The sequence below is a fragment of the Pseudonocardia yunnanensis genome (assembly GCF_039534065.1).
GTDB lineage: Bacteria > Actinomycetota > Actinomycetes > Mycobacteriales > Pseudonocardiaceae > Pseudonocardia > Pseudonocardia yunnanensis.
Genome location: NZ_BAAAUS010000059.1, coordinates 1 through 230686, shown reverse-complemented (window position 1 = coordinate 230686; position 230686 = coordinate 1). Strand labels below are relative to the sequence as shown.

Annotated in this window: 192 protein-coding genes, 3 tRNA genes and 2 pseudogenes; 103 read left to right on the top strand and 94 right to left on the bottom strand. The window is 69.3% G+C overall.

Features of this window, described 5'->3' with window-relative positions; all coding sequences use genetic code 11:
* Positions 1-86: 86 nt before the first annotated feature.
* The 8 genes from ABD743_RS40205 (at position 87) to ABD743_RS40170 (ending at position 9153) form a co-directional block, all read left to right on the top strand.
* Entirely contained in the window at positions 87-236 is a 150-nt protein-coding gene (locus ABD743_RS40205) for a hypothetical protein (RefSeq protein ID WP_344729282.1), read from the top strand.
* 3989 nt (positions 237-4225) lie between these two features.
* Positions 4226-4432, top strand: coding sequence for a hypothetical protein (locus ABD743_RS40200; RefSeq protein WP_344729280.1), 207 nt, complete (start codon positions 4226-4228; stop codon positions 4430-4432).
* A 64-nt stretch (positions 4433-4496) separates the two neighbouring features.
* The gene (locus tag ABD743_RS40195; protein ID WP_344729278.1) at positions 4497-6410 is read left to right on the top strand and encodes an ABC transporter ATP-binding protein; all 1914 of its coding nucleotides are present in this window, start codon (positions 4497-4499) and stop codon (positions 6408-6410) included.
* A gap of 73 nt (positions 6411-6483) precedes the next feature.
* On the top strand, positions 6484-6825 hold the full coding sequence (locus tag ABD743_RS40190) for a YbaB/EbfC family nucleoid-associated protein (RefSeq protein ID WP_344729276.1): 342 nt from the start codon (positions 6484-6486) through the stop codon (positions 6823-6825).
* Positions 6822-7121, top strand: coding sequence for a type VII secretion target (locus tag ABD743_RS40185; RefSeq protein ID WP_344729274.1), 300 nt, complete (start codon positions 6822-6824; stop codon positions 7119-7121). Before ABD743_RS40190 ends, ABD743_RS40185 begins: the two co-directional genes overlap by 4 nt.
* Positions 7118-8005: a WXG100-like domain-containing protein gene (locus ABD743_RS40180; RefSeq protein WP_344729272.1), complete on the top strand. Its 888-nt coding sequence runs from the start codon at positions 7118-7120 to the stop codon at positions 8003-8005. Before ABD743_RS40185 ends, ABD743_RS40180 begins: the two co-directional genes overlap by 4 nt.
* A 100-nt stretch (positions 8006-8105) precedes the next feature.
* Positions 8106-8666 carry a hypothetical protein gene (locus tag ABD743_RS40175; RefSeq protein WP_344729270.1) on the top strand — a complete coding sequence of 187 codons (561 nt, stop codon included), beginning with the start codon at positions 8106-8108 and terminating at the stop codon, positions 8664-8666.
* Positions 8667-8709: 43 nt separating this feature from the next.
* Entirely contained in the window at positions 8710-9153 is a 444-nt protein-coding gene (locus ABD743_RS40170) for an SRPBCC family protein (RefSeq protein ID WP_344729268.1), read from the top strand.
* A 142-nt stretch (positions 9154-9295) separates the two neighbouring features.
* On the opposite strand, the gene ABD743_RS40165 is transcribed toward ABD743_RS40170, so the two are convergent.
* Both ABD743_RS40165 and ABD743_RS40160 read right to left on the bottom strand, forming a co-directional pair.
* On the bottom strand, positions 9296-10573 hold the full coding sequence (locus ABD743_RS40165) for an MFS transporter (RefSeq protein WP_344729266.1): 1278 nt from the start codon (positions 10571-10573) through the stop codon (positions 9296-9298).
* Positions 10574-10672: 99 nt separating this feature from the next.
* A complete protein-coding gene (locus tag ABD743_RS40160) occupies positions 10673-10858 on the bottom strand; it encodes a hypothetical protein (RefSeq protein ID WP_344729264.1) in 186 nt (61 codons plus the stop codon).
* Between the two features lie 325 nt (positions 10859-11183).
* Between ABD743_RS40160 and ABD743_RS40155 the strand changes: the two genes are divergently transcribed.
* Positions 11184-12119, top strand: coding sequence for a carbohydrate kinase family protein (locus tag ABD743_RS40155; protein WP_344729262.1), 936 nt, complete (start codon positions 11184-11186; stop codon positions 12117-12119).
* A gap of 91 nt (positions 12120-12210) precedes the next feature.
* Here ABD743_RS40155 and ABD743_RS40150 read toward each other — a convergent pair whose 3' ends face one another.
* The 8 genes from ABD743_RS40150 to ABD743_RS40115 form a co-directional block, all read right to left on the bottom strand.
* Positions 12211-13233, bottom strand: a complete 1023-nt coding sequence (locus ABD743_RS40150; RefSeq protein ID WP_344729260.1) for a PHP domain-containing protein — start codon at positions 13231-13233, stop codon at positions 12211-12213.
* Positions 13234-13339: 106 nt separating this feature from the next.
* Positions 13340-14875: a CYTH and CHAD domain-containing protein gene (locus ABD743_RS40145; protein ID WP_344729258.1), complete on the bottom strand. Its 1536-nt coding sequence runs from the start codon at positions 14873-14875 to the stop codon at positions 13340-13342.
* A gap of 79 nt (positions 14876-14954) precedes the next feature.
* Positions 14955-16367: an AMP-binding protein gene (locus ABD743_RS40140; protein ID WP_379658959.1), complete on the bottom strand. Its 1413-nt coding sequence runs from the start codon at positions 16365-16367 to the stop codon at positions 14955-14957.
* Between the two features lie 5 nt (positions 16368-16372).
* Complete coding sequence (locus tag ABD743_RS40135; protein ID WP_344729254.1) at positions 16373-17779, bottom strand: FAD-binding oxidoreductase; 1407 nt, start codon at positions 17777-17779, stop codon at positions 16373-16375.
* Between the two features lie 97 nt (positions 17780-17876).
* Positions 17877-19283 (bottom strand): FAD-binding oxidoreductase, encoded by a 1407-nt coding sequence (locus ABD743_RS40130; protein WP_344729252.1) that lies wholly within the window; start codon positions 19281-19283, stop codon positions 17877-17879.
* 146 nt (positions 19284-19429) lie between these two features.
* Positions 19430-20359, bottom strand: a complete 930-nt coding sequence (locus tag ABD743_RS40125; RefSeq protein ID WP_344729346.1) for an NAD(P)/FAD-dependent oxidoreductase — start codon at positions 20357-20359, stop codon at positions 19430-19432.
* A 73-nt stretch (positions 20360-20432) separates the two neighbouring features.
* The gene (locus tag ABD743_RS40120) at positions 20433-21392 is read right to left on the bottom strand and encodes an o-succinylbenzoate synthase (RefSeq protein WP_344729250.1); all 960 of its coding nucleotides are present in this window, start codon (positions 21390-21392) and stop codon (positions 20433-20435) included.
* Positions 21393-21467: 75 nt separating this feature from the next.
* Positions 21468-22949, bottom strand: coding sequence for a flavin-containing monooxygenase (locus ABD743_RS40115; RefSeq protein WP_344729248.1), 1482 nt, complete (start codon positions 22947-22949; stop codon positions 21468-21470).
* An 88-nt stretch (positions 22950-23037) separates the two neighbouring features.
* On the opposite strand from ABD743_RS40115, the gene ABD743_RS40110 reads away from it, so the two are divergent.
* Both ABD743_RS40110 and ABD743_RS40105 read left to right on the top strand, forming a co-directional pair.
* The gene (locus ABD743_RS40110; protein ID WP_344729246.1) at positions 23038-23649 is read left to right on the top strand and encodes a TetR/AcrR family transcriptional regulator; all 612 of its coding nucleotides are present in this window, start codon (positions 23038-23040) and stop codon (positions 23647-23649) included.
* Entirely contained in the window at positions 23646-24389 is a 744-nt protein-coding gene (locus ABD743_RS40105; protein ID WP_344729244.1) for a siderophore-interacting protein, read from the top strand. Before ABD743_RS40110 ends, ABD743_RS40105 begins: the two co-directional genes overlap by 4 nt.
* A gap of 36 nt (positions 24390-24425) precedes the next feature.
* Here the strand turns inward: ABD743_RS40105 and ABD743_RS40100 are convergent, their stop codons facing one another.
* A complete protein-coding gene (locus ABD743_RS40100) occupies positions 24426-24866 on the bottom strand; it encodes a hypothetical protein (RefSeq protein WP_344729242.1) in 441 nt (146 codons plus the stop codon).
* Between the two features lie 103 nt (positions 24867-24969).
* A complete protein-coding gene (locus ABD743_RS40095; RefSeq protein ID WP_344729240.1) occupies positions 24970-25659 on the bottom strand; it encodes a DUF2461 family protein in 690 nt (229 codons plus the stop codon).
* Positions 25660-25802: 143 nt separating this feature from the next.
* Between ABD743_RS40095 and ABD743_RS40090 the strand changes: the two genes are divergently transcribed.
* The 12 genes from ABD743_RS40090 (at position 25803) to ABD743_RS40035 (ending at position 43686) form a co-directional block, all read left to right on the top strand.
* A complete protein-coding gene (locus ABD743_RS40090; RefSeq protein WP_379658954.1) occupies positions 25803-26534 on the top strand; it encodes a response regulator transcription factor in 732 nt (243 codons plus the stop codon).
* Positions 26531-28117, top strand: a complete 1587-nt coding sequence (locus tag ABD743_RS40085; RefSeq protein ID WP_344729236.1) for a sensor histidine kinase — start codon at positions 26531-26533, stop codon at positions 28115-28117. The genes ABD743_RS40090 and ABD743_RS40085 overlap by 4 nt, the downstream gene beginning before the upstream one ends.
* Before the next feature lie 123 nt (positions 28118-28240).
* Positions 28241-30244 carry a glycosyltransferase family 39 protein gene (locus tag ABD743_RS40080; protein WP_344729234.1) on the top strand — a complete coding sequence of 668 codons (2004 nt, stop codon included), beginning with the start codon at positions 28241-28243 and terminating at the stop codon, positions 30242-30244.
* Complete coding sequence (locus ABD743_RS40075) at positions 30241-32190, top strand: glycosyltransferase family 39 protein (RefSeq protein ID WP_344729232.1); 1950 nt, start codon at positions 30241-30243, stop codon at positions 32188-32190. The genes ABD743_RS40080 and ABD743_RS40075 overlap by 4 nt, the downstream gene beginning before the upstream one ends.
* A gap of 205 nt (positions 32191-32395) precedes the next feature.
* A complete protein-coding gene (locus tag ABD743_RS40070; RefSeq protein WP_344729230.1) occupies positions 32396-33655 on the top strand; it encodes a bifunctional glycosyltransferase family 2/GtrA family protein in 1260 nt (419 codons plus the stop codon).
* Positions 33652-35532: an ArnT family glycosyltransferase gene (locus tag ABD743_RS40065; protein WP_344729228.1), complete on the top strand. Its 1881-nt coding sequence runs from the start codon at positions 33652-33654 to the stop codon at positions 35530-35532. Before ABD743_RS40070 ends, ABD743_RS40065 begins: the two co-directional genes overlap by 4 nt.
* 294 nt (positions 35533-35826) lie before the next feature.
* Positions 35827-37635: an ArnT family glycosyltransferase gene (locus tag ABD743_RS40060; RefSeq protein WP_344729226.1), complete on the top strand. Its 1809-nt coding sequence runs from the start codon at positions 35827-35829 to the stop codon at positions 37633-37635.
* 68 nt (positions 37636-37703) lie between these two features.
* Complete coding sequence (locus ABD743_RS40055) at positions 37704-39320, top strand: AMP-binding protein (protein ID WP_344729224.1); 1617 nt, start codon at positions 37704-37706, stop codon at positions 39318-39320.
* A gap of 50 nt (positions 39321-39370) precedes the next feature.
* The gene (locus tag ABD743_RS40050) at positions 39371-40255 is read left to right on the top strand and encodes a ferredoxin family protein (RefSeq protein WP_344729222.1); all 885 of its coding nucleotides are present in this window, start codon (positions 39371-39373) and stop codon (positions 40253-40255) included.
* 11 nt (positions 40256-40266) lie between these two features.
* Positions 40267-41451, top strand: coding sequence for an acyl-CoA dehydrogenase family protein (locus ABD743_RS40045; RefSeq protein ID WP_344729220.1), 1185 nt, complete (start codon positions 40267-40269; stop codon positions 41449-41451).
* Positions 41452-41557: 106 nt separating this feature from the next.
* Positions 41558-42067 (top strand): PH domain-containing protein, encoded by a 510-nt coding sequence (locus ABD743_RS40040; protein WP_344729218.1) that lies wholly within the window; start codon positions 41558-41560, stop codon positions 42065-42067.
* Positions 42064-43686, top strand: a complete 1623-nt coding sequence (locus tag ABD743_RS40035) for a PH domain-containing protein (RefSeq protein WP_344729215.1) — start codon at positions 42064-42066, stop codon at positions 43684-43686. The genes ABD743_RS40040 and ABD743_RS40035 overlap by 4 nt, the downstream gene beginning before the upstream one ends.
* Positions 43687-43698: 12 nt before the next feature.
* Here ABD743_RS40035 and ABD743_RS40030 read toward each other — a convergent pair whose 3' ends face one another.
* The gene (locus tag ABD743_RS40030; protein ID WP_344729213.1) at positions 43699-45258 is read right to left on the bottom strand and encodes a helicase HerA-like domain-containing protein; all 1560 of its coding nucleotides are present in this window, start codon (positions 45256-45258) and stop codon (positions 43699-43701) included.
* Positions 45259-45360: 102 nt separating this feature from the next.
* Here ABD743_RS40030 and orn point away from each other — a divergent pair, with 102 nt between their 5' ends.
* From orn to ABD743_RS40015, 3 genes are all read left to right on the top strand, one after another.
* The gene (orn, locus tag ABD743_RS40025) at positions 45361-45996 is read left to right on the top strand and encodes an oligoribonuclease (RefSeq protein WP_344729211.1); all 636 of its coding nucleotides are present in this window, start codon (positions 45361-45363) and stop codon (positions 45994-45996) included.
* A gap of 34 nt (positions 45997-46030) precedes the next feature.
* Positions 46031-46103: transfer RNA gene (locus ABD743_RS40020), tRNA-His, on the top strand.
* 87 nt (positions 46104-46190) lie between these two features.
* A tRNA-Lys gene (locus tag ABD743_RS40015) sits at positions 46191-46266 on the top strand.
* Positions 46267-46310: 44 nt separating this feature from the next.
* On the opposite strand, the gene ABD743_RS40010 is transcribed toward ABD743_RS40015, so the two are convergent.
* Positions 46311-46898: a tyrosine-type recombinase/integrase gene (locus ABD743_RS40010; RefSeq protein WP_379658958.1), complete on the bottom strand. Its 588-nt coding sequence runs from the start codon at positions 46896-46898 to the stop codon at positions 46311-46313.
* A gap of 495 nt (positions 46899-47393) precedes the next feature.
* Between ABD743_RS40010 and ABD743_RS40005 the strand changes: the two genes are divergently transcribed.
* Positions 47394-48533, top strand: a complete 1140-nt coding sequence (locus tag ABD743_RS40005) for a helix-turn-helix domain-containing protein (RefSeq protein ID WP_344729207.1) — start codon at positions 47394-47396, stop codon at positions 48531-48533.
* Between the two features lie 531 nt (positions 48534-49064).
* Here ABD743_RS40005 and ABD743_RS44660 read toward each other — a convergent pair.
* Positions 49065-49316: a tyrosine-type recombinase/integrase gene (locus ABD743_RS44660; RefSeq protein ID WP_379658953.1), complete on the bottom strand. Its 252-nt coding sequence runs from the start codon at positions 49314-49316 to the stop codon at positions 49065-49067.
* A 97-nt stretch (positions 49317-49413) separates the two neighbouring features.
* Between ABD743_RS44660 and ABD743_RS40000 the strand changes: the two genes are divergently transcribed.
* Positions 49414-50361: a helix-turn-helix domain-containing protein gene (locus tag ABD743_RS40000; RefSeq protein ID WP_344729205.1), complete on the top strand. Its 948-nt coding sequence runs from the start codon at positions 49414-49416 to the stop codon at positions 50359-50361.
* Between the two features lie 243 nt (positions 50362-50604).
* Here ABD743_RS40000 and ABD743_RS39995 read toward each other — a convergent pair whose 3' ends face one another.
* Positions 50605-52065 (bottom strand): DUF2252 domain-containing protein, encoded by a 1461-nt coding sequence (locus ABD743_RS39995; RefSeq protein ID WP_344729203.1) that lies wholly within the window; start codon positions 52063-52065, stop codon positions 50605-50607.
* Positions 52066-52871: 806 nt separating this feature from the next.
* Between ABD743_RS39995 and ABD743_RS39990 the strand changes: the two genes are divergently transcribed.
* The 3 genes from ABD743_RS39990 to ABD743_RS39980 all read left to right on the top strand — a co-directional run bounded on the left by ABD743_RS39990 (position 52872) and on the right by ABD743_RS39980 (position 56592).
* The gene (locus ABD743_RS39990; protein ID WP_344729201.1) at positions 52872-53846 is read left to right on the top strand and encodes a glycosyltransferase family 2 protein; all 975 of its coding nucleotides are present in this window, start codon (positions 52872-52874) and stop codon (positions 53844-53846) included.
* Entirely contained in the window at positions 53843-55486 is a 1644-nt protein-coding gene (locus ABD743_RS39985; protein WP_344729199.1) for a hypothetical protein, read from the top strand. The genes ABD743_RS39990 and ABD743_RS39985 overlap by 4 nt, the downstream gene beginning before the upstream one ends.
* 155 nt (positions 55487-55641) lie before the next feature.
* Positions 55642-56592, top strand: coding sequence for an AraC family transcriptional regulator (locus ABD743_RS39980; protein ID WP_344729197.1), 951 nt, complete (start codon positions 55642-55644; stop codon positions 56590-56592).
* Positions 56593-56624: 32 nt separating this feature from the next.
* On the opposite strand, the gene ABD743_RS39975 is transcribed toward ABD743_RS39980, so the two are convergent.
* Complete coding sequence (locus tag ABD743_RS39975; RefSeq protein ID WP_344729195.1) at positions 56625-57638, bottom strand: methyltransferase; 1014 nt, start codon at positions 57636-57638, stop codon at positions 56625-56627.
* An 85-nt stretch (positions 57639-57723) separates the two neighbouring features.
* Positions 57724-58065, bottom strand: a complete 342-nt coding sequence (locus ABD743_RS39970; protein WP_344729193.1) for an MmcQ/YjbR family DNA-binding protein — start codon at positions 58063-58065, stop codon at positions 57724-57726.
* Positions 58066-58435: 370 nt separating this feature from the next.
* On the opposite strand from ABD743_RS39970, the gene ABD743_RS39965 reads away from it, so the two are divergent.
* From ABD743_RS39965 to ABD743_RS39935, 7 genes are all read left to right on the top strand, one after another.
* Positions 58436-58885, top strand: coding sequence for a hypothetical protein (locus ABD743_RS39965; protein WP_344729191.1), 450 nt, complete (start codon positions 58436-58438; stop codon positions 58883-58885).
* A gap of 80 nt (positions 58886-58965) precedes the next feature.
* Positions 58966-59589, top strand: coding sequence for a dihydrofolate reductase family protein (locus ABD743_RS39960; protein WP_344729189.1), 624 nt, complete (start codon positions 58966-58968; stop codon positions 59587-59589).
* Between the two features lie 165 nt (positions 59590-59754).
* On the top strand, positions 59755-60303 hold the full coding sequence (locus tag ABD743_RS39955; RefSeq protein WP_344729187.1) for a DinB family protein: 549 nt from the start codon (positions 59755-59757) through the stop codon (positions 60301-60303).
* A 199-nt stretch (positions 60304-60502) separates the two neighbouring features.
* Positions 60503-60940, top strand: a complete 438-nt coding sequence (locus tag ABD743_RS39950) for a VOC family protein (protein ID WP_344729345.1) — start codon at positions 60503-60505, stop codon at positions 60938-60940.
* 83 nt (positions 60941-61023) lie between these two features.
* The gene (locus tag ABD743_RS39945) at positions 61024-61590 is read left to right on the top strand and encodes a dienelactone hydrolase family protein (protein ID WP_344729185.1); all 567 of its coding nucleotides are present in this window, start codon (positions 61024-61026) and stop codon (positions 61588-61590) included.
* Between the two features lie 291 nt (positions 61591-61881).
* Positions 61882-63006 carry a patatin-like phospholipase family protein gene (locus tag ABD743_RS39940; protein WP_344729183.1) on the top strand — a complete coding sequence of 375 codons (1125 nt, stop codon included), beginning with the start codon at positions 61882-61884 and terminating at the stop codon, positions 63004-63006.
* Between the two features lie 119 nt (positions 63007-63125).
* Positions 63126-63458 carry a putative quinol monooxygenase gene (locus ABD743_RS39935; protein WP_344729181.1) on the top strand — a complete coding sequence of 111 codons (333 nt, stop codon included), beginning with the start codon at positions 63126-63128 and terminating at the stop codon, positions 63456-63458.
* Positions 63459-63483: 25 nt separating this feature from the next.
* On the opposite strand, the gene ABD743_RS39930 is transcribed toward ABD743_RS39935, so the two are convergent.
* Positions 63484-64500: a TerC/Alx family metal homeostasis membrane protein gene (locus ABD743_RS39930; protein WP_344729179.1), complete on the bottom strand. Its 1017-nt coding sequence runs from the start codon at positions 64498-64500 to the stop codon at positions 63484-63486.
* 171 nt (positions 64501-64671) lie between these two features.
* Here ABD743_RS39930 and ABD743_RS39925 point away from each other — a divergent pair, with 171 nt between their 5' ends.
* The 3 genes from ABD743_RS39925 to ABD743_RS39915 are packed head-to-tail and all read left to right on the top strand — an operon-like array spanning position 64672 to position 67305.
* Positions 64672-65073 (top strand): BatC protein, encoded by a 402-nt coding sequence (locus ABD743_RS39925; protein WP_344729177.1) that lies wholly within the window; start codon positions 64672-64674, stop codon positions 65071-65073.
* Entirely contained in the window at positions 65063-66355 is a 1293-nt protein-coding gene (locus tag ABD743_RS39920) for a cupin domain-containing protein (RefSeq protein WP_344729175.1), read from the top strand. Before ABD743_RS39925 ends, ABD743_RS39920 begins: the two co-directional genes overlap by 11 nt.
* Positions 66356-66363: 8 nt before the next feature.
* Positions 66364-67305: a sucrase ferredoxin gene (locus ABD743_RS39915; RefSeq protein ID WP_344729173.1), complete on the top strand. Its 942-nt coding sequence runs from the start codon at positions 66364-66366 to the stop codon at positions 67303-67305.
* A gap of 28 nt (positions 67306-67333) precedes the next feature.
* On the opposite strand, the gene ABD743_RS39910 is transcribed toward ABD743_RS39915, so the two are convergent.
* Positions 67334-68458 (bottom strand): App1 family protein phosphatidate phosphatase, encoded by a 1125-nt coding sequence (locus ABD743_RS39910; RefSeq protein ID WP_344729171.1) that lies wholly within the window; start codon positions 68456-68458, stop codon positions 67334-67336.
* Between the two features lie 121 nt (positions 68459-68579).
* Here ABD743_RS39910 and ABD743_RS39905 point away from each other — a divergent pair, with 121 nt between their 5' ends.
* Positions 68580-69257: an HAD hydrolase-like protein gene (locus tag ABD743_RS39905; RefSeq protein WP_344729169.1), complete on the top strand. Its 678-nt coding sequence runs from the start codon at positions 68580-68582 to the stop codon at positions 69255-69257.
* A 27-nt stretch (positions 69258-69284) separates the two neighbouring features.
* Here ABD743_RS39905 and glpK (ABD743_RS39900) read toward each other — a convergent pair whose 3' ends face one another.
* Together glpK (ABD743_RS39900) and ABD743_RS39895 are read right to left on the bottom strand one after the other, a co-directional pair.
* Positions 69285-70796: a glycerol kinase GlpK gene (gene glpK / locus ABD743_RS39900; protein WP_344729167.1), complete on the bottom strand. Its 1512-nt coding sequence runs from the start codon at positions 70794-70796 to the stop codon at positions 69285-69287.
* Between the two features lie 85 nt (positions 70797-70881).
* Entirely contained in the window at positions 70882-71646 is a 765-nt protein-coding gene (locus ABD743_RS39895) for an IclR family transcriptional regulator (protein ID WP_344729165.1), read from the bottom strand.
* Positions 71647-71882: 236 nt separating this feature from the next.
* Between ABD743_RS39895 and ABD743_RS39890 the strand changes: the two genes are divergently transcribed.
* Genes ABD743_RS39890 through ABD743_RS39880 form a run of 3 tightly spaced genes read left to right on the top strand, consistent with a single transcriptional unit; the run spans position 71883 to position 75999 of the window.
* Positions 71883-72692 carry an MIP/aquaporin family protein gene (locus ABD743_RS39890; RefSeq protein ID WP_344729163.1) on the top strand — a complete coding sequence of 270 codons (810 nt, stop codon included), beginning with the start codon at positions 71883-71885 and terminating at the stop codon, positions 72690-72692.
* Positions 72693-72724: 32 nt separating this feature from the next.
* Positions 72725-74242, top strand: coding sequence for a glycerol kinase GlpK (gene glpK, locus ABD743_RS39885; protein WP_344729161.1), 1518 nt, complete (start codon positions 72725-72727; stop codon positions 74240-74242).
* Positions 74243-74289: 47 nt separating this feature from the next.
* Positions 74290-75999, top strand: a complete 1710-nt coding sequence (locus ABD743_RS39880; protein WP_344729159.1) for a glycerol-3-phosphate dehydrogenase/oxidase — start codon at positions 74290-74292, stop codon at positions 75997-75999.
* Between the two features lie 122 nt (positions 76000-76121).
* Here ABD743_RS39880 and ABD743_RS39875 read toward each other — a convergent pair whose 3' ends face one another.
* Together ABD743_RS39875 and ABD743_RS39870 are read right to left on the bottom strand one after the other, a co-directional pair.
* On the bottom strand, positions 76122-77783 hold the full coding sequence (locus tag ABD743_RS39875) for an AMP-binding protein (RefSeq protein WP_344729157.1): 1662 nt from the start codon (positions 77781-77783) through the stop codon (positions 76122-76124).
* A 193-nt stretch (positions 77784-77976) separates the two neighbouring features.
* Positions 77977-78858 (bottom strand): oxidoreductase, encoded by an 882-nt coding sequence (locus ABD743_RS39870; protein WP_344729155.1) that lies wholly within the window; start codon positions 78856-78858, stop codon positions 77977-77979.
* 63 nt (positions 78859-78921) lie between these two features.
* On the opposite strand from ABD743_RS39870, the gene ABD743_RS39865 reads away from it, so the two are divergent.
* Complete coding sequence (locus ABD743_RS39865) at positions 78922-79521, top strand: TetR/AcrR family transcriptional regulator (protein WP_344729153.1); 600 nt, start codon at positions 78922-78924, stop codon at positions 79519-79521.
* Positions 79522-79850: 329 nt separating this feature from the next.
* On the top strand, positions 79851-80876 hold the full coding sequence (locus tag ABD743_RS39860; protein WP_344729150.1) for an eCIS core domain-containing protein: 1026 nt from the start codon (positions 79851-79853) through the stop codon (positions 80874-80876).
* Between the two features lie 12 nt (positions 80877-80888).
* Here ABD743_RS39860 and ABD743_RS39855 read toward each other — a convergent pair whose 3' ends face one another.
* The gene (locus ABD743_RS39855; RefSeq protein ID WP_344729148.1) at positions 80889-81335 is read right to left on the bottom strand and encodes a hypothetical protein; all 447 of its coding nucleotides are present in this window, start codon (positions 81333-81335) and stop codon (positions 80889-80891) included.
* Between the two features lie 87 nt (positions 81336-81422).
* Between ABD743_RS39855 and ABD743_RS39850 the strand changes: the two genes are divergently transcribed.
* From ABD743_RS39850 to ABD743_RS39840, 3 genes are read left to right on the top strand one after another with little or no spacing between them, the layout of a single operon-like run.
* Entirely contained in the window at positions 81423-82424 is a 1002-nt protein-coding gene (locus ABD743_RS39850; RefSeq protein ID WP_344729146.1) for a threonine ammonia-lyase, read from the top strand.
* 59 nt (positions 82425-82483) lie between these two features.
* Positions 82484-83524 (top strand): NAD(P)-binding domain-containing protein, encoded by a 1041-nt coding sequence (locus ABD743_RS39845; RefSeq protein ID WP_344729144.1) that lies wholly within the window; start codon positions 82484-82486, stop codon positions 83522-83524.
* A gap of 32 nt (positions 83525-83556) precedes the next feature.
* On the top strand, positions 83557-84165 hold the full coding sequence (locus tag ABD743_RS39840; RefSeq protein ID WP_344729142.1) for a hypothetical protein: 609 nt from the start codon (positions 83557-83559) through the stop codon (positions 84163-84165).
* Between the two features lie 19 nt (positions 84166-84184).
* Here the strand turns inward: ABD743_RS39840 and ABD743_RS39835 are convergent, their stop codons facing one another.
* Positions 84185-85435, bottom strand: coding sequence for a YncE family protein (locus tag ABD743_RS39835; RefSeq protein WP_344729140.1), 1251 nt, complete (start codon positions 85433-85435; stop codon positions 84185-84187).
* Positions 85436-85545: 110 nt separating this feature from the next.
* Positions 85546-86292, bottom strand: a complete 747-nt coding sequence (locus tag ABD743_RS39830) for an SDR family NAD(P)-dependent oxidoreductase (protein WP_344729138.1) — start codon at positions 86290-86292, stop codon at positions 85546-85548.
* Positions 86293-86539: 247 nt separating this feature from the next.
* Between ABD743_RS39830 and ABD743_RS39825 the strand changes: the two genes are divergently transcribed.
* Entirely contained in the window at positions 86540-87406 is an 867-nt protein-coding gene (locus ABD743_RS39825; RefSeq protein ID WP_344729136.1) for an extracellular solute-binding protein, read from the top strand.
* 39 nt (positions 87407-87445) lie between these two features.
* Here ABD743_RS39825 and ABD743_RS39820 read toward each other — a convergent pair whose 3' ends face one another.
* The 7 genes from ABD743_RS39820 to ABD743_RS39790 all read right to left on the bottom strand — a co-directional run bounded on the left by ABD743_RS39820 (position 87446) and on the right by ABD743_RS39790 (position 95147).
* Entirely contained in the window at positions 87446-89347 is a 1902-nt protein-coding gene (locus ABD743_RS39820; RefSeq protein ID WP_344729134.1) for an ABC transporter ATP-binding protein/permease, read from the bottom strand.
* A 79-nt stretch (positions 89348-89426) separates the two neighbouring features.
* A complete protein-coding gene (gene gndA / locus ABD743_RS39815; RefSeq protein ID WP_344729132.1) occupies positions 89427-90875 on the bottom strand; it encodes an NADP-dependent phosphogluconate dehydrogenase in 1449 nt (482 codons plus the stop codon).
* 127 nt (positions 90876-91002) lie between these two features.
* Positions 91003-91875, bottom strand: a complete 873-nt coding sequence (locus ABD743_RS39810) for an LLM class F420-dependent oxidoreductase (RefSeq protein ID WP_344729130.1) — start codon at positions 91873-91875, stop codon at positions 91003-91005.
* 184 nt (positions 91876-92059) lie between these two features.
* Entirely contained in the window at positions 92060-92854 is a 795-nt protein-coding gene (locus tag ABD743_RS39805; protein WP_344729128.1) for an SCO1664 family protein, read from the bottom strand.
* A 22-nt stretch (positions 92855-92876) separates the two neighbouring features.
* On the bottom strand, positions 92877-93443 hold the full coding sequence (locus ABD743_RS39800) for a DUF3090 domain-containing protein (protein ID WP_241035296.1): 567 nt from the start codon (positions 93441-93443) through the stop codon (positions 92877-92879).
* 51 nt (positions 93444-93494) lie between these two features.
* Positions 93495-94199, bottom strand: coding sequence for a histidine phosphatase family protein (locus tag ABD743_RS39795; protein ID WP_344729126.1), 705 nt, complete (start codon positions 94197-94199; stop codon positions 93495-93497).
* Positions 94200-94325: 126 nt separating this feature from the next.
* Positions 94326-95147, bottom strand: a complete 822-nt coding sequence (locus ABD743_RS39790) for an undecaprenyl-diphosphate phosphatase (RefSeq protein WP_344729124.1) — start codon at positions 95145-95147, stop codon at positions 94326-94328.
* Positions 95148-95196: 49 nt separating this feature from the next.
* On the opposite strand from ABD743_RS39790, the gene ABD743_RS39785 reads away from it, so the two are divergent.
* Both ABD743_RS39785 and ABD743_RS39780 read left to right on the top strand, forming a co-directional pair.
* Positions 95197-96141, top strand: a complete 945-nt coding sequence (locus tag ABD743_RS39785) for an aldo/keto reductase (protein ID WP_344729122.1) — start codon at positions 95197-95199, stop codon at positions 96139-96141.
* A gap of 138 nt (positions 96142-96279) precedes the next feature.
* The gene (locus ABD743_RS39780; protein WP_344729344.1) at positions 96280-96495 is read left to right on the top strand and encodes a DUF5703 family protein; all 216 of its coding nucleotides are present in this window, start codon (positions 96280-96282) and stop codon (positions 96493-96495) included.
* 10 nt (positions 96496-96505) lie between these two features.
* Here ABD743_RS39780 and ABD743_RS39775 read toward each other — a convergent pair whose 3' ends face one another.
* Together ABD743_RS39775 and ABD743_RS39770 are read right to left on the bottom strand one after the other, a co-directional pair.
* Positions 96506-97288 (bottom strand): SDR family oxidoreductase, encoded by a 783-nt coding sequence (locus ABD743_RS39775; protein WP_344729120.1) that lies wholly within the window; start codon positions 97286-97288, stop codon positions 96506-96508.
* Positions 97289-98605: a M20/M25/M40 family metallo-hydrolase gene (locus tag ABD743_RS39770; RefSeq protein WP_379658952.1), complete on the bottom strand. Its 1317-nt coding sequence runs from the start codon at positions 98603-98605 to the stop codon at positions 97289-97291. It abuts the gene before it with no gap.
* A gap of 90 nt (positions 98606-98695) precedes the next feature.
* On the opposite strand from ABD743_RS39770, the gene ABD743_RS39765 reads away from it, so the two are divergent.
* Positions 98696-98780 (top strand) — tRNA-Leu (locus ABD743_RS39765).
* A gap of 290 nt (positions 98781-99070) precedes the next feature.
* On the opposite strand, the gene ABD743_RS39760 is transcribed toward ABD743_RS39765, so the two are convergent.
* The gene (locus ABD743_RS39760) at positions 99071-100123 is read right to left on the bottom strand and encodes a hypothetical protein (protein WP_344729118.1); all 1053 of its coding nucleotides are present in this window, start codon (positions 100121-100123) and stop codon (positions 99071-99073) included.
* On the opposite strand from ABD743_RS39760, the gene ABD743_RS39755 reads away from it, so the two are divergent.
* Positions 100107-100331 (top strand): hypothetical protein, encoded by a 225-nt coding sequence (locus tag ABD743_RS39755; protein WP_344729116.1) that lies wholly within the window; start codon positions 100107-100109, stop codon positions 100329-100331. The genes ABD743_RS39760 and ABD743_RS39755 overlap by 17 nt on opposite strands.
* 55 nt (positions 100332-100386) lie before the next feature.
* Here ABD743_RS39755 and ABD743_RS39750 read toward each other — a convergent pair whose 3' ends face one another.
* The 3 genes from ABD743_RS39750 to ABD743_RS39740 all read right to left on the bottom strand — a co-directional run bounded on the left by ABD743_RS39750 (position 100387) and on the right by ABD743_RS39740 (position 103913).
* On the bottom strand, positions 100387-102168 hold the full coding sequence (locus ABD743_RS39750) for a hypothetical protein (protein ID WP_344729114.1): 1782 nt from the start codon (positions 102166-102168) through the stop codon (positions 100387-100389).
* Positions 102158-103063, bottom strand: coding sequence for a hypothetical protein (locus ABD743_RS39745; RefSeq protein ID WP_344729112.1), 906 nt, complete (start codon positions 103061-103063; stop codon positions 102158-102160). Before ABD743_RS39745 ends, ABD743_RS39750 begins: the two co-directional genes overlap by 11 nt.
* 157 nt (positions 103064-103220) lie before the next feature.
* The gene (locus tag ABD743_RS39740; RefSeq protein ID WP_344729110.1) at positions 103221-103913 is read right to left on the bottom strand and encodes a Crp/Fnr family transcriptional regulator; all 693 of its coding nucleotides are present in this window, start codon (positions 103911-103913) and stop codon (positions 103221-103223) included.
* A 122-nt stretch (positions 103914-104035) separates the two neighbouring features.
* On the opposite strand from ABD743_RS39740, the gene ABD743_RS39735 reads away from it, so the two are divergent.
* Positions 104036-104602: a Pycsar system effector family protein gene (locus tag ABD743_RS39735; protein WP_344729108.1), complete on the top strand. Its 567-nt coding sequence runs from the start codon at positions 104036-104038 to the stop codon at positions 104600-104602.
* 121 nt (positions 104603-104723) lie between these two features.
* Here ABD743_RS39735 and ABD743_RS39730 read toward each other — a convergent pair whose 3' ends face one another.
* A complete protein-coding gene (locus ABD743_RS39730; RefSeq protein WP_344729106.1) occupies positions 104724-105179 on the bottom strand; it encodes a hypothetical protein in 456 nt (151 codons plus the stop codon).
* 74 nt (positions 105180-105253) lie between these two features.
* Here ABD743_RS39730 and ABD743_RS39725 point away from each other — a divergent pair, with 74 nt between their 5' ends.
* Positions 105254-106264: a transposase gene (locus ABD743_RS39725; protein WP_344729104.1), complete on the top strand. Its 1011-nt coding sequence runs from the start codon at positions 105254-105256 to the stop codon at positions 106262-106264.
* Positions 106258-106506 (top strand): transposase, encoded by a 249-nt coding sequence (locus ABD743_RS39720; protein ID WP_344729102.1) that lies wholly within the window; start codon positions 106258-106260, stop codon positions 106504-106506. Before ABD743_RS39725 ends, ABD743_RS39720 begins: the two co-directional genes overlap by 7 nt.
* 43 nt (positions 106507-106549) lie before the next feature.
* On the opposite strand, the gene ABD743_RS39715 is transcribed toward ABD743_RS39720, so the two are convergent.
* The 5 genes and pseudogenes from ABD743_RS39715 to ABD743_RS39695 all read right to left on the bottom strand — a co-directional run bounded on the left by ABD743_RS39715 (position 106550) and on the right by ABD743_RS39695 (position 112589).
* Positions 106550-107134, bottom strand: coding sequence for a hypothetical protein (locus ABD743_RS39715; protein WP_344729100.1), 585 nt, complete (start codon positions 107132-107134; stop codon positions 106550-106552).
* Between the two features lie 1057 nt (positions 107135-108191).
* Positions 108192-108309 (bottom strand): annotated as a pseudogene (locus ABD743_RS39710) (transposase); the annotation flags it as partial.
* Positions 108310-108503: 194 nt separating this feature from the next.
* Complete coding sequence (locus ABD743_RS39705) at positions 108504-109736, bottom strand: MFS transporter (protein ID WP_344729342.1); 1233 nt, start codon at positions 109734-109736, stop codon at positions 108504-108506.
* A 45-nt stretch (positions 109737-109781) separates the two neighbouring features.
* Entirely contained in the window at positions 109782-110963 is a 1182-nt protein-coding gene (locus ABD743_RS39700) for an LLM class flavin-dependent oxidoreductase (RefSeq protein WP_344729098.1), read from the bottom strand.
* A gap of 849 nt (positions 110964-111812) precedes the next feature.
* Positions 111813-112589, bottom strand: a complete 777-nt coding sequence (locus ABD743_RS39695; RefSeq protein WP_344729096.1) for a methyltransferase domain-containing protein — start codon at positions 112587-112589, stop codon at positions 111813-111815.
* Between the two features lie 731 nt (positions 112590-113320).
* On the opposite strand from ABD743_RS39695, the gene ABD743_RS39690 reads away from it, so the two are divergent.
* Entirely contained in the window at positions 113321-114256 is a 936-nt protein-coding gene (locus ABD743_RS39690) for a LysR family transcriptional regulator (RefSeq protein ID WP_344729094.1), read from the top strand.
* Positions 114257-114550: 294 nt separating this feature from the next.
* Here ABD743_RS39690 and ABD743_RS39685 read toward each other — a convergent pair whose 3' ends face one another.
* Positions 114551-115405: an SDR family NAD(P)-dependent oxidoreductase gene (locus tag ABD743_RS39685; protein WP_344729092.1), complete on the bottom strand. Its 855-nt coding sequence runs from the start codon at positions 115403-115405 to the stop codon at positions 114551-114553.
* 158 nt (positions 115406-115563) lie between these two features.
* On the opposite strand from ABD743_RS39685, the gene ABD743_RS39680 reads away from it, so the two are divergent.
* Positions 115564-116439 carry a helix-turn-helix transcriptional regulator gene (locus ABD743_RS39680; protein ID WP_344729090.1) on the top strand — a complete coding sequence of 292 codons (876 nt, stop codon included), beginning with the start codon at positions 115564-115566 and terminating at the stop codon, positions 116437-116439.
* Between the two features lie 647 nt (positions 116440-117086).
* Entirely contained in the window at positions 117087-119219 is a 2133-nt protein-coding gene (locus ABD743_RS39675; RefSeq protein WP_344729088.1) for a DEAD/DEAH box helicase, read from the top strand.
* 39 nt (positions 119220-119258) lie between these two features.
* On the opposite strand, the gene ABD743_RS39670 is transcribed toward ABD743_RS39675, so the two are convergent.
* Positions 119259-119873: a ribonuclease H family protein gene (locus ABD743_RS39670; protein ID WP_344729341.1), complete on the bottom strand. Its 615-nt coding sequence runs from the start codon at positions 119871-119873 to the stop codon at positions 119259-119261.
* 966 nt (positions 119874-120839) lie between these two features.
* On the opposite strand from ABD743_RS39670, the gene ABD743_RS39665 reads away from it, so the two are divergent.
* The gene (locus tag ABD743_RS39665) at positions 120840-122882 is read left to right on the top strand and encodes an Ig-like domain-containing protein (RefSeq protein WP_344729086.1); all 2043 of its coding nucleotides are present in this window, start codon (positions 120840-120842) and stop codon (positions 122880-122882) included.
* Positions 122883-123221: 339 nt separating this feature from the next.
* On the opposite strand, the gene bla is transcribed toward ABD743_RS39665, so the two are convergent.
* Positions 123222-124142 (bottom strand): class A beta-lactamase, encoded by a 921-nt coding sequence (gene bla, locus ABD743_RS39660; protein ID WP_344729084.1) that lies wholly within the window; start codon positions 124140-124142, stop codon positions 123222-123224.
* 86 nt (positions 124143-124228) lie between these two features.
* Between bla and ABD743_RS39655 the strand changes: the two genes are divergently transcribed.
* From ABD743_RS39655 to ABD743_RS39615, 9 genes are all read left to right on the top strand, one after another.
* On the top strand, positions 124229-125095 hold the full coding sequence (locus ABD743_RS39655; protein ID WP_344729082.1) for a LysR family transcriptional regulator: 867 nt from the start codon (positions 124229-124231) through the stop codon (positions 125093-125095).
* Between the two features lie 2 nt (positions 125096-125097).
* The gene (locus tag ABD743_RS39650; protein WP_379658948.1) at positions 125098-125997 is read left to right on the top strand and encodes a serine hydrolase; all 900 of its coding nucleotides are present in this window, start codon (positions 125098-125100) and stop codon (positions 125995-125997) included.
* Between the two features lie 494 nt (positions 125998-126491).
* Positions 126492-127136, top strand: a complete 645-nt coding sequence (locus ABD743_RS39645) for a dihydrofolate reductase family protein (RefSeq protein ID WP_344729078.1) — start codon at positions 126492-126494, stop codon at positions 127134-127136.
* Between the two features lie 310 nt (positions 127137-127446).
* The gene (locus ABD743_RS39640; protein WP_344729077.1) at positions 127447-127887 is read left to right on the top strand and encodes a GNAT family N-acetyltransferase; all 441 of its coding nucleotides are present in this window, start codon (positions 127447-127449) and stop codon (positions 127885-127887) included.
* A 158-nt stretch (positions 127888-128045) separates the two neighbouring features.
* Entirely contained in the window at positions 128046-129278 is a 1233-nt protein-coding gene (locus ABD743_RS39635) for an IS701 family transposase (protein ID WP_344729340.1), read from the top strand.
* Between the two features lie 236 nt (positions 129279-129514).
* Positions 129515-130879: an extracellular solute-binding protein gene (locus ABD743_RS39630; RefSeq protein ID WP_344729075.1), complete on the top strand. Its 1365-nt coding sequence runs from the start codon at positions 129515-129517 to the stop codon at positions 130877-130879.
* A 62-nt stretch (positions 130880-130941) separates the two neighbouring features.
* Entirely contained in the window at positions 130942-131871 is a 930-nt protein-coding gene (locus tag ABD743_RS39625; protein ID WP_344729073.1) for a carbohydrate ABC transporter permease, read from the top strand.
* Entirely contained in the window at positions 131868-132698 is an 831-nt protein-coding gene (locus ABD743_RS39620) for a carbohydrate ABC transporter permease (RefSeq protein WP_344729071.1), read from the top strand. The genes ABD743_RS39625 and ABD743_RS39620 overlap by 4 nt, the downstream gene beginning before the upstream one ends.
* A gap of 36 nt (positions 132699-132734) precedes the next feature.
* Positions 132735-133511 carry an endonuclease/exonuclease/phosphatase family protein gene (locus ABD743_RS39615; RefSeq protein WP_344729069.1) on the top strand — a complete coding sequence of 259 codons (777 nt, stop codon included), beginning with the start codon at positions 132735-132737 and terminating at the stop codon, positions 133509-133511.
* A gap of 49 nt (positions 133512-133560) precedes the next feature.
* On the opposite strand, the gene ABD743_RS39610 is transcribed toward ABD743_RS39615, so the two are convergent.
* On the bottom strand, positions 133561-134241 hold the full coding sequence (locus ABD743_RS39610) for a YoaK family protein (protein ID WP_344729067.1): 681 nt from the start codon (positions 134239-134241) through the stop codon (positions 133561-133563).
* 35 nt (positions 134242-134276) lie between these two features.
* Positions 134277-135647 (bottom strand): amidohydrolase family protein, encoded by a 1371-nt coding sequence (locus ABD743_RS39605; RefSeq protein ID WP_344729065.1) that lies wholly within the window; start codon positions 135645-135647, stop codon positions 134277-134279.
* 596 nt (positions 135648-136243) lie between these two features.
* Between ABD743_RS39605 and ABD743_RS39600 the strand changes: the two genes are divergently transcribed.
* On the top strand, positions 136244-136969 hold the full coding sequence (locus tag ABD743_RS39600; protein WP_344729063.1) for an SDR family NAD(P)-dependent oxidoreductase: 726 nt from the start codon (positions 136244-136246) through the stop codon (positions 136967-136969).
* A gap of 472 nt (positions 136970-137441) precedes the next feature.
* Here the strand turns inward: ABD743_RS39600 and ABD743_RS39595 are convergent, their stop codons facing one another.
* The 4 genes from ABD743_RS39595 to ABD743_RS39580 form a co-directional block, all read right to left on the bottom strand.
* Positions 137442-138512, bottom strand: a complete 1071-nt coding sequence (locus ABD743_RS39595; RefSeq protein WP_344729061.1) for an LLM class flavin-dependent oxidoreductase — start codon at positions 138510-138512, stop codon at positions 137442-137444.
* A gap of 51 nt (positions 138513-138563) precedes the next feature.
* A complete protein-coding gene (locus tag ABD743_RS39590) occupies positions 138564-139289 on the bottom strand; it encodes an alpha/beta hydrolase (protein ID WP_344729059.1) in 726 nt (241 codons plus the stop codon).
* Between the two features lie 249 nt (positions 139290-139538).
* Positions 139539-140513 (bottom strand): AraC family transcriptional regulator, encoded by a 975-nt coding sequence (locus ABD743_RS39585; protein WP_344729057.1) that lies wholly within the window; start codon positions 140511-140513, stop codon positions 139539-139541.
* A 150-nt stretch (positions 140514-140663) separates the two neighbouring features.
* A complete protein-coding gene (locus ABD743_RS39580; RefSeq protein WP_344729055.1) occupies positions 140664-141041 on the bottom strand; it encodes a DUF4267 domain-containing protein in 378 nt (125 codons plus the stop codon).
* 106 nt (positions 141042-141147) lie between these two features.
* On the opposite strand from ABD743_RS39580, the gene ABD743_RS39575 reads away from it, so the two are divergent.
* Positions 141148-141723: a TetR/AcrR family transcriptional regulator gene (locus ABD743_RS39575; RefSeq protein ID WP_344729051.1), complete on the top strand. Its 576-nt coding sequence runs from the start codon at positions 141148-141150 to the stop codon at positions 141721-141723.
* Positions 141724-141849: 126 nt separating this feature from the next.
* Here the strand turns inward: ABD743_RS39575 and ABD743_RS39570 are convergent, their stop codons facing one another.
* The gene (locus ABD743_RS39570; RefSeq protein WP_344729049.1) at positions 141850-143364 is read right to left on the bottom strand and encodes a GMC family oxidoreductase; all 1515 of its coding nucleotides are present in this window, start codon (positions 143362-143364) and stop codon (positions 141850-141852) included.
* 270 nt (positions 143365-143634) lie between these two features.
* Positions 143635-144402, bottom strand: coding sequence for an SDR family NAD(P)-dependent oxidoreductase (locus ABD743_RS39565; protein ID WP_344729047.1), 768 nt, complete (start codon positions 144400-144402; stop codon positions 143635-143637).
* Between the two features lie 86 nt (positions 144403-144488).
* Between ABD743_RS39565 and ABD743_RS39560 the strand changes: the two genes are divergently transcribed.
* Positions 144489-145265 (top strand): IclR family transcriptional regulator, encoded by a 777-nt coding sequence (locus ABD743_RS39560; RefSeq protein WP_344729045.1) that lies wholly within the window; start codon positions 144489-144491, stop codon positions 145263-145265.
* A gap of 198 nt (positions 145266-145463) precedes the next feature.
* Positions 145464-146861: an MFS transporter gene (locus tag ABD743_RS39555; protein WP_344729042.1), complete on the top strand. Its 1398-nt coding sequence runs from the start codon at positions 145464-145466 to the stop codon at positions 146859-146861.
* A 4-nt stretch (positions 146862-146865) separates the two neighbouring features.
* Here ABD743_RS39555 and ABD743_RS39550 read toward each other — a convergent pair whose 3' ends face one another.
* The 3 genes from ABD743_RS39550 to ABD743_RS39540 all read right to left on the bottom strand — a co-directional run bounded on the left by ABD743_RS39550 (position 146866) and on the right by ABD743_RS39540 (position 149759).
* Positions 146866-147720, bottom strand: a complete 855-nt coding sequence (locus tag ABD743_RS39550; protein WP_344729040.1) for an LLM class flavin-dependent oxidoreductase — start codon at positions 147718-147720, stop codon at positions 146866-146868.
* Positions 147721-147925: 205 nt separating this feature from the next.
* Positions 147926-148711: a hemerythrin domain-containing protein gene (locus tag ABD743_RS39545; protein ID WP_344729039.1), complete on the bottom strand. Its 786-nt coding sequence runs from the start codon at positions 148709-148711 to the stop codon at positions 147926-147928.
* A 76-nt stretch (positions 148712-148787) separates the two neighbouring features.
* Entirely contained in the window at positions 148788-149759 is a 972-nt protein-coding gene (locus ABD743_RS39540) for a helix-turn-helix domain-containing protein (RefSeq protein WP_344729038.1), read from the bottom strand.
* 527 nt (positions 149760-150286) lie between these two features.
* On the opposite strand from ABD743_RS39540, the gene ABD743_RS39535 reads away from it, so the two are divergent.
* A complete protein-coding gene (locus ABD743_RS39535) occupies positions 150287-150793 on the top strand; it encodes a hypothetical protein (protein ID WP_344729037.1) in 507 nt (168 codons plus the stop codon).
* A gap of 90 nt (positions 150794-150883) precedes the next feature.
* On the opposite strand, the gene ABD743_RS39530 is transcribed toward ABD743_RS39535, so the two are convergent.
* Entirely contained in the window at positions 150884-152287 is a 1404-nt protein-coding gene (locus tag ABD743_RS39530; RefSeq protein WP_344729036.1) for an FAD-binding oxidoreductase, read from the bottom strand.
* Positions 152288-152782: 495 nt separating this feature from the next.
* Between ABD743_RS39530 and ABD743_RS39525 the strand changes: the two genes are divergently transcribed.
* Positions 152783-153817, top strand: a complete 1035-nt coding sequence (locus tag ABD743_RS39525; RefSeq protein WP_344729035.1) for a class I SAM-dependent methyltransferase — start codon at positions 152783-152785, stop codon at positions 153815-153817.
* A gap of 14 nt (positions 153818-153831) precedes the next feature.
* Here ABD743_RS39525 and ABD743_RS39520 read toward each other — a convergent pair whose 3' ends face one another.
* Positions 153832-154227, bottom strand: coding sequence for a carboxymuconolactone decarboxylase family protein (locus ABD743_RS39520; protein ID WP_344729034.1), 396 nt, complete (start codon positions 154225-154227; stop codon positions 153832-153834).
* 142 nt (positions 154228-154369) lie between these two features.
* On the opposite strand from ABD743_RS39520, the gene ABD743_RS39515 reads away from it, so the two are divergent.
* Positions 154370-155044, top strand: coding sequence for a TetR/AcrR family transcriptional regulator (locus tag ABD743_RS39515; RefSeq protein WP_344729033.1), 675 nt, complete (start codon positions 154370-154372; stop codon positions 155042-155044).
* On the opposite strand, the pseudogene ABD743_RS39510 reads toward ABD743_RS39515, so the two are convergent.
* The 8 genes and pseudogenes from ABD743_RS39510 to ABD743_RS39475 all read right to left on the bottom strand — a co-directional run bounded on the left by ABD743_RS39510 (position 155038) and on the right by ABD743_RS39475 (position 167151).
* Positions 155038-156690 (bottom strand): annotated as a pseudogene (locus ABD743_RS39510) (MFS transporter). The gene ABD743_RS39515 and the pseudogene ABD743_RS39510 sit on opposite strands and share 7 nt — an antisense overlap.
* 123 nt (positions 156691-156813) lie before the next feature.
* Positions 156814-157878: an alkene reductase gene (locus ABD743_RS39505; RefSeq protein ID WP_344729032.1), complete on the bottom strand. Its 1065-nt coding sequence runs from the start codon at positions 157876-157878 to the stop codon at positions 156814-156816.
* 257 nt (positions 157879-158135) lie between these two features.
* Entirely contained in the window at positions 158136-160091 is a 1956-nt protein-coding gene (locus ABD743_RS39500; RefSeq protein WP_344729031.1) for an ABC transporter ATP-binding protein, read from the bottom strand.
* Positions 160092-160478: 387 nt separating this feature from the next.
* Positions 160479-161432: a 2Fe-2S iron-sulfur cluster-binding protein gene (locus ABD743_RS39495; RefSeq protein ID WP_344729029.1), complete on the bottom strand. Its 954-nt coding sequence runs from the start codon at positions 161430-161432 to the stop codon at positions 160479-160481.
* Positions 161429-163336, bottom strand: a complete 1908-nt coding sequence (locus ABD743_RS39490; protein WP_344729027.1) for an NAD(P)H-dependent oxidoreductase subunit E — start codon at positions 163334-163336, stop codon at positions 161429-161431. The genes ABD743_RS39495 and ABD743_RS39490 overlap by 4 nt, the downstream gene beginning before the upstream one ends.
* Positions 163337-163339: 3 nt before the next feature.
* Positions 163340-165265, bottom strand: a complete 1926-nt coding sequence (locus ABD743_RS39485) for a molybdopterin oxidoreductase family protein (RefSeq protein WP_344729025.1) — start codon at positions 165263-165265, stop codon at positions 163340-163342.
* Positions 165266-165426: 161 nt separating this feature from the next.
* Positions 165427-166230, bottom strand: coding sequence for a bestrophin-like domain (locus ABD743_RS39480; protein WP_344729023.1), 804 nt, complete (start codon positions 166228-166230; stop codon positions 165427-165429).
* Positions 166231-166302: 72 nt separating this feature from the next.
* A complete protein-coding gene (locus tag ABD743_RS39475) occupies positions 166303-167151 on the bottom strand; it encodes an MBL fold metallo-hydrolase (RefSeq protein ID WP_344729021.1) in 849 nt (282 codons plus the stop codon).
* Between the two features lie 1332 nt (positions 167152-168483).
* On the opposite strand from ABD743_RS39475, the gene ABD743_RS39470 reads away from it, so the two are divergent.
* The gene (locus ABD743_RS39470; protein ID WP_344729339.1) at positions 168484-169401 is read left to right on the top strand and encodes a 2-dehydropantoate 2-reductase N-terminal domain-containing protein; all 918 of its coding nucleotides are present in this window, start codon (positions 168484-168486) and stop codon (positions 169399-169401) included.
* Positions 169398-170609, top strand: coding sequence for a glycosyltransferase (locus tag ABD743_RS39465; RefSeq protein ID WP_344729019.1), 1212 nt, complete (start codon positions 169398-169400; stop codon positions 170607-170609). Before ABD743_RS39470 ends, ABD743_RS39465 begins: the two co-directional genes overlap by 4 nt.
* Before the next feature lie 301 nt (positions 170610-170910).
* Here the strand turns inward: ABD743_RS39465 and ABD743_RS39460 are convergent, their stop codons facing one another.
* Positions 170911-171141, bottom strand: coding sequence for a hypothetical protein (locus tag ABD743_RS39460; protein ID WP_344729017.1), 231 nt, complete (start codon positions 171139-171141; stop codon positions 170911-170913).
* Positions 171142-171307: 166 nt separating this feature from the next.
* Between ABD743_RS39460 and ABD743_RS39455 the strand changes: the two genes are divergently transcribed.
* The 3 genes from ABD743_RS39455 (at position 171308) to ABD743_RS39445 (ending at position 175609) form a co-directional block, all read left to right on the top strand.
* On the top strand, positions 171308-173095 hold the full coding sequence (locus tag ABD743_RS39455) for a right-handed parallel beta-helix repeat-containing protein (RefSeq protein ID WP_344729015.1): 1788 nt from the start codon (positions 171308-171310) through the stop codon (positions 173093-173095).
* Positions 173095-174429, top strand: coding sequence for a right-handed parallel beta-helix repeat-containing protein (locus ABD743_RS39450; RefSeq protein ID WP_344729338.1), 1335 nt, complete (start codon positions 173095-173097; stop codon positions 174427-174429). Before ABD743_RS39455 ends, ABD743_RS39450 begins: the two co-directional genes overlap by 1 nt.
* 307 nt (positions 174430-174736) lie before the next feature.
* Positions 174737-175609 carry a polysaccharide lyase family 7 protein gene (locus tag ABD743_RS39445; protein ID WP_344729013.1) on the top strand — a complete coding sequence of 291 codons (873 nt, stop codon included), beginning with the start codon at positions 174737-174739 and terminating at the stop codon, positions 175607-175609.
* A gap of 26 nt (positions 175610-175635) precedes the next feature.
* On the opposite strand, the gene ABD743_RS39440 is transcribed toward ABD743_RS39445, so the two are convergent.
* The 3 genes from ABD743_RS39440 to ABD743_RS39430 all read right to left on the bottom strand — a co-directional run bounded on the left by ABD743_RS39440 (position 175636) and on the right by ABD743_RS39430 (position 178524).
* Positions 175636-177042: an amidase gene (locus ABD743_RS39440; protein ID WP_344729011.1), complete on the bottom strand. Its 1407-nt coding sequence runs from the start codon at positions 177040-177042 to the stop codon at positions 175636-175638.
* Between the two features lie 83 nt (positions 177043-177125).
* Entirely contained in the window at positions 177126-177866 is a 741-nt protein-coding gene (locus ABD743_RS39435) for a DUF899 family protein (RefSeq protein WP_344729009.1), read from the bottom strand.
* A 163-nt stretch (positions 177867-178029) separates the two neighbouring features.
* On the bottom strand, positions 178030-178524 hold the full coding sequence (locus tag ABD743_RS39430; RefSeq protein ID WP_344729007.1) for a winged helix-turn-helix transcriptional regulator: 495 nt from the start codon (positions 178522-178524) through the stop codon (positions 178030-178032).
* Positions 178525-179056: 532 nt separating this feature from the next.
* Here ABD743_RS39430 and ABD743_RS39425 point away from each other — a divergent pair.
* The 6 genes from ABD743_RS39425 to ABD743_RS39400 are packed head-to-tail and all read left to right on the top strand — an operon-like array spanning position 179057 to position 188653.
* Positions 179057-182503, top strand: a complete 3447-nt coding sequence (locus tag ABD743_RS39425) for a glycogen/starch synthase (RefSeq protein WP_344729005.1) — start codon at positions 179057-179059, stop codon at positions 182501-182503.
* Positions 182500-183525: a phosphotransferase family protein gene (locus ABD743_RS39420; protein WP_344729003.1), complete on the top strand. Its 1026-nt coding sequence runs from the start codon at positions 182500-182502 to the stop codon at positions 183523-183525. Before ABD743_RS39425 ends, ABD743_RS39420 begins: the two co-directional genes overlap by 4 nt.
* Positions 183522-185429, top strand: coding sequence for an ABC transporter ATP-binding protein (locus tag ABD743_RS39415; RefSeq protein WP_344729001.1), 1908 nt, complete (start codon positions 183522-183524; stop codon positions 185427-185429). The genes ABD743_RS39420 and ABD743_RS39415 overlap by 4 nt, the downstream gene beginning before the upstream one ends.
* A 13-nt stretch (positions 185430-185442) precedes the next feature.
* Complete coding sequence (locus ABD743_RS39410) at positions 185443-186636, top strand: phosphotransferase (RefSeq protein ID WP_344728999.1); 1194 nt, start codon at positions 185443-185445, stop codon at positions 186634-186636.
* Entirely contained in the window at positions 186633-187661 is a 1029-nt protein-coding gene (locus ABD743_RS39405; protein ID WP_344728997.1) for a phosphotransferase family protein, read from the top strand. Before ABD743_RS39410 ends, ABD743_RS39405 begins: the two co-directional genes overlap by 4 nt.
* Complete coding sequence (locus tag ABD743_RS39400) at positions 187658-188653, top strand: phosphotransferase enzyme family protein (RefSeq protein ID WP_344728995.1); 996 nt, start codon at positions 187658-187660, stop codon at positions 188651-188653. The genes ABD743_RS39405 and ABD743_RS39400 overlap by 4 nt, the downstream gene beginning before the upstream one ends.
* Before the next feature lie 86 nt (positions 188654-188739).
* Here ABD743_RS39400 and ABD743_RS39395 read toward each other — a convergent pair whose 3' ends face one another.
* Positions 188740-189243, bottom strand: a complete 504-nt coding sequence (locus tag ABD743_RS39395) for a periplasmic substrate-binding domain-containing protein (RefSeq protein WP_344728993.1) — start codon at positions 189241-189243, stop codon at positions 188740-188742.
* Between ABD743_RS39395 and ABD743_RS39390 the strand changes: the two genes are divergently transcribed.
* Positions 189237-189434 (top strand): hypothetical protein, encoded by a 198-nt coding sequence (locus tag ABD743_RS39390; protein WP_344728991.1) that lies wholly within the window; start codon positions 189237-189239, stop codon positions 189432-189434. The genes ABD743_RS39395 and ABD743_RS39390 overlap by 7 nt on opposite strands.
* A 296-nt stretch (positions 189435-189730) precedes the next feature.
* Complete coding sequence (locus ABD743_RS39385) at positions 189731-191122, top strand: Rieske 2Fe-2S domain-containing protein (protein ID WP_344728989.1); 1392 nt, start codon at positions 189731-189733, stop codon at positions 191120-191122.
* A gap of 106 nt (positions 191123-191228) precedes the next feature.
* Here the strand turns inward: ABD743_RS39385 and ABD743_RS39380 are convergent, their stop codons facing one another.
* From ABD743_RS39380 to ABD743_RS39370, 3 genes are all read right to left on the bottom strand, one after another.
* Entirely contained in the window at positions 191229-191585 is a 357-nt protein-coding gene (locus ABD743_RS39380; RefSeq protein ID WP_344728987.1) for a trypco2 family protein, read from the bottom strand.
* Between the two features lie 136 nt (positions 191586-191721).
* Positions 191722-191889: a hypothetical protein gene (locus ABD743_RS39375; protein WP_344728985.1), complete on the bottom strand. Its 168-nt coding sequence runs from the start codon at positions 191887-191889 to the stop codon at positions 191722-191724.
* Between the two features lie 83 nt (positions 191890-191972).
* Entirely contained in the window at positions 191973-196088 is a 4116-nt protein-coding gene (locus tag ABD743_RS39370) for a trypsin-like peptidase domain-containing protein (RefSeq protein WP_344728983.1), read from the bottom strand.
* A gap of 147 nt (positions 196089-196235) precedes the next feature.
* On the opposite strand from ABD743_RS39370, the gene ABD743_RS39365 reads away from it, so the two are divergent.
* Entirely contained in the window at positions 196236-196946 is a 711-nt protein-coding gene (locus tag ABD743_RS39365) for a class I SAM-dependent methyltransferase (protein WP_344728981.1), read from the top strand.
* Between the two features lie 52 nt (positions 196947-196998).
* On the opposite strand, the gene ABD743_RS39360 is transcribed toward ABD743_RS39365, so the two are convergent.
* Both ABD743_RS39360 and ABD743_RS39355 read right to left on the bottom strand, forming a co-directional pair.
* Entirely contained in the window at positions 196999-197622 is a 624-nt protein-coding gene (locus ABD743_RS39360) for a DsbA family oxidoreductase (protein ID WP_344728979.1), read from the bottom strand.
* A gap of 74 nt (positions 197623-197696) precedes the next feature.
* Positions 197697-198524 carry an alpha/beta hydrolase fold domain-containing protein gene (locus ABD743_RS39355; protein ID WP_344728977.1) on the bottom strand — a complete coding sequence of 276 codons (828 nt, stop codon included), beginning with the start codon at positions 198522-198524 and terminating at the stop codon, positions 197697-197699.
* Between the two features lie 334 nt (positions 198525-198858).
* Here ABD743_RS39355 and ABD743_RS39350 point away from each other — a divergent pair, with 334 nt between their 5' ends.
* The gene (locus tag ABD743_RS39350; RefSeq protein WP_344728975.1) at positions 198859-199527 is read left to right on the top strand and encodes a nitroreductase family protein; all 669 of its coding nucleotides are present in this window, start codon (positions 198859-198861) and stop codon (positions 199525-199527) included.
* Between the two features lie 46 nt (positions 199528-199573).
* Here the strand turns inward: ABD743_RS39350 and ABD743_RS39345 are convergent, their stop codons facing one another.
* The 4 genes from ABD743_RS39345 to ABD743_RS39330 all read right to left on the bottom strand — a co-directional run bounded on the left by ABD743_RS39345 (position 199574) and on the right by ABD743_RS39330 (position 205128).
* The gene (locus ABD743_RS39345) at positions 199574-201211 is read right to left on the bottom strand and encodes an amidohydrolase (RefSeq protein ID WP_344728973.1); all 1638 of its coding nucleotides are present in this window, start codon (positions 201209-201211) and stop codon (positions 199574-199576) included.
* 88 nt (positions 201212-201299) lie between these two features.
* Positions 201300-202244 carry a PDR/VanB family oxidoreductase gene (locus tag ABD743_RS39340; protein WP_344729337.1) on the bottom strand — a complete coding sequence of 315 codons (945 nt, stop codon included), beginning with the start codon at positions 202242-202244 and terminating at the stop codon, positions 201300-201302.
* An 18-nt stretch (positions 202245-202262) separates the two neighbouring features.
* Positions 202263-203705 (bottom strand): glutamine synthetase family protein, encoded by a 1443-nt coding sequence (locus ABD743_RS39335; protein WP_344728971.1) that lies wholly within the window; start codon positions 203703-203705, stop codon positions 202263-202265.
* Position 203706: 1 nt separating this feature from the next.
* Complete coding sequence (locus tag ABD743_RS39330; RefSeq protein WP_344728969.1) at positions 203707-205128, bottom strand: Rieske 2Fe-2S domain-containing protein; 1422 nt, start codon at positions 205126-205128, stop codon at positions 203707-203709.
* Positions 205129-205282: 154 nt separating this feature from the next.
* Here ABD743_RS39330 and ABD743_RS39325 point away from each other — a divergent pair, with 154 nt between their 5' ends.
* On the top strand, positions 205283-206080 hold the full coding sequence (locus tag ABD743_RS39325; RefSeq protein WP_344728967.1) for an IclR family transcriptional regulator domain-containing protein: 798 nt from the start codon (positions 205283-205285) through the stop codon (positions 206078-206080).
* Positions 206081-206091: 11 nt separating this feature from the next.
* Here ABD743_RS39325 and ABD743_RS39320 read toward each other — a convergent pair whose 3' ends face one another.
* Entirely contained in the window at positions 206092-206628 is a 537-nt protein-coding gene (locus tag ABD743_RS39320; protein ID WP_344728965.1) for a DUF4863 family protein, read from the bottom strand.
* 77 nt (positions 206629-206705) lie between these two features.
* On the bottom strand, positions 206706-207371 hold the full coding sequence (locus ABD743_RS39315; RefSeq protein WP_344728963.1) for a nitroreductase family protein: 666 nt from the start codon (positions 207369-207371) through the stop codon (positions 206706-206708).
* A gap of 524 nt (positions 207372-207895) precedes the next feature.
* Between ABD743_RS39315 and ABD743_RS39310 the strand changes: the two genes are divergently transcribed.
* Positions 207896-208579, top strand: coding sequence for a GntR family transcriptional regulator (locus ABD743_RS39310; RefSeq protein ID WP_344728961.1), 684 nt, complete (start codon positions 207896-207898; stop codon positions 208577-208579).
* 39 nt (positions 208580-208618) lie between these two features.
* On the opposite strand, the gene ABD743_RS39305 is transcribed toward ABD743_RS39310, so the two are convergent.
* From ABD743_RS39305 to ABD743_RS39295, 3 genes are all read right to left on the bottom strand, one after another.
* Positions 208619-209113, bottom strand: coding sequence for an SRPBCC family protein (locus tag ABD743_RS39305; RefSeq protein WP_344728960.1), 495 nt, complete (start codon positions 209111-209113; stop codon positions 208619-208621).
* Between the two features lie 149 nt (positions 209114-209262).
* Positions 209263-210024, bottom strand: a complete 762-nt coding sequence (locus ABD743_RS39300) for a methyltransferase domain-containing protein (protein WP_344728958.1) — start codon at positions 210022-210024, stop codon at positions 209263-209265.
* Positions 210025-210046: 22 nt separating this feature from the next.
* Positions 210047-210880: a helix-turn-helix transcriptional regulator gene (locus tag ABD743_RS39295; RefSeq protein WP_344728956.1), complete on the bottom strand. Its 834-nt coding sequence runs from the start codon at positions 210878-210880 to the stop codon at positions 210047-210049.
* Positions 210881-211541: 661 nt separating this feature from the next.
* Between ABD743_RS39295 and ABD743_RS39290 the strand changes: the two genes are divergently transcribed.
* The 5 genes from ABD743_RS39290 (at position 211542) to ABD743_RS39270 (ending at position 220318) form a co-directional block, all read left to right on the top strand.
* Positions 211542-212225 carry a GntR family transcriptional regulator gene (locus tag ABD743_RS39290; RefSeq protein ID WP_344728954.1) on the top strand — a complete coding sequence of 228 codons (684 nt, stop codon included), beginning with the start codon at positions 211542-211544 and terminating at the stop codon, positions 212223-212225.
* 550 nt (positions 212226-212775) lie between these two features.
* Positions 212776-214890, top strand: coding sequence for a hydantoinase/oxoprolinase family protein (locus ABD743_RS39285; protein ID WP_344728952.1), 2115 nt, complete (start codon positions 212776-212778; stop codon positions 214888-214890).
* Positions 214890-217178, top strand: a complete 2289-nt coding sequence (locus ABD743_RS39280) for a hydantoinase B/oxoprolinase family protein (RefSeq protein ID WP_344728950.1) — start codon at positions 214890-214892, stop codon at positions 217176-217178. Before ABD743_RS39285 ends, ABD743_RS39280 begins: the two co-directional genes overlap by 1 nt.
* An 817-nt stretch (positions 217179-217995) precedes the next feature.
* Complete coding sequence (locus ABD743_RS39275) at positions 217996-219951, top strand: multicopper oxidase family protein (RefSeq protein WP_344728948.1); 1956 nt, start codon at positions 217996-217998, stop codon at positions 219949-219951.
* A 169-nt stretch (positions 219952-220120) separates the two neighbouring features.
* Entirely contained in the window at positions 220121-220318 is a 198-nt protein-coding gene (locus ABD743_RS39270) for a hypothetical protein (RefSeq protein WP_344728946.1), read from the top strand.
* 42 nt (positions 220319-220360) lie between these two features.
* On the opposite strand, the gene ABD743_RS39265 is transcribed toward ABD743_RS39270, so the two are convergent.
* The gene (locus ABD743_RS39265) at positions 220361-221125 is read right to left on the bottom strand and encodes a methyltransferase domain-containing protein (protein WP_344728944.1); all 765 of its coding nucleotides are present in this window, start codon (positions 221123-221125) and stop codon (positions 220361-220363) included.
* Between ABD743_RS39265 and ABD743_RS39260 the strand changes: the two genes are divergently transcribed.
* Complete coding sequence (locus ABD743_RS39260) at positions 221124-221573, top strand: MerR family transcriptional regulator (protein ID WP_344729336.1); 450 nt, start codon at positions 221124-221126, stop codon at positions 221571-221573. The two genes, ABD743_RS39265 and ABD743_RS39260, sit on opposite strands and share 2 nt — an antisense overlap.
* Positions 221574-221594: 21 nt before the next feature.
* On the opposite strand, the gene ABD743_RS39255 is transcribed toward ABD743_RS39260, so the two are convergent.
* Positions 221595-222641 (bottom strand): class I SAM-dependent methyltransferase, encoded by a 1047-nt coding sequence (locus ABD743_RS39255; RefSeq protein WP_344728942.1) that lies wholly within the window; start codon positions 222639-222641, stop codon positions 221595-221597.
* A gap of 163 nt (positions 222642-222804) precedes the next feature.
* Between ABD743_RS39255 and ABD743_RS39250 the strand changes: the two genes are divergently transcribed.
* Positions 222805-225672, top strand: coding sequence for an AfsR/SARP family transcriptional regulator (locus ABD743_RS39250; protein ID WP_344728940.1), 2868 nt, complete (start codon positions 222805-222807; stop codon positions 225670-225672).
* Here ABD743_RS39250 and ABD743_RS39245 read toward each other — a convergent pair whose 3' ends face one another.
* Both ABD743_RS39245 and ABD743_RS39240 read right to left on the bottom strand, forming a co-directional pair.
* Positions 225673-226425, bottom strand: a complete 753-nt coding sequence (locus ABD743_RS39245) for a PIG-L deacetylase family protein (RefSeq protein WP_344728938.1) — start codon at positions 226423-226425, stop codon at positions 225673-225675.
* Positions 226422-227615: an MFS transporter gene (locus tag ABD743_RS39240; RefSeq protein ID WP_344728936.1), complete on the bottom strand. Its 1194-nt coding sequence runs from the start codon at positions 227613-227615 to the stop codon at positions 226422-226424. The genes ABD743_RS39245 and ABD743_RS39240 overlap by 4 nt, the downstream gene beginning before the upstream one ends.
* 175 nt (positions 227616-227790) lie before the next feature.
* Between ABD743_RS39240 and ABD743_RS39235 the strand changes: the two genes are divergently transcribed.
* A complete protein-coding gene (locus tag ABD743_RS39235) occupies positions 227791-228498 on the top strand; it encodes an SDR family NAD(P)-dependent oxidoreductase (protein WP_344728934.1) in 708 nt (235 codons plus the stop codon).
* Positions 228499-228782: 284 nt separating this feature from the next.
* On the opposite strand, the gene ABD743_RS39230 is transcribed toward ABD743_RS39235, so the two are convergent.
* Positions 228783-230594 carry an ABC transporter ATP-binding protein gene (locus ABD743_RS39230; protein ID WP_344728932.1) on the bottom strand — a complete coding sequence of 604 codons (1812 nt, stop codon included), beginning with the start codon at positions 230592-230594 and terminating at the stop codon, positions 228783-228785.
* Between the last annotated feature and the right edge of the window lie 92 nt (positions 230595-230686).

The window sequence follows — 230686 nt, the reverse complement described above, 5'->3', positions numbered from 1 at the left end:
GAACCGCGATACACGCTGAGGAGTCGGCGCGATCTACCCGGTGGAACCGCCGTACGGGGTTCTCAGTGCAAGGAAGGGGTTTCACCATGGCCGTCTACCGGACCCAGGACCGCAAGAACGACCACAGCGAAAACGGCAACACGAAGGTCAGCCAGCGCGGAAAGGCAAACCGGAGCAAAGACCGGAGCAACAACCGGACCACCACCATCAACATCCTGGGCGTCGGCAGCCACTGATCGGTAGCCGGTGCGCGGTGGTCCCCGCATGTGTGGGACCACCGCGCCGCTACGAGGCCACGCCGCCCCGAGGGCGACGCCCACTCACCGGACACTCCGACCATCCCGCGTGCAGCACATCCATCCTCTGATCCCGCAGTAGGACTCCCATGCGGGCCTGGAGGATGAACCCGCCGCCCATTGCACGAACCTCGCATTATCGCCACACTCACATCACTCGACTCCTCCGGATTTCGCGGATCCGGCACGCACCCGTCTCGCGGCGACGCCGTTTCTCGCCGACCATTCCCACGACCGACGGGCGAGCGATCTGCGCCGGCTCAGGCCGGGCAGGCGACCGCAACCGTCCCGATCTGCGGAGCGGATCATGGCAGGCGACATGCAATCCGGACTCTCAGGAACAAATCCGACAAGATCGACCCGAGATTCGATTGTTCGCCCCAAGGAGGGCGCATACCCGGATCTCGCGACGATCTTCGCCACCCACGCACGGGGAACCGGACGGTCCGCGGACGGGAACGGGCGACTCGCGGGTCGCGGGTCGCGGGTCGCGGGTCGCGGAAGCAAGATCGGCCCGAGAGTCGCTTGTTCGCCCCGAGGAGGGCGCGAAGCCGGATCTCGCGGCGATCTTCGCGACCCACGCACGGGGAACCAGGCGACCCGCGGACGGGAGCCGGGCGACCCGCGGACAGGAGAGGGGCGACCCGCGGGACGCAGGTCGCAGGTCGCGCAAGCAAGATCGGCGCGAGATCCGCCTGTTCGCCCCGGCAAGGGCGCATACCCGGAACTCGCGGCGATCTTCGCGACCCACACACGCGAACCGGACGACCCTCGGACAGGAGCGGGGCGACCCGCGGGGCGCAGGTCGCAGGTCGCGGAAGCAAGATCGGCCCGAGATTCGCTTGTTCGCTCCGAGGAGGGCGCGAAGCCGGATCTCGCGATGATCTTCGCGACCCACACACGCGAACCGCGCGACTCGCGGACGGGAGCAAGATCGCCCCGAATTTCAGGGCACGGGGCTTGTCTGTTCAGCCGGGCAGCCCGCCCGGCGAGGTGCGCCTCGGCCAGGGGCCGGCCGAACGCGCTCCCGGGGACACACCGACGCCGGCGGTCCCGGCGTCCCGGCACGGAGACAGATGCATGCGGGACTCCAGCCTCCCGAGGCAGGAACCTTCCCTCACCGACAGCCGCCCTCATCAGCATCACGGCCACCCCCGCGGTGAGGTGCCGGCATGGCTTGCTTCCCGCCTGAGCCACCGGGATGCCCGCGCGTCCGCTACCGGGAGCGGTGGCACGAAAGCGCCGCAGGGCTCAGCCGGTGCCCGGTACGGCGGCGCTGCGCCACCGGCGCGCCTGAGGGCGGCGCTCGCCGACGCCGACCTCCCGCCCGACGAGATAGATAGGACCCGGCGGATTGATCGCACCCACCCGGACACACCGAAGCGCCCCATCCGCCCGAGGCTCGCCCTTGTCGCGGACCGCGGCGGCACGTGGCATGCGCGGCGTTGCCCGTCGACCTCGGCGCCCGTCAGCCCGACACCCGCCCCCAATCTCGGACTGCGGCGGCGGGTGGCGATCGCAGCGCCGCCCGTCGACCCCAACGGCGTGCGCACCCGGCGTCCCGGCGCGGAGATGGATGCGACGAGCGGCCCGCCTACATGGCCGGGCAGACCTGTGCCGGAGATGGCTGTGCCAGCGAAGGGCCTGTCCCCCTCATATACGCGCTGCTGCGTCGTCACCCAGGCCGGGTCGAGCGGGTCGATCGGCGGCACGACGGCAGGGCGCCCGGGCCGATGCGGCCAAGGCCGGATGCGCCCACCGGCCGCGTGCGGTTCGGGCCCATCCGAGCCCAGCGAGCTGAGAGGGGCAATACTCCGATTCGCCGGGACAAGGCCCTTTCCGGAGCCTGGTGCCAATTTGCGTTTGATACTCAGGATATACCCTCTTGGTAACTTGTTTAATCTCCGGGGATCATATGGGATACACAGCCAAGCCCAAGGGAAGCGCGCGTATGGTGGGCAGCCCGAAGCGCCCTAAAGCTCCACTACTCCGTTTGGGTAGCGTTGGCCCGGACTTGAAACCGACCGAGCTTCAGGTACGTTCCATAGTTAGAACGCCACACGGTGTTCAGCAGGAAACCCAAGGGGGAAAGAACGATGAAGGCATTCAGCATCAGCAGCATCGCCGGTAGGCGTCGCCGCTACTGGCACAAGCCGTGGTACGACCGCCGCCACAAGTACCACCGCGGCTACTGGTACTACGGTCGCTGATCAACCGGGCCCGTGGCCCCGCCGGCTTCCGGCGGGGCCACCGCCTCGCCCGCGTGTGCTCTACCTGCAGGTTCGTCCATAATCGTTGATCTGCTCCGGGCACGTTCGGTGCGCGCTGCGCCCTGGTCCGGACCAATTGTCGCCGTTCGGATGAGACGTCCGAAATGTGGGAACGGGCCGCGTCACCGGTCCGCTGATTGCTTGACCGAAATGGTCCTCACAACTCGCGATCCCGACCACAAGGCTCGGGTCACCCCGCGGATGGACTTCTCCAGGTCGAACAGGCGCTGCGGTTTACCGCCAGCTGCCGTCGGCCCGGGTGAACCACTCAGTCAGCGCGACGCCGCATTGGTCCGATCGGTCCCCGATTCCGGGATCTCGGCTCATTGTCCGCCGTCTGACATTGTGCGGACACAACCAGCGCACGGCACGGCCCGACTTGTTGCTGAACACAAGTTGTCGAGGACACCCGCACAGCAACCAATAGCTGGAGCGGCACAGGAATCCAGCCCAACCGACCGGATCGGCCGGGAATAAACCCGAACAGGGTTCCAAGCGTTCGCTCCCCTTGCCGCAGCGCCACTGGAAACCCGTCTCGGGGCGGTGGCGGCCCATGGCTTTCAGCGGCTTTCATCGGTGGCGTCCCGCCTGATCGGCGGACGCCGACGACCCGCCCGGCCTGGAATGCCGCAGGGCCGGATACGAAGCTGCTCGAAGCCCGCCGGGTAAAGCGCTCGTCGATGGCATCGGCGCCTGCGCCAGGCTGACAACATGCGCGTATCCAGGCTCCGACTTGTGGCGTGACGCCATGAACGCCGGCGACCACTCCCGTAGAACTGAGCACCAGTGAACGCGGATTGCTCCGTTCGAGCGTTTCCCTCCGAAATCCCGACCTGAACGGACTCCGGGCACGTGTAGCTGCATGAGCGCCACGCTGCATCCAAGGGGTCGAACGGGAGGGAACAGGAGAATGAGGGCACACAGGTTCAGCGCCGTCGGACCGGCCGGCAGGAAGATCCGGGGGGACGCCCAACACGACGGCCACCGCGGCCGCGGCTGGTGGTCCACGACCAACGGCGGCTGACAGGACGATCGACGGCCGAGTGGCCACGCTGTCGCGCCGTCTGCTATCGCGGAACATGGTCTCTACCAGAGGATTTCCGACGATCCGCTCGATCCTGTCCGGCCCGGGGTGACGTTCCCGGTGGGTGTGGAGAACCGGGGCCTGCCGGACGTCGCAGTTCGTCAACCGGACCGAGGTGGGCGCCCTCCGGCCGAGGCAGCATCCCCGGGGGCGTGTCTCGATAGTGGCTGTACCGCCATCTTCTGCGCACTGCCCGATTCTTCCGCTATTTCAGATTCATACGGATCAGCGGTTCGCCGCGGTAGGAGAATCTGAGCTGGTTCCCAGGACGCCTGACGTAGGCTCAACCGTAGTTGCTCGATGACACAGAGAATGCGCGATCAGTGGCCTTGCGCACACCGATACCAATGCCAGGTAAAACAAGTTCTCGACCAGCCCTTTAATGACCGAGTTCACACGATAACGACGTCTAGAAGCCTCCAAGATCACGTACCATATGCGCCCGCTAAAGCCGAAATAGGTGTTACTCCATTCGGGTAATCTCGACCGAGATTGGGATCCACTCGGGCTGCACCTGAGTTCTACAGTTAGAACGCCACACAGCGTTCTGAACTGACGCAGAAAGGAGCGCTTACATGAGCGCCGGCAAGTTCAGGTTCGTTTCTAGCCTCTACCACGGCCACGACCACGGCCACGGCGGCCACGGCGGCTACGGGCACCACGGCGGCCACAACGACCACGGCCACCACGGCGGCTACCACCACGGCGGCCACGACAACCACCACAGCAACTACCACCACGGCCGCGGCCACGGCGGCCACGGCCACCACGGCCACTACTGATCGATCTACCGGGGCGGCCCCGCCAAAGTGGGCGGGGCCACCCGGTGGCCCGGGGTTGAGACACATGAGCGCACGCCACGCCAAGCACGCGTCCGACACGCCGACGACGCGATTCACCGCCGTCACCGATCTGCTGGTGGCATCGGATCTCCGGCCGGAAGCGCCGGGGATGAGCCTGACCAGTATCTTTCGCCGTTTCTGGCCCGAGACCCGTCCGTTTCGGGGTCGGGTGTGGCTGAGCCTGCTGTTCGTCGTGGTGGGTCCGCTGTTGAGCGCCGCGACGATCTACCTGCTCAAGATCCTGATCGACGACGTGCTCCAGCCGCACGACTTCCATCTCTTCCCGGAGGTCGCAGGCGCCTACCTCGTGCTGACCGTGATCGGCGGCGTCATCTCGTTCTTCGACGAGTACCTAGCGGCCTACATCGGCGAGCGGCTCATCTTCAACCTACGGAGCAAGGTGTTCGGGCACCTGCACCGTCAGTCGTCGGCGTTCTTCGACCGCAACGAGCTGGGCGACATCCTCTCCCGGCTGACCGGCGACATCACGGCCATCGAGCTCCTCATCCTCTCGGGGCTGGGCACGGCACTGACTTACGTGTTCGAGCTCGCATTCTTCGTCGCTGCGCTGTTCTACCTCGACTGGCGCCTCGCCATCGCCTCGCTGATCGCCGCGCCGGGTTTCCTCCTCATCGCCCGCGCGTTCTCGAGCCGGATCAAGTCGGCATCCGGGGAGAAGCGGCGCAAGACCGGCTCCATCACCTCGGTCGCCGAGGAGAGCTTCAGCAACGCCTCGCTGGTGCGCGCCTACGACCGCTGGGACGACGAGCAGGCGCGGTTCGACAAGGAGAACCTCGCGAGCTTCCGCGCCCAGATGCGCGCCACCCGCCTGCAGGCCCTGTTCGCCCCGCTGACCGACCTGCTCGAGGTGGTCGGTGTCCTGCTGGTGGTGGGGTTCGCCGTGTGGGAGCTCGCCAACAACAACATCACACTCGGCGGCGTGCTGGCCTTCGTCGCCTACCTGACCCAGCTCTACGGGCCGATCCAAGGCATCGGCAACCTGACCAACGAGCTGTTCTCCGCCAGCGCGGGGGCCGAGCGGGTGATCGAGCTCCTCGACCTGAAACCCGGTGTCGACGAGCCCGCCGAGCCTGAACCACTGGCGCGGGCAGGCGGTGAGCTTCGCGTGAGCAACCTCTCCTTCCACTACCCGGACACGGACAAGCCCGCGCTGTCCGACATCGACTTCACCGTCGAGCCCGGGCAGCGAATCGCGCTGGTCGGTCCGAGCGGAGCCGGCAAGTCGACACTGGCGAAGTTGATCCTGCGGTTCTTCGACCCCGATTCGGGATCCATCACCCTCGACGGGCACGACCTGCGCAACCTGGCCCTGGCCGACCTCAAACGCAACGTCACCCCGGTACTGCAGGAGACGCTCGTCTTCGACGGCACGATCCGCGACAACATCCTCTGGGGCCGGCCGGACGCGACCGAGGAAGAGGTCATCGAGGCCGCCACCGCGGCCGACGCCAACTCCTTCATCAACCAACTGCCCAAGGGCTACGACACCCGCATCGGACAACGCGGCCGGCTGCTCTCCGGTGGCCAGCGCCAGCGGATCGCGATTGCACGCGCGATGATCCGCAACCCTCCGGTGCTGCTGCTCGACGAGCCCACCACCGGCCTCGACGCCGAGTCGACCCGGCGCATCCTCGTGCCACTGCGCCGGCTCATGGCCGGCCGCACCACGATCGTCATCTCGCACAACCTGCTCACCGTGACCGACGCCGACCGGATCCTGTACCTGGAGAAGGGCCGCATCACCGCGGCGGGCACCCACACCGAGCTGCTCACCACCAGCCCCGGTTACGCCGAGCTCTACCGGTTGCACGCGGCACCCGCCAAAGCGCGGCCGACGCCCCGGCCGAGAGAGTCTCCCGAGGCGAACGGTGCGGTGCTGAGCTCCAAACTGAACTAGGGACGGACGGGGCTGCCGGCGAGTTCTGCCGAACGGCCCCGCGGGGGCTGCCCTGCTCCGTACCGTCCGCCCCATGGACGGAGATCAGTGGCTCGCCTCCTACCGGGAGCGGCTGCAGGAGTTCGGGGTCAGGGCCACGCAGGCGCAGCGGACGCTGGCGGGGGTCTCGGCCACTGCGACGAGCCGGGACGGCGCGGTCAGCGTCACGGTCGACCCGGCCGGTGCGATGCAGCGGCTGGTGCTGTCCGAGCGCACCGAGACCATGACCAGGGTGCAGCTCGCCGCGGCCGTGGTGGCCACTGCCCGTGAGGCCCGAGCCGAGGCCGCTCGGCGCGCCACCGCCGCCGTCGCACCGTTGATCGGACGCGAGGCCACGCAGATCCTGCGGTCCCATCTGCCGGACGGTGAGCGATGACCGACGGGTTCGAGGTCGACGACGTGGCGCTCCACACCCACGCCACACAAGTCGACGCACTCGCCGCCCGGATGCGAGCGGTCGCGGCTGCCGCCCGGCCGCTCGACCTGCGCGCCTACGGGCAGATCGGGCAGGTCTTCGCCGGGGCCGCGAGCGAGGCGGCCCGGGCCGGATCGCTCGTCGTCGGGAGCCTGGCCGAGCAGGCCTGGGCGATCGCCGACGGAGTACGCGCCACCTCCGAGGCCTACCGAGCGGTCGAACGCCGCACCACCACCGGCTTCGGGGAGGGGCGATGACCGAGATCCCCACCGGCGACTCCCTCGTCGCGGAGCGCGAGCCGACACCCGATCTGGAGGGCGCGGGGGTCGTCTCGAGCTGGGCGGACGTCGCCGACGCGGTGGGAGAGCCGGCTCCTGACGGTATGGAGATCGCCTGGGCGGCCGCGGGCGCGGGCCTCGACACGCTGGGAGCCATCGCCGACCCGTTCGACGCGCTCATGTCGTCGAGCATCGGATGGCTGATCGAACACGTCTGGTTCCTGCGCGAGCCGCTCGACGCGCTGGCGGGCGACCCTCTGCAGGTCGCCGCCCAGGCACAGACCTGGAGCAACATCGCCGGTGAACTTCGCGCCGTGGCCGCCGACCACACCGCGGCGCAGGTGACCGGTTGGGCAGGTCCCGCGGGTGAGGCCTACCGGGGCGCGGTGGGCCGATACGCCGGCGCGGTCGTCGACGTGGCCGGGACGGCCGACCAGCTCGCGCAGCTCGTGCTCGGCTCGGGAGCGGCCGTCGGCACCGTTCGTGCCCTGATCCGCGACCTCATCGCCGATTTCCTCATCTGGGTTGCACGCATGGCGCTCGCCGCGCTGGCGGCCGCGACCGTCACGCTCGCCGGATCCACCGCCGCCGCGATCACCGCGGTTGCGCTGGAGGCCTACCGCCTCGCCCGAACGATCGCCGAGCGCCTCTCCTCGCTGCTCGATGCACTGTCGGATGCCGCCACCACAGCGGGCGCGCTCGTCGCCGGGATGCGCCACACGGCGGCCGATGCACGAGCAGGAGCTCACTACATCCAGGAACCGCTCGGCAAGGTTCCCGCCGCGGAGGTGGTGGAGGCGGGCAAGCAGTTCTCCAGCACGGCGCTCGAGAACCCACCGGCGGAGCAGCAGCCCTCGCGATGACCTCGGCGTCACGAAATCGGGTGAACCACCCAGGGCCGACACACGTGTCCTTTGACGTGTCGGCCAGCCCCGAACTGGTCGCCTGATCGAGGAGCTCCCCGTGCACCTACCCCGATTCCTCCCCATCGCCGCACTCGCCGCCGCCACCCTCGCGCTCAGCGCGTGCGGCGCAGACGCAGGCGACGGCTACACGTCGAACCCCGCTCCCCTGTCCGCCCCCGCAGCACAGCCGCCGTCGGACAGCGGTTCCCGTGCCCCCGCCACCGCGGCTGCCCCGGCTGCCCCGGCCGACGGAGGCGCGGTGCTGGTGGCACGCGACACTCCCGCGCTCGGCACGATCGTCACGGACGCCCAGGGCTACGCCCTCTACCGCTTCGACCAGGACAAGGCGAAGCCCCCGACGGCCACGTGCGAAGGCGAGTGCGCGGCGAAGTGGCCGCCGATCATCGTCGACCCGGAAGGAAAGCTCTCGCTCACGGGCGTCGACCAGTCGCTGATCGGCATGGTCCAGCGCTCCGACGGGACGAGCCAGCTCACGCTCGGCGGATGGGCGCTCTACCGCTACTCCGGCGACACTCCGGGCACCACGAACGGCCAGGCGATCGGCAACACGTGGTTCGCGGCCACCCCGGAGGGCAAGAAAGCTCCGGCCACACCGTGACACCCGCACGGGCCGCCGCGCGGTACGGGGGCAGGATGGGCCCATGGCACAGGTGACAGCCCGGGCAGAACGCACGATCGACGCTCCTGCCGAGCGTGTGCGAGCGGCGCTGGCGGACTACGAGACGGTCCGGCCGACGATCCTCACGGAGCACTACGGCGACTACCGCGTGGAGGCCGGCGGCACCGGAGCCGGCAGCCGCGTGCACTGGACCCTGCAGGCGACGAAGAGCCGCGTGCGTGACCAGTTGGTGGAGGTCAGCGTCCCGGCCGAGGACCGCATCGTCGAGCGCGACACGAACTCCAGCATGGTCACCACGTGGACGGTCACGCCGGCGGGCGCCGACCGCTCCGTGGTCTCGGTGGAGACCACGTGGAACGGCGCGAGCGGGATCGGCGGCTTCTTCGAGCGGACGTTCGCGCCGAAGGGCCTGCAGCGGATCCACGACGGGGTGCTGTCCAACCTCGTGGGAGTCGTCCGTTCCTGAGGTCGGCCCCTGGTCCCGTCCGTCGTCAGCTCGACCCGATCGGGACGGGTCGAACCACGGCGGCGTGGAGCGCTGCGTGCGCAGTTGTGGCGCGGCGTCCGCACCGGACGCCGTCGCCGCGCATCTGCGGCATCACGTCCGATCAGCCCGGCAGCAGCGGTGCCTTGCGGGCACCGAACATGATGAACCCTGACACGAAGGTGCCGACCGCGCCGACCATGAGCGCGGCATGGCCCCAGTTCGAGCCGCTCGCCAGCATTCCCGTGACGATCGCGCCGGCCACGATCGCACCGGGCTGGGACAGCGCGTTGAGGAATGCTGTGCCCGTGGCCCGGCAGGTCGTGTCGTAGCACTCACCCATGTAGAACAGCAGCGCCGCGTACGGCCCGATCAGGAAGAACAATCCGAGCGAGTAGAGGATCACGACGCTGATCGTGCCGTTGGCGACGGTCAGCATCAGCGCGAAGAGAATTCCCGAGATGATCCAGCCGAACGCGATGACGTTGCGGCGGCCCAGCCGGTCGCCGAGGAATCCGTGCGTCACATAGCCGACGTAGCCCACGGCGTTCGCCACGATCAGAAGCACCAGCGAGTTGGTGAAGCTGACGTGTTTTCCCTCGGTGAGCACCGTGGTCCCGAGCACGCTGAAGAGCTGAATGCCGAACCAGTTGATGAACCAGGCGAGGCCGAGCACCAGCGTGTTGCGCAGCGCCTGTCCCTTGAAGATCGCGGCCAGCGGCGCGGCGGGCCGCTCGTCCACGCCGTAGGAACGCGCCAGCTCGCCGGCCTCGGCGTGCCGGCCCTTTTTGCGCAGAGCGCGCAGCTGCAGCTCGAGCTCGAACTGTGGGCTCTCACGCAGTCCGCGCCGCATCAGCGCGATGAGCACCGCCGGGAACACGGCGAGGAGGAAGCAGCCGCGCCAGCCGATCGTCGGCAGGAAGATCGCGACCCAGGCCGAGGCCAGGAGCACGCCGAGCGGCCAGCCACCCTGCACGAGGCTGTAGATCAGGCCGCGCCGCCTCTTGATCGCCTCGTCGTCGGTGACGGCGTAGATCTCGTTGAGGTAGGTGGCGTTGACCGCCTGCTCGGACAGTCCGAGACCGCCGAGGGATCGGACGCCGATGAGGTAGGCCGCGCTCGGCGTCACGGCCGAGAGCGCCGAGGCCACCGCCGTGCCCGAGACGGTGAGGATCATCCCCTTGCGACGCCCGATGCGGTCGGTGATGGGTCCGACCGCCAGTGCGATGACCGCGGTGGTGACGGAGACCAGGGTGGAAATGAACGACGCCGTGGCGTCGTCCCACCCGAAACTGCTGGAGATCTGCGGCAGCAGCGTGCCGAACATGATGTAGTCGAACACCGCGAAAAGCCAGGCGAAGAAAGCGATGGTGGTCGCCTTCCGAGTAGCTCGAACACCCACTCGCGGAAAGGTTCGGTGCGGCTGCGGCGTGCTTGTTTCAGGTACAGCGGACATGGCGGTGCCCTCTTCGAAATAGGTCGGAATCAGGGGGAGCAGTGCTCAGGACCGCGGGAAACGCCTCAGATAATCGTCGGCGATCTCATCGAAAGTCGCCGAGCGCACGCCGTCGTGCCCGTTGATTGTTCGATGATCCGGTCCGGCATCAGTGGCGTCTGCGGGCGCCTGGGGCCACCCCGCCACGACACCGGCATCGACACCAAAAGCGACAAAGATTTCCTTGGGCACCAACCGGTCCTCTCGGGTTCTGATCGACGGCCGCCGACGTGTACTCGCCACTAAAGTCTCGGATAACGCTGCGGTCCGGACCGGACGATGTCAATGCACCCTGTCGTTACGGTCATGAAAACCGCACCTCGCGGCGGGCTGGAAAGCCCCTCGCGGTTGAACGAGCGGCGCTTTCGGGCGATAAGTCCGGACGAGAGTGCCGCTCGTTCCAGCGGTGCGTTGGCGCCGGCCGGTCTCACCCGCCAGCATGACGGGCGGCGGGTGATCACCCGTCCCGGAGAGAGGAGCAGCCATCACTCCACACAGCGAGACCGGCATCGTCGCCGTGGCGGGCGAGGCGCTCGTCGACCTCGTCCCGGCCCCCGCGAACGGCTACTTCGAAGTGGCACCGGGCGGCAGCCCGGCCAACGTCGCCGTCGCCCTGTCCCGGCTCGGTGTGCCCGCGCGGTTACTCGCCCGCATCGCGGACGACATGCTCGGACGCCGGGTCCGCGAGCACCTCACCGTCAACGGGGTCGAGCTCGATCATGCGGTGCACGCCCGCGAGCAGACGTCGATGGCGATGGTGGCCGTCGACTCCGATGGAGCGCCGAGCTATGACTTCCGGATCACCGGCACCGCCGACTGGCAGTGGACACCGGAGGAACTGGCCGGGGCGCTCGACGGGCCGGTCGTCGCAGTGCACTCCGGTTCGCTGGCCCTGACCACCCCGCCCGGCGCCGCCGTCCTGCGCGAGTTGCTCACCCGCGCCGCGCCCACCGCCACGATCAGCTACGACCCCAACTGCCGCCCCTTACTCATGGGCGATCCCGCCGATGTGCTCGCCGGTGCGCACGAGGTGCTCGCGGTGGCCGACGTGGTCAAGGTGAGCAGCGAAGATCTCGAGTGGCTCGTCCCCGGCTCGACGCCGGAGGCTGTGCTGGAGGACTGGCTTCGACGCGGGCCCGCGATCGTCGCCGTCACCCTCGGCGGCGACGGCGCGCTGGCCGGCACAGCCACGGGCGTGCGCGCGCGGCGGCCAGGCGTGGCCGTTCCGGTCGTCGACACCGTGGGGGCGGGCGACACGTTCTCCGCCGCCCTGCTCGCCGGGCTGCACCGGAGGCATCTGTTGGGTGCGGCCGCGCGCCCCGGCCTGCGGGTCGTCGACACCGAGACGCTCGACGCCCTGCTCGACGAGGCCGTCACAGCCGCGGCCATCACCTGTTCCCGGCGCGGAGCCGACCCACCCACCGCCGACGACCTGCTGGCCCGCCGCGCCTGACCGCCGTCGCTGCGACATGGACACATGTCGTGCAAAGACGGTGCGCGCATTTCGCGACACGTGTCCACGTCGATGGTGAGCCCGTCAGGAATCAGCGCGTGCGCGTCAGGAGGCGTTCGAGCGGGTGGGTGTTCAGCACGCGGTCCGTCGGAACGTCGCAGGCAGCCGCGCGCTCGCATCCGTTGCGGAGCCAGTCGAGCTGCCCCGGCGCGTGGGCGTCGGTGTCGATCGTGAACGAGCAGCCCGCCTCCACCGCCAGCCGGAGGAGCCGCTTCGGCGGGTCGAGCCGCTCGGGCCGGGAGTTCACCTCCACCGCGACGCCGTACTCCGCACAGGCGGCGAACACCTCACCGGCATCGAACTGCGACTCCGGGCGCTTGCGGTTGCCGGTGACCATCCGGCCCGTGCAGTGCCCCAGCACGTCGACGTGCGGGTTCACGACGGCCGTCAGCATCCGCTCGGTCATCTCGGCACGGGGCATCCGCAGCTTCGAGTGCACCGACGCGACCACGACGTCCAGCTCGGCGAGCAGGTCATCGTCCTGGTCGAGCGAGCCGTCCTCGTTGATGTCGACCTCGATCCCCGTGAGCACACGGAAACCGTCGCCGAGCTCGGCGTTGAGCTCGGCGATTTGCCTGATCTGGGCGCGCAGGCGATCGGCTGACAGCCCGTTCGCGACGGTCAGCCGTGGCGAGTGATCTGTGATCACCATGTACTCGTGGCCCAGCTCCCGCGCCGTCTGCACCATCTCCCGCAGCGGGGAACCGCCGTCGGAGGCGTCGGTGTGGGCGTGGAAGTCGCCCCGGATCGCCGACCGCAGCGCCGTGGCGGCCTCGTCGAGCGGAGGGAGTTCCGTCTCCTCCAGTTTGCGCAGGTAGTCGGGCTCCTCCCCCGCGACCGACTCCGTCACGCAGCGCGCGGTGACCTCACCCACGCCCTTCAGCCGCACCAGCTCGCCGGTGCGGACCAGGCCCGCGATCTCGTCGGCGTCGCGCCTGTCCAGCACCGCGGCCGCCGTACGGAACGCGCGCACGCGGTAGGTGGACTCGTGCGCCCGCTCCAGTAGGAAGGCGATCCGGCGTAGATCGGCAACGGCGTCCCGGGCTTCGTTCACGACGGCGATGGTGCCACGGGGACTCGGCCGGGCCGGCCCCCGGAAAAACGGGCGACTCTCGGAAGTCCCGCGAGTCGCCCGTTCCGTGTGTCGATCCGGCCGGGACTCAGCGGAGCCAGCGGCGGTTGCGACGCTTCCATGCCTGCGCCCACAGCGCCGGGAGTTCGCGCTCGATCTCGTCGGCACGGGCGGCGTCGCGCCCGTAGAGCAGTCCGAAACTGAAGCCGTTCTCCCCCGCCGGGTGAGCTAGCGTGCCCAGCTCGCGCAGCGTCGCGCGGGCGACCACGGTGTCCTGGTGCTCACCGAGCGCCGACTGGAAGCCCTTGAGCGCCTTCGCGAACTGCTTCGCGTCCTTCCCCACGGCCGGCGTGGCCACCTCCGTGGCGTACCGAAGACGCTTCCCGGCCTTGCGGGCGCTGTGCACCGCGACATCCCGTTCCGACTCCTCGGCCGTCGGGTCGTGTGCGATCTTCACCGCGTCCGACAACCGCTTGGCGGTGCGGGCCACCAGCTTGGGCATCTCCTTGCGTGCGGGACGGGCGGCGAGCTTCGTCAACGGGGGCCGCTCCATCAGCGCGTCGATGGCCGAGCGCAGCTTCGCGTGGCGCTCGCTGTCGAGCTCTGTGAGCACAGCGGCGTTGGCCTCCGCCTCGGCCCGGGCGAAGTATCGCGTCATCTGCGCCTGTGCGGGGCCGAGCCGCAGCTCATCCGGGAGCGCGGCGAGCCCGTCCGAGATCCGCTCGTGAAGCACCTCGGCGTCACGGGCGGGGGCGAGCGCGCGGCCCAGCTCGCGCAAGCCGTCGACGATCGGATCCGTGCGCTTACGGTCGAGCAGCTTGCGATAGGCCTGCAGGGCGCTTCGCATGCGACGGGATGCGACGCGCATCTGGTGCACGGAGTCCGGTCCGCCGCGGCGCACGCGCAGCTCTTCGGCCGCCAAACGGTCGGCCTGGGCCGCGAGGTACTCCAGCAGCACCGCCCCGGCGGAGCCGCGCTTGCCGGCCTTCACCGGACGGGCCTTGGGCGCCGGTCGGAGCAGGCGGTCCAGCTCCTCGTCGGGCGCGGTGCCGGCGGGCCGCAATCCGCTCTCGGTGAACCGGTTCTGCACCTCCGTGAGGAGGGAGTCGTCGGCGGCAGCGCTGCGCAGCTCGACCTCCGTCCAGGCCTCGACCTCGGTGGCGCTGCCCAGGGTGGCGAGGGTGACCTCGTCGTGCACCACCACCGCGAGCGAGCGGTCGCCCGCGCCGTACAGACGCGCTTCGGTGCGCACCCGCCGGATCCGGCCTGCGGGCCGGACGGCACGATCACGGGCGGCCCCACGGATCAGCTCCGAGAGCTCGCCCGGCACAGCGGGCGCGACCCCGGCATCCGGCGCGAGCGGGACACGCAGGTCCTCGGCAGGGCCGCCGTCGGGGAGGTGGAGGTGCCACTGCGGCGGGCCTTCCGGCATCCGGAGCAGGGTCAGGGCGATGCCGGCTGCCGCGAGCCGTCGGTCGTCGGTGTCGTAGCGTTCGGTCTCGAGCACCTGCTGGGGGAGGACGTCGTCGCGACGAACCCCCGGGAGCCCGGCGAGGCGGGGGACTCCCGATCCGGCAGGTCCACGGTAGGTCCGGTCCGAGGTGCGGGTCGTCGTCTCAGTCATCCGATCAGTGTGCCCGCGTCGGCGCGCCGAGATGCACTCTCGCGGAACCTGCGGCCCACATCACCCGACCGACGCAATGTCATCGCGGCAGTCGGGCCTTCACCACCTTGCCCATGTCGTTCCGGGGTAGGGCGTCGGTGAACCGGACCTCCCGGGGTCGCTTGTGCGGCGCCAGCAACCTGGCGACGTGATCGACCAGATCGCGCTCGGCCGGCGGCGGACCCGCGGGTACGACGAACGCCACGATCCGCTCCCCCAGGTCGTCGTCGGGCACTCCGATGACCGCCACCTCGGCCACCCCCGAGTGCTCCAGCAGCGCGTTCTCGATCTCGCCCGCACCGATCTTGTAGCCACCCGACTTGATCAGGTCGGTGGCGCTGCGCCCCACCAGTGCGAGCGCCCCGCTCTCCGTCCAGCGCCCGATGTCGCCGGTGACGAACCAGCCGTCGGGGGTGCGCGCAGCGGCCGTGGCGTCGGGACGGTTGAGGTAGCCGTCGAAGAGCCCCGGACCACGCACCTCGACGGAACCGAGGCCGTCGGCCTGCTCCCCGGCCAGCGGGGCGAGCCGCACCTCGGTGCCCCGCAACGGACGACCGACTGCACCGGGCTCCGGCTCGTCCTCGGCGCGGGCGGCGGTGAGGATCAACGTCTCGGTGAGCCCGTAGCGCTCGCGGACCGCGAGCCCGGTGGCCCGATGCAGCCGGGCGTGGTCGACGGCGGTGAGTGCCGCCGAACCCGACACCAGGAGCCGCGCACGGCCGATCGCCTCGCCGGCGGCCGGGTCCGCTTCGAGCTGGTCGGCCAGCCGGTGGTACTGCGTCGGCACGCCGAAGACCATCGACGCGCCCGCCTCGGACAGCGTCCGCGCGTCGAGCATGCCGATGTGGTGCAGACTCCCGCCGCGGCGCAGCGGCCCGATCACCCCGAGCACCAGCCCGTGCACGTGGAAGAGCGGAAGCGCGTGCACGAGGTGGTCCTCGCCCGTCCACGCCCAGGCGTCGGCGAGCGCGTCGAGGTTGGAGGCGACGGCACCGCGGGACAGCACGGCTCCCTTGGGCGGCCCGGTCGTGCCGGATGTGTAGATGACCAGTGCCGGTTCGCCGGCCGGCGGCTCGTCGCCGGGTACCGGTGCGGAGGCCGCCAGGTCGACGTCGTGCCGGGGAACCGAGGCCAGCGGCCCCGGCAGCTCCACACCGGGAGCGGCCAGCACGAGCTCGGGTGCCGCATCGGCGAGGACGTGCCCGAGCTCCCGCTCCCCCAGCTTCGGGTTCAGCGGCACGGCCGTGACGCCGGCGAGCAGCGCCGCGGTGATGCCGACCGCCGTGTGCAGCGTCGGGGTGGCGTGCACAGCTACCCGCCGCCGTCCGTGGAGCGCCGAGGCCAGAGCGCCGGCCGCACCCGCGAGCTGCGGGTAGGTCAGCGCGAGGCTCGCGTCACCCACGCCGAAGCGCAACGCGGGACGGTCCTGCGGATCATGGAGGGCGGGGAGCAGACGGGTCACCCGACCACCTTGCCCGGGTTGAGGATTCCCTGCGGATCCAGGGCCGCCTTGACCGCTCGCTGCATCGCGACGACGTGCGGGCCGAGCTCGCGGCGCATCCCGGCCAGCTTCAACAGCCCGACCCCGTGCTCACCGGTCACCGTGCCGCCGAGCTCGAGCGCGGCATCGATGATGTCCTCGAACGCCGCCTGGGCCCGCTTCCTCGCGGCCTCGTCGCCGTGCGGGGTGAGCATCAGCGGATGCAGGTTGCCGTCGCCCGCGTGCGCGACCGTGGCGATGAACGTCTCGTGCCGTGTCCCGATCTCCTCGATGCGGCGGAGCATCTCGGCCAGCCGGCCGCGAGGCAGGCAGACGTCCTCCGTGAGCATCGCCTGACCGAGCTGCTCCAGCGCGGGGTACGCGAGCCTGCGCGCGTCGAACAGCGCCTCCGCCTCGACCGGGTCGGTGGACAGCATCGCCTCACGCGCCCCCGCTGCAACGAACTCGGCGTGGATCGCCTCCGCCTCCTGCTGCGCCCCGGGTTCCGGGAGATCGGTCTGCGCGAGCAGGAGCGCGGCAGCGTTGTCCGGGAGCCCGGCGTTCTTCCACTTGTTCACCGCCTGCAGGCAGAACCGGTCGATCAACTCGAACGCCGCGGGATGCAGACCGCGGGCCGTGACCCGGGAGACGGCGTCGCCTGCGGCGGCGAGATCGTCGAAGAACCCCACGACGGTCCGCGGCGGGCTCGTACGAAGCGGGCGCAGCCGCACCGTGACCTCGGTGATCACCCCGAGCGTCCCTTCGGAGCCGACCATCAGCCCGGCCAGGTCGTATCCGGCCACGCCCTTGGCGGTGCGCCGCCCCAGACGCACGACCTCACCCGCGGCGGTGACGACCTCCAGCGCCAGCACGTAGTCGCGCGTGACCCCGTACTTCACACAGCACAAGCCGCCCGCATTGGTGGCGACGTTGCCCCCGATCGTCGACCACGGAGAGCTCGCAGGGTCCGGCGGATACCAGAGACCGTGCTCGGCGACGGCTGCGCGCAGGTCGTTGTTGACCACCCCGGGCTGCACCACGGCGAGCCGCTCGTCGGCGTTGATCTCCACGATCTCGCGCATCCGCTCCGTGGACAGCACCACGCAGCCGTCCACCGCATTCGCGCCACCCGAGAGACCCGTACCTGCGCCGCGCGGGACGACCGGACGGCCGTACCGCGCGCACGCGGCGACCACCGCCGCGACCTCCGCCGTGCTGCGCGGCCGCACCAGCGCCGCCGCACGCCCGTACGGCGCCCACTCCGCCTCGTCGTGCTGGTAGGCATCCACGACGGCGGCGTCGGTGACGATGCGGTCGGCCGGCAACGCCGCGAACAGATCGGCGACGAGCGGGTCGGGCGGAGCGGAAGCATCCGAAACGGCCATACCGTGACGCTAGCCAACCGTGTGTGGAACCGCGCCTCCCGCAGTCGATCAGCGGAGAGCTCCTATGCCGGACGGATCGTGGTCCGCCGCGCGCGCGTCACCCGGCAAGCTTGCCCGGGTTGAGAATTCCCTGCGGATCCAGAGCCGCCTTCACGGCCCGCTGCATCGCCACCACGTGCGGACCGAGCTCCCGCCGCATCCCTGCCAGCTTCACCAGGCCGACCCCGTGCTCGCCGGTCACCGTGCCGCCGAGCGCCAGCGCGGCGTCGATGATGTCGTCGAATGCCGCCTGCGCCCGACGGCGCGCGTCCTCGTCGCCGGGCGGAACGAGCAGCGACGGGTGCAGGTTGCCGTCCCCCGCGTGGGCCACGGTGGCGAGGAGCGTGCGGTGCCGCTCCCCGATCTCCTCGATGCGGCGGATCATCTCGGCGAGATGGACGCGCGGAAGGCAGACGTCCTCGGTGAGGATCTCGTTGCCGAGCTGCTGCACCGCCGGGCCGATGAGCCTCCGGGCATCGAACAGCGCCTCGGCCTCCACCGGATCGGTCGAGATCATGGCTTCGGCGGCCCCGGCCGCCACGAACTCGGCGTGGATCGCCTCGGCCTCCTGCAGCGCAGCGGGCTCCGGAACATCGGTCTGCGCGAGCAGGAGCGCCGCCGCGTCGTCCGGGAGACCGGCGTTCGTCCACCTGTTCACCGCTTGCAGGCAGAACCGGTCGATCAGCTCGAACATGGCGGGCTGAAGGCCCCGTGCGGTGACGCGGGAGACGGCGTCGCCTGCGGCGGCGAGATCGTCGAAGAACCCCACGACGGTCCGGGGCCGGCTCGTGCGCGACGGACGCAGCCGCAGTGTCGCCTCGGTGATCACCCCGAGGGTGCCCTCCGACCCGACCATCAGCCCGGCCAGGTCGTACCCGGCCACCCCCTTGGAGGTGCGCCGCCCTACTCGCACGATCTCGCCCGCGGCGGTGACGACCTCCAACGCCAGCACGTAGTCGCGCGTGACCCCGTACTTCACACAGCACAAACCCCCCGCGTTGGTGGCGACGTTGCCCCCGATCGTCGACCACGGCGAACTCGCAGGATCGGGCGGATACCACAGCCCCTGCTCGGCGACCGCTGATCGCAGGTCGTCGTTCACCACGCCCGGCTGCACCACGGCCAGCCGCTCGTCGGCGTTGATCTCCACGATCTCGCGCATCCGCTCGGTCGACAGCACCACGCAGCCGTCCACCGCATTCGCGCCACCCGAGAGACCCGTGCCCGCCCCGCGCGGGACAACAGGACGGCCGTACCGCGCGCACGCGGCGACCACCGCCGCGACCTCCGCCGTGCTGCACGGCCGGACCACCGCCGCCGCACGCCCGGACGGCGCCCACTCCGCCATGTCGCGCTCGAAGGTGTCCATGACGTCGTGGTCGACGACGACGCGGCCGGCCGGCAACGCCGCGAGAAGATCGGCGACGAGCGGGTCGGGCGGAGCGGACGCACCCGTGACGGCCATGCGGTCGACGCTAGGCCGACGATCAGGGACCCGCACTCCCACGATCGTCCTGCGGCACAACGCTGATCCGCCGACCTGCCGCCCAGCCATCCGATGATGATCAGCACCACATCTGCCGGACGGCTCGTGGTCGGCTGATCTCCGGATCAGCTCACGCCGAGGCGCGCCGCCACCGCTCGGCCCAGCAACGTCCCGGATCGCCAGGCCGTCTCCACCCGCGAGCTGCCCCAGCTGTCCCCGGCGAGCGCGATCCCGTCGTCACCGAGGTGGAACGGGCGGTCGCGGTCGGCGGCAGGTGCGGCGTGACGCCATTCGTGGGCGACGCTCCACAACGGCGGCGTGCGGATGTCCAGCAACTCCCGGATGGCCTCGACCGCCGGACCGACGGCACCGGTGGGATCCGCCTCGTGCGCGCGGGCGATGTCGGGGGTGGTGTGTGCGACGAGCACCGGAGCCCCGTCGCCCCGCCGATCGCCGTCGTCGGCGATCAGGGACAGGACCGGATGATCGTTGACGAACGCCGCGCTCATCTCCGGCCATTCCCGCGACGGCCAGCCGGCCACGACGGTGACCACCGGCCGCCACTCGCGTCCGGCCAGTTCCGCGGTGGCGGACGAGGCAGGGTCCACGAGGCGCAACGCCTCCGGGTCGGGCATCGCGAGCACCACGACGTCGGCGGGCGTGCCGTCCACCTCGGGTCCGTGCCCCACGTGACGGATCTCGTACCCCAACTCGACCGTCAGCCCCGCCGCCAGATCCGCCACGAGGCTCGCCAGACCCCCGGGCGCCGCCCAGCGCATCGGTCCCGGCGAGCGACCACGGCTTCCGTCGCCCAGCACCGCGAGCTCGGACGTCCACGGCCGCGCCAGCCCGGCCCCCTTCCAGCGGTCCACCACCTCGGCGAACTCCGGGTCGCGCACGGTGAAGTAGGCCGCGCCCGTGTCGACGGGCCGCCCATGGATCACCCCGCCGCCCATCCGCCCGCCAACGGCCCTAGAGCGCTCCAACACCCGCACCGGCACACCAGCCGCACGGAGCTGACGAGCGCAAGCAACACCAGCGATCCCAGCCCCCACAACCACAACACCCACACCAGGACGGTATTGAACTTCGGAGCCGTAGTGGTGTCAGCGGGGCCGCTTCGCGGCTCTACGGCTCCATAATGCTGTTGAGGGCTGTTACGCGGGCTAAGCGGGCTTGCCACCATCTCTTGCGGTCGGCAGGCGCAGCCAGCGCCTCTCTGTGCACCGGCTCGGGGGCCTGGCGGAGTACTGGGAGCCAGCCGTCGCTTGGCACGAGCGGGTCGGCCACCACGTCAGCCGTGAGCAGCGCGCCGGTGCCGAACCCGCACGCGAGGTCCAGGTCCGGCAGGGCACCGGCCAGCGCCAGCTCCGCGGCCAGCCCGACGCTCGTCTCCAGCGCGGACGAGACCACGCACGGCAGCCCGCACGCCTCCGCGACGGCGAGCGCACGGCGTACCCCACCGAGGGGAGCGCACTTCAGCACGGCGATGTCGGCTGCGCCGGCGACCGCAACCCGCAGCGGGTCCTCGGCACGGCGGATCGACTCGTCGGCGGCGATCGGCACGTCGACCTGACGCCGCACCGCGGCGAGCTCCTCGATCGTCCGGCACGGCTGCTCGACGTACTGCAGCCCGCCGGCCGCGCGGTCCAGGGCACGGATCGCGGCGACGGCCTCGTCGACGTCCCAGCGCGCGTTGGCGTCCACCCGCACCGCGCCGCGGGGGCCGAGTGCGTCGCGGACCGCGGCCACGCGTTCCAGGTCGTCCGGCAGCGAGCCGGGCGCGTCAGCGACCTTGACCTTCGCCGTGGAACAGCCCGACGCCCGGACGATCTCCTGCGCCCGCTCCGGCCCGACGGCCGGGACGATGCAGTTCACCGGCACCCGGTCGCGGACGGGCTCCGGCCAACCCTCCTCGGCGGCCTCGACGGCGGCGGCGAGCCACGCTGCCGACTCGGCGTCGTCGTAATCGGCGAAGGGGCAGAACTCGCCCCAGCCCGCGGGCCCGTGCAGCAACATCCCCTCCCGCACGGTGATGCCGCGGAACCGGGTGGTCATGGGGATGGCGTACACGGCGGGATCGAGCACGGCTCCGACCCTAAGCCCGGCGCCGCGACGGCCCTCACGGGCGCGAAGCGGGTGACTCGCGGGAGTGGCGCGGTGTCAGGCCAGGAGTTCGTGGTCGGACGGGCGGACCTTGCGGGTGCGGCGGCGGAAGGCGAACGTGTGTCTCGGCCAGAGCACGCGGTTCCTGCCGTGCTCGTCGAGGTACCAGCTCGCGCACCCGCCCTCCGTCCACACGGAGCCTGCGAACCTGCGCTGGACCGTGGCGTTGAAGGCGTCCTGCCGGTCGCGGCGGGTGTCGATGGCCACGGCGCCGTTCTCGTCGAGGAGACGCAATGCGTCGAGCAGGTAGTTCAGCTGCGACTCGATCATGTAGATCATCGAGCTGTGGCCGAGGCCCGTGTTGGGACCGGTCATCGTGAAGAGGTTGGGGAAACCGGCCACCGTGGTGCCCAGGAAACCCTCGAGCCCGTCGCGCCAGACGTCGGCGAGTTCCAGCCCGTCGCGGCCGACGATGCGGGCCGAGCGCCCGAGGCCGTCGGCCACCTTGAAGCCGGTGCCGAAGACGATCGTGTCGACCTCGTGCTCGACGCCGTCGGCCGTGACGACGGCGGTGGGCGTGACCCGCACGACCTTCTCCGTGACGAGCTCGACGTTGGGCCTGGTCAGGGCCGGGTAGTAGTCGCTGGAGAGCAGGATGCGCTTGCAGCCGATGGTGAAGTCCGGCGTGAGCTTTGCCGTGAGGTCGGGGCGGTCGGCGAACGTCCGGGCGAGGTAGGCGCGGGCGAACTTCTCGATCAGCGCCATCCGCTTCGGCTTGAGGAAGCCGGTGAGCAGGCTTTCGTTGCGCGCGTAGATGAGTGCCCGCGAGAGCTTCTGGACCACCGGCGCGGCCCGATAGATGCGTTGCCACAGCGGGCGCACCGTCCGGTCGGGCTTCGGCAGCACCCACGGTGCGGTGCGCTGGAAGATCGTGAGCCCTGCGACCTGCGGCTGGATGGCCGGCACGAACTGGATGGCGCTCGCGCCCGTGCCGATCACGGCGACGCGCTTACCGCACAGGTCGTGGTCGTGATCCCACCGTGCGGAGTGGAAGGTCGTGCCGGCGAACTCGTCGAGCCCGGGGATGTCGGGCATCGACGGCTCGTGCAGTGCGCCCGTGCCCCAGACCAGCACGCGGGCTGTGAGGCTGCTGCCGTCGGCCAGTCGCACGGTCCAGTGCCGGCCGCTCCACTCCGCGGCGACCACCGTGGCGCGGAACCGGATGCGCGCGCGCAGGCCGAACCGGTCGGCGATGCCCTCGAGGTAGGCCCGGATCTCGGGCTGCCGCGCGTAGAGCCTGCTCCAGTCCGGGTTGGGGGCGAACGAGAACGAGTACAGGTGCGACTGGACATCGCACGCGCAGCCCGGGTACGTGTTGTCACGCCAGGTGCCGCCGAGGCTCTCGCCCTTCTCCAGGACGATGAAGTCGTTGCGACCTGCCTGCGCGAGCCGGACGGCGGCGCCGAGGCCGGCGAACCCGCTGCCGACTATCGCGACGTCCACGGCCTCACCGGCGTCGTCCGGGGTCGGCTGGCTCATCGCGCTCCTCCCGTAGTGGGTACCCGAGCGAAGTTACCACGGGTAAGTTACTGGCGGTAGGTTTCGGTTGCCTGCGATAGTGGACCCCGTGGACCCCAGCAGGCCCCGCCGCCGGGTGAGCCGCGCCGAGCGCGAGCGACAGATCCTGGACGCGGCCGTGGCGGTGTTCGGTGAACGCGGTTACCAGGCGGCAGCCATGGATGTGGTGGCCGAGCGGGTGGGCGTGACGAAGCCCGTGCTGTACGCCCACTTCGGCTCCAAAGAGGGTCTGCTGCTCGCGTGTATCGCCCGGGCCCGCGCCGAGCTGCTCGAGGTGACCACGGCGGCCGCGGCGTCGGCGCACGGGCCGGAGGAGATGCTGCGACGCGGCACCCTCGCGTTCTTCGAATACCTGGAACGACGCGAGCCGGCATGGACCCTTCTGTACTCGGAGTCGACCGTGGCGGGCGAGGCCCTCGAGGGCATCAGGGCCCAACAGACGGACTTCATCGCGACCCTGCTCGCCGGCCAGGCCCCCGACGCCGACCCGCAGCGGCTGGCCGGGTGGGCACAGGTGATCGTCGGAGCGTGCGAGCGGCTCGCGCTGTGGCGCGGAAGCGAGCGGACGGTCACGAGCGAGCAGGCGACGGAGTACCTGATGGACCTGGTCTGGACGGGCCTGTCCGCCGTGGGGAGCGCACCGGCACAATCGTCGCGATGACGACGACGGCACCCCGGCTGCTGCAGGTGCAGCGCAGCGAGCGGATCACCCCGCGGATGGTCCGCGTGACCCTCGCCGGAGCGGAGCTCACCGGATTCGCCGGCGAAGGGCCCGACCGCCGCATCAAGATGTTCTTCCCCGTGCCGGGGCAGGATCGGCCCGCGGTGCCGCGGGCGACGTCGGGCGGACCGGTGTGGCCCGCCGGTGAGCCCCGGCCGGTGATCCGCACCTACACCGTGCGGCGCTTCGACGCGGGCGTGGGCGAACTGGACGTCGACTTCGTGCTCCACGAGGGCCACGGACCAGCGGCCGCGTGGGCACGGGAGGCGAGCCCGGGCTCGTGGGTGGGCGTGTCGGAGCCCGGCGGCCGTTACGAGCCGGACCCTGCGGCGGACTACCACGTGGTGATCGGCGACGAGACGGCCCTCCCGGCGGTGGCCACCGTGCTGGACGCCCTGCCTGCCGGGGTGCCGGCCATCGCCTTCCTCGAGGTGGCCGACGCCGGCGAGGAGCAGCAGCTGCCGGGTGCGGCCACGGTGCGGTGGGTGCACCGCGGCGACCGCGAGCCCGGCAGCCCCCTCAGCGAGGTGGTGCAGGCCGCGCAGTTCCCCGCCGGGGCCGGGCAGGCATGGCTGTCCGGCGAGTCGGCCTGCGTGCGCGACCTGCGCAAGCACCTGCTCGACGACCGCGGCCTGGACCGGCGCCGGGTCTACGCCACGGGCTACTGGCGCGCCCGCTGACCCGTCCCGGCGCCGGCGACACCGGGGCCGCGCCGGTCAGCCGATGAACTGGTAGTCGGTGCGGATGCGCCCGTCCCCGTCGAGGACGAGGAACTCCAGGCCGCCGCCCACCGGCTCGCCGTCGGCCAGCGAAACCATCTCCCAGTGGAACTTCACGACGCCGGCAAGGGCGACGGCGTCGGGACGCGTCCGGAACACGTGCTTGCCGGGCGCCACGAATTCCTCGTAGGCCAGGGTGACCCTGTTCTCCAGGGCCGCGTGCCCCCGCACCTCGAACGTCGGCGTGACCCCGAGCGCACTCGCCGTTGCGACGACCGCCTCCGGCGGCTGCAACAGCTGGACACCGTCCTCGGCCCACAGCTCGCCGATCAGCTGCCTGCGCCGTTCGGAATCGGGTTCGTTCCAGACGGACGTGTAGCGGTGGCTCAGCTCCTGTGCGTCCGGCACTGCGATCTCCTGGATCTCTTGTGTGGGCATGCGACGAGCGTCGCTCCGGACACTGCGACCGACAATTCCCGCCGAGGAATGGCCCGACGACGTGGCAGCGCAGTGCCCGTGCCCGGCGGCCCCGAGACGGAGCTCACGACGGCAGTGGCACCACCGGCGTTTCCGGCACCGGCCGAGGTCGCTGCACCGGCTCGGCGGCGCCCACGTGCTCGTCGAGCCAGGCGAGGACCGGGGCGGCCGAGCGCCACGTGGCACGCACCCACTCCAGCGGTTGGCGCGTGGCGAGCCACTCACCAGCGGGCCGGGAACCCGTGAGCTGCAGGCCGCGCCTGCGCAGCAACGCGATGTGAGGGTGCTCGGCGCCGTAGCCGCGTGGGGTGCCGGTGAGTGGGCGTCCCGGATCGGGCACGAGACCGTGGAGCCCGCCGAGCATTGCGGTGAGCTCCTCCCCCGCCGCCCCGTCGACCGCCGCCCGGTACCGCCGGAGCTGACCGGCGTCGAACGACCAGTGCCCCGCCGTGACCGACAGCGCGGACGCCGACAGCACCACGGCGAGAGCCGACCCCCCGGAGGTGGTGGCCACACCCCCGGTATCGGTGCGGTACGGCGGGGCGTCGGGCCGGAACCGCCTGTTGACGGCAGGCCGCAACACACGGACCGGCCCGAACTCCGGGGTCAGCTCAGCGGCGAGGGCCAGCATCGGCGCCTGCACCGCGGCGGCGTGTCGGTGGCGCTGCGCAGTCCAGAACTCGCGGTTGTTGTCGGCGGCGATCTCGGCCAGGAACACCGTGGCATCGGCGGGCCATCCCTCGAACACGTCCATCTCGTTCCCCTCGGGTACGGTCGGCTTCACTTGATCGATGGGCACTTGGACGACGCAGTGAGTCCGGCGGTTCCACAGCGGGCGCACAGGTTTCGCCCATCGACGGCACAGTCCTGCGCGCAACGCTGGCTAGCATGTCGACGATGAGGGACCAGGCCACGGCGTTGCGGCGGGCCGATGGCAGCCCGATCCGGATCCTCGTCGTCGACGACGAGGCCTCGCTGTCCGATCTGCTGTCGATGGCTCTGCGGTACGAGGGCTGGGACGTGCGCGCCGCGGCCGACGGCACCTCTGCCGTCCGGGCCGCGCGGGAGTTCCGGCCCGATGCCGTCGTCCTCGACGTGATGCTGCCCGATTTCGACGGCCTCGAGGTGTTGCGCCGGATGCGCGCGGAGACCCCCGACGTCCCCGTGCTGTTCCTGACCGCCAAGGACGCCGTGGAGGACCGGATCGCCGGGCTCACGGCAGGCGGCGACGACTACGTCACGAAGCCCTTCAGCCTGGAGGAGCTGGTCGCCCGGCTGCGCGGCCTGCTGCGCCGCTCCGGCATGGCGGCGGCCCGGCAGGGCTCCGAGCTCATCGTGGGCGATCTCGTGCTGGACGAGGACAGCCACGAGGTGCGCCGGGGCGATGCATCCGTGGAGCTGACGGCCACCGAGTTCGAGCTGCTGCGATACCTCATGCGCAACCCCAAGCGCGTGCTGTCCAAGGGGCAGATACTCGACAGGGTGTGGAACTACGACTTCGGCGGCCAGTCCAACGTCGTCGAGCTGTACGTCTCCTACCTGCGCAAGAAGATCGACGCAGGTCGCACGCCCATGATCCACACGGTCCGGGGCGCGGGCTACGTGCTCAAACCGGCGGCCGGGGGGTGAGGAGCCGCTCGCTGCGGACGCGACTCGTCGCGACGCTGCTGCTGCTCCTCGCCGTCGCATCGGCCGTGGTCGCACTGGTCACGGCCCTGACACTGCGCGGTTTCCTGCTCAGCAGGCTCGACGGCGACCTGCGGGTGTCGAGCCGAGTGCTCGCCCGCATCGACTCGGACTCGACGCTGCTGCCCCCGCTCGACGCCGAGGAACGGCCCGGACTGCGCCCGGCCGACAGCCTGAGCGCCGTCCTCCGGCACGGCCAGGTGCTCTCCGCGTGGGTGTTCACCCGCGACGGCGGGGTGCAGCCGGTGTCGCCCGAGGAATACCCCGACCTGGCCGCTGTCCCCGTGGACCACGCGCCGCTCAGCGCCGATCTCGGCCCGCTGGGCGTCTACCGTCTCGTGGCGTTGCCGGGCGGGAGTGGCGACGTGATCGTCACCGGGTTCACCGAACGCACCGTGCAGGACACGGTGGCCCGGCTGGTCACCACCGAGCTGATCGTCGCCGCGGTGACGCTGCTGGGCGCGGGTCTCACCGGTGCCGTCCTCGTGCGGCGGGAGCTGGAACCGCTGGAACGGGTGGCGGCCACCGCCGCCCGGGTCAGCACGCTCCAACTGGACCGCGGTGAGGTCTCGCTGGTGGAACGGGTGCCCGACACCGACCCCCACACCGAGGTGGGCCAGGTCGGGGCGGCCCTCAACCACATGCTCGACCACGTCGGCGCGGCGCTGGAGGCCCGCCAGGACAGCGAGACCCGGCTGCGCCAGTTCGTCGCCGACGCAAGCCACGAGCTACGCACCCCGCTCGCGGCGATCCGCGGCTACGCGGAGCTGAGCAGGCGCGGCGAGCTACCGGCCGACGCCGAGTACGCACTCGTGCGGATCTCCGCCCAGTCCGAGCGGATGACCACGCTCGTCGAGGACCTGCTCCTGCTCGCGCGGCTCGACGCGGGCCGGCCGCTCGAGCGCCGCGAGGTCGACCTGACACGGCTCGTCGTCGACGCGGTGAGCGATGCGCACGCCGCAGGCCCCGGGCATCGCTGGCAGCTCGACCTTCCCGAGGAGCCGGTGACCGTGCCCGGGGATGCGTTGCGGCTGGCCCAGGTGCTCGCCAACCTGCTCGCCAACGCCCGCACCCACACGCCGCAGGGCACCACGGTGACGGTCGCCCTCGCCGTGGAGTCCGCAGGCGCCCGGCTGGAGGTCGTGGACGACGGGCCGGGCATCGCGCCCGAGTTGCTGCCCCACGTGTTCGAGCGGTTCGCGCGTGGCTCCACGTCGAGGTCGCGGGCGAACGGCAGCAGCGGGCTGGGGCTCGCGATCGTCGACGCCGTTGTCGCCGCGCACGGGGGTTCGGTGCGGGTCGCCAGCGTCCCGGGCCGTAGCGCGTTCATCGTGCGCCTGCCGAGTGTCGCGCCCGAGCAGACGGTGCCGTTGCGCGTGGTACACAGCGGCCTTTCACCGTCCGACCTTGCTGCGGACGGCGTGTGCACGGATGCCGCAGCCCCCGTGAACAGCACCGACACCACCGCTGCCCCGGCGGAGGCCACCGGCGATGTGGCGCCGGTGCCCCACCCGCCCCGGCCCTGAGCTCCCTCGTCAGGAGCGCCCCGCGTCCTGTTCGGGTGATCACGGGAGCGTCGTCCGGAATCACAGCCGCCGCACAGGCATCCCATTGGGATGGCACAGGCCGAATCTCCAGCCTCGGCACATATGACCACCACGCTTGCGGCCACCGCCGACCCGCCACACATCGGGCATCCGCGGCCGCGCCGTAGCTCGTCCCTGGCCCGGCGGGGCGCGGTGGTCGTCCTGCTCGCAGCCACCGCGGCGCTGTATCTGTGGGGGCTCTCGGCCTCGGGCTGGGCCAACGCGTTCTACGCCGCGGCCGCACAGGCAGGCGGCGTGAGCTGGAAGGCGTGGTTCTTCGGCTCCTCGGACGCCGCCAACTCGATCACGGTGGACAAGACGCCTGCGGCGTTGTGGGTCACGGGCCTGTCGGTGCGCTTCTTCGGGCTGAGCAGCTGGAGCATCCTCGTCCCGCAGGCGCTGGAGGGCGTCGCCACTGTCGGGCTGCTGTACGCCTCGGTACGGCGCACCGCGGGCACTGCGGCCGGGTTGCTGGCCGGTGCGACGCTCGCGCTCACCCCCGTCGCCGTGCTGATGTTCCGGTTCAACAATCCCGACGCGCTGCTCACGCTCCTGCTCGTCGCGGCGGCCTACGGCACGCTGCGCGCCGTCGAGTCGGGCCGGACACGGTGGCTGGTGCTCGCCGGCGCGTTGATCGGGCTCGGGTTCCTCACCAAGATGCTGCAGGCGTTCCTGGTGGTGCCCGCGTTCGCGGCGGCGTGGCTGCTGGCAGCGCCGGTCACCGTCGGACGCAGGGTGCGCGACCTCGCGCTGGCGACCGCGGCCCTGGTGATGGCGGGGGGCTGGTGGGTGCTGGTCGTCGAGCTGTGGCCCGCGGACTCGCGGCCCTTCATCGGCGGCTCGCAGACCAACAGCGTGCTCGAGTTGGTGTTCGGCTACAACGGCTTCGGCCGGTTGACCGGCAACGAGGTCGGCAGCGTCGGCGGTGGGGCGGGCGGCCGGACGGGCGGCTGGGGCGAAACCGGCCTCACGCGCCTGTTCGACGCGGAGCTGGGCGGGCAGGCGTCGTGGTTGCTGCCGGCGGCGGTGGTGCTGCTCGTCGTGCTGCTGTGGTCGACGCGCCGGGCCCCGCGTACCGATCGGCTGCGGGCGGCCACGGTGGTCTGGGGCGGATGGCTGCTCGTGACCGCCGCGGTGTTCAGCCTGATGGCGGGGATCTTCCACCCCTACTACCTGGTCGCGCTGGCGCCCGCCATCGCGGCGCTCGTCGGCATCGGGGCGGTGACGCTGTGGCGGCGCCGGGCCGCGGTCGCCCCGCGGGTGATCCTGGCCGTGCTCGTCGCGCTGACGGCCGGATGGGCGTTCGTGCTGCTGGGACGGAGCCCGCAATGGCAGCCCTGGCTCGCGCCTGCGGTGCTCGTCGCGGGCGTGGTCGGTGTGGCGGGACTGCTGGTCGTGCACCGGCTGCCGTACGGGCCGGCAGCGGTGGTCGCGGTCGTGGCCGTGGTGGCCTCGTTCGCCGGCACCAGCGGATTCGCCCTGGCCACGGCGGCCGTCCCGCACACCGGAGCGATCCCCTCCGCGGGGCCCCAACGGTCCGGTTTCCCCTTGTCCGGGCTGCGACTACCCGGGCTGCACGGGGTCGGCGGCAAGAACGGGGCCGATCGCCCGGCTCGGCCCGGCCCGCGCCAGCCAGGGATCGGCGCCGGGCAGGCGCGCTGGGGGCTGCTCAGCGGCGGATTCGGCGGATTCGCCACACTCCTCGACTCCCCCGCGATCTCGCCGGACGTCGACGCGCTCCTCGAACACGATGCCGCCGACTACACGTGGGTCGCGGCCGCCGTCGGGTCCAACAGCGCCGCCGGCTACCAGCTGGCCACCGGTTCACCGGTGATGGCCGTCGGTGGGTTCAACGGTACGGATCCCTCGCCGACGCTCGAACGGTTCCAGCAGCTCGTGGCCGACGGGCAGGTGCACTGGTTCGTCGGCGGCGCGGGACCGGACGACACCGCGAGCGGCGGGAGCGACGAAGCCATCCGGATCGCCACCTGGGTCGCGTCGAACTTCACCCCGGTCACGGTCGACGGCCGGACGCTCTACGACCTGACGAAGCCGGTGGCGCCATGACGGCCACCCTCGCCCCGAGCGGTCCGCCTCCCGTCACGGCCGTGCCACCGCCCCGGCGCCGGCACGAGCGCCTCGCGCTGGCCGTGCTGCTCGCCGGCACCGCGGTGTTGTACCTGTGGGACCTGAGCGCGTCCGGCTTCGCCAACGGCTTCTACGCCGCGGCCGTCCAGTCGATGACCCGCAGCTGGAAGGCGTTCTTCTTCGCCTCCTTCGACGCGGGCAACGTCATCACCGTCGACAAGCCACCGGCGTCGCTCTGGGTGATGGCGCTGTCGGGACGGATCTTCGGGTTCTCCTCGTGGAGCATGCTCGTGCCGGAGGCGCTGATGGGCGTCGCCACGGTCGCCCTGCTCTACGCCGCGGTGCGCAGGGTCAGCGGACCCGACGCCGGACTGCTCGCAGGCGCCGCCATGGCGCTGACGCCCGTCGCCGTGCTGATGTTCCGGTTCAACAACCCCGACGCGCTGCTCGTGCTGCTGATCGTGGCCGCCGGATACGCGACCGTCCGGGCGGTCGAGGTCGCCTCCACGCGGTGGTTGCTGCTCGCCGGGGTGCTCATCGGGTTCGCGTTCCTGGCCAAGATGGGACAGGCGCTGATCGTGGTGCCCGCGCTCGCACTGGCGTATCTCGTGGCGGCGCCCACGGGGTTCTGGCGCCGGGTCCGCCAGCTCGTCGCCGCGGGGATCGCCCTCGTCGTGGCGGCAGGCTGGTGGGTGGCCGCCGTGGATCTGTGGCCCGCCGCGGACCGTCCGTACATCGGCGGCTCGGCGACCAACAGCGTGCTCGAGCTCGCACTCGGCTACAACGGGCTCGGCCGGATCTTCGGTCACTTCGGAATGCCCCACCCCTCCGGTGGGGACGCAGGGGCGCACCCTCCGGCCGGAGCCCCGCACGAGGCGATGCCGCCACATCCAGCCCCCACGGGTGGCTTCCCGGGCTTCGGCGGCGGACCCGGGCTCACCCGCATGTTCGGCACCGAGGTGGCCTCGCAGGTCTCGTGGCTGCTGCCGGCCGCGCTCGCGCTCCTCGTGATCGGGCTGTGGTCGACACGGCGGGCCCCTCGCATCGACCGCACCCGGGCGTCCCTCCTGCTGTGGGGTACGTGGACGGTCGTGTCAGCGCTGGTCTTCAGCCTGGCGTCGGGGATCTTCCACTCCTACTACACGCTGGCGCTGGCTCCGGGGATCGCAGGACTGGTCGGCATCGGCGGCCGCGAGCTGTGGCTCCACCGGGCGACGTGGGCAGGCCGGTCCGCGGCGGCGCTGGTCGTCGCCGGCACGGCGGTGTGGTCGGTGGTCATACTCGACCGCTCCGCGGAGTTCCTGCCGTGGCTGCGCTGGGTGGTGGCGGCCGTCGGCGTGGTGGCCGTACTCCTACTGCTGGTGCGGCCGGGCGGGCGGCGTCTCGGCGCGGTCACCGCGCTCCTGGTGTTGCTCACGGGTGGCCTCGCTCCTGCCGCCTACGCCGTGCAGACCGCGGCGACTCCGCACACCGGCAGCACGCCGAACGCCGGACCACCCACGGGTGCGGAGAGCCTGTTCCTCGAGCAGCTCCGGCAACATGCCGACTCCCTCCCGTTGGGGGTGGCGGCCCTGGTCGGCGGACCCGATCCGCAGATCGCTCCCGATCTCGTCACGCTCCTGCGGCACGCGGGGACGACGTGGTCGGCGGCCGCGGTCGGCGCCCAGGCCGCCGCGCCCCTCGCCCTGGCCAGCGGGACCTCGGTGATGGCCATCGGCGGGTTCTACGGCGCGGATCCTGCTCCCACCCTCGCGCAGTTCCAGGGATATGTCGCCGCGGGACAGGTGCACTACTTCTTCGCGGGAAACCGGAGCCATTCCGGAGGGCAAGAGCGGTCCGCGATCGCCCGGTGGGTGGAGGGTTCCTTCACCCCCGTCGACGTCGGCGGCCAGACGCTCTACGACCTGACCCGGCCGATGCACTGATCGCCCGCGGAGGGGGATGCCGATCTCTTGGCGACAAGGTTCGCCCCGGCGACAGTCCACGCCGGACCGTGTCTGACCTCGCGAAACGGGCGGACGGACGAGGTTGCTGTCGCATGAGCAGCATCACAGCCGGAGGGGCCGACGCACAGCCCGCGCACAGGATCGGCACAACGGCCGGACAGCGATCCCACCAACGATCGCCGACATGAGCGTCGACAGCGCCCCGCATATCGCCCCCGCCGGCCGGTCTCTCCCTCCTGTGCTCGACGTTGTCGTCCCCGTCTACAACGAGGAAAAAGATCTGGCCCTATCGGTTCACCGCCTGCACAGCCACCTCAGCGAGCACCTTCCCTTTTCGTTCCGGATCACGATCGCCGACAACGCGAGCACCGACGCGACGCCGCGCATCGCCGCCGAGCTCGCCTCCGAGCTGACCGGTGTGACCGCGATGACGATGGTGCAGAAGGGCCGTGGCCGGGCACTGCAGGCGGCCTGGTCGAGGTCCGACGCGCAGGTGCTCGCCTACTGTGACGTCGACCTGTCGACGGATCTGGCAGCAATGCTCCCGCTGGTGGCGCCGCTGATCTCCGGACACTCCGACCTGGCGATCGGCACCCGCCTCGGTCGCGGCTCCCGCGTGGTGCGCGGTGCCAAGCGGGAGTTCATCTCCCGCGCCTACAACATCCTGCTGCACGGGGCGCTGGCCGTCAGGTTCTCCGACGCTCAGTGTGGCTTCAAGGCCATCAGGGCCGACGTCGCACAGCGGCTGCTGCCGCTGGTGGAGGACACCGGCTGGTTCTTCGACACGGAACTGCTCGTGCTGGCCGAGCGCAGCGGCCTGCGCATCCACGAGGTGCCCGTCGACTGGGTGGACGACCCGGACAGCCGGGTGGACATCGTCAAGACCGCAATGGCCGACCTCAAGGGTGTGGTCCGGGTGGGCCGGGCACTCGCCGCGGGCCGGCTCCCGGTGCAGGAGCTGCGCGGCCAGCTCGGCCGGGGCGCACTCACCGGGCCGGAGGTCGCCGGTGTACCGCGAGGGTTGCCGGGTCAGCTGATCCGGTTCGCGGCGATCGGTGTGATCAGCACTCTCGTCTACCTCGTCCTGTACGCGTTGATGCGCGGCTCGCTCGGCGCCTTCAACGCCAACCTGGTGGCGCTGGTCGTCACGGCCATCGGGAACACCGCTGCGAACCGCCGGGTCACCTTCGGCGTCCGTGGCGGGGCCGCGGCCGCGGCCCACCACTTCCAGGGCCTGGTCGTGTTCGGCCTCGGGCTCGCCCTCACCACGGCGGCTCTGGCTGCGCTGAAGCAGTGGGCACCGGAAGCGGGCAGAGTCATGGAGCTGATCGTGCTCGTCGCCGCGAACGGGGTTGCGACGATCCTGCGCTTCATCGCGTTCCGGTCGTGGATCTTCCGGCCTCGCCGGGCGGTCACCGCGGCCACCCAGGAGGCCCGGCCATGACCGCAGTCGCCGCCGAGAGGGTCCCTCGGGTCGGCGCAATGCCGCAGGTCCGGCGCGATCGTCTCGCACTGGGCGTGCTGCTCGCGGCCACCGCTGCTCTCTACGTGTCCGATGTCGGGGCTTCTCGCTACTCGAACACGTACTACTCCGCGGCCGTCTGGTCGATGACGCACAACTGGAAGGCCTTCTTCTTCGGTTCCTTCGACATCGGCAATGTGGCGACCACGGACAAGACCCCGGCCTCGCTCTGGTTGATGGCGTTGTCCAGCCGGATCTTCGGCTTCTCCCCGTGGAGCATGCTCGTCCCGATCGCGCTGACCGGCGTGGCGACCGTCGCCCTGGTCTACGCCGCCGTGCGGCGGGTCAGCGGACCCAACGCCGCCCTGCTCGCAGGTGCGGTGATGGCGCTGACGCCGGTGGCCGTGCTGATGTTCCGGATGAACAACCCCGACGCGCTCGCCACCCTGCTCATGGTGGGCGCGGCCTACGCCACGATCCGCGCGATCGAGTCGGCGTCCACCCGTTGGTTGCTGCTCGCCGGGCTGCTGCTCGGCATCGGGTTCCTGACCAAGATGGGCCAGGCCTTCATCGTCGTGCCCGCGCTTGCGCTGGCCTACCTCGTAGCCGCCCCGACCACCGTGTGGCGCCGCATCGGGCAACTCCTCGCGTCCGGCGTCGCCATCGTGGTGGCGGCCGGATGGTGGGTGGCCATCGTCGAGCTGTGGCCCACCGACGACCGCCCCTACATCGGTGCCTCGCAGAAGAACAGCGTGCTGGAGCTCGCGCTCAACTACAACGGGGTCGGCCGGCTCGTCGGCGACGACAAGCACGGCACCACCGGCGGCATGCGAGGCGGCGGCTTCGCCAGCAGCCCCGGCATCGGTCGCATGTTCAGCAATGAAGTGGGATCGCAGGTGGCATGGCTGCTGCCCGCCGCCCTGATCCTCCTGCTGATCGGGCTCTGGTTGACCCGTCGCGCCCCACGCACCGACCGTGTCCGCGCATCCCTGCTGCTGTGGGGCGTCTGGACGCTCGTGACGGGGGTGGTGCTCAGCTATGTCGCTGGTGACTTCCACTCCTACATCACGGTGACGCTCGTCCCCGGCATCGCCGCACTGGTCGGCATCGGCGGCCACGAACTGTGGAAGCGCCGGGCGACACAGAAGGGCCGGATCGCGCTCGCGGTGACCGTGGCGGTCACGGCGGCCTGGGCGGTGGTGCTGCTCGAGCGTTCCCCGGACTTCCTGCCATGGTTGCGCTGGTTGGTGGCACTCGCCGGTGCGCTCACCGTGGTCGCGCTGCTGGCCAAGCCGGCCGTACGGCGCTGGGGGGCGATCACCATCACCCTGGCGACGCTCACCGCGTTGCTCGCACCGCTCGCCTACGCCATCGACACCGCGGTGACACCACACGCCGAAAAGCCGAGTGCAGGCCCCAAGGTCGACTACGGCACGAAGGACGACGACTCCGACGAACAGCCCGCGGACTTCGACCCCTCCGCCCCGTCGGGTACAGAAGCGCTGTTCACTCCGCTGCTGGGATTCCAGCCCCAGTTCGTCACGGCGCTGCAGCAGGCGGGGACGAAGTGGTCGGCGGCGACGGTGGGCTGCCGCGATGCCGCGGTTCCCGCACTGGCGAGCCTCACCTCAGTGATGTGCATCGCCGGGTTCAACGGCAACGACCCGGCGCCCACGCTGAAACAGTTCCAGAGCTTCATCGATGCGCGTCAGGTGCACTATTTCATCCTCCCGGAGCCCAGTCGGCGTTTCAAATCTCCGATCACGAAGTGGGTGCAGGCCAACTATCCTGGCTCCGTGGTCGGCGGGCAGATGCTTTACGACCTGACCCGGCCTCCGCAACCACAGCCCCAGGCCTGACCGCTCACGTGCTCATATAGGCCTCAGGTCTCGACATAGCCGAATTTTGGAGGGCACAAGGGCTGCCTGATTCATTCCATTGACGGCGTTACCACGGGCGGCGCTGATCGTCTTCATCGCCGCAAAAAACACACTGGCAACGATCCTGCGGTTCGTCGCGTTCCGTTCGTGGATCTTCCGCCCGAGGCGCTCCAGCGCCCCTGACGCTCAGGAGATCAACCTGTGACCGCAACCGTCGCCGCGAGGCTCCCCCGAATCGGGGCACTGCCGCAAATCCGGCGCGATCGTCTCGCGTTGGGCGTTCTGCTCGCGGCCACCGCCGCTCTCTACGTGTCCGATCTGGGCGCTTCTCGCTACTCGAACACGTACTACGCGGGGGCCGTCTGGTCGATGACGAGGAGCTGGAAGGGCTTTTTCTTCGGTTCCTTCGACATCGGCAACATCACGACCACGGACAAGCCACCGGGCTCGCTGTGGCTGATGGCATTGTCCAGCCGGATCTTCGGCTTCTCCCCGTGGAGCACGCTCGTCCCGATCGCGCTGACCGGCGTGGCCACGGTCGCTCTCGTCTACGCCACCGTGCGGCGGGTCAGCGGAGCCAACGCCGCCTTGCTCGCGGGCGCGGTGACGGCGCTGACGCCCGTGGCCGTGCTGATGTTCCGGATGAACAACCCCGACGCGCTCGCCACACTGCTGATGGTGGGCGCGGCGTACGCAACCGTCCGCGCGATCGAGTCCGCATCCACCCGCTGGTTGCTGCTCGCCGGAGTGCTCCTCGGGTTCGGGTTCCTGACCAAGATGGGCCAGGCTTTCATGGTCGTGCCCGCGCTTGCGCTGGCCTACCTCGTGGCAGCTCCGACCGGCCTGTGGCGCCGCATCGGCCAACTCCTCGCCTCGGGCGTCGCCATCGTCGTGGCAGGCGGATGGTGGGTGGCCATCGTCGAGTTGTGGCCTGCCGCCGACCGCCCGTACATCGGTGGCTCCGCGGACAACAGCGTGCTCGACCTCGCACTCGACTACAACGGGATCGGCCGGCTCGTCGGCGACGACAAGCACGTCGTCACCGGCGCGACGCGAGGGGGCGGCTTCGCCAGCACTCCCGGCATCGGTCGCATGTTCAGTGACGAGGTGGGTTCGCAGGTGGCATGGCTGCTGCCGGCTGCACTGGTCCTCCTGCTGATCGGGCTCTGGCTGACCCGTCGCGCCCCACGCACCGACCGCATCCGCGCCTCCCTGCTGCTGTGGGGCGTCTGGACACTCGTGACGGGGTTGATCCTCAGCTTCGTCGCTGGTGACTTCCACTCCTACATCACGGTGACGCTCGTCCCCGGCATCGCCGGCCTGGTCGGTATCGGCGGACGCGAGCTGTGGAAACACCGAGCGACACAGCACGGCCGGATCACGCTCGCGGTGATCGTGGCACTCACGACGGCCATGTCGGTGGTGCTGCTGGAGCGCTCACCGAACTTCTTGCCATGGCTGCGCTGGGTGGTGATCTCCTTCGGGGTGCTCTCCGTGATCGGCCTGCTGGCGCGGCCCGCCGGACGGCATTGGGAAACTGCGGCCGTCGCCCTGATCATGCTCACCGCGCTGATCGCACCGTTCGTCTACGCCATCGACACCGCAGCGACACCGCACGGCAGCAAGCCGCTCGCCGGCCCGCCCGCCGACCACGGCACGAAGGACGACGGCTCCGACGACCAGCCCGCTGACTTCGATCCCTCGTCCCCATCGGGGGATACCGCCTTGTTCACCCCACAGCTGGGATTCGAGCCCGCGTTCATCACGCTGCTGCAGCAGGCGGGAACGAAATGGGCCGCCGCGACCGTGGGCTGCCGCGATGCTGCGGTTCCCGCGCTGGCGAGCCTCACCCCTGTGATGTGTATCGGGGGGTTCAACGGCAACGACCCGGCGCCCACGCTCGAACAGTTCCAACAGTTCAGCGCCACGCACCAGGTGCACTACTTCGTCCTCCCGGAGCCCAGTCATCGTTCCAAATCTCCGGTCACGAAGTGGGTGCAGGCCAACTACCCGGGCTCCGAGGTCGGCGGCCAGATGGTCTACGACCTGACCGTGCCCGCGCAACCGCAACCCCAGCGCTGAGTGCACAGACGCGTGGATCGCGTCGCTGAGCGCTGCGGGGTCACACCTACCGCTGGGAGACTGAGGCCGTGATCGATGTGCTCACGCGGGTGCTGGCAACCGTGCAGGCGGGCGCCGAGGAAGCGGTCGGATCGGGACGCGCGATCGTCGCGCTGACGCGCTCCGGTGTGGTCCGCCCCATTCGCCCCGACCGGCTGCTCGGAATGGGTCTGGGGCTGGTGCGCTACGGCTTCAGCATCACGGCCATCTACGAGATGGGGGCGGCCCGGCATCCCGACCGCACCGCGATCATCGACGAGGACGGCTCGCTCACCTACGGCGATCTGCACCGCCGGACGGACGCCATGGCCCGCGGTTTCGCCGCCACCGGCGTCGGTCCCGGGGTGCGCGTCGGGGTGCTGTGCCGCAACCACCGCGGCGCCGTCGAGGCACAGGTCGCGGTCGGCAAGCTGGGGGCGGACGTCGTTCTGCTCAACACCGGGCTCTCGGCCGGGCAGCTCCGTGACGTCGCGACGGAGCAGAAGCTGCACACCGTCGTCGCCGACACGGAGTTCGGCGCAGCGCTGGCCGGGCTGCCGGAGGACTGCTCGGTCGTCCACGACCTCACCGAGCTGGACGGCTCCGGTCCGCTGCCGCTGCGACCTCCTGCGGGCCGCACGATCGTCCTCACCTCCGGCACCACCGGCACGCCCAAGGGCGCGCGCCGCCCGCCACCCCGCAGCCTCGCCCCCGCGGCGGCGATCCTGTCGACGATCCCGCTGCGCGCGGCCGAGCCGGTGCTGATCGCGGCACCCCTGCTGCACACATGGGGTTTCGCCGCGCTCCAGCTGGCCGCGCTGCACGGAGCGCCGGTGGTACTGCGGCGGAAGTTCGACCCGGTCGGCTTCCTGCACGCGGCCGAGGAACAGCGCTGCGACGCCGTGTTCGCCGTTCCGGTGATGCTCAAACGGGTACTGGAACTGCCCGCCGCGGAGCTCGACGCCGCGTGGTCGACGCACCGGCCGCGGATCGTGGCCGTCAGCGGGTCGGCCCTGCCCGCCGATCTCGCCACGACGTTCTTGGACCGCTTCGGCGACGTGCTCTACAACCTCTACGGCTCCACCGAGGTGTCCTGGGTGAGCATCGCCTCGCCCGCCGACCTGCGCGCCGCACCCGGCACCGCGGGACGGGCCCCGGCCGGCACCCAGCTCGTGGTGCTCGACGAGGACGGACAGCCCGTTCCCGTCGGCACCGAGGGGCGCATCTTCGTGCGCAACGACATGCCGTTCGAGGGCTACACCCGCGAGGGCTCCGACGTCGAACGCTCCGGCGGGCTGCTCGGCACGGGCGACATCGGCAGGCTCGACCAGCACGGCAGGCTGCACCTCACCGGCCGCGCCGATGACATGATCGTCTCCGGCGGCGAGAACGTGCACCCCGGACCGGTGGAGGACCTGCTGGCCGCCCGGCCGGAGGTGCGCGAGGCCGCCGTGACGGGCGTCACCGACGAGCAGTACGGCCAACGGCTGGCCGCGTACCTGGTGCTCGAGCCCGGCTCCTCCGTCGACCCCGACGACGTCCGTGGCTGGGTGCGTGCCGAACTCAGCCGGTTCTCGGTGCCCCGTGACGTCGAGTTCGTCGACGAACTGCCGCGCAACGCCACCGGCAAGGTCGTGCACCGGGAGCTCGGCACCGACCGGAGCTGAAGGAGGTGTCACCCGCCTGAGTTAGGGCAGCCTTGGATACGCTGGCGGCGATGGCTGACGGACGGGTGGGCGCTGCACGGTGCGCGGTGCTCGCTCGCGCTCTCGACGAACCGCTGGCCGGAACGAGCCCTGTCGCGTCCCGCTGGGTGTGTGTGGAGCACCGGGGCGCGTGGCCACGGGCGGTCGGCAGCCACGCCGACCCGTCGGTCGCGGCCTTCGCCGCACGAGCCGAGGCCGGCGGATGGCGCCTGCTCCTCATCCGGCGTCCGGGCAGGCAGTGCGACGATCCCGACGGCCCCTCGCGCATCTACCTCACCGACACCGCTCCCGGCACGGCCCACACCACCGTGCTCACGGTGGCCGGGCCTGCGGAGCTCGCCGACGTGACCCTGCCCGGCCCTGGCGAGTCGCTGCCCGGTGCCGCCGTCCCCGACCCCCTGCTGCTGGTGTGCACCCACGGCAGGCGTGACCGCTGTTGTGCCCTCGACGGCCGGGCGCTCGCCATGGCCCTCACCGGCGTGGACGAGCTGGACGTCTGGGAGTGCACCCACCTCGGCGGCCACCGTTTCGCCCCCACCGCGCTCGTCCTCCCCACCGGGTACGTCTACGGACGGCTCGACCAGGCAGGGGCGGTTGCGGCATACAAGGCGGCGGCGTCGGGCGAGGTCGAGACGGCGATGTGCCGCGGACGCTCGACGTGGACGCCGGCGGGTCAGGTGGCCGAGCTGGCGGTCCGCGCTGCCACAGGGCTGCGTGACGCCGAGGTACTGCACGTCGGCCACGCTCCGGGCGGGGCGATCGTCACGGCGCAGGACGGCAGGCGCTGGTCGGTCGACGTCGCCGAGGTGGCAGGCCGACCACGCCCCGCCTCCTGCGGCGACGACCCCGTGCCGTCCAGGGCGCTGCGGGCGGCCGGGATGCGTCGGCTCGCGTAACGTCCACGCGCGTGATCCCGCCGGTGGCGCCGCCCGATGCGTCCCCTTCTGCGGCAGCGTCCGTCGCGGCCCTGTTCGCGCCCGAACCTCGCGTGGCCGAGCATCCGGCGGTGCGCACCGCCGCCCGTATCTCGGCCGACGTGCTGGCCCCGCACGCCGTGGCCGCCGACGATCCGGCCCGTGGCGTCGACCCCGCCCACCTCACGCTCATGGCGGAGCAGGGCCTGCTGTCGATGAAGATCCCGGCCCCGGAGGGCGGCCACGGTGCCGACGACCGGGTGGACGCGGAGACGGTCGAGCTGGTCAGTGGGGCCTGTGGGGCCACCTGGTTCGTCACCACCCAGCACCGCTTTCCGCAGGCGCTCTCCCGCGGTCCGCTCCCGGGACTACCTCCGGAGGCCATCGAGCTCGGGCCCGCTGCCGTCCGCCACCGAGCAGGGCTGGCCTCGGCGAGCACCGACGCCGGCATCGCGATCGCCCATATCCGCAGGCCCGGGCCCCCTGCGGTGCGCGCGGCGGCCCGCGGCAGCGGCTGGGTGTTCTCCGGCACGGCCGACTGGTGCACCGGCTGGGGGCTGCTCGACGTCGTCATGATCGCGGCATCCACCCCCGACGACCGGTTCGTGCTCGCTCTGCTGCCCGCCGCCGAACGCCCCGGCCTCCGCGCGGGCGCGGCGCTCCCGCTGGCCGTCATGGGGGGTACGCGCACGGTCGCCCTCGAGATGGACGGCCTGCAGATCGGCGCCGAGGACGTGCTCGCGACCATCGACGCCCCGGCGTGGCGCACCCACGACACCGCCCGCACCGCCAACACCACCCCGGCGTCGATGGGATTGCTGCGCCGCATGCTCGTCGCGCTCGCCGAGGTCGGTGAGACGCGCGACCGGCCGGAAGCCGTCGAACTCGCCCTGGCGCTCGCGGAGCGCGCCGCCCACGTCCGGGCGGAGGCGTACGCCCTGCTCACCGCGGTGCCGCTGCATGACCGGGTGCCCGAACGGACGATGCTGCGTGCCGAGGTCACCGAGCTGGCGGTGCGCACGGCGAACGCGCTGATCGCCGCCCGATCGGGCAGTGCGCTGCTGCTGGCCAGCCCGGAGCAGCGGTGGGCCCGCGAGGCCGCGTTCCACCTGATCCAGGCACAGACGGCGGGGGTCCGCACCGCCCAGCTGAAGGCCTTCGGCGCCGGCCCGGAGTGACGCGGCCCGGCGCGGGGCAAACCCCACGTCGGATCGGGGGTTGTGCCTCTGGCCTGTGGGGTTCTTCGGACTTCCGGGCTCCTTGGATCACCGGCACACTCCTGCCATGGCCACCGCCGCCCCTCTCGCACTCCCTCTTCGCCCACCCGCCCACCAGGTCAGCCCGCGGGCCGTGCGGTGGTGGCAGCTGCGGGCCGCGGTGACGCTGGTGGTCCTCGTCGTCCCGCAGGTCGTCGTGCTGGTCGTGATGGGCGAGGGAGCGCCGGGCTGGCTCACGTGGACGGCTGCGGCCACCGCTGTGGTCACCCTCGGCTACGCGATCCTGGTGCCGCCGCTGCTGTACCGGATCCACCGCTGGGAGGTCACCCCCGAGGCCGTCTACACGCTGTCGGGGTGGCTGGTGCGGGAGTGGCGCATCGCCCCGATCTCCCGCGTGCAGACCGTCGACACCGAACACGGACCGCTGCAGCAGCTGCTCAAGCTGGCCACCGTCACCGTCACCACGGCCTCGGCACGCGGGCCGGTCAAGATCAGCGGCTTGGAGGCCCACGCCGCCGCCGAGCTGGCCCGCACGCTCACCGAGACCACCCAGGCCACGCCGGGCGACGCGACATGACACCCGGCACCGACATCGACGCCACCGGCGCCGACGCGCCACCCGTCGTCGAGACGCCGTGGCGACGGCTCGACAAACGGATGCTGGTCGTGAGCCCCATCGCCGGCCTCGTCCGGTTGCTGCCGGTCGTGCTGATCCTGCTCGTCACCGGACGGCAGGGCACCCCGATGCAGGTGTGGTTCCCCCTCGGGATCGGCGTGCTCGTCGTCATCGGGGGCGCGGTGCGGTGGCGGACCACCCGCTACCGGATCACGGCGGACCGTGTGGAGCTGCACACGGGGTGGCTGCGCCGCCAGCGGCGCTCGGTGCCGCGCGACCGGATCCGCACCGTGGACCTCACCGCGAAGCTGCTGCACCGCATCTTCGGCCTGAGTGTCGTACACGTCGGAGCGGCGTCCGGATCGCCGATGGAGAGCGCCGGGCTCCGACTCGACGCCGTCAGCAAGACGGAGGCCGACCGGCTGCGCCGTGAGCTGCTGGACCGCTCCCCCACCGCCGCCGGTCCCGGGGCGGTCGAACACGCCCCTGTGGCACCACCGCGCCCACCCGCCACGGAGCTGGCCCGGCTGAACTGGTCGTGGCTGCGCTTCGCACCACTGACGTTCTCCGCGATCGCCGGCATCGGCGCGATGGGGGCGGCGGTGTTCAACCTGATCGGCGAGCTCGGTGTCGACCCCCGAGACATCCCCGCCGTCGACGACGCGGCCGACCGGCTCACCAGCACCCCCATCTGGGCCACCATCGCGGTGGTGGCGGCGCTCCTGCTGGTGGTCGCCGTGGTCGGCGCCATGGTGCTCTTCGCCGAGCGCTGGTACGGCTACCGGCTCACCCGTGAAGCCGGCGATCCCGCGGCCGCTGCGACCCCGTCCGCCGGAATCGGCACCGGCACGCTGCGCGTCCGGCGAGGTCTGCTCACACGGCGCTCCCTCTCGGTGTCCGAGCAGCGGCTGCGCGGCGTGGAGGTCGTCGAGCCGCTGCTGCTCCGCGCCGGACGCGGCGCCTACTCCAAGGCGCTCTCCACCGGGCTCACCCGCTCCGCACAGGGCGGGGCGCTGCAGCCGCCCTGCCCACGCCCCGAGGCCCATCGCGTGGCGTCGGCGGCGCTGCGCGAACAGCCGAACGAGATCACCCTCGCCCCACTGCGCAAGCACCCGCCCGCCGCGCTGCAACGGCGCATGACCCGTGCGCTCGTACCCACCGCCGTACTGGTGGCGGGCCTGTTCGTCGCCGGGTCGGCCGTGCCCTTCCTGGCCGGGCTGGCGATCCCGAGCCTGCTGCTGCTCCCGCTCGCCGCCCTCGTCGCCCTCGACCGTTTCCGGAACCTGGGCCACGAGCTCACCGCCCGCTACCTGGTGAGCAGGCATGGCTCCATCCAGCGGCGGACCGTCGCCCTGCAACGGGCAGGCGTGATCGGCTGGACGTTCCGGCAGAGCGTCTTCCAGCGCCGATCAGGACTCGTCACGGTGGAGGCGATCACTGCGGCGGGCGCGGGCGGCTACCAGGTGCTCGACGTCGCCGCCGCCGACGGCGTCGCACTCGCCGACGCCTCGGTTCCGCACCTGCTCACGCCCTTCCTCGCGACAGCGGCCCCGGAGGATCCGCGGCTCGGCCCCCGCTGAGATCGCGAGCTGTCACCGCCTGCGGGTGCCGAACATGCCGCGCGTGATCTCCCTGCCCAGCGCACTCGCCGCCGACCGGAGGAACGACTTGACCACCGGCGAGGCGAGGACGTCCTCGACCATGCTCGGCTCCTCGCGCTCGCGACTCGGCGGAGGCTCGTAGGCCGGCGGTGGGACGTCGGCGGGCATCGGAGCGGGCGGCGGCTCGGCGATCTTCGCCGTGAGCCGCTCGTAGGCCGACTCGCGGTCGACCGTCTGCCCGTACTTCGCATAGAGCGGAGACGCCTTGGCTGCCGCGGTGATGGCGTCGTTACCGATCGCGGCCATCAGCGAGCGCGGCGCCCGCATCCGGGCCCAGGCCACGGGGGTGGGCGCACCGCGTTCGGAGAGCACCGTGACGATCGCCTCGCCGGTGCCCAGCGAGGTGAGCGCCTCCTCCATGTCGTAGTTCTTCGTGTTCGGGTAGGTGCGTACGGTCTTGGCCAGCGCGGCCTGGTCGTCGGGGGTGAACGCCCGCAGTGCGTGCTGCACTCGCGCGCCGAGCTGCGAGAGCACGTCGTTGGGGATGTCGGTCGGCAGTTGGGTGCAGAAGAACACACCGACACCCTTCGAGCGGATGAGCTTCACCGTCTGCTCGATGCGTTCCAGGAACGCCTTGGACGCGTCCGTGAACAGCAGGTGCGCCTCGTCGAAGAAGAACACGAGCTTGGGCTTGTCAAGGTCGCCCGCCTCGGGGAGGTCCTCGAACAGCTCCGCGAGCAGCCACATGAGGAACGTCGAGTACAGGCGCGGGTTGGCCACCTGGTCGGACAGCTCCAGCAGCGTGACGACCCCCTTGCCGTCGACCAGCCGGAGGAGGTCGGAGGGCTCGAACTCGGGCTCGCCGAAGAAGGCCTCCCCGCCCTGGGCCTCGAGGTTGACCAGCGCCCGCAGGATCACCCCTGCGGTGGCCGAGGAGACCCCGCCGATGCCCTTGAGGTCGGCCTTGCCCTCGCTGCTGGTCAGGTGCTGGATGACCGCGCGCAGGTCCTTCGTGTCCAGCAGCGGCAGGCCACGCTGGTCGGCCCAGTGGAAGATCAGCCCGAGCGTCGACTCCTGGGTTTCGTTGAGGTCGAGCACCTTCGACAACAGGATGGGCCCGAACTGTGTGAGCGTGGCCCGGATCGGGACGGCCGAGCTGCCGCCGCCGAGAGACATGAAGTCGACGGGGTATGCGGTGGGTGCCCAGTCGTCGCCGGTTTCCCGGGACCGCTGCTCCATCTTCGGTCCGGGCTCACCGGGTCGCGACATCCCCGACAAGTCGCCCTTGACGTCGGCCAGGAACACCGGGACCCCGGCAGCCGACAGCTGCTCGGCGATCCCCTGCAACGTCTTGGTCTTGCCGGTGCCCGTCGCACCCGCAACCAGGCCGTGCCGGTTGAGAGTGGCGAACGGGATGCGCACGCGCGCTGACGGGTCGACCACCCCGTCGACAACGACCGTGCCCAGTTCGAGGGCGGCCCCGTCGGTGGCGTACCCGGCGGAGATTTCCCGTGCTGCAGAGCTCTGATCAGCGCCGATTGTGTTCTCCACGGGCCGGAGCCTAGCCGGAGGGCCCCCTTCCGGCAGGGACACGAACGCGACTCACCCCGCGCGGGGGGCGGTGGCTCCGGCCCCAGGCCTAGTGTGACGGGGGTGAACGACCGTCTGGTATGGATCGACTGCGAGATGACCGGGCTGGATCTCCAGCGCGACGCCCTCATCGAAATTGCCGTTTTGGTGACCGATGGCGACCTCAACGTGCTCGGCCGCGGCGTCGACGTCGTCATCCATGCGGACGAGTCGGCGCTTGCCGGCATGCCCGACGTCGTGCGTGAGATGCACGCCCACTCCGGCCTGACCGAGGCCGTCCGTGCGTCGACCGTCACGATCGCCGAAGCCGAGGCGCTCTCGCTGGCCTACATCCGTGAGCACGTCCCGGAGCCGCGCAGCGCCCCGCTCGCCGGCAACTCGATCGCCACCGACCGCGGCTTCCTCTCCCGCGACATGCCCGAGCTCGACGCCCACCTGCACTACCGCATGGTCGACGTCAGCTCGGTGAAGGAGCTGTGCCGCCGCTGGTTCCCCCGGGTGTTCTACGCGAAGCCCGAGAAGGGCCTCGCGCACCGCGCGCTCGCCGACATCGAGGAGTCGATCCGGGAGCTCGAGTACTACCGACGCACCCTCTTCGTCCCACAGCCGGGACCGACCACGGAGCAGGCGCAGGCCGCTGCGGCGCAGGTCGCGGGCCAGGGGGTAACCCGGTTCGATGTTGCGGAGCCGCCGCGCTAGGCTTGTGGAGGTTCCGGCCGAGGCCGGAACCATGGTGGGTGTAGCTCAGCTGGTAGAGCACCTGGTTGTGGTCCAGGAAGTCGCGGGTTCGAGTCCCGTCACTCACCCTGTGTCGGGGCTACCCCCGCCGCACGGCCCGCCGGATGAACGTGTAGCGTTTCTCCTCGGCGCCGAGCGGTAGGGCGTCACGACATGCGCCGCTAGCTCAATAGGCAGAGCAGCTGACTCTTAATCAGCGGGTTGGGGGTTCGATTCCCTCGCGGCGCACCAGCTCAACCACTGTTTCGGTCCTCGGACCGAGCTTTTGGCAGCTGTCATTGACAGCAACGCCCTCGTGTCAACTGATCGTCGAGCGCTCTCCGCTGGGCGTCCAGGTTCACGTGCCCGTAGACGTTCATCTCGGACCACATGCGGGTGAGGTTCCGTGGTTCGAGCGGAGTCCCGTGGCGGTGGATACGAAGCGTGCGGGCCTCGAAGTCGACGTGCTCCCAGCGCAGTCCGCACACCTCGCTGCGGCGGAGCCCGAGCATGACGAGGAGAACCCACAGGGCGTGACGGGAATCATCAGTAGTTGCGTCGAGTAGCGTTCGCGCCTCCTCCACGCTCAGCGGCTGCTTGACCTCAGCCTTCGGGCGCTCGACCCGAACCATCTTGGCCACGTTGCGGCTGACCAGCTCCTCGCGATGAGCATGCTCCAGAGCCACACGGAGAGTGGCGTGGACGTATTGGGTCGTCCGTGCTCCGACGCCATCGGCCCGCATCCGATCGATCATGAGACGGACGTCACGCACTCCCAGCTGAGCAAGCTTCTTCTTCCCGATACTGGGCAGGAGGTACAACCTCGTGTTGCGTTCATGGGCCCGCCAGGTGGTCGCCCGCACGTGCTGCTTGACGTGGACCAGCCACTTCGAGGTAGGCAGCCAGTGTCAGCCGGGGCGGCGGCATAGGGACGTTCTTCTGGGCGCGGTCCACCAGTTCGCGGAGCTTGTTGCTCGCCTCCGCCCGCGTCTTGGCGTAGACGGGCTGCCGACGGATTCCTCCGCCCACCACAGGTACGTAGGCTGCCGCGATCCATCGCCCAACCTTGCGCTGGTAGATACTCCCCTCGCCATTGATGTTGCGACTCATGCGACCTCGCCCTCTTCGTCGAGCATGCGACGGGCGTGGCCGCCGAAACCGAGCATGTGTGTCCAGCGTCGTAGCCGGCCGGCCACGCGCCGGCAAATCGAGCATCGCCGAGTGGAGGAGGGTCATCCTCGCTGGCCGCAGATCGTCTTAGCGCGCCCGAGCGGCCCGCCCGCGCCAAGTGCAGGCCTGGATCGCGGGGATGACCCACGAGTGGTATTGACAACTCGCGGAATTCAACATGTGGGCGCCGATGATATGAATCTTCGTTGGTGCCGCCACGTGCCACTATCTACATAAATCGGAATGTGGATTTTGTGACAGGCAACGCTGGAGTTAGCCTCGCGACCGTGCAGATTCGCGAGTTCGCCGGCGAGGAGTTCGAAGACGTTGCCAGTGAGTCCCTCATACCGGCAATCGTGCGGACTGGTCCCGATTTTCGCGGGAGGATGGCGTCGCAGGAACTGGGCGAGGACTTGACACTCTCGCAGTTGCGCTGGGGGCCGTGGTCGGCGGGCCGGACCGACCGGATGGCAGCGAGGACGTCGGAAGACAACTGGATGCTCTTCGCCGTACACGTGGCCGGCCGGGGACGCATTTCCCAACACGACCGCCTGGCGGAGCTGGGGGCCGGTATGGGGTTTTTGCACGAGGCGCGTAGCCCCTCCAAGTGGGTCTCGCAGACCGAGACACGGCATCTCGTCTTGTCTTTCTCCCGCGAGCTGCTGCCGTTACGTACGGCCGAGATCACCGAGGCCTGTGCACGCAGCATGGATCCCGCATCCCCGGCAATGCAGCTGCTATCCGCCTACCTCGGTCGGTTGTTTCAGATCGCCGACGGCCTCACCGCGCCGCAACGGATGGACTCCGGGCACGCCGCGATCGACCTGCTCGCGATGGCGCTGCGAGACGTCGTCCCCTCGATACCGGGTAGTGAGGGCTCTTCGGGGGTGCTGCTGGACATGATGCGCAGGTACGTCCGCAAGCACCAGACCGATCCGCACCTGCGGGTGGAGGAGCTGGCACGGTGGCACCACGTCTCGGTCAGTCACGTGTACACCCTGTTCGAACGGATCGGGACCACGCCCGGCGCCTACCTGCGCGAGCAGCGGCTGCTCGCGGCACAGGCGATACTGTCCGACCCCCGGTACGCCCAGCTCGGCATGTCGGACATCGCGGCTGCGGTGGGGTTCGGCGAACGCAGGACGTTCGACCGAGCGTTCCGGCGGCACTACGGGATGACGCCCGGCAGCTGGCGCCGTGAGCATTGCCACTCGAGGTCTGCTCTCGCAACGTCGACGAGGAAACGCCTCCCCGCTGACAAGGAAACGCTCGCCCCGGATACCGCAGGGGTTGACGCCGCTCGCCCACGCCAAGTGCAGGCGTGGATCGCAGGCATGATTCCCGAGTAATATTGACGAAATCACAGAGATTCGACATGCCAACTCGGTCTTGCTGGCAAGCTGCGCGGAAGCACCGAGACAGCATGTAGCAGCCGTTTACAACAAGACCCGACCGCGACCATCTCAGGCAGGCTCGTGCAAGAGCTCGGCCCCTGGCAGAAGCCGTCTACATACCGTTTCACACATCTTGCCGAGGCGTTGGGCGCGCGGGACCGGTGCACACCACCAGACCCCGCTAGGGGCAGACCTGAGACGAACATGCAGGCAACTCCTGACAGCAGCGGCTGACAGCAACGCATCCCGATCAACGAAACCGTTTAGCCACGTCAACGAGGAACACGCCGCTGGTCACAGACCGTCGGAGACAGCCCCGGTCCCCTCCTCCGAGCCGAGATGAAGCGCCGGGTGTCCTCTTGATCAGCGGGTTGGGGGTTCGATTCCCTCGCGGCGCACTGACCTGCGGGTTCTCCCAATCGGGAGGGCCCGCTTCGTCGTTTCATCGATCATTTGAGCGCGGATCGAGCGCGCCGGCGTTGATCGTCACGTTGATCTTCGCCACAGCCGCGGTGATCGCCTACTCCGCGGCCCGCTCCACCCAGGCCGCATCCAGCGCCGCACCGTACGTGTCAGCCGCCCCCGTGCGATCTCCGGCGTCAGGTGCCCGTAGAGACCAGATGTGATCGAGAGCTGCGAGTGCCGCAGCACCTTGCTCACCAACGGCAGCGGCACACCCGAGCCGGGTATCAGCGTCGCCGCCGTGTGACGGAGATCGTGAATGCGGATCCTCGGCACCCCGGGGCACGTAGTCGGACCAGATCCGTCCAGGTAGCACTAAGAGCACTCGCGGCGCTTCTACCTGGGCGGATGGCTCGGAGCTAGCTTCAGGGCCGTGCAGACTTTCGACTTCTCCGGCGAGGAGCTCCAAGACGTCGCCAGTGACGCCGTGATACCCCAGGTCGTCCGGACGTATCCCGACCTCCGCGGGCAGGTGGCGGTTCAGGAGCTGGGCGCGACCGTCACGCTCTGCCGATCGCGCTGGGGAGGGCCGATATCGGCGGTCCGGACAGACCGGATGGCGGCGAGGTCATCGGCAGACAACCTGATGCTCTTCTACGTATACATGGCCGGACAGGGCCACATGCGCCAGCACGACCGCTTCGCCGAGCTGGCGGCGGGTACCGGAGTGCTGAAAGAGGCGCGCAGCCCATGGAAGTGGGTCTCGCCGACCGAAGCAGGGACCCTGACCTTGCGTTTCTCCCGTGAGCTGCTCCCGCTCCGGACCACCGAGATCACCGAAAGCTGTGTACGCACCGTGGACCGGGCGGCGCCGGCCATGCAGATGCTGTCGGGCTACCTCGGTCGGCTGTTCGAGGTCGCCGAGGACCTGACCGCTCTGCAGCGGCTGGACGCCGGGCGCGCCGGGATCGATCTGCTCACGATGGCGCTGCGGGACGCCACCCCGTCCGTGCCGGGCGGGGACGGCCCCGACGAGGTGTTGCTCGAGATGATGCGGGTGCACGTCCGAGAACACCTGGCCGACCCAGACCTGCGGGTGCAGGAGCTGGCGCGGCGGCACCACGTGTCGGTCCGCCAGGCGTACACATTGTTCGAACGGATCGGGACCACCCCCGGTGCGTACCTGCGCGAGCAGCGGCTGCTCGCGGCACGGGCGCTGTTGGCCGACCCGAGGCACGACTGGCGCAGGATGCCCGACATTGCGGCTGCCGTTGGGTTCCGCGACCACAGTACGTTCGAGCGGGCGTTCCGGCGGCAGTACGGGACGACGCCGGCCGGTTGGCGGCGTGAGCACCTCCACCACTCTGGACCGCGCCCGTGACCGTGCAGAAAACGAGCAGGAATCGCTGTGCGCGCTGAAGTCTCAAAGACGGGGGACGAAGGACGTCGACGGTGATGGTGCCGTTGCGTGCCAGGAAGTCGATCACCTCCTTCAGGAAGCGGCGGTGCCCACGCGGGGTCGGAGAACTGGTCGGTCAAGGCCGAGATCACGATCAGCTGTGGCCATCGCAGAACGGAGCCGCGTGTGTGGGCCGCGGGTCCAACGGGCGCGGAGGCACTTTCGTCACATGCCCTCCAGCACTTCCAGTCGACCGGATCGGACCGCCTTCACGAAGTCCTGGAAGTCCTGTTCGTTCTGATCCACGTAGCGCTCGGAGAAGTCGGTGATCGATTGGTCGAACTCGTCGTCGCCGCCGAGGTACTCGGAGATGGCGACCGGATCTCCCGACCGAGCATGCGCGCGCGCCAAGGTCCACCCACAGATGCGCGCATAGAAGGTGAGCGCTATCGGTGTCATCGCCTCGACCAGTGCAGAGCCCTTCATGTCACGCAGCTGCCGCCAGTAGAAGTGCCGCTTCACATCCACGCCGCGTGTCCAGCCGAGAAATATGTCGCTCGCGGCCTGCATCATCCGTTGTCCCTGCACGACCCGCTCGCCGGACTGCTCGTAGCGGCTCTTCGGCAGGTGATCCTCCAGCACCGACCTCGTAGCCTCCTTGACCTGCAGGAATAGTGGGTCCTGCGAGTCGCGTCCCTGGAGCAAGACGATGAGCGCACGGGTGCCGACGCTGCCCACGCCCACGACCTTGCGGGCCACGTCCACCACCTCAAAACGCTCCAGCAGATGACGCCGATCGTCCTGCAATGTCGTTTGATAGGCGACAAGCTGTTCGTGGAGCGCGTGGCTGAGATCCTCGGGTGGCATGCCCGAAGCTGCCTTCAACTCGCGGAAGGGGACGACGATCGGAGGTCGGCTGACAATCCGATACCGGCCATCGACCACCTCGCCGAGCTTCGAAAGCGCCTGCAGACTGTCGCGGGTATGCGCCTTTTCCCGGCTCTTCTTCGCCCTCTTCTGAGCCTTCTTGGCCGCCTTCGCCGCCTGCTTTGCCTTCTTCTTCTTTCGACCCGCCTTCGTTGTCGCGGCGACCTTGCTACGGATCGCGTTCATGAGCTCGTCCTCGGCAAGGTGGGCGTACCAGATATCCAGCGTTCGCATCTCCGCGAACTCGGCCATTGCCTCCCGGTACGCCGACACCGACGCTCGCGTCGATGCGCGCCTGTCTGCCGCTGAGAATCCGTTGTTACACGCCGCGATCGCGAAGCTCGCCGCCATCCGCTTGACGTCGTACTCGAATGGCCCAGGGAGCGTCTCGTCGAAATCGTTCAAATCGAACAGTAACCTCCGCTCCGGTGAGGCGAACGCGCCGAAATTCGACAGATGGGCATCGCCGCACAACTGGACGACAAGACCCGCGGTCGGCGTGTCTTCGAGGTCGGCCGCCATGATCTTCGCCGCACCCCGGTAGAACGTGAAGGGTGAAATCATCATCCGGCCATGGCGGACCGGCACAAGATCGGGCTCCCGGGTGATGTTCTGCTCATCGAGCAGGGCAACCGGGTCACGGCGGTCCGCCGCAGGGCGCCACCCCGAGTGGCTCGACGGAGGCGTGCGCCCCCGGGCATCCTTACCCTTGGCTTTGCGCTCGGCGATGCCAGGACGAGTGATCGGTTGCGCGTCCATCTGCCCACCTCCTGTTCGGACCCTGGCGCCGGCCTACGCCGGCCAGGGCATCCACGTAGCCGAACGTGCACAGCGAGAACGCGCCCTCCGAACCCTGCAGGCCGTCTGGCGAGGCGTAGCGGTCCGCCGTCTCAGGCATGCTCGCCTCCACCTCGTCCTTGCAGCCCGGATCGAGGACAACGAATGACCGTCCCGCTCCGGCACCCGCAGCACATCACCCGAATCGAACGAGGCCACCCGACCCGACCGGAAGCGCTGATCGCCTACCGAGCTCGGTGATGACGACGGTGTCGCCCGCGTCTTTTGTTCACGGAACACGACGCGGGTGCCCTACCCACCCTCGTAGGCCTGCCGTCCGCGACCGAGATCGCCAAGTGCGATCGTCGGCGCCGTTGTGGAGGCCACGATGGGCCAGGCCGACTCCGAGCGGGTGCGGGAGCTGACCACGGGTCACCACGTCTGCGAATCCCGTCCCGTCAGCATTCACTGCGTGATCGCGCAGCCTGACAAATCGACCCAACGGAGACGTTCCCATCTCGCGGTCTGCCCCGGATGGCGCCGACGATCTACGGGTCGCTGTCGCACCGGCGGGGCCGAGCCTGACGCCGCGGACGTCGTCGTCACGTACCGGCACGGCGGTCCCCCGATTGGATGGACGCTCGGCAACGGTCGGCGGACGGACGGATTCGTTGCCCTTCGTCCACCTCCCCAACTGCTAATTTCCGCGAAATCACGCCTGAAACACAGCGGCGAGGCGGCGCGCGTCCACTCCTCCCCGTACCACCACTTCGAGAGGCTGTATGTCGATGGCACGACCGACCTCCGACTTGTCCGCCGACGTCGTCATCTGTGCCTACACCGAGGACCGCTGGGACATGCTGTGCCGCGCGGTGGCCTCGGTGCAGGAGCAGTCGACCGTGCCAGGCCAGATTCTCGTGTGCGTCGACCACAACGAGGAGCTGTACGAGCGCTGCGTGGAGCGGTGGGGCGCCGGGGCCACCGAGCAGCCGACCGTGCGCGTGCTGCGCAACCGCTTCGCCGGACGGCTGGGCTCGGCACGTAACACCGCCGTCGAGCAGGTCGACGCCGACATCGTTGCCTTCCTCGACGACGACGCCGACGCCACGCCCACCTGGTTGGAAACGCTGCTGCGGGTCTACCGCGACCACCCCGGGGCGGTCGCGGTCGGTGGTGCTCCCTTGCCGAACCACCGGATCGAGCGGCCCGGCTGGTTCCCGCACGAGTTCGACTGGGTGTTCGGCTGCCACTACGAGGGCCTGCCCGACCAGCTGGCCCCGGTCCGGCACCTGATCGGTGCGAGTATGTCCGTGCGCACCGGCGCCCTGTGGTCCGTGGGCGGCTTCCACTCCGACAAGCACGACGACATGGACCTCTCCCACCGTGTCGCGGCTGACTACGGTTCCGCGGCGGTCCTCTACGAGCCGAAGGCGCAGATCTCCCACGTCGTCCACGCCGAGCGGCTCACCTGGAGCTACTTCTGGCGGCGCTGTTACTGGATCAACCGCAGCAAGGTCCGCGCGTTCCACGACATGGGCGACGCCGGCAACATCACCGCCGAACTACAGTTCGCCCGCCGGATGGCGGCGAGCGTGGTGCGCAAGCTGCTGCGTGCCCTCCGCGGGGACACGGATGCGCTTCGACAGGCGGCGGCGATCGTGGCCGGGATCGGGGCGGCCGGCGTCGGTCACCTGCAAGGCAAGCTGGAGCTGCGCCTCGGCCGGCTGCCGGTGTCGCTCACCACCGGTCTCGAACCGCGGTGAGCCCACGGGGCACCCACCTCGTCGTCGGCTCCGGCCCCTCCGCAGCGGCGGTCGCTCTTGCCCTCTCCGAGCACCCGGGCCAGCAGGTCACTGTGCTGGACCTGGGCGGCCGGCTGGAGGAGGAACGCCGCGCCGCCCGCGACCGGCTGGCTTCCGCTGACCCGGCGGACTGGCAGCCGCGCGACCTCGACGTCGTCACCGCGCGAGCGCCACGGAGCGATCGGCTGACCGCCGTTCCGCAGAAGCGCACCTTCGGCTCCGCGTACCCGTTTCGCGACCTGGGGCAGCTCCGCGGGATCAGCGGCACTCCGGGGACCAACCTCCACGTCGCGTCGTCGGCCTACGGTGGCTTCTCGACCGTGTGGGGCGCCCAGGTCATGCCCTTCTCCCGCAGCACCTTCGACCGCTGGCCGGTCTCCTGGGAGGACATGGAGCCGCACTACCGGGCGGTGCTCGGCGAAGTCCCCCTGGCCGGGGAGGACGACGACCTCGCGGAGCTCTTCCCGCTGCTGCGGCCCACGAGCGGACTGCCACCGCTCGGTCCCCGCGCCGCGGCCGTGCTGCGCCGCTACGAGCGGCACCGCGACGCGCTGCGGGCGCGCGGGGTCACCGTCGGGCGGGCCCGGCTGGCGTTTCGCGCGCGCGAGTGCGTCCGCTGCGGCCTGTGCATGAGCGGGTGCCCCTACCAGCTGATATACAGCGCCGCCCAGACGATGGACCGGGCACGGGCCCGCCCCGGCGTGCGGGTGCTGGACGGGCTGCTCGTGGAGCGCATCGGGCAGGAGTGCGGCCAGGCCGTCGCTTCCTGCCGTGACGTGCGGACCGGGCAGCGCTCGGAGTTCCGTGCCGACCGCCTGTTCGTCGGCGCGGGCGGGCTGGGCACGACGCGGCTGGTCCTCGGGTCGCTGGCCGCACCGCCCCGGCGCCTGGAGCTCGCGGAGTCGGTCCAGTACACCGTGCCGTTGCTCTCCGTGCGGCCGGTCGCGGACCCTCGCGGCCCGGGCGTCCGGGACTTCACCCTCAACCAGTTCAACGTGCTGCTTCACTTCGACGACGAGGGGTACACGACCTCCCAGATCCACTGCTACCCGTACAACCCGGCGATCTCCGACGCACTGCCCGGGCCCCTGCGGCGACGGTGGGCGGCTCCGGTGGCCCGCGAGTCGCTGCGCCGGCTGTCGGTGGGTTTCGGCTACCTCCCGTCCTGGGCCTCGCCTCCGATCACCGTGGTCTCCCGTCCCGGCGCCTCGGGCGGCCTGCCGGAGCTGGAGCTCGGCCGCGACGAGTCGGCGGAGCGCCCGGAGCTGCTCGGCCGGGCGCTGCGCCGGCTGGTGCGCGCGGCGCCCCGCCTGGACCTGTGGCCGCTGCTGACGCACGTGACCCTGTCGGGAGCGGGGAAGAGCTACCACTTCGGCGGGGCGTTCCCCCACCGCAACGGGCCGGCGGCGACGACGGCGACCGACATCTGGGGCCGGCTGCCGTACTGGGACCGCGTGCACCTCGTGGACGGGTCGGTGCTGCCGTCGGTGCCATCGACCACGTTCACGCTGACCGTGATGGCCAACGCCCACCGCATCGCCGGCGGGGTGCTCGCCGGCCGGGCGCCCGCCGCGTCGGAGTCGGAGTCGGCGACGCACTGATCCGGGCGGCCCACTCCGGTCGCGCCACCGTCACCGGCCGGCGGTCAGGGCCACTCGCCGCCCGGTGCCCGACCGATCTACAGGAACGAGGCAGGTACTAAGAGCACTCGTAGTTCTCCCACCTCGGCGGATGGCCCGGAACTAGCCTCATGGCCGTGCAGATTGTCGACTTCTGCGGTGAGGAGTTGGAAGACGTCGCCGGTGAGTTCCTCTTGTCGAGGATCGCGCGGACGCGTCCGGATTTCCGCGGGCGGGTGGCGTTCCAGGAACTGGGCGAGGCCGGCACGCTCTGCCGGTCGCACTGGGGAGGGCCGCTACGGATATTCAGGACGGAGCGGATGGCGGCGAGGGCGTCGGAAGACAACCTGATGCTGTTCTGCGTACAGATAGCCGGTGAGAGCAGCCACCATCAGCACGGCCGCTTCGCGCAGCTGGCGGTCGGCACAGGAGTGCTGAAAGAGACGCGTAGCGCCTACGAACGGATGTCGGCGGCCGAGACCCGGAGCCTGACCCTGCGTTTCCCACGCGAGCTGCTCCCGATCCGTGCCGCCGAGATCACCGAAGGCTGTGCGCGCAGCGTGGATCCGGCGGCGCCTGCCATGCGGGTGCTGTCCGGCTACCTCGGTCGGCTGTTCGAGGTCGCCGAGGACCTCACCGCGACGCAGCGGCTGGACGCCGGTTGTGCCGCGATCGACCTGCTGGCGATGGTGCTGCGGGACGTCACCCCCTCCGTGCCGGGTGGGGACGGCCCCGGAGAGGTGTTGCTCGAGATGATGCAGATGCACATCCGTGAACACCTGGCCGACCCGGGGCTGCGGGTCGCCGAGCTGGCGCGGCGGCACCACGTGTCGGTCCGCCATGCCCACACGCTGTTCGAACGGATCGGGACCACCCCCGGTGCCTACCTTCGCGAGCAACGGCTGGTCGAAGCCCGGGCGATGCTGTCCGACCCGCGGTACGCCCACCTCGGGATGCAGGACGTCGCCGCGGCTGTCGGGATCCTCAACCTCAGGACGTTCGAGCGGGCGTTCCGGCGCCAGTACGGGATGAAGCCGAGCAGCTGGCGCCGCGAGCACCTCCCCACCGGATCCGCTCGACGACCCTGACGCTGCGGGGCGACTCGGAACGACCATGTTCGTCAGCCGGGTTCGTCGGCCATGTGGGGTGCGATTCCGAACTCCAACGCCGTTCGCCCATCTGCCACCGGACCCGAGCCGTGGAGCATGAGTCCGCAGTCGGCGCCCAGCTCGGCCAGCTCGTCGACCGTCCGTTCGCGGCCGCCGAAGCACATCAGCATGAACAGGTCCATCGCAGTGCCGACCCCCTGCCCTCGCACCGGCTCGATCACCACCACGGTGCCGTCCGGAGCCGCGGCCCGACGACACCCGTCGAGGATCTTGCGGGCGTGGTCGTCGTCCCAGTCGTGCAGGATGTCGGACAGAAGATAGGCGTCGGCCCCCACGGGCAGAGGGTCGAAGAAGCTGCCGGAAACGGCGCCGGCCCGATCATCGAGTCCGGCTACCGCCAATCTGTCGGTCGCAGCGGCGGCCGTCGGAGACAGATCCAGGACTCGTCCGCGAAGGTCGGGATGGGCGCGCAGGATTGCCGCGAGCACGGTGCCGTCACCTCCGCCGACGTCGAGGATCTCGGAGAACCGACTCCAGTCGAAACGTTCAGCGATCTGCGTCGCCTGCAGCCGGAATCGCCAATTCATCTGAGCGTCGAACGAGCGTCGCAACTCCAGGCTGGCGTCGAGGTCCGCCCAGAAGTCACGCGCGTATCGCTGCACGTAGCCCGGAGTACCGGTGGTGATCGTCCCGAGCAGTTCGACGAAGCCCAGTTCGGCGCGCCCACCAGCGCTGTTGATGTCGAGTAAGGGCTTGATCCCTTCCGGGGCGTCCTCACTCAACTCAGCGCCGAGATTCGTAGGTCGATACCGGCCGGACTCCGCCTCGCGGTCGAAGACACCGATCGTGACCAGGTGATCGAGCAAGCGGCGTAAGGCGGGGGCCGCAGTTCCGGTCTCGGAAGCGAGTTGCTCCGCTGTTGCTCCCGCGCTCCCCGTGCGCTCCACGAGGCTGAGCGTCGCGGCCACGCGTATGGACATGGGCGTAGCCAGATCGGCCATGGCCCGGATCGAAGGTGCGGCCATCGGTAGATCCACTGTCGGAACCTATCCACCGGACACGACTCCGAGCCACCGGCGCGATCTGACGGCAGCCGCCGCCGGCGAGGCCTCAGCGGCTGTCGTACTCGGCGATCAGGCGATTCGGCGCCCGGTTGCGCCAGGCGTGCTCGATCAGCTCCTGCATGCGCTTCTCGGTGACCTTCGCCAGGTCGACGCGGAGGCCGACGAAGATCCGACCGCTGCGCCACACCTCCTCGTAGACGTCCGGCTGATCGGCAGCCGCCGTCTCGGCCTCCGCCTGCCCGACACACACGATCGCGTGCGCATCGCCCCTCTCCAGGTGGGCGAGGAGCTTGTCCGCAACCCGAAAGCCGGGCAGGCGGAAGTGTGGCTTCTCCACGACGTCCGGCAGCGCCATCGCGTAGCTACGGATATCGGCCGGCCTGATCATGGACGGGCTCCTCGTCGGCGTCTCCAGTGGACGAACGCGCGATGACGTTAGCGAAACCGCTGACGCGCTGAGGATCGAGTAACAGCCACGCATTCGGGACGAAGTGAACAAGCAGCGTCCTGGCCGTCGAGGGCGCCCGGAGGGGGACCTGATGACGCAGGGTGGGCCGGGCCGGCCTCCACAGCAGCCTGAACAGGGTTGGCAGTCTCCGCCCCCGGGATGGAGCCGGCAGTCGCCGCATGGGGGTTGGCCCCAGCAGCCCGCGTATGGGCAGGGCTGGCCTCCGCCGCAGCATCCGTACGCGCAGCGGCCCTACCAACCGCAGCCACCGAGGAAGCGCAAGAAGTGGCCGTGGGTCGCCGGGGCCGCCGTGCTGCTCCTCGCGGCGCTGTTCGGCACTGCGATCAATGGTGCAAGGCCGAGTTCCAGGGCGGCCGATAGCGCGGTCTCCGCTGTACCGCTGGTGCCGCATCGTGTGATCAACACCCGCGATTGGCAGCTCATCGTGAAGGACCCCGACGCCTACGAGGGCGAGCGCATCATCGTGTACGGGCGCGTCACGCAATTCGACGCCGCCACCGGCAATGACACGTTCCGCGCAAGCGTGGACAGCGTCGATCACCCCGGCAACGCCTATGCCTTCGACACGAACACGATGCTGAGCGGCGAGGCGGCTGCCCTGCGAGACGTCGTGAACGATGATCTGTTCAGGGCCGAGGTCACCGTGGCGGGTTCGATGTCGTACAGCACGCAGATCGGCGGGAGCACGACGGTGCCGATGCTGACGGTCGACACGATCAAGGTCATCGGCCGGGGATGACACGCCGGTCGTGGAGCGATGAGTTCTCCACGCGCGGTGGTCTAACCGGTAGCGACAACGACACCGAAGGGACCACCCCGATGGCCGACATCGTCTCCACCCTCTTCATCTCCCTCGACGGCGTGGCCGAGATCGCCGAGGACTGGCACTTCCCCTACTTCGACGAGAACATGGGCCGCGCCGTGAGCGAGGACTACGCCCCGGCCGATGTCCTGCTGCTCGGCCGCGTCACCTACGACAGCTTCGCCGGCGCGTGGCCGGACCGCGAGGCCGCAGGCGAGGACGATGCGACGTTCGCCAAGTCGCTCGGGGACCGGCGCAAGATCGTCGTCTCACGCAAGCCGCTGGAGTCCACCTGGCGCAACACCGAGCTGCTCGACGGCGATCTCGTCGAGGCCGTACGGGCACTCAAGGCCGACCCATCCGTCGAGAGCATCCTGATTCCCGGCTCCATCTCGGTGGTGCAACAGCTCCTGGCGGCGGGACTCATCGACGAGCTGCGTCTGCTGGTGCACCCCGTGGCAGCGCGGAACGGCAGGCGACTCTTCGACGACGGGGACGTCCGCTACCACCTGAGTCTGCTGAAGTCCGACACGTTCCCCACCGGTGTGGTCCGCCTGCTGTACGCGCCCGCCTCGGCACCCGGCAAGACGACCTACGACGACATCAAGGACATGGGCCCGGGCACGCGCACCGACGACTGAGGCCGAGAGCCTCATGGTCACCGCACGCCGCCGCTCCGCCGCCCGCTGGACCAGCGGCCCGTTCGTCCGGTCCTACCGGCCGACCGGGCCGCTCGTCGTGTGGTGGTGGGTTCTCCGCTCCCCGAGGCACCCGGCCCAGCGAGCATCGTCCGTAGGCTCACCGCCGTGATCAACCTCGACGAGCAGGGTCGCCCGGAACCGCCCCTCGCAGGCGACGAGACCGCCACGCTCCTCGGCTTCCTTGACTTCCATCGCGCCACCCTGGAATGGAAGTGCGCGGGGTTGGATGCGGCCGGGCTCGCGGCAACGGTCGGCGTCTCGTCGATGACCCTGGGCGGGATGGTCAAGCACCTGGCGTTCGTCGAGGACCATTGGTGCACCCGGTGGCTGTACGGGCGAGACATGCCGCCCCCGTGGGACACGGTGGATTGGAAGGCCGACCCCGACTGGGACTGGCACTCGGCCGCCGAGGACTCACCCGAGCAGCTCTTCGCACTCTGGCGGGACGCCGTGACCCGCTCCCGCACCCTGGTCGCCGAGGCGCTCGCCGACGGCGGCCTGGACCAGCCGGCCCGGCGCACGCCGCCCGAGCACTGGCACGGCGAGCCACCGACCCTGCGCTGGATCCTGGTCCACCTGATCGAGGAGTACGCGCGGCACAACGGCCACGCCGATCTCCTGCGGGAGTCGGTGGACGGGCTCACCGGGGAGTAGCCGCCGGCCGCGGATTCCTCGATTACGACGCCTGATGGCCCGGACCCGTTCGGAACAGGCGGGATCGGGTGGGTTTTTGGCCGGATCCGTGGAGTGATCGGCCGATCGGCCAGGCATAGTCGGTCTCCGAGAGCGGAATTGCGCTGCCCCGACGAGCTCACCCACTGCAGAACATGACGAAGGACGTGAAATCGTGGAGATGAAACTCGAGGTCCTGGTGGTGCCCGTTTCCGACGTCGATCGGGCGAAGCACTTCTACGGGACGCTGGGGTTCCGGCTGGATATCGACCACGTCGCCGATGACGACTTCCGGGTGGTGCAATTCACGCCGCCCGGCTCGGAATGCGCGATCATCATCGGCAACGGGATCAGCTCGGCAGAGCCGGGCTCCCTGCAGGGCCTGCATCTCGTGGTCACCGACATCGAGGCGGCCTGCGCCGATCTCGTCGACCGCGGCGTCGACGTGGGTGAGGTCTTCCACGACGCAGGGGGAATCTTCCATCACCTCGGCACCAAGTACCGGGTGAGCGGCCCCGATCCGAAGCGGAGCGACTACGGCTCGTTCGCCGCGTTCGCCGACCCGGACGGCAACGGCTGGGTGCTCCAAGAGGTGAAGACGCGCGCTCCGGGGCGCTGACGCAACGACGACCGACATGCCGGGAACCGCGCGTTCCTCCTGGGATCCGATCTTTGTCGGGGGCCGGCGCTAGGGTGCCACCCATGGCCGAGGTACTGCTCTTCCACCATGCCCAGGGCCTCACGGCGGGGTGCCTCTCGTTCGCCGAAGCGCTCCGCGCCGCCGGACATGTCGTGCACACCCCGGATCTCTACGAGGGCAGAACCTTCACCGAGCTGGCCGATGGTGTCGGCCATGCCGAGCAGGTCGGCTTCCCCACCATCATCGAGCGCGGCCGGCTCGCCGCCGAGAACCTGCCCAGCGACGTCGTCTACGCCGGGTTCTCGCTCGGTGTGATGCCTGCGCAGATGCTGGCGCAGACGCGTCCGGGCGCGAAGGGCGCGCTGTTCTTCCACAGCTGCGCACCTGCGTCCGAATTCGGGGGCCGGTGGCCCACGGGCCTTCCGCTCCAGATCCACACCATGGACGCCGACGACTGGGGCGACCTCGACATCGCCAGCGATCTCGTCGACGCGGTGGAGAGCGCGGAGCTCTTCCTGTACCCGGGTGACGGCCACCTGTTCACCGACGACAGCCTGCCTTCCTACGACGAAAGCGCCACGGCGCTCGTCAAGCAGCGCGTGCTCGGCTTCCTCGACGAGTTCGAGTAGACGGCACCCCCGAAAGGCGTCGTCCTCGACGAGCCCCTCTTCAGGGCGCAGTTCGAGCGATTCATTCGCGTCCGCAGAGAACCTTCCACTCTGGGCGACTTGCGGATTTCTCCGAAAACCTCGGGGCTCGGTCGTGTGCAATGCTTATTGCCGCTGATCCCCCGACTACAGCCCGAGCGGACCGACGCGTCATTCCTGGACCGATCCGCATCATCCGGACCATTCGTCCGGTCGACAGGCATGAACTGCGAGGCGTGCCCGCACAAGGCGTCGTGAAAGGCAAGGCCCCTCATGACCGAGAACGAGCCCCACGAGCAACGCCGCCGGGTCGTGGTGGCGTGCCAGGGCGGAGGAAGCCAGACGGCGTTCACCGCCGGGGTGCTCACCGAACTCCTGGCCGACCGCAGCGTCGAGATCCGCGCACTCAGCGGCACGTCGGGGGGCGCCGTGTGTGCGCTCCTCGCCTGGTACGGCCTCCTGACCCACCGGCCGGAGGACGGCATCAGGCGACTCGAGGACTTCTGGGAGGACAACACCACACACGGCTTCTACGAGAACCTGCTCCAAGCCGTGACGGTCGCGTCGGTCCGCACCGTCGCCGAGCTCGGCATCACCGTCGAGTTCAGCCCGTACAACATTCCGTTCGACGCGCGCCAGCAGTTCCTGCAGTTACTGGAGCGGCACGTTCCGTTCGACGACATCCACCCGGACGCGCTCGACCCGTCAGGACCACGGCTTCTGATCGGCGCCACCGACGTCCTCAGCGGCCGGTTCCGCGTGTTCCGCAGCCACGTCGTGAACGGCTACCCCGCCGACCGGATCGCCGGCACGGTGATCCTGGCCTCCTCGGCCGTGCCCACCCTGTTCCGCGCCGTGCGCGTTGGCGAGGACGTGTACTGGGACGGCGTCTACGCGCAGAACCCACCGATCCGGGAACTCGTGGACGCCGGACGGCCCGTCGCACCGCAGGGCCCCGACGGGCCGCCCCCGGAGGAGCTCTGGGTGATCCAGATCGACCCCGACCAGCGCAGCGGCGTGCCCATGGCGGTGGACGCGATCCGCGACCGGCGCACCGAGCTGTCCGCGAACATCTCCTACCAGCAGGAGATCTTCACCATCGGGCACGTCAACAAGCTCATCCAGGAGCGCCTGCTCACCGCACGCGCGCTCACCCGATACCGCCCCATCAAGATCCGCGTCATCACGATGAGCGACGCCGTGGCCTCGGGACTGGACTGGGAGTCCAAGCTCGTGCGTTCCCCAGGGTTGATCCACAGGCTCTTCGCCCACGGAAAGGAGCGCGCCCGGCTCTTCCGCCACCTCCTCGACTCCCCTGACGCCGACGAGGCCACCGCGCTGCGCGACCGCAACATCTGGGGCCAATGGACGGCCCCGGTGCCGCCCTACCTCGGGTAGCGGGTGCCGCCCGCCCCCCACGAACCTGGCGGACCGGGCGACGATCCCGGACCGGCACATGATCCACGGTGATCCGACCCGGGCCTGTCCTTCCGCCACGGCGCCGCTACGGTCGTGCGATGACAGCGGAGCAGCAGCCGGAACGCATCGGCCGGTACGTGCGGATGGTGGCACAGCCGGGCCGGGGGGCCGCGCTGGCCGACACCCTGCTCCGGGTGGCCACCAGCCTGCGCGATACACCGGGCTGCGAGCTGTACCTGATCAACCTCTCCGCCGACGAGCCCGACACCGTCTGGGTCACGGAGGTGTGGGCCGACGAGGCGGCATCCGACCGGGCCCTGTCGTCCGACCTCGGCGAGGTCGGGATCGGTGAGGTGCTCGAACTGCTGGCCGGCCCGCCGGAGCTGGTGGATCTTCGTCCCCTGGGCGGCGCCGGGCTGCCGACGCCCTGAGGCCTGCCGGCGATGGCGGCGCGGCTCAGGTCTCGCTTCGCCCCGGCTCCGAGGCCGTCTGCCTGTGGGCGCGCAACGAGCCGGCGTGCGCCTTCATGGTCGGGTCGCCCTTGGTCCTGATGAGGCTCGCGACCGTGACCACGACGAGCACCGCCACGATCACCACCAGGCTCACCGCTGTGGAGATCTCCGGGACGCCCGGGCTCACGTCCTCGTGCGCCCAGTGCAGGATCAGCTTGACCCCGATGAAGGCCAGGATGATCGACAAGCCGGTCGACAGGTACACCAGCCGGTCGAGTAGCCCCTTCACCAGGAAGAACAGCGCGCGCAGGCCGAGAAGCGCAAAGGCGTTGGCCACGAAGACGATGTAGGGCTCCGCGGTCACGCCGAACACCGCGGGAATCGAGTCGAGCGCGAACAGCAGGTCGATGCTGCCGATCGCGATGAGCACGACGAACAGCGGGGTCAGCACGCGGCGGCCGTCGACCTTCGTGATGATCCGGCCGTCGACGTACTCGGTGGTGATCGGCAGGACCCGCCGCGCGCCGCGGACCACCGCGTTGTCCTCGACGTCCGGGTCCTCGTTGCGGTGCCGGAACAGCTGGACGGCCGTGTAGATGAGCAGCAGCCCGAACACCAGGAACATGAACGAGAACAGCGACAGCAGCGTGGCGCCGAGCGCGATGAAGATGGCGCGCATGATCAGCGCCAGCACGATGCCGAAGGTCAGGACCTTGTGCTGATACTCCTCCGGCACCGCGAAGGTCGTCATGATGATCACGAAGACGAACAGGTTGTCGACCGAGAGACTCTTCTCGACGATGTAGCCGGCGAAGAACTGGGTGCCCGCGTCGCCCCCGTAGGTCATGCCGAACCACACGCCGAAGACGACGGCGACAGCGACGTAGAACACGGACCACGCCGTGGCCTCGCGGAACCCCACGCGGTGTGGGCGTATCCCCGACAGCACGAGGTCGATCGCGAGAAGCACGACGACCAACCCGATCGTCGCCGCCCAGGTCGCCCCGCTGATCTGCAGCACCTGATCCTCCACACCCTCTGATCGGCATTACCGACGCATTACCCAAGGGCATCGGGGCCGATGCGTTATGCGTCACCCGGCCCGAAGGTGGGCACGTCGCCTAAAACCGCAGAGAGGGGGTAGTCCTCGCCCGTCATCGCTGTGGTGACGCACCAGCAGAGGAGGAGCTCGATGGCGCTCGACGACGACGACATGATGACCACAGCCGGCGGCGGGACCGAAGGGCCGGCCGACTCCGGAGCAGGCGGCGGCACCCCCGGCGTGCACGACGGCGGAGCGGATGGCGGCGCGGACGGCGGAGCGGACTCCGGGGCAGAGGGCCCGGCCGACTCCGGAGCAGGCGGCGGCACCCCCGGCGTCCATGACGGCGGCGCGGACGGCGGAGCCGACTCCGGCGCCGAAGGCCCGGCCGACTCCGGAGCAGGCGGCGGCACCCCCGGCGTCCATGACGGCGGCGCCGATGGCGGAGCCGACTCCGGCGCCGAAGGCCCGGCCGACTCCGGAGCAGGCGGCGGCACCCCCGGCGTGCACGACGGCGGAGCGGACGGCGGAGCGGACAGCGGTGCCCGCTGAGGTCACCGGACCTGCGGGGGGTGGTGCCGGGCAGCCCATGACGGGGTGCCCGGCACCGGCACCGCCACGACACACCGCTCTCGCCCGCGTCACGGGCCTGGACGCCGCCGAGTTCGGCGCCCGGCACTGGGGCCGGGCGCCGCGGCTCGTCCGCGGCGCGGACGCCGACGCCTTCCGCGACCTGCTGGATCTGGACGGTGTGGACGAGCTGCTCTCCCGGCGTGGCCTGCGCACGCCCTTCCTGCGCCTGGCGCGCAACGGGTCGGTGGTCGACTCCAGCTCGTTCACCGGCGCGGGCGGGGTGGGCGCGGAGATCGGCGACCAGGTCCATGACGACAAGGTGGCGGCGCTCTTCGCCGAGGGCACCACCGTGGTGCTGCAGGCGTTGCACCGCACGTGGCCTGCGGTGATCGACTTCGCCGTGGCGCTGTCCGCGGAGCTCGGGCACCCGGTCCAGGCCAACGCCTACGTGACGCCGCCGTCCTCGCGCGGGTTCTCGGCTCATTACGACGTGCACGACGTGTTCGTGCTGCAGCTCGCCGGGCGCAAGCACTGGACCGTGCACGCACCAGTGCATCCTGATCCCTTGCGTGACCAGCCATGGAACGCCCACGCGACGGCGGTGGCCGCTCGGGCGCGAGACGACACCCCCGCGATCGACACGGTGATGGAACCCGGCGACGTGATGTACCTGCCGCGAGGATGGCTGCACGCCGCCACCGCGCTGGGCGACGTGTCGGCGCACCTGACGGTCGGCGTCCACGTCGTCACCCGGTTCGCGCTGGTGGAGGCCCTGACCGCCCTCGTCGCGCACGACGAGCAGCTGCGGGGATCGCTCCCTCTGGGCATCGACGTCGCCGATCCCGCGCAGCTCGGCCCGCACATCGACGCGGTCCGCGCGGCCCTCGTCGCCGCCCTGGACCGGGTGAGCGCCGACGACGTGGCCCGCCGCGTACGCGGCCGGGTCTGGACGGGTGGTCGGCCGGAGCCGGTGCGGCCGGTGGCCGTGGCTACGTTCGTCGAGCACCTCGCCGCCGGCGACGGGGTGCGCCGCCGCGCGGGCCTGCGGTACCGGCTCGTTCACCAGGGCGAGCACGTCCTGCTCGCCCTGCCCGATCGGCAGATCACACTGCCGGCCGCCACCGAGGCCGCGGTGCGTGCGCTGACGAGCGGGGGAACCTGCACCGTGGGTAGCCTCCCGGGCATGGACGAGGCCGACCAGGTCGTCTTGGTGCGCCGCTTGCTTCGGGAGGGTGTGCTGGTGCCGGCCACTCACGAATGACCCCGGCCGTGCCATGGCCTCGCTGCTCGTACGTCGCCGACGCCGCCCAGGACCCGCGGGAAGGCAGCGCACCACCTGCCGACCTCTGGTTCCTGATCGAGCACCCAGGGCCTTGGGGCCGGATCCCGCTCGCGCAGTCGGGGATCCACTCGGCCGCGGTGGCGGCCATCTCGGCCTGGTCCACGGCGGAGAAGGGTCGTGTGGTGCTCATCCGCAGGCCGGGCCGCGCCGCGCGGAACGCCGCGGCCGAAGGAATGCCTCTCCCCGGCGCGGTGCGCCGCTGGTTCCGCGTCGACTCCCGCCCCGGGCACGAGTCGATCCGCACGGGCACGTTCGTCGACGAGTCGGAGCTGGTCACGGCCGTGCACGCCCCGGGAGAGCCGTACGCCGGTCCGATGGCCCTCGTCTGCACCCACGGCCGGCACGACACCTGCTGCGCCGTGCGGGGACGCCCCGTCGCAGCCGCGATGGTCGCCGCCGACCCCGAGCACGTCTGGGAGTGCAGTCACATCGGCGGCTGCCGCTTCGCCCCGGCACTGGTGCTGCTCCCCCACGGTTTCGTGCTCGGCGGGCCGAGCCCGAGCGAGGCGCCCGCGGTCCTGCGCGACTACGCCGCGGGGCGGCTGGATGCGCTGTGGGTGCGCGGACGCTCGTCGCTACCTCCAGCCGTCCAGGCCGCGCAGCACCACGCCGTCGCGGCCACCGGAGCCACGGGCGTCGACGCGCTGAAACTCGTCGGCGTCTCGTCCGAGCAGTTTGCGGACGGCAGTTCCGGCTGGCGGGTGGAGCTGGCCGACCCCGGGTGCACGGTGTGGCTGCGCGAGCGCCGGGTGGAGACCGGGCGGCCGCTGACGTGCGCGGCCACGGTGACCGGGTGGATGCGGGTGTTCGACCTGGTCGAGCTCACGGTGGCGACGCCGCAGAGCTCCCTGTACGACGCGGACACCTGAGCCGCGACGAGCGTCAGGGCCTCGCGGCTCAGTGCGCGAGCTCGGCACGGACCGTGGCCACCGCGTCCTCGTCGAGCAGTCCGAGTGCCGCGGCATGTGCTGCGATCTGCGCGCTGTCGTCCACCGCCAGCATCGGCACACCGGCTGCGGTGATCTCGGCGGCGAGCGTGTCGACCTGCCGGATGCGCACCGGATCGGCTCCCGTGGTGCGGCGGATGTACACCGCGGCAACCCGCTGCGGGATGGCCCGTGCGATCGTCGCGTAGATCTCGGGGTCCTCCTGCCCGCTGTCGCCGATGAGAATGAGCCGCAGGTGCGGGTGCTCGTCGAGCAGCCGCCGCACCAGCCCGAGCTTGTGGGCCTGCGCCCCGATCCGGAACAGCCCGGTGTGGGACGGGCCCCAGTCGGTGAGCAGCAGCGGACCGAGCGGGAAACCGCGAAGCCCCACGAACTGCAGGAGCATCTCGTGCAGGTTCCACGGGCTCGTGGACACGTAGAAGACGGGCCGCGCGGGCTCGTCCGCAGGCGGGGTCACGAGAGCCCGGTAGAGGGCCGCTGCGCCGGGCAGCGGCGTGCGCTCGCTGACGTCGGTGAGCAACGTGACACGCAGGAACTCCAGGCCGCGGGTGAGCCCGGTGTGCACGATCGTGTCGTCCACGTCGCTGACCAGGCCGATGCGGGCCTCGGGATCGGTGATGAGCACGCGCGCCGTCGCGCCGGCCCCTGCGGGCCCGGTGAGACCGACCTCCAGCCAGCCGGGATCGACGTCCGGCAGTTCCACCTCGTGGTCGACGTACCCGTCCCGGTCGGTGCGGACGACGACGTCACCGCCCGGGAGGTGGAGGGTCACCTCCGCGTCCGGGACCTCGGCCGTCAGGAACCGCGCGATGCTCGCCCGCAACACTGCCCGGCGCGACTGCGGCGTCGGTGCGTCCCCTCCTTCGGCGGCCTCCAGCACCGACGGCGCTACGGCCTCGCGCCCGAGCACCAGCCGGGCTCCCACGCGAGCACGCCGGGTGGTTCCGTGGCCGATGAAGGGAATGATCACGGGGTGCCGGCGGCCGCGGAGGCGGGCGACCGCCCTGACCGCCGACTCGACGGCGTCCTCCACGCGCAGTGCGGCGGCGATGATCAGTTTTCCCGAGTCGGTCACGGGACAGGGCTACCGCACCCCGCAGCGCGCTGCCACCCCGGGATCGGCGAGTGGCCGCAGGCGGCGCGCTCGAACCCTCCGGCTGCGGGGTCTGATGCACAGGGGCCGTAGTCTCAGGTCGGTGCGCACTGTCCTGCTCGACCTCGACGGCACCCTGGTCGACTCCGCCCGCACGATCACCGAGCACCTCGCCGCAGCACTGACACAGGTCGGCTTCCCGGTGCCGCCCCCCGAGACGTTGCGCCGGCTCGTCGGGCCGCCGTTCGAGACAGCACTCCCGGAGCTCGGCCTGACGGACGAGCAGACCTCCGCAGCCATCACCGCCTACCGGTCGTCCTACGACGCCGTGGCCGCCACGGTCACCCCGGTCTACCCCGGTGTGCCCGCCCTGCTCGAACGCCTGCGCGAGGCGCGCCTGCAGCTGGCCGTCGCCACGTCCAAGCCCGAGGAGCTGGCGCGCAAGATCGTCGCCGGCACCGGGCTCGCCGGGTTCCTCGAGGTCGTCGGTGGCGCCGACCACGTGGGCGGCCGGGTGGGCAAGGCCGCCGTCGTCGGCTCCGTGATCGAGCGGCTGGGCGTCGACCCGGAACGTCAGCCCGTGGTGATGGTCGGCGACCGCCACCACGACGTCGACGGCGCGGCCGAGCACGGCATCCCCGCGATCGGGGTGGCGTGGGGGTACGCGGAGCCCGGCGAGCTGGACGGCGCCCGCCTGGTGGTGGCCGACCTCGAGGAGCTGGCGCAAGTGCTGCGCAGCGATGCGGTGTGGTCCACCCTTCCGCCGGGCACGCGCGACTGACCCCCGCGATCACGAAGATCCTCCGAGTCACTCCGGGCCCGGTGTCTGCACCCAGCCGTAGCTGCGGTTCACCGCACGGCCCCAGTTCTCGTGCTCGCGCCGGCGCAGGCCTTCGTCCATCGCCGGTTCCCATGCGGCCGCGCGGTGCCAGTTGCCGCGCAGCACCTCCAGGTCCGACCAGTGCCCGACCGCGAGTCCCGCCGCGTACGCGGCTCCCAGCGAGACGGCCTCGGACACCAGCGGCCGCTCCACGGGCACGTCGAGGACGTTGGCGACGAACTGCATCAGCAGATGGTTCGCCGTCATCCCGCCGTCGACCTTGAGCCGGGTGACCGGCACGCCGGAGTCTGCGTTCATCGCGTCGATCACCTCGCGCGTCTGCCACCCCGTGGCCTCGAGCACCGCCCTGGCGAGGTGGCCGCGGTTGATGAACGACGTGAGCCCCACCATCACGCCACGCGCGTCCGGGTGCCAGCGCGGCGAGTACAGGCCGGAGAACGCGGGGACGATGTAGCAGCCCCCGTTGTCGGGGACGGAGCTCGCGAGCGTCTCGATCTGGGCGGCCGTGCCGATCATCCCGAGCGAGTCGCGGAACCACTGCACGAGCGACCCGGTCATCGCGATCGCGCCCTCCAGGGCGTAGACGGGCTTGTCGCCGAGCAGATACCCGATGGTCGGGATCAAGCCGTGGGTCGACTCGGCCAGCCGGGGCCCGGTGTTCATCAGCAGGAACGCGCCCGTGCCGTAGGTGCACTTGATCTCACCGGGTGAGAAGCACACCTGTCCGACCAGGGCGGCCTGCTGGTCACCGAGCGCGCCGGCCACCGGAACGCCGGGCAGCACGGCGGTGCAGGTGCCGTAGACCTCGGCGTTGGGACGAATCTCGGGAAGCATCTGCCGGGGCACCGCGAGCACGTCCAGCAGCTTCTGGGACCACTCGAGCGTGCGGACGTCCATCAGCATCGTGCGGCTCGCGTTGGTGACGTCACTGACGTGCCGGCCGCCGTCGGGGCCGCCGGTGAGCCACCAGATGAGCCAGCTCTCCATCGTGCCGAACAGGACGTCGCCCTTCTCCGCGCCGTCGCGGGCGCCGGGCACGTGGTCGAGCAGCCAGCGCAGTCGGGGTCCCGAGAAATACGTGGCAGGGGGAAGCCCGCAGATGTCCTTGATCAGACTCGCGTGCCCGTGCTCGACCAGACGGGCGACGATGCCGTCCGTGCGAGTGTCCTGCCAGGTGATGGCGCGTGCGAGCGGGGTGCCGGTATGCCGGTTCCAGATGACGGTGGTCTCGCGCTGGTTCGCGATCCCGAGTCCGACGATGTTGTCCGGGGTGAGGCCTGCGTTGCGCAGGGCCGCCGGGACGACCCGCATGACGTTGCGCCATATCTCGGCGGCGTCGTGCTCCACGAGACCGGGCCGGGGGTAGTGCTGGCGGTGCTCCCGCTGCGCGACGGCGAGCATCCGCCCCGAGCGGTTGAACAGCAGGCAGCGGGTGGATGTGGTGCCCTGGTCGATCGCGGCGACGACTCGCTCGGTCACGGCTCCCCCGCTCCGCGCGCCGAGACGGCGGCCGCCGAGGAGGACCGGCGCCCGGGGGAACTACTCGCGGTCCTCGCGGCCCGTGTCATCGCCCCTCCGTCAACGCAGCGGAGATGGCGCGCGCCGCACCCACCATCTGCTCGAGCATCCACGGCCGCAACTCACCGCCCAGCCCGAAGAGTTCCTCGACCGGCCCGACCACTCCGATGGCCGCAACCACCAGCCCTCCGCTGGCCCGCAGCGGTGCAGCCGCACCGCCCAATCCCGTCTCGTACTCGCCGGTGTCGCTCGCCCAGCCGCGGCGACGGGCGACCGCCAGATGCGCCTCCAGCGCCGCCACGGTGGTGCAGGTGCGTCCGGTCCACCGCTGGAGGTCGAGCTCCCGGGCCTGAGGCGTGGCCACCGGCGCGAATGCGAGCAGGCATTTGCCCAGCGCCGTGGCGTGCAGGGGGAACTCCTCCCCCGTCCGAATCCGCTGCGGCGACCCGTCCGGCCGGAACACGTGGTGGACGAGCCGGACCGATCCCGACGACACGACGCCGAGGTGCACGGCCTCCCCCGTGCTCCCGGCCAGGGAATCCGCCCAGTTCATGGCGCGGGCCCGCAGGTCGTGCAGGTCCCATCCACCACTGTCGAGCCGGCGCAACGCCAGGCCGAGCTGGTAGCGGGCGGTCTCCAGGTCCTGCTCGACGAACCCGACCTCGCGCAGCGTCCGGACGATGCCGTGTGCGGTTGGCCGTGGGAGGTCGAGGGCCGCCGCAATCTCTTTCAGCCCGAGCGGCCGGTCCGTGCTACCGAGCAGCCGCAGCACCGCCGCGGCCCGCTCGATGGACTGGATGAACCCCGGCACGGGCCGACTGTACGGCGCGTCGACCAGGCGATCGACGCGTAGAAGACGGGCTCTACACGATGGCGCGCCCTACGGCCGTCCGGGTGGGTGAGCCGTGCACCTTCTCGGAGGCATGTGATGTTCGTCCGAATGCGCGTTCGACGATGCCGAACGACGGCCGTTGACCGCAGGTCACACGCGTTTCTAGCGTGCGGGCACCGCCCGTCCGAGCGGTATCCCATCCAGGGAGGACTTCGATGACGAAGAACTCGTACATCGGGGAGCTGGCGGCCGAGTTCTTCGGCACCATGATCCTCTTGTTGTTCGGCGCCGGTGTGGTGGCGCAGGTCGTGGCAGCCGGCCTCGGAGACCACGACTCCATCGCCTGGGCCTGGGGGATCGGCGTGATCCTCGGCGTCTACGTGGCAGGTCGCCTCAGCGGCGGCCACATCAATCCGGCCGTGACACTCGCACTGGCCGCGTTCCAGGGCTTTCCCTGGCGGAAGGTCGTGCCCTACATCGTGGCGCAGACCGCGGGGGCGTTCGTCGCGGCGCTCATCGTCCGATTCAACTACGCCGACTGGATCGACAAGGTCGACCCGGGACACACGTACAAGACGCAGATCATCTTCTCCACCCTCCCGGGTAACGGCGAAGCCGGCATCAGCCTCACCACCGCGTTCTTCGACCAGATCATCGGTACCGCGATCCTGGTCTTCGTGGTCTTCGCGCTGGTCAACGCACGCAACAACCCGCCGCTGTCCAACCTCGTCCCGGTGGTCATCGGGCTCCTGGTGGTCGGGATCGGCATGGCGTGGGGCGCCAACGCCGGCTACGCGATCAACCCCGCCCGTGACTTCGGGCCCCGGCTCGCGTCGTACATCACGGGGTACGCCGGTGCTTGGACTGATCAGAACGGCACACCATATTGGTGGTTACCGATCGTCGCACCGATAATCGGCGGCCTGATCGGTGGTGCACTGTTCCAGCTCTGCATCAACCGGTTCATCGTCTTCGCCGACGCCGAACACGAGCCCACCCCGGTGGGCCGCGACGTGCCTCGCTAACCACGCCCCACCTACAACAGCGGAGAGAACTCATGGCCGAGTTCGTCGGTGCCCTGGACCAGGGCACTACCAGCACCCGATTCATGATCTTCGATCACTCGGGCAACGAGGTGGGGCGCCACCAGCTCGAGCACGAGCAGATTCTGCCGCAGGCCGGCTGGGTGGAACACAACCCCGTCGAGATCTCATTGCGCACGTCATCGGTGATTCAGACCGCGCTCGTCAAGACCGGGCTCAAGGCGTCGGACCTCGTGTCGATAGGCATCACCAACCAGCGCGAGACCACCGTCGTCTGGGACAAGCGGAACGGGCGCCCGCTCTACAACGCGATCGTCTGGCAGGACACGCGCACCGACCGCATCGCCTCCGCCCTCGAACGTGAGGGCAAGGGCGACGTCATCCGGCAGAAGGCGGGTCTCCCGCCCGCCACGTACTTCTCCGGCGGGAAGATCCAGTGGATCCTCGAGAACGTCGACGGCGCCCGGGAGGCCGCCGAGAGCGGCAACGCGATCTTCGGGAACACCGACACCTGGGTGATGTGGAACCTCACGGGTGGCGAGGACGGCGGCGTCCACGTCACCGACCCGACGAACGCCAGCCGCACGATGCTGATGAACCTCGAGACGCTCGACTGGGACGACGAGCTGCTCGGCTTCTTCGGCATCCCGCGGTCGATGCTGCCCGAGATCAAGCCGAGCTCGTGCCCCGAGTGCTACGGCACGACGCGGCTGACGGGGCCTCTGCGCGGCGAGGTCATGATCACCGGCGACCTCGGTGACCAGCAGGCCGCCACCGTCGGCCAGGTGTGCTTCGCGCCCGGAGAGGCGAAAAACACCTACGGCACCGGCAACTTCATGCTGCTCAACACCGGCACCGAGCTGGTCCGCTCGAAGGCGGGGCTGCTCACCACCGTCTGCTACCAGTTCAGCGACGACCGGCCGGTGTACGCACTCGAGGGCTCGATCGCCGTCACGGGGTCGGCCGTGCAGTGGCTGCGCGACCAGCTCGGCATCATCTCGGGCGCCTCGGAGAGCGAGTCGCTGGCCCGGCAGGTGGAGGACAACGGCGGCGTGTACTTCGTGCCCGCGTTCTCCGGACTGTTCGCCCCGTACTGGCGCTCGGACGCCCGCGGCGCGATCGTCGGGCTTTCGCGCTACAACACCAACGCCCACCTGGCCAGGGCCACGCTCGAGGCCATCTGCTACCAGAGCCGCGACGTGGCCGAGGCGATGGAGAAGGACTCCGGCGTGCACTTGGAGGTGCTCAAGGTCGACGGCGGTGTCACCGCCAACGAGCTGTGCATGCAGATCCAGGCCGACGTGCTCGGCGTGCCGGTGAGCCGGCCCGTCGTCGCGGAGACCACGGCTCTGGGCGCGGCGTACGCGGCAGGCCTCGCAGTCGGGTTCTGGAAGAACACCGACGAGCTGCGCTCCAACTGGAACGAGTCGAAGCGCTGGCAGCCCCAGTGGAGCGAAGAACAGCGCGACGCCGGGTATGCACAGTGGAAGAAGGCGGTGACCAGGACTCTGGACTGGGTTGACGTCGACTGAGCACGACCCGGCCCGGAACCGGGTCATCACGATGAGAGGAAACAGCCATGAGATCGGTTGCGCTCTCTCCGCAGGCCCGTGAGGCTGCGCTGGAGGCAATGGGTTCGACCGAACTCGACGTGCTGGTCGTCGGGGGCGGTGTCGTGGGCAGCGGGTCCGCCCTCGACGCCGTCACCCGCGGCCTGAGCGTCGGGCTCGTCGAGGCCCGCGACTTCGCGTCGGGCACGTCAAGCAGGTCGAGCAAGCTCATCCACGGTGGGCTGCGCTATCTCGAGATGCTGGATTTCCGTCTCGTCGCCGAGGCACTGCAGGAGCGGGGCCTGCTCATCGAGAAGCTGGCTCCGCACCTGGTCCGGCCGGTGCCGTTCATCTACCCGCTGAAGCACGCCGTGTGGGAACGGGCCTACGCCGGTGCGGGCGTGGCGCTCTACGACACGCTCGCGCTGCTGTCCGGGCGGCCCCGGGGTGTGCCACACCACCGGCACCTGACGCGGCGGGGCGCCCGCCGCGTCTTCCCGTCGCTGCGCAAGGACGCCCTGGTGGGCGCCCTGGAGTACTACGACGCGCAGGTCGACGACGCCCGGCACACCATGTTCGTCGCGCGCACGGCGGCGGCCTACGGCGCGCACGTGGCGTCCAGGGCACGGGTGGTCGGGCTCCTGCGCGAGGGCGAGCGGGTCACCGGGGCGGAGGTGCACGACCTCGAGTCCGGCCGCACGTTCAGCGTGCGCGCACGTCAGGTCGTCAACGCCACCGGGGTGTGGACCGACGAGACCCAGAGCCTCGCCGGTGAGCGCGGGCAGTTCCACGTCCGGGCGAGCAAGGGCATCCATCTCGTCGTCCCGTACGACCGGATCCGTGGTGACGCCGGCCTGATCCTGCGCACCGAGAAGTCGGTGCTGTTCGTCATCCCGTGGGGCCGGCACTGGATCATCGGCACCACCGACACGGACTGGACACTCGGGCTGGCCCATCCGGCCGCGAGCGCGGCGGACATCGACTACCTGCTCGAACACGTCAACACGGTGCTCGAGGAACCCCTCAGCCACGCCGACGTGGAGGGCGTGTACGCCGGGCTGCGGCCGCTGCTGTCGGGCGAGTCGGAGTCGACGTCGAAGCTCTCGCGCGAGCACGCCGTCTCGCATGCGGTGCCGGGCCTGGTGGTTGTGGCAGGCGGCAAGTACACCACCTACCGCATCATGGCCAAGGACGCCGTCGACGCCGCGGTGCACGGGCTCTACGCCAAGGTGCCGCCGTCGGTCACCGAGGACGTCCCGCTGCTGGGCGCCGAGGGCTTCGCCGCGCTGAAGAACTCGTCGCACCTCCTGGCCGAGCAGTACGGGGTGCACGAAGCTCGCATCCAGCACCTGCTCAGGCGTTACGGGTCGCTGATCCACGAGGTGCTCGACCTCGTCGCACAGGACCCGTCGCTGGGCGAGCCACTGACCGGGGCACCGGACCACCTGCGTGCCGAGATCGTCTACGCGGCCTCGCACGAGGGCGCCCGGCACCTGGACGACGTGCTCGCTCGCCGCACCCGGATCTCGATCGAGACCTTCGATCGGGGACTCGGGTCCGTCGAGGAGGCCGCCCGGCTCGTCGCGCCGGTCCTCGGGTGGAGCCAGGAGCAGATCGATCGAGAGGTGGAGCACTACCGCAAGCGCGTCGAGGCCGAGCGGGAGAGCCAGAAGATGCCCGACGACGAGACGGCCGACGCCGCCCGCATGGGCGCACCGGAGGTCGTGCCGGTGCGGTGACCCCCTGCCGCCCCCGTCCGCGCGGGTGGCGGCAGGTACCGGTGGCGGACTCGCCCGCGAGCCGACGTCCCCCCGGCTCGCGGGCGAGTCCGTCTGCCCACCGGCGATTCCGCTCTCCGCGGTCAGTCCGCGAGCGCGGCCTCCCCTCGAACCCAGCGTCGGAGCAGTTCCTTGCGCACTTTGCCGTTGTTGCGGGGCAGCGTCGCGACGAGCTCCAGGCGGGAGGGCAGGTACCACTCCGTCATGCCCTGGTCGCTGAGGTACTTGCGCAGCTCGTCCAGGGTGACCGGGGGCGAGGTCGCCGGGACGACGACGGCACAGGCCAGTTCGCCTGCGTCGTCATCGGGGTAGCCGACCAGCGCGACGTCCGTGACGCCGGGGTGCTCGAGCAGCCCGGACTCGACGTCGTGGGCGGGGATCATGAACAACCCGCCGATGCGATCGGCAGCGCGGCCCATCAGCTTGAACCCGCCGCGTCCGTCGGGAACGGCGAGGTCTCCGGTGTCGTACCAGCCGTCGCTCTGATCGGCGATGACCACGAGCTTGCCGGTGTCGCGGCCCACGGTTGCCAGGCACACGCCACCGCCTCGGACGAAGGCGCGGCCGGGTCGGTCACGGGTGATCTCGGCGTCCGACCGTAGGTCGACCTCCACGGCTCTGGCGGGCCGCCCGTCGCTGTGCGCGGCCCATTCCGGCGGGTCGTCCTCGCGGGTCAGCGTGAGGAGCCCGACCTCGGTCATGCCCCAGCCTGCCCGCAACGGCACCCCGAACGCCCGCGGGACCTCCGAGACGAGCGGCCGCGGAATGGCGGTGCCGGCACAGACGAGCGTGCGGATCGCGGGCAGATGCTGGGGTCGGTCGTTCCGGGCCGCGATCAGATCCTGAAAGAAGGTCGGCCCGGCATACATGATCGTGGTGCCGGTTTCGTCGAGTACTGCGGCAGCCCGCTCGCCGGACCAGGAGTCGAGCAGGACTCTGCACGCCCCGTTCAGCAGGGAGAGCAGAGTGGCGCGATACGCGAGGGTGTGCATCAACGCATGCGGCGTGAAGATCACGTCCCGGGGCCCGACTCCCAGCTCCCCGAGACCTGCCGTGCCTGCGTGCACCGTGTTCTCGCTGTGGAGCGCGCCTTTCGGCTCGCCGGAGGTGCCCGACGTGAAGAAGAGCACGGCAACGCGGTCCGGATCCTCCACCGCGTCGTCCAGGGCGACCGGGTGGCGCTGCTCCCATGGGGTGTTCTCGAAGAACGAGCCGAAGTCGGTCTCACCGTCGTCCACCTTGCCGATCACCACCCGGTGCCGCAGCTCGGGCAGCCGCGGAGCCATCTCACGCAGTGCCGCGGCGTGGTCGAACCCCGCCCACTCGTCGACCGTGATGCAGACGTTCGCGCCCACTCGAGCAAGCATCCGCTCCAGCTCGCGGGGCCGGATCGTGGTCATGACCGGTGCCAGCACCGCCTGCAGCCGCGTGGCCGCCAGAAAGAGCGCCGCGGCCTGCCACCAGTTCGGCAGCTGGAACGCGACCACGTGGCCCGGCCGCACGCCCATTTCGTACAACGCTCCGGCGAACCGCTCCACGTAGTGGGCGAAGTCGGCATAGTCGATCTCGACGGAGCTCATCTCCGAGGGCGTGGCGCCTGCCCGGTAGGCCTTGATCGCGACAGCATCGGGCGACTCGCGGCGCCACCGACGTAGATCACCGACAGGACCCGAGTCGCGCCAGACCCCGGCGGCGTGGTATTTCCGCGCAGCAGCATCGGATGGGCGGATCAGAAAAACAGACACTTCAGAGCCCCCTCAAAGCGAATGATGTCTTGCGCCGTATTCGGCATCCGAGATGATTCACCGAACAAGCGGGCGAATTGGACGGACATCTTTGTCCTGGCCCGCTTTCAGAATTCGGGTCGGACCGTCCAGGGGAGGAGACACTTCCGCTGCTATAACCACCACTGCCGAAGGGCCGATGGAGAGGTATCGATCAGGAAGGCAGCGGGAACGGCACGCCGGTGAGCTTCTCCGACAGCGTCCAGAGATCGCGGGCGAGGTCGGGGTCGGCAGCCTGCGGCGACCTCCCGACGAGGGTGGGGCGACCGCGCATCTCGCCGAAGCCGCCCGGGCCGACATAGCTGGCACCGGGGAGGTCCCGGGTGGCAGCGAAGAGGGTGGGCGCCGCGCCCGCCTCGGTGCTCTGCTGCACGACAGTGCCGACGGCCTTCGCGGCGACGACCAGGGCGGCGGGCATGTGGCGGCCGAAGTTCGACGCCGCCATGCCGGGATGCGCCGCCAGCGCGAGGACGGGAGAACCACTGGCGACCAGGCGTCGCTGCAGTTCGAGCGTGAACAGCAGGTTGGCGAGCTTCGACTGACCATAGGAGGCGAAGAGCCGGTACGGCCGTGACTCCCAGTTGATGTCGGTGAGGTCGATCCCGCCGTACCGGTGCGCGTTCGACGCGACCGTGACCACGCGGTCCGTGATGTGCGGCAGCAACAGGTTCGTCAACGCGAAGTGGCCGAAGTGGTTGGTGCCCATCTGCAGCTCGAACCCGTCGGCCGTGACGCGGCGCTTCGGCAGGTTCCCCACCCCGGCGTTGTTGATCAGGACGTCGATGTCGCCGTCCCAGGACTCGGCGAACCGCCGCACGGAGCCGAGGTCGGCCAGGTCCAGGGCACGGATCTCGGTGGAGCCGCCGAGCTCCGCCGCGACGCGTTCGCCCGCTGCGACGTCACGAACGGCCAGCACGACCCGGGCACCGCCCCTGGCGAGCGCTCGGGCGGCGGCGAGGCCGAGCCCGCTGCTCGCTCCTGTGACCACGAACCGACGACCGGCAATCCGGGCAGCATTTGCTGCGGGAGTACTCATGGCCGCCAAAGTAGGCAGCGGATACATTGTTGTCAACGACAACACCGAGGTACCCTGCCGAACATGCCCCCGGCACGTACCGCGTACCACCACGGCAACCTCCGTGAGGCATTGCTGGAGTGTGCCGAGCAGATGCTGGAACGCACCGGGGTGGGCGAGGTGTCACTGCGCGAGGTGGCCCGGCAGGCGGGGGTCAGCCACGGCGCCCCGCGCCGCCACTTCCCCGACAAGCAGGCCTTGCTCGACGCTCTCGCAGAGAACGGCTTCGAGCGGCTGGGGCGCGAACTGGACGCGGCGGTGCAGGAGGTGGACGGACCGTTCACGGTCCGGCTCACCGCCTTCGCACGGGCCTGGGTGAACTTCGCCTCCCGCCACCCGGCCCTGCTCGACATGATGTTCGCGAGCAAGAACCGGCCCCAGGCCGATTCCCTGCGCCGCGCCGCCGATCGGGCCTTCGCCGCGTCGTCGGCCATGATCTGCGAGGCGCAGGCCCACCACGACATCGTGGACCTCGACAACGATCAGGCGGCCACCGCGATCCTCGCCACCGTTCAGGGGCTCACCGCGCTGATCGTCAGCGGGATGCTCCCCGACCGGTCCCCGGACGACCTGATCGCCGACACGATCGAGACACTCCTCGACGGGCTCCGGCCCCGGAGCTAGCACGAGAACATGCGCTGGATCCGTACGTCTCGCTGAACCCCGATCGCCACCGAACCGTCGTCGGCTGTTTCCTGACGTCTTGCCGACTCGGATTTGAATAGTGATCGCGTATCCACCTGGGCCGCCTGGACCCGTCTCCGCTGCGGGTCGCGGCGACTCCTGAGCCGGTTCAGAAAGGCAAGCAGACAATGCGCCCCCGTGTCCCGGTACAACGCGACCGGGCAGATTCCAGGACACCTCCGCGCCGGCACCGCTTGACGGCCGATTCACTTGGTTTCTCTGCCGAACGCATCGTCGCGCTGCAGCGCACCTTAGGAAACGCCGCCGTCATGCGCCTACTCGCCGAGGCCAGGCACGCCCAGCGTGCGGACCACGGCCAGCAGCCGTCCGCCCCGGTGCAGCACTCGTCGGTCCCCGACGTGCTGCGCTCCTCGGGACGTCCGCTGGACGACACGGTGCGGAGCGACATGGAGGCCCGGCTCGGCGCCGACTTCTCCGACGTGCGCCTGCACACCGGCATCGCCGCTCAGCGCTCCGCCACGGAGATCGGAGCCCGTGCCTACACGGCAGGCCGCCACATCGTCATCGGCACGGGCGGCGCCGACCGCAAGACCCTGGCCCACGAGCTCACCCACGTGATCCAGCAGCGGCAGGGACCCGTGGCAGGCACCGACGACGGCACGGGCCTGCGGATCAGCGATCCCTCCGACCGCTTCGAACGTGAGGCCGAGGCGAACGCCGCACGGGCGTTGCGGCCGGGGGCCCTGGTCTCCGGCGGAGAGCGATCTGCCGCGACGGATTCACCACGGCGGGCCGGCCGCGCGAAGTCCGTGCAGCGGGTTCCGGACGAGGCCGGTGGCAGTGGGGGCGGTGGCCTTGCGGCCATGTTCAAGGCGAGCCTCGGCGTCATCCGGCTGCGCTCCGATGCCCCGGCCCCTCAGCCGGCGCGCAAGATGGCGGTCAGCCACATCGCTCAGGTTCTGGCCGAGAGCGGCCAGCACGGTGAGGAGACGGTGGGGTCCGGGGTGATGACCTCGATCGGCGCGATCGAAGCCCTCGCTGGGGAGAACGGGGCCCGGGACATCCACACCGTCTTCCAGCGGCCCGAGCTCAGCGAGCTGTACAGGATCCCGGCGAACGACCCCCGCGCCCCGGCTGCCCACCGCGCCATCGCAGAGCAGGAGCTGGCCTATTGGCGACGCCAGCACGCGGCGAATCCATCCGTCGGAACTGGTGTGGCGATCAACGTGGACGCGGACACCCGCGTCAAGCTCCAGAAGACCCTCGGCTCGGCGGCGAAATGGTCGGAGGAGCTCCGCAAAGGCGCCGCGCGAGCGGGCAACCAGTTCGAGTGACCGGCGGGCGGGCTATTCCTCGTCCCACACGGCCAGCAGGCTCACCAGCACGAACACCTGCACGGACAACGGCAGGCCGGGAAGGTCGGCCTCCGCCTCACCCCGCCACGTGCTGATGCGCCGCACCGACCCGGCCACGGCGTCGTCCTGGATCAGCACGTGTTCGTTGCGGATCAGCGACTGGCGTTCGAACGAGTACGTGTGGCCGTCGGTCTCGAGCGTCCACTCGCCGCGGCCCACGGCGTCGGCCATTGCAAGGAGTTCGCCCGACTCGTCGAGCAGCCGGTAGCGGCGCCACGACCAGCCGCCGCGCGCCACGTCGTAGCGACGGCCTTCGAGCACGAACGAACCGCCGCCGAAGAACGTGGACGGCTTCCAGGTGCACAGCGTCGTGCCATCGTGGGCGATCTCGTACCGGGTGCTCAGCAGGCCCATCCGCGACGCACGCAGCACAGTCAAACCCCACCATGCCCCGGCACAGCTCCGCCATCCCCCGGGAGCAGCCCGTATGCGACCGCGGCCACATGCGGGGGTTAGCGTTGCCATGTGAGCGACCTGATCACCATCGACCACATCACGGCAGCGACGGAACGCATCACGGGGCACGTGTTGCGCACCCCCACAGTCGCCAGCCCGGGCCTCACCGCACACCTCGGGGTGCCCGTCATGCTCAAGCTGGAGTTGCTACAGCGCTCCGGCTCGTTCAAGCCACGCGGCGCGTTCAACAAGCTGCTCGGCCTCACCCCCGCCGAGCTCGCGGCAGGCGCGGTGGCGGTCAGCGGCGGCAACCACGGGATCGCGCTGGCCGACGTCGCCGGTTCGCTGGACGTCGCCGCCACCGTGGTGATGCCGGAGTCGGCGCCGCAGCGGTCGATCGCCACCTGCCGGGCCGCCGGCGCCACCGTGCGCCTCACGCCGGACATGGGGAGCGCCTTCGCCCTGCTCGACGAGCTCGTGGCAGGTGGGCTCACGCTCGTGCACCCCTTCGACGACCCGATCGTGATGGCCGGTCAGGGCACCGTCGGCGCCGAGTTCGCCGCGGACGCGCCCGACGTCACCGACGTGCTGGTGAGCATCGGCGGCGGCGGGCTCATCTCCGGCGTCGCCACCGCGATGCGGGCTCTCCTGCCCGGCGTGCGCATCTGGGGTGTCGAGACCGAGGGCGCCGACGCGATGACGCGCGCGCTCAAGGAGGGGTCACCCGTGGGCATCACGCCGACCTCGATCGCCAGCACGCTCAGCGCGCCGCACGTGTCGCAGCTGACCCTCGACCACGTCCGTGCTCTCGTCGAGGAGGTGCTCGTCGTGCCGGATGCCGACGCCGTAGCGGGCACCCTCACCCTCGCCGGGGAGGCGAAGGTGTGGGCCGAGCCCGCTGCGGGCTGCCTCGTGGCCGCCGCGCCGCAGGTGCTCGACCGTGTCGGCCCGGACGCCCGCCTCGGCCTGGTGATCTGCGGCGGCAACGTCACCACGGCGGACGTGGCCGGCTGGGTGGAGCGGTTCGCTGTCGGTCCGCTCGCCCGCCGCCCCGCTTCCGCCGCGCGCTGAGCTGCGCGGAAGCCCCGCGGGGCGTCCGGCGTTCCACGGCTGTGCGTAGCGATGTCGTGGTGATCGGAGCCGGGCAGGCGGGGTTGTCCGCGGCGTACGGCCTGCGCCGGGCCGGGCTCGAACCGGGTGCCGGCTTCGTCGTGCTCGACGGCGAGGACGGCCCCGGCGGGGCGTGGCGGCACCGCTGGCCGACGCTGCGGGTCGACACGGCACACCGCATCAACGACCTGCCCGGGCTGCCGTTCGCGCCCGCCGACCCGTCGCGGCCGGCGGCCGAGGTGGTGCCCGCCTACTTCGCCGAGTACGAGCGCGAGTTCGATCTGCCAGTGCGCCGCCCCGTGCACGTCACGGCCGTCCGGGACCGGGCTCCCGAACTGCTCGTCGAGACCGATGCCGGCGCGTGGACCACCCGCGCCCTGATCAACGCCACCGGCACCTGGACCCGCCCCTTCCGCCCCCGCTACCCCGGGCAGGACGCCTTCCGCGGCCGCCAGCTGCACACGGCCGACTACCGCGGACCGGAGGAGTTCGCCGGGCTGCGGGTCGTGGTGGTCGGCGGCGGGACGTCCGCCGTGCAACTGCTCATGGAGATCGCCACGGTCGCGGCGGCCACGACATGGGTGACGCGACGACCGCCCGAGTTCAGGGACGGCCCCTTCGACGAGGACACGGGACGCGCCGCAGTGGCCCGCGTCGAGGAGCGGGTGCGCGCGGGGCTGCCACCGCAGAGCGTCGTCGGCGTGACCGGGTTGATGCTCACCCCGCAGGTGCGCGCGGCGCAAGAGTCGGGTGTGCTCCACCGGCTGCCCATGTTCGAGCGGATCACTCCCGATGGGGTCAGCTGGGCCGACGGCACCACCGTGACGGCCGACGTGATCCTCTGGGCCACCGGCTGGCGGGCCGCACTGGGGCACCTCACTCCGCTGGGGCTGCGCGGGCCGGGCGGAGGGATCGCGGTCGACGGCACCCGGGTCCGCTCCGACCCGCGGATCCATCTCGTGGGCTACGGCCCGAGCGCGAGCACGATCGGCGCCAACAGGGCCGGACGGGCAGCCGCGCGCGAGGTGATGTCGTTGCTGCAGGAGCCCCTCAGCGCGTGACACCCAGGGCGTCCCGGTGTGTGGTGACCGGGGTGCCACTGCCTTTCTCCACACGTGATCCACGTCTCGGCGCGACACCGAACGTAGATCCACTTGGATACGTGCTCCGAATGAGTCCAGCAGCGGCAGACGAGCACAGAAGAAAGGCATCAGAAATGCAGAAGGTGATCCGGCGCGTGATGACGGGGGCAGGAGTCCTCGGGGCGGTTGCGGGTATTCTTTTCGCATCCACCGTGCCCGCATTCGCGGCGCCGGCCCAGTCGTCCGCCACATCCGAGAAGGGTCTTCTGAAGCTCTGCGCCGAGCAGGACTTCGCCGCGCGCCTCACCGTCGTCGGGACGAACGACCCGGTCAAGCAAGCTGCTGACGTGGAGGCTTCGGCCGGCACCTGTGGCACCCTCGACCTCTCGTCCCCCGCAGGGAAGCTCGTCGCGCAGGGGCAGGCGGTTCTCGTGCTCGACGGCGCGGATGTGCCGGGAATCTCGAACGCCGTGAACTTCACACGCATCGGCTCCACCACCGCGAACGACCTTCAGAACGGATTCGTCGTCACCGCCACCACGAACATCGGCGGCACCAGGATCGGCGAGTTGCAGGACGCGAGCGCCACGAATGTGTTCGGCGGCAACCTGAAGAACTGATCCTGATTCCTCGGCCGCCTCACCGCGTTATTCCGGTGTGCCCCAGTGAGTAGCGACCGGGCTGAGGCCACACGCACAGCCCGTGTGGCCCGTGCCCCACGCGGAACGTGTGGATCAGGCGTCCGTCGGTGGTGTCGATGACATAGACCGCGCGGTCGTAGCGGCCCGAGAGCCACAACTGCCGGCCGTCCGGGGTGACGTTGCCCATGTCCGGGCTGCCACCGGGGATCCACCACTTCGTGATCGGGGCACCGGTGTAGGCGTCGAGCACGCTGATGCTGCCCTCGTGCCGGTTCGTGACGAACATCCGCTTCGCGTCGCGGGAGAGGTAGAGCCCGTGCGCGCCGTGTCCGGTGGGGATCTCGCGAAGCACCTTGGTGGCCGCGCCGTCGAGCACCCAGAGCCCGTTCTGCTCGCTGTCGGCGACGTAGAACACCGAGCCGTCCGGGGCGAGTTTGACGTCCTGCGGGCCCATTGTCCTGTTCCGCACGGGCATGTCGATCATGCGGAGCAAACGGCGCGACGCCACGTCGACCACCGCGACCCGCCCGGCGAACTCACAGCTGAACACGGCCGTGCGCCCGTCGGCGGTGAAGTCTGCGTGGTCGATCCCGGCGCAGTCGGGGGTGGGCAGGTCGCCTTGCTCCTGCCAGGTGTGCGGGTCGTAGAACACCAGCCGCTTCTGGGCCTCGGCCACGGAGATCGCCGTCCGGCCGTCCGGGGTGAAGTACATGTTGTACGGGTCCTGCACCGGGATGTTCGGGCGGGGCTCGCCCGTCCTCGGGTCGAACGGCGTCATCTTGTTCGTGATGTCGTCGGTCGCGTAGAGCGTCTTCATGTCGTAGGACGGCACCACGTGCTGCAACTCGCCGCCCAGCTCGTACCTCGCCACGACGACGAGGCGGGCGGGGTCGATCACCCAGACATCGCCGCTCTTCGTGTGCGGCACGTACACCAGAGGCTTCGCCGCCTTCGCCGCGTCGGTGAACATCGTCGGCGCGGTGGCGGAGTAGATGTTGCGTGGGTCGAGCACCGGCGGCATCCCGGGGAGCCCGTCGACCGCAGGAGCCGGGGCGGGTGCGGCCGGCGCGGCGGCCCCCGGCTCGCCCGCAGGCGGTGCCGAGACATGCGGCACGCCGGCGCAGGACGCGACGGCGACCACGACGGCCGGCAGCAGTGCGGCCAACCGCCGGCGACGCAGCCTCCGGCCGCGCCTGCCAACCGCACTGGGCGCGAACCCGCACCATCGCGTGCCGTCATCGCTCCCCATCCGCGGGACGATACGAGGCCGTGACCAGGCTTTTCCATCGCTGAGACGGCCCAGCGGGCACGGCGGCAGCGTTCGTCACGATCTCCCGCACACCGTCCGGGTGACGAGTTTCAGGATCTCCGGGAGTCTGCGTTCGCGAGCCAGTCCTGGAACTCGGTCGCGACGATGCGCTGGTCATGGGTGTCGGCCGCAGCCGGAGAACACAGCCAGCGCACCGGCTCGGCCATGACGTCGGCGGACAGCAGGTGCGCTCCGTCGGCCACCACGCCCTCCGTCATGCCGGTCGCGGTTCCGCCCCCGGGAAGGAGAATGTTCACCCGGACAGAGGTGTCGGCCAGATCGGCGGCCATCACCCGGGACAACGCCTCCGAGCCCGCCCGAGAAGGCCCGTACGGCACGAACCCGGCCCGCGTCATCGTCGCGTAGTTCACGCTGACGTTGATGATTCGGCCACCGGGAGACGCCAGCAGGTCGGGCACCACGGCGGAGGCGACGAGGAAGTAACCGGTCAGGTTGGTGTCCACCACGTCGCGGAACCCCGCCTCCGGCACCTGCCAGAACGGCTGACGCTCCACCATGAAGCGCGGGTTCACCGTGCGCATGCCGATACCGGCGTTGTTGACCAGCACGTCCAGGCCACCGAGCAGGTCGATCGTGCTGTCGCGTCCGGCCCGCACCGATGTGCTGTCACGAGCGTCCATCCCGATGCCGTGCACCTCGCCGGGCAGCGTCGCAGCCACGTCCGCGGCACGCTCGGCGGCGCGGCCGGTGATGACGATCCGGTGCCCGTCCTCGACGAGTGCGCGGGCCATGGCCAGCCCCAGCCCGCTCGTTCCTCCCGTGATCAGGATCCGCATGCCGCCAGTCTCCCCCGCCCGGCGCGGCCCGGACGAGCGGCACATCCGCACGGACCTATCGACCGACAGGGCCCCTCGTCCAACGGGATCGGACAGCCGGGGAGGAATACAAATAGCAGATTCGGGGCAGAGATTCTCATTCCTCCTTGCCAGCGGTGATCAGCTTTGGTTTCCCGCCGCAATTGCGGAACATTGAGTTGGGGGTTCCACGGCGGGCGCTGTGGCAGGGAACGAACCGGAGGATCTGATGCGGTCGTGGCGTGTGGTGGGTGTGCTGGCGGTGGCTGGGCTCGCGCTGGCGGGGTGTACGGGCTCAGGCGCGAACACGGCCGCCCCGTCCGCGAACCGCGGGCCCGTGCACGTCCTCTACGCAGGTTCGCTGGTGAACTTGATGGAGCGAGACATCGGACCGAAGTTCGCGTCGGCCAGCGGCTTTCAGTACCAGGGGGAGGGCGGCGGCTCGGACGCGCTGGCGAACGAGATCAAGGGCAAGGTTAAACAGGCCGACGTTTTCATCAGCGCCAGCCCCGCCACCAACTCGACCCTGGAGGGCGCGGCCAACGGCAACGAGGTGTCGTGGTTCGCCACGTTCGCGTCCTCGCCGCTGGTGATCGGCTACAACCCGAACAGCAAGTTCGCCGCCGACCTGAAGTCCAAGCCGTGGCAGCAGGTACTTGCCGAGCCGGGCTTCCGCCTGGGCCGCACCGATCCCACCACCGACCCGAAGGGCAAGCTGGCGGTGCAGGCTCTCGACCAGAGCGGCCTCTCGAAGCTGGCCTCGGACCAGGCGGAGGTGTTCCCGGAGACGGAGCTGGTGGGGCGGTTGCAGTCCGGCCAGCTCGATGCCGGGTTCTTCTACTCCGCCGAGGCGACACCCGACAAGATCCCCACGATCGCTGTGCCCCCGGAATCGTTGGCAGCGAACTACACGGTCACCGTGCTCAACAACGCGCCCGACCAGGCGGGTGCAGTGGCCTTCGTCAACTATCTCCTCGGCCACGACGGCACCTCGGCACTGACGGCCAACGGATTCCGGCTGACGTCGCCGCCGAAGGTCTCCGGAGCGGCCAACACGGTTCCCGCGGCACTGCACCCGCAGATTCCCGTTTCATGAATTGCTCATAGCCACGGCCACAACCGGCTGCGCCCGCCGTCAGCCCACTGCCGCAACCGCCGGTTCCGCACGCTCATCAGCCGGCGTCGGCCAGACGATGATCCGTTCCGGAGGCAGCCGCACGCGGCAGCGGGCGCCGATCGTCGCCACCCCGTCGTCGGTGCTGACGACGGTGAGCTCGCAGCCGCCGTCGAGCACGACCAGCAGCTCGGCAACGGCCCCCATGTGGACCACGTCGATGATCGTTGCCCCCTGCTCGCCTGCGCTTGCAGGCTCCGAGGCGAGCTCGACGTGCTCCGGGCGGATGCACCACTCGACGTCCGTTCCGGCCGGAAGGCCGACCGCGACCGTGGCGATCGCCGTTCCCGCCGACTCGAGCGTTCCGGCGTCGCGCATGCGACCCGCGTGCAGGTTGCGGATCCCCAGCAGCCGCGCGACGGCCGGGCCGGCCGGGTGGGCGAAGACGTCCGGCTGGAGGCCGGCCTGCAACAGCGTCCCGTCGGCCACCAGCAGTACCTCGTCGGCGAGCAGTGCCGCCTCCTCGGGATCGTGGGTGACGAGCACCGTGGTCACCGCGGTGTCGCGCTGGACACGTCGCAATTCACGACGGAGCTCGTCGCGCACCGGCGTGTCGAGCCCGGTGAAGGGCTCGTCGAGCAGCAGCAACCGGGGTTGACGGGCGAGGGCCCTGGCGAGCGCGACCCGGCGGCGCTGCCCACCCGACAGCTGATGGGGCAGCCGGTCCTCGAGACCGTCGAGGTGCAGGCGGGTGAGCCAGTGGGCGGCGACGGCGGGGTCGGTGCCGACCCCGAAGGTGATCTGGCTCCACACCGGCAGATGCGGGAGCAGGCAGGAGTCCTGCGGCACGTAACCCACGTCGCGACGCTCGGGGTCGAGCCCGGTGAGCTCGTGGCTCCCGAGAAGCACCCCGCCCTCGCGCAGCGGCGCGAGTCCGGCGAGCAGCTTGAGCATCAGTGACTTCCCCGCCCCGGACGGCCCGAGCACCGCCAGATGGCTGCTGAGCGCTGAGTGGCCCACCCGCAGATGGAACCCGCCCAGCCGGGCGTCGAGCTCGAAGCCGAGCCGCTCGGGAGGACGGGCGGCCGGGGCGCGCGGCGGCGGTGTCGCCACCCGCGCGTGCAGTCCCCCGTACCGGCGTCCAGCGGCCCCGCTCAGGGCAAGCACCACCACGGCAGCGAGCAACGCCGCGGCCACGGGGATCAGCGTGGTGTCCACCCCGGAACTGCCGAACTCCACGTAGGTGAAGACCGGCAGCGAGTACGGGTGGTAGGCGAGCACGACGGTGGCCCCGAACTCCCCGAAAGCGCGCAGCCACGCCAGGAGCAGGCCGGCCCGGATCCCGGCCCAGGCCCCCGGGAGGGCGACCCGCGCGAACCGCGACCAGCGCCCGTGCCCCAGTGTCGCGGCGACGTCGGCGAGCTCGGGATCCAACGCCGCGAACGCCGACCGCGCCGCGATGATCAGGAAGGGGGCAGCCACGAAGACCTGAGCCAGCACCACCCCGGTCAGGTCATCGGTCAGCCCGCCTCCGAACAGCTCCCCGAGCGCCGTGTAGGGACCGAACACGTAGACCAGCAGCAACCCGCTGACCAGCGGCGGAAGGGCCAGCGGCAGCTGTACCGCCACGCCGAGCAACTCGGCGGCACGGCCGCGGGCCCGCGCCAGCAGGTACCCCAGCGGTATGCCGCCGACGGCGATGACGACCGTGGCGACGGTGGCCGTGACCACCGAGACGCCCAACGCATCACCGATACCCGGCACCGTGAGCTGGTCAGCCGACGCCTCCGCCAGCCGCACGAGGAACGCCCCGATCGGGACCAACAGGTAGGCCACCAACAGCGCCGCGAGCCATGGCAGCGGCGTCACCAACATCCCGGTCGCCGCCGTGGCGTCGCAGCGTGTGGTGCGTCCTCGCAGCACGCCGGCACGCTGCGAGGACGCCCGACGCGCTGCGCGGTGCGCCGAGAGCCGCCGCAGCGACCGAGGCGCCGGAGGCTCCTCAGACGTCGGTGCGCACCTCGGTGCCGTCCTGCGCCCACCGGGTGTGGAACGAGCCCTCCGCGTCGATCCGGCGGTAGGTGTGGGCGCCGAAGTAGTCGCGCAGCCCCTGGATGAGGTTCGCCGGGCCGCGCTCGCGGCGGTAGCCGTCGTAGTAGGACAGCGACGACGAGAACGCCGGAATCGCCACGCCCTGCTCCGTCGCCGTGGCCACCACGCGCCGCCAGGCGTCCTGTGCGTTGGCCACAGCCTCGGTGAAGTAGGGCACCATCAGCAGGTTCTCGATGTCCTCGTGCTCGGCGTAAGCCTCGCGGATGCGGTTGAGGAACCGGGCGCGGATGATGCAGCCGCCCCGCCAGATGGTGGCCATGGCACCGAGGTCGAGGTTCCAGTCGTTGGCCTGCGACGCGGCCCGCATCTGCGCGAAGCCCTGCGCATACGCCACGACCTTGCTCGCGTAGAGCGCCTGGCGGATGTCCTCGACGAGGTCGGTGCGGTTCTCCCCGGCCCCCGGCACGGGCCCGGCCAGCGTGCCGGCTGCCGCCTTGCGCTCCTGGCGCAGCGACGAGAGCGTGCGCGCGAACACGGCCTCGGTGATGCCGGTGAGCGGGACGCCGAGCTCCAGAGCGTCCTGCGACGTCCAGCGTCCGGTGCCCTTCTGCTCCGCCTGGTCGACGATGGCGTCGACGAGCGGGCCTCCGGTGCGTGCGTCTGTCTTCTGGAGGACCTCACCGGTGATCTCGATGAGGTACGACTCGAGGTCGCCCGCGTTCCACTCCTCGAAGATCTTGCCGATCGCCGGGGCGTCGAGCCCTGCCACGTGCCTCAGCAGGTCGTAGGCCTCGGCGATGAGCTGGATGTCGGCGTACTCGATGCCGTTGTGCACCATCTTCACGTAGTGCCCGGCGCCGTCCGGCCCGACGTGCACGCAGCACGGCGTTCCGTCGACCACGGCGGCGATGCCCGTGAAGATGTCCTCGACCTCGGCGTATGCCGACGGGTCGCCCCCGGGCATGATGCTGGGCCCGAGCAGCGCGCCCTCCTCGCCGCCCGACACGCCGACGCCCATGAAACGCAGCCCGCGCTCTGCACAGGCATCGGTGCGCCGCTTCGTGTCGGGGAAGTGCGAGTTGCCGGCGTCGATGATGATGTCGCCCTCGTCGAGGAGCGGGGAGATTTCCTCGATCACCGCGTCGACGGGGGCCCCGGCCTTGACCATCACGATGATCCGGCGCGGCCGCTCCAGCGCGGCGACGAAGTCCTCCATGCTCTCCGCGGCCGTGAAGGCGCCCTCGTCGCCGTACGCCTCCATGAACTCACGCGTGCGTGCCGGCGTCCGGTTGTGCACGGCCACGGGGGTGCCTCGCCGGGCGATGTTGCGGGCGAGGTTCGCCCCCATCACCGCCAGCCCGGTGACTCCGATTCGGCTCTTTGCGTCTGCCACGGTCATCGCTCTCCCTCACCTCGGCCCCGGCGACGTTACCCGCGGAGCGCATCGCTCAGCTCGTCGCCCGCCTCACGTCGACCCCGCCGGGCGCCCGGGAAATTCCGCGGGCGGCCGGCGGGGCGGCGGGACGTCAGAACTTCGCGGCGGCCGGCACGACCTCACGCCCGAGGAGCTCCAACGGCGTGATCTCCCACATGCCGGGCACGTAGCCGTGCACCTCGGCGACGCCCAGCGCTGCCAGCTGCTCTACGCGCCCGAGGATCGCGTCGACCTTCTCGCCCTTCTCGCCGGGGTCGAGGGACATCATGACGGTCTTCTCGATCTCGTCGTACGGACGACCGACCGCCTCGCAGTGCCCCCGCAGCACGTTCAGCTTGTGCTCCAGCTCGGGCCCGTCGAACAGGTTGCAGGCCTGCGCGTACTGCGCCACGAGCCGCAGTGTCTTCTTCTCCCCGCCACCACCGATCAGGATCGGCGGGTGCGGCCGGCTCAGCGGCTGCGGGACGTTCAGCGTCCGCCCGAGCCGGTAGTGCTTCCCCGCGTAGGGGCCGTCCTCGTCCCCCCACATCTGCAAGCAGATCTGCAGGCTCTCTTCCAGTCGCTCGAACCGCTCGGCGGTGGGCGGGAACAGCAGCCCGAGGCCGTTCGCCTCTTCTTCGTTCCACCCGGCGCCGATCCCCAGCCAGGCGCGTCCGCCCGAGAGCACATCCAGCGTGCTGACCATCTTCGCGAGCATCCCGGGCTCCCGGTATGTCGCCGCCGTGACCCAGGCCAGCAGCTGCACCCGTGACGTGCGCGCCGCGAGGTAGCCGAGGGTGGTGTACGCCTCGAGCATGTCGTTCTCGGCCGGCCCGATACCGCGGATCTGCCAGATGTGGTCCATGACGCTCACCCGCGCGAAGCCAGCGTCCTCAGCCGTGGTGACGATCCGCGTCAGGTCGTCGGCGAGCCCGGACGGCCCTGCCGGATAGGTGAAATTGGCGATGTGCAGGCCGATCTCCACGTGCGTGACTCCTCTACCGCGTGTCCCATGTGGGTCATCAAGCACGGTAGTCCGCGCGCATTCCGGTATGCCTGGGCCTACCGATACCAGGCAATGGCGAAGAGAGGCGGTGAACGCGAGGTATCGGGGGTACGGCAGGGGAGTACCGGGGGTACGGCAGGGGGGTACCGGGGGTACCGCAGGCTCAGAAGGCCGGCCAGGGAATGGCGGGGCCGTAGCCGGAGGGCTCGGGATAGCACGGGTCGGCGAGCATCGCGTCCACGCGAGCCGACAACGTGCGCATCTCGCGGCGGGTGATGTGCTCGCCCAGCGTGTCGCAGAGCCCGTCGTCGAGCTCGGAGCGCAGGCGGCCCATCGCCTCCATGACGTGCTCGGGCAGCGGCCTGCCCACCCAGCCCCACAGCACCGTGCGGAGCTTCTCCTCGGTGTGCAGGCACAGCCCGTGGTCGACGCCGTAGACATTGCCGTCGAGCCCCGCGAGGACGTGGCCGCCCTTGCGGTCGGCGTTGTTGGTGACCACGTCGAACGCGGCCATCGCCTGCAGCTCCGGTGTGTCGGCGTGCACGAGCACGGCGGGCTCGCCGCGGTCACCGCGCGCCCGCAGCACCCCCAGCCAGCCCTGCGGCACGTCCTTCGGAGCGCAGACGTCGACGAGCTCGCGCTCGTCGTCGGTGTCCACCCAGATCTGCACCATCCCGGGCCCGAACGGGCCGTTGCGCAGCACCGTCGGCGGCACGACATGCAGGCCCGCGGCCTCGGACACCAGGTATGTCGCCACCTCGCGCCCGGCGAGCGTGCCGTCCGGGAAGTCCCAGAGCGGGCGCTCGCCGCGCACCGGTTTGTAGACGCACTGCGCCTCGAGCCCGTTGGTGGTGATGGTGCCGAACAGGGTGGCGTTCGAGGCGTCCACCAGTCGTCCGGTGATCTCTATCCGGCCTCGCCGGAGTAGTTCCGGCACAGCCGGGTCGCGAGGGTCCACGTGCGTCAGCGTCGGTCTCTCGTCAGTCCCCGACCGGGGAGCGCTCGTGGTAGCCGTTCAGCCGCACGCACACGTGACCCTCAGGGTCGAGTGGCTCGGCGCACAACGGGCAGGGTGGACGCCCGGCGGACACCACCCGCTCCGCCCTGTCCGCGAATGCGCGGGCCTGCACGGGCGAGAGGAACACGCGAAGAGCGTCGGGGCCCTCCTCGGTGTCGTCGAGGACGACGGACTCGTCGACCTCCTCGTCGGTGACCGCGAGCAGTTCGACGACGATGGACCGCGAGTCGGCGTCCCAGCCCAGGCCCATGGTGCCGACCCGGAACTCCTCCTCGAGCGGCACGGCCAGCGGGTCGAGATCGCTGCCACCTGTGCCCTCGGGAACTTCGTCGCCGAACCGGCGCGCCACCTCCTGCAGCAACGCGCTGATGCGGTCGGCGAGCACCGAGACCTGCTGTTTCTCCAGCAGGACGCTGATCGTGCGAGCGTCCTCGATGGCCTGCAGGTAGAAGGAGCGGTCGCCGGGTTCGCCAACGGTCCCGGCGACGAAGCGCTCGGGCTGGCGGAAGACATGGATGACGCGTGACATGACGCCATCGAGAGTAAGCCACCGCGGCCCGCACGGCACGTCCTCGGTCGATCAGGTACCGGTGCTGCCGCCCACCACCGCGTCCGAGCTGCGAGTGGTCGTCTTGCGCCGGCGTTTCGGCTTCGGGGGGATCAGCCCGGCAACGTCACCGCCGAGGTCGTTGACCCGTGCGACGAACGGCCGGGTGTCGGTGTAGTGCACGACGCTGATCGAGCCCGGGTCGACCACGATGCGCTGAAAGTTGTCCAGGTGGGTGGCCAGCGCATCGGCCAGCACGGCCTTGATCACGTCGCCGTGGGTGCACGCCAGCCACACCGCGGTGGGCCCGTGCTCCTCGGCGATCCGCGCCCCGTGCCTGCGCACAGCGGCCACCGCGCGGGCCTGCATGCCCGCCAGCCCCTCACCACCTGGGAACACGGCCGCGGACGGGTGCGCCTGCACGACCTTCCACAGCGGCTCCTTGAACAACGTCTTGAGCGCAGCCCCGGTCCACGACCCGTAGTCGACCTCGGCGAGCTCGGGCTCCGACACAGGCGTCAGTCCACGGTCCTTCGCCAGCGGGGCGATGGTCTGCTCGCACCGCACCATCGGCGAGGAGACGATCTCCGAGACAGGAACGCCCGTGAGCCGGTCCACCAGCTTCTGCGCCTGCTCCAGCCCCACGTCGTCCAGTTCCACACCAGGGCTGCGCCCGGCGAGGACACCGGCCGCATTGGCCGCCGACCTGCCGTGGCGGAGCAGGATGAGGGTGGTCACGTCAGCTCCTCTCCCACGTTTCGTCACGGCCTCGCCGGGCCCGTCGGGGTCCGGTCACGATCACCGAGCCTACGTGTCATGGACGGACGAGGGCTGCGGCTGCGCTGTCGAGCCCCCTCGGGACGGTCAGATCGCGGCGAGCCAGCCCGCGCTCAGTGCCACGAACAGCACCGCGCCCAGAATCACTCGATACCAGACGAACAGGTACACGCTGTGCCGTTCGACGTAGCGCAGCAGCCATGCGATCGAGGCGTAGCCGATGGCGAACGCGATGACGGTGGCGACGGCCATCTGCAGCGGGCTCGGCCCGTCACCGGCCAAGACGTCGGGAAGTTGGAACAGTCCTGATGCGACCACGGCCGGGATCGCGAGCAGGAACGAGTAGCGCACCGCGGCGGGGCGGGTGAAGCCGAGGAACAGCCCAGCGGTGATCGTGCCGCCGGAGCGGGAGACCCCGGGGATCAACGCCATCGCCTGCGCGAAGCCGAGCAGGATGCCGTCCACCGGCTTCATCTGATCCAGCTCCAGCCGCTGCCTGCCCACCCGCTCGGCGAGCCCGAGCAGCAGGCCGAACAGGATCAGCGTGGTCGCGATGAGCCAGAGGTTGCGGGCTGCGGTCTGGATCTGGTCTTCGAAGATCACGCCGAGCAGGCCGATCGGGATCGTGCCGATGATCACGAGCCAGGCCATCCGGTAGTCCGGCGTGGTACGGACGGCCGCGTTCGTGAAGCCGCGGAACCAGGTGGCGACGAGGTGCCCGATGTCGCGCGCGAAGAACACGATCACCGCGAGTTCGGTGCCCAGCTGGGTGACCGCGGTGAACGCCGCGCCCGCATCGCGGCCGAAGAAGACCTCGGACACGATCCGTAGATGGGCCGACGAGGAGATCGGCAGGAACTCCGTCAAACCTTGCACAACGCCGAGAACCAGCACTTCCAGCCAAGTCACGCGCGGACCGTACCGAGACCCCGGTCGTGGTCCCGCCTAGGCTCTTCTTGTGCGGCGGCGACGGGTCGGGACCAGCGGGCTGGAGGTGTCGCACATCGGCCTCGGCACCCTGACGTGGGGTGCCGACACCGATGCCGACGCCGCGAAGGCTCAGCTCGCCGCATTCGTCGACGCAGGCGGCACCCTCGTGGAGACCTCCGACGCCTATGGCGACGGCGCTGCGCAGGAGACTTTGCGTGGGGTCCTCGCGTCCGCCGTGGCGCGTGAGCAACTCGTGATCGCCGGGCGAGCCTCGCTGCCCGGTGGCCCGCTCGGGGACGGCGCGGCGCGTGGCGCTCTCCTCGCGGCGCTCGACGCCACGCTCGCCCGGCTCGGCATCGACCACCTGGATCTCTGGCAGCTGCCCGGCTTCGACGCCACCGTCCCGCTGGAGGAGACGCTCTCCGCGGTGCAGCTGGCCGTGATGGCAGGCAAGGTGCGCTACGCGGGGCTCGTCGCTCCCGCGGGGTGGCAACTCGCCACGGTGGCCGAGCGCGGGCGGACCCTCGGCAGCATCACGGTGCCGGTGTCGGCACAGGTGGAGTACTCCCTGCTGTCCCGCGACGTCGAGCACGAGCTCCTCCCTGCCGCGCAGCACCACGGACTCGGACTCCTGGCCTGGGCACCGCTCGGGCGCGGTGTCCTCACCGGCAAGTACGCCGACGGCACCCCTGCCGACTCGCGCGCGGCGTCGCCCACGCTGGCGCCCTACGTGGAGGCACGGCGCAACGAGCGCTCGGCCCGGATCGTGCAGGCCGTGCTCACGGCGGCCGACGGGCTGGGCACCTCACCGCTCTCGGTTGCGCTGGCGTGGGTGCGCGACCGGCCCGGTGTGGCCGCGGCGATCGTCGGGGCTAGGGACGCCGCGCAGCTGGCTGCGTCGATGGCGGCCGAGACGGTGACGTTGCCGCCCGAGATAAGGTCCGCGCTCGACGACGTGAGCGCCACGCGTTGAGCGCGCGAGAACCTGGCACGTCACCGCGGCCGGGCCTATGGTGTGGGGATTCCACCCGGCGTTCACCACAACGTCGGATTCTGCAGGTGGGCGAGCTGGCGGGGAGGTGAGCCGGTGGAGCGAAGCGGCCCGACCGGCATGATCGAGGGGGATTCTGCAGACGGGGACTGGGAGTACCGCCCGGTCCAGCTACCCGGTGATGTTTCCCGGATGACCGCGGCGGTGCGACTGGCGATCCAGGCCGAGTTCGGCGGCTGGGAGCTTTCGCGCGTGCGGCTCTACCCGGGCGGTGTCCGGAAGGTGTGGCTGCGCCGGCGGCGAAGCTCGAGGATGCTCCCCGAGCTCTCCGTCTAGCCCGTCCCCATCAGTGGGTTAGTGGTTCCGCCCACGACACCCCTGTCGGTGGAAGTGTGCCGCCCTTCGGGCCCGGCACCCCTTGGAAGGCGTACGGGGCAGGCTCGCGCCCTGGCTGCACGAACCAACACTCCCCCGGCTCCCCGCGCTCGAGGATCGACTCGATCGCCGCCACCACGTCCTCCGGGGCGAGCAGGGGGAAGTCAGCGAACTTCGGCTTGACATGCGCGATGAGCGGGGTGTCGGCGAAGCCGGGACAGACCGCGTTCACCCGAATCCCCTCGGGCGCAAGCGTGGGACCAACCGCGCGGACGTACCCGACCACCGCGTGCTTCGTCAGCGTGTAGAGCGCATCGCCGGGCAGAGGAGCCAGGCCCGCCAGCGACGCCGTGACCACGATGTTGCCGCCACCCGCCCGCCGCAGGGCCGGCACGGCTGCCGTCAACCCGTAGACCACGTGATCGACGTTGACACCCATGATCCTTCGGTACGCCGCCAGATCGAGCGTCTCCACGCCCGACTGACCCGCCGTGACCCCGGCGTTCAGCAGCACGATGTTGAGCCGGCCGAACGCGTCCTCGGCCACGTCGACGGCCATCGTCATCGTGTCGGGCTCCGACGCGTCGCCGGGCAGGGCCAGCCCGCCCACCTCCTCGGCGAGGGCCCGCGCCCCGGCCTCGTCCCGGTCGGCGACGGCGACGACGGCCCCGGCGGCGGCCAGCCTCCGCACTGCGGCGGCCCCGATCCCCGACGCCCCGCCGGTCACCAGGGCGGCTTTGCCCGTGAGATCCATTCAGCAACTCCTCAAGAAGGTGTCGAGTACACGGCAGCCGAACTTCAAGGACTCGACGGGCACCCGCTCGTCGATCCCGTGGAAGAGCGACGCGAAGTCCAGGTCGGGCGGGAGCCGCAGTGGGGCGAAGCCGTAGCACTCCATGCCGAGCGACTGGAACGACTTCGCGTCGGTGCCACCGGAGAGCATGTACGGCACGGCCGTCGCCCCAGGGTCCTCCGTGAGCAACGCGGCGGCCATCGCGTCGGTGAGCGGGGTGCCGAACGGGGTCTCTACAGCAGGCAGGTTCTGCACCCACTCCCGCGTGACGTCCGGACCGAGCAGCTCGTCCACCTCGCGCAGGAACGCCTTCTCCCGCCCGGGCAGCACGCGGCAGTCGACCACCGCCTCGGCCGACGAGGGGATGACGTTGGCCTTGTAGCCCGCCGAGAGCATGGTCGGGTTGGCCGTGTCGCGGACGGTGGCGCCCACCATCCGGGCGAGCGGTCCGAGCTTGGCGAGCGCTCCTTCCAGGTCGTCCTCGGGGAACTCCTGCCCGGTGAGCTCGGCCATCCGCTCGGTGAAGGCACGCACGGTGTCGGTGAGCACCAGCGGGAACCTGTGATTGCCCAGCCGCGCCACCGCCTCGGCGACCTTCGTCACGGCGTTGTCGTCGTGCAGGAAGGAGCCGTGCCCGGGCTTGCCACGAGCGCGCAGCCTCATCCAGGCGAGCCCCTTCTCGGCGGTCTCCACGAGGTAGACGCGGCGGTCCTCGGCGAGCGTCAGGGAGAACCCGCCCACCTCGCCGACGGCCTCGGTACAACCCTCGAACAGGTCGGGCCGGTTCGCGACGAGCCACTGGGCGCCCAGGCTCCCACCGGCCTCCTCGTCGGCGACGAAGGCGAAGACGATGTCGCGCGGCGGCACCACCCCGTCGCGCTTGAACCGGCGGGCGACCGCGAGCGTCATCCCCACCATGTTCTTCATGTCCACCGCACCGCGGCCCCAGACGTAGCCGTCCTGCACCGCCCCGGAGAACGGGTGCACCGACCACTCAGCGGGGTCGGCGGGCACCACGTCGAGGTGGCCGTGCACGAGCAGCGCCCCCCGCTCCGGGTCGGCGCCCTTCAGCCGGCAGAACACGTTGCCACGCCGGGGAGCGCCCGACTCGAGGACCTCGACCTCGTAGCCGACCTCGGTCAGCTTCGCCGCCACGTACTCCGCGGCCTCCCGCTCACCGACGAGGGTCTCGGGATCCGCGGTGTTCGTGGTGTCGATCCGGATCAGCTCGGACGTGAGCTCGACTACCTCGTCCTCCGCTGCAAGAGTGCTGGCCACGCCGATCTTCCTACCACCGGAGGTCCCCGCGCGGGGCCCCGGCGCGCGTGGGCTATCCTTTTGCTCGCGCGCCGGGAGGCCGCGCAGCTTGTCCGAGTGGCGGAATGGCAGACGCGCTAGCTTGAGGTGCTAGTGCCCTTTAACGGGCGTGGGGGTTCAAGTCCCCCCTCGGACACAACATCAAGTCGCCGATCAGGCGCGCTGGCACCTCTCTTGATGAGGCTGGGCCGAGTCAGCAGGTCAGTGGCGTGTGGCTCAACTCTGCCACCGCCTTGCCCCGACGCCCTGTGAGTCCGTCAAGACGGCAGGGTTCTTCGACCCGCTGAGCCCGGCGACCGCCACCGAGAGAGTCGGCAGCTGATTCGTCGAGCGACTGTTGCTACGCACACCGCGCCGCTCGAGACCCCGATCTCGATGAGCAGCTTCCTGAGTTCCGGCCTGGGACTGTTGCGACGACAGGCTCGCTCAGGTCATCGGGGCCGCAGGTGGAGGCGCATCCTCGTCTGGCTCATCCGGCGACACGACGTGGAGACCGAACAGCCGGCGGATGCGGTCCGCTGTGGCCGGATGGAAGTCGGCAGCCAGGTTGGCGAACTCATGCGCGAACCTGATACGGCGCGGATCACCGTCCGGGAACATCGCGTCAAGCAGGCGCCGCAGGTTGTCCTCGGGAGCACTACCCCCGCCGTTGCCGGCGCCGGCGCCTCCGACGAAGGCCGCGAGCTGTTGTGGCGTCAGCGGCTCCCCACTGACAGTCCGGCCGGGATCCTCGCCGTCCTGCGCCACCGCACTGAGGCGCTGCAATGTGTCGATCAGTTCCACCGCCTGTTCGATGTTGTCGACGTGCCGCGCCAGCCACCAGACCAGCGCACTGCCGGTGCTTTGCAGCGCCTCATCGTGGAGGTACTCGCGGATGCCGCGCTCAGTCGCAAACTTCGCCTCGTTCAACCGCACCTGCCGACGTTGGTCCGCCATATCGCGCACCGCTTTGCTTTGCTCCTCAGGGACGGTGATGTCGACGTCTGTGGCCGACACCTGCACTATGTGCCGCTGATCGTTCTCTTCGACGCCGAGTGCTGCTGCGACCCGGTGCTGGGCCAAATCACGGTCGGCGGGCGCGAACGTGCTGGTGATGGCGACCGCTCTCTGCAAGACGGCGTCCTTCGCCAGCGCTGACGGCTCGGCGTGCGGAATCTGCCTCTGGTTGGGGACGACACGCCACCGGACAGTGGCGGAGAGCTGAAAGGCGTAGCCATCCATGCTGCTGCCGACGGTGGCCTGCAACTGCGCCGTTTGCACCGCCGGTCGCGGGTCGATCGGCGGCGCCGACCACGCCGGCACCGGCGCCAGCGCCTCGCTGCGAGGACGCCGCCCCCACCGGACCGCGACAACGACGGCCACCAAGACGACAATGGCAATGATGTAAACCCAGCTCGGCCATCCAAGGCCAGTGCCGACGGCCAGAGGAAGCACGATAGCGAGCAATGCCATCGCGCCGAACATGACGTTGTCGTTCATCGTTCCCTCATCCGCTCAATCCGAAGCCGTCCCGCGCGTCGCCGCGGGCCCGGTTGATGGCGGCATCCAGCCGCCAGAAAGCGGCGATACGCCGCGCGGCAACCTCGTCGTCGATAGCCGATTGGCGCAGCCACCCGAGACCGATTACGAAGAGGTCCGACAGCGGCTCGATCGCTCCGTCGCAGGCCTCGACGAGGACGCCCAGTAGTGGATCCGAGCCGTCGGTGTGCGCATGTACGGTCAGCCAGGTCCTGACGAATTCCTCATACCCAGGTCGCCGATCCGCGAGCACGAATTTCCAGCACGCGACGAGCTGACTGTGGACCACTGGATCCGCAATCAGAGGCCTGCTCTGGTGTGCTGCGTCGGTCAGCCGCTCCGGGCCGGCGATCCGCAGGAATAGGTTGTGATTCAGCGGTACTGTCATTCGATCTCGCCCAGGCTCGGCCAAGCGGGACAACGTTCGTCGGAAGAATCCGACGTTTCCAGCAAGCTCCACGATCACGTCGCCCGCACTGCGGGAAACCTCTGCATCGCCGTGGCGGACGTAGAGGTGATGAAGCCGGGTGAGCGCCTCGCCGGGCCGGTACGGTTCGATCTCCTGAACACATAGAGCGACTACCAAGTACGCCAGGTCTGAATTGAAGCTGAGAATCCTTCGACCAATCGTAGAACTTTTGGCGTACTTGGCGCCCTCCGTCCGCATGGCGCAAGCCGCGGACAAGCAGCTCCTCGGCAGAGGTCATCCCAGCTCGACTGGAGGTCGCCCACTCCGAGGCGGCGCGGATTAGGTCGTCGGTCCGCCCCACGTGGAGGCACTGCTCGGCGAACCGCCTGGCGGCCGACCGCCAGTCCGTCTCGTCAAGCCCTTCCATCCCGCCGCAGGCGGTGATCCAATCGCGGAAGTTATCGCGGAGCCCTGGGTAGTTGACCCAGAAGTGCTTCAGCGCCGCCGGACCATGGCCTGGGGTCATGAACCGCACCCGACGGTTCGGCCCGGTCTGGGCGGCAATGGCCTGGACCCTGTCTGCCATGTCGGGCCGATCCAGTTCATGCACCTCGCCGGGCGGGTACTCCAACAACTCGAGCAGTTTCCACTCGGCCGCGAAGACGGTATCGACGGGGCATCCCTCGAATGTCGCGGTGGCGAGCATCAATGGCAGCAGTCGCTTTTCTCGGTAGCCTCTGATCTCGTCGGCCACCTTCGATGCCGTCGCGGATGCGTTCCACGCTCGTTCGAACCAGTCGTCGAAGGAGGCCGAGGGATCACCCAGCCGCGCCTCCCCGACATTTGACGCCAGCAACGCGATGTCGCGCATTGGCACGCGGCTCGCCCAGTTCTCGACCTCGACGTGCCGGGCGCCGGCCACGTACTCGATGCCGTCCGCCTGTAGGTGCCGGTACAGGACGCCCATCCCGTCAGGACGTCCAAGAGGCGCCACCGATCGGCGGAGCTCCGGCTCGATAGTCCAGGGCCGGTCGCGCGGCAGGACGACCGCGAGGTACGCCTTCCGCTCGCGGATCGCCTCCCGAAACCATGGAAACTCGCGTTGAAAAATCGGCAGGCGCTCGTGGTTGTCGAGCAGGTCGAACAACAGCCGATCGCCTTCTACAACGTCATCCAGTCTCAGCAGATCAGCATATGAATCGTCACGAGAATCAGGCAGCAGCTCCCGGGTAGGGCCGCCGTCTCTGCCGCCGCAGAGGCTGAGCAGGCGCAGCGCGGCGCTCCGAATGCCGCTGCCCGGCCGTCCGTGCAGCAGTACAGCTCCCGGCACGGCGAGCATCGCCGTAGCCCGCTTCCACCCCGGGGGCTCGACGAAGCACAGCTCGAGGCGTTGCGCCTCCTCCCCGAGCGGCTGCTGACGAATCCGCTTCAGGATATCACCAGAACCAAAGTAGCTATTGTACTGATCACCTAGCCCGCTGTGAGTGGGGCCGGAGGTGTTGCCGATATAGGTTCCGAGATCACGGCCGACCCGCCCGAGGCCGAAAGAGACGGGCGGCTCCTCAGGAACGGGGACGGGCTCTGACTCAGCCGTCACCGCGGTCCTCCCTGCGGCGCCGCTTCGGAGCCGGCGCGTTGTACTGGTCACCCTTGCCGGAGTGACCGGGCCCGTTGAACTGGTCGCCACGACCGCTGTGTACCGGCGCGTGGATGTCGCCGTTGTAGACGGTGCCCACGGAGCCGCCGACCGATCCAATCCCGACATTCCCGCCTTGGTTCACCGTGTTCTGTCCCCACACATCGCCGACCGTGCTGTGCCTAGATCTGGAATCGACCGGAGGCGACTGCGGACTTTCATTGGACGTAATGGTCGGGTCATCGGGCGGCCGGAACCCGTGCTTCAACAGACCGCCGGTCGGACAGGGCACCCGCAGGTAGGCCGTGCCCTCGTAGCTTTTGACCTGCACCGGTGCTTCCACGTAGAAGCCTGGGTCATCCGCGGCATACCCGGATAAGACGGCGTCCTCGTACGCCCGCGCAGAGACGATCGCCGCAACACACGTAGCATCCGTCGACCGGGCGAGCAGGTCCCGGACGGGCTCGGCATCAAGGAGTCGGTGCGTTTCGATCCTCGCGTTGCCGCTGCCATCACTGATTGTGTTCTGACCCGAATACGTCACCGGGCCGACGTGCACGCTCACACGCATGCGTATCACTTCCTGCGCATGGGCCGCCCTACCCGCGCGATTGCGGTATGCCAGCTCGTTCTGGAGTTCCACCAATAGCGGATTGATCAAGTACGGCAGCACCGCCGAACGGAAGCCGAGGACGTACCCGTCGCCGGTGGTCCCCTGGAACCGGACGTCGTCCAGCATCTCCATGAGATTCGCCCTCCGGAACGCATCCCGCAGGATGCGTGGAATCTCCTCGGTGAGCTCGGCATGGCGCCGCCCAGGTGTACCACTAAAATCCTTCATGTCCACGATGAACAACGCGTGGTACGACGGAAGATCAACAGGCTTCGGCCCACATGTCTCTACTCGAGAACTCATGACTCTCCACATTCCGCTACGTCGGCTTGCGCTCAAAGACTCGCCGGATCGGCGGAGCCCGACTGTCCGCAGGCGGACAACCATCTAGTGACGCTGCTCACAGCGGCTCCTCGGGGTCCCCGCCGATGCCGGCGAGCCGTGTCAACCGGGACAGATCGCGGACCACGAGCTGACGCCCTCGCACGAGGACACCCGCAGCACGCAGGGCCGCGATCTGCTCCGCCACGGTGCTGCGAGCGAGGCCGAGTGCGTCGGCGATGCCTGTCTGCGTGAACGGGACCCGCAGCGGATCAGCAGTCGAGCAGGCGAGCGCGATGACATCGATCAGGAGGCGTGCGATGCGCTGCCGTGGGGTGAAGTGCACGAGTTGCAGCTGGTAGGGGACAGTTTCCGACAGCTTCGCGATCAGATAGTCGCGTAAAGCGTCGTGGGCCCTCTCGGCGACGAGGAAGCGTTCGAACGCGTCGGTTGATACGTAGCAGGCGGTGCAGTCGTCCAGGGCGACGACGGTGGCCGTCCGCCGAGCCTCACTACGCAGCCCCATCTCGCCGACCAGGTCACCGGCGCCCCGCAGCGCGTGGAGCAGCTGCCCGCCGTCCTGCGCCAGCGCGGAGATCCGAAGCCGGCCCATCATCACCGCCAGAACGAACCCACCGCGCTCGCCCTGCTGCAGCAGAGTCTGGCCCCGTCGGTACCTGCGGGTGCTACCCGCCCCACAGAGCGCCGACCACTGCCGCGGACCGAGGAGGGCGGCGAACCCCCTGTCCGGACTTCCGCCACCGCAGGTCACACCGAAGTCCTACCGCCCATCGTGATCGTCGTGAACGATCTACATCTGATTCGCCCGAAGAGAGCATGCCGGGCACATGGCGCTGCTGAGATGACAGTGGTGGCGGTGAGCCGCCACAGGAGGTGGTCAACCTGTTCGGTCGATGGTGGTCACAGGACGTAGAGAGGCCCAAGCCACAACCGAGCAACTCCACCGGCGCAGCGGCCTTCGCCTGGCAGGTTCATCAGGCGCAGGAGGCGTGGACGAGCAAGGTCGACACGAAGGGATCGATCCTTCTCGCTCTAGAAGGCGGTGCCCTGTTCGCAGCGCTGTCGGCTAGCGGCAAGGACGGCGCGCTCGCCAGGCTCGACGGATGGCGGCAGGCGGTGGAGATCGGCGGCATCAGCGCGCTGATCCTCGCCATGGTCGCTGCGGGGCTCGCGGTGTTCCCGATGCTAGGCAGCGTTCGACGGCAGTACGCCCAACACCGGACGCACGTCGTGTACTTCGGCCATCTGCGTCACTGGGAACCAGCAGACCTGCAACGGCGGCTGCGGGACCTGCGCCCGGAGGACCAGTTCGAATCGCTGGCCGACCAGCTCGTGCGCGCCGGGAGGATGAACTGGGCGAAGTACCGGCTCGTCCAATTCTCGCTCGTGCTGGCACTGGTCGGGGTCCTCGCCGTGAGCACAGCCGCCTTCTTCCCGTGATCCGGTTCGCCCAGACAGCGCGCTGCGCGCCCGCGATGGCAACCACGGATCGTGTCGGCCGACACCATGGGCCGGGTCTTGGCGCTAGTTAGGGTGTGTCTGCTTACTCAAACAGCGCCGGTCATGTCAGGGCGAGCCGTGTGGTTAGTGCGCAAGTCCCCCCTCGGACACACTCGTCGGCCACACTCATTCTGAGTGTGGCCCTACCACCCTCGTCGGTCGGTCGGAAGCGGACCGTGACGTCGAGTTCCTTGTACAAACGGGCAAGCCGCTGCGACTTCGCCAGGTCTAGCGCGGCATGGACGTCGCCCGGCGCGTGCACTTCGGCGGTGCCGTCGACGTCGCGGCAGGCCTGGGCCCTGCCGGAGATGGGCCGCGCTGCGTCCCACACGGCGCGAGCCTGGTTGATCCCCTCCACCACCGACCCCGGCTCCACCCCGGCAGCGATGACGTTCTGAAACAGCTCGAGCACCGTCTCCGCCTCAGCTAGCCGCCTCCGTACCGCCACCTCGGCCGCGAGCACACCCGGGCCGTCTTGCGACGCCACCAGCGCCTGCACGGTCGCGTCGCGGTTCACGGAGTCGAACAGCCGTCCCAGCAGGCGTTGATCGCCTCGGCCAGATGCTTCTCCCGCAGGTTCACCGTCACCGGATGATCCGCCGGCGCGGGCGAGCCCGGCGCGAGCCGGCTCGCCTTGCACCGGTAGTAGGCCCGAGTGCGGACCATGCCGCCCTGCGCCGGCCGGGCCGGGCCTGCGCCGCGGTGCTGGCCGGTCTCGGGGTGCCGATCTCGCGCTCGACGGTGTTGCGGGTGCTGATGGCCCTCCCGATCCCGCAGACACCCGCGCCCAGGGTGCTGAGCGTGGACGATGTCGCGCTGCGGCGTGGACACCGCTACGCGACGATGCTGATCGACGCGGTCACCCATCAGCGGATCGATGTGCTGCCCGACCGCAAGGCCGCCACGCTTGCTGCGTGGCTGCGCGAGCACCCCGGCGCCGAGATCGTCTGCCGCGACGGTTCGGCCGCCTACGCGGAGGCAATCCGCCAGGGTGCACCCCAGGCGGTGCAGGTCAGCGACCGCTGGCACTTGTGGCACGGCCTGGGCGCAGCGGTGGAGAAGACCGTCATCGCCCACAGCACCTGCTGGCGCGCATGCCCGTCCGGCCCGGTCCGGGCGATCGACGAACGGACCCGGGCCCGCCACGCGGCCGTGCACGAGCTGCTCGGCCAGGGTGCGGGCCTGCTGGAATGTTCCCGCCGCCTGGGGTGGGCGCTGAACACGGTCAAGCGCTACGCCCGCGCTGCCACGGCCGAGGAGTTGCAGCGGCCACCGCGCTACGGCCGGACCCTGGTCGATCCGTATCGGGATCATCTGCGCCGCCGGTTGGCCGCCGAGCCTGGCGTGGCGGTGACCCGGCTGTTGGACGGGATCCGCGAGCTGGGCTATACCGGCAGTGCGAACCAGTTGGTGCGCTACCTCAACCAGGGTCGCGCCCACGCTGAGCGGACGTCCCCGTCGCCGCGGCGCCTGGTGTCGTGGATCATGACCCGGTCCGCGGATCTGCCCGAGCACGAGCGTGGTCACCTGGACGAGTTGCTGGCCGCTTGCCCGCACCTCATGATCCTCGCCGAGCAGGTCCGCGCCTTCGCCGAGTGCTAACCACCCGGCGCAGCGCCGAACTGGAGGGGTGGATGAGCGCGGTCGAAGCCAGCGAGCTTCCCCCACTGCATGCCTTCGTCCGTGGCCTGCGCAAGGACCTGCCGGCGGTGGTCGCGGCACTGACCATGCCCTACAGCAACGGCCCGATTGAGGGCGCCAACACCAAGGTCGAACTCCTCAAGCGACAGATGTATGGCAGAGCAGGCTTCCGGCTGCTCCGACACCGGATCCTGCTCAGCTGAGCCCGCCACCACCTCTTCTGGGCCAGAGCCGTTGTTCTTACGGTCACGAAAAAGCTGATGCTGCGTGGATCTCTACGTTGAGTTGGGAACTCATACGTCGCGCCACGTTGTTCAGATGCTTGGGGTTGGTGTCGTTGTGCGTCGCACTGAAAGTAGGACGCGCGTCGGAGCTCATATAGCGACCAGAGAATTCGTTTACTTCAAATCGCTCGTTCTCTTCATTCCACTCTAAATGCCCTGCAATGCGAGCAGAACCAATTTTGGTCTTCCCATCGGATTCGAAGCGAGCGCCAACAGTTGGGTGACCCTGCCGATCTAAACTGTTGCGGAGGCGCCCTCCCGTGAGCGTGGGATCTTTTTCTCTCATGCCGCGAAGGAGCCTCTCGAACTCGTCCTTCTCGATAGTTCCGCTTATCCTGTCGACACCTATATAGATGTCTCCGTTGTCAGCGACGGTGAAGATCCATCTCGCGTTGAGTCTTTCCAGGAGCAGCTTCCTGGGAAATTCCTTGAGTGGATACCACATAGGGTTGAGTCGGAGCGACATGTCGTCAGAAAGCTCCTCGGGATGCAAATCAGTGGGATTGACACTCTCGCCGTAATCACGCTTCGCCTTCCACTGTTCCATGCGATCCCATACTCCCTGCACCGGAATGGCCGCGCGACGCTCGATCCCGAGCCCATCGGACCGTTGGATCAACGCCATCGTGGCCCGGTTTCCAATCAATCTCTGGATTGCGATCCATCTATCGACAATCGCACCATCATAGTGAGTCGAAAGAGGGGAGGGTTGACGCCTCGAGGCTGGGGGCCGTTGCGATTTTCCATCCCTATCATCGGCGGGTCGAATGCCATCGTGACGCACGATTCACTCCTCCATATGGACTGACACCATGAACGACGGTTGATTGCGGACTGCACGGATTTCGATTTACCAGTGGTCGAGTGGTCGGCCAATGACGTGGCTCTCCGCGATAGCGGTCGCACGCTCACCACACTTCTGAACCGTCCATTCTGCTGGTGACCCGATCCAGCGGCCCCGCCGTCGACATTCGCGTCCTGGGCGCCGCCGCAGCGGCAGCTTTCAGCGCGCAACCTTCGCATCCCCCTGAAACGATCACCGAGCGCGCTGCGTAGTCTCACCATGACCACGATTTGGCTTGCGGCGCATCTCATGGCCGCGGGCGTGCTCGCGAGAATGTGCCGCGCGGCATAGGAACGGGCCAAGTAGCAACACGCCGCTCGAACCCAGGCTTGGGACAGCAGTCACAGTTCACCGAGACCAATTGAGCCCGACGATCGTCCATCGCAGCAGGGCGTCGAAAAGTCGCCGCGCATTGCACTCATACTGAACCCTTTTCATGTCACTCAGCAATAACCCCTGAGGGGCATATTGCTGTGACTGCTCGACTCGGCGGCAGTTACACGGGACAATGACTGACGTGTCATAGAGCGTGTTTGAGAGGGGCCGGCGTGTCTGCGTGATCACCCGCTTGTCTTGGTCCACCGTGGACCAGCGCCCGGACGTGAGACTGAGCCGCGTACTCGCCAGCGCACCTACCCCGTCTGATACCAGCGATGCGCAGAGTCCGCGACAGAGCGCGACTTCGCGCAGACCGTGTTCGGGTCCAGGTACGACTCGCTTCCCCATCCGCGGGTCGACACTCCAGGCCGGCAGCAGATCGCAACCACCGTTCGGCCCGACAGCGCCGCTCGAGGAGCCAGTTGGAGAAGTCGCTGTCCTGACGACGCTGGGGAATGGCGAGCTCGAGGGTGGCGGCACGGGTGGAAGTTGCGGTGGCGCTCGCTGCGGCTGAGCAGCCGCAGTGACGCTAAGCATGTAGTCCGCTCGTCAGCACCGCGCCGGCCGTCTACCCGGGCCTGGCCGTCCGAAGGGAAGCATCTCCACTCCGGCACCGCGCTAACCCCGTAAAAATAACCACGTAGCAGAAAAAATAACGGCACCGCGCCACCATGCAAGCAACTCAAAATCAAGCTCAGGTGCCGGCTGCGTCCCTGGCCGCGACCTGGGCCGTCTGGCGCGCCCGCACCCGCGGGGCGGTCTCCGGGAGGAACAGCGCTGCGACGCCGGATGCCGTGATGAGCCCGGCCGCGAGCAATATCGCCGCCTGCAGGCCGAAGTTGTCGGCCAGAACGCCGCCCAGGATCGGCATCAGGAAGGTACCGACAATCACGCCGGCGAAGTTGATCGAGCCCATCGCTGAACCCTGCTCGTCTTCCGGCAGCAGCTCGGAGACCACGGTGGCGGCCGCGAGCGGAATGATCAGGCCGTTGAAGAACGAGCTCAGCGCGAGGAATGTGGCCGCAGCCGCCACGCCGAAGTCGCCGACCGCGAACAGCAGCATAAACACGCCGCTGAGCACGCCACCGAAGAAGATCGCCGGTTTACGGCCGGTAAAGTCCGAACAATACGGCAGCAGTAGGGTGCCGGCCACCCCGGCGATACCGAAGATGGACAGGATGGCGCCCGCGGTGACCAGGCTGACGCCGATCTCGTCGGTCAGATACAGCGTGTTGTACGTGACGCCGACCTGCAGCCAACCCAGCGCGGCGGCCTGAATGATCATCAGGACGACCACGCTGGGGTAGCGGACCACCCCGACCAGCTTGCGCCAGTCGGGCTTCGATTGGGCCCGCGTGGCCACGGCGGTCCGGGGCGGCTCGCGCATGACGAAGTACAGCGCCAGCACGACGAAGAAGAAGACGCCGCCGATGATGGCGAACGCCGGCCGCCACCCGAGGGACTCGGCCATCTGCGTGATGACGATCGCGCCGAGCACGCTGCCGAACAACGGGTAGCCCATGGTGAACACCGACTGCACAAAGGCGCGCCGCTTGGCCGGGAACTCGGCGGCGAGCACCGCCTGCGAGTTCGGCCACCCGACTCCGTCACCAATCCCGACGAACTCCCGGACAACGAACAGCGACCAGAAGTTCCACGTCCCGCCCATCGCGGCGGTCGCCCCCACGGCGAGGAAGGCGCCGGGCAGCAGGACCCTCCGCCGTCCATAGTGGTCGGACAGCCACCCGGACAGCCAGCTGCTGATCGCCCAGGTGAACGAAGTCCCGGAGACCAGCAGACCCGCTTGCCAGAACGCGAGGCCGAACTCGTCTCGGATGGCCGGCAACACGAATCCGATGCCGACCCGGTTGAGCCCGACCAGCCCCCAGAACGCGGTCAGCAGACCCAGGATTACCCACGGATACATCGAGCGGCCATTGCTCGTAGTCATCGTGATCACACCATTCTCGGTTCACTGGCGCACCTGGACGTCATGGGCTTGCAGCGCGGGTAACACCTCCTTGGCGAATCGCCGAATTTGACTGAGAAAAAGCTCCTGGGGCATCGCACCGCGGTTGAGGTTGACCAGCACCCGACCCGCGCCGGTTGCGTCGGCGTGGTCGATGATCCGCTGGGTGACCTCGTCCGCGGTGCCCCATGGCCACTGCTGCGCCCGCTGGACGATGTCGTCGAGGGTCAGATTGCGGTAGTCGGCCCGCGCGCGCTGTGCGGCGGGGAGGTTCTCCGGCCGGACGTAGTCGAGCGACGAGTCGCTCACGTAGCCCGCCTTGCGCTGCAGGTCGTGTTCGGTGATGTTGCCATGGCTGAACAGGGTCTGGTTGAAGTAACGCAGGTACGGCCCCGCCTCGTCGATCGCCTGCTGCTTGCTGTCGGCCACGTACGGGCTCATCGAGAGGTGCACATGCTCGGCGGTCCGCTCACGGCCGTGTTCGCGCAGGCAGTCGGTGTAGTGCCGGAGCACGTCCGCGCGCAGGCCGGGATGCTCCACGCCCGGCGTGATCGACACGTTGTTCCGGGCGGCCCACTCGATGGTCTCCTTGCTGCTGGTGACCGGAACCCAGATCGGCGGGTGCGGTTGCTGCACCGGGCGGGGCCAGATGGCGACGTCATGGCAGGACCAGAACTTCCCCTCGAAGGAGAAGACCTCCTCGGTCCACAACCCGCGGATGATCTCGGCAGCCTCTTCGAACCTGGGTCGCGACTCGGCCATCGGCACACCGAATACGGCGTGCTCGCGCGGGATTCCTCGCCCGAACCCGGCCACGATCCGCCCGTTCGACAGGCAGTCGAGCATCGCCAGTTCCTCGGCCAGCCGGATCGGGTCGTGCAGCGGCAGCAGGTTGGCGTAAATGTGCAGTTTCAGTCGCTTCGTCCGCTGCGCCGCGGATGCTGCGAGCAGGTTCGGCGAGTTCATCAACCCGTACGGGGAGGTGTGGTGCTCGTTGAACCCGACGCCGTCGTAACCAAGCCGGTCGAGTTCCTCCCAGGCGTCGAGATGCTCCGCATAGGTGCGGACCGCAACCGCGGGATCGAAGTACCGCTTGGCCAGCGGCCACGGAAGCTCGCCATCGTCCTGCTTGAGGTGCTCAACATGCTCTGCGTACGGCACCAGGTCAAAGACCACTACCTCCACGGCGCAGCTCCCAGCTGTGAGGTCTCGTCAGTGTTCAAACAGGGAACGGAATGTCCATACGCCATCCTCTGCAAGTTGGACAACATGTACCGGTCAAGATCGCGCTGATCTGCGCATGATGTCGGCGATGGGCTAGGCAATTTGTCTCGGAGCCGCCGGCGCAGTTGGCTCCTCCGCGGTCGCCGGAGCTGCGCGAGCGCATCGCGGCTCCCCGGGCTCGGGCCCGCCCGTGCTGATCTCGATCTTCGGCACGTTGCACGTGATGGGCGCCCGCTCATAGCGGCCGGAGCGATCAGGCGGTGCCACGCGGCAACCCCGTCGACTCCTGATGGTGGAGTCGTGGGGCGCCACATCGGTCGTTGTCACCTCGCGGTGTACAAGGGCGAGCAGGATGCGCAAGCCGGCTCGTGATCACGACGCTCGATCTAGAACGAGGCGTGTGGTTAGTGCGCGACGCCCCCTCGGACGCAGTCGTTAGCCGCACTCATTCTGAGTGTGGCTCTACCACCCTCGTCGGTCGGTCGGAAACCGACCGTGACGTCGAGTTCCTTGATGCCGTCCACCACCGGCCCCGGCTCCACCCCGGCCGCGATGACGTTCTGAAACCGCTTGATTGCCGGGAGCACCGGAACCCGGGACCGCACCACCCGGTCGGGAGCAGCTCGACGACCTGGCCCAGACGGGAGCATCGCATTCGACCTGCAAGGCCCGCTCCCGGGTCAAGGCGCGATATCGGATCGACCGTCAGCCGAGACACCGCTCGGCCACGACGTCGTGGGGTCGGCCTACCGACGGCGCCAGGCGATGCTCGCCAGAGTCGCGAAGCCGCACGTCCCTGCAGGAACTGGGTCAGATTGCCGTTACCAGGAATACGTACCGGTTCATGCTGTACACGTAGTCGCCTTCGGCGCTGCGCGCGCGAAGGTCAGCCCGCCACGCTTGGGCGTCGGCCTCGGTCAGGCCCTGCCGACCTACGACGAAGTTGGCCATCGTGTCCATCATGCGGATACTGAACGAATCCGGCGCCATCTGCGGGTTGAACATCACGTACACGTGCCGTCCGGTGATCTCGAATCCGGCGCGGCGCAGCAGCCCGGGGAGGGTACGTGGCAGGCGGGGGTGCACGAGGTGCTCCTCCCACGCCGCCAGGACGCGTCGGTGCAGCTCCAGGTCGGCCGTGTGCCACACGAGCGAATCCGCGTCCGTGTCGAGGATCAATGCTCGCCCGCCGGGCCGTAGGACCCGCCGCAGTTCGCTGAGCGCGCCCGTGATGTCGGCAACGTACTCATAGACCTGGGTCGACACCGCGGCATCGAATGTGCCGTCGGGATACGGCAGCGCGACGGCGTCTCCCTCGTCGATATGTGCCCATGGCGTACCACTGGTGCGAGCGGCAGCCAGCTCGTTCATCGCCAAGCTCTGCTCCAGACCGTGTGTCGCGCCCGTCGAGCCGACCGCCTCTGCGATCAACGCCAGCAGATAACCTGGCCCGGATCCGACATCGAGCACACGCTCGCCCGGTTGTGGAGCGAGCAATGACATCACATATTTCCGTTGCGCCTCGACATCAGGGCTCGCATACAGTCGCTCGGTACGTCGCGCGCCGTTCCCGTCGAACTTCAACATGGTTAATCTCCAATACTACGGCGTGGGCCTGTCACAATCCTCGACATCGCAGTCGATCACGTCACAGAGAAATCAAGCGCGCCACGGCGCTAGATCGAAATACGGCCGATGGAGCCACCCGTGAGTCGGAAATCGACGACACTGCCCACTGGGGGTATCGATTCCCTCCCGCCAATACGGCCCGGGCGCCAGATCCGGGCCACCGTGGCGAAAGAGATCTTCAGCTCCGCGGGCGGCAGTCGCGCCGACCGGTGCGTAACCCCCGAACGCACCGGCAGGCGGCCATCGTCGGCGAGGGTGGCCACGACCACGTCGCGCTCATCGATCTTTACCGGACGACCACTGCGCGGCAGGTCCTCAACGCCCGAATCCCGCCGGCGTCGTAACGGACGCCGTCGGCCGGCTCGTCCCGGCCCGTCGCGCGATCTCGGCAGTGGCCAACCCCTCCGCGGCCAACGACACGATCCGCGCCCGTTGGACCACACCGGCTCACACCGAGATCCGGGTCAAGGCCTCCAGCCGAAACTGATCCCCCTCACGGGGCGGATCGGGCGGCGGCCGGCGTACCGGGAGGCGGCAGGGTCAACCCGGTCAGTCGGTTCGGACCACCGCGGGCCGCCGCGGGCATCTGCTGTCAGGGGTTCCATGCCGTCATCGTCTAGCTGCCACCGCAGTCTCGCCACGACCAGCTGCCTCATTGCTGGGAGGCATAGCCTCCCAGCCGAGTTAGCATGACGACCGTGGAGCTGCGCCAAGTGCGGTACTTGGTTGCGGTCGCCGAGGAGCTGAACTTCGGCCGAGCTGCCAAGCGCCTGCTGATCGCGGGCCCCTCCCTGTCCCAGCAGATCAAGGCGCTCGAACTGGATCTGGGCGTACGCCTGTTCGATCGCGACCGCCGCTCGGTGTCGCTCACTCCGGCCGGGGCGGCCCTGCTGCCGTACGCCCGTGACCTGGTGGAACGGGCCGACGACCTCAAACGCCGCGCCGTCCGGCTGTCCGAATCCGATCCCGTACGACTCGGCTACGTCACCTGGCTTCCGCCGGACCTGCCCACCCGCACCGCCGCCGCGGCACGGCTGCTCCTCGACGTGTGGACCGCACCCTCCCACACGCAAGCCGACCGAGTCGCCGACGGCAGCCTGGACCTCGCGGTGTGCTGGGTGCGGACCAAAGACGTGAAACGGCGCGGCCTGCACGCCCGGACCATCGGCGCCCACTGGCTTTACGCCGTTGCCGGCGATACCGACACCGGCGAAATACCCGCCCGGGACACCGTCGTCCTGGTCGACGACGACACCACGTCCTGGTCATCCTGGAACGCCTACGCCGAGGAACTGGCCCGGGGCACCGGGGCCCGCGTGGTAGGCATCTCCGACGGAGGCATCACGGGCCCGGCCTTCTTCGATCACGTCCGCCGCAGCAGCCGACCGTTGATCTACGCTCCGATGGGCCACTCCACGCCCCTGCCGCGCGACCTCGTGCGACGCCCGGTCGTCGCCCCGGAAATCTACTGGACCTGGCTGCTCGTCTGGCGTGCGAGCGAAGACCGGCCCTCCGTCCTCGCCGCCGTCGACGCGCTCTGCGAGGGCATCGGCGACATCGGCATCCACGCCTCTGACGTATGGGTCCCGGAGGGGACCCATACCGGCGCTCGGCACCGCCGCTGACGTGGCCTGACAGGGCTGCAACTACCAACTCTGCGAGGAAGCCGGTCCCAGCCGGACCACTGGCGATCTTCGCCCCGCGAGCCCGGTCGCCAGGTCGCCGACCTCGGCGCGCCCCGGCAGTCGCTCTCGGTAGCTCGATCGGCATTCCCCGCGCCCTACGGTCCACACCGGTTCGAACCGGCGCTGTCGGCCTCACGGTGTAGTCGATGCGGCGGCAGGCACGACCGTTGATTGGCGTCGCGTGGTACTTGCCTCACCCGGCGACATGATCCGGTGGCCCAGGGATCACCCGGGTCAGGCGATCCCGGCCCGGACGCCGTGGGCGAGGCGGGACAGGTCCTGGCCGGCCTCCCAGGTGGCGAGGCGCTTGTCGTACTCGCCGCGTATGGCCTCGACGCCCTTGATGCCGAACAACACGCGCAGCGGCGGCTCGGCCAGGTCGGCCAGGGCCAGCAGCGCGTCGCCGGTCGACTCCGTCCGCCCGAGCTCGAGGTTGTGGGCGGCGGCCTCGGAGTAGAGCAGCTCGCGGGCGTGGCCGTAGGCAGGATGAGGGGTGGTCTGGGGGGACTGGGCGGTGAGGCCGGTGGAGAACATGATCGGCTCGATCATGGTGACGTGGATGCCGAAGGGGGCGACCTCGCCGGCGAGGGACTCGCTCACGGCTTCGAGTGCCCACTTGGAGGCGTGGTAGAGCCCGAGGGCGGGGTAGGCCACGACCCCGCCCAGGGAGGTGACCTGCATGATGTGTCCGTGGCCGCGTGCGCGCATCCTGGGCAGTACCGCTCGAGTGGTCCACAGAGCACCGAAGTAGTTGACCTCCATCTGCTCGCGCACCTGAGCGTCGGTGGCCTCTTCCAGGGCACCGCGGAGCATGTGGCCGGCGTTGTTGACCAGGACGTCGATGCCGCCGAAGCGGTCCTCGGCGCGGGTGACGGCTGCGCCGACGGCGGTGGTGTCGGTGACGTCGAGTGCGAGGGGCAGGACGCGGTCGCCATGGGCTTCGGCGAGCGGGCGCAGGGAGTCGACGTCGCGCGCGGTCGCGACCAGATTGTCGCCGCGCTCGACGATCGCCCGGGCCCAGATGGCACCGAGGCCGCGGGAGGCGCCGGTGAGGAACCAGGTCCGGGGGGTGTTGGAGATGCTCGTCATGGTGGCTCCCTTGCGCGGGTGGCGCGGTGGCTCGGTGCCGGGCGGGTCCCGGTCGCTGACACCGATCCTGGGGGCGGCGGCCGGGGGCAGGCAGAGGTAACCCGACCAGGGATCGGCGGTCCCTGGATCGCATGGGCACGACGCCACACACTGGTCCGGTGGACACCGCGCAGCTGGCCGAGTTCCTCCGGGCCCGACGCGAGTCGCTGACGCCCGCAGACGTCCGGCTGCCCACGTCCACGCGGCGGCGAACGCCTGGGCTGCGCCGCGAGGAGGTCGCCCGCCTCGCCGACATCTCCACGGACTACTACACGCGCCTGGAGCAGAACCGCGCCCCACAGCCGTCCCCGTCGGTCCTGCGCGCCCTGACCCGGGCCCTGCGGCTGAGCCGCGACGAGCGGGACCACCTCTTCCGGCTGGCCGGGCACGGGGTCCCCGAGCGCCGCGGCCCGGACGACCACGTCTCGCCGGCCCTGCTCACCGTGCTCGACCGGCTGACCGACCTGCCGGCCCAGGTCATGAACGACCTCGGAATGACGTTGGCGCAGAACGACCTTGCCCGCGCGGTGTTCGGCGACGCGGGGCAGTACGAGGGCGACGCGCGCTCCGTCGTGCACCGGTGGTTCACCGATCCCGCCTCCCGCGCCGCCTGGCCGGCCGAGGAGCATGACGACGAGTCGCGGGCGCTCGTGGCGAACCTGCGCGCGGCGTTCGGGCGACGCGGGGACCTGCAGATCAAGGGGCTCGTCGAGCGCCTGCGGGCGGCGAGTCCCGAGTTCGCCGCACTGTGGACCCAGCACGACGTGGCCGTCCTGCGTGGCCGACGTAAGAAGCTCGTGCACCCTGAGGTCGGGCTGCTCGAGCTCGACTGCGAGGCCCTCCTGGAGGAGGGGCTCACGCAGATGCTCGCGCTGTTCGTCCCGGTGCCGGGCACCCCGACCGCGGAGCGACTCTCTGTGCTGGCGGTGCTCGGCCCCCACGCCTGGGCCGGAGGAGCGCAGCCGTTCGACCACCTCGGGGAGGCCACGGGGTGACGCCGGCTTGGTATCCAACCCCTTGGTCCGCCGCATCACCCGCGAGGTCGCCGGGAACGACGACGGCGGAACGGGCCCGGGGTTGAGGCACTGGTACACACAACCCAGAATCTCGGGCTGGACCGACACCGCGCGAGGTTGTCCGGAACGGACGGACGCGTTGATGCTGGAGCAGGCAGGATCAACCGAGCACGAGGCGTGTGGTTAGTGCGCAACTCCCCCTCGGACACAGATCAGGTCTTTGACCAGCAGGTATTAGCCGGAGAACGAGTGGTCGGGCAAGTCCCGGCGGCGCGCTTTCCCGTTCGACATGCCCGGTCAGGTGGTACGGCTGCAGTCCTCGCACCGCCCGCCGGTACGATGGATGAGAGAACCGACCCCGGCGGACGCCGTTCGCCTGGCGACGGTCGGGCCCGTGCGGTGGGTGCCGCGGCCGTCGACTGGTGGTGGATCGGTGGCTGTGCCTTCCCGTACGCGGGCGGACTGTCCAGTCCCGCGGCATCGATCTCCCGCAGATCCGTGTGCCCGGGTCGCGTCTCGGAGGAGCCGCTTCGGCCCTCTCCCCGCCACGCCCACCGCCCGACCGCAGCCCTGTTCGCGGCACGGCTGCCACGGCGCCCGTGCCGGGCACCCCGAAGGAGGAGTTAGTGGTTCAACGAGGCCGGCCCCAGACCAGGGCTCGCCGTACCGCCCCGCGCGACCGTCGTCGCGGCCGCGGCAACGTCAACTCGGTGCTCGCCCGCGCCGTCCAGGAGGTCGAAGCAGCCCTCCGGAGCGGTCGGGTCACGCCCGCGACGCGCATGAAGTTCCAGGCCGTCGCACTGCTGCTGCGCGATGAGCGCGCCCGGGTCCAGGCGGAGGAGAACAGCAGCGACACGCACCGGGCCGAGCAGCTCAAACGCCTCGACGGCATCGCGACGATCCTCGCGAAGAGCGCGGTCCGTGATTCCGGGCTCCTGACGCTCCTCACCGAGGACGCCGTCGTCTCCGACGAGGCCCGGGCGCTCAAACGGGACCTGCTGAGGACCGCGGGCATCGAGTCGGGCGCCGACGAGATCCCGCCGGTGAAGCCCTCGGCCGCCGCCACCGAGCACCGGGCGGTGCCGCGCTCGGTCATCTCGCGGCAACTGGCCAATCCCTTCCTCGCCCCCGACGTCTCCGCGGCCCGGCCGAGCGCACCTCGTCCGACGCGGCTTGCCTCTTGGGAGCTGATCGGCCCGCTGCTCAGTTCGTTCGAGCGCGCCGGCAGCGGAGGCGCGGCATGCAAGGCCCTCCCCGCGCCGACCTCCCGGTACACGCCGCGCGGCCTGGAGCTGATGCCGCACCAGGCCCGGCTGGTCGCCGCGGCGGCGGCCGGCCACCGGACCTTCCTGCTCGCCGACGAGCCGGGGCTGGGCAAGACGGCCCAGGCGCTGCTCGCCGCGGAGGCGGCGAACGCCTACCCGCTGCTCGTCGTCGTGCCGAACGTCGTCAAGACGAACTGGGCGCGCGAGGCCGGGATGTGGACACCTCACCGCTCGGCCACCGTGATCCACGGCAACGGTGACTCGATCGACGGATTCGCCGACATCGTCGTGGTCAACTACGAGGTGCTCGACCGCCACGTGGGATGGCTCGGCGACTTCGGCCTGCGCGGCATGGTCGTCGACGAGGCGCACTTCATCAAGAACAAGTCCTCCCAGCGCTCGCGGCACGTCCTCGCGCTCTCCGAGCGCATCCGGTCCTTCACCGCGCGCCCGCTGCTGATGGCCCTCACCGGCACCCCACTGATCAACGACATCGAGGACTTCCGGGCGATCTGGCAGTTCCTCGGCTGGATCGACGAGACGAAGCCGCTCGCGGAGCTGATGAACGCGCTCGACGAGACCGGCCTGACACCCGCCGACCCGGGGTTCTACACCGCGGCCCGCCAGTCCGTCGTCGATCTCGGCATCGTCCGTCGCCGCAAGGTCGACGTGGCCGCGGATATCCCCGCGCGCCGGATCGCCGACCTCCCCGTCGAGCTGGACGGGCCGGCCGGTCGGTCGATCCGAGCGGCCGAGCGCGAACTCGCTCGCCGGATGGTGGCGCGGTACGAGGAAGCACTGGCCGGCCGTCGGTCCGGTGCCGTCGTCGACGGCATCGACCACGACCTCGTTCGCCAGGTGGCCAGGTGGGAGCAGAAGGACGCGACCACCTCGACGACCGGCGAGAACGTCTTCAGCATGATGCGGCGCATCGGCCGGGCGAAGGCCGGTCTCGCCGCCGACTACGCGGCCCAGCTCGCGCGCAGCGCGGGCAAGGTGGTCTTCTTCGCCAAGCACGTCGACGTGATGGACGTCGCCGAGGAGACGTTCGCCGAGCAGGGGGTCCGCTTCTCGTCGATCCGCGGCGACCAGACGCCCGCGTCGCGGCAGCGGAACATCGACGCCTTCGTCAACGACCCCGACGTGGCCATCGCGGTCTGCTCCCTGACCGCGGCCGGCGTGGGCATCAACCTCCAGGTCGCCTCCGACCTCGTGCTCGCCGAGCTCTCCTGGACCGCCGCGGAGCAGACCCAGGCCATCGACCGCAGCCACCGCATCGGCCAGGCGCAGCCCGTCACCGCATGGCGCATCATCGCCGCGCAGACGATCGACGCCCGGATCGCCGAACTGATCGACAGCAAGGCCGGCCTCGCCGCCCAGGCGCTCGACGGGTCGGAGGAGGAGGTCGGGGCGTCGGCCGACGTGCAACACGAGGCGCTCGTCGCGTTGCTGACCGAGGCGCTGTCGGCGGTCCCGACGCACCTCGCGAGCTGACGGGGCAACTAGCGCATCGAGACGGGTGGAGTGTCTCGCTCAGGCGACGGCGCGGGCCTGTTCCACGGCCAGCGCATCGACCAGGTCGTTCATCTGGTCGCCCGAGTGGCCCTTCACCCAGCGGAATGACACGTCGCCGCGCTCGTTGAACAGCGTGACCAACGGCTCCCACAGGTCTCGGCTGACGACCGGCTTGCGGGCGCTGGTGACCCAGCCCCGGTCGAGCCACCCCCGCCACCAGCCATCGCGGAAGCAGTTCACGACATAGGTCGAGTCGCTGACGACAACCAGCGGCCCGGACAGCGCCCGCACCGCCTCGAGCGCGGCACGGATCTCCATGCGCTGGTTGGTGGTGGGCGTCTCTCCGCCGCTGCCCTGCCGCCCATCCCGGGTGGCCCACGCCCAGCCGCCCGGCCCGGGGTTGCCCGAGCATGCCCCGTCGGTCCACACCTCCAGCGCCCCCTCGGTGGCGGCCATCTCCGGCCGCTGGGTCGTGCGCTTCGGCCGGGCCGCCGTCGTACTCGGTGCCGAGCCGGCCGCCTCCGGCGTCGCACAGGCAGTGTGCGCCCAGGCCGCACCGGACCGGCCGATCTCTTCGCCGGGGCTGATGCGCGACGAGCAGACCTTGCAGGTGGTGGCGTACTTGGCGGTCATCGGCACGCCGACCAGCCTAGTGAGGGGCGTCCGGGCCCCGTCGCCCGTCACGACGCCGGCTGAGCCTCGGACACGGGAGCCGTGCGAGGCAAGCCGACTGAGTACTGACAAATGCCATCAGGAAGATCACCATCATGCTCCGCGAGCGGGCCTGATCTGGGCTATTTCGACAGAATGAGTGGCCTCAAAGTCGCGCGATCCGTTCACGGTTACTCCGACGCGCCGATGACTCCGTAAAAGCCAATCACTTGGATCGATCCGTCCCGACGTCGATGTGCAAGCCCGCGGTCGGTGCAGATCGTGATCGCGTCACCCGCACCCGGGGGCTGCCGGACACGATCTCCGACACGTCGGCGCGCGATCGCAGCTCAAAGATCGAGCGGTCCTACGCCCTTCTCGCGATCGACTCTATTGATGGCCTCCCAGCAGAGGTTGAATACGAAATGGAGCGTGCTGACAACAATATCCAGGACCTATCCAAGGTAGCCGAACGGATGCTCCCGGAGGCCGTGGCTCCCAGCTACCGGAATGACTTATAAACGCCGAGTCGACTTCGGAGTTCGATCCCGTCGAGGCGAAGGCGATGACCGCCGTCGTCGCACTTCGTGCTGAGGTTGTAGAAGTAGTGGAGTCGGCGGCCGAGCAGCTCGCATCAGCGGTCCATTTCCAATCTTCTTGACGCCCGGAAGATCGCCTACGGGCCCGTCAATCGTATAACCCGTAGTCCTGAACCACCTGATCTCGTCCTGCCCAGCGCCAAACTGATGAGTGACGTTGGACGGCGGTGGACGAAACCCCTCGCGGGGTGGGACTTCTTGACTTGTCGGGTGAATCCTGTGGTTCAGGCTCCGCAATGTGATCACACTTACCGCGCTATCCCCGCCGGACGGGGCGCACACGGACTCACCGACGATTTCGCGGGTGAGCCCGCTTCAGTGTCGGGCAACTGTTTTCGGGAGTGTGAGCATGCGTGCGGAGAGGGTCGCCGGGTGGCCGGAGCACTGGGGTGCTGGTCGCAGATGGCGGTGGGTGGGGTTGCTTGCCGCTGTAGTCACGACGACGGCGCTGCTGGTGCTGCCGGCCGCGGCAGGTAAGGCTGCCGCCGCGGTGCTGCCGCCGGAGTGCGGTCAGACCGGGCCGGCGGTGACCTGCACCTACAGCTTCACCGGCGCGGAGCAGAGCTTCACCGTGCCCAGCGGCACCAGCTCGGTGCAGGTCAGCGCAGTCGGCGCGGCCGGGGCACCCAGTTACGGCGGCGCGTCGGGCGGCCGCGGGGCCCGGATCACCGGCACGCTGACGGGGCTGACCGCCGGTCAGGTGCTGTATGTCGAGGTGGGCGGCACGCCCACGAACACTGCATCCTGCTACCCCCTGGCGGCGTGCATCGGCGGGTTCAACGGCGGCGGCACCAGCCGCTTCGGTGGCGGGGGCGGCGGCGCCTCGGATGTGCGCACCGTCGCGCGCGCCCAGCCCAACAGCCTGGCCTCGCGGCTGATCGTGGCCGGCGCCGGTGGTGGCGGCGGCATACCCGGAATCCCGCCGTGCGACCTGACATTCGCCGGCACGCCCGGTGGTGACGCCGGTGCGTCCGGGGGCACCAACAGCTGCCCGGGTGTGGGCACCAGCACCGGTGGCGGGCCCGGCACACAGGTCGCCGGCGGCACCGCCGGCAGCCCCAGCGACAACGCGGGCGCCCTCGGTGCGGGTGGCGACGGCGGCGGCAACCTCGGCGGTGGCGGCGGTGGCGGTCTCTTCGGCGGTGGTGGCGGCGGCTCAATCATTTTTTCGGGCGGCGCGAACACCGCCGGCGGTGGGGGCGGGGGTGGCTCCTCCCTCGTGCCCTCGGGTGGGACCGCATCGCTGACCACCGCCCCGGCCTCTGTGACGATCACCTACACCGCAACGACGTCAACCACGACTCTCGCCGCGGCGCCCAACCCGGCGGCGGTGGGCCAGCCGGTCACGTTGACCGCGACGGTGACCTGCAGCGTGCCCACCGATACCGGCACGGTGACCTTCTACGACGGCGACACCGTGATCGGCATCGTCCCGGTCACCGGTTCCGACGTTGCCACTCTTCCCACCAGCAGCCTGTCCATCGGCAGCCATACGCTGACGGCCCGATTCGTCGGCGACACCGCCTGCCCGCCCTCGATCTCGAACACCGTGGTCGAAGTGATCCAGCAGGGCAGCTCGACCGCCTCCCTGACGGCCAGTCCGCCGAACCCGTCCTTCGGCCAGCCGGTGACGCTGACCGCACAGGTGAGTTGCACCGCCGGGGTTGCGCCGACGGGCACGGTGACCTTCTCCGAGGGGGCCACCGCGATCGGCATCGTCCCGCTCGGCGGCTCCGGCAACGCCGGCCTGACGGTCAGCGGGCTACCGGGCGGGTCGCACACCTTCACCGCGCACTACGACGGCGACACCAACTGTGCGCCTACCACGTCGAACGCGGTCACGGTCACCGTGGGCTGCCAGACCATCAGCGGCACCCACCTTGGACCGCTGACGGTCACCGGGCCGGTCTGCCTTGCCCCCGGCACGCAGATCCTCGGCCCCGTCACCATCAGCGGTAGCGGGTCGCTGGACGCCGTGGGTGCCACCATTCAGGGGCCACTCACCGCCACCAGCGGCACCGGGCTACGGGTCTGTGCCACGACCGTCAACGGACCCGCCACCATCTCCGGCATCAACGGAGTAATCGTCATCGGAGATGCCGGTGACGACGGCGGTCCGCCCTGCGGGGCCAACACGCTGCGCGGCGCGGCCACATTCCGCGGCAACACCGGGTTCGTCGAGCTGGGCGGCAACCAGATCCTGGGCCCGCTGACGGTGAACAACAACACCACCACCATCATCGTTCCACCGGAGAACGCCACCGCCACCGAGATCGAAGCCAACCTGGTCTTGGGCATCCTGGCCTGCTCGGGCAACACCCCGCCGCCGACCAACGACGGACGGCCCAACATCGTCATCGGCACCCGCACCGGCCAGTGCGCCACCCTGTAGCACCCTGATCGCCAGCACAACGCATTCGGCGTCCCCAGACACACCGGTGCCCGGAAGGCCCTGGCGTTGAGTCCAACGCCAGGGCCTTCCCACCTCTGCTCATGCTGTATCTGCGCCGCCCCGCGGAGTCCCTCCGCCGAACAGGGACATAGGTTCGTGGTGCGAGTCGGCCGGCCTCGGTACGCAAGCGCCACGGTGGACGAATGGCGGGCCACCGATTGTGCGGAACCGCCATTCGAAGGCGGACGGAGATCGTCGTGGACCAGAACCCCGCCGAAGGTCCGCGGTAGCCGGGACCGGGACCGGTGCTTCGGCGAGTGGCCCGGCCGAGTGGGCCCGTCAGGCAAGCCTGTCCACGACGTTGGCGGCGGCCTCGGCGAGGAGCGCCTCGTCGTACTCGGCGTCCTTGCCTGCCTTGCTGGACATGATCGCGATGACGAGTGGCGCAGCGTTCGGGGGCCACACGACCGCGATGTCGTTGGCGGTGCCGTAGTCACCGGTCCCGGTCTTGTCGGCCACGGCCCACCCCTGCGGCAGGCCGGCCCGGATGCGCTCGGCACCGGTGACGTTGCGTTCCAGCAGATCGCGGAGGAAAGCGAGCTTGTCGGTCGGCAAGGCGTCACCCAGCACGATCTGGTGGAAGTCGGTGCCGATCGCGCGGGGAGACGTAGTGTCGCGTGGATCTCCCGGGGTGGCTTCCGTGATCGCAGGCTCGATCCGGTCCATCCGGGTCACCGTGTCGCCGAGGCTCCGCACGTAGGCCGTCAGCTCGGCCGGCCCTCCGAGATCGCGGAGCAGCAGATTTCCCGCAGTGCCGTCGCTGTAGCGGACCGCGGCGTCACACAGCTGCCGGATCGTCATCCCCGTGGCCACGTAGCGCCTGGTGATGGCCGAGCTCCCCATCAGGTCGGTTTCGGTGTAGGTGACGCGAGTGTCCAGATGCGACAGCGGGTTGCGGTGCAGGACAGCTGCAGCCGCCAGTGCCTTGAACGTCGAGCAGAACGCGAACGGCTCGTCGGCTCGGTGGGCGATGGTGGCGCCGGTGCCCGTGGCAAGGGCGTACACCCCGAGACGTGCGTCGAACTTTCGTTCCAGCTCGAGCAGATGACCGTCGGTCGCGGCAGGAGCCGGCGTGCGCGATGGGTCGATGGGGCGAGATGACGGCGGGGTTGCCGCCGGCGCCCCCTGCGCACATCCGGCCAGCGGTAGCAGTGCCACGGCGCTCAGGAAGGCACGGCGGGAAATCCGTGATCGCGTCATGGCAAGGGAGCTTCGTATCCGACCGTGGATGCCGTCCAAGACGGAAAAGTGAGAACCAATGCTGATCCGGCATAGACTCGCCGACCGTGGATCTTGTCGGGGCGTGCAGGGCGTTCGTCGCCGTCAGCGGCCACAGCAGCTTCACGGTCGGGGCCTCCGCGGCACGGATCCCGCAGTCCGTCGCCAGCCGGCGCGTTGCTGCGCTCGAAAAGCATTTCGGGGCCCGGCTGTTCACCAGGTCCTCGCGGACCGTCGCCCTGACGCCGTTCGGCCGGGAGATGCTGCGGCCGGCCCGCCGCCTGGTCGAACTCGCTGAGGCGATGGCGCACGACGCGGAACGCGCCAGGTTGCGGCCCTTCCGGCTGGCCGTGCCCGCGATCTGCGTGCCACGCCTGCTGGCCGGGCTCGTCGCCGAGGCGCGTCGGCACGACCTGAACCTCGACCTGTACCCGGCCGGGCCCTCCGAGCGCGCAGAGCTCGTGCGCACCTTCGAGGTACGGGCGGCGCTCGTCGCGGTGCCGGCCGACGAGGGCGTCTGGCGGGTGCCCTTGGGGCTCGCCGGCCAGGCCGACCCAGGGGACGCCACAGCCATCTACATCGAGACGCTGCGGGCCGGCCGCGCCGAACGGGGCACGCGCCGGCGGCGGGTCTGGCTCCAACCGGAGGACGACGTGCCCCACGTACGTGACCGCGTCATCCGGCTGCGGGACTCGGTCGGACTGCAACCCGCGCAGGTGGTCGTCACGGACTCGCTCGTCGCCGCTACGGCCGAGGTGCTCGGCTCCACCGACGTCCTGCTCTGCTCCCGGAGCCAAGCGGACGACCTCGGCCTCCACTGGCGGCCGGTCGGCGAGCTGCCGCTGGCCCGTGGCTACGACGTCGCGGCCGGGCTGCGCGACGAGGTCCAGCAGATCCGTGCGCTGCCCGTGCTCGGGCGCTGTCTCGGCGCGTAGCGATGGGCATGACCAAGGTCCTGCGGGAGGCCCGGGAGGCGCTGGACGACGGCGGGCTGCGTGGGTCGTTCCTCGTCCGCGACCTCGACACCGGCGATGAGATCGGACTCGACGCCGAGGTGGTGTACCCGGTCGCGTCGCTGGTCAAGGTGCCGCTTGCGGTCGCGACGCTCGAGCGCGTCGCCCGGGACGAGCTCGACGCGGCATCGCCCATCGAGGTTCGGCCGGGCCGGATGACGGTGCCGGGACCAACCGGGCTGGCCAGGTTCCGCCACCCGGCGTCCATCGCACTGGACGACCTGCTCTACCTCGCGATGGCGATCAGCGACAGCACCGCGGCCGACGCCCTGTTCGCGCTCACCCCACCTGCGGCGGTCACCACGGAGCTGCGGCGGCTCGGCCACGACGGCATAGTGGTCCGCCACCTCATGCGAGATCTCGTCGACACCCCGGCCGAGCGGTTCACCCCGGCGGAAGGGCATCTCGCCCACTCACTGGCCATCGCAGGCGCGACGGCGGGCCGCGGCCACCCGGTGCCCCAGCTCGACATCAGCCTCGCGAACGCCGGGTCCGCCCGGTCCTTCGTGGACCTGCTCGCCGGACTGTGGCGACCGACGACCATCCACGCCCCGGTCGCCGCGCGGGTCCGCGAACTGATGGGCTACAACATGGTGCGACAACGGCTGGCCCCCGACTTCAGCTCCGATGCGTCCCGATGGTCGTCGAAGACCGGAACCCTGCTGAACCTCCGGCACGAGGTCGGGGTCGTCGAACACGCCGACGGCCAGACGTTCGCCGTCGCCGCCCTCACCGAGTCCCGGGTACCGGCCGTCCTGCAACCCGACGCAGAGGCGTTGATGGCACACGTCGCCAGAACTCTCCGCGACCAGCTCCGGATGTAGTGAGCGATCACCCCTGCACTTATCCCTGGAATCAGTTCACAGCGCCGGAGTCGAAGAAAATCAGGAGTAGCGTCCGCAATCTCTTCAATGCGGCGATTTACACTCCCGGCAGAGGCCGGGCGGTGTTGGAGGGCCTTTTTCCCGGCACGAACGAGCGTCTGGTCGCCTCCGACGCGTTGGAAATGGACCTCCAGTCGGATCTCCATTGGTATCTCGACGGTCGCCTGCTTCGTCCTGAACCCTCGGATTGATCGGGCTGGCGGTGAGTCGACCCGTCGTGGAGGCTGTCATCCGCTCTGGAAGCGAGGGTGCTCGGCGCCTCGAGGGCGGTTCCGGCGTCCGACGTCTAGTACTCCAGCCACCAACGCCACCTTCTGCAGAAGGTGCTCCGTGGTGATGTCGAGGTGGCCGGGGCGGCTCCGACCACCTCCGGACGGCGCCGGATGACGGCGCCGAGGCCGTCTCACCATCATCACGAGTGCAGGAGGAACCGCGTGAATCAGCTGCTGAGAGTGCAGAACTTCAACGTCTCACGTGACGGGTTCGGTGCCGGTGAACACCAGAGCCTCGAAAGGCCCTTCGGCCACGCCGACCCCGGCGACATGTTCGCCTGGGCCGGCGCCACGGCGAGCTGGCCCATGCGCACCGACCCCGGCGGAAGCCGCGGCCTCGACGACTACTTCACCCGGGACTACTCCCGCAACATCGGCGCCGAGATCATGGGCCGCAACAAGTTCGGCCCGCAGCGCGGTCCCTGGAGCGACCACGAATGGCAAGGCTGGTGGGGCGACGAGCCCCCGTTCCGTACCCCGGTATTCGTGCTGACCCACCACAAGCGTCCCTCGTTCACCCTCTCCGACACCACCTTCCACTTCGTCGACGACGACCCGTCCACGGTCCTCGAGCAGGCGCGGAACGCGGCGGGAGGCAAGGACGTCCGGCTCGGCGGCGGGGCCACCACCATCCGGCAGTTCCTCGACGCCGACCTCGTCGACACCATGCACGTGGCCGTCTCACAGGTAGAGCTCGGATCCGGCGTGCAACTCTGGAAGTCGCCGGATGAGCTGCTCGACCGGTTCCACCTCGATGTCGTGCCCAGCCCGAGCGGCGTCACCCACCACCTGTTCTGGCGAAGGTGACGTGAGCGGCCCGCCCTGCAGCTTCAGAGGGCCCCCGGCCGGCGACGGCCATGCCCAGAGCGGACACACCAGACGGTGGACCACGCCGCCGGCTGCGGGGCCCAGGCTTGGGCCCTCCTAGTACTCCAGCTGTAGACCGAGATCTTCATGTCTGAAGGGTCACTTCTGTCGAGGGCAGCGTCAGGATCGGGTTCCTGGCCGCCCTCTTCGACGCCCCGTACGGGTTGTGATCCTCGCCTCGCTCGCCGCCGCGTGCCCGCCGACTGGTAGATGGTGATCTTTGGATCCACATGTACTTGAGGGGTGCCGCATGATCCGTATCGGCAAGCTCGTGCCGTCCGACAGGGATGTCTGGGAGGCCCTGTTCCGTGCGTACATCGACTTCTATCAGCGAGTCGAGCCGGCCGAGATGTACGACCGGGCGTGGCGCGAATTCCAGGCGGACACACGTCTGCACGCCCTCGGGGCGAGGTTGGATGGCAGGCTCGTCGGCATCACGCACTTCCTCGTCCACCCCAACACGTCGGGCCCAGACGTCTGCTTTCTGCAAGACCTCTTCACCGCACCGGACGTGCGCGGCAAGGGCGCGGCTCGCGCGCTGATCGCTGCCGTGTCCAACTGGGCTCAGGCTCGCGGCTGCTGCCGTGTGTACTGGAACACCCACGAGTCCAACAGCACAGCGCGGCATCTCTACGACAAGGTGGCCGAGAACCGTGGTTTCATCCGATATCAGATCGAACTGTCGCCCTAATGCTTGAGTCGCAGCTCGTGATCTCGCTGGCGAGGGCAGGTGCGGGGAACACGTGCGGCCACCGTTGATCATCGTGAGTTATGTGGACCAACGATGAGACGGTGGCCGCACGTCGCAGCATAGATCCCGCCCGCTGGCGGGATGCGTTCGAGGGGCTGATGGGCCGGATAGCGGGCCGGTTCGCGCGGGTCGAACCCCGGCGCCGAGCCGGGCGGTTGGTGCTCGGCCTGCTGTCGGACCTGCCACGCAAGAACTGCTGGACGATCGCCGAGTGGGTCGGGGAGGCCACCCCGCACGCCATGCAGCACCTGCTGTGCCGGGCCTCCTGGGACGCCGACGCCGTCCGCGACGATGTCCGCGACTACGTGGTCGAACACCTGCACGACGATGACGCGGTGCTGGTCGTCGACGAGACCGGCGACGTGAAGAAGGGCACGCACACGGTCGGTGTGCAGCGGCAGTACATCGGCACCGCGGGCCGGATCGAGAACTCCCAGGTCGCCGTCTACCTCGTCTACGCCGGCAGCCGCGGGCAAGCCGCAGTGGACCGGGAGCTGTACATTCCCCGCGAGTGGACGGCCGATACCGCTCGCTGCCAGGCCGCAGGTATCCCCACTCAGCGGGACTTCGCGACCAAGCCGGAGCTGGCCACCGTGATGATCGAACGGTTCCTGGACGCCGGGCACCGTGCCAGCTGGGTGGCCGGGGACGAGGTCTACGGCGGCAACCCGAAGTTGCGGACTGTTCTGGAAGCACGCGGCATGGGCTATGTCCTGGCCGTCGCCCGCTCGGCCGAAGTCGCCACCAAGGCAGGCAACTTCCGGGCCGACGCCCTGGTCGGCAGGCTGCCGAAGCCTGCCTGGCAGAAGCTGTCCGCCGGAGCAGGCGCTAAGGGCCACCGGTTCTACGACTGGGCCGTCATCGACACCGCCGATCCCGGGCCTGGACACCGGCAGCTGCTGATCCGCCGCAACCGTCACACCGGCGAACTCGCCTACTACCGCTGCCACTCACCCCAGGCCGTGCCGCTGTCCACGCTGGTCAAGGTCGCCGGATCAAGGTGGCGGGTGGAGGAGACCTTCCAGGCGGAGAAGGGCCTGGCCGGACTTGATGAGCATCGCCGCTTCGTGTCCTGGACCCGCTGGGCCACCCTGGCGATGCTCGCTCACGCCTTCCTCACCGTCGTCCGGGCCGACGAACACACCCGCCCTCCCGCTCCGGACGATCTGATCCCGCTGTCCTGCAACGAGACCCAGCGCCTGTTCATCACCCTCGTCGTCCAGCCCGTCCACGACCCGGCCCACCGACTGAACTGGTCCGCCTGGCGACGCCGTCACCAGGCCCGATCACAAGCCAGCCATTACCGGCGGCAAGCCGCAACCCAGACATGAAGATCACTATCTACAGCTGGAGTACTAGCCGTGCGACAACTGTGATAAGAGTTCACCGCCCTGCCGAATAGGCTCCATCCGCGAGCGACTCTGCCAACATTTTTTCGCTTTTATTCTGCCGCTGTTCCGCGGACAGCTCTGCGGTAGCGTCCAGGCACCTCCTCCTTTTCACCCGAATTCGCCCCTCACGAGCGTCAGCGGAAACGAGAGTCGGCAACCCCGAACGAAGGACGAGCGTGCACTTCACCCTTATCGCTCTTCGCCGAGCCTGGTTCGCGCGGGCCGGGCTCGGCGCTTTCGCTTGCGGAGCGCTGGTAGCCGGCGCGCTCTCGGGCTGTTCGAGCAGCCAGTCGAGCAGCACCGGCACCGCGGCCAACCCTGAGCAACTCACCATGGCCATCGCATGGACGGGGACCCAGGCGGCCGGCATTCCACCGCTGCTGAAGATATACAACCAGGAGCATCCGAACGTTCACTGGAACCTGGTCGAGAATGTCAACGAGCAGAAACTTCTCGCGGAGGAGGCCGCCGGCGACGCACCCAGCGTCGCCATGCTGGACACGACCGACCTGGTCGCGAGCATGGCGACCTCGGGCGCCATCCTCCCGCTCCAGTCCTACATTTCCAGTAGCAAGCTGGACGTCAACGAGTTCACTCCCGCGTCGCTCTACAGCAACTCGTATCTCGGTGCCCAGTACGCGCTGCCCTTCTTCGAGGACACTTACGCCCTGTACTACAACAAGACCCTTTTCGCGAAGGCCGGCATCGCCCAGCCGCCGACGACGCTCAGCGAGCTGGCGGCCGACGCCGGCAAGCTATCGATCACCGGCCCCGACGGCCAGTACACCCAGCTCGGGTTCGAACCGACGATGCCCAAGCAGCTGGAGGGTTACATGTTCGGCGGCAACTGGGCGGACGCCTCCGGCCAGGTCACCGCGACGAACCCGCTCACCGTCAAGGGCGCGCAGTGGATCGTGGACACGGAGAAGCAACTCGACCCGAGCAAGGTCCAGAGGTTCATGGCCGGCTCGAGCGGCGCGGTGAGCACACTGGACCCGTTCGCCAGCGGCAAGGTCGCCATGGACGTGTCCGGGGAGTGGTTCATGCCCACGATCTTGCAGCAGTCACCGAACATGGACTTCGGCGTGGCGCCGATCCCCTACCCCGACGGCGAGCCCCAGTACTCGGGCACCGGCTCGGTGGGCGGTAACCCACTGGTCGTCTTGAAGGGCACCCAGGACGCCGACGCGGCCTGGAACCTCATCGACTGGCTGGCGACGACAGGCCAGGAGATCGCCACCAAGACCCCACCCGTTTACCACGACATCTACTCCGTGCCAGCCCTGAAATCGCTGGTCAGCAACGCCCAGCTGGCACCCACGCCCCAGATGGCCTTCTTCTGGCAGTACAGCGGCGGCAAGAACATTCATCCCTTCCCGCCGGTCCCCGGCGCGACCACCTACCTGAACGCCATCACCAGCGCCGTCCAGCAGGCCCAGCTCACGCCGACGAGCGTGAGCTCGGCGCTGCAGCAGGTCCAGTCGCAGTACGGCCCGCTCGTCGCCGGCCAGATCAAGAGCGCGCAGGCGCAGGCACATTGAGCGTCGTGCTCCGCCGGGGAGCGCCGAGAACCAGCGGCGGCGCCACGAACGAGGGGCGGGCAGTGGCAGTGCTCCGCGCCCGCCTCACGCTCCGGCGCCGCCGGTTCCTCTGGGGCATGCTCTTCGTCAGCCCGTGGCTCATCGGCACGCTCGGGCTGGTGCTGTACCCGATGGCCCTTTCCCTCTACTACAGCTTCACCAGCTACAACATCGTCGGAACGTCGCAGTGGACCGGTCTCGCCAACTACCAGGAGCTCCTGCAGGACCCGGAGTTCACGCAATCCCTCGAGAACACGCTGTACCTGGTCGTGGTGATGGTCCCGCTGAGCCTGATCGCTTCCCTCGGCTACGCCCTCGTGCTCAACCTGGCCGTGTTCGGGCAGCGCTTCTTCCGTACGGTGCTCTACCTCCCGCAGATGGTGCCGACCGTCGCCGGCGCCATCTTGTGGATCTGGGTGCTGAACCCCACCTACGGGCTGGTCAACACCGTGCTCGGCTGGCTGCACATCACAGGACCGCTGTGGCTCAACAGCATCTCGTGGTCGAAGCCGTCGATCGTCCTGATGAACCTGTGGGGTGTCGGCGGCGCGGGCGTGATCTTCCTGGCCGGCCTCCAGGGCATCTCCCCCGCCCTCGTGGACGCCGCGCGGGTGGACGGGGCCAATGCCTGGCAGCGCTTCCGGCACGTGACGGTGCCGGCCCTGTCGCCGCTGATCCTGTTCAACGCCATCATGGGCCTCCTCGGCGCCATGCAGTACTTCACCCAGGCGTTCATCATGGGCGGCGGCGAGACCGGGGGGACGTCGATCGGGCTCGGCAACAGCCTGCAGTTCGCCGTCGTCTACCTCTATGAGGTGGCGTTCTCCGACCTGCGCGTCGGGTACGCCTCCGCCATCGGGTGGGTGCTGTTCGTCATGATGCTCGTCGTCATCGGGGTGCTGCTCAGGTTGTCCGTCCGCTGGGTCTTCTACGAAGGATGGCGCCAGCAGTGATCCGACTATCCGCCACCCAGAAGTTCACCGCCTACGTGGTGCTCGCGGGCCTCTCGGCGTTGATGCTGCTCCCGTTCATCTGGATGCTCATCTCCTCGGTCAAGACCAACAACCAGCTCTTCACGACCCCGATCCGCTGGTGGGTGTGGCCGCTGCACCTGGACAACTACGCCCAGGCCCTGGCGCTCATCCCGTTCTGGTCGCAGCTGCGCAACACGGCGCTGCTGTCGGTGCTGACCGTGATCGGGACCGTGCTCTCCAGCAGCTTCACCGCGTATGGCCTGGCCAAGGTGAGCTGGATCGGGCGGCGATTGCTGCTCGGCGTCCTGATCGTCACGATGCTGCTCCCTGCCATCGTGACGCTGGTCCCGACCTATGTGATCTTCCGCGACCTCGGGTGGGTCAACACCTACCTGCCGCTCATCGTCCCCACCTTTCTCGGCACCCCGTACTACATATTCCTCTTTCGACAGTTCTTCCTACGGATCCCCGAGTCGGTGAGCGAGGCGGCACGCATCGACGGGGCTTCCGAGCTGCGCATTTACGCCCGCATCATCATGCCGCTGAGCCGGCCGGTCGTGGTCGCGGTCTCCGCGCTCGCCTTCGTCCAGTCCTGGACGGACTACCTGGGCCCGTTGATCTACCTCGACAACCCGGACCAGTGGACGCTCTCGCTCGGGCTCACCGAGTTCCTGACCAAGTACTCGGTGCAATGGAATTACATGATGGCCGCGTCGGTGGTCTTCACCCTGCCGCTGATCATCGTCTTCTTCCTCGGCAACAAGTACATCCTCAGCGGCATCAGTTTCACCGCCGATGTCGGCTAGAGATTGGAAGCCCCGTTCATGAACACCCTCCGGATCATGACCTACAACATGCTGCACGCTCCGGGGGACCGCCTCGGGCACCTCGTCGACGTGGTGCGCAGCGTCGACCCGGACGTGCTGGCCTGCCAGGAGATCAACACGTACGAGGGGATGATGGACCTCTCCCGGGAGCTCGGGATGCTTCCGGTGTGGGGCCCGGCCAACAGCCATGAGGACACCAGGGACGGCCGGCCGCTGTACGAGCACCTCGTCGTGCTGAGCAAGCCGGCGCCGAAGGCCGTGCGGGTCCACCGCGGTGACCGCCGGGCCATGTTCCGGCCCGTACTCGAGGTGCGGCTCGAGGCGCCGGGCGGTACGACCGTCACCTTCTTCGTGGTCCACCTGCGAGCCGTGCTCGATGCCACCGAGCGGTACCTGAAGTGGCGGGAGCTCGGAGCCCTGCTCGCGGTGATCGCCGGAGCGGACGGGCCGGTAGTTGCCATGGGCGACTTCAACGCTCTGCCACCCGGGGAGACGCCGCCGGCGGAAGGCACCCGCCGTGAGCTCCCCGAGGACCATCTGGCCGCGTTCGGCGGCGGTGTGGTGGCGGCCATCACCGAGGCCGGCCTGGTGGATTCGCTGCGCCTCGTCCACCCCTACACGGGCACTCCCGACTCGACCCTGTTGCACCGCCCGGGGGCACGCGTCGACTACATCTTCGTCAGCGAGGAGCTGCGGGACTGCGTGACGAAAGCCGGCATCGTCGACGGCGAGGCGGTCACGGTGGCGTCGGACCACCGTCCCGTCGTGGCCGAGCTGACCTTCACACAGTGACCGCGAGCGGGGCGTTCGTCATCCCGTGCACTGCTGTGCATCGTGCTGATCAACTGCGTGTGATCACCAATACACAGGAAATGACGACGAGAGCGGTGGCGAGACCTATGCAGAGTGTGACCAGCCGCTGCTCGATCAAGAATGCGCCGATCACGGCGCCGCCGAGCATGGCAGCGATGGACAGCCCCCGAATCCCGACCTTGCTGTCCGTGCCGCCGGCTACACGACCGTCAGCGGCGATACCCGTGACGGCCATCGTGAGCACGGTGGTGGTGAGATTGGGTACCGCCAGCTTGCGAACCCCGGCGTTCTGCACTCCCATGGCTAGCGCGAGCAGCACGATCAGCCCGTAGTGCTGGGCCGTCAGGTTGATCGCCGATAGGAGCGTGGCCAGAGTCGCGGCGAGCAGTAGCACCACCTCGACGCAGGTGAAGGCGACAAAGAGCTTGGTCCGTTGAGTGAGGCGATGGCCCAACTGCCCGCCGATGATCGAGCCGACCATGAACGCGGCCAGCGCAATGAGCGAGGCGACGACCGAAAAGTTCGCGGCGTCGACCAGGGCGAACGCGATGAACACGATGTTTCCGGTCATGTTGGCGACGAACACCCGGTCGAGCTCGAGGTAGCTCAGCGCGTCGACCATTCCGGTGGCAACTGTGAGCGTGACCAGGGCCGGGATCAGTGGATTACCCGGACCGGATCCGGGGTGGGGCGGAGTGATGTCGGCCATCGAATCAGCTCGCAGAACTCGTTCGTGCGCGGTGTCTAGCGTGGTGAGGCCGGAAGCTTGCCGGCCCGTTCGGCGAGGGACCGGCCTCGGCTTGCGGCTTCGGCGATCAGTTCGCGCACGTCGTCCTTGCCGAACCTGGTGAATTCTCCGTCTTCCAGAAGAATCTCTCCGTCGACCAGAACGTGTTTGGCGTCGGTGCCACGGGCCGCGTGAACGAAGGTCGACACCGGCCGGTGGTTGATGGCGGTGTGCACGCCGGATACGTCGAACACCGCGATGTCGGCGCGGGCCCCCTCCGCGATACGACCGAGCTGATCACCGGCTCCGAGCGCGGCTGCTCCGGCGGCGGTGCCCATGTGCACCACTTGCTCAGGCGTAAGGGCCGAAGGGTCACCATGCACCTGGTTCTGCAGCAGCCGGGTGAGCTTGACCTGTTCCAACATGTCGTTGGTGAGGTCAACCATCGGCCCGTCGGTACCGAGTGCGACTTTCACCCCGTTGTCGACCATCCGCTTGATCGGGGCTATGCCGCCGCCTCGGCTCGCCTCCGAGCTCGGAGTATGAGAGACGGTGCTGCCGGACGCCGCGATGAGGTCGAGGTCCTTGCCTTGGGGATGGATGGTGTGCGCGAGGATCCATCGGTGATCAAGGACCCCGAGGCCCTGCAGAAATTCCAGATCAGTACGGCCCATTTCCAGAACCCAGCGCAGGTAGCCGCGCTCGCGTGAGAGGGTCCCGCCCGCGATGTGTGAGCTGACGAAGGTGTCGAACTCTCGGGCCAGCGCGTGGCCGCCCTGGATCATCTTCTCGGTTGACGTCCCCGCGGCGATCCAGTGAGAGGTCGCTTCCAGGACGAAACCGACACGAACGCGCCCGTCGCCGCGGCCGTTCCACCGCTCGTGAGCAGCTCGGGCCCGCTCATACTCCGAAGCAACGTCATTCGGGCGGACCGCTTTGCCGAAGTATTGACGCATGCCGGCCTCCAGCACCGGCTCCAAGATCGCGTCGTCGGCCTCGTCGTCGGTTTCGGAAACGAGGTGGTTGACCGATGTCGTCGTGCCCGTCCGAATCATGTCGAGACAAGCGAGTCGACTGGCAACGCGCAGATCACCGTTGTTCAGTTCGGCACCGAGGGGAAAGAGGCAATCCTGCACCCAGTCCTCGAGAACCATCCCATCGCCGAGGCCTTTGCCGAGGAGATACCAGTCGTGCTGATGCGTGTTGATCATTCCGGGCACGACGAGGCACCCGGTGGCGTCGAGAGTCTTGTCGATGTGACCGACAGCGAGCTCACCCCGCGGTGCCAGCGTCTCGATGGAGGGCCCGTCGATCAGTAGGTCTCCTCCGTCGAGCAGCTCCGGTTTGCCTTCTGCCAAGATTCGACCACCACTCACAAGGATCTTCACGCGTGCCTCCCAGGGGCTGGGTTGAATATCAGGACCAGGGGCAGGGGTGGGTATATGTTGCGAATGCGCTCGAGAAAATTTGGATCGCGGACGGCGATGCACGCCGACGATGCTCGTGACGTGCCGCATCGATACCAGTGACAACACACGGGCCCAATGCTGATGTCACAGAATATGGCCCCACAATAACCCCTGCGAGGTATTCGGCCAGAGCGCCTGTGCGACGACATTGCCCGATCACGTGCCTCGAGCGCTCGCTTCCAACTTCATCCGGATTTTCGCCTTCGTCCCAGTCTCGTACTCACGCAGCTACGACATGAAGGACGTGGACACTGCCAGCTCTACTACGAGGACCACCCAGAGCAATCTATGTATTGTTGCTATACTCAGATAGGTTCGAGTGGTTCGCCGCGCGAAGATGCGTAGTATTTGGCTTTTGGCCACATTCCGCCGTTTTGTAGAGCCGCACCTGCCTTCGTCCCGAGGAGCGTACGGTCCGGCCTCTCGGCGTGAAGGGAGCCGTCGTGCAGGAATCAGAACAGACCGGGCACGCGCACAGCTTCGCTCGGTACTCCGATCTCTCCGAGAGCGCATTCGTGGTGTTCGGCACCGGAGCCGGCGTGGGGCAGAGCGTCGTCCGCGGGCTCGCCGCGAACGGCGTCCGGGTGGTGTGTGTGGATCTCAGCCAGGAGGCGGCCGAACAGGCCGCCGCGCTCGCCGAAAGCGACATCGCGATCCGAGCGGACTTACGGGAACCGGATGCTGTCCGGACCGTGCTCGACCGCGCCACCCGGGAAGTGGGACCGCTGCGTGGTGTCGTCGACGTCGTCGGGATGCTCCGCCCCGGGACGATCGCCGAAACCGACGACGCGACCTGGCGATGGCACTTCGACGTGGTGTTCGAACACGCGCGGCGCCTGGCTCGCGAGGCGGCCCACCTGCTCGGCCATGGCGGCTGCCTGACCTATGTGGCTTCGGCTGCCGGCATGGCAGGCGTGCGCAACAACGCCGCCTACGCCGCCGCCAAGGCGGCTCAGATCTCGTTGATTCGCAGTGCTGCAGCGGAATTCGGACCTGCAGGCGTGCGCGTCAACGGAGTGGCGCCCGGGATGATCGCCAATCAGCGCATGCTCAAGTTCCTCGCCGACGTCGGCGGAATGATGAAGGCCCGCGCGGTGATCCCGATGGGGCGGTTGGTCGAACCCGATGAGGTCGCGGACGCGGTACTCTACCTCAGCAGTGCCGCCGCCTCGATAGTGACGGGCCAAATCCTCGTGCTCGACGGCGGCGTCCAGCACACGTGGCCCTACCCGGATCTGTGACGCGCGTTCGGGCTCCGCGCCGCGCCGAAGCGGACCCGGGTTGATCGGCGACGTCGGCGTACACCCGCGGTCCTTCCCCGAGCGCGCTCAGCGTGTCCGGGCAGCCTGTCATTCCTCGCGGGCGGGAGCGCCTAGCGCCGAAGCCGTTGCGACTCAGCTTCAACGCCGCGCACGTGCGTTGATCGAGAGAGCAGAAGGATCGGGTAGCGGCCCTGCGCACGACAGCGCGCGAGATCGAACAAGACCTCAGCGTCATCACCGACCAGTGGGTGCAGCACACGACCCCTACCCAGGCGTGGCCAACTGACGGAGCAGGGCCTCTTGCCCGACCGTGGCGACTACCCACTCTCGCCACACCGCCTGCTTTCGTGGCGGGGCCCTTCCCCAGGGTCAGCGGTGATGTCTCGGTAGCAACCTGCAGCTCCAGCCGGGCGAGTCGATCCCGACCAGCCCGATCGTGATGCCGACCCGACTAACCCCGCAGTTCGGGGATGACGTCGTTCTGCATCGTCGTCCGGCTGAGGACGACATCGTCGAGGTCGGCGGCCTCCTCACTCAGGGCGGGGATCACTTTGATTCGGTCGAGGCCGAGCCCTTCCAGCTCTTTGACCCGCTCGATGCACTGATCCGGCGTGCCGGCGATGCCGAAGGCGTCGGCGAAGCCGTTGCTCAGGACGTTGCGGTGCTTGGCGGCGCCCACGCCGTGGTCTTTCATGTCATAGCTCGCCGCCAACCGCTCGAGCTCGGCCTTGGCCTCGTCGTCGACCAGCGCCGTCGGCCGACCGTGCATGACCAGGAACCGGGACAGCGTGGCCACGCCCACCGCGTTGAGGGATCGGGCCACGTCGGCGTCGGGGTGGGTGACGAACGGGATGTAGCAACCGAAGGAGAGGTCGTCCGGGTCGAGGCCCGCCTCCGCCCGGGCCTTCCGAGCGGTGTCGACTGCCCAGCTGAGCCGCTCGGGATCGGCACCCAGCGCGAAGGTGAGCCGCTCGGCCTTGACCGCCGCCATCCTGATGACTTTCGGGCCGGACGCGACCACGTCGACCGGCACCTTGGGCAGCGTCGGGTCCAACCACAGGAGCCTGCTCTCCTCGGGGCTGCCGGCCAGGTGCAGGTCGTCGACCGGGCGGATGCCCTCCTCCGCGGTCGGCTCGAACCCGACCCGGTCGCCCTGCAGGTAGGCCTGGACCCGGGCCAGGAACCGCTCGAGGTAGGCCGGCGACGCCGGGGCGTATCCGAGGTGTGCCAGCGAGGAGTCACCCCGGCCGACGCCGAGGACGGCCCGGCCACCGGACACCGCCTGCACTGACGCGATCGCCGATGCGGTGATCACGGCGTTGCGGGTGTACGGGTTGGTGACGCCGGTGCCGACCTTCAGGGTGGACGTGGCCCCGGCGGCCACCGCCAGCATGACGTAGGTATCGGCAATCAGGCTCTGGCTGTCGGGCACCAACAAGCCGTCCCAACCCCCTTGCTCGACCTGGAACGCGTGCCCGGCGATCGTCGCGGGGTCAGCCCGTATGCCTGTCCAGAACTCCATGGTCACCCTTCTGTGTGCTGATCGCACCGATCGCGGTTGCGGCGCCTTTCGTCAAAGGCTGAGTTCTTCTCGGATAAGCCCGGCCAGCTCAGTCGGCCGGGAAAGGAACGGCGAGTGCGAGGACTGAATTCGCCGCACCCGCTCGGCGCGCTTCGCCATCATTTCCTGGACGGATGGTGGGAGCGCCGAATCCGCCTCGCAGATGAGGTAGGTGCTGGGGTGATGGCGCCAGGCCGCTTCGGTCAACGGCTGCGTCACCGCGGCGAGCGACTGGAGACGGAGTTGTGCGACGGACTGCTGCGCGAGATCCGGTTCCAGGTCACCGTAGAGGATCTCCACAGGGTCCGTCAGCGTGATGTAGACGCCCCCGTCCCCACCCGTGCCGACGTGCACCTCCAACCCCGGCATTTCGTCGCCCAGGATCGAATGCGGCGCCTCACCGACGTCGAGTTGGAAAGCTGCGAGGTAGACGAGGCGTCTGACGTTCTGTGCCGAGGCGACCGCCTGCGTCACGGGGTGGCCACCGTAAGAATGCGCGAGGACCACCACCGGACCGTCGATCGCGGCGACGGCGGCTGTCACCGCGGCGGCGTCGTCGTAGAGATTGCCGAGAGCGGCCGGATCACTGCCGGTGGACGGCAGCGCGACGGTATGCACGTCGATGTCCGGAAGCTGGTTGATCAGCCGCTGCCAGGCCCAGGGCCCATGCCATGCGCCGTGAACGAGAAGAAGCGCGGGAAACGAGGTCATTCGAATCTCCACATCGGAATGAATCACGAATCAGCTGGCGACTTCGTCGGGCAGCCCAGCGTCATCATCAGACAGAGACGAAGAAGGGAGCGAAAGGGATTTACAGCAATCCAGACATCCGCGCTACGCGATCAGGGATCGAGAGCCAACCGGCGTCGACACCGATCGCCGCAAGCTCGGCATCGGCGGTTGCGGTCATGTCATCCCATCTGAGAAGTCGCTGTATCAAGCCCAGTCGATCACACCGCGAGCTCGGCTGGACACGACGATTCCGGCTCAGCCTGGAGGCATTTTCGGCGACTCGGTTGTGGGAGCGGGTCCGGGATGGATGTGCTCGCGCCGCCAGCCGCCCGGCGTCATGCCGTACTGCCGCCGGAACGCCCGCTCGAACGTCCTGAGGTTGAGGAACCCGACGGCAGCCGCGACATCCGACATCCCGAGCCGGGCGTATCTCGGGTCGGAGAGCATCGCCCGGGCCGCGACCAGCCGCTGCTCGCGCAGGTACGCACCAGGCGTCGTCCCGATCCGTTCGAACAGGGTCTGCGCATGGCGAACCGACACATGGTGCCGCCGCGCCAGCTCCTCGGCCCCCAGCCGCGGGTCGGCCAGATGATCGCGCACGTGCGTCCGCATCATGTCGAGCAGGACATGCGCGGGGCCGCCGTCGCCCGGCACGGCGGGGGTGACGTCCCGCAGCGCCATCGCGAGCAGATCGATCGCGGCCTGCCCGGCGTCGAGTCGCTGCGACGCCGTGAGGTCGTCCGCGACGTCGAACAGCCGATCCAGGTAGCCCGACAGCATCTGCATGGCCGGCGCGACCGGGTCCATGCTGCGTGCACAGCCTTCGGTGATCTCGGCCGTACGGAGCGGGAGCAGATCACGGGAGAAATGCAGGGTAAGGCTCCGGCCCTCCCCCGAGGAGAGCAGCTCCCACGCGCTGCGCGCCTCGTACAACACGCCCGAACCGGCTTTCAGCTCGGCGACGCGGTCGTGCTGGCGGACGTGGCTGCGACCCGCCGCATGCACGCAGAAGAGCACCACGTCGTCTCCCGACGTCTTCGCGGCCATCCTGTCGGTCCGGAACGTCCGATGCGACCCTCTCGAGTAGGCCCGAGAAACCGTGACGGCTTCACCCATCTCCTGCAGCGCCATCCGCCCGCGGAAGTCGGGACGAGTCCGCGTGATCACCGGCATGAAGCTCTGGCGGGCCAATTGTTCCAGCCCCTCGCCCGAGTACTCATGGATCTGCACGGCCCGACGCTAGTGGCCGGCTTGCATCGTTGGCCGGGTGATCGATGTGGCGACAGGCGGACAGCATCTCGGAGGTGATGTCGACCGAAGGTGTTCGTCCGGCCGGTCAACGGGCCTCCACGGATCCGGACTTCATCGGCGTGACAGCGGTCACGCGACGAGCAGGAGCACGCTGATCGCCAGCATCACCACGGCGGTGGCCCCGTGGATGCCGTAAACGGCCGCCTTGGGCCCGTTGCTTCGCAACACGATCAGTGCGTCGCCGACGGGAATGCCGGCGGCGGCCAGCATGAACCAGCCCAGCACCTGGGGTGTCGCCAAAAGCAGCACGATGACGATGAAGACGCCCGAAGCTATGTCGCGCACGGCCTTGACGGACAGCCATGCCTGGAAGTCGCGGTCCTCGGTCCGCGTGTCGGGGATGCCAAAGCCAACTGCGGCCTGCGGCGCCCAGAAGGCGCGCGCGCCCATGACGATGATGCCCAGGCCGATCAGTCCGGCGAGCACGTTGGCGACGTTGGTGAGCACGGGTTGCTTCCCCCTCTTGGTGACAGCGCACCACCTAGCGGCGCTAGTAGTCGTAGCGACGGTATTCTGTCCTCGACAGGATGTCTAGCGTTGCTAGGATGTCGTCATGTCCGCCATCAGCGAGCGCCGCGAACGTGAACGCGCCCACCGTCATCAGCTGATCATCACGGCCGCGCGCGAACTCGCGGAGACCGAAGGCTGGGAGGCAGTGACGACACGACGGCTGGCCGAACGCGTCGAGTACAGCCAGCCGGTGCTGTACAGCCACTTCAACGGCAAGGACGCCATCGTGAGCGCCGTCGCCCTGGACGGATTCAGCGAACTTGCCGCAGACCTGCGCCGCGCACGGCAGGCCGTCCCCGAACCGGGACAGGCCCTGCGCGCCGTTTGCCGCGCCTACCTGGAGTTCGCGACCGAGCGACCTGCCCTGTACCAGGCCATGTTCATCCTGCCCACCGACTTGAAGTTCGCGAGCGCCGAGACACCGCCCCCGCTGCGGGCTGCTTTCGACGAGTTCGTCAACTGCTTTCGCCCGGACAACGAGCAACGCGAACTATTCGCCGAAGTCATCTGGAGCGCATTGCACGGCATGGCCGTCCTGTCCGACAGCGGCCGTATCCCCCCGGACGGACAGGAGGAACGGCTCGACTTCCTCGTCACCCGGATCGCCGATACCCGGTGAGGCCGGACCACGCCATAAGGGGCTACCCGGAGGCGGTGCGGCGGCAGGGCCTGGACAACTGGATCGCCGGCGGCTTCCTCGCCCGGTGAACATGACGAGGGCTATATGTGCGCCGGTCGAACATCGTCAGGGCAGCAGCATCTCGGCGGCGCGTTCGGCGATGGCGCAGACGGTGGCGTTGGTGTTGGCCGAGGGAATCGACGGGATGACGGAGCCGTCGGCGACCCGCAGCCCGTCGACACCGTGCACGCGCAGGGTGGAGTCGACGACGGACAGGGAGTCGGTGCCCATCCGGCAGGTACCGACGGGGTGGTTGTACGCGGCCAGCGTTCTGAGCACGTACTCCCGCAAGCCGGCGTCGTCCGTCACCTTCGGCCCCGGGAGGGCCTCGCGCTCGCGCCATTCATCGAGCGCGTGCGCCTCACCGATCTCCCGGGCCAGACGCAATCCTTCGACCACGGCAGCGAGGTCGCGGTCGTCGCCGAAGTAGTTCGGGTCCACGAGCGGCGGGACGCTCGGATCCGCGCTCGCCAGACGGACACTGCCGCGGCTGAAAGGCAGTATCGGCGAGACGGCGATGGTGTAGCCCCACCCCATTTCGGGCACGTCGGCGGCCGGTATGTGGCCCGGGGCGTCGAGGAAGAGCACCTGAAGGTCGGGCCCGTCGAGCCCGGACCGGCTGCGCACCAGGCCGAACGCCTCGCCGTGGTTGTTCACCCCCGCCGGGACCGGACGTGCCGCCCGGTAGACGATGTTGGTGATCGGGTGGTCGTGCAGCTTCTCCCCGACGCCCGGCAGGTCCACCACGACGTCGACGCCCGTGCGACCCAGGTGCCCCGCGGGACCGACGCCGGAGAGCATCAGCAGTTGCGCCGAACCGATGGTGCCCGCGGTGAGGATTACCTCGTCCGAGCAGCCGACCGAAACGGTGCCAGTACGGGTGCTGTACTCCACTCCGGTGCACCGCCCGCCGCTGATACTCAGCCGGTGCACCAGGGCCCCGGTCACCACTGTCAGATTGGGACGGTGCACGGCAGAGGTCAGGTAGGCGTCGGCTGCGCTCTGCCGTCTGCCGTCGACGATGTTCAGGTCGGACCAGCCGAACCCCTCCTCCGCTCCCCCGCTGATGTCGGCCGCGCTCAGGTGACCGACCTGGGCCGCCGCCTCGAGCAGGGCGGCCACGACCGGGTGCGGAGGATCGGGCGGTCCCACGGTCAGCGGGCCGCCGACCCCGCGCAGAGCCGGATCCCGTCCGACGGTGTTCTCGCTGCGCTTGAAATAGGGCAACAGGCCGTCGAACCCCCAGTCGCTCAAGCCGGCCTTCGCCCACGCGTCGTAGCTGGAGCGATGGCCGCGGACGAAGTTCATCGCGTTGATGGCCGACCCGCCACCGAGCGCACGCCCGCGCGCGATGGGGACACTGGCGCCAGTGGCCCGCTGCGGGACCGTCATGTCCCCCCAGTTCGCCGACGTCTGCAACAGCTCCGGCCAGGCCGCGGGCGTGGCCATGTCGGTCGAGGTCTCCGCTGTGCCCGCTTCCAGCAGCAGGACGCGCGGGCCGTCGCGCTCGGACAGCCGCGCGGCGATGACGCTGCCGGCCGTACCGCCGCCGACGACGACGTAGTCATAGCTGTCGGTCATCGATTCCATGGGTCCCCGATCCAGTCGATCGATTGCGCTGTCTCCGTCGTCAACGCCCCTCTGTCAACGACAGAGACGCGAGCTTCAGTCGACGCATAATGCGACGCGCAATGGTGACGGTGATGGGACCAGTCAACCGGACGCGCCGCCCGGAGCCCGGTTACTCTCACTGCCAGCTTTCCCGCCGACTGATTTCACCCGAGAAAGCGAATAGTGCTGCCCTCCCGCGTGATCCGCCTATCGTGACCCCGGTACGCCGCCCGTCGCCCGCTAGGCCACGCCGCCGTCCACGAGAAGGATCTGGCCGGTCATGTAGGAGGACGCATCCGAGGCCAGGTACAGCACGCTCGACGCGATCTCTCCCGGCGTCGCCTGCCGACCCAGCGGCACCATCCGCCTGACCAGTTCGTCCTGGGCCGCACGCCCGCCCATGAAGTCGACGGCCGGATCATTGAACGGGGTGTCCACCCAACCCGGGGCGATGGTGTTCACCCGGATCCCTGCCGGGGCGAGCTCCATTGCCAGAGCCCTGCCGAAGGCGACGATCGCACCCTTGGAAGCCGAGTACGCGGTGAGCCCCGGACCACCCTTCACAGCGGCCAGCGAGGCCGTGAAGACGATCACGCCGCCGCCCGCCGCCTTCAGATGGGGCGTCACGTACTTGGCACCCAGGAAGCAGTGTCGCGGGTTGACCCGGAACAGGGCGTCCCAGTCCTCGGTGCTGAACTCCGTCACCGGGCCGGAGCGCTGCAGCCCCGCGTTGAAGAAGGCCACGTCGACGCCGGCCAGACGCTCGGCGCTCGTCTCGATCAGCCGGGCCACCGACTCCTCGTCGGCGACATCGGTGTGCACGAAGGATGCCTCGCCGCCTTTGTCCGTGATGGCACGGACCGTCTCTTCAGCCGCCTCGGTATTGAGATCACCGATCACCAGGCGCGCTCCGTGCGCGGCGAGCAACAATGCGGTTGCTCGGCCGATGTTCGTCGCGCCACCCGTGAGTACCACGCGCTTACCGACAAGTTGTCGCAAATCGTCCATTACTCCCACTTTCACATGTTTCGGTATGCTAAATGTGTCTCGCGCAGCTTAGCAATTACCACTGGCACGCCGAGTATTCTTGGCAAGTGCCACCATCGACCGAGTCGGGCCTGTCGTCCGTGGGGCGCGCCCTCCGATTGCTCGAGGCCGTCGCGGAAGGGCCGCCCCTGGGGGCCACCGAGCTCGCCGCGCGGCTCACCACCTCGAAGGCCACCGCGTTCCGCCTCGCTCGCACTCTTCAGGCCAACGGCTACCTGGAACAGTTGGAGGACGCGCGCTACCGGCTCGGCGCTCGCTGCCTGGTCCTCGGCGCGCGGGTGTCCAGGGAGATCGACCTGCGCCAGGAACTGCGCGGAGCCGAGGAAGAGCTGCACGCCAGAACCCAGGAGACGGTTCTGCTGACGGTCCTGGCCGGCCGGTTCGCGGTGTGCCTGGACTCGATTCCGTCGAACCATGCGGTCGTCACCGTCGCGCAGATCGGCACGGTCTGGCCGCCGCACGCGGTCTCGGGAGGGCTGGCCATCCTGGCGGAGGACGACGAGCTGCGTGACGAGTACCTGGCCGAACCGCTGACCAGTCACTCACCTGACACGATCACCGATCCCTCGGCGCTCCGGGAGGTCCTCGTCGAGGCACGCAAGGTCGGCTACGCGGTGAATGACAACTACCTTCGCCCGGGGGTGTGCGCGATCGGCGCGGTCGTGCGCAGGCCGTCCGGCGAAGCGGTGGCCGCGCTGTCGGTGATGCTGCCCGAGTTCCGCCTGCGCGAGACCGGGGTGGAGGTACTCAGCCGGACGGTGTGCTCGGTGGCCGATCGAGCGAGCCACCACCTCGGCTGGCGGCCCACCACGCCGGCCGGCTGACACACGCCGAGAACCTGGCGCCGCCGGCTGCGGAGCGTGCCCGGTGGTTGACTCCTTTCCTGAGCGCGTTTCGCTATGCGGTACAGGATTGCAATTCGCGGAACGTCTTGCTTAGTTTGAGCCCAACGTCGCAGAGACTCTCCGACCCCGGCTCGAAGCCGGGGGTTGTCCGCGGCATGTCACATTGGGGTTGCATGCATGGCACTTGACGAAATCGCCGCTCCGCGTCGGCGTCGCGTCAGAATCGGTTACAAATACTCCTGGCTCGCGCTCGTCGCACTGTGGCTCGTTTACGCGATGAACGGCATCCTGCGCAACCTGGTGTTTTTGGTCCAACCCTCCATCGTTCAGGAATTTCGGGTGACTCCTGGCGAGCTCGGACTGTTCACCGGATTCCTCACGCTTGCCCAGGCCGTCCTGGTTCTGCCGCTGTCGGTCTGGTCCGACAAGGGTGGGCACGGCTGGGCGCGGAAGTTCCGCGAGCTGCCGGTGGCCCTCGGCTACCTGGTGTTCTCCCTGCTCACCGGGATCGGTGTCCTGACCCACAGCTTCATCAGCCTGTTCTCCCTGCAGGCGGTCAAGAACGCGTTCAGCGGGACCGGCGAGTCGCTCGAGGTCACCGCGGTGGCGGAATGGTGGCCGGTGGAGCGTCGAGGCTTCGCCCAAGGCCTGCACCACACGGCGTTTCCGTGGGGAACGCTGATCGGCGGCTGGGCGGTGGCCGCCATCCTGGCCGGCTTCGGCAGCGAGAACTGGCGCTTGGTGTTCCAGCTGGTGCCGCTGATCACCATCCCGATCCTGATCTTCTACTGGTGGGTCTCGAGCAAGGGCCGCTTCGACGCCTTCGTCGCGGACACCCGCGCCCGGGGCCTCACCGTCCCGGTCACGGGCGGCGCGGCTGACCGGGAGGCGGCAGGGTCCGCGCCCGGGGCGGTCCGCCGCGCGCTGCGCAACCCGAACGTGCTGGTCAGCGCGATAGCGTCCGGCCTCGGCCTGGCGATCTACACCGGGATCAACTTCTGGATCCCGCTGTATCTCGCGTTCGTCGCGCACTACGACTTCGCCCAGGTAGCTGCGTACAGTGTCGTGTTCACCATCACCGGTGGCATCGGCCAGATCCTCTGGGGGAGCGTCTCCGACCGCCTCGGGCGCAAGTACACCCTGATCATCTGCTTCCTGTGGCTGACCGTGGCAGTGCTCCTGCTGCAGCAGACCGGCATCAGCCTCGGCTGGCTCATCGGCGTGCAGCTGTTCCTGGGTATGGCCACCAACGCCATCTACCCGGTGCTGTATGCGCTGTCCTCGGACTCCAGCGAGAAGGGCGCGGTCGCCATCGGCAACGGTCTGCAGATGGTCGGTCAGGGCATCGGCGGCCTGTCTCCCATCCTGTTGGGCTGGCTGATCGCTTTCGGCGGGGGGTTCTCCAGCGTCCGAGGGTTCGACTACGGCCTCTACTTCCTCGCCGCCCTGCAACTACTGGCCGCGATCCTGATGGCACTGTTCACCCGGGAGACGATCGGCATCTTCAAACACCGCGACCGCGCCCTGGTCTCGCGCAAGGCGTGCAATATCGACGCCTCGACCGCCGGCCGGTGAGCCCTCAGAGAACGATCTCGGCCAGGCGGGAGATCTCGTCCACGTCGTCGGTGGCGCCGATGAGGATGAGCTCGTCGGCGCCGAGGTCGGTGTAGGCCCGCACGGCATCCTTCACGGCTTCGGGTGAACCGCTCACGCCGTCCGCGACGACATTCGAGAAGTCCTCGCCGGTGACGTCGTAGTAGTGCTTGACGTTGGTGCGCCCCTGCTCCACGTCGCCGAGGGCGAAGTAGCCGAGCGCAACGATCCGCGGGTCACCGTCGCGGCCCGCGTCCTTCCACGCGACCCGAGCCGCTTCGATGTACGGGGCGACCATGGGCGCCGGAATCGCGCCGCCGACATAACCCACCCCTTCACGCGCCATGCGGGCGTACGCCGGCGCACTGTTGGCTCCGAAGAGCATCGGCACCTGACGAGTGCCCGCGGGCACGGCGGGGTTGGGCCCGCCTCCGACGGGCTCGCCGTTCCAGATCTTGCGGTAGACCTCGAGATCGCGGTCCATCCGCTTGCCACGGCCGGCCAAACCGAACCCGTCCACGACGAAGTCGTCCGGGCGCCCACCGACACCGAACCCGATCGTGAGCCGATGGCCGGAGACGCCGTCGATGCCGGCAAGCTCCTTGGCCAACAGCTCCCCGGGCCACACCGGCGCGAGCATGACGTGGCTGAGCAGCCCGATCCTGCTGGTGGCACCCGCCGCCGCCGCGAGCGTGACCGTGTCGCTCACACCCGGGAAGGCATAACGACCGACGGTGCCGAGCGAGGAGAATCCGGCCTCCTCGGCCTTGGCCGCCCACTGCGGAATTGTCTCGGGCCGGACATTGTGGACCTGATTGGGGAGCCCGATACCAATCTTCATACAGATCTCCTAGTACCGATCACAAGGTGCGCGGGGGCCGGCACGGCCGGCTTCGTCAGGTCGTTCCGACGCACGGCCGAGCCATCGACAAAAGCCTAGCCGCCGCAACGCGCGACTCCTCGCGGGCGAGGTCGACACGGCTGGATCGGACATCCACGACGCGACTTTCCAGAACCGGCATCATCTTCTCGAAAACGCTCTTGGCTCAGAGTTGGGTACTGCGCGGCGGGGTGGATGTACCGTGAATTTTCTCGGCGTGTGTCGCAAAGGCCTGCGCTGCCGTCCGCCGGATGATCGGCCCTATTTCGGCCGGCATGTTGGAGATGGCGGCGTCCACGATCTCCGGGTCGCCCTCGTACATCGTCATGCCGAACATGAGCGGCATGTCCGAGGGGGCCAGATGCTCGGCCGCCGAGGCCTGGATCATCTGGTTCCACTCGGCAAGGGCGATGCACTTCTCCATGATCGGAACCACGTTCTCCTCCTCGAAGCGCATGTGCTCCAGAAGGACGGGAAGCATTCGGTCGAGGGCGGCGCTCACCCGCTCGCGGCCACCGGCAGTGGCGTCCCCCCGCCAGCACGTGACCGCCTCGTCGAGCTCAGCAGCAGCCCGCTCGATCTCCTTGTGCTGCTCCTCCACGTGACGGACGTGCGGCACGATGTCGACTGCACCGCGTTCCCGCAGGATCGGCCAGACCTGCGCGTCCTCGAACCCGTGGTGGCCGTGCAGGGCGTCGGCCACGAAGTCGATATGGTCGGCAACGGTATCCACGCGCTCCTGACCGCCGTTTCCGGCGGACTGGACCACCCGGGGCATGAGGGAGAACTCGCGCCGAAACATCCGGTGCAACATGTCCATTTCGCGCGCGTCGAAGAACTGCCCGGCGCCTACCATTTCCAGACCTTTCGTGGGATAACCAAAATCCACTTCTGGGGACGAACCAGACGAACGACACGAAGATGAACAAGTTCGTGGGTCCGGCGGCGGCATGGTTCCCCTTCTGCGAAGTCGCTGTGCCGGGCCAGTCGATCGCACCGCATCCGCAACGGAACACGGTGATTCCTGCTCAGTGTGGAGGCACTTCCTGCAGCACAGACGCCGGGGCGGAAGCGGTGCGGCCGTGCTCGCGCCGCCAGCCGGCCGGAGTCATCCCGTACGCCCGCAAGAACGCCCGCTCGAACGTCCTGAGGTCGCGGAATCCGACGGCAGCCGCGATACGCGACATCCCCAACCGTGTGTACCTCTGATCGGACAACATCACCTGTGCGGCGAGCAGCCGCTGTTCGCGAAGGTAAGCACCGGGCGTCGTCCCGATCCGTTCGAACAGGGTGTACGCGCGGCGGACCGACACGTGGTGCCGGCGCGCCAGTTCTTCGACCCCGAGATTCGGGTCGGCCAGGTGATCACGGACATGCATCCGCATCATGTCGAGCAACACGTCCCCGGGTCCGTTCCCACTCGGCACGGAGGGTGCGACGTCCCGTACCACCATCGTGAGCAGATCGATGGCGGCTTGCCCCGCGTCGAGCCGCTGCGGCGCCGTGAGGTCGTCGGCAACCGCGAAAAGTCGACTGAGGTAGCTGGTGAGCACCTGCATGGCCGGCGCCGCGGGGTGCATGCTGCGTGCGCATCCCTCGGTGATCTCCGCGGCACGGAGCGGGAGCAGCTCGCGTGAGAAACGCAAGGTCAGGGTCCTGGTCTCGGTCGACGAGACCCGCTCGGAGGGGCTACACGCCTCAGCCAGAAGCCCCGTTCCGGCCGTCATCGCGACGAACCGGTCGTTCTGGTGGACGCCGCACTCACCGGCGGTCTGGACGCAGAAGAGCATCAGATCGTCCTCCGACGCCCTCGCTGCCATCCGGGCGGTCCGGATCGCCGACATCGGTCCCCAGTGCGCCCGAGAGAGCGCCAGAGTCTCGCCCAACTCGTGGAGGGCCATCCGACCGCGATAGCCGGGAGCCGTCCGGGCGATCACCGGCACGAAGACCTCACCGGCGACATCTTCCAGCTCCGCGCCGGAGTACTCGTGGATCCGCACGACCCGAGGCTAGCTGTGGCCATCCGCCCAGGTAGGAGGCGTGCCAGGAGCTCCAGCCGCCGGCGTGCCTCGTCGTTCGCCGGAGTGAGCACCAACAACTGCTGTCCTTGGTCGGGAGTGACCAGAGTTTCGCAGTCCATCAGCAGACGACCCACCCTCGGGTCGCGGTCGTCGTCGGAGAGGCGCAGGGCCCGGGCCAGAGCGCCGACCAGTTGCGCGGCGCGCGGTGACCGTTACCCGTCCGCTTTCATGTCCAGCCTCGGCGTGGGGAACTGAGTGAGGCGTCCGGCGGATCGAGCGCTTCCCAGAGATCCGGCGAGGAGCCTTGGCGCGTGAATCGGCCTCCGGACTCGGCGGGCGGTCCGGTCGCCGGCACCAATGGCCCGATGCGGCGCGATACCTGATCTTATCGACGTTCGACACGCTCCGCCCATTCGCATACAGCGCGAAATCTCGACAGCTTTCCCTGCCCCGGTTGGTGGCTCGCTAGGCTGGGCGTAGATCTCTGCGGTGACGAGGAGTTGCGAATGATGATATCCATCTATCGCTTTCTGGCCTACCTGATGGTGCTCGCGGTGGTCTTCCAGGCTTCGGTGATCGCATTCGCGGTGTTCGGTTTGCGGAACTGGGTCACCGTGGACGGCGGTGCGCTGGAAGGAGGTTCCCTGCGTGGCGAACCGGCATACACCGGGCAGATCGGGTTCCTGCTGCACCAGAAGAACGGGCAGATCGTCATACCACTGATCGCGATCCTGCTGCTGATCTGTTCGTTCTTCACGGCGGTGCGACGCGGAGTGATCTGGACCGCGGCGCTGGCGGCGACAGTGGCGGTACAAATCTACCTGGGTACCTTCCCCATCGGACTTCCCGCGCTGGGCATCCTGCACGGGATCGGAGCTCTCGCGATATTCGCGTTCGCGTTGATCAGCGCGACTCGCCCGAGGGTCATCTTCGCCGCGCGGCACGCCGCGCCAACCCGCCGGAACAAGGCCGACGCGGCCAAGTTCGGCTCGGGTTCCGGAGAGGTCACATAGGTCGCGGCCGCCGCCCAGGGGACGGAGCTTCGGGAGTAATTACCTCGGCAGCGCCCGGGAGGTGATGCCGGGCGCTGCCGGGCGCTGTGGTCAGGCGGGACGGATGTTGAGGTTGCGGTGGAACAGGTTCTGCGGGTCGTACTCGGCCTTGATCCGGGCCAGCCGCGGGTACTTCTCGCCGTAGGTCGCCCGCACCCGGTCGTCCTCGACCTCCGACATCGCGTTGACGTAGCTGCCGATGCCGATGGAGTACGGCTGCAGCGCCTCCCAGAAGTCCCGCACCCAGTCCCGCTCGGCTGCCAACTGCTCCGGCTTCTCGCACACGGCCGTGATGAAGAAGGCGAAGTGGGGCTTGCGGACCCCGCCGAACGCGGTGGCGGCGTCGGCAGTGTCGCAGTAGGCGCCGTCCATCCACATGAACAGCATCACGGAGTTCGGTGACGTGCGCAGCGGCGCCTGCGTGACGAAGACCGAGATGACCTCCTCGGTGAGTTCCTCGATGTAGGTGCCCTTCTCGTAGCAGTGCAGGCCCCAGCGAGTCGCCTCGTCGAAGAGCTGCTGCAGTTCGACGAAGGGCGTCGGTGCGACCATGTCGAACAAGGGCGGCAGCTGCTGCCGGATCCGCTCGACCAGTCGGGCATGCACCTCGCCGCCGGCGGCCTCGGGGCTGAGGTCGGCGAGCAGGAGAACGTAGCCGTGCTGGTACTTGTACTGCTCGGGCACGAACGGGGCGTCCGGAGCCGTGATGGCGCCCATCGCCAGGGCGAACTGGCGGGGCAGCTCGTCGAGGAGTGCTTGGCCGAGCCGGAACATCTCGGCGGCCTGGTCCTGGCCGTAGAAGAGCAGGGCGAACTGGATGGTGGGCCCGACCTCGTGCAGCCGGAACTCGAACTCGGTGATCACCCCGAAGTTGCCGCCGCCGCCGCGGATCGCCCAGAACAGGTCCGGGTTCTCGTCGTCGGCGGCCCGTCGCACCTGCCCGTCTGCGGTGACCACGCGTACCGACACCACGTTGTCCAGGCTCAGCCCGGATTTCCTCGTCTGCCAGCCGATGCCGCCGCCGAGAGTCAGCCCGCCCACACCGGTATGACTGATCATCCCGGCCGGTGTGGCGAGCCCGTGCTTCTGAGTGGCGGCGTCCATGTCGTTCAGCAAGGCGCCGCCGCCCACCTTCACGCGCAGGGCCGACGGGTCGACGTGCACGCTGTTCATCCGTCTCAGGTCGATCACCAGCCCGTCGTCCACGGTGGAGAGGCCGGCGAAGCTGTGGCCGCCCCCGCGCACCGCGATCTCGAGTCCGGCGTCGCGGGCGAACATGATGGCGGCGGCCACGTCGGCCTCGGACTCGCAGCAGACGATCACTGCCGGGTGCCCGTCTTTGTCGCCGTTCCACACGCGCCTGAATTCGTCGTAGTCGGGCGACTCGGGAGTGATGAGCGATCCGGCCAACGTGGCGCGCAGAGCGGTGACGTCGCCGGTGATTGTGCTGGACATCTAGGAGGACCTCCGTCGTACCTAAATTGTTTGCGACCGGCGACTCCAGGCCCGCCTGCCGCCGGCGACATCCTCGTCGGATCAGCCGAATCTACCCCAGATTACGGGCCGGAGTCTGGCGCCAATTGCGGCGAAGGTGATCTTGCGGGCCCACGTTTGCCTCCCCGCAGACTCGGAATTGCGACAAACGGTTGAGAAATGGTCCGAGTGGTCGGACAGCGACACCAGCCACCTGCCCGATCCCGGTAGCGACCGGACACGATACGGGCACGCATTCCACGGATCCGCCGACGAACTGGTGCCGGGCGCATTATCAACAGGACCACTATCGTCCGCACTGCCACCCAGGCTCGCTGCACCCCCACTCATCGCGCAACAATCGGAGTCAGCGGCCTGCTATTCTCGCCGTATCGGCGGACTTCTGACGTCGATACAGCAGCGCGAATGGGAGATATTGTAGTGGGCTCCACAAAGTCGTTGAATGATAATCGAACGATGGAGTTCGTGGAGCGCGTGATCGCCGACGGCGCCGCCGCCATCGCCGGGCTGTCCACGGCGCTCGGCGACCGGCTCGGCCTGTACTCGGCGATGGCCGGAGCCGGGCCTCTCACGTCGGTCCAACTGGCGGAGCGCGCCGGCCTGAACGAGCGCTACGTGCGGGAGTGGCTCGCCGGTCAGGTCTCCGGGGAGTACGTGCGCTACGACGAGCAGGCCGACACCTACCAGCTTCCCGACGAGCACGCCGCCGTCCTGGCCGACCCGGACTCACCCACCTACGCCGTCGGCACCTTCCGGAGTCTCGGGGCCTTCTACGGCAAGGAGGACGCCCTGGCCGAGGCGTTCCGCACGGGCGAGGGCGTGGGCTGGCAGGACTACGGCTCGGGACTCTTCGAGGGCACCGCGAAGTTGTTCCGCCCCGGCTACGCGGCTTCGCTGGTGGCGGAATGGCTCCCGGCCCTGGACGGTGTCGTCGAGAAGCTGGAGCACGGTGCGACGGTCGCGGACGTCGGGTGCGGCTTCGGCCATTCCACCTTGCTCATGGCCCATGCATATCCGAATTCCCGATTCCACGGATACGACTTCCATGGCCCGTCCATCGAGGCGGCGCGCGGGTTGGCGACCGAACAAGGATTGAGTGATCGAGTGAGCTTCGACGTCGCCACGGCTCAGGACTTCCCTGGCGAGAAATACGACCTCATCACGTTCTTCGACTGCCTGCACGATCTCGGCGATCCCCGGGGCGCGTTGCGCCGCGCCGAGCAGACGCTGGCCGACGACGGCACCTGCATGGTCGTCGAGCCGAACGCCTCCGGAAAGGTCTCCGAGAACATCGGCCCGATGGGTCGGGCGTTCACGGCGTCGTCGGTCATCGTGTGCCTTCCCGCCGCGCTCGCGCAGGAGGGCTCTTATGCGCTCGGCAACCACCCGGGCGAGGCGGCAGTGCGGGCGATCGCCGAGGAAGCCGGACTGCGCACCTGGAAACTCGCCGCGGAGGGGCTGGCCAACCGCGTCTACGCGATCAAGCGCTGAATCGGACGAAAAACTCACGGGGACTGTTGGGCTGCCTCCCGGAAGACCTGCTGGGCGATCTGATAGCCATCGAAGGCACGGCCTGCGCCGGCGTACGCCGCGATGTGGATGAACGTCTCGACGATCTCTTCCGGGGTGACCCCGTTGTTGAGTGCGATGTGGAGTTGCCCGCGCAGGTGTGCGCCCGATGTGGCGGCGATCGTCACGGAGATGAGGGCGCGGGTGCGCGTGTCGAGCACATCGGTTCGCGACCATGTGTCGCCGAAGGTGTGCATCGTGGCCAGGCGCTTGAAGTCCGCGGCGTTGGCGGGCTCACCTCGGCTGGGTTCCAGGATCTGTTCGAGCCGGCTGCCGCGCAGTCGTGCGGCGACGTCGAGTGCGGCTGCGTAGTTCTCCTCGTCGTCGGTCACGGTGATTCCCTCATTCGCCGTTAGATTGGTGTCCACTGGACACCTACAGACACACGACTGTATCGGTCCGCCGGACACCTATCAAGTGTCCGGCGGACCGATACGCTGGAGCGGGCAGCGCGACGGCGCGTGAGGAGAGGCGATGGACGACGCGGAGATCCCGGCCTTCCAGCGGGCCAGACGGCCCGAGCAGCGAGAACTGCGCCGGCAGAAGATCCTGGACGCCGCGGAGGAGCTGCTCGCCGAGATGCCGGCGGAGGAGATCAGCCTCCGGGAGCTCGGGCGCCGACTGGGCGTGTCCAAGACGCATGTGGTGCGGTACTTCGAGAGCCGCGAGGGAGTCTTCCTGGAGCTCCTCAATCGGCAGCGGCTGTCGTGGCTCGAGGCGCTGGCGAGCGAGTGGCCGACCCCGCCCTGCGAGCCAGACCACGTGATGCAGGCCTGGGCCGACTCCCTCGCCGCGCGGCCGGTCCTGTGTCAGCTGTGGAGTCTGCTGCCGAGCGTCCTGGAGCGGAACGTCTCCGCCGACACCGTGCGCGCCTACAAACTCACCGACCTGGAACAGCGCACCACGCTGGCGGCCCTGATCAGCGACCGGGTACCGGCCCTCCGCGCGGACGACGCGTTCACGCTGACGCGGTACGCCGTCGTCTCACTGGTGGGCCTGTGGCCGTTCAGCAACCCGACCCCGACGCTCGTCGAAGCCACGGCAGACGCCCGGCTCGCGAGCTCCCGGGTGGACTTCGCCGCCATGTACGCCGAGATCCTTCAGACCACGCTCGCCGGCCTGCTCGCCCGCGCACATGTCGATCATTGATGAGCGTCGGGTCCCGACGATCTACTACCGCTGGCCGGTTGAGCGGCCAGCCAGTGTGTCACCGCCGGCGGGCGATCGGGGTCGGACATCGCCCACACCCTGGCCAGCCGATTCTGATCCCGCTCGCTGACCCGCTCGTGCTGGCGAAGATGCGCCTCCCAGGAAGCGACGACGAACTGCTCGACGATCCGGTGTGGTTCGGCCGCGTCCTGCCAGACCCGCCATGCCGTCGCTCCGCTGCGCCGCCGACCGGACCGGACGTCCCGGAGAGCCCCGAGCAGTTCCTCGTCGGCTCCGTCACGAGGGCGGTACTCGATGGTCACCATGACGGGTCCGCCGGGGAGCACCCCGGTCGTCAACGTCGGCTGGGACCAGTCGTCTGCGGACACGAGTTCTTCCGGTGGGATGGTCTGAAATCGGTGGCGCAGTTCGACGAGCGCGCCCAGCACCAATCCCACAGCGACGACGAGCAGTGTGGACGAGAACCCGACACGTTGTGCAACGACCCCGAGGATCGCGCTGCCGACGGCGTTGCCGCCCTGGAACACAACCAGGTAATACGCCATTCCGCGGCCCTTGGCCCAATCGGGCAGCATCAGCTGGTAGGCCGAGTTCAGCACCGACAGCGCAACGATTCAGGCAAATCCGCCGATCACGAGCGCGACGGCGACCGGCGCGACGAGGGGTACATAGGCCACGACGATCGCCACGGCGGCGAGGCCGAACGAGGCGGCCGACAACAGGAGACCCGTCGTCGTCCGGACCAACAGGTGCGGCAGCACAGCGGCGCCGATGACTGCGCCCACCCCGACGCACCCCAGCAGCAGCCCGTAGCCACCCGAACCGAGCTGCAGCTCCGACTGCGCGACGAGCGGGAGAAGGGCCCAGATCAAGCTGGCGAAGAAGATGAACAGCCCTGCTCGCAACAGGATGACGCGCAGTGCCGGGCTGGCCATGACGTAGCGGGCGCCTGCCCGGATCGCCTCACCGACATGCTCCCGCGGAAGCACATGGGTCGAGGGCTTGTCCCCGCGCCACCATGCGATGACGACGATGACGGCGACAAAGCTGACCGCATTGATCAAGAAGAGGGTGCCTGCGCTCGACGCCGCGAGCACGATGCCGCCGATCGCCGGACCCACCGCGCGGCCCAGGTTCTGGTTCACGGCGCCGAGGGAGATCGCCTGAGGGCGTTCGGCCGGGGAGACGAGCTCGGGTTGGAGCGTCTGCCAGGTGGACGCGGTCATCGCCCCGCCGCTGCCCACCGCAAAGATCAGGCCGAGCAGCAGCCAGGGCGTGACGAGTCCGGCGAGCGCGAGCACACCCAGGGCCGCCGCCGCGAGCAGCATGAACGCTTGCGACACCAGCAGGAACCGCCGCCGATCCACGACATCGCCGATCGCCCCGGCGAATACCGCGAACAACATCACCGGCAGGCTTGATGCGGTCTGGACCAGCGCGACGTAGGTCGCCGAACCCGTGAGCATGAGCATCAACCACTGCGCGCCGACGGCCTGCATCCAGCCGCCGATGTTGCTCACGAACTGCGCGCTCCACATCCCGGCGAATGCACGATGGTGGAACGGAGCCCAAGCCGACTCGGGCGCCGGTGGCGCCGTTTCTGTGGACGGGCTGGTGGAAGACATTGATGAGTCCCAACGAAGTGTGCTGTCCGGCGCGATGGCGGGCTTTTGCTGGAACGGCGTGAAAGCCCCGCTGCCTCGAGCCGTGTAGCGCAGCCGCCCTGACGGACCGGTCGGGCGCGGTTGTCAGTCCTCCAGCGCCGGATAGTCGGTGTAGCCGTGGTGGTCGCCGCCGTAGAAGGTGCTCCGGTCGGGAGCGTTGAGAGGTTCGTTGCCGGCCAGGCGGGCGGGCAGGTCGGGGTTGGCGAGGAACAGAGCGCCGAAGGTGATGATGTCGGTGGTGCCGTCCTCGATCAGCTCCAGTTGTTCCCTGCTGGTGAAGGAGCCCGGGGTGGAGGGGTTCAGGATGAATGCGCCGCCGAACTCTTTACGCAGGTGGAGGGTGATGTCGCGGTACGGGCCTTCGAAGATGTGCAGGTAGGCCAGGCCGATCGGCCGGAGCCCGTCGGCGAGAGCGGCGTAGGTGTCGTGAGGGTCGTCTTCACGGATGTCGTTGTTGGTCACCCCGGGAGAGATACGCAGGCCGACGCGGTGTGCGCCGATCCGTTCGGCGACCGCTTTGGCGGTCTCGACTGCGAATCGGGCGCGGTTGTGTTGTGAGCCGCCCCAGTGATCGGTGCGCAGGTTCGCATTGGTCGAGAGGAACTGGTGGATGAGGTAGCCATTGCCGCCGTGCAGTTCCACGCCGTCGAAGCCTGCCTCGATCGCGTTGGCCGCGGCCTGTGCGTAGTCCTGGATCGTGGCGGTGATGCCGTCTTCGGTCAGTTCGGCGGGCACTGGCGCGTCGCCCATGCCGTCGCCGATGAAGATCTGGATGTCGGCGGGCACCGCCGAGGGCGCGACGTTGCGCATGCCGTCGGGCAGCAGGCTGGCGTGCCCTACCCGGCCGCTGTGCATGAGTTGGACGAAGATCCGGCCGCCGCGCTCGTGCACGGCGTCGGTGACCTTGCGCCAGCCGCGGATCTGTTCGGCGCTGTGGATGCCTGGGGTGTTCAGGTAGCCCTGTCCGACGACGGATGGCTGGGTGCCCTCGGTGATGATGAGCCCGGCGCTGGCCCGTTGTGCGTAGTACAGCGCCATCAGGTCGTTGGGAACCTGCCCGGGAGCGCGGTTGCGCGTCATCGGGGACATCGCGATGCGGTGCGGCAGGGCAAGGCCGCCGACGGTGACGGGATCGAACGGGCTGGGCATGGACGCTTCTCCTCGACTGCGGAGGCCGTAAGGCGAATTAGTCAGTCGTTCGAACTATCACTAACACGTACTACATTCGACCGACACCAGGCCCTGTGGAGTGACCAGCGCTACACGGACGCACGGATGGCGCCGGGCTCGCGCGAAGCCGGCAGGGAAGCCCACCAACCCGCTTCTACCAGCGATTTCACGTCGCTCTGCGGCCCATCACCGGTGGTCGAGGAGGAGCTGCCCGACACGTGGCGCCAAAACGCGACCTATGCGGCGTCCCTGCCGGAAACGGTCCGGCCGTCGGTGTGTCCGGTGAGAAGCGTTGCCCCGTCGCTGAAGCGCACGCCGTCGGCGCAGCGGCACTCGACCTTCCCACCGGCGAACTGCTCGGTGTAGAGACGCGCGTACAGCCCGCCCTTCGCGAGCAACTCGGCATGCGTACCGCGCTCCACCACCCGCCCCGCCTCCACGGCGAGGATCACGTCGGCGCCGAGGATGGTGGAGAGCCGGTGCGCGATCGCGATCGTGGTGCGCCGCCTCGTCGCGTTCTCCAGTGCCTGCTGCACCAGCCGCTCGCTGGTGGTATCCAGCGCACTGGTGGCCTCGTCGAGGATGAGGATCCGCGGATCCTTCAGCAGCACCCGTGCGATCGCGAGCCGCTGCTTCTCCCCACCGGAGAGCCGGTAACCCCGCTCCCCCACCACCGTGTCGTAGCCCTCGGCGAAGGACAGGATGCGGTCGTGGATGTTGGCCGCCTTGGCGGCCTCCTCGATCTCGGCCTGATCGGCGTCGGGCTTGGCGTACCGCAGGTTGTCACGAACGGTCGAGTGCAACAGGTACGTGTCCTGTGTGACCATCCCGACGGCGTCCGCCACCGACGCCTGCGTGAGCCCGCGGACGTCGCGTCCGTCGATCAGCACGCAGCCGCGGTCGACGTCGTAGAGCCGCGGGACGAGGTAGGAGATCGTCGTCTTGCCCGAGCCGCTCGGCCCGACGATCGCGGCCAGCTGCCCCGGCTCGACGGCGAACGAGATGTCGCGCACGGCCCACGCAACGCCTCCGTCCCCGCTGGGCTCGTCGCTCCGCGTGGCCTCCTCCGCCGGCACCGTGTCCGGCACGGCACCCAGCTCGGGGGCAGGCGGGTAGGCGAACCACACGCGGTCCAGCTCGACGCGCCCGCTGACGGAGGCGGTCTCGAGCGTGGACGCGGCCGGTGCGTCGACGATCCGCGGCCGCAGGTCCAGGTAGGCGAAGATCCGGCCGAAGAGCGCCAGCGAGGTCTGCACGTCCAGCGAGACGCGCAGCAGGTTCACCGTGGGGAAGAGCAACCGCGACTGCAGAGTGCTGAACGCGACGATGGTGCCGGCGCTGACGCCGATCCCTGCGGCGATGAGGAACCCCGCCACGAGGTAGACCAGTGCCGGGGTGATGCCCATGAACGTCTGCACCACAGCGAAGAACGACTGCCCAGACATCGCCTGGCGCACCTGCAGATCCACCTGGCGGCTGTTCTCCTCGCGGTAACGGGCCACCTCGTCGGCCTGCCGGTTGAAGACCTTGGCCAGCAGCACCCCGGACACCGACAGCGACTCCTCGGTGATCGCCGTCATGTCCGAGAGCGACTCCTGGGTCCGCGCGGCGAGCTTGCGCCGGACCCGGCCCACCCGGACCTGGAGCAGCAGGAACAGCGGCGTCATCGCCACCGCGACGAGCGTCAGCTGCCAGCTCAGCACCACCATCGCGACCAGGGCGGCAGCGACGGTCACCACGTTGCCGAGGATCGAGCTCGCCGTCTCGGACAGCACCGACTGCACACCGCCGACGTCGTTGGCGAGCCGCGACTGGATCACCCCGGTGCGTGTGGCGGTGAAGAAGGCCAGGTCCATCCGCTGGAGGTGCTCGAACAACCGCCCACGCAGATCAGCCATCACACGGTTGCCCAGCAAGGTGGTGCGGTAGGTCTGATACACCCCGATCAGCGCCGTCACCACCGGCACCGCCACCATCCCACCCACCAGCCACGCCAGCAGCTCGATGTGCACACCGCTGCCGTCCGCCGGGAACAACGCCTGGTCGAAGGCAGCCTGCGTGAGGAACGGGGTGATGATCCCCAGCCCACTGCTCAGGAGAACCGCAACGGCGATGACCACCAGACTCGTGCGGTAGGGCGTGAAGAGCGACCACACCCGCCGACCCAGCTGGTCGGACTCCGTGCTCGTCATCGCTCCTCCTCGGGTGAGCTGCATCAGGATCAGGGACAGGCGGATCGATCGCCCGTCCGGCGGTGGTGGTGGAGACGGCCCGAACGCTGGATGCGCGGTCGGCGGAGGCTCGCGGGACAGTGCGCTGGTAGGCGGCCGCATGGCTCAGCGACACCGGATTGTCCCGGCAACCGCGCACAGCGTCACTTTCCCCAGCTGCCCGAGAAACTGACCACTGATGATGATTGTCATGCTTAGTGACCAGATCTCAGGCTAGCCCGGCCGAGACGACAACGGCAAGCGCGTGGATCCGCCGGCACGAGGGGTCGGCCGTACGGCCGGTGGGCGTTGCGGCCGCGTCATGGGCTGCCCGTGGTGCTTCGGGTCGGGTCGCTCCACTCGCGGCTGTCAGTCGGGCAGGTTCTGGACGTGCTGGAACCCGAACCGGCCCTTGATGCACAGGTGTCCATGTGTCACGGAGTGGTCCGAGGGCGAGGTGACGTTGACGATCTGCCCCTGCTGCACGTGGAGCTCGAGGTTGCAGCCGACACCGCAGAACGAGCAGATCGTGGTGGTGACGGTCTCGTCCTCCGGCGCCCACTGCTCCGCCTCGCGCAGCTCGTGCTCCCGCACGGACTTCAGCGCGCCCGTCGGACACACCCCGATGCAGTTGCCGCAGTAGACGCAGGCGGAGTCGGGCAGGGGGTTGTTCAGCTCGGTGGCGATGCGGGCGTCGAACCCGCGCCCGGCGGCGGAGATCGCGAACGTGAACTGCGCGTCGGTGCCGCACGCCTTGACGCACTTGTAGCACATGATGCAGCGGCCGTAGTCGCGCACGTAGAGGTCGTTGTCGACCTTCACCGGCTGCGCGAGGGTCTCGGCGGTGGACCCGTCCGGGGCGTGGTGGTGGCCGGGGTGGCGGGTGTCGCGGTCGGTGGACGGTGGGGCGGGCGGTCCGTAGCGGTCGGCGTCGACGCCGTAGTCGGCCATCCAGCGCTGCACGTCCGCGCTCGCCTGTGAGAGGTCGGCCGAGGACGCGAGCAGCTCCAGCACCATGCGCCTGCTGTGCCGGACGCGCTCGGTGTCCGTCCGGACCACCATCCCGTCCTCGGCCTTGCGCGCGCACGACGGCGCGAGCACCCGGCTGCCCTCGATCTCGACGACGCAGACGCGGCACGCGTTGATCGGGGTGAGGTTCGGCGCCCAACACAGCGTGGGGGTGTCCGCTTGAGTGCCGCCCAAGTCGTGCAAGGCGTCGAGGATCGTGGCGCCCTCCGGGACGCGGACCTCCTCGCCGTCGACGGTCAACGTGACCAGCCTGCGGATGCCGCCGAGCAGCACCGGTTCCGTCGTGGTGGTCATCGTGCTCTCCCGTTCCTGCTCGCCCCGTTGCTGCTGATGGGGGCGTCGAGCAACCCGAGGTCGAGCGCCGACCGGACGGCCGAGGGCGCGGTCTGCCCAAGCCCGCAGATCGACGCGTCCACCATGACTCGGGCGAGGTCGTCGATCAGGGCGAGCTCGATCTCCCGCGAGCCCAGCGGCACACCGCGGGCCAGCCGTGCCAGCGCTTCCTCCTGTCGCACGGTGCCGACCCGGCAGGGCACGCACTGCCCGCACGACTCGTCGCGGAAGAAGGCCGCGATCCGCCGCAGCATCGCAGGCATGTCGGCCGACGTGTCGACGGCGAGCACGACACCCGACCCGAGCGTGGACCCGATCTCGCGGGTGCCCTCCAGGGTGAGCGGCACGTCGAGCCGGTCGGGCAGCACGAACCCGCCTGCCGCGCCACCGAGAAGCACCGCACGCAGCTCCCCGCGCACCCCGCCTGCCAGCATCAACAGCTCGCGCAGGGTGGTGCCGAAGTCCACCTCGTACACCCCTGGGGTCTGCACCGCGCCCGCGACGCAGAACAGCTTCGTGCCGGTGGAGCGCTGCCCGCCGATCGACGCGAACGCCGGGCCACCGACCGCGAGGACCTCCAGGACGTTGTAGAGCGTCTCCACGTTGTTGATCACGGTGGGCTTGCCGAAGAGACCCTTGACGCTGGGGAACGGGGGCTTGTTGCGCGGCTCGCCGCGCAAGCCCTCCAGCGAGTTGAGCAGCGCGGTCTCCTCGCCACAGATGTAGGCGCCCGCGCCGCGGCGCAGCTCGATGTCGAACGCGAAGCCGGCCCCGAGCACGTCGTCGCCGAGGTACCCGCGGGTCCGCGCCGCCTCGATCGCGTGCTGCAGCCGCCGCGTCGCGAGCGGGTACTCGCCGCGGATGTAGAGGTAGCCGCGCTCGCTGCCGCTGGCGTACCCGGCGATCGTCATCGCCTCGATCAGGCCGAACGGGTCGCTCTCCATGAGCACGCGGTCCTTGAACGTGCCCGGCTCGGACTCGTCGGCGTTGCAGACCAGGTAGTGCGGCCGCTCAGGCGCACGTGCGACGCCGTCCCACTTCACGCCGGTGGGGAACGCGGCCCCGCCGCGGCCGGTGAGCGACGCGTCGGTGAGCTCTTTGATCACCCGCGTCGGCTCGAGCTCGATGGCCCGGCGCAGCGCCGTGTAGCCACCGTGGGCGCGATAGTCGTCGAGGCTCTCCGGATCGACCAGCCCGACGCGGCGCAGCAGACGCAGGCCGACGCGATCACCGCCGGTCTGCGGGGCGCTCACGGTGGTGTCGGCGAAGGCGTGGTCGGCAGGCAGGTCCACCGCGACCCCTGTGTCCTGGCCTGCGGGCCTGGCCAGCTCGCCTGCCACGGCCTCCGCCGTAGCGGGCGCGAGGCTGACGTCCGGGCGGCGGGCACGCTGCAGCAGCACAGCGGGCGCCCGCTCGCACAGGCCCAGGCACGGGCTGCGCACCCAGCAGGCGTCGGCGCCCTTGCCCTCGGGACCCAGCTCGTCAGTGAGCCGGGAGGCGATCTCCTCGCCGCCCCGCGGGCCACAGGCGATGTCGTCGCAGACGTGCACGACGTGCGGCGCGCGCGACTCGACGGCGAACATCGCGTAGAAGGTGGCCACGCCGTACACGTCGGCGGGCGGGACCGACAGCACACGGGCGACGTGGTTGAGCGCGCCCGCGCTGATCCAGCCGGACTCGTCCATCACCGCGTGCAATGCGGGCAGCAGCAGGTGCCGCCGTCCGCGGGCGGCGTGCCCGGAGTCGGCGAAGTACGCGTGCTCGCGGATCTCGTCGCCGGTGACCCGGCCGTGCTCGCGCAGCACGGCCGCGACGGCCTCCTGCTCGGCAGGCGACGCCTCGGCGTTCGACAGACGCAGGTCCACGCGCTACTCCCCTGCCGCCGCCGCGGGAGCCCACAGCTTCTCGATCCGCACGGCAGTCGCCTTGAACTCCGACGTGCCCGACTTCGGGTCCCACGCATCGTTGGTCAGAACGTTGACGTCGACCTCCTCGGAGAAGTGCGGCGTGAATGACGCGAGCCCCGGACGCAGCGACGGGTCGAACCAGACCGGGGCCTCGACCGAGCCGCGCCGCGAGGTGACCCGCACCCGCTCGCCATCGGCGATGCCGAGCCCGGCCGCGTCGGTGGCGTCCATCCGCAGCGACTCCCGGCGGCGCAGCGGCGAGGCGTACCCGCCGGTCTGCACCCCGGAGTTGTAGCCGTCGAGGACACGCACCGTGGTCAGCCGGATGGGGAACTCCTCGGTCAGCGCGTCGACCGGCGGCACATGCTCGACGGGCGTGAACGGCGCGGGCACGCCGCGCTCGGCCTCGTTGTCCGCCCACAGCCGGTTGTGCAGCAGCGGCGTGCCGGGGTGCTCCTCGTCCGGACACGGCCACTGCAGTCCGCCGAGCTCGTCCAGCCGCTTGTACGACATGCCGTGGTGCCACTTCAGCGACACCGACCGCAGCTCGTCCCACACCTGCTCGGCGGTCGGCTCGCCCCAGTCGTGACCCATGTGGTTGGCGATGCCGCAGATGATGTGCGTGTCCGGCCGTGCCAGCCCGGGCGGGTCGATCGCCTTGCGCACGCGCTGCACACGACGCTCGGAGTTGGTGACCGTGCCCTCGTACTCGCACCAGTCGGCGGCCGCGGGCAGCACGACGTCGGCGAGCTCCGCGGTAGCGGTTCGGAAGATGTCCTGGACGACGAGATGGTCCAGCCCCTCCAGCATGTGCCGGGCGTGGGTGGCGTTGGCCTCGGACTCGGCCGGGTTCTCCCCGATGCAGTACAGCGACCGCAGCGTGCCCGCCTGCATGGCCTCGAACATCTCCGAGAGATGCATCCCCGGCTTCGGCGAGATCGTGGCGCCCCACACGGCCTCGAAGCGGGCCCGCGCCTCGTCGTCACCGAGGTCGTAGCCGCCGGGCAGCTTCGCCGGGATGGCGCCCATGTCGCCGCCGCCCTGCACGTTGTTCTGCCCGCGCAGCGGAACCAGGCCCGAGCCGTAACGGCCGACGTGACCGGTGAGCAGCGCCAGGTTGATCAGCGCGAACACGTAGTCGGCGGCGTTGTGGTGCTCGGTGATCCCGAGCGTCCAGCAGATCTGCGCGCGGTCGGCGCGGGCGTAGGCGTGCGCCAGCTCGCGGATCAGCGCGGCCGGGACCTTGGTGATCTCCTCGGCCCGCTCGAGCGTGTAGGGCTCGACGGTGGCGCGGTAGTCCTCGAAGCCGGTGGTCGCCCTGCGGACGAACGGCTCGTTCACCAGCCCGGCGTGGATGATCTCGCGGCCGATTGCGTTGGCCAGCGCGATGTCGGTGCCGACGTCGAGGCCGAGCCACGCGTCGGCCCACTGCGCCGTGGACGTGCGCCGTGGATCGACCGAGTACATCCGCGTACCCGACTTGAGTCCCTGCAGCACGTGGTGGAAGAAGATCGGGTGCGTCTCACGCGCGTTGGAGCCCCAGAGCACCAGCAGGTCAGCGTGCTCGGCCTCCACGTACGCCGAGGTGCCGCCACCCGCTCCGAACACTGTCGTCAGACCGACGACGGAGGGAGCGTGTCAAGTTCGGTTGCAGGAGTCGACGTTGTTGCTGCCCATCACCACACGGGCGAACTTCTGGGCGGCGTAGTTCATCTCGTTCGTCGCCTTGGAGCAGCTGAACATGCCGAACGCGTCGCCGCGGTGGGACGCGAAGCCGGCGGCCGCCCGGTCGAGCGCCTCGTCCCAGGTGGCGGGCCGCAACCGACCACCGTCCCTGACCAGCGGCTCGGTGAGCCGCACGTGCCTCGGCTTGCGCAGGCCTCGCATCGGCGTCTCCTTCTGTTGAGCCACAGACCGGAACAGCCTCACGATACGAGTAGTCGGTGACAGACGAAAGTCGCGGAGATGATCTCGGCATGATTCGCCGGCCTCCGCGGCCACGTGCGCTGCCGGCGGCCGTGGCCCTGCGAAGTAGCGGCCGGGCGCGATCAGACGGGGACGCCGCGTGCGTCGCAGGGCACCGCTTCGCCGCGATCGATCAGCTCGATCGTGCGGCGCATCTCCGTCGGCACGATGCTGCCGCTGTGGCCCCCGTACGGGCGGTCGAGGAACGCGACCACGAGCAGGCCCGAGGTCACGAGGGCCGTCACGAAGCCGATGGTGATCGACTGGATCACCGCGCCCTCACGGCGGTCGGCCTGGGCGCACATGTAGGAGATCACCAGAGTCGCGCCGAGCCCGAGGACGATCCACAACGGCAGGGGCACGAACGGGGCGGACTCGACGAGGCGACCGCGCCGGCCGTCGCGGCGCATCGATTCCTCGTCGAACCATTGCGCGTAGGCCGCCTCTTGCCGTGCGTCGCTCGGCACGGCAGTGGCGACATCATGGTGGAGCCGATCGATCCACGACTGCACCAGGTCGCTGTCGTGGCCGTCCTTCATCGCCGGCCACTCATCCGCGATGACGGCTCGGGCGTAGCAGATCAGGTCGCTCTGCAGCAGCCGGCCCGACGACTCGGGGAAGAACTCGGCGATGGCGTGGAGCTCGGTGACGGCGACGGCCTCGACCGCGGAATCGGCCCGTGCGCGCTGGTAGCTCTGCAGGGCCAGAAAGATCACAAAGGCGAGGACGACCGAGAACATGGTGCCCAGCACCCCCAAGATGCCGGCCCCGCGGCTCGAGTCGGTGAACCAGCCGCCCATGGGGGCTCGACGTCGCAGGAGGAGCTTGGTCGCCACAGCGGCGCCGGCGACGCCGGCTATCACGACCGCTGCGAGCCACAGGGACACGCACGACGACTCTAGACACGCCTCCCGTCCACGATGGTGTACTGCTCAGGGCGATCGCGACCGAAGCCGGTGTCAGCTGGGGGCTTCCGGCGCGAAGCGGTAGCCGTCCTCGGTCGGGAGGACCCGGCCGGCGCTGGTGCCGGCGAAGTGTGTGCCGAGCACCAGCGCATTCGTCGACGCCGCCGCGGCCAGGAGCTCCCTGCGAGTCGCCCGGGCGGTGTCCGGGTCGACGTCGCCGGTGGCCGTCCACTCGGGATGGCGACACTGGATCGGGTGGTGCAAGACGTCACCGGTGATCACGCAGCTGTCGCCGATCCACACGCTCAGGTGCCCCGGCGTGTGTCCCGGTGATGTCCGGATCTGCACCTCGGCGGTGAGCCTCGTGTCCGCCAGCACGGGCTCGACCAGCCCGGCATCGATCACCGGTTGCACCGAGTCGGCGAAAGCGGACGTATGCAAGGGATCTTCGGAACGCGCCCAATAGTCGATATCTGCTGCTCCGAACAGATAACGCGCACGAGGGAACGTCGGAATCCATCTGCCGTCCTCGAGACGCGTGTTCCAACCGACGTGATCGACGTGCAAGTGCGTGCAGACGACCACGTCGACGGACTCCGGGTCGAAGCCGGCCGCAGCAAGGTCCGCGAGAAACGGGCGACTCTGGTGGTCGAACTCCGGGATCAGCGGACGGTCCTTGGAGTTGCCGGTGCAGGTGTCGACGACGATGCAACGCGCTCCGGCCTCTATGACGAAGGTGTGGAAGCTCATCAGGTACCGGCCGTGGGAATCGACGAAGTCGGGTACCAGCCACGGCTCCGCAGCAACGTGCGCCGGTGTCGCCTCGGCGAAGAAGTCGACCGCGAAGGGCATCACGTGCTCGACGACTCGGGTGATCCGGACGCCGTCGACATTCCATGACATCTGCCCGAACCTACCCAACGCGGCAACCGAATCGGCACTGTTCGTACACCGCCTACCTCGATCGTGGCGGCACCGCCGTATGGCACATGCCATCTCGACGCCGAGGAAAGCCTTGCCACCGGGATCTCGCCGCCGCAACGGGCCGACCGCCCAGCCGAACAATGTGGAGCATGTCCACCGACACCGAGGCGTGGTCCGTCCGCGATGGACGATGACCGGATCGTGATCGCCGGCGGTCGGCGCGCAGCGCTGTCAAAGAACAGATCGCCGACCAGATCGGCGAGTCGTTTCAGACCTTCCACCGCGAGCTGCACGACAACAGCAATCCCGACAGGAGCGGTCAGCCGTGGTGGGCACACAATACGGCGGTTCTGCAGCACCTGCGCCCGAAGCCGATCCGGCTGCGGGGCATGGTGCCGACGAGCCGAAGATCAAGTAGTCTCCACAGCAGATCACCCCGATTCCCGGCCAGCGGGACGCCTGACGGACGTGGGCAGCGGGTGTCCCCCAAGAGCACCTATAGCGCGTTTGTTCCACGGCTTGCCCGATTACAGGGAGGGCAAGCCGCGCACCAGTCGCTGGGATCGCAAAACCGCAGTGGCGCGGAACGGCTCTGCAAAACGGCAGCGGGCGCCGACGATTTCTGCTGTCGCCAAGACGAGCGGTGAAATCCCGGGCTTCCGCCTGTCGGGCCTGCACCCGGCAGGCTTCACCGTCCTCGGCCCTGTCCCGCACCTCGGGCACGTGCGAGGACGCCACGATCGACCCTGACAGTGTCACCCCAGGCTGCGGGCCTGCTCGCCTGACACCCGGCGGGTCGTCGAGCCGGCCCGGCTCGGCCGCGGCCGGGCTCCGCCCAGCCGTGCCGGCACCAAGATCCAGGTCGGATATCCGGCGCATCTCACGGCCCGTCGCGTGATCATGGACAGACCACCTTTTCGGTACGACACGCAGGGTGCGGCCGAACACAGGAGGAACGCTCCGGACTGCTAATGTGCAGAGAAACTGGACAAAATCTGCGACAAAAGGCTCGGCTGGAACAATTAACTTGGCGATCTGAAACATTCTCATTTCGAAATGATCGACAACTTGGATGGCGTTGATCACTCTTGACTTTTGCCGGTCATATACACCTCGTCATCATGAGATGGCACTCAGCTAATCGTCACATCTACGCAAGCCTCTGACCTGGGAAGCAACAACCGGGGGTGCTGTGCGGTTCGATCGATCGGCGCGCGTCGCGACCCGAGACCGGTGTGCGACGCCTTCGACCCGGTCCGCAGAATCACACTCCCAAGTGATCGATCACGGTGCCGAGCGAGAGGCGTGCTAATGCAGCCATCGAGGGTATTCATCGTTGGTTCCGGCGTCGTCGGAACTGCGACAGGCACAGGACTCCTGGCCGCCGGTAACACAGTGACCTTCATCGACATCTCCATGCCACGCGTACGTCACCTGCAGGCTCAGGGTTTGGACGCACGGACGGAGCTGGACCTGGCCTCCGAGCCGGACTCCTTCATTTTCCTGACCTTGCCCACGCCGAACGTCGGGTGGCGCTACGACCTGGGGGCCTTCACCGCGGGTACCGCGGCCGTGGGTCGAGCCCTGGCCGGGTCCAGTGCGCAGCACACCGTCGTCGTGCGGTCGACGGTGTCCCCCGGCACCACCGAAGGACTCGTGCGGCCGGTGCTCGAGGAGAACTCCGGCATGACCGCCGGTGAGGGGTTCCGCCTGGCCTCGAACCCGGAGTTCCTGCGCGCGGTCTCCGCGGCCGAGGACTTCAGCCACCCGTGGATGACGGTGATCGCCAGCCGGGACCCGCAAGCCGTTGCTCGGCTGCGCGGACTGCTCGAGCCCTTCGGCGGCGAGATGCGCACATTCTCCGACCCGGCCGAAGCCGAGTTCATCAAATGCGCGCACAACATCTTCAACGCCACGAAGATCAGTTTCTGGAACGAGATGTGGCTCGTCGCCCAGAAGATCGGCCTCGATCTCGACCCGATCGCGGCGACGGTCGCGAAGTCCGCCGAAGGCTCGATAAACCCGCAGTACGGAATCCGCGGCGGCGCACCTTACGGCGGAGTTTGCCTGCCCAAGGACACCTGCGGCTTCCTCGGATATTCCGATGCGATCGGTGTCGATATGCCACTGCTGCGAGCCGTGGTCGAGACAAACAATCGGCTCGAAAGCGTGGTCAAGCAGGAGGTCGAAGCGGCCGGGAAAGCAGCGTCCGGCATCAAGACAGCATGACGCTCCCTTTCTACTACTACGTGCTGGGCACGCCGCTCGGTGTGCTCGGTCTGGTCCGGTGGGGATGCTGGCTGGTGCGGCGCATCCCGGCGGTGCTGTACAAGCCGGTGATGAACGACCACAGACTGCCGATCACCGTGGTCGTGCCGGTGTACCAGGAGGATCCGGAGATATTCGCCACCGCGATCGAGTCCTGGCTGGCGAACAGGGTCGACGTCATCCTCGTCATCGACGTCTCCGACAAGGTCTGCCAGGAGGTCGCCGACCGCTACCCGGCGCGGGTGCTGATCACTGACGTACCGGGGAAACGGGACGCGTTGCGACGGGGATGGCGAGCGGCCGACACCGAGCTGGTTGCCCTCGTCGACTCCGACACGATCTGGGCCCCGGACGTCGCGGACGAGGTGTGCAAGCCGTTCGCGGATCCCCGGATCGGAGGCGTCGGGACCCGGCAGAACGTCTACGGGTCCACGGGCTTCCTGGCCCGCATCACCGACATGTTCCTCGATCACCGGTACTTCGACGAGAACGCCAGCCAGACGCTGCTCGGACAGGCGGTCTCGTGCCTGTCCGGGCGCACGGCGATCTACCGCCGCGCGCTGCTGCTCGAGATCGAGGACGAGTTCATGCACGAGACGTTCTGGGGCGTGCCGTGTCTGTCGGGCGACGACAAGCGCCTGACGACGCTCATCCTGGAGCGCGGCCATCTCACGTACATGCAACGGACGGCCGAGGTCTGGTCGACCTTCCCCACCCGCTGGCGGATCTTCTTCCGCCAGCGGCTCAGGTGGGCACGCAACACCTGGCGCTCCGACCTGCGCGCACTGTCGCGACGCTGGGTGTGGCGACACCCGTTTCTCGCCTACACGATGATCGACAAGGGCGTCAGCAGCTTCACCCTGCTGCTCGGACCTGCGTTCATGATCCACTCATTGGTGAACGGGAACTGGGTGTTCGCCGCCGTACTGGCGCTCTGGTGGCAGATCAGCCGGTCGGCGAAGTTGCTACCTCACCTTCGCCGTCGGCCTTCCTCGTTCTTCTTCATCCCGGGATACGTGTTCGTCTCGTGGATCATGGCCTTGATCAAGCTGCAGGCCTTGTGCACCATCCGCCGGCAGCGGTGGCTCACCCGGCAGGTGGCCGTCGAGAACGGCGAGGTCGTCCGCACTGAGCAACCAGGGTCAACTGCGCAGGGGATACCCGCATGACAAATACCCGACCGAGCCGACACCGGGCCGGCCCACTGCTCTCCTGTTGCGCGATCGCCGCGCTGCTCGCCCTAGCGGCAACGCCCGGTGCGGCGGCCGTGGCCTCGTCGGCGGCCGTGGTGCCGGCAGCCGAGGCCGCGGCGATGTCGGCGGCGACGGACACGCCCGGCCCGGAATCGGCCGAGCCGGAATCCACCGCGAGACCAGGACGTGGGTTCGATCCGTCGCGGCAGCTGAGGCCTCACCGCAGACAACCGAGGCCGCAGCCGATCCCGCAGGAGCCGGTCGGTCCACGTGAGACTCAGTCGCCGGCCCAGACGCCGGAACCCTCCACACCGACAGCCGGCGCGGCGGAACCCTCCCTGCCGGTCCCCTCCGCGGCGACACCGTCGCTGACGGCACCCTCCGCGGAGACACCCTCGATACCGACGAACGCGGAGGCGGCGGTCCCCGCGCCGGCCGCTCCCGCAGAGCCGCCGGTCCGCACCGAACCGGAGGCCGGCGCGCAGCCGGCCCCGGCACCCTCGTCCATCTCGGCACCCAGCCAAGCGGCAGCACCGGCGCCAGGCCCTGCTCCCGCCGTGGTCGCGCCGACCCAGGAGAGCGCCCAGGCTCAGGCAGCCGAGAGAGCAGCTGATCAGGCAGCGGCTGCCGGCGAGGTCCGGGCGGCCTGGGCGTCTCATGGGCAGCCGCACCGGATGGTCATCCTCCGGCCCGCGAACGTCGACCTGGTGGCCGACGGGCAACTCCTGAGCAGAGAACCGTTCTCCGGACGCGCCGATGTCGTGGCGCTCGATCGGTACCTGCCCAGCTCCTGGCTGACGGTCACCGGCGACACGGCGACGCTCAACGCCGCCGTGGTACTGACGCCCGGCGCCACGCTGGACTCCGGCGGCGACGTGCGAACCCTGAAGCTGGTCGGCGGAGCGACGCAGTCCGACGCCGCCTCGCTCTACACCGGTGGTGGCCATCTCATCCTGCGCAGCATCACGGTCACCTCCGCGGACCCCAAGTCCCAGGCGGCCCTGCCTCCCTCGGCGGCCGGTCGACCGGTCATCGTGGTCTCGTCGAACGGCAGGCTCGAGAGCACCGACGTCACGATCACCGACCTCGGCACACTGCCGACGGGGACCGACGACGGCCAGGCCGGCGTGCTCTTCAACCCGAACAGCACCGGCTTCCTGACCCGCACCACGCTGGCCCGCAACAGCATCGGCCTCGAGCTCTCCCAATCGCTGAACGTGCGCCTCCAGGACGTGACCGCGAGCGACTCGGCGGAGGACGGGATCGTCCTCCGGGGCGACCGCGGCACGACGATGAGCGGCATCCGCGCGACGGGCAACGCCGGGAGCGGGATGGACGTCACCGGGTTGAACTCCAGCCGGCCCATCACGGGCGTCTCGACGACGGGCAACGGCGACTACGGAGTCGCCGTCGACAAGCAGAAGGGCGCGCGGATCAACGGGATCACGACCGTCGCCGACCAGAGCGGAGGGCTGCGTATCAGCCAGTCGGCCGACACCGTCGTCACCGACCTCACCGCGACCGATGAACCCATCGGCCTTTTCACGAACGTCAACAGCACGGGCACGGTGATCGACCGGATGCGGACCACCGGGGGCCTCCGCGGCATGGTGATCGAGAAGACCACGCACGGCCTCCAGGTGCGTGCATCCACGTTCGCCGGCACCAGGGTCGCCGGCATCGCGGTCGGCGGGCACGAGGTCCAGCTCGACGGCGTGCAGATCGACGACTGCCGTACCGGCGTGCGAGTCGAGCGGGGCGCGAGCGATGTCGCGGTCACGGGCATCGTCGTCAACCGCGGACACGACGGGATCGTCATGGCGGAAGGGACGAGCGGAGTCGTCGTGACCGACACGACCGTGAACGATGTCGTGTCCGACGGGATCCGGACGTTCAGTCCGAACACTCGGATCACGGGTGGCCGGATCGTCGGTGGCAGCACGGGCATCGACGCCGCCGCAGCCACCAGCATCTCCGGCACATCCATCGAATCCGCCCAAGGAATCGCCGCACGACCGACCGGATCCGTCCACGCCGACCGGATCAGCATCGACGCGGAAGACGTCGGGGTGAACGCCTCCACCGGCAGTTCCGTCGTGCTGAGCAACTCTCGCGTGCACGCGCTCGAGGCGATACGCGGCGTGGTCGGGCAGCAGGGGATCAACGACCTGAGCCTGCCGCCCCTCAACCTGCTCGGGGCGATCGGAGTGCCCGTGATCCTGCTGGCCATCGCGCTGGAGCTGGTGCACGCCATACGCCAACGGCGTGTCGGCGTTTTCCCACGTCGGTCCCGGCCCGGACCACCGCTCGGGCGTACTCAATCCCAGGGCGGAGCCCACAGGGCTCGCCGGCAGGACCCTCAACGGCAGCGGGTCGCATCCGGGTCTGTGTCCATGACCGCGACGGCCGGAACAACCGGAGTGGTCACCCTGAACGACACCGACCGCGGGGATTTCTCGTGATGATCAGGACCGTGGCCCGCGCGATACTCGTCGTGGCCGCGGTCGCCCTGCTGGGCAGCGCCTGCGCCAATTCTCTGCCGCAGCCCCTGGTCCCTCGGCAGGTCCCGCCGACGGCGGCGGTCGATCCGGCCCGGCCCTGTAGCAAACCAGCCCCGGTGGCGGCTCTGGCCAGCCGAGCCGCCCCGGCGGGCCTCGATGCCAGTTACGACAGCGCCATGAACACGATCACTCTCGATCACGGCGAGGCCGTCACGCTTCCCGCGCTGAGCGCGGCGTTGAACAGACCGAAAGCACTGCGCGAGGTCGCTCCCGGCGAGTGGCTGCTCGGGGCGAACATCCAGGTGCTCGCCGGCGCCTCACTGCGAATCAGTGCGCCGGACGTCCACTGGCTGAAGCTGGCCAGCGACCCTTCCGGCTTCGTGGCCGTCAGGGCCCTCGGCGGCGGCCTCGACATCAGTGGTTCCTGCGTCACGTCCTGGAACGTGGCGCAGAACCGTGCCGACACCGACAACACCGACGGCCGCAGCTTCCTGCTCGCCCGCGACGGTTCGCAGATGACGATCGACCACGCCGAGCTGCGTTTCCTGGGCTACGGCGAGGTCGAGTCATACGGGCTGTCCTGGCGCACGCCGGGCACCGGTGGCCGGATCACCGACAGCGTCGTCTCCAACCTGTACTACGGGCTCTACACCTTCGAGATCAGCGGCCTCGTGGTGCAGAACAACGAGTTCTACAACAACCAGTTGTACGCCATCGACCCGCACACGAACTCCCACGATCTACTCATCGAGGGAAATACGGTGCATGACAACGGGAAACACGGGATCATCCTGGCCCAGGACTGCACAGACAGCGTCATTCGTAACAACGTGGTCTACAACAACGCAGACCACGGGATAGTGCTCTATCTCAACTCCGACCGGAACACCGTCGAGGGAAACGAGTCGTTCGGCAACGCCGACCAGGGCATCAACATCAACGAATCGTCGAAGAACACCGTGCGCGACAACCGCGTCTACGACAACCACGGGAGCGGTGTCGGCGTCTCCCTCGGAGACAACAACACGCTGGAGCAGAACCAGGTCCGCAGCAACCAGCAGGACGGCATCCGGCTGGTCACCGACGCTGCGCACACCACCGTGAGCGACAACGTGATCGGGGGGAACGTCCGCTACGGGCTCTACGTCGACTCCGACGGCGGCTTCGCCCTCTCGAAGAACACCATCGTCGAGAACCGCACCGGCATCCTGTTGAAGGGCACCGCTGCCGGTCCCACGAAAGACAACAGCGTCTACGCCAACCGGGACGACGACATCAAGGATGCGCCCGAATAGTCCCGGGGGTGCGGCGGCGCACTGATACCCGAAGTGTCGCAAGAAGCACCACCGGTGTCGTCAGGGACGAACAATCGGTAGGACCGGCGCGGCCGATCATCGGACTATTGAAACCAGCGGCGCCCGTAGCTCGTTACTCCGGTGAGGAGCACGAGAAGCAGCATTGTCGGCACCGGAGGCATACCTGAGGTAGCCGTTGCCGGACACGACCTCCGCCGCTCATCGCCGGCGGACCGACCCGACGCTGTGCTCACATGGCCGGCTCGACGGGACGGCCCGCGACCGATGCCGGAGGGAGAACCGACCGATGAGAGCGCACAGCAAGCAGCGTTCCGTTCCCGCGTCACGACCGGGACGTGCCCAGGCGAGCGAGAAGGTGTTCATGCGGCGGATACTGCCGATGACCGCGGCGCTTGCGCTGCTGCTGATCGCCACGGCGTGTGGCGGTCCTTCCGCGCCATCGCCGCCGCCGAGCACCACCTCGGCCCCGGCGCCCCCGGAGCCGGGCGGGACGCCCAAGCCGAGCGCGCAGTACCCGGCCGATCTCATCGACCTCTCGAACTGGTACCTCACGTTGCCCACCGGGGACGACGGCGACCCCGACCTGGTCCACCAGCCGGAACTCGCCACGTACAGCGGACCGGCGTTCCACCTCGACGACGCCAAGGACGGCGTGGTCTTCTCCGCTGATGCCGGCGGCTCGACCACGAAAGGCAGCGAGTACCCGCGCTCCGAGCTCCGCGAGATGTCCGGCCAGGACATGGCCAGCTGGTCGAACACCAGCGGCACCCACACACTCACCGTCCGCGAGGCCTTCACCCGGCTGCCCCCGAACAAGCCACAGGTGGTGGGCGCCCAGATTCACGACGCCAAGAACGACGTCGTGCTGATCCGGCTCAACGGTGAGCGTCTCGTCGCCGAGTACGGCCGGGACTCCACCCGGATCACCATCGATCCCGCATACAAGCTCGGCACCCCGTACGACCTCAGGATCACCGCCGCCGACAGCCACATCCAGATCTTCTACAACGGCAACCTCGCCGCCGACATCCCGATGAGTGGCTCAGGGTGGTACTTCAAGGCCGGGGCCTACGTCCTGTCCAACCCAGACAAGGGCGACAGTCCCGACGCCGAGGGCCAGGTCGTCATCTACTCGCTGCACGTCCAACACACCATGTGAACTCCCGGTCGGGCCCCTCCCGGCCGTCAGAGGACGGGGTGCTGGTCGCGGACCGGGCTCAGCGACTCCAGCAGCGAGGCGATGTGCAGGATCGTCGACTCCGCGTGCCAGTTGGCCACCAGCTGCACACCGATCGGCATGCCGTCGCTGCTCGTGCCGAACCGCATGGACAGGGCCGGGTGTCCCGTCAGGTTGAACGGGACGGTCGTCGAGCTCACGTGGAAAGGGCCCACCGTCCGACCGTCGACGGTGAAATCCCCGAGCTGGTGCTCGTGCGCGGGGATCGTCGTCACCGGGAGCAGCAGCAGGTCGTACCGCTGGAAGTACTCCGCGAAAGCGTCCCGGAGCCGCTCGACGGCCTGCTCGGCCAGGACGAAGTCCTCCACCGACGTGTCGGGCACGCCGGCCAAGAACTTGGAGTAGCTGAACATCTGGTCCTCATGGCCCTCGGTGACCTTGCGGAAGGCCGGCTTCACCTCCATGACGTTCAGCTTGGTCCAGAGTTCGAGCGGGTTGTCCCGCTCGAGGGCCGGGATGTTCACGGCGTCGACCCGGGCCCCTGTTCCCTGCAGGGCGTCGGCGGCCTCCTGCACAGTTGCCGCGACCTCGGGGTCGGTCGGGCCGAGTCCCGAGTCGACCAGCCAGCCCACGCGGACCGGTCGGTCCGGTGAGGCGCCCAGGCCGGCGTCGAACTCGGGCGGGACGGTGGCAAAGCCGTCGGCGCCGTCGGGGCCGGACAGCAGTGAGTACGCGAGTGCGAGGTCGCGGATGGTGCGGGCCATGGGACCGTTGTGCCAGTTGCGGCGTGGTTCCCGCGGCCAGAGCCCCGTCATCGGGATGCGCCCGTGCGTCGCCTTGAGGGCCGCGATACCGGTGTCGGCCGCCGGCCCGCGCAGCGAGATGGACAGGTCGCTTCCGAGTCCGAGCGGCGACATTCCGGCCGCGATCGCCGCGGACTCGCCGCCGCTCGACCCGCCGGACGAGCGGTTGAGGTCCCAAGGGTTGTTCGTCCTGCCCGTCAGGAGGTTGTCGGACTCGATCCAGTACGAGAACTCCGGGAGATTGGTCTTCGCCAGGACGATCGCGCCGGCCCGCTTCATGCGCGCCACGCTGGTGGCGTCCGTGTCCGGGACACGACCCGCGAAGATCGGAGAACCGCGCTGGGTGAGCACCCCGGCGGTGTCGAACGAGTCCTTGACCGTGAAGGGCACGCCGTGGAGCGGCCCCACCTCCGCACCCGCCGCGAGCTGCTCGTCCGCCACCCTCGCGGCGTCCAGCGCACCGTCGGCGAGCGTGACGACGGCGTTGACCCTCGGATTGGTGGCGTCGACGCGGTCGAGGTGCGCCTGCACCACCTCGACGGAGGAAGCCTTGCCGGTGCGGATCAGCTCGGCGAGTTCGGTTGCGTCAGTGTGGATCAGGTCGGTGGTCATGGTGGATCTCCTTTTCTAGACCGGTCGTCTCCCCTTCGCCTCGCGCCACACCGCAAGCCAAGATCGACTCGCGCCACGAGTCCCTAGTACTGCAGAGAGGGGTAGGCAGCGGCCTCTCCGCGTCCGTCCGGTGTCAGGTCGAGAGCGCCCCAGATCGGCCAGATCGGGTCCATGGCCGTTGAGTCCCCGCGCGCGAAGATCTGTTCGCTCGCCCACCGATGGCGGATGCCGTCCTCGCCGCGGGAGAACACATTCAGGATCGGCAGCTGGACACCGTCCGCTGTTTCGGCGTGATAGTCACGATTGAAGGTGTTGTTCTTCGACGACAGGAGCCGCAGATCACGCCACTGGCGCTCCCGGGCATAGGCGCCGAGCCGAGCGGCGTCCGTCTTCGCAATCACGACGAGGTTGATTCGCTCGGCGAGGTGGAAGGCGGCGCCTTCGAGCCCGTCGACGACCGAGGTGCACGACGGGCACGGCTGCTCGACGAGCGGCAGCAGAGCCGTTTGCCCATCCAGGGCGCCCGCTCGTGGGTCCTCCGCCCAGCGCGGGAACATCATGTTGTAAATGACAAGTGTGTCCTTGCCCGGCGCGAACAGTTCGGAGAATCGCACCTCGCTTCCGTCGGCGGCGGACTCGAAGACGTAGTCCTCAGCGAGGAGGCCGCCCGACGGCAGAGCCCGACGTTGAGCCGCTACCTGCTCGTTGACCTGACGGAGCTTTTCCTCCGCTTCCAGCAGTTGCTTGCGCGCCAGCCGGTATTCGCTCGACTCACCAGGAAACTGAACGTCCTGATCGAGCAGCACTTCCGACCACTTGTTCATGTCACGTGGACCACCCTTGAGGGCCAAGGTCTCATCCTTTCCTCACGCTCCGAATAGCTCTCCCGCTGGATCAAACACGATATGCCGAGCGGAATAGCGAGCCGATGGACAGTCTGGTTCACCGAGCTGAACCGGATGGCCGACAGCAGTCATCGTCTACCCTTTACAGCGAACGTGAACCATCCTCGATCCACGAACTTTCCGAGGAGGTCGCCCCATCGACGCGGAACACAACGTCTGCGTCATTGACCGCCTCACCGCAGCTGGCGCACACCACAGCCGACACCAAGTCGTGGTCGCGATGACGCAGCTGCCGAGTCGGCGACGACACCGCCCACTGATCACCCCACGCCATCAAAGCCTGGATGACCGGCACCAGATCGCGCCCCGCCGCAGTGAGGAAATAGCCGTCACGGCCACCGCCCTCCCCCAACGGCCGACGCTCCACAATCCCAGCATCCACCAGCTCACGCAGCCGCTTGGCCAGCCGATCGGTCGGAGCACCGGTCTTGCGAGCAATCTCGGTGAATCGATGGTTGCCGAGAACAACCTCTCGGACCGCCAACATCGCCCAACGCTCTCCCACGAGCTGCAACGCCGCCGCCATCGAACACGGCCGACCAGGCAGCGACGCGGGATCGATCCGAGTCGTACTCACGCCACGAAGCTAACGGTGCATACTTTGAAAATCAAAGTGTCCCGCGCCACACCCCCGGCCTCAGCAACCACGCCTTACATCGGGCCGATCGACCCCTGGTGAGCCGGTCCAGCCGCGACGTCGGCATGGGCCCCAGCATGACGGCGCCGTAGCCGCCCTGCCGACCCCTTGCAGCGCCGTCCCCGACCGAGGGCTTCGTTCATCCGGCGCTGGAGCCGGGGCTGTTACTTCGCTGCTTCGTTCATCAAGAGTTTGCTCAACTTTCAGGGGACCGTCGTCCCCTACCGAGGGATTCGTTCATCCAACGCTGGAGCTGGGCCAGCTGGATCAGTAATTTCGCAACCCATCGTTCCGTATCGCTTTCTCTGACGTTCAACCGCCGTCTTCCCTGGGTTGGGTGCCCCCGTGCCGTCGCGGGGGTGAGCACCCGCTCCGCCCTGATGGACCGGCGAGCCACAGCCATGCATCGACGTGGGCAGACGCGGATCCACTGACGTGGGGCGCAGCTGTACCCGGAGTGAGGAGACGTGCAGTGGAAGAAAACCCAGCGCCGCCCGAACCGCAGCGGGTGCTGTTCGCCAGCGCTGAGGCGTACCCATTCGTGAAGGTCGGTGGGCTGGCCGACGTCAGCGGCGCACTGCCCAAAGCGCTGGCGGAGTCTGGCCTGGACGTCCGCCTGGTGATCCCCGGATACGGCGGGCTCGAGGGGACCCCGGTGACGACGTTCGAGGTCCCGTTCGGCCAGGTCGCCGAGCAGATCGTGGTCAAGCGCCTGATCGGGCTCGACGGCGTCGAGGTGTTCACGCTCAGCGTCCGGGAGTGGTTCGACCGGGCGACTCCGTACGGGTACCAGGACGACGACGTGCTGCCGTTCGTGCTCTTCTCCAAGGCGGTCACGGCCCTGGCGGCGCAGGACTCGTGGCGTCCCGACGTCATCCACTGCAACGACTGGCACTGCGGCCTGGTCGCCCAGGAGGCTCGCCAGGGTCCCCACCGGCGCGCCCTCGATCGCACCGGAGTGGTCTTCACCATTCACAACATCGCCTACCAGGGGCAGGTCGGCGTGGCCACCGACCAGCTGATCGGCCTTCCCCCGGCCGGGTCCCTGCTCCAGCGGGGCATCGCCTTCGCAGACCGGGTCAACACCGTCAGCCCCCGCTACATGCAGGAGATCCTCACCCCGGCGCAGGGAGCCGGGGTCGACGGGCTCCTGCGTTCCCGTGGCAAGGCCGTCCGGGGAATCCTCAACGGCGTCGACTACGCGGAGTTCACACCCGAGCACGACCCCTGGATCCACGCCCGCTACGACGGTTCCTTCGTGGTCGGCAAGCAGATGAACAAAGAGGTCCTGCAGAAGATCAGCGACCTCGAGATCGCGCCGGACCGCCCGCTGCTCGGCATGGTTGCCCGCCTGGTGCCGCAGAAGGGCGTCGGCCTGCTCTCCTCCGCGCTGGACCAGATCGTGGACCGCGGAGCCCAGGTGGTCGTGATGGGTGAGGGGGCACCCCGCTACCGGCGCGAGCTGCAGGCGGCCGCGCGCCGGCTCCCCGGCAGCGTGGCGTATCACCCGACCGCGGAGGAGGGGCTCGCCCGGCAGGTGTACGCAGGCTCGGACCTGTTCCTGGCCCCCTCCGTCTTCGAGCCCTGCGGGCTGACTCCGCTGATCGCCCTGCGGTACGGCACGATCCCCGTCGTCCGTCGCACCGGCGGGCTGGCCGACACGGTGCGCGACTACGCCTCCGACCCCTCCACGGGGCTCGGGTTCGTGTTCGCCCACCGCCGTGTCGCGTCGATGCTGGCCGCGGTGGACACCGCGCTCGCGGTCTACGGACGGCCTGCCGAGTGGCAGCGCCTGCAGCAGCGGGCGATGGCGGCGGACTTCTCCTGGCGGGCGCCCGCCCTGGAGTACCTCACCATGTACCAGCAGGCCGTGCGCGCGCGCCGCAGCGCAGAGCGTTCCGGAGCCGCGGCGTCGCCCAGCATCCCGAGGCCCCGCTCGACCGCCCTGCCGCTGGCGCTGGTCCACCACGCCAACCAGTACCTGGTCACCGACGGCTATCCGGACCGGGAGGGCCTGACGGCCCTCATGACCGGCTACTCCTCTCTCCTGCGACTGCACGAGAAGTACCGCATCCCCGTCAACCTGCACCTGTCCGGGACCCTGATCGAGGCGGCCGCCTGGCACCACCCCCAGTTCCTCGACGACGTCCGCCGGCTGCGGGACGTCGGGCTGCTCTCGCTCATCGGCGGTACGTACGCCGAGAACGTCCTCACCGCCTTCGACCCCGAGTTCAACCGCCGCCAGCTGCGCGAGCTGCTCTGGCTGTACCGGCGTCACCTCGGATGCGGCCCGGAGGAGATGGAGATCTGCTGGGTCCCGGAGCGGGTCTGGGACACCGAGCGCCTCTCCGACGTGCTGACCGACCCGGAGCTGCCCAACGGGGGATATCAGTACGTCCTGCTCGACGACCGGGTGCTGTACCCGACGGGCGGCGACTACGCGACCAGCGACCGAGCGGACTTCGACAGCGCCGACCCGGCCACCCCTCCGCCCGCCGACGCACTGCGGCCGTACCGCATCGCCGGTGGCCACGGCCTGCAGGTCGTGCCGATGTCGACCCGCCTGCGCTACTGGATCCCCCCGGAGGACAACGCCCATTGGCGCAGCCTGTGCCGCACGGCCGAGCTCCCCACAGCACCCGGGGACGACACCGTGCTGGTGTATGCGGACGACATGGAGAGGGCCGCCGGGGTGGGGCCCTGGCACCCCAGCGCCCTGGGCCGGTACGAGCATTTCCTGCGCTGGCTCGCCGCCCAGCCGAACCTGGCCCCGGTGTCACTGCGGAACTGGCTCAGAGAACGTCGACGGATCCCCGGCGTCCGCGTCGTCGAGCGCGGCACCTTCGTGGAGCTCGCGCAGGACTGGCACGCGGGTGAGGACTACCGGGGCTGGGACCAGGACGAGGCCTGGCGTCCTTACCGCGAGCACCTCGTCCGGGCACGAGAGGCCGTCAGCCGGGCGGAGAGCTCCGGCGCCGAGCCACGGCTGACCGCACTCGCCTGGAAGCACCTACTGGCGTCGGGTTACGAGACGGCGTGGCACGACACCGACCATCCGGGACGGCCGCCCGCGGCCTGGGCCAAGGCCGTGGCCAGCCATGCACGCGCGGCCACCGTGCTGGTGACCGCGGCCCAGTGGTTCGCCCGGTCCGACCGCCCGCTCGAGGTGGAGCTGACCGACATCGACGACGACGGCACGGACGAACTGGTGCTGCGGAACGAGCACCTGTTCGCCGTGTTCGCCCCGACGTTCGGTGGGCGCCTGGTCTACCTGGCCTGCTGCGGCCGGGACGGCGGCGCTCTCGTGGTCGGAAACCCGACCGACGACTGGAATCGCCAGGAGGAGATGAACCGCTACATGGACGAACCGTCCAACCATCCCGGCGGGCTCGCCGACGAGGGCGGCGTCCACGACCGCCACGAGGTCACCATCCACCCGGAGGACGGGACCGTGCTGGTGGAGCTGGAGAACGTGCAGGAGGACAGCCCGCTGTACGGGCTGCGCAAGCGGATCGTCATCGACGGCGGGAGCACGGCGCTACTGGTGGGCTACGACCTGCCCGCAGCCGCACCCGGAGTCACCGTCGAGACGTGCCTGTCGCCGGACTACTACCGGCTGCTCCGCCACGGTACGGCCGACCTGGAGCGCCGCGGAGGCCGGACCTGGAGCGGTGCGCGCAACGGCGGCGTCACGGCCTGGGTTGCTCTGGCCCCCGACGAGGACACCGGGTGGTGTCAGCCCACCCGCCCTGAACCGGGGCACGGCGTGCTCGTGCACCTGCGCGCCGAGACGCGATCGTTCCATCTCCTCCTCGGCGTCGGCGAGGTCGACGACGACGAAGTCGGTCAGGCGGTGCAGGCCCGGCGCGAACGACTCGTCGAGCGGACCGGCCTCGTCCCGGCGGGAGCCTCGAGGTGAGCGCCGGAACGGACGCGGTGGCCGACACGGGGGGCAATGCCCGGCGGGCCGAGCGGCTCGCGATCGCCGAGTCGATGCTGCACGCCCCTCCCCCGCTGGACTCCCTGCCCGCAGCCCGGGTGGAGGTGCTCATGCGCTCGGTCGTGCACGCCTCCCGCAGCCGCCCGGTGGTCCGGTGGACCGTCGCCCTGCACTCCGGGTCCGGCCCCTCGTCCCCGCTGGCGGTGATCGGCAAGGGCTACCTCAAGGGCGGAGGCGAGAATGCGTGGCGGTTGCTGTCCCGCCTGCGCCACGTCGGCTTCGACGACCCCGAACTGCAGGTCCCCGCTCCGTTCGGCTTCGACCCGGCCCGGCAGCTGCTCGCGCAGGAGGAGGCGCCGTCGACGACGCTGCACTCCTTGCTGGACGGTGACCCGGAGTCGTCAGCGCCGGACGCCGGGCGGGCCGGGCGTTGGCTCGCCCGCCTGCACACCGTCCGGGGCGCGGACGTGCCGGATCTCGCGGAGGACTTCGAGCAGCGCAAGCTGACCGAGTACGCCGCGGCACTGGCCGGTCAGCTGCCGGGATCCGCCGCCCGGCTGGACCGGCTCACCGCGGGCACCCTCGAGGGGCTGGCGCGGACCGACGACCCCCAGGTGGTGACTCACGGGGACTTCCAGCCGAAGAACATCCACCTGGACCGCCGCCGGATCGTGGTCATCGACTTCGACCGGGCCGCCTACGCACCCGCCGCACGCGACCTGGGCCACTTCATCGGGCAGACGCTGACCATGGGCGCCTCACGGCACGGGCACCTGGGGGCCGCCGCGTCCTGGGTGGTGGCGTTCCTGCGCGGCTACACCGCGGCCGGCGGCGACCCGAGAGCCGTCCGCTCCGCCCACGCGTACGTGGCCCGCACCTTTGCCGAGGTCCTCTTCTACCGCCTCGTGGTCCGCCCGGTGGGGAGCACGTCGTTCGTGCCCGAGTGGCTCGACGCCTGGGAGGCCGCCGTCGAAGCCGCGGTGGGCGGCGGGCGCCGGTGAGCGGAACCGACTCCGAGGCCGCCCCCGCTGCGCACCACTCGAGCGCCTCCTCCGTGACGGTGATGCCGGCCCGCACGATCCTGCGGACCTTCGGGCCGTTCCTGCGGCCTCAGTGGCCCGGATGCCTGCTGGCCGGGCTGCTCGCCATCGCCGGGACGGGCGTCGGTCTGCTCAAGCCGTGGCCGCTGAAATACCTCTTCGACGAGGTACTGCTGCCCGGCGGCCCGGTCCGTCCGGACGTGCTGAGCATCCTCCTTCTCATCGTCGCGGCGCTGGCCGGAGTGGCGCTCCTGGATTCCCTGGTCGGAGCCGTACGCTCCTACGCCCTGACCGTCGTCGGTGAGCGCGTGGCCGCCGCCATCCGCACACGCCTGTACGACCACCTGCAGCGGCTGTCCCTCAGCTACCACGAGCGCACGCCGACCGGTGAGCTGACCACGCGTCTCACCGGAGACGTCGACAAGGTCCGCGGGCTGCTCACCGGCACGCTCGTCGACGCCTCGACCAACGCGCTGACGCTCGCCAGCATGGTGGGTGTGCTGCTGGTCCTGGACTGGCAGCTCAGTCTGGCGCTGCTGCTGGTTCTGCCCCTGCTCATGCTGACCGTCGCCAGCTTCCGGGCGCGCATCCGGGCCGTGGAAGAGAATGCCCGCGAGGTCGAGGGCGACCTGGCCGCGGTGGCGCAGGAGTCGCTGGTGGCGGTCAAACTGATCAAGGCCACCGGCCGGGAGGAGCACGAGGCCCGGCGCTTCCGGGGCCGCTCCGACGACTCGGTCGCGGCTGTGCTGCGCACCGCTCGCACCAGTACCTTCTTCGGCGGTGCGGTCGACGCGGTGGTGGCCGTGGCCGTTGCCGGCCTCGTCGGGCTGGGGGCCCAGCGTGTGCTGGCAGGCGCCCTCACCCCCGGTGATCTGGTGATCTTCACGTCCTATCTGCGTGACTTCTTCGGCCCCACCCGCGCCCTGTCGAAGCTGCCGGCCCAGCTGACCCGCGCCGGCGTCCGCGCGGCGCGCATCGCCGACACCCTCCAGCGCACTCCGGCCATAGTGGACCGGCCCGATGCTCGGGTGGCGGGACCGCCGCGCGACAGCATCGCCCTCGACGGGGTCGGTTTCGCCTACGCCCCTGGCCGCCCCGTCCTGCGGGAGGTCGACCTGACCGTGCCTATCGGCACCACCCTCGCGGTCGTCGGACCCACAGGTGCGGGCAAGTCGACCATCGCCGCCCTGCTGTGCCGACTGCAGGACCCCACCAGCGGCCGGGTCCTGCTGGACGACGCGGACCTGCGCGACCTCACGAGCGACAGCCTGCACACCCATGTCGGGCTGGTGCCGCAGGAGGCGATGCTGTTCCGGGCCTCTGTCCGGGAGAACATCGCGTACGCACGCCCCGGCGCGTCCGCGGCCGAGATCGAGCATGCCGCTCGCGTGGCTCAGGCCCACGACTTCGTCGTGGCGTTGCCCGACGGCTACGACACCGTTCTGGCCGAGCGCGGCGCGACCCTGTCCGGAGGACAGCGGCAACGGCTGGCGCTGGCACGCGCGGTCCTGCAGGACTGCCGCGTGCTCGTGCTCGACGAGCCGACGACCGGTCTGGACGCCCGCTCCGAGGACGCCGTGTTGCGCGCCCTGCAGCAGGTCAGCTCCGGCCGCACGACGGTGATCATCACGCACCGGATGGCGGCTGCGATGTCCGCGGACGACATCGTCGTCCTCGACGCAGGCCGGGTGGTGGAGCGCGGCACGCACCACCAGCTGATCGCCGCGGGCGGCCTCTACACCGAGATGTGCCGGCTCCAGGGACTCACCGGTCCCTCCACCGCTCTGCACCACGAAGAGGCGAGCTACGAGCACCGACCCGCCCGTCAGCTCGAGACCGAACCAGCCCAGCCCTCACCCACCTGATGGGAGTCGCACCATGACAGCGCTCGGGACAGCGCCGAACGACCCGGAGGCCAGAACCACCGGAGCCGTCGGGAGCGTCCTCGCGGCCGTACCCGGCACCACGGATCCGGTCGCCGCCCCGACCCCCCAGCTGCTGCTGCGCAGCCCGGTCCACCGCCAGGGCGGCCGGCTGCCGTGTGCCGCGGTCGACGAGGGTCACCTGTTCGCCGTGCTGGAGCAGGCCTACGACCTGGGCCGCTGGCACGAGTGGCGCCGCACCGACAAGGGCAGCTCGAACACCAGTTGGTTCGTCCGCACCGACGCAGGTGACGTCGTCCTGCGCCGCTCGCACAACCTGAAGACCGTGGCGGCGGCGGAGTTCGAGTGCGCGCTCATCGACCACCTGCGGGGCCACAGCTATCCCGCTCCGCCCGTGCACCGCACCCGTGACGGCGCGATCCTGGTGCAGGTCGACGGCGTCCTGCACATGGTGATGCACCTGATGCCCGGCCGCGGTTACGACGACCCCGCGCACCTCGCCGCGGTGGCCAAGGGCCTCGGCCGATACCACGCCATCGTCTCCGAGCTGACGAGCTCAGCAGAGCGCCACTCCACGGCGCTGGCCTCCCTCGGCCGGCTCGGGCAGGAGAACCTGAGCTCGGCGGTCGAGGTCGCGGCGCCGCTTCTGCCGCACGACGGCGCGGCAATGCTGCGCGAGGACGCCCGGTTCATCGCCGACCGCATGGAGCACCTGAACGTCGAGCTCGGGGAACGCCAGGGGGAACTGACGTCGCTGGTGATCCACGCGTCGTACGGCCGGTCCGCGGTGTTGCTCAGCGAAGGCCGCCTCACCGGGGTGCTCGACTTCGACCGGGCCGCGCAGGACCTCCTGGGACTGGACCTGGCCTACGCGCTCAAGGCGTTCTGCCGCGGCGGCCCGGTGCGGCGGACCGGGGTCGGCATCGACCCGGACATGTGCCGGGTCTTCCTCCAGCACTACCGCAGCCAGGCCCCGCTGGCGGAGGCGGACCTGGCCGCGATGCCGGAGGTATTCCAGGCCCAGCGACTGATCAAGATCGCGAAGAAGTGCGACAACCTGCTGGCGAAGCAGGCGACGATCCCCCAGCAGCCGAAGGACGCCGTGAAGTTCGCGCTGGTGCTGGAGCGGGAGTGCGCACGGATGCGCTGGCTGTCCGACAACCCCTTCACCCTGACGGAGAACGCATGAACCGCACCGAAAGCCGCACCCAGAGCCGCCAGGTGAAGGAGCGCCAGGTCGATCGCGCCGCACGGGCCTGCACCCCGGAGTTCCTCGACCGGTACGTCCGGCCGCACCTGGGCGCGAACGCGCCTGCCACCGGCGGAACGTGGACGACGAAGGTGATCCAGCTCGACGGCACGGGCGCCGCGACCGTGCAGGTCGAGCTCGACGGGGGCGCGCCGGTCTTCGCCAAGCTGTTCCCCTTCGACGACGGCCCCGCAGTCCACGCGAAGCTGCAGGCCCTGCGCACCGCCGGGTTGGGAGCCGGCTCCGCGTACCAGGCGGTCGAGCCCCTTGCCTGGTACGGCGAGGAGAAGGTCCTGCTGTGCCAGGGTGCGCCGGGCCGGCCGCTGTCGGAGCTCCTCGGTGGCAACGGCGAGGACCTGACGAGGGCCTGTGCGCGCGCCGGGTCATGGCTGGCGCGACTGCACGGTTCGGAGCTGCGGGTCGGGTCCCCGCAGTCGCTCCTGGTCACCGGCGAGCTCACCAGCCTGGCCAAGCGTCTGGCCAAGGTGGCCGTCGACCATCCCGGCTATGTCGACTCGGCTCTGGGCATGCTCGAACGTCTCGACGCCCTCACCCGGGACACCACGGACGGCGTCCTGGCCCAGAGTCACGGGCAGTACCGACCGATCCACGTCTTCCTCACCGAGGACGTCGTGACGGTCATCGACCTGGACCGCAGCGCCCCCGCCGACCCGGCTCGCGACGTGGCGGAGTTCCTGCACCGGCTGCGCCTCGGCGTGCACTCGGCCACCGGTGACGTCGGGCGCGCCGACCGGCCGTGCGCCGCGTTCCTCGACGCCTACCGCGGTGCCCTCGGCGACATGCCGCTGCGCAACCTGCGCTTCCACTGGGCGCGCTACATCCTCCACAGCCTCAACCGCAAGATCAAGACCGGGGAGGCCGACTGGAAGGACGGCGGGAACGCGGAGTTCCAGCTCTATCGCGACGAGTTCCAGCGGGTCGCGGACGGGCGGGCGGGGGCATGACGCTCCCCGCCGACCGCGTGCTGGACCGGACCGGGCAGGAGCACCCGCTGGACGAGCTCGCCGACATGTGGCCGCTGCGGGGCTGGATGGAGCTCGAGCGCGTCCCGGGCGGCAAGAACGAGCACCTGCGACTGTTCGCCCGCGACGGCATCCACTACCTGAGGCGCTCGTACCGGTCCAAGCCGCGGGCGGAGCTGGTCGCCCAGCTCGAGCTGATGCGTCTACTCCGCAGCCGGGGGTTCCCGGCTCCGGAGGTCGTTCCCGCGCGCACCGGCGCCGACCACGTGGAGATCGCCGGTCGGTTGTGGATCGCGACCCGCGGCGTCGCAGGCACGCCGTTCGACGACGACTCGCCGGCGCACCTGCGTGCTCTGGGCCGGACGCTGGGGTGGTACCACCGGGTGGTCGCCGGCCAGCCGTCCGCCGCCCAGGAGCCGATCTTGCTCACCGAGCTCCGCAGGCGGGTCGACGGAGGCGACCTGGAGCCCGGGCTGCACGCTCGGGCGGCACGCGTGGTCGAGCGGCTGACCGGCCTGCTTCCGGACCTGCCCAGGGTGACCGTGCACGGTGGCGCCCGGCGCAGCAGCCTGATCTTCGACGGCGATCAGGTCGCAGGGGTGCTGGACTTCGACAGCGCCCACCCCGACGTGCGGGTGCTCGACCTGGCCGTCGCCGTCCACGACGTCGGCAAGGTGTACACCCGCCTCGGGGAGGCCGACCACAAGGTGGCCCTCAACCTCGACCGGATCGCCGAACTGCTGGATGCGTACCGCAGCGAGGTACGCCCCACGGCGGCCGAGGTCACAGCGCTGCCCCTGCTGTTGGAGGCCAAACGGCTCAAGCGCAGTCTCGGGCGGCGCCTCAGGGTCGTCCAGGGCGAGTCGTTGTCGGAGAACGACCACGCCAAGATCCGCATGGAGGACAGCCGACTGGCCTGGCTCGACGAGCACCGCGATGCCGTGGCGGGCATCTGCAGCGAGGTCCTGGCCTGAGGACGCGGGACGGCCGGGCAGGCCGGGCAAGGTGGTCGACATCGATACGGCTCGCCGCGGGTGTACGCCGACTCGCGGCGAGCCGCTCATTGATGGCGATCGATCCACATGCGGTCGAACCAGATGGCCAGGTTCAGATAACGGGACACTCCGTTGACCTCGGGCCTGGTGATCGTCGATGCGTAGCCGCGGCTGAACCAGCCGACGGCGAGGTCCCGGCCGGAAATCAACTCCACTTGCCTGTATGCGTCAGCACGCTCCTCCGGATCGGTCGTGAGCATCGCCCGGTCCAGTAACCGATCGACTTCGGGGTTCGAATACTTGCCATGGTTGGCCGTACCGCCGGTGCGCAGCAAACGAGCAACACCCGGGTGGAGCGAGTCGACCGGTCCCAGGCTGAACGCCAGTTGAAAGTCGCCGCTCTGCATGAGCGCGGTGGCGTACTGCGCGGGGTCGTAGATCTGAATGGCCACGTCGATGCCGATCGTCTTCATTTGCGCCTGTATGAACTCGGCGAACGAGACCTGGCCATTGGCGACCTTGAACGAACGTGAACGGCCCGGCACCGACCGGGTGCCGGCCGATGTCACGGCCGTACTTCTCCAGCGCCGCCGGCGAGACGATCATCGCGAGCGTCCCCTGCGTGAACGCCGGCGCGAAGACCGTCGGAAACTCCCCCATCGGCTCGGTCAACTGGAACTTGACGGTCAGCGGGTCGACCACCGACATCGATTTGATCGGAAAATTACCGCTACGGGAAACAACGACTTCTTATACCTGAGCATAATAATTGCTGATGACGAGCCTGCCCGATCACTCCCCCTCCCGGCAGCAGACCTGGACCACCGGCGAGACCACGCCATCCGCCGAACCCGGACGACACAAGCATCCACAATCCTTATGCCCGGGTAGAAACAATCCAAATTTCAGTCGGAACACATGCGTCCGGTATCGTCGCCACCAGCCGGCGACCATCGTTTCCGGACGGTGCCGGCGAGACTACTCGAACAGGTCCGGCGTGGGCGTTCCGCGGAAGTTTCAGGTCGAGGCCATTCGCTGCAATACGGAGGTCGGACAATGCTGTCCCAACAGGACAACGAGATTCTGACGCGCGTCGGGCCCGGCACGCCGATGGGGGATCTCCTGCGGCGCTACTGGACTCCTGCTCTTCTCTCGAGCGAGCTTCCGTCGCCCGGCTGCGATCCGGTCCGGGTACGGCTGCTGTGTGAGAACCTGGTGGCCTTCCGCGATCTGAACGGGCGCGTGGGTCTGATCCAGGAGAACTGCCCGCACCGTGGCGCGTCCCTGTACTTCGGTCGTAACGAGGGCACCACCAGCGATCCCCGGACACCAGGCGGTGAAACGTGCGGCCTGCGGTGCCCGTACCACGGGTGGCAGTTCGATGTGGACGGCAACTGCATCGACATGCCGTCGGAACCGCCGACGAGCAGCTTCAAGGAGCGGGTCAAGGCGAAGTCGTATCCGGTGCACGAGTCGGGTGGTGTGGTGTGGACCTACATGGGCCCTGCCGACTCGGTGACGCCGTTCCGCGACTTCGGCACGGAGTCGCTCCCCGCCGAGTACCACCGCGCGGCCAAGCTGCGCTCGTCGTGCAACTGGGTTCAGACGATGGAGGGCAACGTCGACACCGCCCACATCTCCTGGCTGCACATGTTCGACGCGGCGGCCGACATACCCGACGACGGCACCGACAAGCCTGGTTACCCCTCCAACGCCAGCACATGGAAGTTCTGGATCCACGATCGTGCGCCACGGCTCGAGGTGCAGGACACCTGGTACGGCTTCCGTTACGCGGGCCTGCGCACCACCCCGAACGGGCACACGAACGTCCGGATCACCGAGTACATCGTGCCGTACAGCACCATCATCGCGGCCGTTCCGTTCAATCGGCGGCACCTGATGGTCGTACCGATCGACGACCACAACTGCTGGCGCTACACGTTCAACGTGTCGATCCCCTCGAATCCACAGGGCTACGGCGGCGCACCGCTGCACGACCTCAGCCCGTTCGAGACACCCTTCGCGCGGCGCAGTGGCGGCGGAATCAGCCCGCGCGACTACGTGGCCGAGAACGACTACAAGATCGACCGTGAGAACCAACGCAACGAGACGTTCAGCGGGATTCGCGACTTCGTCAGCCAGGATCTGATGGTCACCGAGTCGATGGGGCCGATCTACGACCGCTCCCAGGAGCGCCTCGGAACGATCGACAAGGCGATCATCAAGATGCGCTCGCAGCTCATCCGGTCGGCCAAGCAGTTGGCCGCTGACGGCACGCTGCCGCCCGCTCTCGCCGAACCCGGCAACGACTTCACGACGCTACGGGGAGCGGACAAAGTCCTGGAGGAGGGCGAGGACTGGCGCTACCTCGGCACCGACGCCGACCCCGTCGTCCGAGAGGCCGAGGCGGCGATTCACGTGGCGGGCAGGCCGTTCGACGGCGACTAGCTCTGCTGCTCCGGCAGATTCGTGGAGCCGGCTCGTCGAGAGGAGTTCTCCGAGCCGGTTCCGCATCCTCGTGGGCAGCCCCACGCACGGGCCGTGAGCCTTTTCCCTACCGCTCGCCCGGCACCTCAGTACCCGAGATCATCGGTCGCCGCCCGGGCTCGGCGGCATGGCGCGGGTCGAGGACGAGCTTGATCCGCTGCGTCGAGGTGGAGCCGAACGTCGTCTCCGCGCCCACCTCCAGAACCCAGAACTTGACCTTCGCGCCGGGCTTGGCCTCCTTCTCGATACCTACAGTGAGCTCCAATTCCACCGGTCCCAGCTCGAAGCGCAGTTCCTCGTCCTTCCCCGCGCGCATCGCCTCGGTGAGCTCGGCGCGCAGGTTCGCGACAACTTCGGCCAGCGCCAATGCCATTCCGTCCGTCTCCCTCACATCGATCGACAGCCCGGTGAGGGGTGCCGACACAGCCGACACGTGACGACGGGCGTGCCCGGGTCACGCCGTGTCGTCGACGCAAGGTCAATTCTCGTTACCGTTCGGACTGATCGGCTCGCCATCGGTCTCGGGCTTCGCGACCCGATCTAGGATGGCGATCCGCCTGTCACGGCTTGGAACCCATCCTCATGCGCGGTCGTGACGCCCGGCCGCGGCAGTGCCTGGACACTGCGACGTCCATCAGTACGTCGTTCTCCGTCTCCGCGATGCCCCACGGAGGCACCGCCATGGTGTTGTGGATCAGGACGCTGGCTCGGTAGCCGGAGAGCTGCATGGCGCGCCTCCTCTCGGGTGTGATCGGTTCCGCTGCAACCTACACGCAGGGTGCCGCACTGATGTTCACGACTTTGCAAAGAATTAAGTTGCGGGTTTCGGCTCGGCGTCCTCGAGCACTCCGACCCGGGCCGAGAGCCACGCCACCACGGCGTCGAACGCAGCGCGATCGAGCCACGCGACCACGGGCACGACCTCGATCCACGCATCCGAGGTGAGCAGTTCGGCGACCAATCTCCGCAGCCAGGTGTGCCGCTGATCAGCCGGGCCCGATGCGCCGCCCGCCGCCAGGACGGCGGCGGCCGAGCCTGCGAGCCGCCCCAGCGCCCCCGCCCGTTCGTCGGGATCGCCGACGAGTTCGAGGTCGGCCTCGGCGCGGCTCAGCAACGCCCCTGCCCGGTCCTCATCTCGCGTGGCGCCGGCAGCAGCGGCCAGCGCCCGCACCCGGCGCGCAGGATCAACGATCACGACGGCGACCTCGGCAGCCTGTTCGGCGCGGCCCGCCTCCGCGAGCATCTGTGCCCTCCGAGCGAGGACGCGGTCGCGCCGCCCTCCGTCGAGGAGTGGGAGAGCGTCCTCGAACTGTTTGTCGAGATCGTCGGCCCGAGCCTGATCCCCTGCATCGGCAGCAGCGATCGCCAGCTGGGCCAGCGCTCGCGCCCGCTGGCTCGGGTCGGCGATGTCGTCGAGGACGAGACCGGCCGCAGCGATCAAGCGCTCGGCATCTGCATCTGCACCGACTGCACGGAGCGCTCGGTAGAGCCGAATGAGCGCGACCGCGCGGGAGTACCGGTCGTTGGTCCGGTCCAGCCCCGCGGTCGCGGCCGAGGCCGCGTCGATCGCCTCTCGTCGCCTCCCGGCCGCGCTGTGCGCCGTGCAGACGCTCACCAGCACCCAACTGCGCCGCTCGGGTTCGGGCAAGGATCCGGCGATCTCCTCGGCAGTCGCGACGTCTCCCGACGCCGCACAGGCCTCGGCCACTCGCGTCAGTACCGTTCCGCGCTGCGTGAGGTCGGTGATCCGCTCCGCGAGCCGCCGTGCGGCTACACGGTCGCCCACGGCGGTGAGGCCCTCGGCCACCCGCGCCGCCAGCACCGCGAGCCGGCGCGGATCGCTCGTCCGGCGTGCCATGCGTTCCACCTCGGCGGCGTGGACGGACGCCCGCACGTCCCGGCCGGCCTCCGCGATGGCCGCCGCGACGTCAGCCAGCGCGTGCATCCGGTGCCGCCCAGCAGGAATCCGGCGGATCGTGGCCTCCGCCCGGTCCAACCGACCGTCGCGGGCGGCGATGACGGCGATCGAGGTGAGGGCCTTCGCCACCCGGTCAGGATCGGAGAGCCGTTCGATCACCGCGTCCGCTGCCCGGTGGTCGCCCGCCCCCGCCCGGGCCACCGCGAGACACATCGTGGCCCAATCTCGCTGGTCAGGGTCGGTGAGCTGGGTAGTGAGGTACTCGGCGTCGGCGTCGAGCGCTTCGGCGTCCTCGGCGCGGCCGCACCGTCGCAGGACACCACAGCTCTCGATCAGGACCTCGATGGCATCGCCCTGATGCGCGGCACCACGGGCGGCCTGCCGCAGTTCGGTGAGGAGTCGATGGAGCGCCGCATCGTCGCCGAGGTCGGCAGCGGCCCGCGTGAGCTGGGCGAGGAGCTGCACCCGCACCCCGGAGCGGCGCAAGTTCCGCGCGATGAGCTCGGCATCGTCGATTCGGCCCGCGGCGGCGAGTGCGGCAGCGAGCCCAGCCCACGCCCTGGTCCGTCGAGAAGCCGGCTGGATCTCGTCGAGGGTGGACTCTGCGAGGGAGACATCTCCGGCGGCGACAGCCGCAGTCGCCCTCGCGACACGGGCGTTCACGGCCTGCGGCGAGGCGGCGATCTGTGCGACGAGATCCGTTGCCCGCGCCGGGTCGGCGAATGCCACTGTGGATGCGATCCGGACGAGCGCGGCGTCGCGACGCTCCCCCGCGATCCGCCGGGCGATGCGCACCGCTCGCTCCACGTCGTGCGGGGCTGTCGCCACAGCGACGCCCGCGAGCGCCAAGTCCCGCTGTTCGGGATCGTCGATACCGGCGACGAGCTGCTCTGCCTGTGCGACATGACCGGTGGCCGCCGCGGCGACAGCCGCCCCGGCCAGGGCAGCGGCGCGCTTGCCGGGCCGTGGGATGCCGCGCGCCAGTGCCTCCGCGCGCGTGAACCGGCCGATCGAGGCCCACACCGCCGGCAGCCGCACCGGGATCTCCGTGTTACGGCGGACCAGCTCCTCCCGGCGCACGGCGAGGAGCACAGCGGCGACGAGGTCCGGGTTGTCCCCGCACCGGTTGACCGACTGGGCAAGGGCGATCTCGTCGAGCGCAAGCGCGTCACCACCGGTGATGTCCAGCATCCGGTCGTGGCGGTCCGCGTCGACGGCAAGCGCGGTGAGTCGTGCGGCGTCGCCGACCATCGCGAGCATTCGCGGGTAGTCGCGCAGCAGGTACAGCGGGGTGTCCTTCGGCCAGCTGTCGCGGCGGTAGTCGTCGGCCCATGCATGCACCCGTTGCCGGTAGCGGCTGAGCCGGGCGCCGAACTCGTGCTCGGCGATCTCTTGCAGCGTGCGGTGACCCAGGAGGTAGCCCCGCCTCTCGCCTGCGCTTCCTTCTGACCCGGCGAGCCGTTGCACCCGTGTCCCGACGGTGTGGCCGAACGTTCCACGCAGGAGCTCGTCGATCGCGAACGGGGAGGCGTTGGTGAGCTCCGCGAGATCGTCGCGACCGATGCCGCCACCGGACGCGGTGATCAAGCCCAGTAGATCCTCGGGCAGGGCGCCGGCACGGAGGCGTTCACGGAGCTCGCGTCGCGCGAAGACCTCGTCGTGGTGTGCGTGGGGCGACACTCGCAACGATCGCCGGTGACAGCGGTGCAGCGGGTGGTCCGCGGGCACGTCCAGCGGGAGCTGCCGGTCCGGCCTGCTGGTGACGACCACGCGCACACCGTCGGGCGGACGGCGAGGCAGCAGGGAGGCGATGCTCGCCTTGAGGGTCTCCGCGCTGGTGTCCTCGTCCAGCCCGTCGACGACGAGCACGAGTCGCCTGCCCATGTCACGGCAGCGCTTCGCTGCGCTTTCCAGCAACGGGAGCAGGTTGCGCCGCCGCGCCGCGGTGGTCGACGGGGCGCCCGGCGGTTGCCCCGACAGGAACGTCAGCTGCTCGGATGTCGCCTCGAGGAAGGCCTCGCTGTCCGACTGGCCGGCGAGCGCGGACGCCACGAAGAACGCGACCACGTCGACGTCCGGCGGTGGGTGCAGAGCGAACCACGCCATCAGGGCCGTCTTGCCTGCCCACGCCTCCGCCTGCCACCAGCCGTAGGACTCGTCGCCCGCGGCGAACGCCACCAGCTCGCCGAGTTCGGCCTCCCGTCCCAGCAGCCGTTCCGGTGCGATGTCATCGACCTGGTGGTGGTACGACGTCACGAGGTGATCCGGCACCGGCATGGCGTCGACGCGCGGCAGTTCCTGGGCCACCGACGGCAGGCCGAGAACAGCCACGAGCTCGATCACAGCCGGGTCGGAGTCTTCGGTCGCCCGCTGGACCAGGCGGTCGAGGCGGGTGGCGGCGAGCCGAGCGAGACCGTCGGACCGATGATGGTCGGTGACCACACCGATGATCCGGCCACCGGCCCACAGCGCCGCCCCGGACATGCCCTCCCAGGGCGAGACCGTCGGATCCGGATCCCGCTCAGGTGGCCGGACGGTCACCTCGAAGGTCCCCGAGCGGCGGTTCGACAGTGCCGCCACCGTGCCTGTGGCCTGGTGCGAGTCGCGGTAGACGCCCTGGGCGCCGGGCTGCTCGTATGCCTTGAGCTTGAACCGGGGGAACCCGACCGCATGAACCATGAGTTCGCTCGCCGAGTCGTCGACGTGACCGAAGCCGGGTGCGGTGAACGGGGATCTCGACGGCGGATCGATGACGATCGCTGCGACGTCGGACCGGGTGTCGACCACGACCCGCTGCGCCCACGTGCACCACTCTCCCGGCCGGTCGGCATCGAACCGGACGCAGACGGACTCGGCCCCGGACACGACGTGCGCTGCGGTCAGCACTGCGGATGCGCCGACCCGATAGCCCGATCCCCGCCGTGCCGCGCCGCCAGGCAGGGCGACGAGCACCTCCGCGATCTGGCGCGGATCAATGCCGATCACGTGCTCGGTGGGCTCGGCGCACACGAGATGAACTCCTCGCAACGGGACGCCCCGCAACCTACCGGCTACACCCGGTCAGGCAGAACGTTGTCTGTGCGCCGGCACGCGGTTCGCCTCACGCTTCTCTTTCGTTCTTGACCTGCACTGCGCTTCAACTTCTACGGTCGCCTCATGAGCCTGACCGAGGATGACCACAGCAAACCCGCCGGAGACATCACGCCGCAGAACGTTGCCGACGCGCCGACACCAGGCGGGACGACACCGCCGCGCCGCACCTTCGACGAGGCGTACCTGACCCACACCGCGCCGTGGGTGATCGGCGAGCCGCAACCGGCGATCGTCACGCTGGAACGCAGCGGAGGGATCCGCGGACGGGTGCTGGATCCCGGCTGCGGTACCGGCGAGCACACCATCCACCTCACGCGGCTCGGCTACGACGTCATCGGGATCGACTCCTCGGAACACGCGATCGAACAGGCCCGCGCCAACGCCGCCCAGCGGGGCGTCACCGCCCGCTTCGAGGTCGCCGACGCGCTGCAACTGGTACCTGATCAGGCCTACGACACGGCCGTCGACAGCGCGTTGTTCCACATCTTCGGTCCCGAGGAACGCACCCGATACGTGCGCAGTCTGCATCGCGCCTGCCGCCCGGATGCGCGAGTCCACGTCCTCGCGTTGTCCGACGCCGGTCCGGGCTTCGGGCCTCAGATCAGCCACACGGTGATCCGGGAGGCGTTCGGCGACGGATGGGTCCTGGAAGACCTGCACCCCAGCAGCTATCGCGGCGTCATCGTCCACGACACCCACGCCGCCGCCCTCGGCCGTCCCGTCGGCGACGTGGTCGACCTCCCCGCCTGGCTTGCCCGAGCGCGCCGGATCTGACGAGACAGGTCGATCGGCCAGGTCCGGTAGCTGAACCGCTTCTGGATCCGGCTCAGCGGATGAGCGTGGCGGCCCAGTCGTCGAACCACTGCCTGGGGCGCAGCCCTGAGATCCGCTGGCCGCCGGCGATCCAGGTGGGTGTGCCGACGACGGCGTTCTGGTGGGCGAGAACCTCCGACCGGGTCAGTGCGTCGTTCGCCTCCGTCGAAGCCAACGCGGCGCGAAGCGCGTTCGCGTCGCCTCCGGCCTGTTCAGCCAGACCGACGAGAAGGTCGAGGGACTCGATGTCCAGGCCGTCGGCAAAGTACGCGGCGAATACCGCCGCAGCGAACCGTTCGCCTACCTCGGGGTTGGTCTTGTGGAGCCACTCGAACGCGGCCAGCGCAGGGCGTGAGTACGGGATGCGGTCCGTCCAACGCAGCGGGAGGCCGGCGGCCTCGGCCTCACGCGCGAGGAATTCATAGGACGGGCCCGAGCGCGGTCCGGCCGGAGTGCCGCCGGGGCCGATCTCGGGATGGATCTGCAGCGAGTGCTCGACCACGTGGATCCCGTGCTCACGGAGTATCCGGTTGCGGTCCTGAGCGACGTAGCAATAGGGGCAGATGACGTCGAACCAGTGCTCGACGGCCACGACACGCGACGGTGGGTCGGTCACGGCTTCGGGAACGACGGACATTCCGTCTCCTCACACGAGGTAGATTCAATACAGTTACCATCTGTAACGAAATCGACGTTCGTGTTAGTCCCGAGTCAGCCCAGCACCGCTCGCAACCACGCGGCCGTAGCTGCGAGCGTGGCGGGGCTGTCGAACTCCGCGTCCTCGTGACCGGCACCGGCCAGGAGCTCGAAGCGGCAACGCACGCCGGCACGGCTGAGCGCGTCGTGCAGCGAGAGGCCCTCGGACGGAGGAACGATCCTGTCGCGGTCGCCGTGGGCGATCAGGAACGGCGGTGCCTGCGGGGATACCCGTGAGAGCAGGCTGAGTCCCCGGGCCCGCTCGGCCAGCTCCGCTGGATCGGTCGTGCCCAGCAGGTCCGCCTCGAAGCGGAACGGCAGGATCCGCGCCTCCAGCTCGCTGCGCGACGCCGACGTCTCCAGATCTGCCTGGCCGAACCAGTGCACCACGGCCTGCACCGCGCTGGACTGTTCGAGGTTTCCACCGACCTCGCCCTCCAGCGCGCTGTCACCTTCCGACAGAGCCAGCAGCGACCCCAGATACGCCCCCGCGGAAGCACCCCAGACGCCGAGCCGCTCGGTGGCCAGCCCGAGGCGCGCCCCATGGGTGCGCAGCCATCGGACGGCCCCCTTGAGGTCGTGCAGCTGCTGCGGGAACACCGCCTTCGGTGCCAGGCTGTAGTCGATCGAGACCACGGTCACGCCGTGGGCGGCGAGCGGCGCCAGCCGCTTGTCACCGTCAGCGCCCTTGTCTCCCCTGGTCCACCCGCCGCCGTGCACGTACACGACGACCGGTGCGCCCTGCTCGGCGGATCGGTAGATGTCGAGACACAGCCCCGCCCCATCGACGGTCGCGTAGGCCACATCCCGCTCGATCGTGATCGCACGCGCCCCACCGGTCATGTCGAATCCCCCCGCCGTGACATGTCGAAATCGTAGGACGTGGCGAACGCCGTGACCGGCGCACGGGTGGTGCGATCACCACCCTGGACTTTCATCGCGGACGCCCCTTTCGTTCCATGTGTTTTTTTCGCCGCCTTCCATCGCGGCGAGAATACGAAGAAGATTCCGAGACGGTTGTCGCCGCGCTCTGGCCGGCGATCGCAAAGACGATCGGCACACGGCGCTCCACGGGATAATCGTCGCGGGAGCCGGGTCCGTCCGGTCCATGCGGGCCTGCGTCCGCATCCGTATCGGCCGTTGCCCCTTCGGCCGCGAGCCGCGAGGAGCGTCGGCGATGGATGTTCACGAGGCGCTGTACACCACGCGGATGATGCGCCGTCTGCATCCCGATCCGATTCCGTTGGAGACCCAGGCCCGGATCCTCGACGCCGCGATCCGGGCGCCCAACGGTGGCAACACCCAGCGGTGGCATTTCCTCGCCGTCGACGATCCGGCCACGAAAGCCGAGCTCGCGGCCATCTACCGCAGCTCCCGAGCCCGGGAGTACGCCGACATCGCCGCCGGCGAGCTCGCGCAGCCGCTGCACGACCCGGAAGAGCACGCCGAGACGATGCGCCGGATCACGGCCTCCGGGGACTACTTCACCGACCACTTCGCCGAGATCCCCCTGCTGCTGTTCGTGTTCGCGATCGACGACCACGGTGGCGCGAACATCTACCCCGCCATCTGGAGCGCCCTGCTCGCAGCACGCGCGGAAGGGGTCGGCGGCACCATCACCACCGTGCTGCGCTACGAGGCGGAACGGGTGATGGACCTGCTCGAGGTGCCCACCGAGGCGGGCTGGCGCATGACCGCGATGCTCGCGCTGGGCTACCCGCGCGGACGCTGGGGGGTGGCCGCGAACCGGCGCCCCGTGCAGGAGGTCAGCAGCCGGAACCGCTGGGGTCAGGACTTCGGTGTCGACGTCCCGTTCCCGCTCTGGCCCGGCGAATCGTCCGACTGAGGTCGGCGTTCATGTCGCCGTTCGCTTCGTCGGGTCGTGACGAGCGCTATCTCTTGAAGACGACCCGTCCGCCGACGACGGTCCGGATCACCTCGATGTCCTTGATCTGTTCGACGTCGACCGACAGGTAGTCGTCGGAGAGCACGGCGAGGTCGGCGAGCTTGCCGGGCGAGATCGTGCCCTTCAGCGTCTCGTCGCGTGTGGCGAACGCCCCCGAAGCGGTGTAGGCGCGCAACGCTTCCTCGCGGGTCACCGCCTCGTCGGCGCCGTAGGTCACGCCGCGTATGTCCTTGCGGGTGACCGCGAGATAGAGGTTCGTGAAGGGGTTCAGGTCGTTCGTCGGGTAGTCCGTGCCCATCGAGACGTTGTCGATGCCCAGGACGTCGATCGCGGTGCGCATCGGGACGGCGCGGCTCGTCGTCTCGGCCCCGAGGAACTTCTCGATCGTCGCAGCCTTGTCCCACAGGAACGCCGGCTGCAGCTCCAGGCGCGCGCCGAGGGCCCGGGCGCGCTCGAGCTGGTCCCGCCGGGCGAGGCTGCCGTGGATCAGCGCGTATCTCCTGCCCACGAGCGAACGGACCCGGTCCGCGGCCTCGAAGGCGTCGAGGACGTAGTCGACGGCGCGGTCACCGACGCAGTGCACGCCGAGCCGCCAGTCGTACTCCTGAGCGGTCACCACCAGATCGGTGAGATGCTCGCGCGACAACGTGGCCGTCCCATGATGGTGCGGGCAGCCGGGATACTCCTCCCGCATCAGCGCGGAGCGCAGGCTCATGCCGCCGTCGACGACCAGTTTGATGCCGACGAGCTTCATCCACTCGTCACCGAACCAGGACGACACCCCGCTCCCGGAGATGGTTCTCGCCCACTCATCGATCGGCACCAACGGATCGGGGATCCACATCACGCCCATCCGTGCGGTCAACCGACCCGCGAGCATCAGCCGCTGGACCGCCCGGATGCCCGCCGAGGAGAGCCACGGCTCCAGAACGCTCGTGATGCCGAACCTGTTCGCGTGGGCGAGACCGGTGACGAACTGGTGTTCCAGCTGCTCGACCGACCAGCCCGGCATGCTGTCCGTGATCAGGTTGATCGCGCGTTCGTAGAGCACGCCCGTGTGCCGACCGGCGTCGTCACGGTCGATGATCCCGGCTTCGGGGTTTGGCGTGTCGTCGTCGATGCAGGCTTGCTCGAAAGCCGCTGAGTTGGCCATGGCGACGTGCCCCACGGTCGGGAGGAAGACCGGGTTGTGGGGTGCGGCCCTGTCCAGCTCGGCACGAGTCAGATAGCGCGACTCCGCGAGTTGTGCCAACGGGTGCCAGCCGCTTCCGGTCACCCACTCGCCCGGCTGCCGGGAATCGGCGAAGGAACGGACGGCCGCAAGCGCCTCGGCAACCGAACGGACGGCGGCGAGGTCGACGACAAGCCCGTCCTGACCTGCGCACTCGATGTGGCAATGGCTGTCGTTGAGGCCAGGTATCACGGTCGCGCCGCCGAGGTCGACGACCTCCGTGTCCGGCCCGGTGAGAGTGCGCGCGAGCGTGTCGCGGCCGACTGCCATGAACCGGCCGTCCTTGATCGCGACCGCGGTGGCCATGGGTGCGGCGGAATCGAGCGTGACGACGTGACCGTTCACGTAGACCGTGTCGGCCACGACGGCGGGTGAAGATGCGGCAGAGACCATGGACCATTCCTTCGCGTCAGTCATCGAGGTTCCGGCACCACGTCGTGCTGCTGTCGTGAGTGGTCAGTGCGGGATCCGTCCCCGAGGGTCAGAGATCGAGGACGAGCTTGCGGCCACAGGCGCGGCTCACGCAAGGCATGAACGTCCGCCCGGACGCTCGTTCCGCCTTCGAGAGCACGACGTCCCGATGGTCGGGTTCACCGTCGAGGACGCGGGTCTCGCAGGTGCCGCAGTAGCCCTCCTCACAGTCGGACTCGATCTCCACGCCCGCCTCACGGATCGCCTCCAGCAACGTCGTGTCCGGGGCTGCCACCACGGTCGTACCGGACCGGCGCAGTTCGAGCTCGACCTCCGCGCCGGCCTCGGCATCGGGCCGCGGGGTGGCGGCACCGAAATGCTCGCTCTCGCAGCGCACGCCCGCGCCGTCACAGATCTCGGTGACGCTCTCGATGAGACCCACCGGGCCGCAGCAGTAGACGACAGCGTCGGGTCCGAGCGCACCGACCAGCGCCTTGAGGTCCGGCCGCGATTCCTGCGTCGTGTCGACGAACCGGACCCGATCTCCGCCGACGGCCACGAGCTCGTGGCGGAACGCCATCGTCTCCTCCCCACGGCCGCAGTAGACCGCCGCCCACTCGGCGCCGCGTGAGGCGAGCGCCCGCGCCATCGGGACGAGCGGCGTGATCCCGATACCGCCGGCGATCAGTAGGTACTCGTCCGCGGTATCGAGCGGGAAATGGTTGCGCACCTCGGTCACGACCAACTCCCGGCCGACCAGCGCGGTGCCGTGGATCTCCGCCGAACCACCTCGTCCCGCGGCTTCGAGCCGCACTGCGATCTCGTAGTGCCTGCGGTCCTGCGGGTCTCCGCACAGCGAGTACTGACGGGGCAGCCCTGACGGCAGCCGGACGTCGATGTGCGCGCCGGGCTCCCAGGGCGGTAGTGGGCTGCCGTCCCGCGTGGACAGCCTGACCCCGACCACTCCCTCGGCTTCCCAGGTCACGCGCGTCACGCGCAGTTGCAGGCTCGTCATGTTCACCCGCTCCGGTCCTCAGTAGAGATCGAAGTACTCACGCTGTTCCCAGTCGGTGACCGTGCGCTCGAAGCGGGCGATCTCGGCTCGCTTGATCGCGGCGTAGTACGCGACGAACTGGTCCCCCATCGCCCTGGTCAGGCCCGTGTCCGCTTCGAGCGAGTCGACGGCCTCCCGCAGGTTCGCGGGCAACCGTGCCGCTTCGGTGGTGTACGGGTCGTCGGCCGACGGAGGCAGCGGCAGCGCGGCGTCGATGCCCTCCAGACCGGAATGGAGCTGGGAGGCCATGTACAGGTACGGATTGGCCGCGGACTCGCCGATCCGGTTCTCGAGGTGCGTGGTGCCGTCCTCGGCCGAGCCGACGAGCCGGATCATCGCGCCTCGGTTGTCACGCGCCCATGCGATCCGGTCGGGGGCCATCGAGTACGGCTGGAACCGCTTGTAGCCGTTGATCGTCGGGTTCGCGAACACGCACGCCGCGCCCGCGTGGGCGAGCTGACCCGCGATGAAGTGCCGGCCGACCGGCGATATCGGCCCCTCGCCGTCTCCCGGCACGAACATGTTGCGGCCGCCGTCCGCGCCCGCGCTGAGCAGACTCTGGTGCAGGTGCCAGCCACTCGACTTGCTGTCCGTGAGCTGCGGGCGGCACATGAAGGTGGCGTGGTAGCCGCTCCGCCGCGCCACCTGCTTGATCGTGCTGCGCAGGAGCACCATGGCGTCGGCCGATCCGAGCCCGGCGATCGGGTCGAGTGTGAGTTCGAGCTGGTTGGCGCCGTACTCCACCTCGATGCTGCGCAGCTCGATCCCCATCCGGTCCAGGACCTCGCGAATTCGCCGGGTGGCCGGCTCGACCTCGTCGCCGCGGTCGTCGCTGAGCAGTTGGTTGCCCTGGTTGATCGGCTCCACCGGCGTCGGATACGTGCACCTGCCGATGCCGTCGGCGTTCGGGGAGTACTCGGCCCGCCGGTAGAGGTGGAACTCGATCTCGAGACCGGTCAGGTAGCCGTACCCGGCGGCTCCGGCACGGTCGAGGGCCTTCTGCAGCACCCCTCGGCTGCAGAAGGGCACCTGCTCACCGTTCTGGAAGCGCAGGTCGCACAGCACCCGGCCGGTCCCGCCCGCCCACGGGACGAGATGGAAGGTCGTCGGGTCCGGAACCATCACGACGTCAGCGGCACCGGCCATCTCGGCGACCCCGAGTCCGCCGTCGGCGTTGAAGGCCGAGAAGACGGTGGTGCCGGACGTGTCCTTCGACAGCAGGGTCGACACGCAGCTGATGCCGCTCCGGAACACAGCAGCCAACCCGCTCGCGGGAATCGTCTTGCCGTGGAGCAACCCGTGCTGGTCCACGAACGACACACGGATGGACCGCAGGCCCTCGTCGTCGACCCTGGTGAGGACGGCACGAGCGGCCTCCTGCTGTTCCTCGGTCCACAGGTCGAACTTCTCGATGAATCCCACCTCAACCGGCCGAGCGGTCGTACGCGTCGGTCGATTGGGACCGGTCGGGCTCGACCTCCGACCCCGGAACACCGGCCGGCCCCGTCACGAGCGCCTCCCGCAGGCCGGACGCCCACGGGCTCGCCTTGCGCAGGTCGGCGATCGAACCTGCCCAGTACTGCTCCCACTCCCCCGTGGGCCCGATGCCGTCGAGCGGGATCGGGCCGCGGCTCTCGACGTCCGCGGTGTCCAGGAGCAGCGTCTCGGGGCTGCCGCCGTCGGCGACGGTGTCGATCGCCTGCAGGGCCATGCGCCGGTAGGTCACGATCGCCCGGTCGGACCGGCTGAGGTTCTCCCGGCTGCGGTCGTAGATGAAGCCCTGCCCCTCGACGGCCATCTGGTCGTGGACGTTGATGTCCCGACCGAGACCGGTATAGGTCTGCGTCCGCTGTTCCTCGTAGTCGAACCGGTACCTGTTCGCCCGGTTCCGCAGCGGCTTGTAGTCGGGCAGGGTGATGCCCTCGATGCGCTGGGCCCGCATGGTCGCCTTGTCCACCGGCTCGTCGAGGCTGGTGAACATCGCGTACCAGTAGCAGGACACGTCGTCGATCGGCACGTGCCACTGGGTGATCGCCATCGTCGCGCTCAGCGGGATCGTGATGCCGTGCGGGAAGACCTGGTGCGTGATCCGCACGTGGGTGGACGAGCCGTCGAGGCCCTCCTTGTCGAGCTTGCGCAACGCCACGATCCGCTGGCCGTACTCGGTACGCGCGTTGAGGATCTCCGGCCGGCCGTACTCACGGAGGATCTTGGTCATCGGTAGGTCGGTACCGAGCGAGGCGCCCCGGAACTGCTTGCCGTAGCTGTCGCCGGCGTCCTCGTCCTCTTCGAATCGGTGCAGATAGGAGGCGTGGGCGGGGTCGATGCCGACTTCCAGCGCCTGCAGCCAGTTGCAGTCGAGGTAACCCTTGAACGCGAAGGTGTACTCCTCCGGCGCGATGAAGCAGTCGAGCGAGGGCAGGTTCGGCGCCGCCCCATCGCCGAGGTAGGCCCACACGATCCCGTTGCACTCCCGCACCGGGTACGAGCGGATCCGCACCTTGCTCCTGAGCCGGCTGTCCTCCGGCTCGGCGGGCGTGTCCAGGCAGGAACCGCCCCCGTCGAAGAGCCAGCCATGGAAGTAGCAGCGAAGGCCGCCGTCCTCCAGTCGCCCCAGCGACAGGTCGGCACCGCGATGCGCGCACCGGCGGTCGATGAGGCCCGTCGTGCCGTCGTCGTTGCGGAACAGCACGAGGTCCTCGCCCAGCACCCGGACCGGCACGACGGGACGCTCCGTCTCCAGTTCCTCCGACAGCGCCACCGGCTGCCAGTACCGGCGCATCCAGTCACCGCCGGGGGTGCCGGGCCCGGTCTCGGTGATCTTCTGATTGTCCTCCGCGCGCATGACGACGTCTCCCCCAGAGCGCTTTGTGTTCAATTAACGAACACTCAGTCCTAATATGGGCACCCTAGGCAGCTCGGCTCGCTCGCCGCAAGGCTTCACCGGCCCATGCTGCTACCTTTCGATACAAGGTGTGCGTTAATCGAACGGAGTGCGAGTGGCCAAGCTCAACGCGCGGGACGAAGCCCGGCGGTCTGCCCGCGAGGTGGACGGCAACAACCGCGCGGACTATTCCGAAGCCCTCGAACGCGGCCTGCTGGTCCTGACCGCGTTCGACCACTCCGAGGAGCGGCTGACCCAGGCCCAGCTCGCCCGGAAGCTCGACCTGCCCCGGGCGACCGTGCGCCGGGCCCTCCTCACGCTGACCCACCTGGGCTACGTGATCCCCGACGACAGGTCCTACCGGTTGGGCCCCAAGGTCCTCACGCTCGCCACGGCGTACCTGACCACGAACCCGGTGAGCCACGTGCTGCAACCGGTATGCGACGGCCTCGCCGAGAAGTTCCAAGCGTCGTGCACCACCGCGGTGCTCGACGGGGCTTCGGCCGTGATGATCGCGCGGGCGTTGCCGCGACACACCCTGCCCATCGGCCAGGGGATCGGTTTCCAGGTGCCCGCCGCCCGGTCGGCGTTGGGCATGGTCCTGCTGAGCGGCCTCGACGAGGAGCGCCGCCACCGCCACCTCGTCACGCATTCAGGTCTCGGCGAGGAGGCAATGGCAGCGCTGGAGACGAAGATCGCGGAGGTGGCGACGGCAGGCCATGCGTATGTGGCGCACGACGTGGAGGCGGGGTTCCACTCCACCGCGGTGCCGCTGCGCCGCTGGGACGGAACCGTGATCGCGGCACTGAACGTCGGCACCAGCGTGGAGCGGATCTCCGAACCGGAGATGCACGAGCGCGTCCTGCCCGTGCTGCGGGAGACCGCCGACATGCTTCGGTCCCAGCTCGTGTGACTGGCCGGCCCTTACCCCGCGCCGCCCACGGGGACAGAGGCGTCTTCCGGCGGGGTGATGTCGTAGGAGATGCGTCCCGCGGGCAGGTAGAACAGCGCGATCACAGCTCCACCTTTGACCTCGGGGTAATGGTGGCTTCCGGGCTCGGGAGCCGTCCATCCCGCCCCTTGCCAACCGCGCGGCCCTCCGAGAAGGGCATCAGGGTCCAGCGGCACGACCATGTTGAGTTCGCCGTAGGGGTGCTGGTGGTATTGGCCGCGGTAGACAGGCACGCTGTCCATGTAGACCGCGGTGATGCTGAAGTAGCTCAGCTGCTCGCTCGGCTCGGCGAGGCGGCTGCGGCGGTAGTTGGGGCCGTCCACCTCGATGTTCGCAGCCCAACCTTCGGCGACGCCGGCTCTGATGATGCGGGCGAGGTCGTCCCACAGCTCCGTGCCGGGGCCGCGGTTCTCGTTCAGCCAGACTTCCAACTCCTCGCCCGCCGTGCGGTTCTTGATCTCGGCAAGGAACGGAATGCTGCGCTCTATGAGGCCGCGTGCGCTGTCCACTATGACGCTCCGATGATGGCGATGCGATGGGGGATGTCGAGGTGACACCCGCCCGCTGACTGGTCGAGATACGGAGATCAGCTGGTCTCACTGCCCCACAATGGGCGCGAAATCGTGACCCCGAAGGGTTGGCTCCAGCTGTTACGACTGGCCACCTCGTGCACCGGCCGTCGATTGGCGGCGACGCCCCACCGACCGAGCGGATATCCGAGTGCGAGCATGACGTTCATCGTCCATCCCTCCCCGCTGGGCACATCGAGCATCTCCGCGACTCTGGCCGCCTCATAGCGGAGCACGGTTGTGATCACGCCGCCGACGCCCTCTGCCCGAGCAGCGAGCAGCGTGCTCCAGATCGCCGGGAAGATGTTCGCCCCACCGTGGTCGTCGATCGAGAACACGAACAGGAGGAGAGGGATCTCCGCGAAGTGCTCGACGAAGTAGTCACCGGACTGCTTGATCTTCCGCATCGTCTCCGCGTGTTCCTCGGCGCTGTGGATCGGCGTGCCGAGCGCCCCCTCGGCGAAGTCGGCGTACTCCTTGCGACGGCATTTCTCGTACAGCTCGGAGAGCTCACCCTTGATCGCGGGATCGTCGACGGCGACGAAGTGCCACCGTTGGGTGTTGCCGCCGTTGGGTGCCCGGATCGCGGCGTCCAGAATGCGGGATTGAGTCTCGATCGGAATGGGGTCCGTCCGCATTCGCCGCATCATCCTGGTCGTGTACAGGGCTTCGTAGACGTCCATTCGGCCTCCCTGGGTCCGGGCTCGCTTCGACGCAGCTGTCGGCGGTCGCCCGGATAGTCGCTACCCCGCGGTTCGGGCCCGACCTGGGTCAGAAGCCTGTTGGTCTCCTGGCGCGACATGTCGCTCCCCCTCGCCGTCTGACGCGCGGTCTCGGCGGGGCGGTCCCACCCGACAGGATTGCCGGCAATATTGAAGGTTATCCTCTGTCACGGTGTCAAGCGTGGGCATGTCCGGCACTCGGTCAGGCTGTGGTGATCTGCGGGTCACCACCCGCCCAGCACCCGACATGGCCTTCGCGGATGCCACCGACCGCGAGGCCACAGCGAGCCGCGGGCCGACGGGACCCGTCGACCCTCGCCGGCTCCGGACGAACGCCGACGGCATCGATCCGGATTTCATTGCTCACGTCAGGGTGAGGGAGGGATTACCTCGAACGTCTGCAGACGAGCAAGTGTCCTCTACGATGTTTCAGGTTCGAACCGCAATTCTGTGACAGTCGGGCCCGCAACCGAGTGGAGAGAGCCGTGTCGACGAATGCTGCTGCCGACGAAGCGCAGCGGAGCCCGCAGCGCACAGCGCGCGGCGCTGTGGCAAGCAGCGTGGCTGCCATGATTCGCGATGCCATCATCACCGGCAAGCTGCTACCCGGCGAACAGGTTCGTCAACAGGAGTGGGCCGAAAAGGCGAGAGTAAGTCGACCCCCGATACGCGAGGCGCTGGAGGTCCTCGCGTTCGAGGGGCTACTGGAGCACTCCCCGCACCGGGGTTATTTCGTTGCACGGATCAGCCTTCACGAGATGCATCAGCTCTACTTGATGCGCATTCTCCTGGAAAGAGCCACCGCGGAAAGCGTGGTGTGGCCGTCGCACCTGCAGATGGCGGAGCTGTCCGAGCTGGCAGCCAAGGCGCGGGCGGCGAAGGGGCGCCACGACCACGCAGCTCACAGGGAGTTCGTCGAGCAGTTCCTCATAGCGGTGCACCGCCTCTCCTCCAATCAGCTCATCGTGCAGGCCGTGATCGACCTCTGGGCTCGGACGTCCGTGTATCGGGCGCTCGCCTTCGGTGCCGTGGAGCACGGTCAGATAGGAGATGGCGTCCTGGACGCCATTTTGAAGGCGCTTCACAAGAACGACCGGAACGCACTGTGTGAGGAGCTGCTTCGGCCGACCGTCGACACTCATGACTACATCGGGCGTGCAATGCAGTAGTTCTTCCGGATGGGTGCCGCACGCCCCCGCCGGCAGCCGTCAGTGCGCGCGTCGGCCGAACTTGCCCGCCACCGCATAACTGGTGTCGGTCACCGTCCCGGTCTCCATCAGCTGCCTCAGCCTGTTCAGGTTCGCGGCCACTTCCTTGTCCGGGAATTTTCTGATCACGGCGAGCGCCGCGCGCCCCAATCCACCGAGAGGGGCCTTCATCACTTCACGAACCTCTGCCTCGCCGGCCTGCGGTCCCGGACTGAAGTGGATTTCCCAGTAGGTCGTCAGTAGGGGCAGGCTGACGGTCTCATAACGAATCAGCTCGTTGGTGCGCTCCTCGGTGACTCTCACCGTCCATGCGAGCCGAACACCGAGGGGGCCTTGTATCGTCCACCGAGAATCCGTCGAATCCACCTGCTCGACGGCCATGACGTCCCCCAGAAAACGAGGCAGGTTCCGGAAATCCCGATAGAACCCGAAGACCTCCTCGCGTGGCCTGCGGATCACCACGCTCGCCTCGATCATCTTCTCCTTCGCCGCCATGGATCACCCCTCTCAGACATCGCCATCGCAACATCCGGAATGGCCGCATCTGCAGGCCGGAACCCCGAGTGCCCGGCGAACCCTGCCTATACCCACCCGTGCCCGGTAGCAACCCCTCGGCGACCGAACGCGTGACCGGGACGCGGAGGTCAGGCAACCGTCGCCAGGAACAGGTACCGGTCGATGCTTTGCAGGTAGTCGCCCTCGTCGCTGCGCGCGCGCAGGTCGGCGAGCCACGTTTCGGCGTCGGCCTCGGTCAGACCCTGCTGCCCGTCAGCGAACCGGGCCGTCGTGCCGGCGCTGTATGAATCCGCCGTCATCTGCGAGTTGAACATCACATGCACCCGCTGCTCCGTGACGCGGAATCCGGCGCGGCGCAACAGCCCGCGCAGCGTCCGCGGCAGACGCGGATGCACGAGATGCTCCTCCCACGCCGCCAGAACGCGCTCGTCCAACTCCCGATCGGTGGTGTGCCACACCGGCGAATCCGCATCCGTGTCGAGGATCAACGCCCGCCCACCGGGCCGCAGAACCCGCCGCAGCTCACCGAGCGCCACCGCGAGATCGGCGACGTACTCATGGACCTGGGTCGACACCGCTGCGTCGAACACACCGTCGGGATAGGGCAACGCGACCGCATCACCGTCGTCGATACGAACCCACGGCATGCCATCCGTGCGAGTGGCGGCCAGCGCGTTCATCGCCGGAGACGGATCCACACCATGCGCCGCACCCGTCGGACCCACCGCCTCGGCGATCGCCTCAAGCAGACAGCCCGGTCCGGACCCGATGTCGAGCACACGCTCTCCCGGTTGCGGCGCGAGCATTGACAACAGCCGTTCCCGTTGAGCTACGACATCAGGATTCGCATACGTTTGTTCGGTACGTCGGACACTGTTCTCGTCGATCACAACATCACCCACCGTCGTCGGATTACCGGTCGAAGCAGCGGCACAGTTGACGTATCAATTCGCGGGTTTCGGGAGTTTCCGGCGTGTAGATCACCACGTGCATGGCGGGCGGATCAGAGAACCGGGCGCGGTGGCGCTCGAGGTGCAGATCGCCGATGGGGTGACGAATCAGGCGCTTGGTGGGAATGGATCCGATGACGTCGTGCCTGTCCCAAGCGGCGCGGAACGCGGGACTGACGTCGAGAAGCTTCCCGGCCAGATCAGCAAGCGGTGGATCGGCCAGGCGGGGTCCGGCGTCGGCCCGGAACTCGGCGAGGAAATGCTGAGCCGCGATTTCCCAGTCGGGCAGCATCGCGCGCACAGAGGGATCGGTGAAGATGAGCCACAGGAGGTTCCGCTCTTCCTCGGCAACAGTCGCCACGTTCGGGTACAGCGCCGCAAATGCGGTGGTCCAGTGGACGATCTGCCAGTCCGCGGCGATCACGTAGGCCGGCAGGTCCGTCAGGTGATCCAGCAGCCGCAGCACCGGCTCCGGTGAGGTCTGCGCGATCACATCCCCCGCAGGCTGGGGGGCCGAGTATCCGGCCAACGAGAGCAGATACGAATGTTCGACAGCTGAGAGACGAAAGACGGTGGCGATCGCGTCGAGCACGTGGCGAGACGGCTGGCGGCCCCGTCCCTGTTCCAGCCAGGCGTACCAGGTGACGCTGACCCCGGACAGGGCCGCGACCTCCTCCCGCCGCAGTCCCTCACCTCTCCCCGCGACCGGGCGCAGGCCCAGGTCGGCACGGACCAACTGCCGGCGTCGCGCCTTGAGGAAGTCACCCAGCTGTCGACGTCGAGCCTCGGCGCTCACGCCGCCCCAGCCGGTAGATGTGGGACCTCGGCCACCGCGTTCTCTCCCCCGCGCGTGGTCGCAGTCAGCAGCGAGGTGATGATTCTTGTGAAGCAAGACGCCCATTCGGGCCCCAACTCCGTGAGAAGCCTGGCGCCCCCGTCGCTCAGCAAGCTCGCTGCCCTCACCCGTCTCGTGATCGATCTCGGGAGATTGATCGTTCTCCCGATTGCCGACAATATTGAAGGCACTCTTTGACGCCGGTGTCAAGCGATGACCCGTGCTGACGTCGGTTCGATTGTGCGCTTCGCCAGTCAATGGGGTAATTTGCCCCGAAAATTGCGATTTCGATCACTGGCGCCACGGGCTCCCCCTCGGTGATCGACGCGCATGGCCCCGCTCGCGGCCCGGACAGGGTGCCGGACGTCATCCGCGCGTGGCCGACTGAGTGAACGTGGTCGGGCTGATTTCAGAGGCGTCGGAGGTAAAGGCGATCCGCTGCCCGCTCCTCCTTTTCCCAAGGTTCCAGCGATCCGGTCGTGACGGTAAACGCGTCGACAAGATGCACACCTTGTATCGTCAGATGTTGTTTGCCGTACACTGGGTTTGTCGGCCCAGCGCTCCCGATATCCTCCCCCTGTATCCTGTAGCGGTAGGTTTCCGGCAGAGAGCGGAGGGAGCTGTGTCGACGAACGCTGCGGCCGGCGACGTGGAGCGCAGCCCAGATCGTGCGATGCGACGGATGGCGTCCAGCACGGTGGCCGCCATGATTCGCGATGCGATCATCAAGGGCGAGTTGTCGCCAGGCGAGCAGGTTCGCCAACAGGAGTGGGCGGAAAAGGCGCAGGTAAGTCGCCCGCCCATCCGGGAAGCCCTGGAGGTGCTCACATCCGAGGGGCTATTGGACCACTCTCTCAATCGAGGCTATTTCGTCGCCAGGATCAGTATCAACGAAATGCGTCAACTCTACTTGATGCGAAGACTGCTGGAAAAGGAGACTGCAGCGACCGCCGCCTGGCCGTCGGACGCCGAGATGGCAGAGCTCTCCGACCTGGCGGATAGAGCAAGGGCCGCGGATGCAAGGTCGGATCGTGCCGAGCACATGGAGTTGATAGAACAGTTTCTCTTGACGGTCCACCGCCTCTCGCCCGATCAGCTCATCGTGCAGGCGGTCGTCGATCTCTGGGCACGAACGTCCGCATATCGCGCACTTTCCTTCACCGCCGTGAAGATCAGCCAGATGGACGACAACATTCTCGCGGGCGTGCTGAGGGCGCTACGGGAGAATGATCGAGCAGCTCTCTGCGAACAGTTGCTACGGCCGACCGTCACCGCCTACGAGTACATCGAGCGATCGATCCGTTAGATCAGAGCCTCGGGGTGGGCGCCGAACGCCAGTTCTCATACGGCCTCCTCTCCGCTCGCACCCGACCGCTGGTCGCCGCCGTTCAGCAAGTGTCGAGAATTCCCTGCCATTGCATGACTGTCAAGACGGTGACGCCGTCCAGGCCGGCGGCGCGCACGGACAGCAGATGTCAATCGGACGAATAGGCCGAGCGACCCATCCATCGATTCAGCGCCGAGTGGCAGACATAGCCTTCTTGGTGATTTCTCGGGTCGATCGAGGCGGAGAAGTTTCCACCAGCAGCGGATAATGCCATCCTCTTTCCTGCCCGTGCGGTCGACATGTCGATGGTTCTCGATCGCAGACTTGTCGATGGAGAGCCACGTGGCTACCCTCGATACAGATCCACCGTCGGCGTAGCACGAAGACGTGGGCCCGCGGTCCGCAATGTATTGCGCGCCAGGCCATGTTGCCGGCGTCGAGTCGCTGAAGTGATGCGGCGAACGGGCGTTTCCTACCGCTGCTGAGCAAGTCGTTCGAACAGGTGGCGCGTCCGGTTTCCTGGCGCGACGTGAATCCAGGAGTGTTGGTCATCTATTTCATCGGTGTGGACATCGGCGGCACCTTCACAGACTGCGTACTGGTCGACCGGGGGGGCGCCCAGCGCACGGCGAAGGCCTTGTCCACTAAGGACGATCCGGTCTCGGGTGTGATGGCGGCGCTCGCGCGATTGGCCGAGGTCACGGGCGTCGATCTACCGACTCTCCTGGCTCGGACGAGCCGGTTCGGACACGGCACGACCATCGGTACCAACGCGGTGCTCCAGCGCCAGGGCGCGCGGGTCGGGTTGGTCGCAACGGCCGGTCACAGCGATGCGTTGACGATGATGCGCGGCTCGGGACGGGTCGCGGGCCGTTCCATCGAAGAGGTCTTCTCGGTGCACGGCAGCAGGCTTCCGGGGCCGATCACGGTGCCCGGTGCGGTGCTCGAGGTGCACGAGCGGATCGACGCGTCGGGTGCGGTCGTCGTCGCACTCGACACCGAGACAGCGGTCGAGGACATCAGACGGTTGATCGCCGAGCACCGGCTGGATTCGGTCGCGATCGCGCTGCTGTGGTCGTTCGCCAACCCCGAGCACGAGCAGGCTCTCGCGGAGGCGATCGCTGCCGTCGCGCCCGATGTGTTCGTGTCCAGTTCCGCTGTGGTCTCGCCGCGACTGGGTGAGTACGAGCGCACGGTGGCGACGGTGATGAACGGATACGTCGGGCCGGCGTGCTCGCGGTACCTGGGCCGGCTCGCTGAGCGGCTCGGTGAGGCCGGGATGGCCGAACCGTTGCTCGTCATGCAGTCCCACGGAGGGGTGTTGCCGGCCGCGGCTGCGGCTGCCACTCCGCTGGGCACCATCGACTCGGGGCCGGCAGGCGGCCTGGCCGGGGTCGCGGGACTGGCGCGGACCTATCGCCACGACCGGGTCGTGGCCACCGACATGGGCGGCACCTCGTTCGACATCGGCCTGGTCATCGACGGTAAGCCGGTGATGGCGCAGGAGAACGTGATCGACCAGTACACCTACCGGCTGCCGCACCTGGACGTTCGGAGCGTCGCCTGCGGCGGTGGCACTCTCGCCTGGTTCGACGAGGCGACAGGTGGGCTTCGGGTCGGTCCGCAGAGCGCGGGCTCGGAGCCCGGGCCTGCCTGCTACGGCCGCGGGGGTACCCGGCCGACCGTCACCGACGCCGATGTCGTGCTCGGCCTCCTGCGCCCCGAGGCGTTCCTCGACGGCCGGATGCCGCTCGACCGTGACGCCGCGGTCGCAGCGATCGGCGGTCTCGCCACCCAGCTCGGGCTGCCGCTGGAGGACACCGCGGCGGGGATCCTGCGGGTCAACAACATGCGTGCGGCGGCCATGATCCGGCAGCAGACTCTCGAGAACGGGCACGATCCGCGGGACTACGTCCTCTACGCCTACGGCGGTGCCGGGCCGGTGCACGCGTTCGGCTTCGCCGCCGAGTCCGAGGTGCGCGAGGTGGTGATTCCACTCGGCGACGGGGCCTCGACGCTGTCGGCCTACGGGATCACGTCGAGTGACGTCGTGATCTATCGGGAGTTGGAGCGCGGGCTGCTCGCACCGTTCGAGGGCGAGCGGGCCGAGGTGCTCGCGGCGGCAGTGGCCGAGGTCGACGTGGCCGCCCGAGCCGATCTGAAGGCGGCCGGGATCGACGCCGGGGACGCCGTCGTGGAGGTCGACGCCTTGATGCGCTTCCGTGAGCAGCTCATGCACAGCCTGGAGATCCCCGTCTCGCGGCCCGGACCGGACGTCGGGACGCGCCTGCTGGCCGACTTCGACGCCGAGTACGTCCGTCGCTACGGCTCGGGCGGCACGGCGATGTTCCAGGGCATCGAGGTCTTCGCCTTCCGTGCGCGGGCCTCGGTCGCGGCCGCAATCCCGACGCCCACAGCCACCGTCGGCCGGTCGTCGGCGCCCGCGTCGACGGACGTCTACTGGCCGGGCCGGGGATGGACGGCCACCGACGTCCATCGCGGGATTCCGGCGGGAACGGTCACCGGGCCCGCGCTCGTCGAGCTCGCGCACACGACCATTGCGGTGCCGCCGGGCGCATCACTTGCCACCGGCGGCCGCAGCGAGCTCCGGCTCCAGCTGTCCACGTCGACGGGGGCGACCTGATGAACGCACTGCCTGATGCGCCAACGATCGCGTGGGACGGTGTGCAGCGCGGATACGTTCCGGGCGCGACACTGGACGTTCCCTCGTCGCTGCGTCTGCACTCCGCGTCGTCCGACGAGGTCGACGCGGTGACGTTCGAGGTCATCCGATACTCGCTGATGAACATCAACCTGGAGCACGGCCGGACGCTGCAGCGGCTGTGCGTCTCGCCGGTCACGATGATCACGCGCGACTTCCAGCCGTCGATCACCACGCAGGAGGGGGATCTGGTCTTCCTCGGCCCCTACCTGCAGTACTTCTCCAACTCCCAGTCGCTGACGATCAAGTGGATCCTGGAGCACCGGGCGGAGGACCCGGGCATCGAGCCCGGGGACATGTTCCTGTCGAACGACCCGTTCGTCGGTTCGCCTCACCAGCCCGACGCCGTGGTGGCCGCCCCGGTGTTCGTGGGCGACGAGCTGTTCTGCTGGGTGTCGAACGTGCTGCACCACACCGACGTAGGGGGCTCGGTGATGGGCAGCTTCTGCGTCGACGCGACCGACATGTTCCTCGACCCACCCGCGTTCCCGCCGTTCAAGCTGGTCAGCCGGGGCGCTGTTCGCACGGATCTGGAGCAGGTGTTCCTGCGTCAGTCGCGCGTGCCGACCAACGTCCACATGGACCTGCGCGCGGCGATCTCGGCGAACCTCGTCGCCGCCGACAAGATCACGAAACTGGTGGAGCGCTACGGCGCCGACGTCGTCAAGTCGGTGATGAACCGGGTTCTCGACGCCGGGGAACGGACCATCGCCGAACGGCTGCGCAAGGTCCCCGACGGGATCTGGAGCCATCGGCTCTACGCCGAGGCCGCGCACACCGGCGACGACGCCACGTACGTCTACCGGATGACGCTCCGCAAGACCGGCGAGCATCTCTACGTCGACAACCGCGGTACCGACCCGCAGGCCGGCTCGATCAACGTCGCCTATGCAGGGTTCGTCGGCGCTTTCCTCGCGGCCCTGACGGCGTCGCTCACCGCCGATCTGGCCGGGGCCTACGGCGGTGTGTATCGGCGTGTCCATTTCGACCCGGTACCCGGCACGCTGTCGTGCGCGGACTTCCCGGCGGCGGTGAGTCCGGCCGGCATCTACACCATGGAAACGCTGATCAGCCTCTCCAGCACGGTGATCGGCAAGATGCTGGCCTGCGCCGAGCCGGAGATCGCCGCGCTGGCGATCGGCCCTGCCCATCCGGCCTTCTACGGCCTGATCACCGGTGGAGCGACCGCAGACGGCTCGCCCTTCATCGCGACGAACGCGGACAACATGATCGGGTCACTGGCTGCCTCACCGGCGGGTGACGGCGTCGATTTCGGTGGCCATTTCTGGATTCCCGAAGGGACGGCGAGCAACATCGAGGAACTCGAGTTGCTCTGGCCGATGCTCTTCCTCTACCGGCGAGCCCTCCCGGGTGGCGCTGCCGGGGCGGGTCGCCACCGCGGCGGCCGCGGCCTCGTCGAGTCCGGGATCCCGTGGAGAGTCCCTGGACTCGTTGCTGCGGTCTACGTCGACGAGTCCTTCCCCAAGGCAGTCGGCGGGTTCGGTGCCAACCCCGGCTCGGTCGGGCGTTTCCGGCTCAAACACGGCTCCGACGTCCGCACGACCATGCGGGCAGGCCACATCCCGACGGACTTCGACGCGATCGCGGGAGCCGACGCCGCGATCGAGGCCAAAGGTCCCGCGCTGCAGGTCGCCGACGACGGCGTCTGGGAGTGGACGAGCGCCAACGCGCCCGGCTTCGGAGACCCGTTGGCGCGGGAGCCGCACCTGGTCGCCGCCGACATCGCCGCGGGCTCGCTGCCCGCCTCGGCCGCCGACCGCGTCTACGGGGTCGTCCTCGACACAGCCGGCCGGGTCGACCAGTCGGCCACCTCCGCGCGACGCGACGCGTTGCTCGCTGCCCGCCTCGCCACGGCGACCGTTCCGGACCGGATCGAGACCGCGCCCGAGGATGCGCCCCTGCGCCCGCTCGGGGGCGAACTCGCGATATCCGAGCATGACGGCGAGCACCCACAGTTCGTCACCGTCACCGGCCGGGCGCTGCTCGGCCCGACCACTGCCAATTACAAGGAACGGTGCGCCGTGCTCGAGCGGCCGATCCGGGAACTCGGACCCGAATTCGCAACCCGAGAAGGCCGTGCCGGGTGGGCGATCCGCTACCGCGAGTACCTCTGCCCGGTCACCGGCCGGCGCATCGACACCGAGGTCTTGCGCGAGGGAGACGAGCCACTGCACGACATCGCCTTGTGATCCCGCCATCATCGGCGATTCCTGCCACGATCCGCGAGAGATCATGGTTCTCGGGCGATCTCCACGTGGAGCCACGGCGTCCGATGAAGCAGACGACGTCGTAATCTGCGGGCTCGATCGCATTTCCCCCGGTCACGACCTCCAGTTCGGCCTCGATTCCCGGATCTGCCACGCGGGCCGCGTTGCGCGGACGGTCGAACCCATCCTCCGGTCGGCCGCCTCCGCGGAGGCTGGTGACGTCGACAGTCCAGCCCTCGGTAATGAGCGCACGCCGGAGAGCGGCGCCGCCGTGGAGGGTGTCGTCGAGAACTGCACGGTGGGTCAGCACCAGTAGCGCCCTGTTAGGAGCGTGCTGTGCATTCACGATGTTTGTCCTTATCGAATCCTGCAGACCGATACTGATGACGGGCCGACTGATCGCGTGATGCTATCAGCATCATGATCTTCCCCGATTCAACCCACCACACCACTCTCGCCGTCAAAGTCCGTTTTTTCGGGCAGCCCCACTGTGACGCGCGGCATGTTCGACGGATGAACTCGAACGCGCTCGGACACGTGAACAACAGGGCACTTCCGGTACGTGACCTGTGCGCCCGACAGCCAAGCAAAGCGACGAAAACGGAGATTCCTCTTGATTCGGCGAACACCCCAGCAGTGCCACATTCCGAAGATACAGCTTCGGCCGTAGTGTCGCATCTAGCGCGATTCAATTCGTCGAAAACATTTTCCGGCTACAGCTACGGTAATCGCGTGCGGAGGTCCCCATACTGTGATTGAACACAGTCGACGTAGTTTCATCGGAATTGCCGGCACCTCGGTGGCAGCCGTTTACGGAGCAACACAGCTGCTGAGCGACGACGTCAGCAAGGCGTCGGCGGGCGAGGCATCGATCATCACCCCAGGTTCGGGGCCGCTGCGAACCGGGCCGTCCAGCCCGCAGGTCTCCAAGCTGACCCCGTTCATGGACCCTCTGCAGATACCCCCGACGCTGAAGCCCAGGACCGTCGGGACGAACGAGATCACCATCGTCGCAAAGAGGGTTCGGCTGCACTCCCAGTTGCCGCCGACGCCGATGTGGACGTACGAGGGTCATTACCCCGGCCCCACGATCGAAGTGCAGCGCGGCGAGAGAGTCCGTATCGCGTGGAGGAACGCACTCACCGGCACCAGCCCGGTGAAGGGCGTCTTCGTGCAGCCTTCAGGGCCGCCGCCCGGACTCGCGGCCACCAACTCGCCTGGTTCGGAGGGGGCCCCGGCGCGCCGTGAGCTCGCCGAGCTCACGCCATGGACCTCGGTGCATGTGCACGGCGGAAGCCAGCACGCTGTGTACGACGGTTTGCCCGACTCCGGGATCACGCCCGGGGATGTGCAGCTCAGCGAATACACGAACGAGAGCCCGGCCGCCCACCTCTTCTACCACGATCACGCCATGCCGATCACCGCCGTCAACGTGGCGGCCGGGCTGGTCGGCAACTACATCGTCCGTGATGCGGACGAGGACCGTCTCGGCCTGCCGAGCGGCACCTACGAGATCCCGCTGATGCTCTCGGACATCAATTTCGACACCGACTCCAAAGGCCTGATCAACGGTCAGATCCTGATCAAGCGCGTCCAGCTGAGCCCCGCGATGCATGGGGCCATCCCGGCTGCCGTCGGGACCACCGGGCCGTTCACCATGGTGAACGGTGTGGTCTGGCCGTACCTCCAGGTGGAGGCCCGGGCCTACCGCTTCCGGATGCTGAACGCCTCGCTCACGCGGGCGTACACGCTGGCCGTCCTCGACGAGAAGACCGGCAGGCCGGTCAGGCACGCCGTCCGCGTGATCGGCACCGACGGCGGGCTGCTGGGCACGGCTCGCACGCTCGACGAGATGCTGACGATCAACCCGGGGGAACGGGTCGACATCGTGATCGACTTCGCCGGATTCCCCAACAAGAAGCTCAGGCTCGTCAACACCGACCCCTCCGAGCCGGCCGGCACCCCGGCACCTGACGCAAATATCCCGTTCCCCGACGTCATGCAGTTCCGGGTCGGCGCCACCCGCGGGTCCGGCGCTGCCTACCGGCTACCGAAGAAGCTCAGCGACTTCAAGCGGATCACCGCCGCCGACGTGCCGAAAGATGCGGTTGAGCGCTTCGTGATGCTTGCGTTCGACGCGAGGGGCATGCCGATGATGTCGGAACTCGTGGACGCGGATCCACACGCAGAAACCGGCGCCGGGATCGTCCGGATCGCACTGCCCGGCGGTACGAGAACCTTGCGCGTCACGGCCCAGAGTTTCGAGGAGACCACCCACTTCTACGGGGCGTCGGGAAGCTGGGAGAAGTGGAACTTCCTCAATGTTGATCCGGCAAATCGGCAGATCGTGCACCCGATGCACATCCACGTGATGAACTTCCAGGTGATCGAACGCCGGGCCCTCGACCCCAGCGGGCTGGACATCAAGCTCGGTGGCACCACCAAGCCGATCGAACTGGGGGCGGCCCGGCGGATCGCCGCCTCGGAGTCGGGCTGGAAGGACGTCGTCGGCGTGCCATTGAACGAGATGGTCACGGTCGCCGGTCGATTCGACCAGAAGACCGGCCGCTACGTGTACCACTGCCACATCCTCGACCATGAGGACGAGGGCATGATGAGGCCGCTGGTCCTCATGCCACCGGCAGTTCTGACCGTCCAGAACATGATGATGAAGATGATGAACGGCGGACCCGGCGAGCCACCCGCCGAAGAGGGCATGGGGTCCATGCCCATGAACGGCAAGGGTTCGGGATAGCGTCGTCGACGCGATGTCCCAGGCACCTCATGCGAGGCAAACCCCACCTGTTCCGGGGGGTTGAGGCCCCCGACCGTGGGGCTCGCCCCATCGCCGCGGCGAGCGGGAGCGGGCATGTTGACGTCAGGCGCCACCGCGGGCGCGGGGACTCGGGAGAGGGAACGGGACAATGGGTGATCGCATTCAGTTCATCGCATCGGTGGCCGATTCGATCGGCTATTCGGGCCTGTTGATCGCGATCGTGGTGGGTGGACTCGTCGCCGCTGCTGTCGTCTCCGCACTGACCGGCGAGCTCTACGCCTCGGATCTGAGGCGCGCAGCGGTGGAGCGCTCTGCTCGATCGCTACCACCGGCCGCTCACCGGTGATCGACGAGGTCGGTGGCTCCCGGTCGCCGGCTCGCCACCGTGTCAGCGACGCGTTCCTGCCGCCACGAACAGCGGGACCGCGAGTAAGAATCTGCCGCTTCGGGCTCGCTCGGTCTGCTCGCCGACCCAGCCTTCCACCTCTGCGCGGGTGAGGACTCCCCCGGCGACCGCGGCGTCGGCCAGTCCGGAGACCAGGGTCAACATGCGGGAGTCGGTGAAGATCCCCGTGTGCACCTCGACGCTGACGTCGGCGAACTCGTGGTCGAGCAACAGGGTTCGGTACGCCCGCGCCACCCGCGGACTCGCAACGGTGTCGGCGCGCGCCGCCACCAGGAGGCGGGTCAGTTCCGGCTGGTCCGAGTCGATGACGAGCGTGTCCCAGTCCTGGCCGGCGAGCACTATCCGGCCACCGGGTGCGAGAACTCGACGGGCCTCCAGAAGTGCACGTCCGGGGTCGTCGAGGGCGTGGTAGAGCTTGTCGGCCCGGTATCCCTGGGCTTCAGCGTCAGCGAGCGGCAGGTGGTAGGCGTCAGCGAGCTGAAAGGGCGACTCCGGCCACCGCTCGCGAGCTACCGCGAGCGTCGTGTCGTCGATGTCGACGCCCACGGCGCGCACGCCTCGCTGGTGCATCTCGGCGACCGCGCGTCCCGTGCCGCATCCGACGTCGACGACGCATTCCCCGGGCGCCGACGCGAGCAACTGGTAGGTCCGTTCTCTGACCTCGGACGCGCCGGGAAGGTCGTCGACGACGTCGAGGACCGCGATGAGGCTCCGGATCGAGGTGCTGGCTGGAGTGCTGGTGGACATGCCGATCAGCGTGCTTCTTAATGTCGACATGAAGTCAAGCGTCACCGGCGGGATGAGCATCGGCGAGGTCGCAGGGCGCTTCGGGTTGGCCACCCACGTCCTGCGGCACTGGGAGTCGATGGGTCTGCTGGAACCGGCACGGGCCGCGGGCGACCGGCGGCGCTACCGCGACACCGATCTCTATCGGATCGCGGTGATCCTTCGTGCGAAGGAGGCGGGCATGGAACTCACGGAGATCCACGAGATGCTCACCGCACGGGATCCTGCGCAGCGGCGGGCGATCCTGGACCGCCGTCGAACGGATCTTGTGCGCCGGATCGCCACCCTCCAGACGTCACTCGATCTCGTCGACGGCGCCCTCCAGTGCGACCACGAGGACTTCACGGAGTGCGAGCGGTTCCAGCAGCTCGTCGCCGAACGCATCACCATGGACCTGCGCACCGTGTGATCGCGCGCAGGGCCGGACGTCCTACGGCCGGACCTCGTAGACCAGGTTGAACGGGGTCTGCGCGGCGCGCCGGAACCGGGTGAAACCGGCGTCGGTGATCACCTGACGAACGGCACTCTCGCCGGCCTGCGCACCGAGTGCATACCCGCCTGGTTGGGAGAGCCCGTTGGGCACGCAGAGGAACGTGGAGGCGCTGTAGTACAGCCGCCCGACCGGGTTGAGGTTGTCCTCCACCGCGTCGGCCGCGTACGGCTCGACCAGCAACCAGGTGCCGTCCGGCGCCAGCGCCTGCCGCACCCGGCGGGCGGCGCCGAGAGGGTCGCCCATGTCGTGCAGGCAGTCGAACATCGTCACCAGGTCGTAGTTCTCTCCGGTGAAGGTCTGCGCGGTGGTCACTTCGAAGGTGACCCGGTCGGCGACTCCGGCCTCGGCGGCCCGCTTGCGGGCCAGCTCGATCGACCCGGCGTGGTAGTCCGAGCCGACGACAGTGGTGTGCGGGTAGGCCTGCGCAAGGAGCACCGACGTGGAGCCGAGCCCACAGCCGAGATCTGCCACCCGGGCGCCGGTCGTCAGCTTCGCGTCGACCCCCTCCAGCGCCGGGATCCAGCTCGGGATCAGCGCGGCGACGTATCCGGGCCGGAAGAACGCGTCACAGCCGACGGCGACGTCTTCGTGGTGCTCATGCCAGCCGACGCCGGCGCCCGTGCGGAACGCCTCCGTGATCCGCGGTTCGGCGCGGAGCATGCCGAGCGAGATGAGGAATGCGGCCGGCACGTTGGGGCCGTTCGGGTCGGCCAGGCAGAACGCCTGCTCGTCGCTGAGCGAGAACTCACCGGTCACCGGGTCGTAGCCGACGTACCCGCCTGCGGCCTGGCCGCGCAGCCACTCCGTGAGATAGCGCTGGTGGCACCCGGTCCGCTCGGCGAACCGTTCGGGCGTCGCCGGGCCCTGTGCGAGCGCCCGGTAGAGACCGAGCCGGTGACCGATGACCACCGAGCCTGCGGCGTCGGTCGCCGCAAGGTCGGTCACGAACCGCCCGAGGAACTCCGTCACCTTCTCCTGATCCATCTCCCGTCTCCTTCCTGGTCCGGCCGACGTGTCGCCGGTCGGTGGCAAGGGTCGGCGACGGGACTGTCGCGGCTCTGACACGCGCTATCGTCAGGCTGACAGCACGACGAACGGCCGCTCGCACCGTCGTTGCCGGGCCGCCCGGCCACCCGGGGGTGGACCGATGGGAGCTGTGGACGCACCACCGCCGGTGCGCGTCGATGTGCTCGGCCCGCTGCGACTGGTCGTCGGCGGTGCCGCGGTCGACGTGCCCGGACCGAAGCGGCGTGCGGTGCTCGCGCTGCTGGCGCTCGCCGAGGGCCGCACTGTGACGATCGACCACCTGGTGGACGCGCTGTGGCCGTCCGAGGTGCCGGAGTCCGGGCGCCAGGCACTGCACACCCACATCTCCCGGCTACGCGCACACCTCGGACCGGCGGCGGCCCGATTGCAGACCCGGCAGGACGGCTACCGGCTGGACCTCGTGGCCGGCGACCTCGACGTGGCCCACGCGCGGTCGCTGTTGGAGAGGGCGCGCACCGTCGCCTGTCACGACGCCGCCGGCGCGTGTGCCCTGTTGCGGGAGGCGTACGCGCTGTGGCGAGGCCCGGTTCTCGCCGACCTCACCGACATCGCGCCGATCGCCACGGCCGTCGAGGGGTGCGTCCAGCTGCACCGGGAAGTGACGGACGCACTGCTCGCCTGCGCGATCGACGCGGGACAGGCCGACGGGATTCTCGCCCTGGCCGCGACCGCCCATGCCGACGACCCGCTGCGCGAACCCGCCGTCCTGCTGCTGATGCGCGCGCTGGCGACGACGGGGCAGGCACCGGAGGCGCTGCGCACCGGACGCGAGTACCGGCATCGACTGGCCGAGGAGACCGGCCTCGACCCGTCACCGGCGCTGGGCGAGCTCGAGCGCGACATCGCGGCCGGCGTCGCAGGTCCGGCGCGTATGCCGATCCGGCGAAGCGATGCTCCGGTGCCCGCCCGGCCGGCGAGCCGGCTGATCGGGCGCGATGTCGAGGTCGCGGACCTGCACCGGTTGCTCACGGCCGAACGGCTGGTCACGCTCGTCGGGCCCGGCGGGGTGGGCAAGACCCGTGTCGCGGACGAGGTCGCGCGCCGGTATGAGGCGGCAACCATCTTGCTGCTCGCACCGGTCACCGACCCCGCCGCCATCCCGCACGCGCTGGCGGCAGCCCTGAACCTGACCGTCGTCCAGGGCGACGTCCTCGCAGCCTGCGTCGCCGTCCTGAGCGACCGCCCCGGTCCGCTGGTGATCGACAACTGCGAGCACCTGCTCGACGCCGTCCGCGACACCGTCGAGGTCGTCCTGGCCGGCTGCCCCGACCTGTCCGTACTGACCACCAGCCGGGAGCGGCTGGGGCTGCCCGCCGAGTACGCCTTCCGGCTGGCACCGCTCCCGCTGCCCGGCCCCGACGGGGATCTTCCGCAGGTCCCATCGGTGGCGGTCTTCCTCGACCGGGCCGGCCGGGTCCGTCCCGGTCCCCCGCCGACACCGGCCGAGCTGCAGACGGTCGCCGACATCGTCCGGCGCCTCGACGGGATGCCGCTAGCCATCGAGCTCGCCGCCGGGCGGTTGTCCACCTTCTCCCTCGCCGATCTGCACCATCGGCTCGACCGCTCGCTCGACCTGCTGGGCGGCGGCCGGACCAGCGCGGACGCGCGGCATCGGACGCTGCGCGCCACCATCGACTGGTCCTACCACCTCCTGACGGAGGACGAACGCCGCCTTTTCCGTCACCTGGCCGTTTTCGTCGACGGCGTCGATGTGGACGCCGCCGAGCGGCTCGCCGCGGAACTGGATGTGCACGATGACCCGGGAAGCGCCCTGGCCCGTCTCGTGGACACCTCGATGATCGAGGCCGACGTCGCGGGGCGCACCCGGTACCGGATGCTGGAGACGCTGCGCGCATTCGGCCTCGACCGGCTGGCAGCGGCAGGCGAGGACGAGACGGCGGCGTCGGGCCTGATCCGGTGGGCGGTCGAGCTGACCGCCTGGATTCGCGCCACCATGACCACCGAGCGCGAACCCGAGGCCGACGCCGCCTTGCGCCGCGAGCTCCCGAACCTGCGAGCCGCGTGGCGGCTGGTGCGCGACCGGGGATCTCTCGACGACGCCGCGGCGCTGGTCACGGCGCTGTTCGATGCGGTCACCTACCGCGATCTCGTGGAGATCCGGGGTTGGGCCGAGGAATTGGCCGAGGACCCCGCACTCGCCACCCACCCCTGCGCCGCCGCCGTACTCGGCACGGCGGCGGAAGCCGCCTACCACCGGGGTGACTACCCGCGAGCCGAGCGGCTGGCCCGCGCCGGACTCGAGCGGGCAACCGAGGACTCCGACACGTGGTACTGCCTGCTGCCGCTGTCGGTGGCCGCGCTGGCCCGAGGGGCGTACGGCGAGGTCATCGAGCACTCCCTCGCCGCGGCCGCGCTGGCGACAGCACCCCGCGAGAGCTTCGGAATCGCCGCGCTGGCAGCGGCCTATGCCGGTGATCCCGACCGGGCACGGGCGCTGAACGACCAGGGACTCGACGGCGCGGTCTCACCCTCGATGCTCGCGTGGGGTGCGTACGTGGTCGGGGAGATCGAGAGCTCCTCGGGGCGACGCGAAACGGCGGAGCAGCATTACGTGCGCGCCATCGACCTGGCCCGCACCTCGGGCGCGACGTTCCTCGTCGGCGTGGCGACCGTGGGGCTGCTGACGGTGCGCGCCGACGCCGGCCGCGTCGACGACGCACTCCGCGGCTACCGGGACGTGATCGGCTACTTCGCCCGCACCAGCAACTGGACCCACCTCTGGACCACCCTGCGCAACCTCGCCGACCTGCTGCGCCGGCTCGGCGACGACGGCCCGGCCACCGTCATCGCCACGGCGGCCGACAACGCCCCCGACGCCCCCGCTGTCGATCACGCCCACGCCCCCGAACCACCCCCTACCTTCGTCCCGGGCACCCCGATGCCCAGCCGCGCGGACGTCCTCCAGGTGGCCCGGCAGGCCATCGAACGGAACCTGAAGCGATCGTGATCACCCGGCAGCCAGTGTCGTCAGGGCCGGGCACGCCGCCGCTTCGGCGAACGACTCATCGCCGACCCAGGCGGTGTAGCGGTCGATGCCCATCGCGGCGATGAGCCCAGCCGTCTGAGTCGTCTGCGCCGCCAAGGCCCGGACCTTGCGGGTGACCATGTCCCGGTCCAGCTCCAGGTCCACCGTCAGCCGGTCCGTGGGCGTGGTGATCGGGTGGCCGGGGAGATAGACGCCGAGGCTCTCGTCGAGCTCCTGCCACCGCGGCACCCGTCGCTCCGCGACCGCGGAGTAGAGCAGGCGCGCTCCTGGTGCGGCGGCGCGCTCGAACGCCGTGGTCGTCCACGCGGAGACGGTCTGGTGGTCCGGGTGACCGGTGATGCCGTCCGGCCCGAAGGTCAGCACGGTGTCCGGGCGAACCCGGTCGATCAGACCGCACAGCTGATCGATCGCATCCGACGCACCGGCCCGCGCGCACTCGCCGTCGCCGTACCCGAGCCAGTGGTGCTCGGCGACCCCGAGAATCTTCAGGCAGCGCGCCAGCTCGCCGGTGCGCTCGGCGGCCAGTCGCTGCGGCGGCCAGGCCAGCGGGTCGGGCGTGCCGAGCTCGCCGCGGGTGGCGGTCACGCACACCACCCGCGACCCGTTGTCACGAGCCAGCGCCATCAGGCCGCCGGACAAGTACGCCTCGTCGTCGGGGTGGGCCCATATCCCGAGGATGGTGCCCAATGTCGCGACGGCCGCGGAATCGATCATGACCGAACCTCCCGAGTGTGGGTTGCATGCAGAATCAGCGCCGCGGCACAGCAAGCCGAGGCGAGTAGCCACAGCCGGCCGGCCCCGCCGGCGTCGACGACGAGACCGCCGAAAAGCGCGCCGGTCGCGAACCCGAAGTGGGTGGCCGAGCTGTTCAGCGCCAGTACGAGCGGCGGCCGGCCCACATCGAGTCCGATCAGCCGGTGCTGCTGGGCGGGAACGAATCCGAAGGCTGCGATCCCCCATCCGACAACGAGGGTCAGCGCACCGGCCACCGTCGTCGCGACGACCGGGAGCACGGCGAAACACGCCGTCAGAACGGTCACCGCCAGCAGAACAACCGGGCGACTGCCGAGCCGGTCGGCCGCGGCCCCACCCGACCAGGTGCCGACCAGGCCTCCGAGGCCGAACGCCCCGATGAACAGTCCGAGCCCTACCGATCCGGCCGCGCTGCCGAGCAGAACGGCCAGGTAGGTGTACATGCTGTTCGACGCGGCCATCACCAGGAACGTCACGGCCAGTGTTGCGGCGACGATCGGGGAACGCATCGGGCGCAGTCGCTCCCGCACTGTCGAGGCGATCAGCGGACCGGACCCGACGCCGCTGCCCAGCAGGCCGAGCACGGTGACCGCCGCGAGCACCGCGACCAGCGTGAACGCCGCGCGCCACGAGAGCAGCGCCGCCAGCAGCACGCCGAGCGGAGCGCCCAGCACCATCGCGATCGACGCGCCACCCAGGATCACGCCCAGGGCACGGCCTCGGTGGCTCGCCGGCACGGCGGCGACGGCCGCCGCGCCGGCGACCGGCACGTATACGGACGCGGCGAGCGCACTCAGCACCCGGGCGACGAACAGCACCCCGAGCGTCGGCGCCACCGCCGACATCACGTTGAACAGCCCGAAGAGCACCACAGAGCCGATCAGCGTCCGCCGCAGTGGCCTCGTCCCGAACAGTGCGCCGAGCAGCGGCGCACCGGTTGCGTACGCCAGCGCGAACACCGTCACCGTCAATCCGGCGGCGCCGACCGTGACGCCGAGATCATCGGCCAGGCCGGCAAGAACCCCGGCGACAACGAACATGTCGGTGCCGATCGCGAACGTGCCGATCCCGAGCACGGCGACCGTGGTCCACCTGCCCCGGTCCCTGACCGGTGCACCGGGTGGCCCGTCCGCCACCGCTCTCGCGATCACGTGCATCTCGTCCTCCGGCCTCGTCGTCCGGCCGATACTCGGAGCACGTCCTTGCAGCGCACTGTCGTCGCGCTGACACGGCCGTCGCGGCCCGGGACAGCGCCGTCGACGGGACCGGCGAACCGGTCATGGATCGTGATGGACGGCAAAGCGTCGAGCGCGGGAGCCTGTGCACGTGATCACCGAGCCCCGAATCGTCGTGGTGACCGGCGCGAATCGCGGGATCGGACGCGAGGTCGCCCGGCAATGCGCATCCCGCGGCAACACCGTTCTGCTCGGCGCCCGCGACCTCGCGGCCGGCGAGCGGGCGGCGCGCGAGTTGCAACCGAGCGTCCGCGGCCGCATCAGAGGCGTGCGGCTCGACGTCACCGATACGGCCGCACTCGCCGCGCTCGCCGCCGATGTGGACGTCACGGAGGGCCGCGTGGACGTCCTGGTGAACAACGCTGCCGTCCACTACGACACCTGGCAGTCGGCCGTGGACGTCGATCTCGCCGTCGTGCGCGAGGCGATCGAGACCAATGTGCTCGGCTCGTGGCAGGCCACCCTCGCGTTCCTGCCGCTGCTGCGTCGCAGCGCCCATCCGCGGGTCGTGATGGTCAGCAGCGAGGCCGGCTCGCTCGCATCGATGGGTGCCGGACCTCCGGCCTATCAGGTCAGCAAGGCCGCCCTCAACGCGTTGACGCGCACCCTGGCCGGCAACCTGCGCCGCGATCGCGTGCTGGTCAACGCCGTCTGTCCGGGGTGGGTGGCAACCGACATGGGCGGTCCGGGTGGGCGGGACGTCGCTGACGGGGCGGCGAGCGTCATGCACGCCGTCGACCTGCCCGACGACGGGCCGACCGGCACCTTCACCCGAGACGGCCGTCCTGTGCCGTGGTGACGGTGGGCCGGCTCGGTCAGGGTGTGTGGCAGGGAGAGGAGAACGGCGGGATCAGCGACGCCGGGTGGCGCTCATCGTGCAGAGCACACCCACCACAGCCGCGAGAGCGGCGAGCAGCAACAGCGCGCCAGCCTGGTTCATCACGGTCCGACTCCTTCGACAGTCATCTGCCGTGGAGACTCCGCGCTGGTGCGGCTGGAGGTGCACTCCCTTGCTCGGCCTTAGCGGGGATGCGGCCGATCTTGGCGCGGCCTTGTCTCCGCACCTCGGCGCCGTCGTCATGATCAATCCGTGGTCCCGTTCCTCCTGGCCGGAGCGGACGGTTGCACTGCCTCCTCCTCCGCATCGAGATCGAAGGAACCGGGGGTCGGGCCGAGGTGCTGAACGACGCCGTCATGGATGTCGACGGTGCGGGTGGCGAGGCGGATGAGTGCGGGGCGGTGGGTCGTCATGATGACGGTGCGGCCGTGGACGAGTCGGGTGAGGGCTTCGACGACGAGTCGTTCGGCGTGGGAGTCGAAGCCGGCGGTGGGTTCGTCGAGGAGTACGACGGGGGCGTCGAGGAGCAGGGCGCGGGCGACGCCGACGCGTTGGCGTTGTCCGCCGGACAGCCCGGTGCCGCCGTCGCCGAGGCGGGTGTCGAGTCCGTCGGGAAGGTCGTCGGCGAAGTCGGACACGAGAGCGGTCTGCGCCGCCCGGGTGACTTCTTCCGGTGTGGCGTCGGGGCGGGCGTAGCGGATGTTCTCGGCGAGTGTTCCGGAGAACAGGAAGGTGTCTTGGAGGACGACGGCGATCTGGCGGTGGAGCCACGGGTTGGGCAGGTCGGCGGTGTCTCGGCCGTCGAGGTGGATCGTGCCTGATGTGGGCTGGTAGAGCCCGGCGATCAATGCGAGGACGGTGGATTTTCCTGCGCCGTTGGGTCCGAGCAGGGCGACGCGCTCGCCGGGGTGGATGGTGAGGTCGAGGTGGTGCAGGACGGGTCCGCGTCCGTAGTCGAGGACGACGTCCTCCAGGTCGATGCGTCCGTCAGCCCGGGCGGGCAGTCGCTGCGTTCCGTCCGTCGCCGGAGGTGTGCGGGCGAGCACCTCAGCCACCCGTTCCGCGGATGCCGCGCCCTGGGTGAAGGTCATCGAGAGTTTCGACAGCCCCCGCACGGGTTTGATCATGTCCCGCAGATAGCTGGTGACGACGACGAGCAGACCCACCGTCCACCAGCCGTCGAGCACTCCGAGGCCGCCGACCCAGAGCAGCACGGCCGTACCTACCGCGGTGATCGCCTCGAGCAGCGGCGTGAACCGCGCCCGCAGTTCGACGGCGCGCAGGCCGGCCCGCAGGGTGCCGTTGTTGTCCGCGGCGAAGCGGGTGTCGTGCAGGTCGTGGCTGCCGAAGGCGTGGATGGTGCGGATGCCCTGCAGCGACTCGGCGACGAACCCGGCGAGGCGCCCCTCGGCGGCGCGTTGTTGGCGGGCCGATTGGCGGGTCAGCCGGCTGTAGCGGGCTGAGCTGAGAAAGATGGCCGGGATGCATCCGACGGCGATCAAACCCAGTCGCCAGTCGACCGAGACCAACACTGCGCCGAACCCGACGATCGAGAGCACGCCCGGGAACAGGGTGGAGAACACAGCCGTCAGGCTGGTCTCGATCCTGTCGGTGTCCGTCGAGATCCGACTGGTGAGCTCTCCGACCGCATGCTGATCGTGATACGTCATCGGCAGCCGTTGCAGGTTTGCGAAGGCGTCCGTCCGGATGGCGGCAGTGATCTTCTCGCCTGCCCCGTTCATCACCCTGTCGCCGAGGTAGTCGAAGGCGCCTGACGCCAGCGTGACCACCAGCAGTGCCACAGCCGCGGCGACCAACAGGGAGCGTGTGGAACCACCGACGAACGAGGCGAGGAGCGCGGGCGGTCCATGAGGTCCGTTGGCGGCGAAGAGGCCGTCGACGACGAGCGCGAGCGGCCAGGGCTGGGCCAGGTCGGCGAGCAGTTCGCAGATCCGCAGCCCGACACCGAGCGAGAGCGCCCGCAGGTGCGGACGGCCGTAGGACCGGAACTGCCACAACTGCCGCAGCAGACCCCGGTCGGCCCCGTCGTGGATCATGCGCGCACCAGCCGGCGGGTGCGGGCGTCCTGGCTGAGTTCGTGGTTGCTGCGGTCGGGGTGGATGCCGTGGTGGGCCATGGCGGTGAGGAG

Coding starts and splice junctions, on each gene's coding strand:
- ABD743_RS39405 (WP_344728997.1), top strand. CDS start 186,633: ATGAACCGCACCGAAAGCCGCACCCAGAGCCGCCAGGTGAAGGAGCGC.
- ABD743_RS39440 (WP_344729011.1), bottom strand. CDS start 177,042: ATGACCACCGACCTGATCCACACTGACGCAACCGAACTCGCCGAGCTG.
- ABD743_RS39940 (WP_344729183.1), top strand. CDS start 61,882: ATGACCGAGAACGAGCCCCACGAGCAACGCCGCCGGGTCGTGGTGGCG.
- ABD743_RS39260 (WP_344729336.1), top strand. CDS start 221,124: ATGCCGATCAGCGTGCTTCTTAATGTCGACATGAAGTCAAGCGTCACC.
- ABD743_RS39475 (WP_344729021.1), bottom strand. CDS start 167,151: ATGTCATGGAATGTCGACGGCGTCCGGATCACCCGAGTCGTCGAGCAC.
- ABD743_RS39465 (WP_344729019.1), top strand. CDS start 169,398: ATGACGCTCCCTTTCTACTACTACGTGCTGGGCACGCCGCTCGGTGTG.
- ABD743_RS39995 (WP_344729203.1), bottom strand. CDS start 52,065: ATGGACGCGCAACCGATCACTCGTCCTGGCATCGCCGAGCGCAAAGCC.
- ABD743_RS39555 (WP_344729042.1), top strand. CDS start 145,464: ATGGCACTTGACGAAATCGCCGCTCCGCGTCGGCGTCGCGTCAGAATC.
- ABD743_RS39860 (WP_344729150.1), top strand. CDS start 79,851: ATGCGCCTACTCGCCGAGGCCAGGCACGCCCAGCGTGCGGACCACGGC.
- ABD743_RS39305 (WP_344728960.1), bottom strand. CDS start 209,113: ATGGCGGCGAAGGAGAAGATGATCGAGGCGAGCGTGGTGATCCGCAGG.
- ABD743_RS39570 (WP_344729049.1), bottom strand. CDS start 143,364: ATGACCGACAGCTATGACTACGTCGTCGTCGGCGGCGGTACGGCCGGC.
- ABD743_RS39355 (WP_344728977.1), bottom strand. CDS start 198,524: ATGACCGGTGGGGCGCGTGCGATCACGATCGAGCGGGATGTGGCCTAC.
- ABD743_RS39330 (WP_344728969.1), bottom strand. CDS start 205,128: ATGCGCGCGGAGGACAATCAGAAGATCACCGAGACCGGGCCCGGCACC.
- ABD743_RS39650 (WP_379658948.1), top strand. CDS start 125,098: ATGGGCATGACCAAGGTCCTGCGGGAGGCCCGGGAGGCGCTGGACGAC.
- ABD743_RS39250 (WP_344728940.1), top strand. CDS start 222,805: ATGGGAGCTGTGGACGCACCACCGCCGGTGCGCGTCGATGTGCTCGGC.
- ABD743_RS40040 (WP_344729218.1), top strand. CDS start 41,558: ATGGCCACCGCCGCCCCTCTCGCACTCCCTCTTCGCCCACCCGCCCAC.
- ABD743_RS40130 (WP_344729252.1), bottom strand. CDS start 19,283: ATGGCCGTCACGGGTGCGTCCGCTCCGCCCGACCCGCTCGTCGCCGAT.
- glpK (WP_344729161.1), top strand. CDS start 72,725: ATGGCCGAGTTCGTCGGTGCCCTGGACCAGGGCACTACCAGCACCCGA.
- ABD743_RS39385 (WP_344728989.1), top strand. CDS start 189,731: ATGCTGTCCCAACAGGACAACGAGATTCTGACGCGCGTCGGGCCCGGC.
- ABD743_RS39975 (WP_344729195.1), bottom strand. CDS start 57,638: ATGGCCGCACCTTCGATCCGGGCCATGGCCGATCTGGCTACGCCCATG.
- ABD743_RS39470 (WP_344729339.1), top strand. CDS start 168,484: ATGCAGCCATCGAGGGTATTCATCGTTGGTTCCGGCGTCGTCGGAACT.
- ABD743_RS39545 (WP_344729039.1), bottom strand. CDS start 148,711: ATGCCGCCGCCGGACCCACGAACTTGTTCATCTTCGTGTCGTTCGTCT.
- ABD743_RS39640 (WP_344729077.1), top strand. CDS start 127,447: ATGATCCGTATCGGCAAGCTCGTGCCGTCCGACAGGGATGTCTGGGAG.
- ABD743_RS40205 (WP_344729282.1), top strand. CDS start 87: ATGGCCGTCTACCGGACCCAGGACCGCAAGAACGACCACAGCGAAAAC.
- bla (WP_344729084.1), bottom strand. CDS start 124,142: ATGACGCGATCACGGATTTCCCGCCGTGCCTTCCTGAGCGCCGTGGCA.
- ABD743_RS39835 (WP_344729140.1), bottom strand. CDS start 85,435: ATGGGGAGCGATGACGGCACGCGATGGTGCGGGTTCGCGCCCAGTGCG.
- ABD743_RS39950 (WP_344729345.1), top strand. CDS start 60,503: ATGAAACTCGAGGTCCTGGTGGTGCCCGTTTCCGACGTCGATCGGGCG.
- ABD743_RS39800 (WP_241035296.1), bottom strand. CDS start 93,443: ATGTCACGCGTCATCCATGTCTTCCGCCAGCCCGAGCGCTTCGTCGCC.
- ABD743_RS39725 (WP_344729104.1), top strand. CDS start 105,254: ATGATCCGCCGGCGCGGGCGAGCCCGGCGCGAGCCGGCTCGCCTTGCA.
- ABD743_RS40070 (WP_344729230.1), top strand. CDS start 32,396: ATGAGCGTCGACAGCGCCCCGCATATCGCCCCCGCCGGCCGGTCTCTC.
- ABD743_RS39830 (WP_344729138.1), bottom strand. CDS start 86,292: ATGCGGATCCTGATCACGGGAGGAACGAGCGGGCTGGGGCTGGCCATG.
- ABD743_RS39340 (WP_344729337.1), bottom strand. CDS start 202,244: ATGACGAGCCTGCAACTGCGCGTGACGCGCGTGACCTGGGAAGCCGAG.
- ABD743_RS39755 (WP_344729116.1), top strand. CDS start 100,107: ATGACGTTGTCGTTCATCGTTCCCTCATCCGCTCAATCCGAAGCCGTC.
- ABD743_RS39760 (WP_344729118.1), bottom strand. CDS start 100,123: ATGAACGACAACGTCATGTTCGGCGCGATGGCATTGCTCGCTATCGTG.
- ABD743_RS39345 (WP_344728973.1), bottom strand. CDS start 201,211: ATGGTCTCTGCCGCATCTTCACCCGCCGTCGTGGCCGACACGGTCTAC.
- ABD743_RS39450 (WP_344729338.1), top strand. CDS start 173,095: ATGATCAGGACCGTGGCCCGCGCGATACTCGTCGTGGCCGCGGTCGCC.
- ABD743_RS39505 (WP_344729032.1), bottom strand. CDS start 157,878: ATGCCCAGCCCGTTCGATCCCGTCACCGTCGGCGGCCTTGCCCTGCCG.
- ABD743_RS39870 (WP_344729155.1), bottom strand. CDS start 78,858: ATGAGTACTCCCGCAGCAAATGCTGCCCGGATTGCCGGTCGTCGGTTC.
- ABD743_RS40170 (WP_344729268.1), top strand. CDS start 8,710: ATGGCACAGGTGACAGCCCGGGCAGAACGCACGATCGACGCTCCTGCC.
- ABD743_RS39230 (WP_344728932.1), bottom strand. CDS start 230,594: ATGATCCACGACGGGGCCGACCGGGGTCTGCTGCGGCAGTTGTGGCAG.
- ABD743_RS39315 (WP_344728963.1), bottom strand. CDS start 207,371: ATGGACGTCTACGAAGCCCTGTACACGACCAGGATGATGCGGCGAATG.
- ABD743_RS39715 (WP_344729100.1), bottom strand. CDS start 107,134: ATGGAACAGTGGAAGGCGAAGCGTGATTACGGCGAGAGTGTCAATCCC.
- ABD743_RS39565 (WP_344729047.1), bottom strand. CDS start 144,402: ATGGACGATTTGCGACAACTTGTCGGTAAGCGCGTGGTACTCACGGGT.
- ABD743_RS39455 (WP_344729015.1), top strand. CDS start 171,308: ATGGTCATCCTCCGGCCCGCGAACGTCGACCTGGTGGCCGACGGGCAA.
- ABD743_RS39390 (WP_344728991.1), top strand. CDS start 189,237: ATGTCACGGCCGTACTTCTCCAGCGCCGCCGGCGAGACGATCATCGCG.
- ABD743_RS39780 (WP_344729344.1), top strand. CDS start 96,280: ATGATCGAGGGGGATTCTGCAGACGGGGACTGGGAGTACCGCCCGGTC.
- ABD743_RS40090 (WP_379658954.1), top strand. CDS start 25,803: ATGAGGGACCAGGCCACGGCGTTGCGGCGGGCCGATGGCAGCCCGATC.
- ABD743_RS39960 (WP_344729189.1), top strand. CDS start 58,966: ATGGCCGACATCGTCTCCACCCTCTTCATCTCCCTCGACGGCGTGGCC.
- ABD743_RS39990 (WP_344729201.1), top strand. CDS start 52,872: ATGGCACGACCGACCTCCGACTTGTCCGCCGACGTCGTCATCTGTGCC.
- ABD743_RS39270 (WP_344728946.1), top strand. CDS start 220,121: ATGGGTGATCGCATTCAGTTCATCGCATCGGTGGCCGATTCGATCGGC.
- ABD743_RS39665 (WP_344729086.1), top strand. CDS start 120,840: ATGCGTGCGGAGAGGGTCGCCGGGTGGCCGGAGCACTGGGGTGCTGGT.
- ABD743_RS39945 (WP_344729185.1), top strand. CDS start 61,024: ATGGCCGAGGTACTGCTCTTCCACCATGCCCAGGGCCTCACGGCGGGG.
- ABD743_RS39255 (WP_344728942.1), bottom strand. CDS start 222,641: ATGGATCAGGAGAAGGTGACGGAGTTCCTCGGGCGGTTCGTGACCGAC.
- ABD743_RS39245 (WP_344728938.1), bottom strand. CDS start 226,425: ATGATCGATTCCGCGGCCGTCGCGACATTGGGCACCATCCTCGGGATA.
- ABD743_RS40135 (WP_344729254.1), bottom strand. CDS start 17,779: ATGGCCGTTTCGGATGCTTCCGCTCCGCCCGACCCGCTCGTCGCCGAT.
- ABD743_RS39350 (WP_344728975.1), top strand. CDS start 198,859: ATGGATGTTCACGAGGCGCTGTACACCACGCGGATGATGCGCCGTCTG.
- ABD743_RS39360 (WP_344728979.1), bottom strand. CDS start 197,622: ATGTCCGTCGTTCCCGAAGCCGTGACCGACCCACCGTCGCGTGTCGTG.
- ABD743_RS39615 (WP_344729069.1), top strand. CDS start 132,735: ATGACCTACAACATGCTGCACGCTCCGGGGGACCGCCTCGGGCACCTC.
- ABD743_RS40050 (WP_344729222.1), top strand. CDS start 39,371: ATGGCTGACGGACGGGTGGGCGCTGCACGGTGCGCGGTGCTCGCTCGC.
- ABD743_RS40095 (WP_344729240.1), bottom strand. CDS start 25,659: ATGGACGTGTTCGAGGGATGGCCCGCCGATGCCACGGTGTTCCTGGCC.
- ABD743_RS39445 (WP_344729013.1), top strand. CDS start 174,737: ATGAGAGCGCACAGCAAGCAGCGTTCCGTTCCCGCGTCACGACCGGGA.
- ABD743_RS39690 (WP_344729094.1), top strand. CDS start 113,321: ATGACGACCGTGGAGCTGCGCCAAGTGCGGTACTTGGTTGCGGTCGCC.
- ABD743_RS39265 (WP_344728944.1), bottom strand. CDS start 221,125: ATGTCCACCAGCACTCCAGCCAGCACCTCGATCCGGAGCCTCATCGCG.
- ABD743_RS40195 (WP_344729278.1), top strand. CDS start 4,497: ATGAGCGCACGCCACGCCAAGCACGCGTCCGACACGCCGACGACGCGA.
- ABD743_RS39865 (WP_344729153.1), top strand. CDS start 78,922: ATGCCCCCGGCACGTACCGCGTACCACCACGGCAACCTCCGTGAGGCA.
- ABD743_RS39880 (WP_344729159.1), top strand. CDS start 74,290: ATGAGATCGGTTGCGCTCTCTCCGCAGGCCCGTGAGGCTGCGCTGGAG.
- ABD743_RS39685 (WP_344729092.1), bottom strand. CDS start 115,405: ATGACGAGCATCTCCAACACCCCCCGGACCTGGTTCCTCACCGGCGCC.
- ABD743_RS39495 (WP_344729029.1), bottom strand. CDS start 161,432: ATGACCACCACGACGGAACCGGTGCTGCTCGGCGGCATCCGCAGGCTG.
- ABD743_RS39595 (WP_344729061.1), bottom strand. CDS start 138,512: ATGGAGTTCTGGACAGGCATACGGGCTGACCCCGCGACGATCGCCGGG.
- ABD743_RS39365 (WP_344728981.1), top strand. CDS start 196,236: ATGAGCCTGACCGAGGATGACCACAGCAAACCCGCCGGAGACATCACG.
- ABD743_RS40100 (WP_344729242.1), bottom strand. CDS start 24,866: ATGCCCACACAAGAGATCCAGGAGATCGCAGTGCCGGACGCACAGGAG.
- ABD743_RS39460 (WP_344729017.1), bottom strand. CDS start 171,141: ATGGACGAGGGTGCCGGGGCCGGCTGCGCGCCGGCCTCCGGTTCGGTG.
- ABD743_RS39550 (WP_344729040.1), bottom strand. CDS start 147,720: ATGAAGATTGGTATCGGGCTCCCCAATCAGGTCCACAATGTCCGGCCC.
- ABD743_RS39535 (WP_344729037.1), top strand. CDS start 150,287: ATGATGATATCCATCTATCGCTTTCTGGCCTACCTGATGGTGCTCGCG.
- ABD743_RS39530 (WP_344729036.1), bottom strand. CDS start 152,287: ATGTCCAGCACAATCACCGGCGACGTCACCGCTCTGCGCGCCACGTTG.
- ABD743_RS39515 (WP_344729033.1), top strand. CDS start 154,370: ATGGACGACGCGGAGATCCCGGCCTTCCAGCGGGCCAGACGGCCCGAG.
- ABD743_RS39935 (WP_344729181.1), top strand. CDS start 63,126: ATGACAGCGGAGCAGCAGCCGGAACGCATCGGCCGGTACGTGCGGATG.
- ABD743_RS40115 (WP_344729248.1), bottom strand. CDS start 22,949: ATGAGCCAGCCGACCCCGGACGACGCCGGTGAGGCCGTGGACGTCGCG.
- ABD743_RS39410 (WP_344728999.1), top strand. CDS start 185,443: ATGACAGCGCTCGGGACAGCGCCGAACGACCCGGAGGCCAGAACCACC.
- ABD743_RS39670 (WP_344729341.1), bottom strand. CDS start 119,873: ATGACCGCCAAGTACGCCACCACCTGCAAGGTCTGCTCGTCGCGCATC.
- ABD743_RS39695 (WP_344729096.1), bottom strand. CDS start 112,589: ATGTTGAAGTTCGACGGGAACGGCGCGCGACGTACCGAGCGACTGTAT.
- ABD743_RS40105 (WP_344729244.1), top strand. CDS start 23,646: ATGACGACGACGGCACCCCGGCTGCTGCAGGTGCAGCGCAGCGAGCGG.
- ABD743_RS40145 (WP_344729258.1), bottom strand. CDS start 14,875: ATGACTGAGACGACGACCCGCACCTCGGACCGGACCTACCGTGGACCT.
- ABD743_RS40075 (WP_344729232.1), top strand. CDS start 30,241: ATGACGGCCACCCTCGCCCCGAGCGGTCCGCCTCCCGTCACGGCCGTG.
- ABD743_RS39525 (WP_344729035.1), top strand. CDS start 152,783: ATGGAGTTCGTGGAGCGCGTGATCGCCGACGGCGCCGCCGCCATCGCC.
- ABD743_RS40065 (WP_344729228.1), top strand. CDS start 33,652: ATGACCGCAGTCGCCGCCGAGAGGGTCCCTCGGGTCGGCGCAATGCCG.
- ABD743_RS39970 (WP_344729193.1), bottom strand. CDS start 58,065: ATGATCAGGCCGGCCGATATCCGTAGCTACGCGATGGCGCTGCCGGAC.
- ABD743_RS39500 (WP_344729031.1), bottom strand. CDS start 160,091: ATGACGAGCACGGAGTCCGACCAGCTGGGTCGGCGGGTGTGGTCGCTC.
- ABD743_RS40180 (WP_344729272.1), top strand. CDS start 7,118: ATGACCGAGATCCCCACCGGCGACTCCCTCGTCGCGGAGCGCGAGCCG.
- gndA (WP_344729132.1), bottom strand. CDS start 90,875: ATGACCGTGGCAGACGCAAAGAGCCGAATCGGAGTCACCGGGCTGGCG.
- ABD743_RS39575 (WP_344729051.1), top strand. CDS start 141,148: ATGTCCGCCATCAGCGAGCGCCGCGAACGTGAACGCGCCCACCGTCAT.
- ABD743_RS40035 (WP_344729215.1), top strand. CDS start 42,064: ATGACACCCGGCACCGACATCGACGCCACCGGCGCCGACGCGCCACCC.
- ABD743_RS39610 (WP_344729067.1), bottom strand. CDS start 134,241: ATGGCCGACATCACTCCGCCCCACCCCGGATCCGGTCCGGGTAATCCA.
- ABD743_RS39375 (WP_344728985.1), bottom strand. CDS start 191,889: ATGCAGCTCTCCGGCTACCGAGCCAGCGTCCTGATCCACAACACCATG.
- ABD743_RS39825 (WP_344729136.1), top strand. CDS start 86,540: ATGCGGTCGTGGCGTGTGGTGGGTGTGCTGGCGGTGGCTGGGCTCGCG.
- ABD743_RS39890 (WP_344729163.1), top strand. CDS start 71,883: ATGACGAAGAACTCGTACATCGGGGAGCTGGCGGCCGAGTTCTTCGGC.
- ABD743_RS40190 (WP_344729276.1), top strand. CDS start 6,484: ATGGACGGAGATCAGTGGCTCGCCTCCTACCGGGAGCGGCTGCAGGAG.
- ABD743_RS39635 (WP_344729340.1), top strand. CDS start 128,046: ATGGGCCGGATAGCGGGCCGGTTCGCGCGGGTCGAACCCCGGCGCCGA.
- ABD743_RS39400 (WP_344728995.1), top strand. CDS start 187,658: ATGACGCTCCCCGCCGACCGCGTGCTGGACCGGACCGGGCAGGAGCAC.
- ABD743_RS40185 (WP_344729274.1), top strand. CDS start 6,822: ATGACCGACGGGTTCGAGGTCGACGACGTGGCGCTCCACACCCACGCC.
- ABD743_RS39925 (WP_344729177.1), top strand. CDS start 64,672: ATGGCGCTCGACGACGACGACATGATGACCACAGCCGGCGGCGGGACC.
- ABD743_RS40080 (WP_344729234.1), top strand. CDS start 28,241: ATGACCACCACGCTTGCGGCCACCGCCGACCCGCCACACATCGGGCAT.
- ABD743_RS39705 (WP_344729342.1), bottom strand. CDS start 109,736: ATGTATCCGTGGGTAATCCTGGGTCTGCTGACCGCGTTCTGGGGGCTG.
- ABD743_RS39775 (WP_344729120.1), bottom strand. CDS start 97,288: ATGGATCTCACGGGCAAAGCCGCCCTGGTGACCGGCGGGGCGTCGGGG.
- ABD743_RS39435 (WP_344729009.1), bottom strand. CDS start 177,866: ATGAACAAGTGGTCGGAAGTGCTGCTCGATCAGGACGTTCAGTTTCCT.
- ABD743_RS40200 (WP_344729280.1), top strand. CDS start 4,226: ATGAGCGCCGGCAAGTTCAGGTTCGTTTCTAGCCTCTACCACGGCCAC.
- ABD743_RS39280 (WP_344728950.1), top strand. CDS start 214,890: ATGAACGCACTGCCTGATGCGCCAACGATCGCGTGGGACGGTGTGCAG.